The organism is Plantactinospora sp. WMMB334, from assembly GCF_049179095.1.
Lineage (GTDB): Bacteria > Actinomycetota > Actinomycetes > Mycobacteriales > Micromonosporaceae > Plantactinospora.
Window position 1 is genome coordinate 1,492,289 of the sequence record NZ_JBMHME010000002.1, and the last position, 230,686, is coordinate 1,722,974.

Below are 230,686 nucleotides of genomic sequence, written 5' to 3' on the forward strand. Positions count from 1 at the left end.
GGAGATCGAGCGGATCGTGGCGAGCGTGCCGGAACAGGCGATCGCCGACATCAGGACCGTGCAGGCCCGGGTACGTGACTTCGCCCAGCGGCAGCGGGAGTCGCTGCACGACTTCGAGGCCGAGGTCGAGCCCGGTGTGTTCCTGGGCCAGCGGAACGTCCCGGTCTCGGCGGCCGGGGCCTACGTGCCCGGCGGCCGGTACCCGCTGGTGGCGTCGGCGCACATGACCGTCGTGACGGCGAAGGTGGCCGGGGTGTCGCGGGTGACGTCGTGCACGCCGCCGATCCGTGGCGAGATCCCGGCGGCGACCGTCGCCGCGCTGCACCTGGCCGGCGCCGACGAGATCCACCTGCTCGGCGGCACGCAGGCGGTGGCCGCGATGGCGCTGGGCACCGAGACGATCGCCGGGGTCGACCTGCTGGCCGGCCCCGGCAACGCCTACGTCGCGGAGGCCAAGCGCCAGCTCTTCGGCGAGGTCGGCATCGACCTGTTCGCCGGTCCGACCGAGATCCTGGTGATCGCCGACGGCGCGGCGGACCCATTCGTGGTCGCGGTCGACCTGCTCAGCCAGGCCGAGCACGGCCCCGACTCGCCGGCAATCCTGATCACGGACTCGGAGCCGTTGGCCCGGCAGGTCATGGAGCTGATCGCGCGGATCCTGCCCGGCATGCCCACCCGGGACTTCGCCGCACCGGCCTGGCGCGACCACGGTGAGGTCGCGGTGGTCGCGGACATGGCCGAGGCGTACGACCTCGCGGACTCCTACGCCGCCGAACACGTGCAGGTCCTGACCGGCTCACCGCGCGAGGCCCTCGACCGGATGCGCAACTACGGCGCCCTCTTCCTCGGCGAGGGGACCTGCGTCTCCTACGGCGACAAGGTGATCGGGACCAACCACACCCTGCCCACCAGGGGGGCGGCCCGCTACACGGGTGGCTTGTGGGTCGGCAAGTACCTGAAGACGGTCACCTACCAGGAGGTCACCAGTCGTGCGGCAAGCGTCGAGCTGGGCCGGCTCTGCGGCCGGGCGGCCCGCGTCGAGCTCTTCGAGGGGCATGCCCGCTCCGGCGACGTCCGTGCCCACAGGTACGCCCGCGACCCCCTGCCCTGGGCCCCAACCGACGTCCAGATCTAGATCTGGAGGCAACGGGAAGCTGCTGTCGACTCCTGCCCGGCCACGTCGGCCCCCGTACGGCGCATCGGGTTCACGACATGCGACGATCGGCTCGGTCCGTGAGGGCGGGGCCACCCGCGCCGTGGTACGCGGCGTCGTGCTCCACCGCGCCGCCCGAGTGCTCCCAACGGGCGAGACCTCGACTGGCGATGGGATGGCAGTGAGAAACCGTCGTCTGCTACGTGACAGCGCTGTTCACCATGTTCTCGTACGTGGAAGCGACCACCGCGGGCCTGGTGGTCGTCAACCCCGGTTCGGCCAATCGCATCTCGTGGGAAGAAGTCCGTGGGCTGTCGATCGAGCGGGGCCTGACCGTCGACCTCAGGGACGGCAGAACAGTCGCCTGCTATGCCTTCCAGCCCTCGATGCTCGGGGGGATTCTCGGCTATCCCGGTGCGCGCAGGGCGGCGCGGCGGATAGAGCGGATCCGGGCGGCGCATGTCGTTGCGGCGCCGAGCGGTGAAGGTGGTGCCGCTGATCCCACGTTTCCGTGGCGACGCCATGCGTGTCTGATCCTCGGCATCTGGGCCTTCCTTGCGCTGCTGATCCCGGCAGTACCCAGGTTGAGGGTCTGACGTCTGCTGGCGGTGGGATGGTGATGGCGGCGCTGTCCGGCGCGGCCGGCGTCCGCGCGGCCGGCGCATTCAGCTCGGTGTTCGTCCCGCACGGTTCGTCCGGCTAGGGTCTATTCCTGACGCAGGTGGGGCCGCAGCGAGGGGGGAGTCCGAGAGATGAGCATGCCGCTGCCGCCGGGGGAGCGGACCCGGCTCGGCAGGTATGAGCTGTTGGGCCGGCTGGGTGCGGGCGGCATGGGCACCGTCTACCTCGGGCGGGACCGGGACGGGCGCAGGGTCGCGATCAAGATGGTCCGGCCCGAGTTCTCGTACGACGCCGAGTTCCGGGGCCGGTTCCGCAGCGAGGTCAACCGGGCGCGGCAGGTGCCGCCGTTCTCCACCGCCGAGGTGCTCGACGCCGACCCGGACCACGACCCGCCGTACCTGGTCGTCGAGTACGTCGACGGCCCCAGCCTGGCCACCGTCGTCAAGGAGCAGGGGCCACTCTCCGGCTCCGCGCTGCACGGCGTGGCCGTCGGCATCGCCACCGCGCTGACCGCCATTCACGGCGCCGGGGTGATCCACCGCGATCTCAAGCCGGCCAACGTGCTGTTCGCGATGGGCGGCATCAAGGTGATCGACTTCGGTATCGCCCGTGCCTTCGAGGCGACCAGCCAGCACACCCGTACCGACCAGATCGTCGGCACGGTCGCCTACATGGCGCCGGAGCGCTTCGACGCCGAGGACGGGGCGCGGCTGAGTTCCGCCGCGGACGTCTTCGCCTGGGGTGTGGTGGTGGCGTACGCGGCGACCGGCCGCACCCCGTTCGCCGCCGACTCGGCCCCGGCGACCGCCATGCGCATCCTCACCCAGCCACCCGACCTCTCCGGGTTGCCCGGATCCCTCCGCGACCTCGTGGAGCGGGCCCTCCGGAAGGATCCGGCGGAGCGCCCCACGGCGCGCGAGCTGCTCGACGTGCTGCTCTCCGGCGACACTCCACGGCCGGCCGGCACCACCGCCGTTGCCGAGGCGGCACTGACCGCCCGCAAGAGGTGGGAGGTCGCCGGGGGAGGCGACCCGACGCCGCCACCGGCCGCGACCCGGCCGGGCACCGGACGCCGTCGGCGACTCCTGGGCGCCGCCGGGATCGCCGCGGCCGTTGTCGTGCTGGTCGGTGCCGGCCTCGTGGGGCTCGACGCCATCCGGTCCGACGGTGACGACCCCGACGACGCCGCCGGTGTCCCGGGAGTCTCCACGCCGGCCTCGCCGACCCCGGCCACCTCGCCGACCCCGACCACCGGCGGGCCCACATCGGCGGCCCCGGACCCGGACACCCCGATCCTGCAGGGAAGCCGGCGCACATTGATCCACTTCGCCGAGATCGACCGGGATCTGGCCCTGGACTATCACTCCTACGAGGTGGAGTCCTCCGACGGCACCGGCGTGAAGTCGCAGTTCGTCCTGGTGCCGTCCGGGGTGGACTACCTGATCAGGTCGCTGCGCGGCGAGGGACGCGCCGACAACGCGGAGACCTGCCTGGGTGTCAAGGTGACGCCGGACGGCCCGTCGTCGCTGGTCGCCGCCGAGTGCGTCCCGACCCGGGCGACGCTCTTCTCGCTCGCGCCCACCGGCGAGCGGGACGACAAGAACCGGCGGACCTACTACATCCGCAACGAGGCGTACGGCTTCGTGCAGTGGAGCGCCGCACGCAGGGCGGTGTACGTCGAGGAGGTCGGCGACGCCACTCCCACCGCGAGCTTCAGCCTGGTGGACCGGGGCGCGCTCTGACCCGGCGAGCGCGCCGGTCCCCGCGCCGTCGAGGTCGGAGCCCGGTCGGGCGGTGACGGTCAGCTGACCTGTGCGGCGGCGGCGCGGCCCGCCGTGCGCCCCGAGAAGAGGCAGCCACCGAGAAAGGTCCCCTCGAGGGCGTTGTACCCCATCATCCCGCCGCCGCCGAAGCCGCTGACCTCGCCCGCGGCGTACAGCCCGGGCAGCGGATCCCCGTCGGCACGCAGGCAGCGGCCGTCCAGGTCGGTCTCGAGCCCGCCGAGCGTCTTGCGGGACAGCACGTGCAGGCGGACGGCGATGAGCGGGCCGGCGGACGGGTCGAGGAGCCGGTGCGGCGTGGCGACCCGGCTCAGCCGGTCGCCCCGGTAGCGCCGGGCCGCGCGGATCGCCAGCACCTGGAGGTCCTTGCCGAACTCGTGGTCGATCGCGCGGTCCCGCGCCTCGATCACGGACCTGAGGTCCGGCTCGTGGATTGCCGGCACGTCGGGGTCGGCGATCGCGTTCATCCCGCGTACCAGTTCGGCGAGGGTGTCGGCCACGACGAAGTCCTCGCCGTGCCGCTTGAATGCCTCCACCGGTCCGGGCGCGCCCGGCCGGACCCGGCTCAGGACCTGCCGGATGTCCCGGCCGGTCAGGTCGGGATTCTGTTCGGAGCCGGAGAGGGCGAACTCCTTCTCGATGATCTTCTGGGTCAGCACGAACCACGAGTAGTCGTAGCCGGTCGCCCGCAGGTGTTTCAGCGTGCCGAGGGTGTCGAAGCCCGGGAAGTTCGGCGGGGGCAACCGCCGGCCGGTCGCGTCGAGCCAGAGCGACGAGGGGCCGGGGAGGATCCGGATGCCGTGGTTGTCCCAGATCGGGTCCCAGTTGCGCAGCCCTTCGACGTAGTGCCACATCCGGTCGGCGTTGATCAGGTTGGCGCCGGCGCCGGTGCTGATGGTGAGCATGCGGCCGTCCACGTGCGCCGGAACCCCGGCGACCATCCTCCGGGGCGGAGTGCCGAGCCGGTCGGGCCAGGCCCTGCGGACCAGGTCCAGGTCGCCGCCGATGCCACCGCTGGTGACCAGTACCGCCTGGGCGCGGGCCTCGAAGGCGGCCACCTCGACCCGGGAGGTGGGCCGGCCGCGCTCGGCGGTGGTCGGTTCGAGCACATGTCCCTGGACCCCGACCACCGTGCCGGCCCGGACGACGAGCCCGTCGACCCGGTGCCGGAACGCCGTGGCGATCCGTCCGGCCGCGACGTGTGCGCGTACCCGTCGCGCGAAGGGCGCCACCACGCCCGGCCCGGTGCCCCAGGTGAGGTGGAAGCGCGGGACGGAGTTGCCGTGGCCGGCGGCCCGGCCGTCGCCGCGCTCCGCCCAGCCGACGATGGGAAAGAGCCGGTGGCCCATGCCGCGCAGCCACCCGCGCTTCTCGCCCGCCGCGAAGTCGAGGTAGGCCTCGGCCCACCGGCGTGGCCAGTGGTCCTCCTCGCGGTCGAACCGCGCACTGCCCAGCCAGTCCTGCCAGGCCAGCTCGCGGGAGTCGCGGACGCCCATCCGGCGCTGTTCGGGGCTGTCGACGAGGAAGAGCCCGCCGAGACTCCAGAATGCCTGACCGCCGAGCGACTGCTCGCCCTCCTGGTCGAGCAGGATGACGCGGCGCCCGGCGTCCGCCGCCTCCGCCGCGGCCACCAGGCCGGCGAGGCCGGCGCCGACGACCAGGATGTCGGCCTCCATGATGTCGGCTTCCGTCACGACTCCCTCCCCGCCGGGATCGGAAGCAGGGCGAGGGGGACGTGGTGCTGCCCGGAGTGCATGTCCCGGTCGTGCAGCGACCCCTGCGGGACCGGCCGGGGAAACGAGATCTTCACGACGTTCAGCGACGGGATCCGGAAGATCTGGACGGTGTTCGGGTCGACCTGGTAAAGCTCGGCCACGACCTGCTCGTTGAGGACGTCCTCGTCGGCCGCGATCCGGTAGCCGGCGGCGTCGCGCATGAAGAGCTCCATCGTGACCCAGAACGGGCCGGCGTTCTTCGAACGCACCTCGTGGGCGAACTCGCCGATGGTGGACGTCGGTGCGGCGTGGCCTGCGTGGTCAGCCATTCTGGTGGTCTCCGAACTCGATCCGGAACATGCCGGTGGGGGTGACGCTGTCGACGACGTGGTGCAGCACGAACTCGTACGCGGCCCCGCGCTCCACCTCGGCCGGGGAGGAGGCGAAGGCGAAGCTCGGCAGGTAGGGCATGTCGGGGGTGGGCAGGTGCAGCAGCAACGGGTTCGCGGTCTTCGCGATCGCGGTGGCGGTGGCCTGGTCCGCCGCGTTGACGAGCAGCATGACGCCGACTTCGCGGGGCGGCGTCCGGGCCGGCTCCAGGTCACCGAGGACGGCGTCGTAGCCGTAGAGACGGATGTCGAAGGCGTACCCGTCCGGACCGAGGCCCAGGGTCTGGGTGACCCGTTTGGCGATCATCGTACGGAGGAGAGCGGCCCACTCCTCGATCTGGCCCAGCACGTGCGGGTCGCGGACGGCGGTGAACGACATCGTCTCGTACCCGGCGACCCGGGCGCCCTCCAGCTTGACGGTGTGCTGGTCGGCGGTGTGGAAGCGGGAGCCCTCGACCCGCACCCGCCGGGAGTCCAGCGCGGTGTAGGTCGCCTCCCGTACGTCGAGCGTGCCGGCCGGCTCGCGCATCTGGAACGGGTCGGCGGTCTCGTAGAGCATGTGCGCCGCCACGGTGATCGGCGTACACGAGGTTTCCGGGTCGAGCGGTTCGACGGTGAACCCGGTCGCGTCGACGGTGACGAAGACACCGCCGCCGCGCGGGTTGGTGCTGCACTGGTCGCCACACTCGACGATCTTGGCGGCGTGCCACGTCGGCCCCGCGGGCAGACCCTTCATCAACGGGTACGCCGCCGCGAGCGCGGTGTCGGTGGCGCGGCCGGCGAGCACCACCCTGGCCCCGGCCGCGAGCGCGTCGACGATCGGTTCGTGCCCCATCATCCCGACGATGTGCGTGCAGCTCTCCAGGGTGTCGGCCCGCAGCTCCGGCAGCGGCGGCAGGGCGTGGATCCGCCCGGCGTCGAGATGCTTCCTGAGGTCGGCGACGCGCTGCTCGCTGTAGATGCGCGCGACGGGGAGGGAGAGAGCGTCCTCGGCCAGCACCCGCCGTACGATCCCGGCGACCCAGTCGACGCCCGCGTCGGCGCCGCTGGTGCCGCACGATCCGATGATCAGGGGGATGTCGGCGCGTGCGGCCGCATTCAGCAGGATCCGGGCGTCCCGGGTGATGGCGGCGGCGCTCATCTTGGGCTGCGCCGCCCCCAGGTAGTACGGTCCCGAGTCGGTCGAGCCGGCGTCCACCGCGATGACGTCGGCGCCGAGGGCCAGACCCCGCTCGACCTGGCTCTCCGGGAATCCGGCTCCGATCGCGCCGCTCGGCACGAGGATCCGTACGGGTTCGACGGAGGCGTCGGTCATCTGTCTGCCCTTCTGCCGGTCGCGGTGAGCGCGTTCAGGACGGCGTCGCCGAGTTCGTCGGTGGTCGCGGTGCCGCCGAGATCGGGCGTGCGGACCGCCCCCTCGGCCAGGACCGTCTCGATGGCGTCGACGAGTGCCGCCGCCGACTCCGGACGGCCGAGGTGCCCGAGCATCAGGCTCGCCGACCAGAGCGCCCCGAGCGGGTTGGCGATCCCCTTCCCGGCGATGTCGGGGGCCGAGCCGTGCACCGGTTCGAACATCGACGGGAAGTCCCGCTCGGGGTTGATGTTGCCGGCCGGCGCGATGCCGATGCTGCCGGCGATCGCCGCGGCGAGGTCGCTGAGGATGTCGCCGAAGAGGTTCGACGCGACGATCACGTCGAAGGACGCCGGCCTGAGGACGAGTTTCGCCGCCAGCGCGTCGATGTGCTCCCTGCGCCAGCCGACGGCCGGGTGCCGCGCGGCCCGCTCCTCGACGATCTCGTCCCAGAACGGCATGGTGTGCACGATGCCGTTCGACTTGGTCGCCGAGGTGACGTGGCGTCGTCGGGTGGCGGCGAGCCCGAACGCGTAATCGACGACGCGGGAGACGCCGGCCCGGGTGAAGACCGCTTCCTGGACCGCGAACTCGTCCGCGAACCCCCGGTTGAGCCGGCCGCCGATCTCGCTGTATTCGCCTTCGACGTTCTCCCGCACCACGACGAGGTCGACTCCGGCCGAGTCCCGCAGCGGTCCGGGCAGACCGGGCAGCACCCTGATCGGGCGCAGGTTGACGTACTGGCGGAACCGGCGCCGGATGGGGATGAGGAGTCCCCAGAGCGAGACGTGGTCCGGCACGCCGGGCCAGCCGACCGCACCCAGCAGGATGGCGTCGTGCCCGGCGATCCGGTCGAGGCCGTCCGCCGGCATCATCGCCCCGGTCTCCAGGTAGCGCCGGCAGGACCAGTCGAAGTGGTCGAACCGGAGGGCGAACCCGCCGCGCTCGGCCAGGACCTGGAGGGTACGCAGGACGGGCGGGATCACCTCCGCTCCGACACCGTCCCCGGGGATGACGGCGATCCGGTACGTCGTCGTCCGCGGCGCGTCCACCCGCTCATCCGCAGCGCCGTCCACCCGCTCACCTCCGTCGCCGTTCACCTGCTCACCTCTGCCGCGTTCAGGGCGAACCGTGGTGCTCCGGCGAGGGCGTCGAGGAGTTCGGCGGCGCCCCGGAGCCCGGCCGCGCGCCGGGCCTCGGCGGTCTGACCCGCGAGGTGTGAATACACGACGATGCCGTCGACGGAGCGCAGCGGGCTGTCGCTCGGCAGCGGCTCGGTGCTCACCACGTCGAGTGCCGCGCCGGCGATCCGTCCGTCCCGGACCGCGCTCGCCAGCGCCTGTTCGTCGACGATCGGTCCCCGCGCGGTGTTGATGACGAAGGCGGTCGGCTTCATCCGGGCGAACGCGGCGGCGTCCAGCAGGCCCCGGGTCCGTCCGGTCAGGGCCGCGTGCACGGAGACGTAGTCGGAGGTGCGCAGAAGCTCGTCGAGCTCCACGAAACGCACGTCCGGATCCGGCCTCTGACCGGGCGGCACGGTCGTCACGCAGAGGATCGACATCCCGAAGGCACGGGCGAGCGGGACGACCGCCCGGGCGGACGCCCCGTAGCCGATCAGCCCGAGCGTGGCACCCCGCAGTTCGTGGCCGTCGTCCCTGGGCCAACGGCCGGCCGCCACCCCGGCGGCGGCCTGGACCAACCGCCGGGCCGTCGTCAGCAGCAGGCCGAGGGTGTACTCCGCGACGGCGTTGGCATTGATGCCGGGCAGGTTGCTCACGGTGATGCCCTGCCTCGTGGCCGCGGCGACGTCCACCGAGTCGTAGCCCACCCCGGTCCGCACGACCACGCGGAGCGACGGCGCCCGGGCGAGGACATCGGCGGTCAGCGGCTCGTTGGCGATCAGCGCCGCGTCGATGCCGCGCAGGGCGGCGACCAGCTCCTCCGGGGCGCGGCTGCCCCGCAGGGGACGGTGCACGGTCATGCAGCCGGCGCTGCGGAGATACTCGTCGACCTCGTCTCCGGGGCGGAGGTAGTCGGTCGTGACCAGGACACGAGCCACCAAGCTGCTCCACTCTGCCGTCGCGTGCCGCCGTCGACCGCGTGCGACTACGTTGGTCGGCGTCACCGTGCGCTGCGGCCACCCTAGGTTTGCTGTAGCAAAAAAGTCAAGAGCTGATTTCGCTGATAAAAGTTGCATAGTTGCTGTATCAGTGTCGTTCGGCGTGGCAATCGTGGTTGGCGTGGTGTCGGATAGCATGCCGTCATGGGGTCCACGGAGACGCTCGCCGATCGCGCGTACCGCGAGGTGCGGAGCGCCATCGCGGCCGGGGAGCTGGTGGCCGGGACCAAGGTGACCGAGCGGGGCATGGCGGAGCGCCTGGCGATCAGCCCGACACCGGTCCGGGAGGCGCTGCGCCGGCTGGAGCTGGACGGGCTCATCCAGCGCATCGGCCCGCGAACGGTGCGCGTCGCGACCATCCCCGACGCCGCCGTCGACGACCTGGCCGAGGTGGAGGTCGGGCTTCGTGGTCTGGTCGCACGGTTCGCGGCGCGGCACGCCACCGCGGCGCAGATCGACGCCCTGGACGCCATCCTCGACGAGGCCGACGACCTGCTGATCCTGATAAAGCTGCGGCACGGGCAGGGCCAGCCCGTCGACCGGCACCTGAACGCCCTGCTCGACACGATGCAGCGCTTCAACGACACGGTCAGCGCCTGCGCCCACAATCCGGTGCTGGTCCGGATGCTCGAACAGAGCCGCGTCTTCACCCGGGGTGAGCGCCGGGAGCGCCTGCTCCAGCGCGTCGCGCAGGACGACACCTTCGGGATGGACCGCTACTCCAGTCATCGGGAACTGGTCCGTGCCCTGCGCGCCGGCGACTCGGCGGCGGCGGAGCGCGTCGTCCTCGCGGACGCGCAGAGCGGCCTCGACGCCCTGCGTGACGGGCGCGGCGACGCGGTGACGCCCGCGGCCTGCTGAGCGGACGGCAGCCGACCTACGGGTCCGATCCGCCCCTGCTCTCCCGGCCTGACTCTCCATTCGCGCACTGCCGTTCCGGCACTGCCGTTCCGGCACTGCCGTTCCGGTCACGAGTGCGGCCCCGCGTCTCTGCGGTCACATCGTTTGCAGCTGTTGACGAGTTTGCTATAGCAAATTAACGTGACGCCGGACACATGGAGGCAACATGGCCGAAGTGCAGATCCGCGGTGACGCGGCGTCCTACCGGAAGATCACGTTCTTCATCGCTCTCGCGCTCTTCGCGCAGGAGTCGACCTGGAACTTCTACGACAGCCAGGTGCCCGTCCTGCTGCGCGAGCACGTCACGAGCACGGCAACCGTCGGCCTGCTGATGGGCATGGACAACCTGCTGGGAATCTTCGTCCAGCCCTGGATCGGCAACCGGTCCGACAACACCCGGACCCGGTGGGGACGCCGGATGCCGTACCTCGCGGTGGGCATGCCCCTCGCCGCGCTGCTCTTCCTGCTGCTTCCCTGGACCACGTCGCTCGGCGCGCTGGCCGTGGTGATGTTCCTCTACGCGCTGGTCGCCAACACCGTCCGGCCGCTGGCCGAGTCGATGGTGCCGGACTTCATCCCGCCGGGGCGGCGGAGCCGGGCGAACGCCGCAGTGAAGATCGCCACCTCGCTCACCATCATCGTGGCGGCGCTGATCAGCCTGCTGGTGGTGGACGAGCATCCGCGGGGCGCGTTCGTCGTTCCGGCCGCGATTCTGCTGCTGGTCACGGTGGTGCTGATCGTGAAGGTACGCGACAGCCGGTCGGCGGCGTACCGGGCCGCGGTGGCCGAGGACGTCGGCGCGGGGCACGACGAGTCCCGGGTGCCGTTCCGGCGGATCGTCGCCGACCTGGTCACCGACCGCGATCGCCGGCGACTTCTCCTGCTGCTGGCCGTCTTCCTCTTCGGCGGCGCGTGGTTCGGTTTCCGTTCCCTCATCACCCCGTACGGCATGGAGGCCCTCGGTCTGACGCGCGGGGAGGCGGGCGGCCTCGCGCTGCCCAGCGGGGTGGTCTTCGTGCTGGCCGCCTATCCGGCCGCGCTCTGCGCCGAGCGCTTCGGCCGGCTGCGGACCATCGCCGCCGGCATGGCGCTCTTCGCGGTCGCGATGGCCGCCGCGACCCTCGTGCAGACCGTCACCGGGACGGTCGTGGTGTTCTGCGTCGGCGCCGTCGGCTTCGCCGGATTCTCCATAAACGCGGCGGTCGCGCTCTGGAACCTGGCGCCGTCCAGCCGGGTGCTGGGTGTCTACACCGGCCTGTACGCGGTCACGTGGTACCTCGGCGGCTTCGGCGGACCCGCGCTCATCGGCGCCATGGTGGACCTCACCGGCTGGCGCGCGATGCCGCTCGACATCGCCGTCCTCGCCGTCCTCGCCGTCCTGGTCGTCGCGCGCCTCGGCCAGCTGCAGAAGCGCCACCTGTCGGCGTCGGCCACCACGACGGCCACCACCTGAACCGGCCGGAGCGGCGGTGCGGGCTCGTGGATCCGGGCCCGCACCGTCCGCCCGGATCAGCCGGAGAGGGTGAACGGAATGGTGACGCTCGACTGGGCGCCCTGGGTGGCGGTGGCGTCGACCCGCACCGTGGTCGGTGCCGAGCCGATCGCGTTCCAGAGCTCCAGGCGGACGCAGCCGCCGGTCATCGGGGCGAAGCCGCCGGAGGTGCCGCGTACTCCGGCGGCCTGGGTGTAGGACTCGGTCCCGGGCACCGGGTCGGTGGCGAAGTACGCGTACGTCTCCACCCGCCCGTAGCTGCCGGAGCCGGTGAAGTCGTACGAGATCCGGGCCTGCACCCCGGCCCCGACGGCGGTCCCCGCGTCGACGTGCAGGGCGAAGGCCGTCGCCCCGCCGCCCTGGTAGGTCCCGGTCAGCCCGCAGACCCGGTGCGTCACCGGGTTGGTCGGGGTGCCGTCGTGGTTGCCGTTGGCGGCCGGCAGGGTGACCGTGCCCGCCCCGCCGCCCGCCGTGCCGGAGAGCGCGCCGCCGGAGCGGACGTAGAGCCGGTTGCTGGTGGTCGGCGGGCCGGTCGGGGTGGGTGTGGGTGTCGGTGTGGCGGTCGGCGTGGGCGTCGGCGTCGGGTTCGGCGTGCCGCCGCCCGCGTTGCCGCCGCTCCAGGTGTGCGCCCCGGTGGTGGCGGTACGCCCGGCCGGCACCGTCAGGGTCCGGCCGTCGGAGAAGGTCACCGTGATCGGGCCGCCGGTGATGTTCGACGCCACGTAGCTGCGTGCGCCGCCCCGGTTGAAGACGGCGTAGAGCGGGGTGTCGGCGGTGACCGTGGTGTCGACCTGGCCGAGCGCGGCGAGGTTGCGCAGCCAGTGGAAGGTGTGCGCCCGGCTCTCGCCCTCCTCGGGCGGGTATCCGGGGTTGGCCCGGAAGCTGGCGAGCGCGGCGTCCGGGCTGGCCAGCGCCTGGAACGACCAGAGCACGTCCTGCCAGACCGTCGGCGGCCCGCCGTTGTTGGTGACCAGCTCGTTCCAGTTCGCCGTGACGTACGCCGGCCGGTAGCCGAGGTAGAGCGAGCCGCCGGTGATCGGCAGCATGTTGATGCCCTGGATCATCTCCGGCTCGCCGCTGAACCAGGTGGCGTACGCCCCGCCGTCGCCCCAGACCATCCCGACCGTGCGGTGCCCGAACGCGGTCGGGAAGTTCTGGTCGGCGGAGTCGAACCAGTACTCCTGGATCGCCTGGGCCTGGGTGGTGTAGATGAAGAGCCCGGCGTCCCGGACGGCGGTGTTGCCGGTGGCGAGCCCCCACTGGATGAGGGCGCTGGCGAAGTTCATCCCCTCCGAGGAGGACTCCTGGTTGTTGCCGGCGCCGAAGGAGCCGTGCCCGGAGGCCCAGTCGTGGCCGGCGTAGATGTCGAAGTCGCGCAGGAACGGGAACATCGGGTCGGCCCGGTCGACGCCGTTGGCGTCCCGGATCAGCAGGTTGACCATGCCGCCGTACCGGTCGGCGCGGGCCCAGCCCGGGTCGAACTTCGCCAGGGTCGCGGCGGCGGCGATGTAGTAGCCGTAGTGGAAGTGGTGGTCGTTGAGCTCCTGGTCGGACCCGTAGGAGGCCGGGTAGCCGACAAGCGTGCCCCAGGCCCGGTCGTAGTGGAAGAGCCGCCCGGTCTCGCCGGGGCTGGCGGTGAACCAGTCGGTCAGCCGGGTCCGGATCGCGTCCAGCAGCAGGTCCCGCTGGGCGGTCCGGCCGAGCTGGTCGGCGATCTCGGCGAGCCGGGCGGCCCGGCCGAGCGCCTTGCCGGTCCAGTAGGTGTCGTTGCCGAAGCCGGCCAGTGGGTCGCCGGTGGCGGCCTGGTCGAGGTAGCCGCCGAGGGTGGCCAGGTCCGTGCCGCTGGAGGTGGCCACGGCGGGCAGCTCGGGCAGCACCCCGTGGTAGCGGATCGCGGTCCCGAACGAGCCGACCCCGACCAGGGTACGCATGGGGCCGCGCGCCGAGACGTAGGACTGCGGGATCGGGGTGCCGCCGGAGAGGTTCTTCCACTGGTGCGGATAGAGCGAGACGACGGTGTTCCGCTCGGTGCCCTCCCGGGCGGTGGTGGTCAGCGTGTAGCTGGCGTGCACCGTGCTGGTCGGCTGGTCGAACCGCCAGTCGACCCGGGTGCCGGTGACGTGCGCGTGCGCGTACCGGCCGTAGCTGTCGGCGAGGGCGGCCCGGTCGGCGGCCGGGGTGCCCGGGGTGGTGGGGAGCAGCGCGACGGAGAAGTATCCCCGACCGGCCAGTGTGGAGGTGACGGTGCCGCCGCTGACGGTCCAGCTCGCGCCCGTCGGTGCGTACGCGACGTAGTCGTGGCCGCGTACGGTGAAGCCGATCCGGGGACCGGTGTTGCTCCAGACGGCGGGCGCCGCGCCGAAGGCGAGCTGGGCGTTGCCGCCGGTGACCTGGGCGTAGACGAAGGGCAGTCCGTGCCCGACGGTGGCCCGCAGCGTCCGGGCCCCGTCCGACCAGTACGGCGAGACGGTCCAGTCGGTCCAGCCGTCCACCGTGACGTCCGGTGAGTTCAGCCCGGTCACCCCGAGGGTGAACTCGGTGCTGTAGGGGTAGTGGTATTCGCCGACCGTGGTGGGAGTGCCGGAGACGGTGGCGGTGGTGGTGTAGCCGACGCCGAGCCCGCCGGCCGCGGGGTCGAAGGCGAGCGGGTGGGCGTGCAGCGGCATCGAGTAGGCGCAGTCGGTGCGCTTGAAGAGCAGCGACGACCACCAGTCGTTTGTCGGCACGGCCCCGGCCGGGGCGTTGGCGGTGACATACCGCCGGGGGTTGGTGGCGAGGTCGGCGCAGCCGGAGGGGGCGGCGGCGCCCGCCGGGCGGACGGTGGTGTAGCTGCCGGCGCCGAGCGGGTCGGCGCCGGCGCCGGTCGGTACCGCGAGGGCGACCGCGACGACGGCGGAGCACGCGGCGGCGAGCGCGACCAGGCGGTGACCCGGTCTGATGGTGGGACGGTTCATGATGCCTCCGGGGGTGGGGGCGGCGAGCCGGGGGAGCTTTCGGTCATTACTGGGCAGGCTGTACCGACTTTTGGTCGGCCAGTCAAAACTTTAGCTAGATCGATGGAAAGTGGTAAGGTCGGCGATCTATCTTTTGCGTACTCAGGTCGTATCGATTGGTCCACGGAGGAAACTCGCCGACTGCTTCCGGGCTGGGAGCCGTAACCCCTCAGGAGGAACCGTGACCGTCCCGCACCGACGGCCCGTCCGCCGTCGAGCCGCGCTCGTGGCCGCCGCCGCCGCGCTGGCGACCCTCTCCGCCGCGGCCGCCGTCGCCCCGGCCGCGGCCGTCGCCGCCGAGGTCAGGGCCGTGCCCACCGCCGACATCCCGCCGCAGGAGCCCGGCGTCACCCTGCGCTCGTACGACATGGGCACTCCACTCTCGACGCTCTGCACCCTCAAGCCCGCGCAGACGCCGAACGTCGACAAGCTCATGCCGCAGGTCAACTGGACCGGCACGGACGAGTTCGGCCTCTCCGACCGGTTCATCAGCCACGTGACCGCCAACCTCGACGCCCCCGTCGACGGCAGCTACACGTTCCGGCTCACCAGCGACGACGGGTCACGGCTGACCATCGGCGACCAACGCGTCGTCGACCACGACGGTCTGCACGGCGAGACCTCCCAGGAAGGGTCGATCACCCTCGGCGCCGGCCTGCACCCGCTCTTCGTCGAGTTCTTCGACAACGGCGGTGACCAGGTGTTGCGGCTCGAGTGGCGCGTCCCCGGCGCCGACGACTTCGTGCTCGTGCCGACCTCCGCGCTGAGCACCGAGGCGGGCGTCGTACGCGTCACGGCGCCGGGGTGGAAGTACTGTGAGGGCGCCACCGACTCGGCCGGGGACGGCCTGCCGCTCGACCGGGTGCACCCCGGCTACACCCTCACCGACCTGCGTCCCGACGGGTTCGAGCCGCAGGTCACCGGCATGGCGTTCCGGCCCGACGGCGACCTGGTGATCTCGACCTGGGGCGGCACCGACAACGCGACAGGTGAGATCTACGTGGTCGAGGGGGCCACCGGCCGGACCGGCCCGGGGCGGGTGACCTACCGCAGGTTCGCGGACGGTCTCCGCGAACCGCAGGGCGTTGCCGTGGTCGGCGGCACCGTCTACGTCAGCCAGAAGCACGAGCTGACAGCGCTGCGCGACACCGACCGGGACGGCGTCGCGGACAGCCGCCGGACGGTCGCCACCTGGCCGTGGGGCGGCAACTTCCACGAGTTCGCGTTCGGCCTGCTCTACCGGGACGGCTACTTCTATCTCAACCTCTCGGTCGCCATCGACCTGGGTGGCGCCACCACCGTGCCCCAGCCCGCGCCGAACCGGGGCACCTCGATCAGGGTGAACGCCCGGACCGGGAAGATCACGTACGTCGCCGGCGGGCTGCGTACTCCCAACGGGATCGGGTGGGGTCCCCGGGGCGAGGTCCTGGTCACCGACAACCAGGGCGGCTGGCTGCCCGCGTCCAAGCTGGTCGAGATCAGGCCGGGAGCGTTCTACAACCACTACACCACCCCGGCGGGCCCGTTCGACGACCGGCCGGTGACCCGGCCCATCGTCTGGCTGCCGCAGAACGAGATCGCCAACTCGCCGTCCAGCCCGGTGCTGTTGAGAAAGGGGCCGTACCAGGGGCAGCTCGTCGTCGGCGACGTGACCTACGGCGGCCTGCAACGGGTCTTCCTGGAGAAGGTCGAGGGGCAGTACCAGGGCGCGGTGTTCCGGCACACCCAGGGCCTGGAGTCCGGCATCAACGAGGTCGCCCTCGGCCCGGACGGCGCGCTCTACGTGGGTGGCCTGGGTGCCGGCGGCAACTGGGGTCAGGAGGGCAAGCTCAGCCACGGGCTGCAGAAGCTGACACCCAACGGCACCTCGGTCTTCGAGGTGAGGCGGATGCGTGCGTCGCGTACCGGTTTCGAGCTGGAATACACCGAACCGCTGTCGGCGCAGACCGCGGGGGAGCTCGCCGACGCGTACCAGGTGTCGCAGTGGCGCTACGGCGCGACCAGCCAGTACGGCGGGCCCAAGCTCGAGCTGGAGACGCTCGACGTCAGCCGGGCCGCGCTCTCCCGGGACCGCCGTACCGTCCGGCTCACCATCCCCGGTCTGAAGGAGGACCGGGTCGTGCACGTGCGCTCACCCCGCCCGTTCACCTCGGCCGACGGCGAGGAGCTGTGGAACACTGAGGCCTGGTACACGCTCAACGAGATCCCGGGTCGCGTGGTGCAGGAGCAGACGTTCTACGAGGCCGAGGAGGGCCGGACGGTCGGCGTCGGCATGGCGACCGACCACGCCGCCTACTCCGGCGCCGGGTTCGCCGCCGGGTTCGCCGACGACGGCTCGTCGACCAGGATCGCCGTCGACGTCCGGAAATCCGGGACGTACGACCTGGCGATGCGCTACAGCAACGGGCCGAACCCCTTCTCCGGGGAGAAGCAGCTCAGCCTCCACGTCAACGGCGAACGGGTGGGGCAGACGGTCTTTCCCTCCACCGTGACCTGGGAGGAGTGGGGCACGGTCACCGCCAGTGTGCGGCTGCGGAAGGGACGCAACCTGGTCGAGTACCGTAAGGAGGCTGCGGACTCCGGGCACGTGAACCTCGACGTGCTCGCCGTCCGCCCGCACGGCAGGCGGATCACGCTCTTCGACGGACGCGACCTGACCGAGTGGCAGCACACCGACGGGCGCGAGCCGGAGTGGACGATTGCCGACGGCGCCATGACCGTACGCAACGGGGACCTGCGCACGGTGCAGGCCTTCGGTGACTTCCGGCTGCACGTCGAGTTCAACCTGCCGCTGTATCCGCCGGACGTGACCGGGCAGGCGCGCGCCAACAGCGGCGTGTACCTCCAGGACCGCTACGAGATCCAGGTGCTGGACTCGTACGGCATCGACCCGCCGCAGACCAACGACGCGGCGGCGATCTACACCCAGAAGGCTCCGGACGTGAACGCGGCCCGGCCACCGGAGACCTGGCAGTCGTACGACATCACCTACCGGCAGGCCCGCTACGACGCGGCCGGCACCAGGGTCGAGAATCCCCGGGTGACCGTGGTGTGGAACGGCGTCACCGTGCACGACGACGTCGAGATCCTCGGCCCCACCGGCGGCAGCCGGCCCGAGGGTCCGGCCACGGGCGCCATCCGGTTGCAGGACCACGGCAATCCGGTCCAGTACCGCGACATCTGGATCGAGCCGCTCGACCCGTAGCGCGGTCGAGGGCGGACGTGGACTGCCGGGCCGGTTCGCCGGCCCGGCAGTCCGCTCCGGCACCGCCGCGGCGACCTGGTCGAGAGCGCAACTCGGGACATTCGGGCCGCTCGTGACCGGCCGTATAGTCGGGGCGTGGCCGGACTCTCGCCGAACGTCGCGCCGTCGTCCGACGGCGGCTCCGCCGCGACACTCCCGCCCGGGGCACGGCGGCGCGCCCGGACGGCCGTCCCGGCACGATCCTCGTCGCCACCGACGCGCCTCCGCCCACCCGACGTCACGGCGGCATTACTCCACGTGACGTCACTCGGCGTCGGCCCGCCGCCCGGCGCGGACGCCGCCGGAGCGACCGCCGGGCCGCACCGCGACGCCGTCACATCCTCGCGGACCGAGACGCGGATGGATACGGCAGGATGCCTGGAAACGAGGAGGGAAACGTTGGCGTCCACCGTCGCCCCTGCGACGACCGGCAGCCGAGATCAACGACCCGTCGCCCCAGTAGACGTTCGGTGAGGCAGGAGCTCGCGGTGTTTCGTCGTATTGCCATCGTCAACCGTGGTGAGGCCGCGATGCGGTTCATCCACGCCGTCCGTGAGCTGGTCGCGGAGACCGGCGCGCCGATCGAGACCGTCGCGCTGTACACCGACGTCGACCAGACCGCGACGTTCGTGCGGGAGGCGAGCAGCGCCTACTGTCTCGGCCCTGCGGCGAGCCGGCCGTACCTCGACCTGAAGGTCCTCGAGCGTGCCCTCGTCGACAGCGGTGCGGACGCGGCCTGGGTGGGCTGGGGCTTCGTGGCGGAGGATCCGGCCTTCGCCGAGCTCTGCGAGAAGATCGGCGTCGCCTTCGTGGGCCCGAGTCCGGATGCCATGCGCAAGCTCGGCGACAAGATCGGCGCGAAGCTGATCGCCGAGGAGGTCGGCGTCCCCGTCGCACCGTGGAGCCGAGGGCCGGTGCAGACGCTGGAGGCGGCGCTGGAGGCGGCCGACCGGATCGGGTACCCGCTGATGCTCAAGGCCACGGCCGGCGGCGGTGGGCGCGGCATCCGGGTGGTGCGCGACGCGGACCAGCTGGCCGAGGCGTACGAGCGGACCAGCCAGGAGGCGGCGCGGGCCTTCGGCAGCGGAGTGGTCTTCCTGGAGCGGCTGGTCACCGGCGCCCGGCACGTCGAGGTCCAGGTGATCGCCGACGGTGCGGGCACGGCGTGGGCGCTCGGGGTGCGCGACTGTTCCGTGCAGCGGCGCAACCAGAAGATCATCGAGGAGTCGGCCTCGCCGGTGCTGCCGCCCGACCGGGCGGCCGAGCTCAGGGCCTCCGCCGAGCGGCTCGCGGTGGCGGTCGGCTACCGGGGCGCCGCGACGGTCGAGTTCCTCTACCACCCGGGCGACGACCTGCTCGCATTCCTCGAGGTCAACACCCGGCTGCAGGTGGAGCACCCGATCACCGAGTCGACCACCGGGTTCGACCTGGTCAAGGCGCAGCTGCACGTGGCGTCGGGCGGCCGGCTGGTCGGGACGCCGCCGGTGGAGCGCGGGCACGCGGTGGAGGCCCGGCTGAACGCCGAGGACCCCGACCGCGACTTCGCGCCGTCCCCGGGGCGGATCGCCCGGCTGGACCTCCCGGCCGGGCCGGGCATCCGGGTGGACACCGGGGTGAGCGTCGGCGACGAGATTCCCGGCGACTTCGATTCCATGATCGCGAAGGTCATCGCGTACGGGAAGGACCGGGACGAGGCGCTCGGCCGGCTCCGCCGCGCGGTGGCCGAGACCACCGTGATCATCGAGGGCGGTGCGACCAACAAGAGCTTCGTGCTCGACCTGCTCGACCAGCCCGAGGTGATCGACGGCAGCGCCGACACCGGCTGGATCGACCGGGTACGCGGCGAGGGCCGGCTGATCTCGCGACGGCACTCCGCGGTCGCGCTGGCGGTCGCCGGCATCGAGGCGTACGAAGAGGACGAGCGGGTCGAACGGCAGCGCCTCTTCTCCACCGCGTTCGGCGGGCGGCCGCAGGTACGGCACGAGAGCGGCCGCCCCCTCGACCTCACCTTGCGTGGCGCCGGCTACCGGGTCCGGGTCGGCCGGGTCGGCCCCCACCGGTTCCGGGTGGGCGTGGAGGCCGGCGGCGAGATCCGTACCGCCGACGTCGAGATGGAGCGCTTCGACCGGCACTCCGGGCGGATCGTCGTCAACGGCGTCCGGCACCGCCTGCTGACCGGCACACACGGCGCCATCCACCTGGTCGAGGTCGACGGGATCACCCACCGGATCGGGCGGGACGAGGGCGGCGTCCTACGCTCGCCGATGCCCGCCCTGGTGGTCGCCACCCCGCTGGAGCCCGGCGCCGAGGTGGAGGCCGACGCTCCGGTGCTGGTGCTCGAGGCGATGAAGATGGAGACGGTGCTGCGCGCGCCGTTCCGGGCCCGGGTCAAGGAGTGCCTGGTCTCGGTGGGCAGCAAGGTCGAGGCCGGCGCCGCGTTGCTGCGCCTCGATCCGCTCGGCGGCGACGAGGTGCGGGAGACCACGACCGTCGGCGCGGTCGAGCTCGACCTGCCGGACCCGCCGGTCGACGCGCCGGCCCGGCAGCGCGCCGCGCGCGGGCAGGAGGACCTGCGCCGCCTGCTGCTCGGCTTCGACGCCGACCCGACCGACGACCACCGGGTGCTCGGCGACTACCTCGCCGCCCGGGTGGCGGCCGCCACCGCCGGGTACCGGCCACTGGCCGGGGAGGTGGAGCTGCTCGACGTCTTCGCCACCCTGGCCGAGCTGAGCCGCAACCGGCCGGCGGGCGAGGACGGTCCGATCGACACCGGTGTGCACAGCGCCCGCGAATACTTCCACGCCTACCTGCAGAGCCTCGACGTCGAGCGGGCCGGGCTGCCGGAGTCGTTCCAGGCCCGGCTCGCCAAGGCGCTCGACCACTACGGCGTCACCGAGCTGGAGCGTACGGCGGAGCTGGAAGCCGCGGTGTTCCGCATCTTCCTGGCCCAGCAGCGCGCCGTCGCCGACGCGACAGTGGTCAGCACGCTGCTCCGCTCCTGGCTGCGCGAACCGCCGCCGGACGAGACGCTGCGCGAGCCGGCCGGCCTGGTCCTGGAGCGGCTGGTCGCGGCCACCCAGGTCCGCTTCCCGGTGATCGCCGACCTCGCCCGCGGCGTCGTCTTCGCCTGGTTCGGCCAGCCACTGTTGCGCCGCAATCGCGCCCGCGTCTACGCCCAGGTCCGCAAGCACCTGCGCCACCTCGACGAGCAGCCGCAGTCGCCGGACCGCGACGAGCGGATCGCCGAGATGGTCCGCAGCACCGAGCCACTGGTGCGGCTGCTCGGCCAGCGGTTGGCCCGGGCGAACCTCGACAACTCCGTCATGCTCGAGGTGCTGACCCGGCGCTACTACGGCAACAAGGGTCTCACCGGCATCCGGATCGTCGAGGCCACCGGACACACCTTCGTGGTCGCCGAACGGTCCGGCTCGCGGCTCGTCTCCGCCGCGGTCGGCTTCGAGCAGTTGGGGGGTGCGCTCGCCGGGCTCGCCGAGCTGGCCGGCGCCGGGTCCGCGGTCGACGCCGACATCTACCTCTCCTGGGAGGGGCAGCCGGCCGACTCCGACGCGATGGCGGCGGCGCTGCACCAGGTCGCGGCCGCGCAGTCGCTGCCCGAGCAGGTGCGCCGGATCACCACCACGGTCGCCGGCCGGGGCGGCGCCGTGATGCACCACCACTTCACCTTCCGGGCGTCAACCACCGGCATCGCCGAGGAGCGGCTGATCCGCGGCCTGCACCCGTACATCGCCCAGCGGATGCAGCTGGAGCGGCTGCGCAAGTTCGACCTCACCCGGCTGCCGTCGGCGGACGAGGAGGTCTACCTGTTCCGGTGCGTGGCCCGGGAGGACCCGGCGGACGACCGGCTCGTGGCGTTCGCGCAGGTGCGCGACCTGACCGAGCTGCGCGAGCACGACGGCAGGCTGATCGCGCTGCCGACCGCCGAGGACACCGTGGCCGCGTGTCTCGACTCGATCCGCCGGGCGCAGGCGCAGCGGCCGTCGGAGAAGCGGTTCAGCACCAACCGGATCGTGATCTACGTCTGGCCGCCGATCTCCATCACCCGCGCCGAGATGGAGATGATCGCGCGGCGGGTCGCGCCGACGACCGCGGGCGCCGGGCTGGAGGAGATCGAGTTCATCGCGCGGCAGCGTGACCGGCGCACCGGCGAGCTGGCCAAGGTCACCGTGCGGATCACCTTCGACGTCACGGGCGGGACCGAGCTGATCATCGGCGAGCCCTCCGACGAGGCGATCGAGCCGCTCGACGCGTACCGGCTGAAGGTGCTGCGGGCGAGCAGCCGCAACACGGTCTACCCGTACGAGCTGACCGGGCTGCTCGGCGACTTCGTGGAGCACGATCTCGACGCCGACAACGCGCTGGTGCCGGTCGACCGGCCCAAGGGGCAGAACCGGGCGGGAATCGTCGCGGGCGTCGTCAGCACGCCGACCGCGCGGCACCCCGAGGGGGTCCGCCGGGTGGTGCTGCTCGGCGACCCGACGAAGTCGCTGGGCGCGCTCGCCGAGCCGGAGTGCCGACGGGTGATCGCCGCGCTGGACCTGGCCGAGCGGCTGCGGGTGCCGCTGGAGTGGTACGCGCTCTCCGCCGGGGCCCGGATCTCGATGACCTCCGGCACCGAGAACATGGACTGGGTGGCGGCGGCGCTCAAGCGGATCGTCGAGTTCACCCAGGCCGACGGCGAGATCAACATCGTGGTCGCGGGCATCAACGTCGGCGCGCAGCCGTACTGGAACGCCGAGGCGACGATGCTGATGCACACCAGGGGCATCCTGGTGATGACCCCGGAGTCGGCGATGGTGCTCACCGGCAAGCAGTCGCTCGACTTCTCCGGCGGCGTCTCGGCCGAGGACAACTTCGGCATCGGCGGCTACGACCGGGTGATGGGCCCGAACGGTCAGGCTCAGTACTGGGCGCCGACGCTCACCGCCGCGCGCGACGTGCTGATGGCGCACTACGACCACACGTACGTGGTCCCCGGCGAGACGTCCCCACGACGGGCCGCCACCACCGACCCGCTGGACCGGGACATCTCCGACCACCCGCACGCCGTGGCCGGCAGCCCTTTCCACACCGTCGGCGAGATCTTCTCGGCCACCACCAACCCGGAGCGGAAGAAGCCCTTCGACATCCGTACGGTGATGCGTGCCCTCGCCGACCAGGACCACCCGGTGCTGGAGCGCTGGGCCGGGATGGCCGACGCGGAGACCGCGGTGGTGCAGGACGTGCACCTCGGCGGCATCCCGGTCTGCCTGCTCGGCATCGAGTCCCGCTCGGTGCCCCGGCGCGGCTTCCCGCCCACCGACGGCCCCGACACCTACACGGCCGGCACGCTCTTCCCACGCTCGTCGAAGAAGGCGGCCCGGGCGATCAACGCGGCCAGCGGCAACCGCCCGCTGGTGGTGCTCGCCAACCTCTCCGGCTTCGACGGCTCCCCGGAGTCGATGCGCAAGCTCCAGTTGGAGTACGGTGCCGAGATCGGCCGCGCCGTCGTCAACTTCCGCGGCCCGATCGTCTTCTGCGTGATCTCCCGCTATCACGGCGGCGCGTTCGTGGTCTTCTCCAAGGCGCTCAACCCGAACATGACCGTCCTCGCGCTGGAGGGCTCCTTCGCCTCGGTGCTCGGCGGAGCGCCCGCCGCGGCGGTGGTCTTCTCGGCCGACGTCAACGCGCGCACCGCGGCCGACCCACGGGTGCGGGAGTCGGAGGCCCGGCTCACCGCCGCGTCCGGCACCGAGCGCGGGTCGCTCGCCGCGGAGCTCGACGAGCTGCGTGCGCAGGTGCGGGCGGAGAAGCTCGGCGAGGTGGCGACCGAGTTCGACCGGGTGCACAGCATCCAGCGGGCGGTCGAGGTCGGCTCCGTCGACGCGGTGATCCGCGCGGCCGAGCTGCGTCCCCGGATCATCGAGGCGATCGACGCCCGGCTGCGCCGGCCGGCGGGGTGAGGAGTGCGGAAAGGCCAGCGGATTCCCGGGGACGTACAGGTCGAAAGGGCCCGTTGGCCATTCTGGCGGGGGTGCCGCCGGTCTGGCGGGGGTGCCGCCGGCCACTCTCCGATCGTGTTCCGCCAAATACCCCCGGGTGTATTGTCGACGCATGCGCATCGAAGGGGACACCACGGTCGAGGTGGTCAAGCGGCTGCGTCGCGCGGAGGGCCAGATCCGCGGCGTGATCGCGATGATCGAGGACGGCCGCGACTGTGCCGAGGTGGTCACCCAGCTGGCCGCGGTCTCCCGGGCGCTCGACCGTGCCGGCTTCAAGATCGTGGCCAGCGGGCTGCAGCAGTGCATGTCCGACGACGCCGACAGCGAGGAGCGCAGGGCCAACCTCGACCAGATGGAGAAGCTCTTCCTCTCCCTGGCCTGACCGCAGGCGTGCGGTGGGTCGCGGCGCCGTCCGGCCGGGCACGGCGCCGCGCGTCCCGCCGTCCGTGCCGGTCACGCCCCGTCCGTGCCCGTCACGTCCCGTCCGTGCCCGTCACGTCGACGGTGCGGCGACCGGTGCGCAGCAGCCGTCCGCGCAGCCCGCACTCGTCGCGTCGTCGGCGGTCCCGGCCACCGGTGCGCAGCAGACCTCACCCCGCCACGCCTCGCGGCCCTCCCTGACCGCCACCGCGGCGATCACCAGCGCCGCCAGCGGGTCGGCCCAGGACCAGCCGAAGAGGCTGTTCAGGCCGAGGCCGACGAGGAGCACCGCGGACAGGTACGTGCAGAGCAGCGTCTGCTTCGAGTCCGCGACCGCGGAGCGTGACCCGAGTTCCCTGCCGGCCCGCCGCTGTGCGTACGACAGCAGTGGCATGATCACCAGCGAGGCGGAGGCGAGTGCCAGCCCGAGCGTCGAGTGCTGCGCCTCCGCGCCGCCGGCGAGGCTGCGCACCGACCCGACCGTCACGTAGCCGGCGAGCGCGAAGAACGACACCGCGATCACCCGCAGCGCCACCTTCTCCCGCGCCCGCGGATCGGGCCCGGCGAACTGCCAGGCGACGGCGGCGGCGGACGACACCTCGATCACCGAGTCCAGGCCGAAGCCGATCAGCGCCGTCGACGACGCCAGGCTGCCGGCCGTGATCGCCAGCACCGCCTCGACCACGTTGTAGGTGATGGTCGCCGCGACCAGCAGTCGCACCCGCCGGGACAGCAGGGCCCGCCGGTCCGGCGCCGGTCCGGCCTCGCGCGACCCGGCCAGCGGCCCGGTCATCAGCAGCATCCGTTCTCGGCGGCGTCGGGACAGGCGGCCGGGTCGACCGCGAGCACCAGGCCGAGCAGGTCGCCCAGCGCGTGGGAGAGGCGGGGATCGGCCAGCTCGTAGCGGCTGCGCCGCCCCTCGGAGACCGCCACCACCAGCCCGCAGCCCCGTAGGCAGGCAAGGTGGTTGGAGAGGTTCTGTCGGGTGACTCCCAACAGCTCCGCCAGGTCGGCCGGATATCCCGGGCCCTCCCGCAGGGCCAGCAGCAGGCGCGCCCGGGTCGGGTCGGACAACGCGTGACCGAATCTCGCCAGCACCTGCCCGTACGTCAGTGTCTGCACGTCCCCACGGTACAGCAGAATCTGTATTCAGTAATCGCTGAATTTTTAGCGGAGTACCCGTCGGCCGGCGGCTGCGCCGGTGCGGGCCGGGTCGTGGCCGACCGGCGGATGCGGGAAAGGGGGCGGCCCGCCGGTCAGCCACGACGATCGTCCGGCCCGGGACCCTAGTCGATCACCAGATCATCGACGTAGAAGTCCATGCCGTAGGACTCGGTACCTCCCGACGCGATGGTCGTCCCGCTGAGGGTGACGGCCGGTTGCCACCGGGTGGAGGTGGTGAAGCTCTGTCCCGCCACGGTCACCACGGCCGAGTCCACCGACGCCTGCACGGACACCGTCGTCCACTTTCCCCGGTCGGCGACGGAGGAGATGCCGCCGACGACGCCGAGAAGTTGCCAGGACCTGCCGTCGTAGACCCGTACCTGCACGTCGGAGGTGTTCGCGACCGGCGTGAGGTTGAAGTGCCACGGCGTGGTCAGGTTACCGGCGCCGTCACGACCGCGGACGTCGAACATGAACGCGCCCCGGAAGTCGAGGTGGGTGAAGACGAACTCCACCGACCGGGTGGGCGCGTCGGGCACCAGCCGGGTGGCCGTGGCCTGCGCGTCGGTGGCGAGGTCGACGAGGTTCAGCGACCGCTCCGAGAGGTGCCCCTGCATGCCGACCGCCGTCACGGTGGCGTTCCGGACATCGGTGAAGCCACGCGGCAGCCCGATCACGGGATCGTTCTCGAAGGAGTCCACGTCGGAGTAGAGCTCCAGTTCGGTGACCGCCGCCAGGGCGCCGCCGGCAGGCTGCTGCACCCGCAGGTATCTGGCCGGTTGGGGAGCGATGTCGATGTAGCGCAGCGCGTAGTCGGTGCGGCCGCGCACCTGGGTCACCGGCTGCCAGGTCCGGCCGTCGGTGCTGACCGACACGTCGGCGTCGCTGGCGCGGCCGTGTGCGAGCATCAGACCGATCCGGTTCAGCGTGTAGACCCGGTCCAGCTCGACGGTGAGGTGTGCCGGCCGGTTGGGGCGGGAGACGAGCCGGGCGGCGGCCCGCGGATCGGCGCCGCCGTCGAAGGCACCCTGCGGCCGGCTCTCCGGGAAGGCGGGGTCGCGCGCCGCGAAGGTGCCGGTGAGCGTGACCAGTCCGGCCCGCTCCCGGGACGCCAGGTCGATCTTGCCGGTGCCGGGGGTGACCGCCTCGACGTGCCGGGCCCAGACCCGGTAGTCCTCGTGGTACTGCTTGCAGCCCCAGGAGTTCGCGCAGCTGTCGCCGACCAGCAGCGACCGGTTCGCGCCGATCGCCACCATCGAGGTGTTGCCGCTGGAGCCGTGGTTGCGCGCCGGCCCGACCAGGGTCGGCGGGTTGGCGAAGGTGACCTGGTAGTCCTCCCAGGTCGTGCCGTTGCCGTCGTAGCTGATCAGCAGCTTGTTGTCCGGCCGGCCGTAGGAGAGCAGCAGTATCCCGTTGGGTTGCAGGACGAGCACCGGGGCGACGCTGCCGGTGTCGGCGCCCGGCGGCCCGGCCACCGGCACCGCCTCCGACCAGGTGCGCCCGTCGTCGGCGGAGTACGCCTGCAACAGGTTGGCCGACCCGCCGGAGGTACGCAGCACCGCGACGAGTCGCCCGTCGACCGTGCGCGAGATGCTCGCCTCGTTGGTGCCCTGTGCGGCGGTCGGCACGGTGATCGAGGCCCGCTGGGACCAGCTGCGTCCCGCGTCGGTGCTCTGCAACAGGATTGTCCGGTTGCGCGGATCCCCGGCGTACTGGGTGTAGGCGGGGGTGATGAGGGTGCCGTCGGAGAGCAGGACCGGGCCGCGGTGCACCCGGAGACCCCGGTCGAAGGTGTTCGGGTCGAAGGCCGATCCGGCCGGCGGGGTGAACCGGCCCCGGACCGTCTCCCAGCTGCGCCCCAGGTCCCGGGAGAGCTTGGAGACGACCAGGACGGAGCTGCGCTCGTCGCCGGCCCACTCGGGAATGAACTCGACCGCGATCAGCCTGCCGTCGGGCAGCCGCGCCATGTTCTGCGCCATGATCGTGTTGTCCTGGAACTCGTGGTAGGACGTGCCGCCGTTCTCCGAGACCCGGACCCCACTGACGGAGTCGGCCGTGGCGGAGTCGGCGTTGCGGGAGTAGGCCACGAAGACCTTCCGGCGGGTTGCCCCGTCGGTGACGATGTCGGTGGCGAAGGCGGAGGGGAAGGCGGCCAGCTCGCCGGGGCCCGGGTCCTCGACGGAGAAGAGCGGGCCGAGGCGCACGCCGTTGGCGTCGACCGGCAGCCCGGCACGGCTCGCGGGATCCTCCACCAGGGCCAGGCCGGGCGTGCTCAGCGTCAGGCCGGCGACACTCGCCAGCAGCACGCCCGCGGCCACGGTCGCACGCCGCCGCCGACGTCGCCGGTGGCCGAAATTATCAGGTCTCACCTGGTATCTCCTTCGATCCGGCACGAAGCCCGGCGATGGGGGAACGCTCTCCGTGTCGAGGCGTCCGGACCGGCGGCCATCGATCGAAGGTGACCGGCATCTTCCGTAACCCCCGTACCCGGAGAGTCGCCGTCCGCCGGTCGGGCCGGCGGTTGCCCGACACGCTTGACGAAGCAGCGTTCCATGTCAATGGCTGCGGGTGGATGGCTACTCCGTGGCCGAGGGCCGTTGACATGGAACGTCGCTTCACATTCGATCTGACGGGTGGCGATCGAGTGGGACGGGCCGACCGGATGCTTCCTGCTGACCGGCGGGGGATTCAGCTACGCGTTCGCGGTCGACCGGGCGGGCACCCCACTGCGCCACCTGCACTGGGGCGGCCCGATCGGCCCGGACGACCTCGCCGCGATCGCCGACCCGGCGACCCGGCTCGGCTCCAACACCTGGTCGCGGCCCCGGGCACACACCGAGGAACTGGTCGTGCACGGCGGCACCCGGTTCGACGAGTGCGTGCTCAAGGTGGAGTTCCGGGACGGCGTACGCGCCCTGGACCTCGCCTACCAGGGAGCCGACGCGACCGGCGACCGGCTCGCCGTCCGGCTGCGCGACCGGCATCGTCCCCTGGCGGTCACCCTGTACTACGAGGTACGCGGGTCGGCCCTGTGCCGCTGGCTGGAGGTGACCAACGCGGGGGAGGAGCCGCTGGTCCTGGACCGCGCCGGCTCCGCCGGCTGGGTGCTGCCGTGGCAGGAGCGGCCCCGGGTCACGACGCTCTCCGGTGGGTACGCCGCGGAGTCCCGGGTGACCCGTGGCGACCTCGTCCCGGGGCGCCTGGTGCTCGAGTCCCGCCGTGGCATTCCCGGCCACGCCCACCAGCCGTGGCTCGCCGTGGACGGGGGCGCGGGGGAGGAGCACGGCGAGGTGTGGAGCATCGCCGTGGCGCACAGCGGCTCGTGGAAGCTCGTCGCGGAGCTCAGCGGCGACGGGCGGGTGCACGTCGTGGCGGGACTGAACGACTTCGACCTGCGGCACGAGTTGGCGCCGGGTGCCCGGGCGGTCCTGCCGGAGACGGTCGGCGTGTACGCCCCGGACGGCTACGACGAGCTGACCGCGCGCTGGCACCGGTACGAGCGCGAGCACGTGCTACCCCGGCCCGACGAGTTGCGCCCGGTGCTCTACAACTCCTGGGAGGCCACCTTCTTCGACGTCCGGCACGACGACCAGGTCGACCTCGCCCGCCAGGCCGCCGGGCTCGGCGTGGAGCTGTTCGTGGTGGACGACGGCTGGTTCGTCGGCCGGACCGGCGAGGGCGCGGGACTGGGGGACTGGTCGGCCGACCCGGCCAAGCTGCCCGACGGGCTGGCCCGGCTCTCGGCCGCCGTACGCGAGCAGGGCATGCGGTTCGGCGTCTGGGTCGAGCCGGAGTCGGTCAGCCCGGCGAGCGAGCTGTTCCGCAACCACCCGGACTGGATCTACCGCTGGCCGGACCGGGAGCCACACCGGATCCGGGAGAGCTACGGCCTGGACTTCGGTCTGCCCGCCGTCCGGGAGTGGGCGGTGGAGACCCTGGACCACCTCGTCCGGGAGGCGGGCGTCGACTTCCTCAAGTGGGACCTGAACCGCTCCCTGGTCGACCAGGGCAGTCGCGGCGAGGGCACCGTCTGGCTGGACCACGTCGCCGGCTTCCACGAGGTGGTCGACCGGCTCCGCGAGGCCCATCCCGGGCTCTGGCTGGAGACCTGCGCCTCCGGCGGCGGCCGGGCCGACCTGGCCAGCCTGGCCCGCTTCGAGCTCGCCTGGCCCAGCGACAACACCGACGCCCTGGAGCGGCTGGACATCCAGGAGGGCTACGCCTTCGTCCACTCGCCGCAGACCATGTCCTGCTGGGTCACGGACTCGCCCGGCCATCTCACCCGCCGGTCCGTCCCGCTGCGGTTCCGCTTCCACGTCGCGATGACCGGCATGCTGGGCGTCGGCGGCAACCTGACCGCCTGGTCGCCGCGGGAACGGGCGGAGGCGGCCGGGTACGTCGCGCAGTACAAGGAGATCAGGGAGACGGTGCAGCTCGGCCGGCTGCACCGGCTGGGCTCGCCGCGCCACGGCGAGCGCTTCGCGCTCTGCTACGTCGCGGCCGACGGCGCCCAGGTCGCGATCTTCGTCTTCGCCCGGGCCGTCCGGCAGAACACCCAGGACCGTCCGGTACGCCTGCGCGGGCTCGACGAGGCCGCCGGCTACGAGGACCCGGCCACCGGTCGCCGCTACAGCGGCGCGTTCCTGCGGTACCACGGGCTACCGGTCGCACTCGCCGGCGACCACGCCAGCGAGTTGATCGTGCTGCGCCGCACGGACCACCGACCCCGCTGAGCCGGCCCCCGCTGAGCCGGCGGCCGGCGGAGGCGGTCAGACGATGGCGTCGGCGCGCATCCCCTTGAGGACGTCCCGGGCGGCCTCCAGCGTGCGGTCGACGTCCTCTTCGGTGTGCGCCGCCGAGATGTGGTTGCGCTTGAGACTCATCGGCAGCATCAGGAAACCGGCCTCGGTCATCCGGCGGTGGAAGGTGACGTACGCCTCGTGGTCGTTGCGCAGCAGGTCGCGATAGCCGGTCACCGGGCCGTCGAGGAAGTAGACCACGAAGACGCCGCCGAACCCGGTGACCGTGCCCGGCACGTCCAGCTCGTCGAGGATCCCGGCGAGACCGCTGCGCATCCGGTCGCCTAGCCGGTGGGTCCGGCGGTAGAAGTCGGGATGGTCGCGCAGGTACGTCATGGTGGCGATCGCCGCCGCGGCGCAGATCGGGTGGCCGTTGTAGGTGCCCGCGAGCAACACGTCCCCGCCCGCCGAGCTGAACCGCTCCATCAGCTCCCGGGGCCCGGCCAGGCCGGCCATCGGGTAGCCGTTGGCCATCGCCTTGCCGAAGGTGGTGAGGTCCGGCCGCACCCCGCAGACCTGCTGGTAGCCGCCGAGGGCGTGCCGGAAACCGGTGATCACTTCGTCGAAGACGAGCAGTGAGCCCTGCTCGGCGGTGAGCGCCCGCAGCCCGGTGACGAATTCCGGGGTCGGCACCAGGGCGCCGACGTTGTGCGGGATCGGTTCGAGGATGACGGCGGCGATCTCCTCCGGATACGCCTCGTGGAGCACGCGCACCGAGTCGAGGTCGTTGAACTCGGCGATCAGCGTGGCGTCGAGTGCCTCGTCGAGGATGCCGGCGGAGAGCGGGTCCCGGCCGTACGCAAGCTCGGGGGTGGAGATGACGTTGCGGGCCACGGCGTCGTGCCAGCCGTGGAAGCCACCCTGGAACTTGACGACCATCCGCCGGCCGGTGACCGCCCGGGCGAGCCGGATCGCCTGTGCGGTCGCCTCGCTGCCGCTGACGGCGGCGACCATCTGCTCGGCCGACGGGATCAGCTCGGTGACGAGTTCGGCGAGCGCGATCTCGGGCTCGGTGACGCCGATTCCGGTCAGGTCGATCCCGCCGAGCGCGTCGCGTACCGCGCCGTTCACCTCGGGCGCGTTGTGTCCGAGCAGGATCGCGCCGAACGCCGCGTGGTAGTCGAGGTAACGCTGGCCGTCGGCGTCGGTGACGTAGGCACCGGAGGCGTCGGTCAGCGCGTACGGCGGGCCGACGAACCGGGTCGCGGAGTTGACGCCGCCGGGGATGACCGACGACGCGGCCTCGTGCCACCGGCGACCGGTGGGCTTGGCAGAGCTGGCTGGCATGGAACCGTCCAAACGTGGAATGCGATTTCACGGCGACGCTAGGAGTGGTGGCGTTCCATGTCAACAAGGTGAATGATGGTCTTGACAGCGCAGGGTGTGCGGCTCAGGATGGCCGACCATGGAATCTCATTCCATGACATCCGACTCGTCCAACGTGGCGCCGGTCGGCGTCGTCGTGGTGGGCACCGGGTTCATCGCCGATCAGCACCTCGCGGCACTGCACGGCCGGACCGACGCCCACCTCGTCGGCGTCGTGGACGTCGACGCCGGTCGGGCCGTGGCCGCCGCCCGGGGCAACGGCGGCGTCCGCTGGACGACCGACCTCGGCACCGCGCTGGACTGGCCGGGAGTGGACGCGGCGGTGGTCTGCACGCCGAACGCCAGCCATGCCGAGATAGCGCTGCGGGTCGCGGCCGCCGGCCGGCACCTGCTCGTCGAGAAACCCCTGGCCGTCACGGCGGCCCAGGCCGCCGGGGTGGTGCGGGCGTACGAGCGGGCCGGCACCGTGCTGATGGTGGCGCACACGCACCGCTTCTACGACTACGGCCGCCACGTGCGCGACCAGATCGCCGCCGGTGCCGTGGGCCGCCCGCAGCTCGTCCGGCTGGCCGTCCTCGGCGGCTGGATCTGGCCGGACTGGCGCGGCTGGAACCTCGACCCGGTACGCAGCGGCGGGCACGCCCTGCACAACGGCGTGCACCTGCTCGATCTGGTCACCTGGTGGATCGGCCGGTCCCCGGTCAGCGTCTACGCCCGGGGCGCCCGGCAGACCTCGGCCGAGCTGGAGATCTACGACTACCTGGAGATGGTGGTCCGGTACGCCGACGACGCCCTGGCGATCTGCGAGATGAGCAGGGGCCACCGGCCGCAGGCACTCTCCTACCGGGACGTGCTGGTGCAGGGCAGCACCGGCACCCTGACGGTGCCGTGGGACGGCGAGGCCAACCTGCTGATCGACGAGCGCGGCCCGGGCAATGCCCCGATCCCCGGCGGCAACGGCTTCGCCCGGCAGTTCGGGGCCTGGATCGACGCCGTCCGGGGCGTGTCGCCACCCCCGGTCGGCGGTGCCGAGGGAGCCCTGGCCGTCGCCCTCGGGGTGGCCGCCGAGCGCTCCGTCGCCAGCGGCCGGCCGGTGGCGGTCGCCGACGTCCTCGCGGAGGCGGGTCGATGAGCCGGCCGCTACGGGTGCTGCTGGCCGGGTACGCCGGGCCGGGCAGCCAGGACCACCAGGCGCAGATGTACGCCCCGGCCTTCACCGCGCACCCGGGATTCACCGTCGTCGGCGTCACCGACGCGGAGTCGACCGGCGACCCCGACCGGCGGCGCTCCCAGAACGCCGCCGCCCAGCTCGGGGTGCCGTACCACGACGACCTCGCCGCCGCGCTGGACCGGGTGGCGGCGGAGGTGGTCAGTGTCTGCGTACCGCTGCCGGCCCGGGTCGGCGCGGTGACGGCGGCGCTGCGGGCCGGCCGGCACGTCCTGGTGGACAAGCCGATGGCGTCGACCACCGCCGAGTGCGACGCCGTCGCCGCCGTGGCGGCCGAGACCGGACTGCTCTGCCTGCCCGCGCACCACCAGCGGCTGCATCCGGCGATCCGGGCGGCCGGCGCGGCCGTGGCGGCCGGCCGGATCGGCCTGCCGTGGAACGTCCAGGCCGACTTCCTGGTGGCCGGCGGCGACCCGTGCCCGCTCGGCGAGCTGACCAACTTCGGCGGGTACGTCGTCGACGCCGTCCGCGCCATGACCGCGCTGCCGGTGACCGAGGTGTACGCACCGGCGCACGGCACCGGTCCCGCCGTGCTCTGCCTGCGCCACCGGCGGGGCATGACCAGCACCCTCACCGTCGGCCGGGTCCAGGAGATTCCGGGAGAGGCGATGGCCGCGCACCGCTACCGGCTCAGCGGGTCGCACGGCGTACTGGTGGTGGACGCCGCCCGGCCGCCGATGACGCTGCGATCGGCGGCGGGCCGGCGGCCGTCCTGGTTCGCCCCGGAGAGCGTGGCCGCGCTCGTCGACGACCTGCACCGGGCGGTCTCGACCGGCACCCGGGCGGCCGTCGACGCGACCGACGCCCGCGCCGCCGCCGCCGTACTCGAGGCCGCCGCCGAATCGATCCGTACCGGAGCACCCGTCTCCCTGGAGGTACCCGCGTGAAGCTGCTCACCTACCGCCGGGCGGGCGCCGTCCGGCACGGCTGGCTCGCCGACGACCGGACCGTCGGCGAACTGGGCGACGGCGACCTCTCCACCCTGCTCGGCACCGGCACACTCGCCGGCAGCGACCGGCCCGCCGGCTGGCCGGCCGGGCAGCGGTATCCGTTGGCCGAGGTCGAGGTGCTGGCGCCGCTGCTCCGGCCCGGCAAGCTGCTCGGCGTCGCCGCGAACTACCAGGACCACGTGACCGAGTCCGGCGCGCCGCCGCTGGACAGGTCGACCCTCGCCCCGCGGCTCTTCCTGATGCCGCCGACCGCGATCGTCGGACCGGACGCGCCGATCCCGATGCCGGCGGTCAGCGACGAGATCGACTGGGAGGCCGAACTCGGCGTGGTGATCGGCCGGGTGGCCCGGGACGTCCCGGTCGGGACCGCGCTCGACGCGGTCGCCGGCTACTGCGTGGCCAACGACGTCTCGGCCCGCTCCATGCGGTACGGGTTCGCGCGTGACCGGGACGCCGCCGTCACCTTCTTCGACTGGCTCGCCGGCAAGTGGCTCGACGGCTTCGCCCCGTACGGGCCCTGGCTGGTCACCGCCGACGAGATCGGTGATCCGCAGGACCTGACGATCGAGTTGACGGTCAACGGCGTGACCCGGCAGCGCGGCTCCACCAAGGACATGATCTTCAGCGTCGCGGAGCTTGTCTCGTTCGCCTCGCGACTGATGACGCTCGAACCGGGCGACGTGCTGATGACCGGCACCCCGGCCGGGGTCGGCGCCACCACCGGTGAGTTCCTCGCCGTCGGCGACGAGATGACGGTGCGTGTCGAGGGGCTCGGTTCGCTCACCAACCGGATCGTCGCCGCCGCGCGACCCGGCATTTCCCAGCCATAGAAGGAGACGATATGTCCAGACGCTTGGGAACATCGTTACTGCTGGTGGCCGCGCTGGCCCTCGGTGCCGCGGCCTGCTCCGACCCGACGGCGGGCGAGAACGCGGAGGGCTCCGCCGCCGACACCCTCGACGTCTACCTCTACCAGAAGCCGAAGCGGTTCAGCCCGCTCGACGCCTTCGGCGGTCCGGACGGGCAGGTGATGTCGCTGGTCTTCGACAACCTCGTCTCGGTGAACGACCAGTACCGGTACGAGCCCCGGCTCGCCGAACGCTGGGAGATCTCCCCGGACGGCACCACCTACACGTTCCACCTCCGGCAGGGCCTGAAGTGGAGTGACGGCAAGCCGTTCACCTCGAAGGACGTCCTCTTCACCTACAACCTGCTGGCCAACGCGAAGCTCAGCGAGGGGATGGCGGGGCGGCTCGCCACGGTGGTGGGTGCCGCGGACCTCAACGCCGGCAGGACGGAGACCGCCAGCGGGTTCACCGCACCGGACGACTCCACCTTCGTGGTGAAGCTGACCGGCCCGGACCGCGGCTTCCTCTCCACGATCGGCGGCGGGGCGTACGCCTACATCGTGCCCGAGCACGTGCTCGGCAGCGTGCCGCTCGACGCGATCAAGGACCACGAGTTCTGGTCGAAACCGACCGCCGGGATGGGCCCGTACACCTTCGTGGAGTACCGCACCGACCAGTACGTGTCGCTGACGGCGAACCCGAACTTCCGGGAGCCGGTGCAGATCAAGAAGATCTTCCTGAAGCCGGTCACCTCCGACGTGGCGACCGCGCAGCTCGGCACCGGTGAGCTGGACCTGGCGCAGATCTCCGCCACCGACGCCCCGACCGTCCGGGACCAGCAGAATCTGACCCTGGTCTCCAACAAGGCCGCCGGTTTCGTGCGGCTCGCGCTCAACCAGACCCAGCAGCGTTTCGCCGATCCCCGGGTGCGGCAGGCGTTCCTGCACGCCGTCGACCGCAGGTCGTTCGTCGAGAAGTCACTCGGCGGCCTCGCCCAACTGCCCAACTCGGTGCTCCAGGGCCGGTTCGTGCCCTCCGACCTCAACACCTACCCGTACGACCCGGACCGGGCCCGGGCGTTGCTCGCCGAGGCCGGCTGGGACGGCAGCAAGCCGGTCACCCTCGCCTGGATCCCCGGCACCCGCGACCGGGACGAGTTCGTGACCCTGGCGCAGAGCCAGCTCAGCGCCGTGGGCATCAGGACCGAACTCAAGCAGGTCCAGGCGGCCCAGATCGGCGAGATGCACACCAGTGGCGAGTTCGACGTGACCCTCTTCGGCGGCGGCCTCTACACGGTCGACGGCTCGTCGGCCTATCCGGTGCTGGCCTGCGACGCCTTCGCCCCCAAGAGCGGCAACGTCCCGCGCTTCTGCGACAGGCAGGTCGACACCCTGCTCGGCCAGGCCGCCGCCGAGTCGGACGAGGCAGAACGCGACCAGCTCTACCAGCAGGCCACCCGGCGGGAGAACGAACTGGCCAGCTATTTCTGGGCCTACGCCCCGGACACCAACTGGGCGCACGACAAACGGCTCACGGGCTTCACCGGGCACGGTGAGTTCACCCTCGTGTTCTGGAATGTCCAGAAGTGGTCGCTCTCCGGCTGACCACCGGCCGCCGAACCGGCGACGCCCCGGCCGGCCACGGCGGGGGCGTCGCCCGGCGCGACGAACTCATCAGGAGGTGAGGTGGAGTGGGCGCGTTCATCGTGCGGCGACTGCTGGTCAACGTGCTGGTCTTCGTCGCCATCAGCATCGGCGTCTTCGTCCTGGTGCGGGCCGCACCGGGTGACCCGATCCAGGTGATGGTCGACCCGGTGCAGATGCAGAGCGGCGGCGAGGAGTTCATCGCCCGCAAGCGCGCCGAACTCGGCCTGGACCAGCCGTTGCCGGTGCAGTACGCGACCTGGCTGAAGCGGGCGGTCACCGGCGACCTGGGCACCTCGTACGTCAGCCGGCGACCGGTGACCGAGGTGCTCACCGAACGGCTCGGCCCGACGGTGCTGCTGATGGGCACCGCCCTGCTGATCGGGCTGCTGCTCGGGCTGGTCGTCGGCACCGTCGCGGCGGTACGCCGCAACTCGCTCGTCGACTACTCGGCGACCCTGCTCAGCCTCTTCACCATCTCGGTGCCGACCTTCTTCCTCGGCATCGCCGCCATCTACGTCTTCGCGCTGACCCTGGGCGTGCTCCCCTCGGCCGGGATGTCCACCCCGGGCTCCGGCGGTGGAGGCGGGGACATCCTGCGGCACCTCGTGCTCCCCGCCGGGATCCTGGGACTCTCCATGGCCGGGCCGCTGACCCGGTACGTGCGCAGCGGTCTCATCGGCGAGTTGGGGGCCGACTACGCCCGTACCGCCGAGGCGAAGGGCGCGACACCCCGCCGGGTCGTCGTCCGGCACGCGCTGCGCAACTCGTTGATCCCGCTGATCACGGTACTGATGATCTACATCCCGCAGATGCTCGGCGGCGCCGTGGTGGTCGAGCAGGTCTTCGCCTGGCCCGGCATGGGCCAGCTCGTGGTCAGCTCGATCAGCCAACTCGACTATCCGGTGATCGTCGGCTTCGCCCTCTACATCTCGCTGCTGGTGCTCGCCTGCAACCTGGCCGCCGACCTGCTCTACGCGGTCGCCGACCCGAGAGTGAGGCTGGGTTGACGGCCGTCGACCGTACCCCGGTGGCGCCGCCCGAGGTGGCGCCACCCGTACCGGCGGTGCACCGGGCGGTCCGGCACCGGTCACCCGCCCGGCTCGCGCTGCGCCGGTTCACCCGCAACCGGCTCGCCGTCGTCGGCGCGGTCCTGCTCGCCGTGGTGATCCTCGCCTCGGTGGCGGCGCCGCTGCTCACCCCCTACGAGCCGACCGCGGTGGACCTCGACGCGTTCCGGCAGGGGCCGGGCCCGGAGCACCTGCTCGGCACCGACTCCTCCGGACGGGATGTGCTGACCCGCCTGCTCCACGCCGGGCGGGTGTCGCTCGCGGTGGGCCTGCTCGCCTCGCTCGTCGCCGTCACCATCGGACTCTTCGTCGGCGCGGTCGCCGGGCTGCTCGGCGGTTGGCCGGACGCGCTGCTGATGCGGACCACCGACATCGTGCTCTCCTTCCCGGCCATCATCGTGGTCGTGGTCCTCGCCGGGATCCTCGGCCCCAGCGTCACCATGCTGGTCGTGGTGATGGGCGCGACGAACTGGCCCACGGCTGCCCGGGTGGTCCGCGGCCTGGTGCTCTCGCTGCGCGAGCAGGAGTACATCGCGGCGGCCCGGGCCGCCGGTGCCGGCACGGGCTGGGTGCTGCTGCGCCACGTGGTACCGGCGGCGCTGGCCCCGCTCAGCGTGGTGGCCACGCTGCTCGTCGCCTCGACCGTGCTCGGTGAGGCCGCGCTCTCCTTCCTCGGCCTCGGGGTGCAGCCACCCCAGGCAAGCTGGGGCAACATGCTCAACGACGCGCAGAACCTGACGCTGATCCGGACCATGCCCTGGCTGTGGCTGCCGCCGGGCATCGCGATCGCGGTGACCGTGCTCGCCGTCAACTTCGTCGGCGACGGGCTGCGGGACGCCGTCGACCCGCGTACCGGTGGAGGTGCCCGCTGATGACGACACCGGCCGAGGGCGTGACCGCCGGCACCGGCACGGTCGACGGGCCGCTGCTCGACGTCGACGGCCTCTGCGTGGAGTTCGGCACCGAGGACGGCACCGTCCGGGCCGTCGACGGGGTCGGCCTGCGGGTGTATCCGGGCGAGGTTCTCGGGGTGGTGGGGGAGTCCGGATCCGGCAAGAGCGTCACCGCGATGTCGGTGCTCGGACTCGTCCGCCGGCCGGGCCGGATCGTCGGTGGCGCCATCCGGTTCCGGGGCCGCGACCTGCGTACGGTCTCCGCGGAACAGCTGCGGTCGATCCGGGGCGGCGAGATCGGCATGATCTTCCAGGATCCGATGACCGCGCTCAATCCGGTGATCCCGGTGGGTGGGCAGATCGTCGAGGCGCTCCGGCTGCACCGGCCCGGCCTGTCCAGGGCGGCGGCCCGCGACCGCGCCGTGGAGCTGCTCACCCTGGTCGGGGTCCCCCACCCCCGGACGAGGTTCCGGCAGTACCCGCACGAGTACTCCGGCGGGATGCGGCAGCGCGCCATGATCGCGATGGCGATCGCCAACGACCCCCTCCTGATCATCGCCGACGAGCCGACCACCGCGCTCGACGTCACCATCCAGGCGCAGGTACTGCGGCTGTTGCGGACGGCGCGGCGGAGCACCGGCAGCGCCACCATCCTGATCACCCACGATCTCGGCGTGATCGCCGAACTCGCCGACCGCGTCGTGGTGATGTACGCCGGACGCGTCGTCGAGGAGGGTGACGTGCGGACCATCTTCACCGCGCCCCGGCACCCGTACACGGTCGGCCTGATGAGCAGCAGGCCCACGCTCGGTGCGGAGGGCGGCCGGCTGCGGCCGATCCCGGGCAGCCCGCCGAGCCTGCTCGACCCGCCCGGCGGCTGCCCGTTCCATCCGCGCTGCGCCCTGTCCCGCGGGCGGGAGCGTTGCCGCACCGAGCGCCCGGCGCACCACGAGGTCGGCGCCGGGCACCGCAGCGCCTGCCACTTCCACCACGAACTCGCCCCGGGACACGACCCCGCCCCGGGAGACGACGTGATCGCGGGAGACGACGTGATCGCGGGAGACGGCGAGGTCGCGGGAGACGGCGAGGTCGCGGGAGACGGCGAGGTCGCGGGAGACGGCGAGGTCGCGGGAGACGGCGAGGTCGCCGGAGCCGAGCTGGTCCCGGAGCGGGCCGGCCACACCGAGGCGGAGCGGGAGGCCGGATCGTGAGCGAGGAGATCCTGCGGGTCGAAGGGCTGGTCAAGCACATCCCGGTCCGCGCCGGCCTGCTGCGCCGCCAGGTCGGCCTGGTCCGCGCCGTCGACGGCGTCGACTTCGGACTCGTCCGGGGCCGCACGCTCGGGCTGGTCGGCGAGTCCGGCTGCGGCAAGAGCACCACCGGCCGCCTGGTGGTCCGGCTGCTCGACCCCACCGCCGGCCGGATCGTGTACCGGGGCGACGACATCGCCCGGCTGCCCGCGGCGCGGCTGCGCCGGCTCCGCGCCGAGATCCAGATCGTCTTCCAGGATCCCTACTCGTCGCTGTCACCCCGGATGACCGTGCACGACATCGTCGCCGAGCCGCTGCGGGTCAACCGCCGGTACGCCACCGGCGGCCGTCGGCGCGTCGCCGAGCTGCTCGACCTGGTGGGGTTGGCCCCCGAGCACGCCAACCGGTACGCGCACGAGTTCTCCGGCGGCCAGCGCCAGCGCATCGGCATCGCCCGGGCACTCGCGCTCGACCCCAGGGTGCTGGTCCTCGACGAGCCGGTCTCCGCCCTCGACGTGTCGATCCAGGCCCAGGTGGTCAACCAGCTCGCCGACCTGCAACGCGAGCTGGACCTGGCGTACCTGTTCATCTCCCACGACCTGTCGGTGGTCCGACACATCTGCGACCGGGTCGCGGTGATGTACCTCGGCAGGATCGTGGAGATCGGCAGCCGGTCGGACGTCTTCGACCGGCCGACCCACCCGTACACCCAGGCACTGCTCTCGGCGGTGCCGGTCTCCCACCCCGACCAGCGCGGCGACCGGGGCCGGATCGTGCTCACCGGCGACGTGCCGAGCCCGGTCGACCCGCCCTCCGGCTGCCGGTTCCGTACCCGCTGCTGGAAGGCGCAGGAGGTCTGCGCCCGCGAGGACCCGGCGCTGGCCGACCGGCTCGACGTCGGGCACCCCAGCGCCTGCCACTTTCCCGAGCTCGGCCCGCAACCGGTGACCGCACAGGAGGCCCGCCCATGACCCGCGCCAGCGCCCGACCGCTCGACGTTCCCGCCGGGCCGCCGCCGCTCGACCCGCCGCCCCCGGCCGTGCTGGCGGTGCGCCGGGACGGTGACACGCTCGTCGCCTCCGGCCAGGTCGCCGTCCGGGACGGCGACCTGCTCGCCACCGGGCGGGTCGGTGCCGAGGTCGACCTCGGCACGGCGCAGCGGTGCGCCTGGCAGTGCGCCCGCAACGTCCTCGACGCGGTGGCCGCCGAGATCGGGTCGCTGGACCGGATCGCCCAGACCACCAAGGTCACCGTCTACGTCGCCAGCGACCCGGCCTTCACCGACCAGCACCTGGTGGCGCACGGCGCCAGCGCGCTCTTCCTGGCCGCGCTCGGCGACGACCGGGGACGGCACGCCCGGGCCGCCATCGGGGTGGCCGCGCTGCCGCTGGGCAGCGCCGTCGAGGTCGAGGCGACGTTCCGGGTCGCGGCCTGATGTTCGACCTGCTGCTCACCGGCGGGCGGATCGTCGACGGCACCGGTGGGCCGGAGCGCGGCGGTGACGTCGGGGTCGTCGACGGGCGGATCGTCGCGGTGGAGCCGCTGGCCGGGGCGTCGGCGCGGCGCACCGTCGACGTGACCGGGCTGGTGCTCTGCCCCGGCTTCGTCGACGTGCACGCCCACTCCGACCTCACCCTGCTCTCCGGCGCGGGGGCCCAGAGCAAGGTACGGCAGGGCGTGACCACCGAGGTCGTCGGCAACTGCGGGCTGGGCCCGGCACCGCTGCCGGACGGCGTCGACCGGGGTCGGCTGCGTGCCGCAATCAACCATCTCGACCTCGACCCCTCGGTCTGCTGGACCTGGCGGGACTTCGACGCCTACCTCGACACTCTCGCGGCGGCCCGGACCAGCCTGCACGTCGCCGCCCTCGTCGGGCACCTGCCGCTGCGTGCCGCGGCGGTGGGTCACGCCGACCGACCCGCCACCCCGGCCGAGCTGGACCGGATGCGTGGCCTGCTCGCCGAGGCTCTCGCCGCCGGTGCCGTCGGGCTCTCCACCGGGCTGGTCTACGCCCCCGCCCGCTACGCCGACGAGCACGAACTGGTCGACCTGGGCCGGGTGGTCGCGGAGTCCGACGGGGTGTTCGCCTGGCACCTGCGGGACTACGCCGACGACCTGCTCGACTCGGTGGCGCAGGCGCTGCGGGTGGGGGAGCGGGCCGGCTGCCGTACCCAGATCTCCCACCTCGTCTCGGTCGGGCGCCGCAACCGGGGCGCGGCGGCCCGGGCCCTCGAGCTGGTCGACGCCGCCGCCGGCCGGGGCCTGGACGTCGGGGTGGACATCTATCCCTATCTCGCCGGCAACACCAGCCTCTACCAGCTGATCCCCGGCTGGGCCCAGGAGGGCGGCGGGCCGGCCATGCTCGGCCGGCTGCGCGACAGCGGCGTCCGGGACCGGATCCGGGCCGAACTCGCCGGGCACCCGCTCGGCTGGGACGAGATCGTGATCTCCCGGATACCGGTCGGCGGGCCGGAGGGCGTCGTCGGTCGCAGCGTCGCCGGGCTGGCGGAGCAGGCCGGCCGGCCCGGCGCCGACGTGGTGATGGACCTGCTGGTCGAGTACGACAACGACGTGGGGATGGTGGCCTTCGGTCGCGATCACGACGATCTCGTCGCGGTCCTGACCCACCCGCTCGCCGTGGTCGGCTCGGACGGCTACGCGCTCGACCCGGAGGGCCCGACCGGGATCGGGATGCCGCACCCCCGTTCCTACGGCACCTACCCGCGGATCCTCGCCGAGTACGTCCGCACCGGCATCCTCGACCTGGCCGACGCGGTGGCGAAGTGCACGTCCCGGCCCGCGAGCCGGATAGGCATCGACGACCGTGGCGTGATAGCACGGGGCATGGTGGCCGACCTGGTGGCGTTCGACGCGGACTCCGTACGCGACCGGGCGACATTCGACGAGCCGCAGCGTTATCCGAACGGGATCCGGTTGGTGGTCGTCGAGGGGAGTGTCGTCGTCGACGAGGGCCGCCACACTGGCGCACGCCCCGGTGCGGTGCTGCGCCGTCGCAACGATCGGAAGGTGGAGTCATGCCGCGTACCGTGAAGGTGGCACCTCGGGGGACATTGGACGACGCGAAGCCCGCGTCCACGAACTACCACGCCCACGCGCTCACCCGTGGGCTGGCCCTACTCGAGCTGCTCGCCGAGGGTCCGCAGCCGATGACCCTGATCGAGATGCACCAGCGGACGGGACTTCCGAAGAGCACCCTGATCCGGCTGCTCGCCGTCCTCGCCGAGGAGGAGTTCGTGGTGCGGGTGGACGAGCGGCCGGCGTTCCGGCTGGGCCACAAGGTCCTCCGGCTCTCCACCGCCTACGTCGGCGCGCTGGACCTCTCCGTGGTCGCCGGCCCCTACCTGCGGGACCTCGCCGCCGTCAGCGGCTACACGGCCAACCTCGGCCTGCTCGACGGCACGCAGGTGCTGCACGTCTGCGTGGAGGAGCCGTCCCGCCCGATCCGGTTCATGGCGCACACCGGCTCCCGGGACGACAGCTACTGCACGGCGCTGGGCAAGACGCTGCTGGCGGCGCTCCCCGAGCAGCGGCTCGCCGAGCACCTGCCGGCGGTCGAGCCGTACACCCGGCGGACCGACACCACGATCACCACCGGGGACGAGATGCGCCGGGAGCTGGTCCGGACCGCCCGGCGCGGCTACGCCTACGACGACAACGAGGGCAGCGTGGGTGTGCGCTGCCTGGCGGTACCCGTGCCGGTGCAGGAGGCGGCGATCGCCGCGATAAGCGTCTCCGGGCCGAGCGCCGAGCTCGCCCCGGACCGGCACGAGACCTATCTCGACCAGCTACGCGCGGCGGCGGACCGGATGGCGGCGGACGTCGACGTGGTGGCCGCGCTCCAGATGCTGCACCGATCCCTGCTGTCCCACGGAGAGGGCCCGAGCGCCACATGATCGACGTGCATACCCACTGTCTGCTGGCCGAGCACTGGGGCTGTGAGTGGACGGAGCACTGGCAGCCGGTGTACGGCAGGCCGTACGACGACATCGACCCGGACGAGTACGACCGGATGATGAGGCCGGTCAGGGCGGCGTTCGTCTTCGGCCTGCGCGCCACCGCCGCCGGAGTCGCCACCCCGAACGAGTTCGTCGAGGAGTTCTGCGCGCGGACCCGGACCGAGACCGTCGGCTTCATGTCGCTGGACCCGACCGATCCGGACGTGCTGGAGCAGCTCGCCGACGGGGTGGCGCGCGGGCTGCGCGGCATCAAGCTCTATCCGGTGCTCGCCCTCTTCGACCCCCGGGACGCCCGCTACGACGCCTTCTACCGGGCGGCCGCCGGGCACGGCCTGGTGCTGCTCTGGCACATGGGCGCCACGCCCAGCCCGGCGGGGGACCTGTCGGTGAGCAACCCGCTGGTCGTGGACGAGGTGGCCCGCCGGCATCCCGAGCTCCGGCAGATCATCGCCCACCTCGGCCATCCGTGGCAGCGCGAGACGATCGTGACGCTGCGCAAGAACCGCAACGTCTTCGCCGACATCTCGGCGGCCTGGGCCCGCCCGTACGACGGGTTCCGGGCGCTGGTCCGGGCGCAGGAATGGGACGTGGTGGAGAAGCTCCTCTTCGGCTCCGACTATCCGATGTGGACGCCGGAGCAGGCCGTCACCGGTCTCCGGGAACTCGCGGCGATGAAGCCGGCCGGCCTGCCGTCGATCCGGGCCGAGACGGTCGAGCACCTGCTCGACAGCGACCCACGAGACCGTCTGGGCCTGCGGTGACGGCGTACGACGTCCCGCTGCCCGCCCCGCTTACCGCGCTGCCGACCCCGGCCCTCCTGGTCGACGAGGAGCGGATGACCCGCAACATCGCCGACGCGGCCGGCCGGGCCGCCCGGACCGGTGTCGCACTCCGGCCGCACTTCAAGACCTCGAAATGCCTGGAGATCGCGCGTGCCCAGCTCGCCGCCGGTGCGATCGGGTTCACCTGCTCGACCCCGGCGGAGGTGACCGCGCTCCAGGAGGCCGGCCTCGGAGACCTGCTCTGGGCGCACGCCCCGGTCGGCCCGGCCAAGGTCGCGTTCGCCGTCCGGGCAGCGGTCGGGCAGCGCCGCCGGACGGACCGCCCGGAGAGCGGGGACCGCCCGTACGCCGGGGACGGGCTGACCGTCGCGCTGGACTCCACCGCCGTGGCCGTCCCGCTCTCCGAGGCCGCGGCGGCGGCCGGGGTCATCCTGCCGTACCTGATCGAGGTGGACACCGGGCACGGCCGGGCCGGCGTACCGCCGGAGGAGGTCGCCGCGCTCGCGGCCGAGCTGGCCCGGCTGCCCGGCCTGCACCTGCGCGGCATCTTCACCCACGAGGGGCACCTGGCCCGGCACGTCGGCGACCGGGCCGCTCTGGAGGCGGCGGGCCGGCGGGCCGGCGAGACCATGGCCGACCTCGCCGCCGCGCTCCGCACGGCCGGCCATCCGTGCCGGGTCGTCTCGGTCGGCTCGACCCCCGGGGCGACCTCGACACCCGAGGTGCCCGGCGTGACCGAGGCCAGGGCGGGCAGCTACGTCTTCTTCGACGCCAACCAGGTGGCCCTGGGCAGCGCCGACCCGGAGCGCTGCGCGCTGACCGTGCTCAGCCGGGTGACCCGGGTGCGCGCCGACGGCACGGTCATCATCGACGCCGGGGTGAAGGCGATGAGTTCCGACGGGTCGGTCGCCGGCAACGGCTTCGGCGTCGTCACCCCGGACATCGACTTCGGGACGGCCAACGAGGAGCACGGCTTCCTCACCGGGCCCGGCACGACCGGGCTGCGCGTCGGTGACCTGGTCCGGATCGTGCCCAACCACGTCTGCGGCACGGTGAACATGTGGAGCGGCATGTACCTGGTCGACGGGGAGACCGCCGTCCGGCGCTGGGCGGTCGTCGCCCGGCACTGATCGGGCCGTCGTCGCGCCGCCCTTCACGGTGCCGACGGGGTGTCCCGGGCACCTCGGGCGGGGGATTCGCTCCAGTCGGCCGGGGGCGGCCGGCCCAAGCCGGTTTCCACCCCTGAACCGGGGGAATCCCTACGCCCAGCGTTCCCGCCGGTGCGGTACGTACGTCCGAAGGCGGTGGGCCGCCGCGGGGTCGGTGCCGAACCGGACCCCCTCTCGCCCGCGTCCGCTCGGCCGCCGCGGCGCTGTGCTGCGGGAATGCCGGCTCGTGTCGAATCGTGACCGACGGCACGGTGCATCCGGCCGCCCAGGGAGGTGCAATGGGGTGTGTGAGCGGAAGTTGGTCGGGTGAGTGACGCGGTGAGATGCGCTGTGTCGACCCGCGAGCCGGATCTCGTCGCCGAGCACCCTGCCCCACTGCCGGACGCGTCGGCGCAGGCTTCGGCGGCCACCTACCGGCAGCGTTGGGCGGTGGAGACGATGCGCGTCGCACCCCACGACCACCTGTTGGAGATCGGATGCGGTCGTGGCGTGGCCGTGTCGCTGGTCGCCGGCCGGCTCGGCACCGGCCGGATCGTCGCGATCGACCGCGCGGCGACGATGGCGCGGCTCGCGGCCGAACGTAACGCGAGCCACATCAGGTCGGGCAGGGCCGAGATCCGGTGCGCCGAGTTCGAGTCGGTCGGCCTCCCCGACCGTTACTTCACCAAGATCTTCGCGGTGAACGTCAACCTGTTCTGGCTGGGCGCCGCCGCACGGCACATCGACCGGATGCGGAACCTGCTGGCCCCCGAGGGGCGGCTCTACGTCTTCGGCGAGCGGCCGCCCTCCGGGCATCCGATGGCCAACCTCACCTCGACCGAGCGGCTGCTCCGCGACCACGGCTTCGCCACCAGCAGGTCGATGGACGTTCGTGGACAGGGCCGGGTGCTCACCTGCGTCACCGCCACGCCGTCACGCTGAGAGTTCTACGACCGGCCACCCGGCGCTTCGCCCCGGCGCGGAAGCATGCCCCGGCACGTCGCCTTCGCACGGGTCGTCACCGCCTTCCCGGCCGCTACCGCCGACCCGGCAACAGCACGTTCAGCCGGCCGCTGGCGAAACCGCCGAGGTCGAGCGCGCAGAAGTCGAAGCCGGCGGCGCGCACCACGGCGTCGATCCGCGGCGCCGACGCCACGGCGTCGGGCAGGCGCGCCACCGGAAGCTCGACCCGGGCCACGGTGCCGCCGGCGTGCGACCGTACCCGGCAGACCGGGAAGCCGAGCCGGCGGAGCGCGTCCTCGGCCGCCTCCACCCGGCCGAGGAGTTCGGGGGTCACCGGCTCGCCGTAGGCGATCCGGGAGGCGAGGCAGGGCATCGCCGGCTTGTCCGCGCTGACCAGCCCGAGGCGGCGACTGACCTCCCGGACCAGCCGCTTGGTCAGCCCGGCGTCGACCAGCGGGGTGGCCACGCCCCGCCGGGCCGCCGCGACCTGCCCGGGGCGGTGCTCACCGAGGTCGTCGAGGTTGGTGCCGAGCGCGACGGTCGCGCCGGTGAGCGCGGCGAGCGGCGTCACGGCGTCGAACAGCGCCGACTTGCAGTGGAAACACCGGTCGCCGCCGTTGCGCACGTACTCGGGCCGGTCCAGCTCGTCGGTGGCCAGCTCCAGGTGGGCAATCCCGTACCGGCGGCAGAACTCCCGGGCCGCGACCCGCTCCGCTCCGGCGAGGCTCGGGGAGACGGCGGTGACCGCGACGGCCCGGTCGCCGAGGAGCTCGGCGGCGACGGCGGCGAGCAGCCCCGAGTCGGCACCACCGGAGTACGCGACGAGCAGCCGCCGTTCGGCGCGCAACCGGTCCCGCAACCGGTCGAGCCCGGCGGTGACGGGGTCGGGTGTCGTCATTTCCCCTCCTGGTGCTGTCGGGGCGGCGCCGCGCCCCGACGTCGGGCGGCGCCGCGCCTGGTGTCAGACGAAGCAGCGGCCGCCGTCGACGACGACGGTCTGACCGGTGATCGCCGGAGCCCCGGCGAGCCAGGCGACCGTGTCGGCTATCTCCTCGGGCCGGACCACCCGCCCCAAAGCGGTCGCGTCGAGCAGCGCGGTCAGCTGCGCCCCGGTCAGCGAGGCGGTCATCCGGGAGTCGACGGGTCCGGGTGCGACCACGTTCACCCGGATGCCGAGGCGGCCGAGTTCACGGGCGGCGGAGCGGGTCAGGCCGATCAGCGCGGCCTTGGCCGCCGCATAGTGCGGACCGAACGCGCCGCCGGTCAGCGCGGCGACGCTGCTGAGGTTCACCACCGCGCCGCCGACCCGGGACAGCGGCCCGACGGCGGCCCGGATCGTCCGGAACGGGACGGTCACGTTGACGGCGAGACATGCCTCCCACTCGTCCTCGTCGAGGTCCACGAAGGCACGCGGCCGGGCCCCGCCGACGCAGTTGACCAGCAGGTCGAGGCCGGGCCAGTCGGCGGGCAGGGCGTCGAGCAGCGTACCGGCCCCGCCGGGTGCGAGCAGGTCGGCCCGGACCAGCCGGTCGACCTCGACATCGGGATCGAGGTCGCCCCGGTGGCAGTGCGCCACGATCCGGGCGCCGTCGCCGGCCAGCCGGCGTAGCACCGCCCGCCCGATGTCGCCGGAGGCGCCGGTCACCAGCGCGTACCGGATCCGCCCGCCGGCACCGCCGGCCGGCCCGGCGCGCTCCCGCGGCCGGACGTCGGCCGAGGTCGGCGGCGGGACGGTGCGGCCGGTCACGGCCGGCTCCCGGTCGGCGTCCCCGGCCCGGCGGTGGCCGGCGTCCCGCGCTCCACGGTTGCCGACGTCCCGCGCTCCACGGTTGCCGGCGTCCCGCGCTCCACGGTTGCCGGCCTTCCGGGCTCTGCCGTGACCAGTGTCCGGGCCTCCAGCAGGAAGTCCGCGAGATGGCCCTCGTGCGGCAGGGACGGCGTGCTCCACCAGGGCGGCACCGCCCCCAGCAGGACCTTGTGGACCGACGGGGTGGCGGCGGCCGGCTCGGCGAGATCCTCGACGTCACCGAGGAGCAGCAGCGCCAGCGAGTGGCGCAGCGGCGCCACCCCGTCGGCCGGCCGCCACGGCGCGACCACCGCGAAGGGGAAGGGCTGCTCCACCCCGACCGCCGGGTGCCGGGCGTCGTCGACGGCGAGAACCGTGCCGGTGAGCGTCGCCGACCCGTCCCCCAACTCCGCGAACGGCGGGTGTTCCGGATAGCGGCGGGCCTGCTGGGCGAGCCGCTCGACCGCGCAGGCGAGCGCGATGGCCTCCGCGACCGGCCGCACCGGCAGCACCGCGCCCGGGTCGGTCGGCGGATGCACCGGCAGCTTCGCCAGCCGCCCGCCGAGGGCGGCGGCGACCTCGTCCACCGGCTGGTCGGTGAGGACGGCGGAGATGTTCGTGCAGCGGATGCCGGCGTCCCCGGCGACCGCGCGCGCGAGGACGTCGAGCCGGTCCTCGGTCAGCGGGCCGGCCAGCAGCGCCTTGCTGCGCCCGGGTCCCCGTACGGCCACGTTGCGGCGGTGCGCGTATCCGGCGGTGGCCGCCTCGCCGCCGTACACCACGGCGAGGTCCGCCTCCTCGGTCAGGCACTCGGCGGTGGCGTGCGGGCCGGGCAGTACCAGCAGCGGCGGTGGCGCGTCGTACGCCTCGGCAAGGGCGTGGGCCAGCCGGACCGGGGTGAACGGGTCACGGGCACCGGGGCGGACGGCGACGCGCAGCCCGTACCCGAGGGCCCGCAGCCACGATCCGTGCGTCGCCGGGTGGTTGCTCGGCGCCACCACGGCCAGGGTGCCGCCGCGCGGCAGGCGGCGGGTTGTCGCCCGTACCCCTGCGGTCACCTCCGTGCGCACCGCGAGGTCGGCGGCGACCAGTTCCGGCAGGGCCGCGCAGAGCGTGCGGAGCTCGTCGGCGGCCCGCGCCGCCACGCCCACCGGGATCCCGGTGGCCAGGGCGAACCGCTCGCGGTACTGCTCGGGGCTCTCCCCGGCGAGGACGCTTCCGGCGAACAGGTCACCGGCCCGGGCGAGCGCCTCGGCACCCGGCAGGGGTGCCGGGAGCCCGGCCAACCGGTCCAGCAGCCGCCGGGCCAGCAACGGCGGTGCCTGGGCGACCCCGGCCAGCGGCGCACCGGTGACCGTGCCGAGGTCGACCCGGTCCGCCGAGCCGCGCGGCCGGCCGGCCACCATCAGCGGTACGTCGAGCGGGACGTCGAACATCAGTAGACCCCCTCGATCAGCGTGCCCCCGGCCTTGGCGGGGGTGTACGGCCGGATGCCGGCCAACCCGTCCCCGTCGTATCCGGCGGCCGGGGCGACCCGGATCGCGGTGTCCCGCTCCAGCACGGCCGGCAGGAACATGTCCCGGGTGAGCAGGTTGACCCGGACCCGGCCCCGCTCGCCGTACCCGACCGCGCGCTCCGGCCGCTCCGGGTCGACGACCTCGACCAGGGCGTACGGGTGGTACGGCTGGAACACGCAGGCCGGCTCGTCGTCGGCCGCCCGGGGGCGCTGCGGTGCGATCCCCATCAGGCTGTTGCCGTAGATCCCGACGACCGGGATGTCGGGGAAGATCTCCTCGGAGAGCAGTCGCAGGGTCTCGTCGCCGATGCTGGTGCCGCTCCAGATCAGCAGGCGGAGGCGCTTCACCAGCAGCTTCTCCAGCTCCCGGCGCCGGCAGGCGGCCTCGATCACCGGTGGGGTGGCGAACATGACCGTCACGTTCTGGGTACGCAGGACCTCCTCGGCCTGGTCCAGCACGTGTGCGATGTAGGCGCGGGCGGTTGCCCGGTCGCCGTCGGCGAGGACCCGCCGGACCCAGCGCGGGTCGAAGTCGACGTAGCAGCAGGTCGCGCCGTGCCGGGCGGCGAGCAGTCCGACCGACCGGCCGACGATGTGCGGCCCGGTGGGGCCGACGTGCAGCCAGTGCCCGCCGCCACCACCGTTCCGGTCGGCACCGCCACCGTTCCGGTCGGCACCGCCACGGGTCCGGTCGGCACCGTTTCTGTCCCGGTCGGCGTCGCTCGTGTGCCGGGCGTCGCCGTGCCGGCGGAGCACCGAGTCGACCCAGTCCAGTGCCCGTCTCCGGGAGCCGAGCTCGACGATCCGCTTCGGCGGGCCGAGCGTGCCGCCGGACTCGAAGACCCGCAGCCGCTCCCCGGCACAGCCCCGGGGCACCAGCTCCTCGACCGCGACCCGGGTCAGCGCGGTGCTCACGTCCGGGAACCGGGCGAGGTCGGCCCGGCCGGTGACGTCGCGCAGCGGGTCGAAGTCGAGCCGCCGGGCCATGTCCCGCCAGAACGGGCTACCGGTGGCGGGGTCGAAGTGCCAGCGCAGCACGGCGCGTACCAGCTCGTCCACCGTGAACGGTGCGGCGAGGCCGAGCTCGTCGGCGTCGGTCCGGGCGGTCATCGCGCTCCTCCTCTCTCCGCCGGCCCCCGCCGTCGGCGTGCCGCCGGGAAGGGCCGGGCTGGTGCCCGGTCGGGCCGGGCTGCCGCTCGGGCAACTCATGCGGCGACCGGTTGGGGTGCGGCGACGAGCGTGTCGACGCAGTTGCGCACGATCTGCCGGCCGTGGTCGGTGAAGATGGACTCGGGGTGGAACTGGAGCCCGATCGTCGGGGCGAAGCGGTGCGCGACCGCCATGATCTCGCCGTCGTCGGAGACGGCGGTGACCCGCAGGTCCTCCGGGACGGATCGGGCGTCGACGACGAGCGAGTGGTAGCGGACCACGGAAATCGCCGGGGGCAGCCCGGCGAAGGCGCCGGTGCCGTCGTGGAAGACGACCGACCGCTTGCCGTGCATCGGCCGGCGGGCCCGGACGATCCGGCCGCCGGCCGCCTGCCCGATGCACTGGTGGCCGAGGCAGACGCCGAGGATGGGCAGCACCCCGGTGAACCGGCGCACGGCGGCCAGGGAGATCCCGGCCTGTTCGGGGGCGGCGGGCCCGGGGGAGATCAGCAGCAGCTCGGGCCGGGCGGCGGCGATGTCGTCGAGGTCGACCTCGTCGTGGCGGCGGACCACCGTCTCCAGGCCCAGGGTGCCGAGGTACTGCACCAGGTTGTAGACGAACGAGTCGTAGTTGTCGATGACGAAGATCATGCGAGGCTCCGGTCGGACTGGATGCCCAGCGCGCGGGCGGTGGCGGCGAGCTTCGCCAGGCATTCGGCGTACTCGTCCTCGGGCCGGGAGTCCGCGACGATGCCGGCCCCGGCCTGCAGGCTCACCGTGCCGGGACGGAGCACCGCGCTGCGGATCGTCAGATACGTGTCGAGTTCGTCGGGGGCGATCAGGCCGACCGCACCGGAGTAGTAACCCCGGGCGGCGGGCTCCAACTCGTCGATGATCTCCATGGCCCGGACCTTCGGCGCTCCGGTCATGGTGCCGGCCGGGAAACAGGCCCGGAGCACCGCCTCGGCGCCGGCCTCCGGGTCGAGCTGGCCGACCACGTTGGAGACCAGGTGCATGACGTGCGAGTACCGTTCGACCACCATCACCTCGTCCACCAGCACCGACCCGGGCCGGCAGACCCGGCCGAGGTCGTTGCGGGCGAGGTCGACGAGCATCCGGTGCTCGGCCGCCTCCTTCTCCGAGCCGAGCAGCTCGCACTCGTTGGCCCGGTCCAGCGCGGGTGTCCGGCCGCGCGGGCGGGTGCCGGCCAGCGGGCGCAACCGGGACCGGCCGGAGCGCAGCGTGACGAACGGTTCCGGCGAGGCGCCGACCACCGCGAGCGACCGCCCCCGGTAGCAGAACTGGAACGGCGACGGGTTGACCGCGACCAACCGGCGGTAGAGGTCCAGGCCGGACCGATCGGTGGCGATGTCCCAGCGCAGCGAGAGGACCACCTGGAAGATGTCGCCGTCGAGGAGGTACTCGTGGGCGCGCCGCACCGCCGTGGCGAAGCTGTCCCGGTCGAAGGAGGCGCGCACCGGGGGCCGGGTCGAGGGCCGGACCGGGTCGTCCCGCGCGGTCCCGGCCGGCCGGTCCGGTGCGGCTGCCGGCCGCCCGGTCGCCGGGGGGCGGCCGCCGGCCAGCGTGTCGGCCGCCCGGGCCGCCTCGGCGGCGCTACGCCCCAGGCCGACCACCTCGGCGTCGCCGGTCGCCACGTCGAAGGCGGCCACCGCCCGGGGCACCATGAGCAGGTAGTCCGGTACGACCCGGGCGTGCCGGCCGGGCAGTTTCTCGAAGCCCCGGGCCGCCTCGTAGGAGAGGAAGCCGAAGGCGGAGCGCAGTGGCGCCGGCAGCGGTTCGGTGAACCGCAGCTCCGCCAGCAGCCGCATGATCCGGGCCAGCGGGTCCGGGCCGGCGGCGACGGGGAGTGGCCGGCGCGTCTCGTCGACGGCGACGACGGTGTCGCCGTCCGCGACCACCCGCAGCAGTGCGCCGACCGCCAGCAGCCGGGTGGGCCGGCCCTGCACCGGTACGGAGTCGACGAGCATGAACTCCCGGTCGGCGGGGAGCGCGTCGGCGTACGCCTCGGCGGTCGCGCCCGCCGGCAACGCGCGCCGGCACACGTGGATCTCAGGCATGGGCCGGCACCCGGAACTGGGTCCGTTCCTGCGGGGTCACCTCGCGTCCCATCGCGTAGCGGAAGGCGGCGAGCTGGATCGCCCGCGGCGGGCAGCCCTCGACGAAGATGCCGAGGTCGCGCTGCTCGTAGAGGCAGTTCCCGACCAGCACCACCGCACCCCGCCGGGGCGGCGGGACCGGGTGCGGCCCGGCGATCACGGTCATCTCGCCCGGCCACCGGCGCAACTCGTCGGCGAGCGCCTGCATCGCCCCGGCGATGTAGCGCTGGCAGGCCGGACAGGCCCGGTCGGCGTGGACGTGGATGCCGGGCCGGGGCACCTCGATCCGTACCGGCGCGCGGCGCAGGGTGAACGCCACGTCGGCGAGGGTCTCGCCGACGATCTCCACCTCGGCCGGGTCGGCCGGCCCGAGCCCGCGCCGGTGCGCGTCGGTCAGGTACGCGACCTCTCCCGGGTCGAACCCGGCGGCGGCGCCGACGACGGCGTCCACCGCGACCGCGTTGGTGCCGGCGGCGACCAGCCCGACCCGCCGGGGTATCCCCTTCATCGGGTAGTTGCCCTCGATCGCCACGGTGGCGTCGGCGACGACGAGGTGCTGCGGGCGCAACAGGTTGAGGTCCACCGTGGACTCGTCGACCCCGGCCATGTGCACGATCCGGGTGGTGTACCCGGGGAGGAGGCCGACCAGGTTCTTCATCGCGTTGGAGTAGACGACGCTGGCGTGGGTGCGCAGTTGCGGCATCCCGATGAAGTAGTCACAGTCGAGCACGACGTCCGGGATCGCCATCGGCACCCGCAGCGAGGTGGCGCCGGGGATGTCGGTGACCCGCAGCGGGCAGTCGTCCAGGCTGAGGATGCGGGCGTAGCGGGCGGTCTCGTGGTCGCCGAGAAGCTGGTAGATCTGCCGGGTGCGTTCGGCGACGACCACCTCGGCCCCGGTGGCCGCCACCCGGGCGGCGACGGCCGCGACCAGGTCGCGGTTGGTCTGGAAGCCGTCGGCGAGCTGGAACATGTTGGGCTTGACCAGCACCGTGTCACCGCTGCCGAGGTGCCGCAGCGGGTCGTCGAGCAGCTCCATCACCCGGGCGACCGCGGCGTGCGCGGCGTCCCGGTCGGCGCCGGCCCGGGCCAGCGCGACCCTGGTCACGACGGCTCCTCCTCGATCACCACGGCCCGGGCCGGGGCGGCCTCGGCACCGGCGACCTTGATCGGCAGGGCGAGGAGCCGTACGACGGTCTGCCGGACCTCGTGCAGGTTGGTGACGTACTCCAGCAGCGGGATGCGGGCGCCGAGCAGCCGCTGGTGCACCGGGGAGGCGGTGTCGCCGGGACGTTCGGTGAGGCAGTCGAAGCCGACCAGCACGGCACCCCGGTCGACCGCCCAGTCGGCGGCCGAGGGCGTCAGGTACGGCGGCCGGTCCCAGTAGTCCGGCGCGCCCCAGTTGTGCCGCAGGTAGTCGGTGCGGATCAGCAGCCGGTCCCCGGCCCGGAAGACGGTGCCGACGGCGGCCTCCAGGTCGTCACCGGTGACCGGTTCGAGGTCGCGCTTGTGCGACAGGTCGGCGACGCACGCCCGTCCGATCAGGACGGAGAGCGGCACCTGGTCGATGCCCTCGCCGGAGGGGTCGAAGTGGAGGGTGTACTCGATGTGGGTGGCGTTGTGCGGGAAGAGGTCGAGGCGGGAGAAGGTGCGTTTGGTGCCGTTCGGGTCGGTCTCCGGTGTCATCGCCCGATGGAGCGCGAACTGCGGAAACCAGTCCGCCGGGTACGACGGCATGCCCGGGTAGTAGCCGTGGGTGATGTCGATCAGACGGGTCATCCGTCCCTCCGTCACCTGTCGGATCCGGCTCTGTCGATGCCAGTGAAACAGTGGCACATGACAGGAGTCAACCCCGAGCATGACAATGGTAAGGTCAACAGACGTCTATGGCCGGATCTCCGGATCCGGTCGCCGCCACCGGACACGAGCGGAAGGCAGACGATGGCAGCGACAATCGCGATATTCCGGGAGGGCGTCTCCGACGACGCGGTCGCGCGGACCGTGGGCACCCTGCGCGAGGCCGGGCACACGCCAGTGGCGTGCCTGATCGGCGGGCGCCGGCTGCTCATCTTCGACTCCGACGACAGCCCGGCGCTCGTCGAGCGGCTCGAAGGGCTGCCGGCGATCGCCCAGACCATGCTGGCACTCGACGGCTCGCCCCTGGCCCGGCGGTTCGACTCCGACATCCGGACGGTGGTGGACCTCGGCACCGCCCAGCTCGGCAACGGCGGCATCGCGGTGCTGGCCGGGCCGTGCGCGGTGGAGAGTGCGGCGCAGTTGCGGTGCACCGCCACCGAGGTGGCCCGGCTCGGCGCCGCCGGGCTGCGCGGCGGGGCGTACAAGCCGCGCACCTCGCCGTACTCGTTCCAGGGGCTCGGCCGGCCCGGCCTCGAACTGCTCGCCGAGGTCGGGCGCGAGTGCGGCCTGCCGGTGGTCACCGAGGCCGTGGACGAGACCTCGGTGACCGAGGTCGCCCGGTACGCCCAGGTCATCCAGATCGGCGCCCGCAACGCGCAGAACTTCGCGCTGCTGCGCGCGGTCGGGCGTACCCGCCGCCCGGTGCTGCTCAAGCGGGGGTTCGGGGCGACGGTCGACGAGTGGCTGGCGGCCGCCGAGTACATCCTCGCCGGTGGCAACGGCGCGGTGATCCTCTGCGAGCGCGGGATCCGCAGCTTCGAGCGGAGCACCCGGTTCACCCTGGACCTCTCCGCGGTCCCGGTGGTGAAGCGGCTCAGCCACCTGCCGATCGTGGTCGACCCCAGCCACGGGACCGGCCGCGACTACCTGGTCCGGCCGATGGCGCTGGCAGCGGTGGCGGCCGGCGCCGACGGCCTCCTCGTCGACGTGCACCACAACGCCGGTGCCGCGCTCTGCGACCAGGACCAGGCGCTCGGTCCGGCCGACTTCGCCGGGCTCCTCGACGACCTGGGCCGGCTCGCCAAGGGACTGGGTCGCCGACTCACCCGGCCGGCCTCGGCGGGTTCGCTGGTGGGCTGACCCTGGGCTGACCCTGGGCGGGGCAGGGCGGGCGGGGCGGGGACGGCTCGGCACCGGGCGGTGTCCCGCTACCGCCGTGGGCGGTGCCGCTGCACCCGCTACCGCCGTGGGCGATGCCGCCCGGCCGCCGCTACCGCGGCCGGTGCAGCCGGTCCACCTCCCGCCAGGCCCGGGACGCCCACCGGTAGGCGCCCATCGCCTCGTACGCCTGGGCTGCCGCCCGCAACTGCTCGATGGCCGGCTCGGGACGCTCCAGCGTGGCCAGGGCCCGCGCGTGCAGTTCCAGGACCCGGGCCCGGTCGACGGGGGTCAACTGCGGATCCGTCGAGGCCAGCAGGTCGACGCAGCGTCGCTCGGCGCTCGCCGGATCCCCGCTGGCCAACTCGTAGCGGGCGGTCACCACGGACAGGCGCAGCCGCTGGCCCGGCTGGCTGTGGTGCCGCAGGGCCCCCTCCGCCTGCTCCACGTACGCGCGCACCCGTGCCAGGCTCGCCCCCGCGGAGAGCAGGATCGAGGCGGCGGAGCGGCAGAACCACACCCACTCGCCCCGGTTGAGGAAGCCGTCCGCCAGCTCCTCCGCCCGGGTCAGGTGCGCCACCGCCCGCTCGACGTTCTCGATGACGGCGTATCCGACCGCCGCGGACCAGTGCGCCCAGCCGATGGTGACCGGCCGTCCCACCCGGGTCGCCGATTCGATCATCAGGTCGACCAGGGCGTCGACGCCCTCCACCTCGCCGAGGTCGCAGCGGAGCACGACGAGCATGCCGAGCGCGCGGATGTGTTCGGTGGTGCCCTCCCGGCCCTCGGTGCGGAGCAGGTCGAGGGCGTCCCGGATGATCTGCTCCGCCCGGCGTAGCCGGCCGGTGTCCCAGGCGACGTCGGCCAGCGAGGTCAGCACGCGCAGCCGGACGTCGGAGACCTGTTGCCGGGTGATCCGTTCCAGCTCCTCCAGGAGTTCGAACCGTGCCCCGTCCTCGCCGAGGGACTGCAGGACGCTCTCCAGCGAGAGCCCGGCCGAGGTCATCCAGTAGGCGTCGGTCCCGGCCGCCGCCCGGCGGTAGATCTGCGCGAAGGCGTCGCGGGCGCCCTCGGCGTCGCCGAGTTCCATCGCGCTCCGGGCACGCAGTTGCAGCGAGAGGTAGTCGTCGTCACGGCGGCCGGCCTCGCTCTCCGCGCCGGTCAGGTCGGTGCCGGTGAGCTCGGACGGGGAGACCGAGAGGCGGCGGGACAGCAGGAGCACGATCTCCAGGCTCGGGGTCCGCTTGCCGGACTCGAGCATGGAGACGTAGCTGGGGTTGGCCACTCCCTCGGCGAGTTCGGACTGGGAGAGGCCGGAGCGCAGCCGGATCTCGCGCAGTCGGCGACCGAACTCGGGTTGGGCGACGGAACCGGTAGAAACGTTCATATACATTCCATCGTTACGGCAACGGTTCGCTCACTTTGTGTAATAAATGCGAGCGAATATCAAGTGTATTGGCTGGCAGGTCCGAGACGTCGTCCCCGGTCGGCGTGGCTGGACCGGAGCTTGGTTCCCATGTCGATGGAGCTACGCTCCGTTGACCTGTCTGACACAGGCTGCTAATCCTCCCGGCCCCTTGTCATAGTCTCCGTGTGGCGCGACCACGGTCACCGGTCGGTGACTCTCCGGGTGCCCTGTCCGGTCGGGTGCACTACCCTCGGGTCGGACGGCGGGTACGTGGGGAGGGGCCACCTGGTGGACGACGGGATCCTGCTGGTCGTCGAAAGTGGATTCCAGGACCACCGGGAGTACGTCCTCCGCGCGCTGAGCGGCCGGCACCGGCTCTGGCTGCTGGCCGGGCGGCAACCGACGTGGGAGCTTCCCTATCTGACCGGGTACACCGTGGTCGAGACGATGTCGGTGACGGCGCTGACGGCGGCGGTGCGCGGGCTACGGAACCCGGTCGCCGGCGTGCTCTGCTATGACGAGCTGCGGGTGGTGCCGGCGGCGGAGCTGGCCCGCGCCCTCGGCCTGCCCGGGCCGTCACCGGAGGCCGCCCGCGCCTGCCGGGACAAGGCGATCTGCCGGCGGCTGCTGGACCGGGCCGGAGTGCCGCAGCCGCGGTCCGTCCCGGTGACGGACCTGCCCGGCGCCGCCCGCGCCGCCGAGCGGATCGGTTACCCGGTGGTGGTCAAGCCCCGGGACATGGCCGGCAGCGTCGGGGTCTGCCTGGTCGAGGATCCGGTGCAGCTCGCCGAGGCGGTACGCCACGCCCGGGCGGTCGTCTTCGCGGGAGTGCCCCGGCACGCGGGTTTCCTGGTCGAGGAATACCTGGTCGGTCCGGAAGTCAGTGTGGACACCGTCGTCCGGGACGGTCGCACGGTGCCGGTGGTCGTGGCGCACAAGAGTCAGGACCTGAAGCCGACCTTCGAAGAGACCGGGCATCTGGTGCGGGCCGGCGACGATCTCCTCGCCGACGCCGCGCTGACCGGGATACTCGCCGCGGCGCACCGCGCGATCGGCTGGACACACGGGATCACACACACGGAGATCCGGCTGACCCCGTCCGGGCCGCGGATCGTGGAGATCAACGGCCGGTTCGGCGGCGACCTGATCCCGTACCTCGGGCAGCTCGCCACCGGGGTCGACCTGCTGGAGGCGGCGGCGGCGCTCGCTCTCGGCGGCACCCCGGCGCTCACTCCCGGCCGGACCTGCGCGGCAGGCATCCGCTGGCTCTACCCCGCACACGACATGCGGGTCACCGACATCCACGTCGACTGGTCCGCGATGCCACCCGGTCTCTGGGAGCTGAAGCTGCTCGCCACCCCTGGGCAGCGGTTGCGGCTGCCGCCCCGCCAGCACGTCCTGGACCGGCTCGGGCTCGCCGTCGCGGTCGGCGACACGGCGGAGTCCTGCCGGCGCACCCTGGATCTGGTGCCCCGGGCGGTCCGGGTGACCGGCACCCGGCTGCCGCGGGAACGCTGACCGTTCCGGTCGGCTGCCCCGACCGGAGAAGATCAGCTCGCGTCTATCGAAACCTGCTCTTGAAGTCATGGCACGAGTGGGTTTACATGAGAGTATGACAAGAGTCAGGGACGGCGCTGTCTACAGTCAAGAGATCGGTGTCGCCGGATCGGGCTCCACGGAGGACGGCTGCGCCGCCGAGGCGTTCCGGCGGGGCATCGCGCTCGTCCGGCAGCGCTCGCGCCACTCCGACCCCGCGGGGGAGACCTGCCTCGCCCTGGCCGAGGCGGCGCTCGCCGCCGCCACGCTGACCGGCCCGCACGCCGGCTGCGGCTGCCGGCCGCCGGAGCGCTGCCCGGCCTGCCACCTCCGGGAGGTCTTCGACGGCGCCCGCGCCGCCGTCAGCAACGCCCGGTTCGCGGTGGTCGCCGCCGCCGACCGGCAGCGGCTGGCCAGCGGTGTCGCCTGCGTCTGCCCGGATGCGGACCGATGAGCGGACCGATGGGCGGGCCGGACCGTGGCGCGAAGATCATCGCGACCTTCCGCGAGGCGCCCGCCCCGGCCCGGATCCTCATCTTCGGAATGCTGGTCAACCGGATGGGCGCCTTTCTGCCCTTCTTCCTGGTGCTCTACCTGACCGACCGTGGCTACTCCGCCGGGGACGCCGGGCTCGCCCTCGGCGCGTACGGGTTCGGCGGAGTGATCGGTGGCCTGGCCGGTGGCTGGCTGACCGACCGGATCGGCTGCCGTCGCACCATCGTCTACAGTTCGGCGGCGACCGGCGCGCTGACCGGCGCGGTCTACCACGCACCGAACCTGCCCGCCGTGCTCGCCGTGGTGGGGCTGGTCGGCGCACTGGGCTACGCGTACCGTCCGGCCTCGTCCGCGCTGCTCGCCGACATGGTGCCGCCGAGCCGCTACACCATGATCTTCGCGATGTACCGGCTCGCGTCCAGCGTGGGCACGGCGGTCGGACCACTCATCGGCGCGGCCCTGGTGGCGTGGAGCTTCGGCGCGCTCTTCTGGACCGAGGCGGTCGCGCTGCTGGCACTCGCGCTGCTGGCCTACGCCCTGCTGCCGGCCGAGCCGGCGCCGGCCGCCGCGCCGGCCGCCGCGCCGGCCGCCGCGCCGACCGGCGCCGGGACGGGTGCCGGAACCGCCGCCGTCACCCCGGCCGGTACGGAGGGGGAGCGCGGCACGATCCTGCGGGACCACCGTTTCCTGCTCTTCCTCGGCACCGTCTTCGTGGTGACCCTGGTCTACTTCCAGCACCTGTCGACGCTTCCGCTGCACGTGGTCGAGTCCGGCTACCCCACCGCCCTCTACGCCACGCTGCTGAGCCTCAACGCGATCGTCGTGACCACCTGCGAACTTCCCCTGACAAAGATCGTGCAGCGCTGGTCGTTCCGCACCGCGCTCGCGCTCAACTACGCGCTGATCGGCGTCGGCATGGCGCTGTACGCCTTCCCCTGGGGGATCGTCGGGATCTTCGTCGCGACGCTGGTCTGGACCCTCGGCGAGATCATCGGTGCCCCGACCTTCTTCTCCTATCCGGCCCGGGTGGCACCGGCGGGAATGCGCGGCCGCTACCTCGGCGCGGCCAGCGCGGTGCAGAACCTCGGCTTCGCCGTCGGGCCCGCCGTCGGCACCGTGCTCTGGGCGCTGACCGACCGCGCCTTCTGGCTGATCTGCGGTGCCGTCTGCATGGTGTCGCTGCTCGGCATCCGTGGCGGCGTGCTGCCCGGCAACGCCTCGTCCGACACCACACCCGCCCCGACCGGCACGCCGGCACCCGCCCCGACCGGCACGCCGGCACCCGCCCCGACCGGCACGCCGGCACCCGCCCCGACCGGCACGCCGGCACCCGCCCCGACCGGCACGCCAACCTCCATACCGGAACCGGCCGGCGAGCCGGAGAAGAGCGCCCTGGAGGCTTCATGAAGACCCTGCTGATCGTCGCGTCCTCCGCCAACCAGGACCTGCTGCGCACCCCACGCGAGCTGGGGCTGCGGGTCGTCGTCGCGGCCAAGCGGGCGCCCGCCGACCCCGCCTGCTACGACACCCACCTGGCCGTCGACGAGATGGACGAGCACGCCGTCGCCGCAGCCGTCGGCGAGTACGTGGCGGCCGGTCACCGGATCGACGCGGTGGCCTGCTTCCACGAGGGGGCGCTGCGCGGCGCGGCCCGGGTCGCCGCCGACCTCGGACTGCCGGGCAACTCGCCGGAGGCGGTGATGGCGATGCGCGACAAGGCCGCCACGATGACCGCGCTGCGCGCCGCCGGGGTGCCCTGCCCCCGCTCCGAACTGGTCGGTTCGGTCGAGGAGGCGGTGGCCGCCGCCGAGCGGATCGGCTATCCGGTGGTGGTCAAGCCGCAGTCCAGCGCCTCCAGCCAGGGGGTGGTGAAGGCCGCCGACGCGGAGTCGGTCGCCACCGCGTACCCGATGATCGTCGGCCTGCCGGAGCGGGCCGAGTTCCGGCAGGGCGAGTACGCGGTGCCGAACGTGAGCGCCATCTACATGGACCCGGAGCGGCGGGGCGTCCTCGTGCAGGAGTTCCTCGACGGCCCGGAGTACGCCGTCGACGTCGTCTACACCGGCGGCCAGGTCTTCGTGCTCGGCATCCACGACAAGCCCTCCGAGTGGGAGGGCGACTATTTCATCGAACGGATCTACGTCACCCCGCCCGACCTGGACCCGGAGGCGTACGACGAACTGGTGCGGATCGCCTCCGCCGCGCTGGTGGCGGTCGGCGCCGGCACGGGTGCGGCGCACATCGAGGTGCGCCGCACCACCGACGGACCGAAGATCATCGAAATCAACGGCCGCCTCGGCGGCACCACGGCGTTCGTCCAGGAGTCGCTCCGCGCCGCCAGCGGCGTGTGGGGACCCCGGGAATACCTGCGGGCGGTGCTCGGCGAGCGTCCGGAGGTGGCACCGCCGAGCCGTACCGCCGGGTTCACCGCACTGCTCGCCGAACGGACCGGCCGGATCACCGGCTTCGAGGGCGAGGAGGAGACCCGGCGCATCCCCGGCGTCCAGGCGATCCGCTGGATGTCCCGGCCCGGCGACGACGTCGTGCTCGAGTACCCCGCCAACCCCGTCTCCTGCTTCGCACTCGTCCTCGCCACCGGCGACAGTCGCAAGGACGTTCTCGCGGCGCTGGCCAGCGCCGAACGCACGCTGCGCCCGGTAATCAGCACGGCCGGCTGAGCCCCGGGCGCGGCACCCGGACGTGGCCTCCTCGGGCCACACCCGTCATCCCTCCAACGGAAGGAACGCGCATGCTCGTGCTCGGGGTGAATCTCAGCCACGACCGCTCGGCATGTCTCCTCCGCGACGGCGAGATCGTCGCCGCGGTCGAAGAGGAGCGACTCGACCGGATCAAGCACTCCGAAGGCTTCATGATCGCCGGCCACTTCGAACGGCTGACCAAGGTGATCCCGATGAAGGCCATCACCTACTGCCTCGACGCCGCCGACGTCGGCATCGACGAACTCGACCTGGTGGTGGGCAACCGCCCGCTCCGGGACGGCGCCGTCGAGCGCCTGCGGCGGGAACTGCCGATCCGCGACAAGACGAAGATCCGCTCCCTGCCGCTCCCCTCGCACCACCTGGCCCACGCCTACACCGGCTACTTCACCTCCCCGTACGAGGACGCCGCCGTCCTCGTGGTGGACGGCGTCGGCAGCCGCATCCCGGGCAGCGGGCGGATCGAGAAGCACACCATCTTCACGGCCGAGGGGACCACCCTGAACCGGGCCGCGGGCGCCAGCTACGCCCCGGACGCCAGCGACGTCGGCCTCGGGCTCTTCTACGAGTTCTTCACCGCGAAGCTCGGCTTCGTCACCCGCTGGGGGCACCCGACCTGGGGGATGTACGGCTGCGGCGGCTACACCGAGGCCGGCAAGACGATGGGCCTCGCCCCGTACGGCCGGCCCCGGCCGGACTGGGGGACGCTGCTGCACCTCGACGGCGACGACATCCGGGTGGACGTCGCCGCCCTGGAGAAGGCGTACGCCGAGTGGCACGCCGCCGACGGCGACGGGTACGACCCGGCCGCCCCGGAGTCCTGGAACTCCCAGTTCGCCATGGACGTCGCCCGCAAGGCCCAGGACGAGCTGGAGGCGGCGATGCTGCACCTGGCCCGGCGGGCCCGCGAGGTCACCGGCCGGTCGCGGCTCTGCCTGACCGGCGGGGTGGCGCTCAACTCGGTGGCGAACCAGCGGATCGCCGCCGAAGGGATCTTCGACGACGTCTTCGTCTCCCCGCCGGCCGGCGACGCCGGGGTGGCGATCGGCTGCGCCGCCTACGGCTACCACGAACTGCTGCGCGGGTCGCGGCGGCGGCACCTCGCCTCCGCCGGGGTCGGCCGGGTCTACCCGGACGACTCGGTGCGGGCGGCGCTGGACGCGGTCGCCGACCGGGTGGAGGTGCGCGAGGCCGGCCTCGACGAGGTCGCCGACCTGCTCGCCGAGCACCGGGTGGTGGCCTGGGTGCAGGGTGGCTCGGAGATCGGGCCGCGCGCGCTCGGCCAGCGCAGCATCCTGGCCGACCCCCGGCACCCGGCGATGCGGGACTACCTCAACATCGTGGTCAAGCACCGGGAGCCGTTCCGGCCGTACGCGCCGTCGGTCCTTGCCGAGCACGCCGACGAGTGGTTCGAGATGACCGTCGACAGCCCCTTCATGCTCTTCGTGCCGGAGGTCCGCGAGGACCGCCGGGCCCGGGTGCCGGCGATCACCCATGTGGACGGTACGGCGCGGGTGCAGACGGTCGACGCCGAGGTCAATCCCCGCTACCACGCGCTGATCAGCGCCTTCCACGAGCGGACCGGGGTGCCGGTCGTGCTCAACACCTCGTTCAACGACGCCGGTGAGCCGATCGTGGAGACCCCGGCGGACGCGGTGCGGACCTTCCTCAACACCGAGCTGGACCATCTCTACCTCGGCCCGTACCTGGTGCGGAAGCGGGACCGGGCGACCCCGGCGACGCATCCGGCGCACGAGCCGCTGACCGAGACGGTCCCGTCGTGACCGGGCTGCGGGTCGGAGCCGCGCCGCCGGCCGGGGAGGCGCCCGCCCCGGCGACACTGCAACGCGGGCTGCGCTCCCGGCAGATCAGCATGATCGCCATCGGCGGCGCCATCGGCACCGGGCTGTTCCTCGGCTCGGCCGTGACGTTGGACCTGGCGGGCCGGGCGGCCGTCGTCACGTACGCCATCGGGGCCGTCGTCGCGCTCGCGGTGATCTACGCGGCTATCGAGATGGCGGTCGCCCACCCGGAGGTCAACGGCTTCGGCGGGATGGCCCACCGCTACCTCGGGCCGCTCGCCGGCTTCGTGGTCCGGTGGCTGTACTGGGCCGTGGTGACGGTGACCATGGGCGCCGAGGCGGTGGCGATCGGCGTCTACCTGAAGTACTGGTGGCCGGGGCTGCCGATGTGGATACCGGTGGTCGCGGCGGCCGGTGCGGTGGTGGTGGCCAACCTGGCGACCGTACGCCTCTTCGGCACCGCCGAGTACTGGCTCTCCATGGTCAAGGTCTCCGCGATCGTGGTCTTTCTCGTCCTCGGCGTCACCTACCTCTTCGCCGGCCTGCCGGACCGGCCGGCGCCGGGCCTGGCCGCCTGGTCCGCCGACGCCCCGTTCCTGCCGCACGGGCTCACCGGGCTCGGCGCCGCGATGATCCTCACCATGTTCAGCTACGGCGGTACGGAGGCGCTCGCGCTCACCGTCAACGAGTCGGTGGCGCCACGGCGGGACCTGCCCCGGGCCGCCCGGTGGACGATCTTCCGGCTCGGGCTCTTCTACGTGTTGACGATCTTCGTGGTGGTCTCGGCGCTCGCCGCGCTCGGCACCCCGACCGGGGAACTCGCCGCCAGCCCGTTCGTCGTCATCCTGGACTGGGTCGGCCTGCCGGCCGCGGCGGCGGTGATGAACTTCGTCGTGCTGACGGCGGCGCTGTCGGCGCTCAACACGCTGATGTACGTCGCGGTCCGCACGCTGTACTCGCTGGGCGCGGACCGGCAGGCCCCGGCCTTCACCGCCCGGCTCTCCCGCCGGGCGGTACCGGCCGGCGCCGTCCTCGCCTCGGCGGGCGGGGTGGCGGTCGCGGCGGCGGTGAGCGCGCTCTCCCCGGAGACCGCGTTCGCCAAGATGCTCGGTGTCTCGGCGTTCGGTGGCCTCACCTGCTGGGCGCTGATCCTGGCGACGTATCTGGCGTTCCGCCGCCGCCGTCCCGGCGGGGATGGCGGCGCGGGTGGGCCCGGCGAGGAGGCCGCGGCCTCACCCGGCTTCCGGCTCGCCGGTGGCGAGCTGACCGGCGCGGTCACCCTGGTCGTGCTCGTCGCGATGGTGGTCGGGATGGCGTTCGTGCCGATGTTCCGGGACGCCTGGTACGTCGGCGCGCCGTTCGTGCTGGCGATCGTCCTCGGGTATTTCGCCCTCCGGAGGCGGCACGGCGTCGGATGACTCCGAACCCTTCGCGCCCGGGCCGCCGCGACTGGCGACCCGGGCGCGTCGGGCGGCGGCGCGCACCTCGTCGAGCACCTGTCGAAGCGGCCGGCCGGTCGTGGTCGCGGCCGTTCGGGCCTCGTCGTACTCCGGCTGCACGGTCACCACCTCTGCGCCGAGGAGGCCGCGCTTCACTCCGACGGGCCGGCCGTGGTAGTCGACCACGACCCGGTCCCGGGGCAGCGCCAACCGGCGCGTCGGGTGGGACCGGACGCCCAGCGCGGAGGTGTGCCGGAAGATCGCCGTGCTGACCGCGTCGGCCACGGCGGGCGCGGCGAGAACCGTGAGTACGTGGCCGGGGCGGCCCTTGCGCATCAGCACCGGCGTACACCAGGCGTCGGCCGCGCCGACCTCCCGCATCGTGGCCAGCACCTCCGGCCAGAGCCGCGGATCCAGGTCGTCCACGGTGGTCTCCAGCACCAGCAGGTCGTCACCGCGTGGCGGGTCCGCCCCGGCGGCGCCGTCGGTGAGGACGACCCGCAGCACGTTGGCGTGGGTCGCCGGGTCGCGGCGGCCGGCACCCACCCCGATCCGCCGGGGCGTGCCGGCCGGCAGCGGCCCGAAGCCGGTGGCGAGGGTGGCGAGGAGTGCGGCCCCGGTCGGCGTGCAGAGTTCGCCGGCCCCGGCGTGCGCGGCGGTCGGCATCCCGGCCTCGGCGAGCAGCCGCAGCACGGCCGGGGGCGGCACCGGCAGCGGGCCGTGCGCGGTGCCGACCGTACCGCTGCCGACCGCGACCGGCGAGACCACCACCTCCGCCTCCAGCAGGCCGAGCGAGTGCAGCGCGAGCGCGCAGCCGAGTACGTCGACGATCGCGTCCAGCGCGCCGACCTCGTGGAAGTGCACCTGCGCCGGCTCGATGCCGTGCACCGCGGCCTCGGCGCCGGCCAACCGCAGGAAGACCCGGCGGGCGAAGTCGGCGGCCGGCGCCGGCGCCGGGTCGAGCAGGGCCAGGACGTCGGTGAGGGTGCGGCGGTGCCGGCTCTCCGGCACCTCGACCCCGGCGTGCAGGGCACGCAACCCGTGCCGGCGGGTCTCCCGGAACGCCACCCGGACCGGTTCCACCGGCAGCCGGCCGAGGCCGTCGAGGACGAGGGCGCGGTCCGCCCCGGCGTCGACCAGGGCCGCGAGCAGCATGTCGCCGGCCGCCCCGTTGCCGGCGTCGATCCAGCCGACGGTGGTCATGCGCCGGCCGCTGCGGACCTGTGGACGGTTCGGGCGATCCGGGCGGCGGCGACCCCGGCGCCGAAGCCGTTGTCGACGTTGACACAGACGACCCCGGGGGCGCACGAGTTGAGCATGCCGACGAAGGCGGTGAGACCGTCCAGGTGCCAGCCGTACCCGACACTGGTGGGCACCGCGATCAGCGGCACTCCGATCAGTCCGCCGAGCACCGACGGCAGCGCCGCCTCCATCCCGGCGACCGCCACCACCGCGTCGGCGGCGGCGATCCGGTCCCGCTGGGCGAGCAGCCGGTGCAGCCCGGCCACGCCGACGTCGACCACCAGGTCCGGCGTGGCGCCGAAGACCCGTACCGTGGTGGCGCACTCCCGGGCGACCGGCAGGTCGGAGGTGCCGGCGCAGACCACCGCGACGGCGCCGACCGGTGCCGGTGGCGGACCGAGCGTGACGGTCCGGGCCACCTCGTCGACCTCCGCCGCCGGCAGGTCCGCGCGGATCAGGGCGATCATCGGCGGGGTCAGGCGGGTGGCGAGCACTGCCCGGTCGGGATGGGCGGCGGCCAGCCGCCGCAGGGCGGTGACCACCTGCTCGGGCGTCTTGCCCGCCCCGAAGACGACCTCCGGGTCGCCGGTGCGGGCCGCCCGGCCGAGGTCCAGCCGGGCGAACCCGAGATCCGCCTCGCGCTCTCCGATCTCACTCACTGCCCCTGACTATAGTCAGGGGATCGACCGGCGGAAATGCCCCGAGATCGAGAAGGTGAGCCGCCCCGTGCCGAGACCGTGACACCGGCGTTCCCGACCGCGAGCGTGCTACGGGAGTTCCAGGAACTCCCGAAGCGCCGTCTCGACGGCTCCCATCGTGGTGTGCGAGACAAAGCCGTGATTGTCGCGCAGTGCGGTACGGTCCAGGACCTGCACGACGCCGTGAATCCTGACGTACGCTCCGGCGAGCGGATCGTCGGCGTCGAGGCGTACCACCAGATGGTTCGGGTGCGGTACGTCGCGGACAACGGTCAGGGCCCAGATGGCGAGCTCGTCGACGCTGTTGTATTCGTCGTTGCTGATCACCAGCACGCGGTGCCGGGCGCTGCCCCGGAGCAGGGTCCAGATCTGCCCGCGTCTCACCACTGCGAGTCACGTAGGGCGATGTCGTTACTCTCCTCGATCAGCGCCCGGTCCTGCTCGGCCTGTCGGGCGGAGCGCCGACGCAGGTACTCGCCGTACGCCTGAGCCGCCTCCCGCTGGCGTGCCCGGCGTGCTTCCGGGAGGAAGCGGCGCACAGCCTCGACCACGGCGGCGGACGCGTTGCCCTGGCTGTGCAGATAGGCGGCGACGTCGTCGGGCACGCTGATGCTGAGCTTTACGGTCATACTTTCATCCTACCGCGAGGACAGGATGACGCCGGTCTTTGCAGCCGGGAGCGCAGGGCTGCGGTCAGCCGCGTGGGTCGGTGACGGCGCCGAGAAAGAGGATCGTCCCGGTCTGCTGGTCGGAGATGGTGAACGCGAACGGCCGGTCGACGCGGAACACGGTCTCGGCCAGTCGCGCCGAGACGGCCATCACCCCGCCGGAGACGGCGGCGGCCTCGGTGCCGCGCTCGTCCACCCGCAGGTAGGTCTTGTGTACGACCGTCTCCAGCCACGGCGCGGCCGGAGACATCGGTCGGAAGTCGGCCCGGCCCGGGGTGAACGCGGCGGAGACGCCGAGCCGGCGTAGCGGTTCGGTCAGCTCGCCCGTCCAACGCAGTTCGAAGCGGGGCAGGACGAGTTCGTCGACGGTCTGCCCGGTGAGGCTGCCGACGGCGGCGCGCCACTCGGCGGCGTCGAGCGAGCCGACCAGGCCCTCCAGGGTGTTGCCCGGATCCGGCAGCATGATCTCCATGCCGTACCGGCCGTCGTCGCCGTAGGGCAGCCGCAGCATGCGGTAACCGTCCCGCTGCGTGTGGCCGAACGTCTCGCCGGTCAGGTGCATCGTCGGCACCTCGGCCGTTTCGCCGCCGGGCAGCGTGAACGGTGCCGGCCGGGTCCGGGCGGGGTCGAACCGGGTCGTCCACTCGGCGAGGAAGTAGACCGCGTTGAGTAGCACCAGGACCGCCGCCGGGTCGGGCAGCCCGAGGTCTGTGGCGATGTCGTCGATGAGCCCGTCGGTGTGCTCGGCCGCCCAGGCGTCGATCTTCTCAGCGGTGTCGGGCGAGCCGAGATCGGCCTCCTCCACGGTGGCGCCGAAGGTGCGGCGCAGGAACGTCAGGTACTCCTCCTCGAACGGCCTGCCCCGGTCGGCCCAGAGCGAGTCGGCCACCGAGAGCGTCACCTCGTCGGTGTCGGCCAGCCTCCGCAACAGCGCACCGACCCGCACGTCGCGCCGGTCGCCGAGGCGCAGCACCCCGCCGATCTCGGTGGCGGTGTCGCCGCCGGCACCGGCCAGCAGCATGGCCACCAGTACGGTCATCGACAGCGGTGCGACGACGGTGTTCCGCTCGCCGCCGGCCACCTCACCGAAGAGGTCGAAGGCGAAGTCGTTGACCGCCCGGCCCACCGCCTCGGCGTCGCCCGGCGCGAGTTCGGCGACCAGCCGCGCGTCGATACGCGCGGCGTCGCCGGGCGGTTCGGCCGTGCCACAGCCGGCCAGCAGCATCGCAGCGGTGACCAGGACCGCGCAGGCGCGGGTGGGTAGCGTCGCGGCATGTCGGGGCGTGTGCACGATCGACCTCCTGTCCGCCGGTTCGACGCCGGTCGAGCCGGGCCGGTTCCGTGCCCGCATGCGACGCCGACGCCCGGCGGCGGGATCGAATGGCCGAAAGTACGACGGTTCCGGTGCCGGCGTGGACTTCCGGCCGACGAGCCGGGACGGCGGTGCGGGCGAGGCTTCCGGGCATGTCACGGCACGGTTCAGAGAACATCGACATCGACATCGTCGACGGCGGCCGGCTCCGGCCAGCCCCGCAGGGGAGAGCGGACACTGCCACACCCCGGCGGGAGCGGATCGCCGCTCTCGACGTACTCCGGGGCTTCGCCCTCTGCGGCATCCTGCTGGCGAACGTGAAGCCGATCGCCCACCGCGGCGGCGGACCCAGCGCCGAGCACCTACCGGAGCCGACCGTCGCGTCGGTGCTGCACCTGATGGTCGACCAGCGGTTCTTTCCGATCTTCTCGTTCCTGTTCGGCGTCGGCTTCTCGCTGTTGCTGGAGTCGGCGCGGGCGCGGGCCCGGCACCCCCGGGTGGTGCTGCTGCGTCGGCTGCTGGCGCTGCTGGCGATCGGCCTGTTTCACTTCCTGGTGTTGTGGCGGGGTGACGTCCTCGCCGTGTACGCGGCCGTCGGCCTGTTGGTCCTGCTCCCCGCCACCTGGCTGCCCCGCCGCGTGGTGGCGATCGCCGCCGGGGCGCTCGTCGTGCTCCCGGTGGCCCTGCTCGGCGGCTGGTACTCGGTGATCCCCGGTCTCTTCCTGCTCGGCTCCGCCCTGACCCGGTACGGGGTGATCGCGCGGATCGACTCCGGTACGCGTACGACCGCGGTCCTGGGGTCGGTCTTCGCGCTCGCCGCCGTGCCCGTGGCGCTGCTCCAGTCGCACGCCGGCTCGACGGACCCGGGCGGTACGGCGTTCCGGATCGCCTATCCGACGGCCGGGTTGCTGACCGCCGCCGCCTACGTCTGCGGGATCCTGCTGCTGATGCGGACCCGGCTGGCCGGAGCGTTGACCGCCGTCTTCCGGCCGCTGGGGCGGATGGCGCTGACGAACTACCTGACCGCGACGGTGCTGGTGTTGCTGATCTCCGGCCTGGTCGGCGGCTCGGACCGCTGGCCGGTCGGCGGGGTGGTCGCGGTCGCCACGGCGGTGCTCCTGGTGCAGTGGAGCTGGTCGGTACTCTGGCTGCGCCGGTGCCGCCAGGGCCCGGTCGAGTGGCTGTGGCGTTGGGTGACGTGGTGGCAGCGGCCCCCGCTGCGACGCGACCGGCCCGCCCGCTCCGACGCCACCCGTTGACACCCGCCCCCGATCGAGCATGCGAGGCCCGATGACCTCCACCGGTACGCGCACCGGCCCGCAGCGGGTCGGCGCGCGCATCGGCCTGCGCCGGTCCGGCACGCACATCGGCCTGCGCCGGGTCGGCACACCGGGTTGGTTGGCCGAGGCCGCGTTCGGGGTGCTGCTCGCCGCCGGTCTCGTGGTCGAGGCGTCGGCGACGGTGAGCCGCCGGCCGTCCTGGCCGGTCGGTGCGGCACTGCTGCTGATCACGGCGGTGGTGTGCGGGGCGGCGCTGCTGCGACGGCGGTTCCCGGCCCGGGCGGCGGCTGCGGCGATCGTCCTCTGCGCGGTCGCCGAGCTGATCGACTGGCGGACCGACCGGCACGGTCAGCCGGCCCCGGTCGCCTGCCTGGCCCTGCTGGTGGTGGTCGCCTCCACGGTGCGTTCGCTGCCCGGCGCGGCGGGTGCCGTCGCGGTCGCCGCCGGCTCCGGCGTGGTCGCTGTCGGCACCGTCGAGCGGTACGCGACCTACCTGGAGCAGGACGTCCCGAACGCCCGGACCGCGACGCTGGTGATGGTGGTCGGCTGGGCGGTCGCGGTCACCGTGGGCCTGTGGCGGCGGCTCGGCGACGCGCGGCGGCGGGCGATGGTCGACGGGGTACGGCGTACCGAGCGGCTGGCCCTGGCCCGTGACCTGCACGACGTCGCGGCCCACCACCTGACCGGTCTGATCATCCAGGCTCAGGTCGCGCAGCTCGACGGCGACGCCGACCCGACCGCGCGCCGGGCGGCCCTGGCCGAGATCGAGACGGCCGGAACCCGGGCGCTCGGCTCGCTGCGCCAGGTGGTGCGGCTGCTCCGCGACGACGAGCCGACGGTCGCGGCGACGCCGGACTCCCTGACCGAGCTGGTGGAGCGCCTCACCGCCACCGGCACCGGTGTTCGCGCTCGGTTGGAACTGCCCGACGGTCCCGTCCCGCCCGACTGGCCGCCGGAGGTCGCCGTCGGCGTGTACCGGATCGTGCAGGAGGCACTGACCAATGTGGCCAGGCACGCCCGGGACGCCCGTACCGTCACGGTGACGCTGGCGCACGACGAGCGGAGGGTCCGGCTGCGCGTCGCCGACGACGGGAGGTCCGGCCCGTCGGCCGGGCCGGGTGGGCACGGTCTGGTCGGGATGCGTGAGCGCGCCGCCGCGCTCGGCGGTGAGCTGAGCGCCGGGCCGGGTGGCGCGACCGGGTGGGTCGTCGAGGCCAGCCTGCCGGCACCGGGAGCGCGATGACCATCCGGGTGCTCGTCGCCGAGGACCAGGCGATCGTCCGGCGAGGGCTTCGGCTGCTGCTGGAGAGCCAGCCGGACATCACGGTGGTCGGGGAGGCCGCCGACGGTCCGGAGGCGGTCAGCCTGGCTCGGGAACTCCGGCCGGATGTCTGCCTGGTGGACATCGAGATGCCCCGGTTGGACGGCCTCGACGTGACCCGGGCGCTCGCCGGTCCGGCCGTGCACAGCCCGCTGCGGGTTGTGATCATCACAACGTTCGACCTGGACGAGTACGTCCACGGCGCGCTCCGGGCCGGCGCGGTCGGGTTCATCCTCAAGGACTCGGGACCGGCCCTGCTGGCCGAGGCGGTCCGGGCGGCACACGCCGGTGACGCGATGGTCTCGCCGTCGATCACGATGCGGTTGTTGAAGCAGTTCGGCCCGATCGCGCCCCGGCCGTCGCGCCGACCCGTCGCGGCGTTGACCGACCGGGAGGTCGAGTTGGTCAGGTGCCTCGCCCGGGGGCGTACCAACCAGGAGATCGCTCAGGAACTCTTCGTCTCGCTGAGCACGGTGAAGGCGCACGTGGCCAACGTCGGGGAGAAGCTGGGGCTGCGGAACCGGACCGAGATCGCCGCCTGGGCCTGGGAGAACAGGCTGGTCACGGAGACCTGAGCCGGCGGAAGGTGCCGGAGCGGGCCTCGTCAGGGTGCGGCGACGCCTGACGAGACCCGGCCGGGGATCAGCGGTGGAGGGGATCAGCAGTAGAGGTTGCCACCGGCCGGCACGCCGAGGATGCCGACGAACTGCTGGTATCTGGTGACGCGGCTCTGCACCTGGCCGGGGTTGCCGCCGTTGCACTCGATCGAGCCGTTGATGCTGCGGATGGTCTGGCCGAACCCGGCGCCGTTGACCATCGCGTTGTGCGGGGTCATGGTGCCCGGGCCGTTCTGGGTCATCCAGTACCAGATGGCGGTCTTCCAGGCCACGGCGGCGTCGTTCTGCACCAGCCAGGGGTTGGTCAGCAGCGGGAGGCCGAGGGCGTTGCCGGCGGCGTTGTAGTTGAAGTTCCAGCTCAGCTGGATCGGCCCGCGCCCGTAGTAGGCGGCCTGCCCGGCCGGGCAGCCGTACGGTTGGCCGGCGTCGCAGTAGTGCGGGTAGTTGGCGGTGTTCTGCTCCACGATGTGCACGAGCCCGCCGGTCTCGTGGTAGACGTTCGCCAGGAAGGCGGCGGCCTCCTGACGTTGCACGGTGGCGCTGCCGGTCTTGCTGAACGCCGGGTAGGCACCGAGCGCGGCTACCAGGCCGGAGTAGGTGTAGAAGGAGTTCCGGCCCGGGAACATCTGCTGGAACTGCGCCTCGCTGACCACGAAGCCGCCGGAACCGGGCGGGTTGGTGGGGGGTTGGCCGCCGCAGGTGTACGGCTCCCAGTACCAGGTGCTGATGATCGGGTCGTAGCCGGGGTTGTCGTGCTCGGCGATGTAGTACCGGCCGTCGGTGTAGCGCACGATGCTTCCGGCGGCGTACCAGGTGCCGGCGACCCAGTTCGGGTAGTTGCAGCTCCCCCCGGGTGGCGGGTTGGTGCCGCCGCCACAGGTGCCGAGGTCCTGCCAGACGCCGGTGGTGCCCGGCGGCGCCTCGTTCTGGGTCCACCACTTCGCCTGGTAGTTGCGCCCGTTGTGGGATGCCTGGTCGCCCTGCCAGTAGACGGCCGAGGATTGCCACGGCGCCGCGCAGGCGGCCGCCGAGGCCGGGGTCGACGGGATGATCGCCACGAGTCCACCGGCGACGACGAGCGCCGCGAGCGCGACCAGGGCGCGCAGTCTCGACATGTGGTCACTCTCCTTTCTGGGGGATACCTCGGCCGATGACCGGCCGCGCATCGACGGAAGTGACCGTAACATATTCAGTTCGGAAACTTTACTAATCAAACAAAGACTCCTGATAATTAACCATCCCGTCGATGGCTGCGGATGCCGGCGACGCCTCCGGAGGACCCCATGAGACGCTCCAGAACACTGCTGCTCACCGCCGCCGCGACGCTGCTGGCAACCAGCGGCGCCGTGGTCGTCGCGCTGCCCGCGTTCGCCGCCGGGCCGACCGCCACCTTCACCAGGACCGCCGACTGGGGGAGTGGCTGGGAGGGGAGGTACACCGTCACCAACGGTGGCACCAGCACCCTGTCCTCCTGGTCGGTCGCGTTCGACCTGCCGGCCGGCACCACCGTCGGCACCTACTGGGACGCCCTGCTGACCTCCGCCGGTCAGCGCTACACCTTCACCAACCGGTCCTGGAACGGCAACCTCGCGCCGGGCGCCTCCGCCTCCTTCGGCTTTGTCGCGACCGGCGCCGGCACCCCGGCCAACTGCACCCTCAACGGAGCCTCCTGCGGCGGCACCGCACCACCCACCACCCCACCGCCGCCGAGCACACCGCCGCCGACGACCCCGCCCCCGACGACCCCGCCCCCGACCACCCCGCCGCCGACCGTGCCGCCCGGCGCGGCGCTGCCGAAGCGGGCACTCATCGGATACCTGCACGCCAGCTTCGCCAACGGCTCCGGCTACCTGCGGATGGCGGACGTGCCCGCCAGCTGGGACGTCATCAACCTCGCCTTCGGGGAACCGACCTCGGTCACCTCCGGCGACATCCGCTTCCAGCTCTGCCCCGCCAGCGAATGCCCGGGCGTGGAGACCGAGGCGGCGTTCACCGCCGCGATCCGGGCCAAGCAGCAGCAGGGCAAGAAGGTGCTCATCTCGATCGGCGGGCAGAACGGCCAGGTGCAGTTGACCACCACGGCGGCCCGGGACCGCTTCGTCAGCTCGGTCAGCGCGATCATCGACCGGTACGGGCTCGACGGGCTGGACATCGACTTCGAGGGCCACTCCCTCTCGCTGAACACCGGGGACACCGACTTCCGGAACCCCACGACCCCGGTGATCGTGAACCTGATCTCGGCGATCCGGTCCCTGAAGCAGCGCTACGGCAGCGGATTCGTCCTCACCATGGCCCCGGAGACCTTCTTCGTGCAGCTCGGCTACCAGTACTACGGATCCGGTCCGTGGGGTGGGCAGGATCCGCGCGCCGGGTCGTACCTGCCGGTGATCCACGCGCTGCGCGACGACATCACGGTGCTGCACGTCCAGGACTACAACTCGGGGCCGATCATGGGCCTGGACAACCAGTACCACACCATGGGCGGGGCGGACTTCCACATCGCCATGACCGACATGCTGCTGGCCGGCTTCCCGGTCGCCGGCAACGCCGGCAACGTCTTCCCGCCGCTGCGCGAGGAGCAGGTGGCCTTCGGCACGCCGGCCGCCACCAGCGCCGGCAACGGCCACGTGGCCCCGGCCGGCGTGCAGCAGGCGGTGACCTGCCTGGTGCGCGGTACCTCCTGCGGCGGATACCCGCCGCGCAGCGGCACCAACCCGAACTTCCGGGGCCTGATGACCTGGTCGATCAACTGGGACCGCTACTACGGCTGGGAGTTCAGCAACGCGCACGAGCCGTTCCTGAACTCGCTCTCCTGACCCGCCCCGCCCCACAGACAGAGGTGCCGGGTACGGGCGTCACGCCCGTACCCGGCACCTGCCGTCAGCTCAGAGCTGGCGTACCCGGATGTTGCGGAACTCGATCAGGTCGTTGGTGCCGTGGTTCTGCAACCCGACGAAACCGCTCACGAACTGCCGCAGGTCGGTGGGCGGGTCGCCCTGGCGGGACGACTGCTTGCCCGGCGTGTTGTCGAACTCGCTGATCACCACGCCGTTACGGACCATCGTGTAGTGCTGGCCGACCACCCGCACCTCGTAGTCGTTCCACTGGTTCTTCGGCGTCACCCCGGCCGCGTCCAGGGTGTTCGGGGCGAAGTTGTAGACCGAGCCGGTCTTCTGCGGCTCGCCCGTCTCACCGTCGTAGATCTGGATCTCGTGTCCGCAGTAGATCGCGACCCAGGCCTGCGAGCTCCGGGCCGAGCCCACCGTGCCGCAACTGCCGGCCGGTCGCTGCTCCAGCGGCGTCCTCGGATCCGGGAACCGGACGAAGATCCCGCTGTTGGCCCGGACGTTCTCCGGAGAGACGTCCCGGAACTGCACCCTGATCGAGTAGTCGGCGAGCTGCTGGTCGGCGTACCAGAGCATGCCGAGCCCGCCCGAGCTGCGGATCGAGCCGTCGGGGCGCAGCCCGAACGACCCGCCGGGTGCCTGCCGCCAGCCGGCGAGCGACCTCGCCGACCCGTCGAAGATCGGCTGGTAGCCCTCGGTGGCGCCGATCGGCGACTGCCGGCCGGCCTGGCGCAGCGCGCGCATCTCGCGGTTGTCGATCACGTGCGCGGCGGTCAGTTCGGCGAGCACCTCGTCGAGGTGGGTCACGAAGGACGCCCGGTTCGGCCAGGTGGTCTCGTCGTCGATCAGGTCGTTGATCGTGCAGCCGCCGCCGGTCTGCCGGTTGGCCACCCCGGTGTCGGTGTCCAGCATCCAGACCGTCGGCCGGGCGTCCGCGGCGGTGCAGCCGGCGGTCACCCCGACCGTGCCGGTCACCACCTCACCGTCGGCGTAGGTCACCTTCAGCGTCGCGGTGAAGGTGCCGTACCGCTTGTAGGTGTGCGTCGGGTGGGCCTGGTGCGACGGCTTGCTGCCGTCGCCGAAGTCCCACTCCCAGGCCACCCCGCCGACCTGCGCGGCGGAGAACCCGATGGTCCGGGGCTGGCTCGGGGTGACCGACCGCGCCGTGGCCAGGCTCGGGTTCGGGGTGGCCTGGCCACCCTGGTAGGTGATCCGGATCAGCTTCTGGTTGGGGTGCAGGCTGAAGAACCCGCCGGCGTAGTCGAGCATGTAGAGCGCGCCGTCCGGCCCGAACTTCGCGTCCATCCAGGACTGGAGCTGGTTGGCGCCGTTACCGAGCCGGATGATGCCGCGCAGGTCCTCGGCGAAGGCCGGCGGCCCGGCCTCGGCGACCGTGCCCGGATCGACGGTGACGGCGACCCGGTTGTTGGCGTTGGACTGGTCACCGATGAACCACTTGTCGTCCCAGTACTCCGGCCAGGCGACCCCGCTGTCGACGTCGACGTTCTCCCGCTGGTAGGTCGGGCCGTCCATCACCGCCTGGCCGCCGCCGGTCAGGTACGGCTGGGTCAGCGTGATGTCCCCGGTCTCGTACGTCGGCAGCCCACTCCCGTCGTCGCGCTTCGGGAAGACCGGGCCACCGCCCTGCGGCGAGTACCAGATCATGTTGTCCCGCACCGGTGGGAGGTTGACCAGGCCGGTGTTGCGCGGCGACTCGTTCTTGGGATTGTCGCAGTCGTACCAGCCGGTCAGCTCCGTGGCGTCGGTGTTGCTCCGGTCCCGGTACGGCTGCCGGTTGCCCATGCAGTACGGCCAGCCGTGGTTGCCCGCCGAGGTGATGATCGTCGCCGTCTCGTACTTCGCCGGGCCGAGCTCCGGGTCCGGGGCGCCGGCGTCCGGGCCGACCCACGCGGCGGTGAGCCAGTCGTTGACCGGGTCCCAGGCGATCCGGGCGATGTTGCGGACGCCCATCACGTAGATCTCCGGCCGGGTCTTGCCACCGCCCTGCTCCTGGCCGGTGAAGAGGTTGCCGTCCGGGATCGTGTAGGTGCCGTCCGGCTCCGGGTGGATGCGGAGGATCTTGCCGTTCAGGTCGTTGGTGTTGCCGGAGGTACGCCGGGCGTCCTGGAACGAGATCCCGGCGTACTCCTGGGTCCAGTTGTTGCCGGAGTAGCCGTTCGAGCCGCCGGAGGAGTTGCTGTCACCGCTGCCGACGTAGAGGTTGCCGGACTCGTCGAAGGTCATCCCGCCACCGGCGTGGCAGCAGCTGTGAATCTGGGTGTCCCAGTGCAGCAGGTCCTTGCGGGTGCCCTGGTCGATCGACTGCTGCTCGTGGTCGTAGGTGAACCGGGAGACCGTACGCTGACCGACCCGCCGTTCCCGGTCGATCGACTCGTGCGGCATCCAGTAGACGTAGAACCAGCCGTTCTCGGCGAAGTTCGGGTCGAGGGTGATCCCGACCAGACCCTCCTCGTTCTTCACCAGCTCGCTGCCGCTGCCCCGGTTGCCCATCACCTCGAGCGTGGTCAGCAGCTTGACCTGCTTGGTCTCCGGGTCCCACTGGTGGATGGTGCCGCAGCCCAGCCCGACGTCCGGGTTGGCCCAGTCGGCGATCGGCCCGCTCGGGCAGGCGGCCTTGCCGATGTAGAAGACCGTGCCGTCGGGTGCGATGGTCAGGCCGTGCGGCTCGCCGATCTGGTCGAGCTGGCCGGACTGGTTGGTGGTGGTCAGCCGCTCGATCGTGTAGTTCGACCCGATGGTCGCCTGGCAGTCGCCGCGGACCATGCCGCTCGTCCACTGCAGCGCGCCGAGCAGGTGGCCGCGGAACCGGGCGTCGGTGGTGTAGCTGGCCTCGGTGCGGCCCATGCCGGTGTAGAACGACCGGCCGCCGTCGTAGTCGCGGCACCAGGAGACCGGGTGGAAGGCGCCGTTGCCGGCGAGCCCGGCGTTGTAGCTGGTCTCCTTGACCTGGGCCACGGTGTGCACCCGGCCGACCGGGCTGGGGTCCCAGTTCATCCACTGGTCCGACCGGGTCCAGTTCAGCGGCAGGCCCCTGTTCGCCGGGTGCTGCCGGTCGACCAGGTCGACCACCGCCTCCTGCACCGTCTCCTCCGGCGCCGGTCCGGCGTCCGGGCCGACCAGCCAGAGCTCGGCGAGCTGGATCAGCGGCTCACCGCTGTTGGCGGTGATGTCCAGCCGGTAGTACTCGTACGCCTGGGGGTCGGCGATGCTGTACTGCTTGGTCTGGAACCTTCCCGAGAAGGTCTCCCCGGTCCGGCGGTCCAGATCCGTCCAGTTCTCGCCGTCGGCCGACCCCTGCAGGGTCCAGTCCCTCGGGTCGCGGCCGGCGAAGTCGTTCGCCGACGTCAGCGCGTACTGGGCGATGGCCTTCGGGCCGGCGAGCTTGGCGACCACCCAGCCGGTCGGGCTGCGGGTCAGCCACTTGGTCCCGGTCGCGCCGTCGATCAGGTTCTCGACGGTCTCGTTCGGCGGGTTGTTGCCGCTCGCGGTGACGCTCTCGATCTTCTCCGCGTTCGGCAGGCTCGCCGCCGGGCGGGTGCCGATCAGACCGGTGAACCACTCGGAGTGGGGCTGCGCGCGGGCGGCGTCGTGGACGCCGACGAAGCCGCCACCGCCCTTGACGTACGCCTGGAACGCGGCCTCCTGCGCGTCGTCCAGGGTCACCCCGTTGGCGGAGAGGAAGACGACGCTGCGGTAGCGGTCGAGGTTGTCGGGGGTGAAGACCGTCGGGTCGTCGGAGCTGTGCACGGTGAAGCCGTGCTCGTTGCCGAGCTTCCGGATGCTGCCGACGGCCCTGGCGACCGGGTCCTGCTGGGACGCGGCGGGACCGTGGAAGACCAGCACCCGCACCGCCCCGCCGCCCCAGGCCGGCGCGACCCCGCCGGTGCTCTCGTCCGGGGCCGCGGCGGCCGGCACGCTCAGCAGGCCGAGGGTGAGCACCGCGCCCGAGGCGAGCGCGATCGCGCGGCGCAGCGCTCCGGCGCCACGGTGCCGGAGCCGGAGGACCGGTGGGACGGTCTCGGGGGACGGGCGGTCGACGGGGTCGGGCCGGTGCCGACCGACCCATCGGGCTGGCCGGAAATGGCGTCGATGAGCCACTTCTCCTCCTCCAGAGGGGATACGAAGAGTCCTTCGGGTGATGGGTGTGCTCGGCTGGTGGTGCGAAGGGGTGCCGGTCATCGGTGGTTTCCGTGGCCGCCGGGATACGGCGGCATCTGCCCGTTCTCGTCGAGGACGTGCAGCATCGTCGACATGCCGAGGTCGGAGTGGAACTGCATGTGGCAGTGCAGCATCCAGTGCCCCGGGCCCACGGAGTCGCCCGCGACGATCTGCACGCCGAAGCTGTCACCCGGGCCGAGGGTCCTGTTGTCGATGATCGGGATCGAGTCGGCGAGCGCCTTGCCGCCGGTGAGCAGGCCGGTCCGGGTGTCCGCCCAGGAGTGCCCGTGCACGTGGAAGGTGTGCATGTCGTCGCCGATGCCGATCACGATGAACTCGACCCGTTCGCCGAGCCTGGCGACCAGGCAGGTCGGGCCGGGCTGCGGGTTCACCGGGTCACAGGTGTCCGCCTCCGAACTCCGCCGCAGGTTGATGGTCTGCCGGTCGCCGAAGACCGTCACGTAGGTCCGGTCCGGCCTCGGATCGCCCTGCCGGCGTACCACGACACCGCCGAAGAGCCCGGAGCGGACGCCCTGGGTGCCGTGCGGGCCGCCGACCACGTGGTCGTGGTACCACCAGTAGCCGGCGGTCCCCTGCGCGCTCCCGCCGGGCGGCTTGGCGAACCAGGTGTACGTCCGCGACCCGCCCGGCGGCACGAAGGAGTCGCTGTGCACCGTGCCGTCCGACGTCTGGGTGTACTTGACGCCGTGCACGTGCAGCGAGACGCCGATCGGATGCTCCGGATCGGTGCGCAACTGCTCCAGGGTCGCGGCGGGCACCTGGTTGTGCAGGGTGATCGCCAGGCATTCCCCCTCGATCATCTCCATCGTCGGCCCGGGAAAGGAGGCCGTCTGCGGGGTGAGGCCGTAGCCGAGCCGGATCTGGTTGGTGACCGGATCCTTGGGCAGCTCGACCGCGTAGAGCTGGAGCCGGCGGTCCGGGGTGACGCAGCCCGCCGGCCGGTCCGCGGCCACGGCGGCGGCCTCGAACGCCGGCTCGGCCGGCGGTCCGGCCGGCCGGCCGGTGGTGCCACCGCCGGCCAGGGCCAGCCCGCCCGCGCCGGCGAGCGTCACCACCATGACGGCCGCCACCAGTAGGGCCCGGCCGGCACCGGTGTCGAGCAGCCGGCCCGGCACCCCCCGGCGGGGCTCCGGCCCGCCGGGAGGCGGCGAGAGCACGATCTCGCCGATGTCCTTCGTTTCCTTCTCCAACGTGGTGTCCAATCGCTCGGCCGGCCCGGGTGGGGCCGGTGGGCGGGGATCGGCGTGCGGGCCCGGCGTCACGGGGTCAGCGGGGCGATGCGGACGTTGCGGAAACTGACGACGTCGCCGGCACCGTGGTTCTGCAGGCCGACGTAGCCGGTCGCGTGCTGCCGGCCGGCGCCGCCCGGATCGTCCGCCCGGGGCGGGTCGAAGACGGCCTCGGGGACGTTGACGTACTGGTTGATCAGCTCGCCGTTGCGGAACACCGAGTAGTGCTGGCCGACGACCCGGATCTCGTAGTCGTTCCAGGTGCCCTTGGGGGTGACCCGGGCACCGTCGAGATCGACCCGGTCGAAGCCGTACACCGACCCGCTCTTGTACTGGTCGCCGTCGGCCCGGTCGAGGATCTGCAGCTCGTGGCCGTACTTGATCGCGACCCACTCGGGGCGGGACTCCTGCGGGTGCTGGTGCACCTGCGGGAAGCGGACGAAGACGCCGCTGTTGGCGCGCCCGTCACCGGGGGCGTCGTCGCGCCACTGGAGCTTCAGGGAGAAGTCGCCGTAGCTGCGGACGGGGAACCAGAGCATGCCGAGGCCGTCGACGGACCGGCTGGTGATCGAGCCGTCGGCGTTGCGCCGGAAGCCGCCGGCACCGACCTGCTCCCAGAGCTTGAAGGAGGCGGCGGAGCGGTCGAGGAGCGGCTGGTAGCCCTGCTTCGCCTCGGATTTGCCGATGCCGGAGTCGCGGGCCGCGCGTACCAGGGCGTTCTGCTCCTTCAGCAGGATCAGGCCGCGGTGGTGCAGGTGCTCGGCGACCGCCCGGACGTGGTCGACGAACGAGCCGTGATCGGGCCAGTCCCGCTCGTCTTCGATCAGGTCGTTGATCGAGCAGCCGCCGTCGGCCAGCTTGTTCGGCACCCCACTGTGCGCGGTGCCGATCCAGACCGTCGGCCGGGTGTCGGCCACCCGGCAGCTCGGGGCCGGCGGACCGCTCTCCACCACCGTGAAGGTGGCCGACGCGGTCCCCGAGACGTTGCCGGCCCGGTCGGTGGCGCGGTAGCTGACCGTGTGCGCACCGGGCGTGTTGACCGTCAGCGGTCCGGTGTAGACGGTGTAGCCGCGCCCGTCGAGGGCGTACTCGACCCGGTAGACGCCGGAGCCGGTGTCGGCGGCGGTCAGCACCACGGTGGCGCTGCCGACGTACGCCCAGCTGCCGTTCTGCTGGCCGGTGATCGCGGCACTGACGGTCGGTGCGGTGGTGTCGGGGTTGCCGGTCGAGGTGACCGTGAACGAGACCGAGCCGGGCGTCGAGGTGTTGCCGGCGACGTCGGTGGCCCGGTACGAGACGGTGTGCTGGCCGGGTTGGTTCACGGTGACCGGGGCGGTGTATTCGGCGTACGGCTGCCCGTCGAGGGAGTACTCGATCCGCTCCACCCCGGACCCGCTGTCGGTGGCCGAGACGGTGACCGTGGCGGCGCCGACGTAGGCGCCGTCGCCGTCCCGGTTGCCGGCCACCTCGGCGGTGGCGGTCGGGGCGGTGGTGTCCGGATCGGTCCGCTCCACCACCTGGAACGTGACGGACTGCGCCGCCGAGGTGTTGCCGGCGACGTCGGTGGCCCGGTACGAGACGGTGTGCTCGCCGGGTTCGTTGACGGTGACCGGGGCGGTGTATTCGGCGTACGGCTGCCCGTCGAGGGAGTACTCGATCCGCTCCACCCCCGACTCGGTGTCGGTGGCCGAGACGGTGACCGTGGCGGCCCCGAGGTAGCCGCCCTGCTCGTCGCGGTCGCCGGTGACCCCGGCGGTCACGGTCGGCGCCGTGGTGTCCGGGTCGGTGCTGCCGGCGATCTCGAACGCCACGGACTCCGGCGTGGAGGTGTTGCCCGCGTTGTCGGTCGCCCGGTAGCTGACCGTGTGCCGGCCCGGCTGGTGCACCATCACCGGTGCGGTGTAGGCGGCGTAGGTCTGGCCGTCGAGGGAGTATTCGATGGTGTCGACGCCGGATTCGGTGTCGGTGGCGGTGAGGGTGACCGTCGCCATGTCGATGTAGGCGCCGTCGTCGTTCTGTTCGCCGGTGAGGGCGGCGGTGACGGTGGGTGCGGTGGTGTCGGGGTCTGTCGGTGCTGCGACCTCGAAGGCGGTGGACTGTTCGGCGGAGGTGTTGCCGGCGACGTCGGTGGCCCGGTAGGTGACGGTGTGCTGCCCGGCGGTGCTGACCGTGACCGGTGCGGTGTAGGCGGCGTAGGTCTGGCCGTCGAGGGAGTATTCGATGGTGTCGACGCCGGATTCGGTGTCGGTGGCGGTGAGGGTGACCGTCGCCATGTCGATGTAGGCGCCGTCGTCGTTCTGTTCGCCGGTGAGGGCGGCGGTGACGGTGGGTGCGGTGGTGTCGGGGTCTGTCGGTGCTGCGACCTCGAAGGCGGTGGACTGTTCGGCGGAGGTGTTGCCGGCGACGTCGGTGGCCCGGTAGGTGACGGTGTGCTGCCCGGCGGCGTTCACCGTGACCGGGGCGGAGTAGGTGCCGTACGGGCCGCCGTCCAGCGCGTACTCGATCCGGCCGACGCCGGAACCGGTGTCGGTGGCGGAGAGGGTCACCGTGGCCGCGCCCACGTAGGCGCCGTCCTCGTCCTGCTCGCCGGTGACCGCCGCGGTCACCGTCGGCGGGGTGGTGTCGGCGCCGCCGTCACCGACCACGAGCAGGCCGTTCATCGTGCCGTGCCCGGGTATCGCGCAGAAGTAGCGGTAGGTGCCGGGGGTGAGCACCACGTCGACGGTCCACCGGCCCTGGTTGCTGTCGAAGGGGTCGGCCAGGATGTTCACGTCGACGTCCTGGTTGTACTCCGGGTTCCCGGTGTCGAACGTGAGCGTGTGCTGCATGCCGCTGGTGTTGCCGGTCGCGACGCTGTTCTCGAAGACGAGGGTGGCCGGCCCGGCGACCGCCGTGGTGGGCGCGGAGACGTACGACTGGACGCTGTTGCCGGCGGTCCAGGTCAGCACCTGGGCCTGGAGCCGTTTCGCCGTCGATCCGAGACCGCCGGGTCCCGTCGACCCGTTGTCGGGACGGGCGGCGGCCGGGGCGGCGATGAGCGCGGAGCCGGCGAGCAGCACGGCCACCACCCCGAAAATCCTCATCGGTCGGTTGGCCCGGCCGCGGGCGAGCCGGGCGAGCAGCTTCGCACGCCGTGGCGGGCCAGACCGCGCAGGAAAAGCTGGCATGTCAAACAGACCTTTCGCGAGTCTTCGTGAACGTCGACGACCCATGGGTGCGCAGAATCGACGGATGGCACGGTGGCAGGCCGCAGGGCGGCCCCCGATCGATCCAGGAGCCGGTGCTGCGGCTGCCAGCCGTCAGGCTGGCGGGTGGACGGATGTGTCTCGGTCAGGAAGACGGTGGACGGTGGGCGAGGTCGGGCCCGCGACGGCGGTGCTGCCGACCGTGTCGCCGAGCCGGTGGAAACCGACGTCGTTGCGGGCATGGCGCGGGGCGACCGCGCCGGGTCTGCGAGCACGTCAACCTGGAGAGTGGGCTTCCCCAGCCAAGCCGTGACTCTCAGACGACGAGCTGACCGCGCCGCCGGTTAGCTCGCTGAAACGGTTCGATGTTGCCCGACACTAACCGCCTTGGTGACGACGTGTCTAGATCTTTCGACGGGATCAGCGAGACTTTTGTACGTCGTGACAAAAGGATCGGGCGGCCGAACAAAGTCCGGCGTGGGCCGGTCGCACCAGAGGCATCGACGGCGGTCTGCATCGGCGCCGGCGGTCGGTGCCGACGGCCGGAGCCCGACGGTCGATCCTGGACCGACGGAGTACGCCGAACTCTCCGCCGAGGTGGTGACGCGGATGGAGCGTGGCCAGCGGGTGCGCTCCGAAGTGCTCGACCGGGCGGCCGGGGCGGACGTCCGCGCCCGGGTCGGCAGGCGGCGACTGTGCCGCCCGCCGCCTGGTGCAGTCGGGGTGATCCCGCCTGTGAACACTATCGGGCGGGCGAGTGCGTCATCCGGGCTTCGGCGGCAGCAGCTGATGGCGCCTCGCGAAAGCCTCGAACTCGGTGCCGGTGCACGGCAGTCGTGCGCCTTCGGTGCGTAGTGCTTCCATCACATTTCCGGCTGCGACCAGCGTCAGCTTCTCCAGGCGACAGGCTGTAGCGAGCAGCCATATGGTCCCATGCACGTCGGCCCCGTGTCGACGTGCGACCCTGGTCGCTTCCCGATCGTCGGTGACGGCAATTCCGTGTCGTAGTTCCGCAGCCGCAAGCACGCTGGCTTCCCCGAGGTCTCTGTCCCCCGAACCAAGTCGGCCCGCCCATTTTACAAAGCCGCCAAGCTCTTCAAGGGTGTCCAGGCTTGCAATCTGCAGCCAGTCGAGAGCCAAGGCACGTTGAATTCGGGGGTACATCCTCGCTCCGACAGCTAGCTCGCTTCGAACGACGGGTCGTGGTCCAGCATTCTTGTTCGACGAGGAGATCGCGAAGCACGTCAAGACGGTCGGCCCGGGCGAAGTGCGAAAGGCACGTCGTGTCGAAGAACAACGGTGGATTCGGCATCCCGAAGCCGGTGGCGGGTGTGGTCAAGGCGCGGTGTCGCCTTCCGAATCGGCTGGAAGGTCGTTCTCCTGGATCTCTCCGTGCATGAGTTCGACGGCCCGACGGGCGGTGACAAAGCCCTCTCGGTATGCTCGCATGACGGCGCGTGCGAACGAGGGTGGGACACGGATTCCTTCCAGGTCCGGTTGTGGGGTCCAGCTCAGAGCCTCGAGAAATTCGGCGCGTGTCGGATTGGACTGGGCCCACCGTCGGGGGATCGCTTGAATGCCTGCGGCCTCGGCCTGCCTGAGGGTCAGCGACCAGGAAGTGCGATAGCGGGCGGCAAAGTGCAGGAGGCGGTCACGCGTGATGGGTCTTTCCGGCGTCACGTCTTGTGCGAAGGCTGCGACAGGGAGCAGGAATTCGGCCGCGAACGCGTCAATCACTGCCTCGCGGTCGGCCCGCGATGCGTGTACGCCGAGGTCACTGGAGTACTCGTCGCCGAGTACGAGGTGTCCAAGTTCGTGCGCGGCGGTCGCACGACGCCGGCCGGGGTCACCCTGCACGCTGACGACCGCAGCCCCGAGATCGCGGTCAATGGCCGAGGCGCCTTCGCCCTGCAACCTGGTGACCAGAACGAACTGCCCCACGTGCTCGCACACGCTCATCAGACTGCCGATGGGCTCATCGCGCTGACCGAGTTGATCGCGCAACCAGCGAGCCGCTAGGCGCGCGTCGTCGGCCGAACTGGCCTTTCCCGGATACGTCATGATCGGCCGCGGCGCAAGCAAGAAAACCATGGCCCCTGGCGGGGCCACCCACAGGTGGGTGAAACTCGGTCGGCGGTGTCGCTCGCCGTCGCCGGTTGGGCTTGGTGCCCTCGCGGTGCCTGAAAGCAAGAATGGTGCGGGAGTCCGTCCCTGGTACCCCAGGTTGTTGCCCCCTGTGCACGTGTCTCAGTGTCATGAGTCTATGACGGGCTCTGCGAGCGACATCGCCCCTGGCTGGTGATCGGGACGGAGGCGTGTCGTTTGGACGTGTTGTACACGCATGTCGCGGGGATCGATGTGCATAAGAAGCAGGTCACAGTGACGGTGCGGACCCCGGATCCGCGGCGGCCGGCGCTGCGGCGGGAGAAGACCCGCACGTTCCGCACGTTTTACGCGGATTTGCTGGCGATGGGAGCGTGGCTGGCCGAGTGCGGGGTGACCCGGGCGGCGATGGAGTCGACTGGCGCGTACTGGTGGCCGGTGTACGCCGCGTTACGGGAAGCCGGCGGGCCGGACCTGACGATCGACGTGGTCAACGCGGCGCACGTCAAAGCGGTCCCGGGCCGCAAGACCGATGTCAAGGACGCGCAATGGCTGGCCCGGCTGTTGGAGGTCGGCCTGCTACGGGGCAGTTTCCTGCCGCCGGACGACATCCGCGAGATCCGGGACCTGACCCGGTATCAGACGAAGCTGACCGAGGAACGCTCCCGGGAGAAGCAGCGGCTGCTCAAGGTCCTGGAGGCGGCCGGGATCAAGCTGGACGTGGTCGCCTCCGATACGTTCGGCGTGTCCGGCCGGGCGATGCTGGACGCCCTCGTTGCCGGCGAGCGTGACCCGCAGGTCCTCGCCGGGTTGGCGCGTGGGGTGTTGCGGAACAAGACCGAGGACCTGCGGCTGGCGTTGGCCGGCCGGTTCACCGCCCATCACGGGCAGATGATCGGGTTCCACCTAGCCCGGCTCGACCACCTCGACCAGATGATCGACCAGGTCAAAGAGAAGATCGGCCACCCCGGGGCCCCGGGCACCAGCCGCCGGGCGGCGACCGAACCCGCCGGGCTGCTCGCCCCGTTCGCCGCGCAGATCCGGCTGCTGACCAGCATCCCCGGGATCAGCGACCGGGTCGCGGCGGTGATCGTCAGCGAGATCGGCGTGGACATGAGCCGGTTCCCGTCCGCGAAGCATCTGGCCGCGTGGGCCGGGCTCGCCCCGGGCAACAACGAGTCCGCCGGCCGGCGCCACCGGGCCCGGCACCGCAAAGGCAACACGCACGTCCAGTCGATCCTCATCGAGGCTGCCCTGTCCGCCTCCCGCACGCGGACCCGGCTCGGGGCCCGGTTTCACCGGCTGCACCGCCGCTTCGGTGGCAAGGCGAACAAGACCGCCGCCAAGAAGGCCGGATTCGCCGTCGCGCACACCCTCATCAAGGTCATCTGGACCGTGCTGGCCACTGGAAAGCCCTACACCGATCTCGGCCACGACTACTACACCCGCCGCGTCAACCCCGAGACCCACACCCGCCGACTGATCGCCCAACTCGAGGCCCTGTCCGGCAAGAAGATCGTCCTCGTCGACCACGACAACGGCCCGTACGACGACGACAGCCTCGGCAGCCACCACGACGGCGAGGCCGCCGCCTGAAACGGCCTACCAGCAGCACCCGCACACAAGCGGTGGGAAGAGCGCCGACAAGGCCGTTCTCCGGCAAAAGGTCAGACCACAAGGGCCGACAACGTGGTCGCTCTCCCCACCAACGACCCAGCTTGCCGCACCCCGGCCACCCACGGCAAGCACCTCACCATGCTCGGAAACCATCATGTCCCGGCTCCGCCGGGACGCTGCCGCGCACGTGCTCAAGGTTCGAGTTTCGTCTCAGCCGAGATCGATGAGCTGGCGCAGGTCACGAATCCAGCCCTGGAGAGCGATGTCGAGCAGGTTCGACTCACGCCCCACTTCGGTGTCCGTGTCCTCGGTCAGTGGGACCGTCCGCCTGGACAGCTCGGACGGCGCGGTGTCCAGGAAGTGTCCCACCGGCACGCCCATGGCTGACGCGAGCTTGACGAGCTCCAAGGCATCGATGCGACGGGTACCTGATTCAATCTTGGCAATCATCGTACGGTCGAGACCGACGGACGTGGCAAGCTCGGTTTGGGAAAGGCCGGCTGCCACCCGAGCTGCGCGGACGCGCTCGCCAACGTCGGCCCAGTCCCGCTGCTCCACCATAGTGCGATAATCGCACGGCATGCGTCGCCTGTCACCTTGATCGGACAAAACAGTCATCTGGCCAAGTCTGTCGGGCATCGTTGCAGGTCTACTGCGACGCCCAGATCGAGATCACCCGTCGTCTGGCCGGGATCCTCCCGATGAGCTCAACGAGCTTGCTCCGGCACGGGGAGGCTTGCTCCGGCACGGGGAGGGAGGTGGGCGGCGGAGAGGAACCCGCCATCAGGACGCGGGTTGGTACGACTCGTCGACTCCGGCCCGCCTCCGATCACGATCGCGGTTCGCGCGGGCGCCCGTCGGACCCGGAGCCTGCGCCGCTCAAAGATCGCGGCGCTGGAACGATATTGCCGCAAGTCCGAGAGCGAGAGCGACCCAGAGCGCGGCCCAGCCGAGATAGGTCGGAGTGAGCCCCGCCTCGCTGAGGAAGGGGTGCCCCTTGAACGCCTCCTGGAACTGCATCAGCAGGCTCGGGTCCTGGAAGCTGTTCATGGCTCCCCGCCACAGGCCGTCGGTGGGGAGCAGCATCCGGGAGACGGTGCCGATCCGGGCGACGCTGTCGTTGCCGAGCGCCTCGCCGAACGCGCCGACCACGCCGCCGATCCAGGTGGCGCCGAAGAGACCGACCGCGACGATGCCCGACGCCATGGGGGAGACGGCGGTGGAGAGCAGCAGCCCGAGAGTGAGTAGGACGCCCGCCTGCGCGGCGAGCAGCGCGAGGCCGGTGACCGGGTGCGGCGGCCAGTAGCCGGTGGTGATCCAGACGATGAGGAGTTCGGCGAGTCCGGCCACGGCCACGAAGCTGCTGCCGAAGGTCACGAGGCCCAGCCACTTGCCGAGCAACACCGCCGAGCGGCGTACGGGGCGGGCCAGGACCGCCAGCGCGATCCCGGTCTCGGTCTCGCCGGCCAGGGTGGGGCCGGCCAGGAACGCGCTGCCGAGCGCGGCGGTCAGGCTCAGGCCGAACATCACCAGGTTGAGGACCATGGCGGCCGCCAACCGGGCCTCTCCGCTGGTGAGCCCACCGAACTCGGCGTCGATCCGGGAGAAGCCGTAGGCGCTGATCCCGAGCAGCACCACGGTGAGCGCGGCGAGCGCGAGGAGTACCCGTCGCCGGGCGGCTTCCCGGATGGTGAGGGCGGCGACGGTGAAGACGGGGCGGACGGTCACTGGCGCTCCTCGGTAGAGCCGGCGCGAAGGATGTCGAGCAGCCGCTCCTCGAGGCTGATCCGCCCCGGCTCGACCGCGTGTACGCGTACTCCGAGGCCGACCAGGTCCGCCACGAGCTCGGGCACGATGCTGCCGTCCTGCTCCGTGGGGAACGTGACGACGAAGGCGTCCCCGCTGCGGGTGAGCCGGCCGGCCGCGGCGAGCCGGGCTTCCGCCGCCGTGCCGACCCCGTCGAGGCGGAGCCGCAGCTCGTGCTGGCCGAGCAGTTCGGGCAGGGTGCCGGAGGCGGCGACCCGGCCCTTGTCGAGGATGACGACCCGGTCGCAGACCCGCTCGACCTCGCCGATGAGATGCGAGTTGAGCAGGACGGCGACCCCACGGGCCCGGAGGGTGAGCAGGATGTCGCGTACGTCGGCCCGGCCGACGGGATCGAGGGCGCTGGTCGGCTCGTCGAGGATGACGAGTTCGGGGTCTGCCACGAGCGCGACGGCGAGCCCCAGGCGCTGCTGCATGCCCTTGGAGAAGCCGCCCACCCGGTCATTGGCGCGGTCGGCGAGCCCGACCATGGCCAGGATCTCGCGGTGCTTCCCGGCCGGCACGCTCCGGCCGGCGAGCCGAACGTGCAGGGCCAGCACCTCGGCGGCGGAGAGCCACGGCTGATACCGGAACAGCTCCGGCAGGTAGCCGACGCGGGCGCGGGAGTGCGGATCGCGCCCCGGTCGCCCGAGCAGCAGCACCTCGCCGGCGTCCGGCCGGACGAGACCGAGCAGCATCTTGATCACCGAGGTCTTGCCGGCGCCGTTGGGCCCGAGCAGGCCCACCACCTCGCCACGGCCGACGGTGAGGGACACGTCGTCGACGGCCGTCCGCCGCCGGTACCGCTTGCGCAGACCCGAGCACCACACCGCCGGGGACGGCGGCAGGCCGGCAAGGAGCCGCTCCCCGGCGTCCGAGGAGACGGGGTCCGAGGAGGCGGGGTCGGAAGAGGAGGCGGCGTCCGAGGAGGCGGCGTCGGGAGAGGAGGCGGCGTCCGAGGAGGCGGCGTCGGGAGAGGAGGCGGCGTCGGGAGAGGAGGCGGCGGCAGCTGAGCGGGCGGCGTCAGCGGAGACGGGGCCGGCGGGGGCGACGCCGCCCCGGCGGGCGGGGGGACGCGCCGTCACCGGTCCCACCGCAGCCCTCGGGCCACCGACAGCACCTCGTCGGCACTCAGCGAGCCGGCCACCGCGTTGAGGATGCCGTCCTTCACCCAGAACACGGCCGCGAGTGCGCCGTCCCGGCTGGCGAGCACCGTGGCCGGCGCGCCGTGGACCTCGGCGGAGAAGGTCTTCTGCTTCTCGGACTTCACGATCAGCGGCAGGGTGGTGCCGTCGTCGCTGAAGCCGCGCAGTTGTGCCGCCACGTCCTCCGGCAGGCCGGGCAGGGAGAGCAGGTAGTCGCGGGCCGTCTCGAAGGGGATGCCCGAGGAGTAGACGGTGGGCGCGCCGGCGCGGCCAATGATCATGGCGGGCATGCCCTGGGACTGCGTCCAGATCGCGGCGATACCCGGGCCGGCGGTCATCCGGAACTGGCTGCCGTCGAGGCCCGGCGGCGGTGTGGGGAGTGGCTTGCCGGCGGCCGCCGCGGTCTGCGCCGCCCTGGCGGTGGAGAACGTGAACGTCGCGTGGACCTGGTCGCCGACCTGGAACGCCGGCTCCCCGGTCACGCCGCGCGGCAGCCTCTCCACCCGGGGCACGGAGAGCCCGGTCGCCTTCTCCGCCGCGGCGGCGTCGCCGACCTGACGGATGTTGGCGAGCTCGGTGACCCTGGCCTCGCCGTAGGCAGAGAGATCGGGCAGCCGCAGCAGATCGGCCTGGCTGATCGTGACCGGCGCCACCCGCTCGGTCCGGAAGATCGGCAGCCAGTTGGCGGCAGCGGCGGCGGTGGCTCCGGCCAGGATCGCGACGGCGGCGATCCCGGCGATCACCGGCCTGCGCAGCGCCGCCCCCCACCGGGGGGTCCGAACGGCGACAGCCGGTCGACCGGGCCGGCCCACGGCGACCGTCCGGGAGAGGCGGTGCCAGCCCTCCTCGACGTCGGCAGCGACCGCGACATCGAGTGCGGCACCGGCGAGCGCCGCGTCCCGGCGGGCGGCGGTGAGCCGGGAGAGGCACGTCGGGCAACCCGCGACGTGGTCGCGGTCGGCGTCGGCGACGCCGCCGGGCTCGTCCACGAGTCGACGCACGGTGCCGTCAGTCGGATGACGCATGACGGTTCAACTCCTTCCGAACAGCGGACTCGGCGCGGCGCAGGATGGTGCCCACGCTGCCGGGGGAGAGATCGAGTGCGGCCGCCACCTCGGCGTAGCTGAGGCCGCTGTGCCGCAGCACCAGGGCCACCGCCTGCCTGCGGGGCAGCCGGGCCAGCGCCGCCCGCACCCGGCGGCGCTCGTCGAGGGTCACGACCACGTCGGCGACGTCGGGGCCGACGGTGTCAGCGCCGCCGACGGCCTCCTCCCGCCAGGAGCGACGCCGGCCGGAACGGAGCTGGTTCAGCGCGGTGTGCGCCGCGGCGATGCAGAGCCAGCCCAGCGCGTTCTCCGCCGGCACGCGGGAGCGCCCGAAGGTCAGGAACACCTCCTGTGCCACGTCCTCGGCCTGGTCGCGGGCACCGAGCACCCGGGCGGCAACCGCGACGACCCGTGGATATGCGGCGCGGAAGATCGGTTCGAGATCGGGGCGTACGGCGCCGCGTCCCGGAGGAGTCGACACCGTATCCCCCCGTCCGGCCCGTCCGGCCCTCCGGCCGCCCTCACCGGGCGACGACGTCCCGGCCGCGACGGCGGTCGGTGCCGTCGCACCGCGCCCGACGAGCTCCACTTCTTCCACCACATCATGGAGGCACCGCGGGCACCTCGGATGTGACACCTGCCGGCAAGATTTCCGGGTAGGTTCCCCGGCCGGCCGGGATCGGCCGGCCGGGGAGGGGTACGGACGCCCCTACTCCCGCGGCCCGATGTCCTCCGTCGGTGACGTGCGCAGCAGCCGGCCGACCGGGATCACCGTCGTGGTCAGCGCGAGCAGGGTGGCGCCGCCGAGGACTGCCACTCCGCCGAGGGGTGGGACGTAGGGGATCGGGTTGCCGGTCAGGGCATTCACCACCGCGGCGAGGGTCAGCGCGGCGACGGCTCCGCCGATCGCGACCGCGACGCCGAGGAGTCCGGCCTGTTCGGCGTGGATCATGTTCTTGATCTGCTGCCGGGTGACACCGGTGAGCCGCAGCACGGCCAGTTCGCGGCGGCGCGACAGGGCCGCGATGACCATGGTGTTCGCGGCCGCGAGGGCGGCGTAGCCGACCATGACGCCGATGAGCAGCTTGTTCAGCCATGCGCTGACGGCGAGGTCGCGGGCGAGCCGGCCGGTGAGGTCGTCGGTGCGGACGAGCGTGCTGGTCGGGTAGCGGGCCGCCAGTCCGGCCAGCGCGGTGTCGGCGTCCTCGCCGGGAGCGGTGCGGATCAGCACCTCGTCGTCGAGATTCCGTGCGGTGTGGCCGGCGACGGCCTGCCGGTCGAGGATGATGTCGCCGAAGCCGAGCCCGCGCTGGTAGACGGCGGCGACCCGCAACCTCGTCTGGGTGCCGTCGCCGAGCCAGAGCTGGACCTCGTCGCCGACCTCCCAACCCTGGGCCGAGGCACGGATGCTGGAGACCGCCATGCTCGCGCCGGTCAGGTCGGCCAGGTTTCCCTCGGTCACCGCGAGGTCCGTCGTCGCGGCGGCGCCGGCCGGATCGATCGCCCGGGCATCGACCGTCTCGGCGCCGTCGAAGATCTCGACGATCACCGCGGTCCGGCGTACGCCGGTCGCGGCCTGCACGCCCGGGATGCGCCGGATCTCCTCGGCTGCGGTGGCCGGCAGCCCGGCCGGCGAGACCAGCGCCCGCTGGGCCAGCATGCCGTCGCGGCTCTGGGCGATCGTCTGCCGTTGCAGGTTGTCCTGCAGGAACCAGACCGAGCCGCCGAAGCCGACGGCGAGCACCAGCGCGGTCAGCACGGTGGCCATGCCCTGTGCGTTGGCCCGTAGGTTGGCCGAGGCGAGATAGCCGCTCGCGCCCCAGACGCGGCGTAGTACCGGGGCGAGCAGCCGCGCGGCGAACCGGTTGATCCACGGTGCGAGCAGTCCGACCGCGAGGACGAAGAGGTACAGCATGCCGATCGCGCCGGCCAGTGCGGCCTGCCCGCTCGCGCCGACGGTGAAGGCGCTGGAGGAGGTCGCCCCGGCGAGCGTGACCAGGCCGGCGACCAGCCGGACCCGGCCGTTGCCGGCCGGCTCGACGGCGACCTCGGCGAGCGCCTCGGTGGGCCGGATGGCGGTCACCCGCCGGGCGGCGATCAGCGCCGAGAGGACCGCGACGAGCGTGGTGGCGAGCACCGCCGCGACGGCCGGGAGCACGCCGGTGGCCATCGGGAAGGTCTCCGGGACGAAACCCCGGGTGACGAGTTCCCCCTGCACCCAGCGGCTGGCCACGGCACCGGCCAGTACGCCCGGCACTGCGGCGGCGCCGCTCACCAGCGCCGCCTCGGCCATGATCATCGAACGTACCTGGCCGGGAGTCGCGGCGATGGCGCGCAGCAGGGCGAGATCGCGGCGGCGGTGCCGGACGGAGAGCCCGACGGTGCCGGCGACGACGAAGACGATCAGCATTCCGACGTAGCCGCCGAAGGCGGCGCCGACCGTCACCAGCAGTCCCCGGGCCGCCGCGTCGGAGGGCGCCACCAGGCCGCGGTCCTCACCGGTGTACGTCTCGACCCCGGCGGCCCGGGCCAGCCGCCGCACGGCGGCCGAGACCTCGGCCCGGTCGGCACCGGTGGCCGTGACGACCCCGATCGCGTCCGCCCGACCCGGGTGCGGAGCGACCTCGGCGGCGTGGCCGTCGGTGAAGAAGACGGCGGCGGGCTGCCCGGAGCCGTCGGTCGGCCCGGTGCCGGCGGTCTGCTCGGCGACGCCGCTGATCCGGTACCGGCGGGTGTCGCCACCGACCAGCAGGTCGGCCTCTCCGCCCGGTCGCAGCGCACCGGCCGCCGCGAGGCGGGCGTCGACGACCACCTCGCCGTCCGCGCGGGGCGGGGAGCCGGCGACGAGCCGGTACGGCGTCAGGGCGGCGCTGCTCCAGCCGTGCCCGTCGGCCGGCACGGACGCGGCCTCGAGCGGCACCACCGCGATCGAGGAGTCGGCGACGGCGGCGGCGACACCGGGCAGCTGGCGGATCTGTTCCGCCAGGGTCGCCGGGACGGTGCCGCCCTCGGGCAGCGGCAGCGTGGTCCTGGTCGTGTCGCCGTCGAAACTCTCGCTGGTGAGGGTGATGTCCCGGTTTGCGACGACCAGGTCGGCGGCGGCGTACCGCTGGGGCGTGGCCCGGAAGCGTAGCCCCGACTCGACCAGGGTGCCCATGCTCATCAGGATCATGACGCCGGTGGCCAGGGCGATAAGCGTGGCGGCGGCGCTGCCCGCGCGGTGGCGGAGCATGCGTGCGGCGAGCGTGGTCACGGCTCAGCCCGCCCGTCCGGCGCGCTGGCGGCGCCCAAGTGCGGCCAGGTGCTCGGCGATGCGGTCGGCACCGGGCTGCGGCATGTCGGCCACGATCCGGCCGTCCGCCAGGACCAGCACCCGATCGGCGTAGGAGGCGGCACCCGGGTCGTGGGTGACCATGACGACGGTCTGCCCGTGCTCGTCCACCGCCGCCCGCAGCAGGGCCAGCACCTCCGCGGCGGTCTCGGTGTCGAGGGCTCCGGTCGGCTCGTCGGAGAAGATGACCTCGGGGCGCGTCGCGAGCGCGCGGGCGATCGCCACCCGCTGCTGCTGGCCGCCGGAGAGCTGCGCCGGCCGGTGCCGCAGCCGCTGGTCGAGCCCGACCCGCTCGACCACCTGGGTCAGCCAGCGCCGGTCGGGCCGCGCGCCGGAGAGCCGCAGTGGCAGCACGATGTTCTCCTCGACGGTGAGCGCGCCGACGAGGTTGAACGCCTGGAAGACAAAGCCGATCCGGTCGCGGCGCAGCTCGGTGAGCCGGCGCTCCGAGAGCCGGGACAGCTCGGTCTGACCGATCCAGACCCGGCCGGAGCTGGGGCGGTCCAGTCCGGCGGCGGTCTGCAACAGGGTGCTCTTGCCGGAGCCGGACGGTCCCATCACGGCGGTGAAGGTGCCACGGTCGAAGGCTGCGTCGACGCCGGCCAGCGCCGTCGCCGACTGCGCGCCGCTGCCGTAGGTGCGGGTGAGGCCCACGACGCGCACGGCAGCCGGTGCGGCGGCGCCTGCGAACGGGACGGCGCGGCCGGACCCGGCAGCGCCGGGGTCAGGGTAACCGGACATTGTCTGCCCTTCCGTGTTCTCGCTGGTTGGCATCACACGGAAAACGCTATGGCGGCGAGCGCGGCCCGGCTATGCAGCCTACGGGCCAGCCGGGGTACAGCAGGCACTACCTCCTCCGACGGCCCGCTGCCGGCGCCGCCCGCGAGGATGGCCCCCGCATGCCCGTCCGCTCACCGCTGGGTGTCGTCGAGATAGCGCAGGACGGCCGTGACCCGGCGGTCCGCGCTGTCGTCCGGCGGCAGGTCGAGCTTGGCGAAGATGTTGCGGATGTGCTTGTGCACGGCGCCCTCGGTGACGAAGAGCCGCTCGGCGATCGCACCGTTGCCGAGACCCTCGGCCATCAGCGCCAGCACGTCACGTTCCCGCGCGCTCAGCCGGCTCAGCGTGCTGTCGGGGCGGCTGCGCGACAGCAGCTGGCCGACGACCTCGGGGTCCACGGCCGTGCCACCCCCGGCGACGCGGTGCAGCGCGGCCAGGAACTCGTCGACCCGGCCGACCCGTTCCTTCAGCAGGTAGCCCAGCCGGGCGGTGCCGCCGGCGAGCAGCTCGGTCGCGAAGGTCTGCTCGACGTACGCGGAGAGCACCAGCACGGCAAGCTCCGGCTGGCGGCGCCGGGCCTCGACCGCGGCGACGATCCCCTCGTCGGTGTGGGTCGGCGGCATCCGGACGTCGACGATGGCGACGTCCGGGGTGTGCGCGTCCACGGCCGCGAGGAACGCGTCCGGTGTCCCTGTGGTGGCGACCACGTCGAGCGACTCGGCCCGCAGCAACAGCGCCAGACCCTCCCGCAACAGGGGGTCGTCCTCGGCGATCACGATCCGCACGGCAGCTCCACCTCTATCGTCGTCGGTCCACCGGACGGGCTGGTGAGCCGGAAGTACCCGTCGTACGCCTCGACCCGCCGGCGGATGCCGGTGATCCCGGAACCCTCGCGCCCCTCGGCGCCGCCGTGGCCGTCGTCCTCCACCCGCAGCAGCAGTCGCTCCCCGGCCCGGCGCACGCTGACGGTGGCACCGGCGGCGCCGCTGTGCCGGGTCACGTTGGTCAGCGCCTCGGCCACCACGAAGTAGGCGGTGGCCTCGATCGAGGCGGCGCACCGGCCGGGCACGTCCACGTCGACCCGGCACGGCACCCCGCAGTTGGCGGCCAACCCACCGAGGGCGCCGGCGAGCCCGCGGTCGGCCAGCACCGGCGGAAGGATGCCGCGTACGACGGTACGCAGCTCGGCCAGCGCCTGCTCGGTGGCGTGCTGTGCCCGTTCGAGCACGTCGGCGGCGAAGACCGGGTCCCGGGCCAGCGCCCGCCGGGCGGCGCCGAGCAGCACGTTCACCGTGACCAGCCGGTTCTGGGTGCCGTCGTGCAGCGACCGTTCGATCCGGCGCAGCTCGACCGCGTGGGCGTCCAGCGCCGCCGCGCGGGTGGCGGTCAGCTCCGCCACCCGCAGCGACAGGTCGGTGTCGGCGGGTGGCGCCAGCAGGCGGCGCCCCGGCCACGCCTGTAGCCGCGCCATGGCCGGGCCGAGGCCGACGACGACGGCGAGCCAGCCGACTCCGGTCAGCCCGACCGCCAGCGCGTCGACCAGCCCGTCGATCCGCCAGAACACCACTCCGGGACCGCCGGCCTCCGGCGGCAGCAGCCAGAACCAGAGTGGGAAGCTCAGGCTCTGCACCGCGTACAGCGGCAGGCCGAGGCCGAGCAGTCCGATGGCGAACCCACCGGTGGCGTGCGCCACCAGCCAGCCCAGCTCGCGGCCTGCGGCGGCATCCCGTACCGCTGCCCGCAGCTCGGCCGGCAGCGGTGGCGGACCGATGATCTCCGGGCCCCAGCGGGACAGCCGGGCCCGCTCCCGGTCGGCGACCGCCCGCACCACGCGCAGGGCCGAGGGCACCAGCAGTACGCCGACGCCGGTGAGACAGGCCGCCCCGACCGCGACGACGTAGCTCAGCCCGGCCAGCGCCAGCAGGGCCGTGCCCAGCCCGCCGACCAGGTGCTCCAGCGCGTCGACCGAGAGCCGCGCGCGATCGGCCAGGTAGTGCCGGCCGGAACGCCCGCGCCGGTCGTGGGGCGCGTCGTCGGTCGTCATCTCACCTCCCGGCCAGACCGGATCGTCATCTCACCTCCCGGCCAGACCATAGGGCACCCGATCGGGTGCGGGCGAGATCACGGCCCGAGAAGTACAGCCTGCTGTACCTCGATCGGCGTGCTGGCGGGATCGCCGTCGGCGGGCTGCGCTCCTAGCGTTGATCAGGTACCCGGACGACAGCGAAAGGAGTGATCATGGCCGACCCGTACCGGATCTCGTCGGGAACCGAGCAGACGCCGCCGGCAACCCGCGCCGACGGCGGAGGGCTGCTGCGTCCACTGCTCTGGGTGGTGTTGATCGTCAGCGCGGTAGCCAACGGAGTCTCCTCGATCGTGGGTCTGCCCGTGCTGGTGGGGGCCGGGTTCGGGCTCCTCACGCTCGCGTGCGTCGCCGCCCTGATAGTGCACCACTACCGGCACCGGCGGGGCTGACCACGCGCCCGCCCCGGCGCCGCGGTTCGCCTGCGACCCTCCCTCCCGGGGGGTGGGGAGGGTCGCAGGTTGCGGCGAATGTTTGAAAAGTTTCGGTGATCCCCGCACCATCGATCCTTGCGTCACCTGCTCTGCTGAGCGGAAAGAGCAGGTCAAATGACATATCCATAGACTTGGATTTAACGCAAATTTACCGTAGCCTCTGCCCATGGGCTTGGGAGATGCCCCCGAGCACAACAGGTCACGCCACACGCGGCCGGCGGCGTCTGCTCTGCGAAAGAGTCGGCTCCGGACACCACGTGTGGCGGTCGACCGCCGGCGGCAGGCAGCATGCCCCGTCCGCGACCCCGGGCGGGACCACCATGCGGCCTCGTTCGTATCCATCCGCCGGCACGCCACCATCCCATGGAAGGAAGAGCCCTGGTGACCATCCGCTCAGGTCGCTCCAGGTTCCGGTCCACGATCGTCGCGTTGGCGGTAGCGGCGCTCGTGGTCGGTGGAGCGGCAACCGTGGTGTTTCAGTCCACTACTCCCGCGCTGGCGGCTTCGCCGGTGGAGGACGAGGGTGCCGATTGTCCGGTGTCGGTGCCTGGTTCGTTGACGGCGAACTCGCGGCTGCCTGACCCGTTCCGGAGGTTGGACGGCACGCGTATCTCCAGCAAGGCCGACTGGCGGTGTCAGCGGGCGCAGGTCAGGGAGCTGGTCGAGCGTTACGTCTACGGTGACAAGCCGGCGAAGCCGTCGAGTGTGACCGGCACGGTGTCGGGCAGCAGTATCACGGTGAACGTGTCGCACAACGGTAGGAGTTCGAGTTTCTCGGCGGGTGTGCAGCTGCCCGGTGGCAGTGGTCCGTTCCCGGCGGTCGTGGTGTTGGGCGGGTTCGGCGCGGACACCGCGGCGATCCGGTCCGCCGGCGCGGCGGTGATCAGCTATGACCCGTACGTGGTGGGTCGGGAGGGCACGCCGCGTAGCAACAAGCAGGGCGCGTTCTACAGCATCTACGGCAACACGAGCAGTACCGGGTTGCTGGCCGCCTGGTCGTGGGGGGTGAGCCGGATCATCGACGTGATCGAGTCCTCCGGCGGCAACGTCCTGCGTACCGACATCGGCGTGACCGGCTGTTCCCGGTTCGGTAAGGGCGCCTTCGCCGTGGGTGCGCTGGACCAGCGGATCGCGTTGACCATGCCGATCGAGTCCGGCAGCGCCGGTGTGCCGATCTTCCGGGGCATCCCGGGCGAGGGTGCGCAGAGTCTGAGCAGCGCCTACGGCGAGCAGCCGTGGCTCGGCGACGCGTTCGGCTCCTTCACCGGCAACCCGAACAACCTGCCGGTGGACACCCACGAGATCGTCGCCATGGTCGCCCCGCGTGGCCTGTTCATCATGGACAACCCGCACATCGCCAACCTCGGCCCCCGCTCGGCCAGCGTGGCGGCGCTGGGCGGAGCGGAGGTCTACAAGGCCCTCGGCGCGGGCGACAACATCACCTACTGGTCCGACGTCTCCGACGGCAGCCACTGCGCCAACCGCGCCGAGTGGCGAACCCCGCTGCAACAACACATCCAGAAATACCTCCTCAAAACCGGCAACGCCCCCGGCACCATACGGATCGCCAGCAAAGCCGCCGGCAACCTCTCCCAGTGGCGCGACTGGCAGACCCCGACCCTCACCGACGGCCCGACCACCCCACCACCCACCGGCCAACCCACCACCCCACCACCCACCGGCCAACCCACCACCCCACCCCCGACCACGCCCCCGCCGACCACCCCGCCGGCCGGGGGGAGCTGCACCACGTCGGTGACCGCGGGCACGGTCTGGGGTGACCGGTACAACACCTCGGTGACGGTCAGCGGCGCCAGCAGCTGGACGGTGGTGGTCGCGATCACCCCACCGCAGCGGGTCTCCACGACCTGGAGCGGCAGCTTCAGCTGGGACAGCAGCGGCAACATCATGACGGTGCGCTCCAACGGCAGCAACACCTTCGGCTTCACCACGATGATGAACGGCAACTCCGGCGCACGACCACAGATCCGATCCTGCACCGCCGGATGACGCCGGCACTCTGAATCCCCCACCGGCCGTGCGTGGCGTCCCCGGGCGCCACGCACGGCCCCGCTCCCGCCATTCCGTCCGGCAGCGCGGCCCCGGGTGGACTCCCGAACCGCGCCGGCCACCGGAGCCGTGCCCGGCGGCCCCCGGTCACTGCAACGGGGGACCGGTCGGTCCGGGCGCCGCGCGCGGGGGCGCTGCGGGCCGCACGGGGATCTCCAGCACGGTGGCGATGCCCTCCTCGGCGTCGACCAGGTGCTCCTCCAGGGTGGGGCCGGCGATGGCCAGTCCGCGCCGGTGCAGCCAGCCGATGAGGTCCTGCCCGGCCCGGACCACGCCGGTTGCCGGCGGGACGACCGCCCGCACCACCGTGCGGGCGGGCAGGTCGAGCCGCTCGCCGTCCCGGCCGGTCGCCACCGCCGCCACGAAACCGCCGGTGGGTCGGCCGCGCAGCCAGGTGAGCAGCGCCGTCTGCGGCTGCGCGCAGAGCGCGGCCAGCTCGGACGGGTGTGTCACCTCCAGACAGCGCACTCGCAGGCGTCGCGCGGCGACCGTCACCGTCCGGGGCAGCACCGACGTGGGTGTGGCAAGCCGGTCCTCGGCAGCGGCCAGCGCCGCGGCCTTCGCCGCGATGTCGCGGCGCAGGGCGGCCACCGTCTCGACCAGCGCCTGCCGCAGGTGTGCGTCCGGAGCATCCAGGATGTCGGCGATCCGGCGCAGCGACAGGCCGAGGTGCTGCAGCCCTCGGATGCGTTCCAGCCGGGCGAGTTCGGCCACCCCGTACCAGCGGTAGCCGGTGGCGCGGTCCACCGCCGCGGGCGCCAGCAACCCGAGCCTGTCGTAGTGGCGCAGGGTCCGCTCGGACACTCCGGTCATCCGTGCCAGTTGCCCGATGCGCCACACGGCGTCCTCCTCGCGCTTGACTCTGCCGCTGCGTCAAGGATCTACCGTGCCGGCCATGATTCCCACTGACCGAGGCTGCGGCGCCCGGCTGACGGGCGTACTGCTGGTGATCTCGTTGCTGGCCATGCTCGGCGCCGTGGCCGTCGTCGTGCCCTCCGGGCTGACCCTGAATCCGGCCGACCCGGCCGCCGTGCTGGCCGCGGTACACGCGCGGGTCGAGCTGCACCTGATCGAGCTGGGTCTCGACGTGATCGGCTGGCTCGCCCTGCTCGCCGCCGGGCTCGTGATGGCAGGCCGCCCCGGAACCGTCCCACACCTGACGCCGGCCGCCGGACTGCTCGCCGCCGCCGGCCTGGCGGGCCTGCTGCACGACGCCGGCAACCTGGCGGTGACCCAGCTGGCCGCCGATCCGGCAGACCCGGCGGCCGCCACGGTGGCCCGGGGAGTGCTGCTCACCGCCAAGTGGACCGTCAACCTGGCGGGGCTGCTCTGGGTCGCCGCCACCGCGGTGACCGCGCTCGCCGCCCCGCTGCCGGCCGGGCTTCGCCGTGCCGGTGTGGTCGCCGCGCTCTCCGGCCTGGCCGCGGTCGCGCTGCCGTGGACGACCGGGCTCGGCGGCTCGTCGGCAACGCTGGAACAGCTCGGCTACGCCCTCCACCTGCCGGTCATGCTCTGGTACGGCGTGCTGGGCCGGCGGCTGTTCCGGAAGCCCGGGTGGGGTGGCATCGACCCGGGTGGGGTGGCATCGACCGCTCAGCCGGGCGCGGCCGGCCCGTCGCACCCGGCCCCCTCGACGCCGGGTAGCCGGTCGGCGAGGTTCGGCGGTAGCTGAAGGTTCGGCGGTAGCTGAAGGTTCGGGGGGAACTGGAGGTTCGGGGGCGGGTGCCGCTCGGTGGCACCGGTCCGGCCCCGGACGCCGTTCCAGCACTCGGCGGCGGCCATCCGGGCCAGGGTGGGTAGCAGGTCGGTGGACCTGCGCAGCAGCCACCGGTTGCCCTGGGTGGCCATCCACCACAGTCGCTGGCCCAGCGTCGGCTCCGGGTTGGTGGCGGTCAGCCCCGGCAACCGGGGCACCGGATGCCCGGCCTCGCGCAGAGCGGTCGCGAACCGGAAGGCGAGCAGCCGGTGACCGCGCTCGCTGGGGTGCAGCCGGTCCACGCTCCAGTTGGTCCGGGCGTACAGGACGTGGTCGGAGGAGCCGGCGAGGTCGACATGGATGGTGCCGTGGCTGGCGGCGATCTCGTCGAGGGCGTCGTTCAACGCCTCCATCCGGCGCCGAAGTGGCCGGGCGATCACCCCCGGCAGCCGGAACATCCGGCCAGGGTCCGGCAGCCTGGCGGTCAGCACCGTGGCCCCGCAGCCGGTCAGCGCGCCGATCACGTCGGTGAGCCCGCGGCCCAGGGCGTCCACGTCGAAGTCCCCGCGCAGCGTGTCGTTCATGCCCACCAGCACCGAGGCCAGGTGCGGGCGCAGCGTCAGGGCCTCCGGAAGCTGGCGGTCGGCCACGTCGGAGATCCGTGCACCGCTCACGGCGAGGTTGTGCAGCTCGACCGCGCTGCCGGCTCCGGCCCGGCCGTCGCCGAGCGCGTCGGCGAGGAGTACGGCCCAGCCCCGCCACCCACCGGTGGGCAGCGGGTCTCCGAAGCCGGAGGTGACGGAGTCTCCGAGGGCGGCGAACCGGATCACCGTCCACCGCCGGGAACGATAGTGATCGGCACGATGTCACTCTGGCCGCCTCACTGATGCGCAAGGTCACACCCTCGTGACCGGTCAGCGAAGAGCTGGCGACAACGGGTCGGTCGCGCAGTGATCGGGCCACCGGGCGGACTTCGACGAGCTCAAGTAATGCTCAAGATCCGATAGACCCGATCCGTCGATGCGACGTATGCACATACGCTCACCGCATCCAGGCCGCAGAGAGAAGGAGGGGAGAATGCGACGCAGACGGCTGCGCATCGCGCTTCTCGCGCTACCCGCCCTGGTGGGAACCGTCCTGACGGCGACCACACCCGCGGGCGCGGATCCCGCGGATCCCACGGCCACGGCCGGATCGCACCGATCCCACCTCGAGGATCGGGAGCCGGTCCGCCTGGTACGTATCCAACTCGCCGGTGCCGACATGATGGACAGGGTGGTCGCCGCCGGTTTCGACCTCGAACACGGCCTGCGGCGCGTGCCGGCCGGCATCGAGGGCGAGGCGGTGGTCACCGCCGCACAGGTCGCCGAACTCCGGGCGATGGGCGTCCGGATCCTCGGCGACGCGGAGGGCTTCGCCTGGAGCGACGACGCCGACGGCGGCCTCGGCGCCAGCGGCGCGCGGACCGTGGCGCCGGGCCACGAGCCGACCGCAGGCCACGAGCAGACGGTACGGATCGTCCGGGCCGACTGGTTCACCACGAAGGGGCAGGGCTTCCTCTACGTCGAGGCACGGACCACCGAAGGGGCGCAGTCGGACCCGGTCGTCGGGATGCAGCTCGAGAACGACTCGGGCCGGGGCACCCCGTTCGGCTTCGCCCGGACGATGAGCCGGTTCGTCGACTCCGGGCAGTACATGTTCCACCGGAACCTCTTCAAGCTCGACACCCGCCCGAAGCAGATCCGGGTCACGAGCTCGACCGGGGGCGTCGCCACCGGCTCCGTCTCCGACTGGCTCGAGGACGCGCCGCCACCGCTGACCGCGAATCCGCGCTACCGGTGGAACTTCGTCGACGGCTACCAGCACCCGCAGCAGCTCTACGGCCGCGCCGAGGAGATCGCCCGCCAGTACCCGGACATCGCCGAGATCGTCTATTTGCCGTACCGGACCAACGGCTACCAGCGCAAGGCGCAGGCCACGATCGGCGGTACCGGGGAGGTAGCGGTCGTGGTCAGCTCGGCGGCCTGGGGCCACGAGGGCGGCAACGACATCACCGTCGAGCTCGTGGAGCGGCCCGGAGCGGGGCTGCCGCTGCAGGTCGAGGTGGCGGGCAGCGCGGTGCGGGTACTCCTGGCCACGGACGCCTCCGGCGGCCTCGCGAGTACCGCCGCCGAGGTGGCGACGGCGCTGCGGACCGGGTCGCAGGGGCTGATCGACCGAGCACACGCGTACCGCGGCAATGCCGGCACCGGCGTCGTGGCGCCGACCGGCGGCCCGGTCGCGCTTACCGACTTCCTCGACCAGCTGCGCGCCGGTGCGCCCGAGGGCGAGGTGCCGCGCGGCCCGGCGACCATCCCGGTGCTGCGGATCGGCAAGCACCGGGACGGGCGGAAGCCGGGCGTCCTGATCCAGGCCCAGGACCACGCCCGGGAGTGGGTGCCGGCGACGACCACGCTGGAGACGGCGGAGCGGCTGGTGCACAACTACCGGACCGACCGGGAGACGAAGAAGATCGTCGACGACACCGACATCTTCCTCATCCTCTCCAACAACCCCGACGGGGCGAACTACAGCTTCTACAACTTCGCCTCCCAGCGCCGGAACATGACGAACCACTGCCCGGACGAGAACGCCGACCCGGGCCGGCGCGACTCCTGGGGCGTCGACCTGAACCGGAACTACCGGGTCGGCTCGGGTCACGACGGCTACGCGGGCGCGTCGACCAGCTGCGTCAGCAACACCTACCAGGGGCCGGAGAAGCTCTCCGAGCCCGAGGCGAAGAACATCATCTGGCTGGTCGAGCGTTACCGGAACATCAAGTTCATGATGTCGGTGCACTCCAACGGCGGCCAACTCTTCTGGCAGCCCGGCGCCTACATCGCGGACGGCCGGATCACCACGCCGCGCCCGCCCCTGGGCGACGAGGCGTTCTACTGGCAGTCGGCCGCCCGGATCCTGTCGCAGGTGAAGGCGTACCGGGAGACCGTCGTCACGCCGGAGAACGTCGGCGGCTCGTCGGACGTCCTCTACTCCTCCGCCGGAAACGTCCGCGAGGACCTGTACCACACGTACGGGATCTACTCCTTCGGCTGGGAGGTCGGTGGCTCGGTCTACAACCCGGCCACCGGCAACTGGCAGGGCGGCTCGTTCCAGCCGCCCTGGGTCGGGGACCCGCAGCTCGTCAGCGGCCACGCCGAGACGATGGAGTACGCCAACGGCATCATGGAGATGTTCCGGATCGCGGCGGAGTGGGGCAGGGACAGGAAGGACCCGACGTCCCGGCTCGTGCCCGGCGGCGGGAGATACCACCGTCCCGTCGACGTGCGCTTCGAGACCAGCGAGCCGGCCACCATCTACTACACCACGGACGGCAGCCGGCCGACGCTGGAGTCGCCGCGCTACCAGGCGACCGAGTTCCGTGAGCCGGGGGAGGTCTTCCACGTCACCCAGACCACGACGTTCAAGTGGTTCTCGGTCGACGCCGCCGGCAACATCGAGCGCGACTACGACCCGACCAGGCGGGACCGGCGCGACAGGTACCGCACGGCGACGATCACCATCCTCAGGAGGTGAGACCCGCCCGCTGACCATCGCCCCGCCGGTGCGGTTCCGCCCGTACCGGCGGGGCGGTGGCGCGGCTCTCCCGCGGCGCTACGGGATGGTGACGCCGTAGGCGGCAAGGATCTCCAGGATCGGCTGGTAGTAGGTCGTCCCGCCGGTGGTGCAGTTGCCGCTGCCGCCGGAGAGGATGCCGAGGACGATGCCGGTGGAGGCCGAGTAGAGCGGCCCGCCGCTGTCGCCCGGTTCGGCGCAGATGTTGGTGCGGATCAGCCCGTGCACGGTGCCCCCCGCGTAGTTCACCGTCACGTTGAGGGCGGTGACCGTGCCGCAGTGCACCCCGGTGGTGGCACCGCTGCGGCAGACGGCCTGACCGACGTACGCGTTACCGGCGCCGCTGATCGGCAGCAGTTGCGGGTAGGTGTACACCGCGCTCGGGTGGCTGATCGTGCCGGTGTAGCGCACGATGCCGTAGTCGTTGCCGGGGAAGCTGCTGCCGGCGCCGGGACCGAGCGGGACCGTCCGGGCGCTGTCGGCGTACCAGGTCGAGGCGGTGCGGGTGCAGTGGCCGGCGGTGACGAAGTAGTACGTGCCGCCGGCCCGCACGTTCGCGCCGAGCGAGCAGCGCCCGGTGGCGCCGTAGACGGCCTGCCCGCCCGCGATGAGCAGGCGCAGCCGGCCCGGCTCGCGCCGGAACACGGCCCCGGACCGGTCGGCGACCGCACGCAGCACGCGGGCCTGCGCCTCGGTGACGGACTCGTCGGCGGTGAGGGTGATCCGGCCGGTCGCCGGGTCGGTGCCCCAGGTGGTGCCGGTGGTGCGCACCTCGGCCACGGTGCCGGGTGAGGAGGCGACACCGCCGGGCCGGTCCGCGCTGGCCGGGGTGGCCGGCAGCAGTACGGTGCAGGCGAGGACGACGAAGGGTACGAAGCGCATCCCGCAACTCCCGATCGCTGGTTGTCGATGGTAACTGCCAGGATCCGTCCTCTCCCTTCCGGATTCAAGCGCCGCCCCGAACTCGGCCCTGGGCTCCGATGTGGGCCTCCGGCTGGTGGGTGTGGCCTTCAGGCCGGTGGGTGTGGCCTCAGGCCGGTGGGTGTGGCCTCAGGCCGGCCGGAAGCCACACCCACGCCGGTGCGCCGATGCTGCGGCCCTACCGCGCCAGGGTCTCTGCCACAGCCCTGAGCCGCGTCGCCGCGTGCACGGCGAGGGGTTCGCCGTGACCGAAACAGGCGATCTCGACGTCGAGCCGGGCCTGGCGCTCGAAGGACGCGACCGCCGCGACCGGATCGACGTTGAAGACACCGAGGACGACCTCCCCGTCCGGGGTCCGGGCGATCGTGTCGCCGGTGAAGAGCAGACGCTGTTCCGGCAGGTGAAAGGCGACGCTGCCCGGGGTGTGGCCGGGCACGGCGATCGTGACGGCCGGCACCCCGGAACCGAGGTCGACCAGGTCCCCGTCCTCGAGTTCCCTGTCCACCCGTACGGGGTCGACCGGCTCGGTCGGCATCTCCGCGCGGACCCGCTCGTGCAGGAGACGTTCCCATTCGGCCAACCGGGGCGGTGGGCCGGCCGTCTCGCCCCGGATCACCGGTGCGTCGGCCCGGTGCGCGTGTACGACGACATCGCCCCAGCCGGCGATCTCGGCGGCCGAGCCGACGTGGTCCTCGTGGAAGTGAGTCAACAACAGGTGCCGGAGGTCCGACCGGCGGAAGCCGAGTCCGTCGATCGCCCCGGCGATCAGTGGGGCGGACCCGGGTACGCCGGTATCGATGAGTGTGAGACCGGCCGGATCGGCCCACAGGTAGGCGTGGCCGACCGGAAAGCTCAGCATGTACAGCCGGGGAAGCAACTGGACGATCTCCATGCCGCGACGGTAGCGACGACGCCGGGCAGAACCGGGCGCCTACGCTGTGAGCGGATCCGCCAGCGGCGAACCACCGGTCATCGCCGGGTTGCCCGGAGCAGAAGGTCGCGGTGGCCGGTCGTTCTTCGAGGTATGTCCGGATACCGGGACGGCACGGACCGGCGGTGACCCCGCTACGTTGATCATGTGTTGCGCTCCGTGATCGACTCCGGTCGCCACATGTGACTCCGTTCCGACGGCGGGGACAGTTTGCCCACGTCAATGAGATGTATGGCGATCGGGGCGTCGGTTGACCATTTCATGGGCGTCACTCTGCGAGTTTGCCACGCATTTTCTGTGACAATTATCTCACTCGACAAGGCGTACGGAGGTGGTCATCATGCTTCGGTCCCCACTTGCGGACCGGCCTTTGGTGCCAGATTCGAGAGAGTCGTCACCGGACACTTTTCGGATGACGGCGGCTCCGGGCGTCGTGTTTGCACAGAGTGATCAACTGCGGCTCGGGCGGCATTGTGGCCGGCCCGCTTGCGCCACATTTCCGCACTTCATGGAAAGGTGGTCGGGTGTGGCGGTGCCCTATCTCGGCCCACCAATGTGACGCTCCGCGATAATTGTGGAGCGTGCGGAGGTGTCGCGCAGAAGGCGCCTCTCGTTCGTTTGTTCGAAATGGAGTTCCGCCACATTGACACCCCGGGTTTGCTGGGTCACTCTATGGCACATGAGCTCCGACCATCAGCTGGGCCGGACGGTGAAAGCGCCATGGTTTGGCGAGTCCCACGTGCGGGATCTGAGGTTTGGCGAGTTCCTCTGTGGAATATGGGCAAGGGCGTGCGATGCGCTCGCGCTGCCCTCGGAAGAAGCCGGGCGGACCGTCCAGGTGCTCCGCGACCTGCTGCCGGGCTGGGCGGCGGAACGGGTCGGGGACGCGCCGCGACACCCCTCGTTCGTCGCCGACGACGGGTTTCCGGCGGAGATGTCGCTCAACTGGTCGGGCGGGCAGCCCGAGCTGCGGGTGCTGGTCGACTGCCTGTCGGAGGCGGATGCCGTCCGGCCCGCCCTGGCCGCCATGTCACGTCGCTTCGACCAGGTCAGCGAGGTCTTCACGGACGCACCACTGTGGTATTCGCTGGCCTGGCGTCCGCCCCGACCGGTCGGCTACAAGGCATATTTCGGCCTGTACGGCTGGCCCGCCGGGCAGCGCTTCGCCGCGCTGGACCAGGCCATGGAGCGGCTCGGTATGGCGCGGGCGTGGCGCGACGCCCGTCGGCGGGTAGGCGACGACGGCCGGCGCGACGTCGAGTTTCTCGGCCTGGACCTGGTCGACACGGCGGAGTCCCGGGCCAAGATCTACTATCGGAACCACGGAGCCGACCTCCGCGAACTGGACCGCATGGCGTCGGTGGCCGCGGAGCACGACACCGAAGACGCGCTGGCCGCCTACCGGACGCTGGCCGGAGCGCAGACCGACGGGGGTAGAGAGGCGTTGACCTGTCTGGCCTTCCGATCCGGCCTGGACCGCGCCGCCGAATCCACGACCTACCTCCGGATGCCGAGCCTGGCCTCCTCGGATCAGGAGGCGGTGGAGCGCACCGCGGAGCTGCTGCGTCGTCAGGGCCTCGACCCCGGCCCGTGGTATGCGGTCGCCGCCGCCCTGGCGCCGGGCGGCCTCGCCGGGAGCCGTGGGCTCGTCGAACTGGTCAGCTACCGGGCCGCCCGGCGCCGTGGCGACGTCACCACCTACTTCCGCTTCCCCGTCTATCCGCAGTCCGCGCCCCCACCGGTCGTATCGGGCCGACCTGGCGCACCCGCAGAGAGGAGCCTCGCGTGACGACCAACCCGGACCTTCAGCGCGTCGCCGACTACAACACCGCGCGGCAGGAGGAGTACGAGTCCTCCCGCCTCATCCGCCTGCTGGCGGACGAGGCAACGCCGGACGCCACCAAGAAGGCCGTCCTTACCTACCTGCAGCCGTGGTCGAACGCCTTCCAGCGCATGATCAGCGCCCGGGTCGTGTTCGAGTCCGACCCCGCCCTGCGCACGATCGCCCTGGAGCACCAGCGGGAGGAGATCGGCCACGACGAGATTCTGGCCCGCACCCGGGCGGACGACCAGCGGGTGGTCTGGGACCCGGTCATCGAGGCGGGTGCGGCCTGGTTCGTCGACCAGTTCGCCACGCTGCCCGGGGTGCAGCGGGCGATCCTCGCACACCTGGCCCTGGAGGCCGGAAGCCTCGCCCTCAGCAAGGCCGGTGTGCGGGCCTTCCCCAACGACGCCTACTTCTCGCTGCACGACGAGGCCGACGTCGAGCACCTCGACATGGGCTACCAGATCCTGCGGCAGCGCACCGACTGGACCTCGGACGAGATCGTGGCCGTACTCGACCGGGCCTGGCAGGTCATCACCGTCGTCTCGGACCGCATCGCCGAGTGCGCCATCCGCGACACCGCGGCGTGAGCGCCGCCGTCGCGGGCGACCCGGTGGCTGCGGCACGGTCGGTCGCGGAGGAGGGCGCCCGCGCCTACCAGCGGGTCTTCGCTGACCGTTTCGTCGCCGCCTACGCCCTGGGCAGCCTCGCGCACGGCGGCTACGCTCCGGCGGTCAGCGACATCGATCTGGCCGTGCTCCTCGCCGACGTCCGCGGCGGCGACGCCGAGACGGTGGCGGAGACCGGCCGGATCCTGCGCGAGCGCGGTGAGCCGTACCGCAGGCTCTCCGTCTTCTGGGGCTCGGTGACCGCGCTGAGCCGGGGGCAGGACGACGGGCGGTTTCCCGCCATCGACCGACTCGACCTGGCCGAGCACGGCCTGCTCCTGCTCGGCTCCGACGTGGCCGGCCGGGTCGCGGTCCCCGACGCCGACGAGTTGCTCGTCGACGGGGCCCGGTTCGCCCTTGACGTGTTGGCCACCGACGAGGTCATCGCCGAGGTCCACCAGCCCCGCCGCCTCCTGCACGACCCGGTGTGGTTCACCAAGGCCGTGCTCTTCCCCGTCCGCTTCTTCTACAGCAGTGCCGTGACGATGGGACGCGCCGCCACCAACGACGACGCGATCGGATGGTATCTGGACCGGCCCGGGGCCGTCGCGACCCCGCTGGTCCGGCTGGCCGCCGCGGTCAGGACGGGAGCACCGCTGCACGAGGCGGAGGCCGCGCCGCTGCTGGCGGCCGGTCTCCGCCAGCTCTACCGGCGCTACGCGGAAGAGCAGGCGGAGCGGCTGCGCCAGGCGGGGGCACCCGACGACCTGGTCGCGGCCCTCACCCGCTGGCGCGGGCGGCTTGGCGACTGAGTGCGGTCAGTTGCTGACCGGCATCCGGGCCAGCGCGTGCCGGACCAGTCCGATCAGGACCCGCTTGCTGGACTCCCGGTCCCGGGCGTCGCACCAGAGGAGCGGCACGGCGTCGTCCAGCTTCAGCGCGGAACGGATTTCCGCCTCGGTGTAGAGGCACTCACCGAAGAATCGGTTCACGGCGGCGACGAAGGGAATCCCCCGCCGTTCGAAATAGTCGACGGCAGGGAAACTGGTGTCCAGGCGCCGGGTGTCGATCAGCACAACCGCGCCGACCGCACCCTGCGCGAGCTCGTCCCAGATGAACCAGAACCGGTCCTGCCCGGGCGTGCCGAACAGATAGAGCACGACGTCGGACGTAATGGTGATCCGTCCGAAGTCGAGCGCCACGGTCGTGCGCGTCTTTCCCTCGACACCCGTAACGTCGTCGACTCCGACACTGGCCTGGGTCAGCACCTCCTCGGTGGTCAACGGTGGAATCTCGCTGACCGAGCCGACCAGAGTGGTCTTGCCCGTACCGAAGCCACCCGCCACGACGACCTTGACCGACTTGCGATCCACGTTCCAGTCCCTTGTCTATAGTCTCTCGAGACCAGCGAGAACCGTTTCCAGAAGCCGCCGATCCGCAATCTTCTGCTGCGCCGGAGCGCCGATGCGCACATATCCCTGTTCGAGTAGCACGTCCACCATCACCTTCGTGATGGTGAGCGGCCGGTGCAGGTATGCGCCGATCTCGGCGATCGATATCCAGCGTGCGCAGCGGTCGATGATCTCCCGGTATTCCAACTCCAGCCGGCTCGGATCGACCGGTAGGGCGATGACCTGGGTGGCCAGGTCGAGATTGCTGTTACGCGGGCTCGTGCGCCCGTTGACGAGGACGTACAGCGGTACTAGCCGCCCGGCCTGTGCCTCGTCGTCGCCGTCCCACACGTCATATGCCATAACCCCTGCCCTGCTGGCCATTGGCGGCCGACGCCGTCCGGCGCACCTCGGCGCCGAGGTGTTCACCGATCCGGGTCACGAGCCGGCTCATCTCGTACGCGACCGTACCCATGTCGACGCCCTGCTCACAGAGCACGGCCAGCCGCGCATTCTGGCCGGCGGCGGCGACGAAGAGGGTCTGTCCGTCATATTCGATGATGACCTGCTGGACCTGCCCGCTCTCGAACCGCCGCCCCATTCCGGCGGCGACGCTGTGCAGCGAGGAGGCGCCGGCGGCAAGGAGTTCGGCGGCGTCCTGGGTCAGCGAGGTGGATTTCTGGACGATCAGCCCGTCGGTCGACAGTACGACGGCGTAGACAACGTCGGGAACCTCTACTAGCTCGTCCAGCATCCAGGTCAGGTCATTCCCGGGGGTCGAATTGGTCACGCTTTGCCGCCTTGCTCGTCGCTGGTTGACTCTTCCGTGTTGTCGTTGCCATCTGTCTTGCCGGCGGCCCACGCCCGCTGGTACCGCGTGAACCGTTCCCGGGCCTCTTCGGGTGACCTCGCCGCCCCGGCCGCCGATGAGGCAGTGCCCGTGGCGGGGTTCTTGTCCTCCCGCAGTTCCGGTGCGATGTGCTGTTGTGGTTGCCGGCTGGGCAGGGGTGGCCGGTCGATGGTCCCCGGCGGAGCCGCGGCGGTGTCGGCGCGGTGCGCCGGGGGCTGCGGTGTGCCGGCGCTGCCGTTGGTGCGGCGATCGCCCGGCGTCTCGCCGACCCGGTCGGTCCGTCGTGTCTCGGCCGTGCGCCGGTCGCGGCGTGGCTGGGACGACCCGTTCGTGACGATACCGACCGTGCCGCCCTGGCCGTCGGTCCCGTGGCGCGGCATCCGGGCACCGGCGCCGGCGCCGGCACGGCCCGGAACCGCACCGGCCATCACCGGCAGGTGGAGGTCGGGGTCCGTCCGGTCCGTCCCCGATCCAGCGGGTCCGGCCGTGATCAGCCGCTCAGGCAGCAGCACGATGGCGAGCAGGCCGCCGTAGGCGGAGGTGCGGAGGCTGACCTGGATGCCGTCGCGCTTGGCGAGCTCGGCGACGACGTGCAGACCGACCTGTGCGCCGTCCTTCAGCGCCGCCACGTCCGGCGTGGGAGCCGTCGCCAGCAACTCGTTGGCGCTCTCCAGCGCCTCGACGTTCATCCCCACGCCGCCGTCCTCGATCTCGACCGCGACGCCGTGCTTGACCTCGTTGCAGGTGACCCAGACCGTCGTCTTCGGCGGGGAGAAGACGAGCGCGTTGTCCAGCAGCTCGGCCAGCAGGTGGATGGTGCCGGCGACGGCGCGGCCGGCCAGCGCCAGGTCGGGCGCGCCGCGCAGCGTGATCCGCTGGTACTGCTGCGCCTCCGCGAACGCGGCCAGCAGCACCCGGCGTACCGGAACGGGGTTGTGGAACCGGCGCCCGATCTGGCCACCGGCGAGGATGACCAGGTTTTCCAGGAAGCGTCGGGTCTGGGTGAGCTGGTGGTTGATGTCGAAGAGTTCGGTCAGCAGCTTCTCGTCGCCGACCCGGTCCTGCAACTCCTCGATCACCTTCAGGCCGCGCTGCAACGGGCGCTGCGGCCGGCGGGCCACACCCATCAGCATGGCGAGACCGGCGGCGCGGGTCTTCGCCTCGTCGACGGCCGCGGCGGCCGCCGCGCGCAGCGACCTGTTGATCACCTCGGCGACCTGGCCGATCTCGTCGCTGCCGTAGTCGCGGCTCGGCAACTCGACCGCGAGGTCGACCTTTTCCCGGCGCCGCAGCCGGGCCATCATCATCGGGAGCCGCTCGTCCACGACCGCGGCGGCTTCCTGGCCCAGTCGGCCCAACCGGACCGAGAGAGCCTGGTCCACCAGAATGCGGGACTGGCGCAGTGCCCACAGGATCGCGGCGATGGCGACCGCCAGCGCGAGGAGACTGCCGAGCGACGCGGTCAGCAGCTGGTTGTTACCGGTGCGCAGCGCCTCGGCCGAAGCCCGGTCGGCCTGGATCACCGCCATGTCGATGAGCTCGTCGGAGACCTGCTTGGTGATCGTTTCCCACCGGGTCCGGTTGACGGGGAGACCGCGGGGGATCCCGTCGTCCCAGGCACCCGTGGCGATCAGCGCGTTCTCCGCGGCGACGAGTTCCTTCCAGGGATCGCCGGCGGTGATGGTCTCGTAGCGCGCGCGAGCCGCGGGTTCCAGGTGCGGCGCGACATTGGTGAGAGCGGCACGGTACGCACCGACCAGGGCCACGAACTCCAGGTGTCCCTGCTCGGTGAGCTTGCGGGAGCTGAAGGCGGTGTCGATCGTCGAGCCGGCCCGGGACATCTGGTCGCTGACCCGGAACGCGTCCGTCGCCGTGATGCCGCCGAGGCTCGCGGCGACGTCGGGCACGATCCGGGCCTGGGTGTCGAAGAGGTTGGTCGCGGTGGCCAGGATCCCGTTGTAGAAGTCGTAGACCCGGGAGCCGCCGGCCGCCCTGGCGTCGACCGCCGTGCGCAGGTCGGGAAGCTGGTCGAGCTGGTCCGTCAACGCCTGCCAGCGGGTGGTGATGGACTGGGGGGCGTTCGACAGGGCCGGCTTCGCGGCGGTGCGCAGCTCGGCCAGCCGCTGGTCCGTCTGCTCCCGCTGCACGACCAGCGGCTGCGGATCCCGGGTCGGCTGGGCCAGATAGGCCACACTCAGCCGGCGCTCCTGCTGGAGCGCGGCGAGCGCCGGAACCGCGGGAATCGAAACGTTACGGACGCTGTTGGCGACCTCGCGATTGTAAAATCCTTGAAAAACAAGGTATCCAGAGGCCACGAGCCAGAGAGCGAGAGCGACGACACTGGGAATGAGCACGAGCCTGATGACGCGTCGCCTGATCGACTCCTGGCGACCACGCCGTCGGTTCGATGTCGACGGACGCTGCCTCTCCGGATCTGGTTGTGTGCTCGCGCTGTCGGCTTGCTTGTCCGCCAACTTGGATATCCAATCGTGGGCAGCCCAGAAAAAAACCAGCGGCTAGACAAGGCTGGCCGCTACCGATGTGTGCGCAACCCTACCAATCTGTCCGGTCTCGCACTAGCCCGTCCGGTCGGAGCCTGAAACAGCCGATCCTCCGCGCCCGTTGACATCCCGGTGCCGCTCTACTGTGGGGCGGCCGGAGGATCCACGATGGACGCGTGCGATCGGTTGAGCTGCTTTTTCTTCCCGTACGGGCGGCACAACACTGCGCGGAGGCACCGCAGAACCTCGGTCGTGATGTTCTCAGTCGGAGCTGCTGCGGTCTATGACGGGATCCGGATTCCTGGCTGTCCGGGTCCGGGAGGCCGCCATTGCCGGATAGGAGGTTACACCCCGCCCCCCGCCGGCTCCCGCCCCCCGGGCACCCGGATCTACCCGCCAGGCTGTCGCCGCCGATGATCAGGCGCGAAGCCCAGTATTCACGTCGTCGCTACCGGATGGTCGGTGCCCGGCGATAGACACGCGGACGACAACGACGCCAAGGAGGAAGTATGTCCCCCAGTTCCAGGCGGACCCGACGGTCGGCAATCCGGGCGGGTCTGCTCGCCGCCGCGGTCGCCGCCGCGGGCCTTCCCGCCGTCGCGGCGCCGGCCCTGGCGCACGGCGGCGGTCCGGCCGCGCCGCACGGCGGCGCCGAGGTGCGGTTCGCGACGTTCAACGCCTCGCTCAACCGTGGCGCCGAGGGGGCGCTCCGCTCGGACCTGTCGCGGCCCGGTAACGCGCAGGCCGGCACGATCGCCGAGATCGTGCAGCGCACCCGGCCGGACGTGCTGCTGATCAACGAGTTCGACGTCGACCCCGTGGCGGCGCGGCTGTTCCAGGAGAACTATCTCTCGGTCGGGCAGAACGGCGCCCGGCCGATCGGATACCCGTACCGGTTCATCGCGCCGAGCAACACCGGCATCGCCTCCGGTCACGACCTCAACAACGACGGCGCCGTGGTGACCGAGCCCGGTGCGCCCGGCTACGGCGACGACGCGCTCGGCTTCGGCGCCTTCCCCGGCCAGTACGGCATGGTCGTCTACTCCCGCCATCCGATCGACACCCGGCAGGTCCGGACCTTCCAGAAGTTCCGCTGGAAGGACATGCCCGGCGCGCTGCTGCCGGACGACCCGGCCACCGCGGCGCCGGCCGACTGGTATTCGCCGGAGGAACTGGCGACGGTCCGGCTGTCGTCGAAGAGCCACTGGGACCTGCCGGTGCGGATCGGGCGCCGGACGGTGCACTTCCTGGTCAGCCACCCGACGCCGCCGGTCTTCGACGGCGCGGAGGACCGCAACGGGCGGCGCAACTCCGACGAGATCCGGTTCTGGGCGGACTACGTGCGACCCGGCAGCGGTCGCTACATCTACGACGACCACGGCCGGCGCGGCGGGTTGCGGCCGGGTGAGCAGTTCGTGATCGCCGGCGACCTGAACTCCGACCCGTACGACGGGGACAGCATCCCCGGTGCGGCCCAGCAACTGCTCGACCACCGCTGGATCGACAGCCGGTTCGCGCCGTCCAGCGCCGGTGCCGTCGAGGCCAGCGCCCTGCAGGGGGAGGCCAACACCACGCACCGCAGCGCCCCGCGCCACGACACGGCGGACTTCGCCGACGTGCCGGGGCCGGGCAACCTGCGCGCCGACTACGTGCTGCCCTCCCGCGGGCTCGGCGTGGCCGGCGGCGGCGTCTTCTGGCCACCGGCGGGCGATCCGCTCTCGCGGCTCACCGGGACGTTCCCCTTCCCCAGCTCCGACCACCGGCTGGTCTGGCTCGACCTGCGCGTCCGGCGGTAGCGGCGCCGGCGCGGACGACGGATACGGGGCTGCTCGCGACCGGCGGGCAGCCCCGTCCCGTCTCCGCGCGAATCGTCCGCCGGGTCGTGTTTGCCTGCGGCACGCAGGGGTAGGCGACACAAAATCGCCGGCGAGCCGGCCGACGGATCCGTCGGACCCGGCCCGCCTCGCCAGCCGGTCCGGCGACACCGCCGACCACGTCCGCGCTGGTGGTTGTCGCGGCGAACATCGATTCGGCGAAAGGGAGCGCGACCGTGCGGGAGATAGTCGGGGAGAGCCTGGCCAAGCGGCTGGTGGAGTGGGGCGTCGACACGGTGTTCGGACTGCCGGGCGACGGCATCAACGGGCTGATGGAGGGCTTCCGCCGGCAACGGGAGAAGCTCCGGTTCGTCCTCGTGCACCACGAGGAGGCGGCGGCCTTCATGGCCGCCGGCTACGCGAAGGCCACCGGGCGGATCGGAGTCTGCGCGGCGACCTCCGGGCCCGGCGCCATCCACCTGCTCAACGGCCTCTACGACGCGAAGCTCGACCACGCGCCCGTGCTGGCCATCACCGGCATGCAGGAGACGGCGATGCTGGGTACGCACTACCAGCAGGAGGTGCACGTCGACCGGCTCTACTCGGACGTGGCGGACTACAACCTGATGGTGACCAACCCGCAGCAGATGCCGGCGGTCGTCGACCTCGCGATCCGCAACGCGCTGAGCAAGCGCACCGTGTCGCACCTGACCTTCCCGAACGACATCCAGGTGGCCGAGGTCGACGAGGATCCCTACCGGCACGTCGGTCCCGGTGCGCCGCCGGCCAGCCTGCCGAACGTGGCGCTGCCGCCGCTGCCGCCCGAGGCGGAGCAGTTGCGCCGGGCGGCCGAGGTGCTGGGCGCCGCCCGCAAGCCGGCCATCCTGGTCGGCGTGGGCGCGCTGCACGCCCGGGACGAGGTGATCGCGCTCGCCGACCGGCTCGGCGCCCCGGTGGTCAAGACGCTGCCCGGCAAGGCGGTCCTGCCCGACGACCATCCGCTCACCACGGGCGGGCTCGGGCTGCTCGGCACCAGACCGAGCGAGGAGCTGATGGAGGAGTGCGACACGCTGGTGATGATCGGCACCTCCTTCCCGTACGGGAAGTTCCTGCCCCAGGCCGGCAGGGTACGGGTGGTGCAGATCGACGTCGACCCCTCGCTGCTCGGGCTCCGCCTGCCGGTCGAGGCGCCGGTCGCCGCCGACGCCAGGCTCGCCCTGCAGGGGCTGCTGCCGATGGTCTCCGCCGGTGACCGGAGCTTCCTGGAGAAATACCAGCGGGCGATGGCGGACTGGCGGCAGAACATGACCGCGCTCCAGGACGCCGACCGGGACCCGATCGCCCCGCAGTACCTCGCCGGCTGCATCGACCGGTTCGCCGCCGACGACGCCATCCTCACCTGTGACTCCGGCACCATCGCCACCTGGGCGGCTCGGCACTGGACGATCCGCGGCGACCGCCAGTTCTATCTGTCGGGGAACCTGGCGACGATGGCGCCCGGCCTGCCGTACGCGATCGCGATGCAGCACGCCTTCCCGGGGCGGCAGGTGATCGCCTTCGTCGGCGACGGCGGCTTCGCCATGCTGATGGCCGAGTTCCTCACCGCCGTGCGGCACGAGTTGCCGATCAAGGTCGTCATCAACAACAACAACTCGTACGGGCAGATCCTCTGGGAGCAGATCGTGCTCGGCTATCCGGAGTACGCGGTGCGGCACCGCGAGCCCGAGGCCGACTTCTCCGCCTGGGCGCGGGCCTGCGGGGCGTACGGGATGAAGGTCAGGGATCCCGGCGACGTGGCCGGCGTGCTCGAGGAGGCCCTGGCGCACCCGGGCCCGGCGCTGGTGGACTGCGACGTCAACCCGCACGAACCGCCGATGCCGGGCAAGGTCAACTACGAGCAGGCCAAGCACTTCACGGAGGCGTTCCTGCGCGGGCAGCCGCACAAGGCCGCCACCCTCGCGACCGTCGCCCGCGACAAGATCAACCAGCTCCGCTCATGACCAGGACCCGACTACCCGACCCGGTGCGGGTACGTGCGCCGGGAGACGTGCCCGAGGTCGACGCGGCGGCGCTGGAACGCGACCTGGCCGCCGAGGTCGACGGGGAGGTGCGCTTCGACGCCGGCTCCCGCGGGGCGTACTCGACGGACAGCTCGAACTACCGGCAGGTGCCGATCGGCGTGGTGCTGCCCCGCACCGTGGAGGCGGCCGTCGCCGCGGTGCGGGTCTGCCGGCGGCACGGCGCCCCGATCACCTCCCGGGGCGGCGGCACGAGCCTGGCCGGCCAGTCCACCAACACGGGCGTGATCATCGACTGGTCGAAGTACTGCCACCGGCTGGTGGCGGTCGACACGGACCGGCGTACCTGTCTGGTCGAGCCCGGCATCGTGCTGGACACCCTCAACGACAGGCTCACGGAGACCGGCCTGGAGTTCGGGCCGGAGCCGGCCACCCACAGCCACTGCACCCTCGGCGGGATGATCGGCAACAACTCCTGCGGGGCCACCGCGCAACGCACCGGCAAGGTGGTCGACAACGTCGTCGAGCTGGAGGTGCTGCTCTACGACGGCACCCGGATGTGGGTCGGCGCGACCTCCGACGAGGAGTACGCCCGGATCCAGGCGGAGGGAGGTCGTCGGGCCGAGGTCTACCGGCGGTTGCGCGCGCTCCGTGACGCCCAGGCGGAGGAGATCCGCACCCGCTATCCCGACATCCCGCGCCGGGTCTCCGGCTACAACCTCGACAGCCTCCTGCCGGAGCAGGGCTTCCACGTCGGTCGGGCCCTGGTCGGCAGCGAGGGCACCTGCGTGGTGGTGCTGCGCGCCCGGCTGAGGCTGGTGCCGGTCGTGCCGGCCCGCACCCTGGTGGTGCTGGCATATCCGGACATCGCCGTCGCCGCCGACGCCGTGCCGGAGATCCTGCCGCACCGGCCCATCGCGCTGGAGGGCATCGACCGGGCGCTGATCGGCTTCCAACAGCGCAAGCACCTCAACCCGGACGCGCTGACGCTGCTGCCCGAAGGCGGCGCCTACCTGCTGGTGCAACTGGGCGGCGACCGGCCGGAGGAGGCCACGGCGGCCGCCGACGGTCTGCTGCGGGCGCTGGGCAAGCGGCGCGACGACCCCGGCGTGGGCTACTTCGACGACCCGGAGCAGCAGAGGCAGCTCTGGCTGATCCGGGAGTCCGGGCTCGGCGCCACCGCGCGGGTCCCCGGCCTGCCGGACACCTGGACCGGTTGGGAGGACTCCGCCGTCGCCCCGGCCCGACTCGGCGGGTACCTGCGCGACCTGCGCGGGCTCCTCCGGGAGTACGGCTACGGGCAGGCGTCGCTCTACGGGCACTTCGGGCAGGGCTGCGTGCACACCCGGATCCCGTGCGATCTGGTCAACCCGGACGGGGTCCGGGACTACCGCTCCTTCCTGGAACGCGCCGCCGACCTGGTGACCCGGTACGGTGGGTCGTTCTCCGGCGAGCACGGCGACGGGCAGGCCCGGGGCGAGCTGCTGCCGAAGATGTTCGGTGAGCGGCTGGTCGACGCCTTCGCCCAGTTCAAGGCGATCTTCGACCCGGACGACCGGATGAACCCTGGCAAGGTCTCCGGGCCCGACCCGCTCGACAGCAACCTGCGGCTCGGCGTCGACTACGACCACGGCGACGTCGCCACGCACTTCGGCTATCCGCACGACTCGGGCAGCTTCAGCCGGGCCGTGCTGCGCTGCGTCGGGGTGGGCAAGTGCCGCCGGGAGGGCGGTGAGGTGATGTGTCCCTCCTACATGGTCACCAGGGAGGAGGAGCACTCGACCCGTGGCCGGGCCAGGCTGCTCTTCGAGATGCTCGACGGCACCGCCCGGGGCGGGCCGATCGCCGACGGCTGGCGCTCCGACGCGGTCCTGGACGCGCTCGACCTCTGCCTGGCCTGCAAGGGGTGCAAGGCCGACTGCCCGGTCAACGTCGACATGGCGACCTACAAGGCGGAGTTCCTGGCGCAGCACTACGCCGGCCGGCTGCGCCCCCGGGCCCACTACTCGATGGGCTGGCTGCCGCTGGCCGCCGCACTGGTGGCCCGGACCTCGCCCCGGCTGGTGAACGCGTTCGCCCGGGCGCCGGGGCTGGGCTGGCTGGCCAAGAAGGCCGCCGGGGTCGACCCGCGCCGGCAGATGCCGCTCTTCGCGCCGACGAGCTTCCAGCAGTGGTTCGCCGGCCGTACCCCGGGCGGCACCGGCGAGCGCGGCGAGGTGGTGCTCTGGCCGGACACCTTCACCAACCATCTGGAGCCGGGCGTCGCGCGGGCCGCGGTGGAGGTGCTGGAGCAGGCCGGCTGGCGGGTACGGGTGCCGGAACGTCCCGTCTGCTGCGGCCTGACCTGGATCTCCACCGGCCAGCTCGACGTGGCCAAGCGGGTGCTGATGCGTACCGTCGAGACGCTCCGCCCGCACCTGCGGGCCGGCACCCTGGTGCTCGGCCTCGAACCCAGCTGCACGGCGGTGTTCCGGGCCGACGCCGAGGAGCTCTTTCCGCACGACCCGGACGTCGAGCGGCTGCGCCGGCAGACCGTCACCCTCGCCGAGCTGCTCGGCGCGCACAGCCCCGGCTGGAAGGCACCCCGGCTGGCCCGGACCGCACACGTGCAGCGGCACTGCCACCAGCATGCGGTCCTCGGCTTCGACGCCGACGCCGCGCTGCTCGCCGGTGCCGGCGTCGACGTCGACCTGCTGGACTCCGGATGCTGCGGGCTCGCCGGCAACTTCGGCTTCGAGCAGGGGCACTACGAGGTCTCGACGGACTGCGCCGAGCGGGTGCTGCTGCCCGCCGTACGCGACGCCGGCCGGGCGGACGTCGTGCTGGCCGACGGCTTCAGCTGTCGTACCCAGATCGCCCAGGGCGACGCGGGCGGGCGGGGCGCCGTACACCTGGCCGAACTGTTACGCGCCGGGCTGCGCGGCGACGACGGCCGGGCGGAGCCCGAGCGGCGCTGGGCCGACCGGCCGGAGCCGCCGTCCCGGGCGGCGCGCGTGGCGGCGGTCGCCGGTGCGGCAGGTGGTCTCGCCGCCACGGCGCTGGGCGTGGCGGTCTGGGCCGGCCGGCGGATGTGGCGGTGAGCGCCCGGACGCCGCTCCGTGGCGCGGACGTCCTGCCCGGACGGGTGCCGGAGTCGGACGGGACCACGCAGCGGTGGCGGGTGGCGTGAGGGTGCTGCCGCACGGTCCACAGCCGGGCGGCGGACGTGGTCCGGAGCCGGGCGGAGGGCGACAGGACGCGGCCGGCCGGCCGCGCGGCGACGACGGGCGCGGTGGCCGGACGGGGTCGCTGCGGCACCGGATGCGGTCCGGTGGGCTGGTCACGGTCCAGCTCGGCGACCGGGCGGTACGCCGGGCGCTGCGGCACCGGATCCACGGTCTCGCCGCCGAGGCCAGCTTCTGGACCATGCTCTCGATGCCACCGCTGCTGCTCGCCCTGCTCGGCCTGATCGGCCAGCTCGAGGGCCTGCTCGGCCCGGGCACCGCGGGCCGGGTCGCCACCGCGATCCTGCGCTGGGCGGACGGCGTCTTCACCGACCAGACGATGGGTACGGTGATCGGACCGCTGGTGGAGAGCACGCTCCGGGAGGGGGACTCCGGCGTCGTCTCCGTGGGGCTGATCCTCGCGCTCTGGAGTGGCTCGGCGGCACTGAGCAACTACGTCACCGCCATCACCCTGGCCTACGGGATGGACGGGCTGCGCAGCTTCTGGCGTACCCGGCTGCTCAGCCTGGCCCTGTATCTGGCCGCGCTGGTGATCGGGGTGGTGCTGCTACCGCTGCTCGTGCTCGGGCCCGAGCTGTTGGAGCGGCTGCTGGCCGGGGTGCCCGGTCCGGATCTGGCCTGGCTCGTCCCGGTGGCATACTGGCCGGTCGTTCTGGCGCTGTCGATCGCCGCGCTCACCTCGCTCTACCACGTCGCGGTGCCGACCCGGACCCGCTGGCGCAGGGACCTGCCGGGAGCCGTCCTCGCGTTGCTGATCTGGGTGGCGGGCAGCGCGGCGCTGCGCGGCTACCTCGCGTCGAGCCTGCGCACCGACACCGGTCCGGCCGCGGCGCCGATCGCGGTCCTGATCTTCTTCTTCGTCACGGCGCTGGCGGTGCTGATCGGTGCGGAGGTCAACGCGGCCGTCGACGCCCGCTGGCCGGACCGGTCCACCCAGGAGGGCCGCCGGGACGCCCGCGAGCGTCGCCGGGACGCCCGCGAGCGCCACGGGGAGCCGGAAACCGCCGAGGACGAGCCGGAAACCGCAGCAGACGAGATTGACGCCGCCGGCAACGAGCCGGAAGCCGCAGGAGACAAGAGAGAATGACCGCAGAGCACTGGCCGTTACCGCTCTCCGCCCTCGCGCTGGCCGGCGCCCTCCTCGCGATCGTGCTGGTCGGACGCCCGCTGGCCCGGACCGCGGACGAACTCGCCGACCGGACCGGGCTCGGCGAGGCGGTCGCGGGTGGACTGCTGCTCGGAGCCGTGACCTCGCTGCCCGGGATCGGGACCATCGTGACCGGCGGCCTGCGCGGCGACGCCGAGTTCACCCTGGCGAACCCGATCGGCGGCATAGCGGTCCAGTCGGTCTGGCTGGCCATAGCCGACCTGCTCTACCGGCGGGCGAACCTGGAACACGCGGCGGCCTCGCTGGAGAACATCATGCAGGCGCTGGTGATGATCGCCCTGCTCAGCCTGCCGGTGATCGCGTACGCCACGCCGGATCTGCGGCTGCTCTGGGTCCATCCCGCCAGCCTGCTGATCCCGCTCTTCTACGGCTACGGCCTGGTGCTGATCCGGCGCCTGCGACGCGAACCGATGTGGCATGCCGAGCAGACGCCCGACACGCGGCAGGACTCGCCCGACACCACCGTGCGGACCCGGACCCCGGTGCTGTGGTGGCGGCTGGCGGCGCTCGCCGTCGTGGTGGCGGCCACCGGCTACGTGATCGGCGAGGCGGGCCTGGGCATCGTCGCCGGCACCGGCCTGCCGAGCGGGCTCGTCGGGTTCACCCTGACCACCATCGTGACCTCCGCGCCGGAACTGATCACGCTGCTGGCGGCCGTGCGCATCGGCGCCATCACGCTGGGCGTGGGAAACATCCTCGGCGGCAACATCTTCGACTCCCTCATGCTGCCGCTGGCCGACGCCGCGTACCGACCCGGGCCGATCTACGCCGCCGCCGGGCCGGCCGGCCTGCTGCTCACCGGGGCCACCCTGCTGATCACGGCGACGCTCTGCGCCGGATTGATCCTCCGGGAACGACGTGGGGTCGGTTTCGAGGGCGTGGCGATCCCCGCCATCTATGTGGGGGCCGTCGCCCTGCTCTTCACCCTCGGTTGAGCGGAGGACGCGACGAGCCCACTCGCACGGGCGGCCGGCGATCGTCCGTCCTGCGGTGCCTCCTCGGGATCGTCTGTCCTGCGGCGCCTTCCCGGGATCGCCGGGCCCGGGGCGGGTGTCGTTGGCGGGCGGTCCACTGTGACCGTTGCCAGCCGGCCGGTCGTGCCGCCGGCAGGTGGTCGGGTTTTCCGGATTCCCGCGCCGGGTAGTTGGTTCACATCCGACAACCATCAGGAGGCGCGAATGAGTCGGCGTACCGAGTACCACGTGGTGCCCGAGGCCAGCGGCTGGAAGGTGGAGCACGGCTCCCAGGTCGTCGGCCGCTACGACACGAAGGACAGCGCGCTGAGCGCCGGCCGCGACACGGCACGGGCCAACCAGCCCAGCCAGCTCGTCGTGCACCGGCAGGACGGCCAGATCGAGACCGAGCACACCTACCAGGACGACCCCTTCCCGCCCGCCGGATGATCCCGGCGCGCCTGCGGCTCACGTGACACCAGCGACGGGGCGCTCCCGGCGAACCACCCCATACCACCCACGTGCGGCCACAAACATGAGCGAGTGTTATTTCTTCTCTGCCGGGTATGTCGCGCCATGCGGTATCCCTGCCGGGAAGCGTCCGTGCCGTCCGTGGGTGTCCTGGTCGAGCTGGCCGATGGCCCGCTCGCCGGCGGTCATGTCAAGTGCTGGGAACGGTTCGCCGGGGCCGCCGCCTCGATCGATCCGGCTGATCTCGGCATCGACCTCACCGTCTATCTGCTCGGTCGGCGCGAGGAGGCGCGGCATCTCTCGTCCGCTGTCCGGATAGTGACCCTGCGTCCGATATTCGGCAACAGGGCGCTGGCCCGGCACCTCGGCGGGGTCGACGCCACGGACCTGACCCCGCACCACCCGCGCCTGGCGACCCTGCTACCCCGCCACGACGTGTGGCACCTGACCCACGCCTTCGGCTTCGCCGCCACCGCGGCCCGACTCGCCAGGCGACATCCGGACCGCCGGCTCACCGCCTCGCTGCACACCGACGTACCGGTGCTCACCGCCGCCTACGTCGACCAGATCATCCGGGCGGCGGCACCGCCGCGTCCCGACTCCGCCCACGACGACGCCGGCAGCCCGCTCGCGCGGCTCGCCGGTCACCTGGCCCGGCGCCGCCGGGACCGGTTCCTGCGCCTGTGCGACACCGTGCTGGTCGCCACCGAGAACGAACGCGCCGAGATCGCCCGCCTCGTCGGTCCCGGCCGGGTGGCCCTGCTCGGTCGCGGCATCGACGCCCGCCGGTTCCCCGCCGTCACGGACGGGACGGCGCCCGCCGCACCGGCGCACCCCGGCCGGTTCGTCGTACTCTTCGTCGGCCGGGTCGACGCCTCCAAACGCGTCATGCTGCTCGGCGAGGCCGTACGCATGCTGCGCGCCGCCGGCCGCCCCGTGCAACTCGTCGTCGCCGGCAGCGGCGCCCAGCAGGCCGCCCTGGCACGACTGCTCGGCGGATCGGTCACCCTGCTCGGCCAGATTCCGCAGGAGGAACTCGCCGCCACCTACGCCGGTGCCGACGTGCTCGCCTTCCCCTCCCGCAGCGAGACCGCCGGCAACGTCGTCGCCGAGGCCATGGCCTGCGGCCTGCCGGTCCTGCTACCGGCCGGCGCCCGCACCACCGCCTGGTTCGCCCGGCCCGGCACCGACGGCATCACCGTCAGCCCCGACACGCCGGCCGGCTGGGCCACCGAACTCGCCCGACTCATCGACGATCCGACGCGGCACCGCGCCATCGCCGAGGAGGCCGCGCACACCTCCCGCACCCGGCACCGCACCTGGCAGCAGGTCCTCACCGAGGACCTGCTGCCCGTCTGGACGACCCGGACCACACACCAGGCCACCCCGTCCCGGCACCTGCGGCACACCGGCTGACCCACCCTTCACCGTGGGACCGTGCCGGAGCGGTCGGCGGCCCCCTTCACCGTGGGACCGTGCCGGAGCGGTCGGCGGCCCCCTTCACCGTGGGACCGTGCCGGAGCGGTCGGCGGACCCGGGACGGGCGGCCTTCTCCCGCTCGTGCAGTGCGGCGAGCCTGGGCGAGGTGTCCAGCAGCACGATCCCGGCGAGCAGCAGCAGCACGCCCGCGCCGGCCGCGGTGCCGGCCAGCCAGCCGGCCCGCACCGACTCCCCGAACAGCGCGACGCCGATGACCACGGCAACCGCCGGTTCCACCGCGTCGATGACCGGCGCACTCGCGGCGAGCGGGCCGGCCTGGTAGGCGCTCTGGATCAGGAGCAGGCCGCCGATGCTGGCCACCACCAGCAGGTACGTCTGCCACGCGCCGAACAGCGCGCCGGCCCCCTCGCCGATCCGGTGCACGGTGATGTCCAGCAGGGCCGACTGGGTTCCCATGGTCAGTCCGGCGGCGAGCGCGATCAACGAGGCTCTGGGGCTGCCGGAGACCGTCCGGCCCCCGGCCAGTGCCCCGGCCGCCAGGGCGGCGACGATCCCGATGGTCAGCAGCCAGCCGCCGGTGGTCGCCATCGGTGCCCCACCGCGCGGTCTGGCGGCGGCGAGCGCCACGGCCAGTCCCACCGCCACGGCGATCCCTCCCGACCACTCCCGCACGCCGATGCGGCAGCCGCGTAGCCGGGCCGCCAGCGGGATCGCGAAGACGAGCTCGGTGGTGATCAGCGGCTGCACCAGGATCAGCGGGCCGTGTGCGAGGGCCAGCATCTGGAAACCGTACGAGAGCACGGCGAAGCCGAGCCCGACCAGCCACAGCCTGCGCCGGGCCAGCGCCAGCAGCAGGCGGAGTCGCATCCCCTCCTCACTCGGCCGGGCGCTGGCCTCGTGCTGTTGCAGGACACCGGCGAGCGCGAAGCACGCTCCGGCCGCCAGTGACGCGGCGATGGCGATGAGCACCGTCGGGCATTCCCGGCGAACCGGCGGGCAATCCTCGCCGCGTTTGGCCCCGGGGCCGCCGGGTAGCCTCGCTGGTGGCCTACCTTCTGGCGCTCGTCGCGGCGGCGCTGTTCGGTGTGGGCGCCAGCGTGCAGCAGCGGGTCGCCGCACAGGCGCCGGACGAGAGCGTCCTGCACCTGTCGCTGCTCTGGTATCTCGTCCGGCAGCCGCTGTGGCTGGTGGGTGTGGCCACCGCCCTGATCGGCAACCTCTTCGCCGGCTCGGCGCTCGGCATGGGCGGGGTGGCGCTGGTGCAACCGCTGCTGGTGGCCAGGCTGATCTTCGCGTTGCCGCTCGCCGCCCGCTGGAACCGGCGCTCGCTGCACCGGCGTGAGTGGCTCGGCGCCGTGGCCGTGGTCGCCGGTCTCGCCGCCTTCATGGTGGCCGGTCGGCCGAGTCCCGGCGAGAACGGGGTGGAAAGCGACGGGTCCGTGCCGCGCTGGCTGCTCACCGGCGGCACCGTCGTGGCGATCACGGCAGGTCTCGTGCTGATCGCCCGCCGGCTGCGCCCGAACAGCGAGGCGCCGGTGCTGGGCGCGGGCGCGGGCATGCTCTTCGCCCTCCAGTCGGGCCTCACCAGCATGGCCGTCAGCCGGTTCGGCCGGGACGGGCTGCTCGCGTTGCTCACCACCTGGCCGACGTACGCGGTGGTGGCCACCGCCGTGGCCGGCACCCTGCTCGCGCAGAGCGCCTACAAGCTCGCGCCGCTGCCGGCGTCGTATCCGCCGCTCGCCGCCACCGAGCCCCTGGCCGGGATCGCCATCGGGTTGAGCCTGCTCGGCGGCACCCTGGTGGTGACCCCGGCGGCGGTGGCGGTGGAGGCGCTCGGTCTGGCCGTGATGACCGTCGGCGTGTTCGTGCTGGCCTCCTCCCCGCTGGTGACCGGGGCACATCACACCACGGGCCGGCCGACTCCGGACGACGCGACCGTGGAGGCGCACGAGGAGGAGCACCGGCCCCGGTCGTAGCCGGCCGTCACCCGAGTCGACGGTTGAGGTAGCGCTGCTCCGGCAGGCTCGCGGTCAACCGTGCGGCCTGCCGGTAGTGCTCCGCGGCGGCGTCGGGCTCGCCGGCCAGTTCGAGCAGGTGGGCGCGGACGGCGTAGAGCCGGTGGTGCCGTCTCATCGCGGGATCGGCCAGTAGCGGATCGAGCAGGGCCAGACCGATCTCCGGTCCGTGCGCCATGGCGACGGCGACCGCGTGGTTGAGCGCCACGGTCGGGCCGGGAGCAACCCGGCTCAGCATGTCGTAGAGGACGCTGATCTGTAGCCAGTCCGTGGTCTCGTAGCCGGGTGCCTCGGCGTGGACCGCGGCGATCGCGGCCTGGAGCTGGTAGCGGCCCACGTGCCCCCGGGGGAGGGTCCGGTCGAGCAGCGCCACGCCCTCGGCGATCAGGTCGGACCGCCAGAGCGTACGGTCCTGCTCGGCCAGGGGCACGAGTTCGCCGTCGGGGTCGGTCCGGGCGGGCGAGCGGGCGTGGGTGAGCAGCATCAGGGCCAGTGCGCCGGACACCTCGTCGTGGTCGGGCAGCGCGGCGTGCACCTGGCGGGTGAGCCGGATCGCCTCCTCGGCGAGCGGGACGTCGACCAGCGACTCGCCGGAGGTCCGCGTGTAGCCCTCGGTGAAGATCAGGTGACACACGTCGAGGGCGGCGGCGACGCGGGCCGGCAGTTCCCGCCCGGCGGGCATCGCGAACCGCGCGCCCGCCTCCCGCAGCGACGTCCGGGCCCGGCTGAGGCGCTGGCTCATCGTGCGGGCCGGCACCAGGTACGCCGCCGCGATCTGCTCCACGCTCAGGCCGGCCACCGACCGCAGGCTGAGGGCCACCTGTGACGGTCGGCTCAGGACCGGGTGGCAGCAGAGGAGGAAGAGCCGGAGGGTGTCGTCCACCTCGGGTACCGGTGCCTCGTCGGCGGCCGGGGCGGTGCCGGCGTGCCCCGGCCGGCGCGCGGCGTCCAGCGCCTCCCGGCGGATGCGGGCGGAGTCGGCGCGGACCCGGTCGATCAGGCGCCGGGACGCGACCCGGATCAGCCACGCCCGCGGGTCGTCCGGTACCCCGGTGCGCCACCGCGCGGCGGCAGCCTCCGCGGCGTCCTGGACCGCGTCCTCGCAGTCGCCCAGATCGCCGTACCTGCGCAGCAGCGCGGCGTGGACGTGTGGCGCCTCCCGACGCCACACGTCCGCGAGGCTCGGCTGCCCCGGGCCGGCGGGGTGGTTACTGATCGTCACCGCCGGGCCACATCAACGGCCGCAACTCGACCGTCTCGTCCGGGCCGGCGAACCGGGCGGCGACCTCCTCAGCGCGGGCCCGGCTCTCGACGTCGACGAGGAAGAAGCCGGCGAGGTGTTCCTTCGTCTCCGAGTACGGGCCGTCGCTGGCCAGCGGCGTGCCGTCCCGCCACCGGTACAGCCGGGCGGCGGCCGGGTCGCCGAGCGCCTCGCCGCCGACCAGCTCACCGTTGGCGTGGAGCTCGGACATCACCTGCTCGAACTCCTCGCCCAGCCGCCTGCGCGTCTCGGCGGGAAGCGCCTGGTGTGCGGCGAGGTAGTCGCTGGTCGGATGCCCCCATGGCTGCGGGTTCGAGTGGATCATGATCACGTACTTCATCGGGATCACCCTCGGGTCGTGCGACGGCCGTTCCGTCGCTCGACGGGAACGTCGGTGCGGCCCGGCCGATGTCGACACCGGCCGTGGGTCATCCCGGCCCCGGCGCCGTGCCGGTCAGCTCTTCGCTGAGCGTCCACAACCGTACGGCGGCCGCGGCGTCCCCGGCCAGCGGGCCCGGCTCGGCCGGCCTGCACCTGACGAAGTAGCCTCCGGTCACCTCGGCGACCTCGGGGGAGCTGGCGAGGTACAGCGACGTCCTGGCCCCGGTCGCCGGTCCGGGCTGGAAGCGCACGACGAGTCGCACCGCCGCGCCGAGCAGCCCGGTGACGTCCCGGCCGAGCGCGGTACGCACGAAGCCGGGATGCAGACAGTTGGCGGTGACCCCGGTGCCGGCCAGGCGCCTGGCCAGCTCGACGGTGAAGAGGACGTTCAGCAGCTTCGAGAGGGGATAGGCCTGTGCCTGCCCGTCCTGCGTGCCGCGGGCCAGAGCGTCCCAGGGGATCGTCCGGACCTGCTTGTGCGCGGCGGACGAGACCGTGACGACCCGGGCGGGAGCACTGCGTTCCAGCAGCCCGCGCAGCAGGTTCGTCAACAGGAACGGCGCCAGGTGGTTGGTCGCGAAGGTGCTCTCCAACCCGTCGGCGGTCAGCCGGCGGCGCATCGCGATGATGCCGGCGTTGTTCACCAGCACGTCGAGCCGATCGTGCCGGGCCTGGACCTCGCCGGCCAGCCGGCGTACCTCGGCCAGGCTCGACAGGTCGGCGGTCAACGCCTCGACCCGGGCGTCCGGTACCCGCCGGCGGATCTCGTCGCACGCCGTCGCCGCACGTGTCGCGTCGCGGGCGACGACGACCACCGTGGCGCCGAGGGCCGCCAGCCCGGCGGCGGTCTCCCTGCCGATGCCACTTGTGGCACCGGTCACCAGACAGGTCCTGCCCGACATCGTCGTCACGTTGCCCTCCAGGTGGGACGTCCGGTCGCCGATCCCGCACGGGGGGTGTCGTCGATCCCGCACCGGGGTGTCGTCGATCCCGCAGGGGAGTCAGGCGTCGCGTCGGTGTCGACGGTAGCCGTGCCGCGCTCGTCCGGACGCTCCGCTGCTGCCGGTGCCACCCGGAGGCGAGGTACGGTTTCCATGATCGAAGAGCGTGGGCGCCGGTGACAGGTTGCCCGCGCCACGCGCGTGCCGAGCCCCGGATCGGGGCGGAGGACGCCGGCAACGGGCCGGGAGAGGACGCCGGCGACGGGCCGGGAGAGGAGCGACATGGCGCAGCGCAGGGCACTGGTGGTTCGCGGCGGCTGGGAGGGGCACCGGCCGGTCGAGGCGACGGAGCTGTTCATTCCGTTCCTCGAGAGCGGCGGCTATGCCGTACGGGTCGAGGAGTCGACGGAGATCTACGCGGACGCCGCCGAGATGGCCGGCACCGACCTGGTCCTGCAGTGCGTGACGATGTCGCAGATCAGCGCCGAAGAGCTCGCGGGGCTCAGCGCGGCGGTCGTCGCCGGCACCGGCTTCACCGGCTGGCACGGCGGCATCGCGGACTCGTTCCGGGCATCCTCCGACTACCTGCACCTGGTGGGCGGCCAGTTCGCCACCCACCCGGGCAGGGAGCCGTGCGAGCGTCGCGGCGGCGAGGAGGACAACTTCCTGCCGCACAGCGTGCAGATCACCGACCTCGGCCGCGAGCACCCGATCACCGCCGGGATCGAGGACTTCGACCTGGTGACCGAGCAGTACTGGGTGCTGCACGACGACCTGGTCGACGTGCTCGCCACGACGACCCACCCGACCCGGACGTGGCACCCGTGGCACCGGCCGGTCACCTCGCCGGCCATCTGGACCCGGCTCTGGGGGGCCGGGCGCGTGGTCGTGACCACTCCGGGGCACAGCCTCGACGTGTTGGCGCATCCCAGCGTCCGCACCGTCATCGAGAGGGGGATGGTGTGGGCGACCCGCACCGCATCGGAATCGTAGGTCTCGGCGTCATCTCCCGCGCGTACCTGCGGACCCTCGGCGACCATCCCGGGATGAGCATCGCCGCGGTGGCCGACATCGACGCCTCCCGGGCGGTCGCGGTGGCCGCCGCGCTCCCCGGCGCCGAGGCGTCGAGCGTCGAGCGGCTGCTCGACCGCCCGGACGTGCGGACCGTGCTCAACCTGACGACTCCGGCGGCGCACGCCGAGATCTCGCTCGCCGCGATCGGGGCGGGCAAGAACGTGTACGTGGAGAAGCCGCTCGCCGTCACGTTTCCGGAGGGCCGCGTGATAGTCGACCGGGCGGCGGCGGCCGGCGTCCGGCTGGGCTGCGCGCCGGACACCGTCCTCGGCACGGGTACGCAGACGGCGCGCGCCGCGATCGACGGCGGTCTCATCGGGCGCCCGCTCTCCGCCTCGGCCGTGATGGTCACGCCCGGGCACGAACGCTGGCATCCCCAGCCCGACTTCTACTACACCGCCGGTGGTGGTCCACTGCTGGACATGGGGCCGTACTACATCTCCGCCCTCGTCCACCTGCTCGGGCCGGTCCGCGCGGTGACCGGAGCCGCCGCCCGGCTGCGCGCCGAGCGGGTCATCGGCTCGGGTCCGCGCATCGGCCAGCGGATTCCGGTCGAGGTCGACAGCCACGTGACCGGCGTGCTGGAGCACGCGGGCGGTGTCCTCTCCACCATCACGACGAGTTTCGACGGCGTCGCCACGACCGCCGCGCCGATCGAGGTGCACGGCGAGGAGGGCACGCTCGCCGTACCCGATCCGAACCAGTTCGAGGGCGAGTCCCGGCTCTTCGCGCTCGGTGACACCGGATGGCGCACGCTGCCGACGGCTGCGGGCTACGGCGGCGGTGGCCGGGGGATCGGCCTGATCGACCTCGTCACCGCCGACGCGCGGCGCCCGCCGCGGGCCGGCGGCGAGCTGGCGCTGCACGTGCTCGAGACGATGACCGCCCTGCTCCGCGCGGCGGCCGAGGGCCGGCGGATCGAGCTGACCACGGTGGTGGAGCGGCCGGCAGCGGTCCCCATCACGTCGGTCGAGGAGTGGAAGCCGTCCCCGGCGTCCGGGCGCTGAGCGTCGTCCCGCCGGGCCGGCACCCGGGCCGGGGTCCGGACGCTGACCCGCGCAGCGCCCGGACACCGACCCGACGACTCCGATGACGCGGTGGTTCCGATGACGCGGTGGTTCCGATCGCGCGGTGGTGCCGATCGGGTGGTGGTGCCGATCAGGCGGTGCTGAGGTCGCGGCGGCGGAACGCCAGCGTCGCCACCTGCGCGACGGCGGCGGCGCCGAGGGTCAGCAGGAGCACGGCGCCGATGTCGATCTCGTCGAGCGGATACTCGCCGATGTGCTCGAACGGCGACAGCCGTACCGCACCGGCGGGGATGTCGAGGATCGGTGCGAAGAAGCCGACGATCAGCGCATATCCGACGACCACCCAGACGGCCGGCATCGCCCGTGGGACGAGCGCGTAGAGCGCGGCGGCGACGGCGAGGACCAGCCAGACCGCCGGGGTGTGTGCCAGGTGGCCCAACAGGAGGTCGCCGAGGAGGGACGCGTCTCCGGTGCTCGCCGCCGCGCCGACCCCCATCCCGAGACCGGCGACGAAGAGCAGCCACGGCACGCCGGCCGCGGTGACCGCGAGGTGGCTGCCGATCCAGGCGCGTCGGCTGACGGCCGTCGCGAGTACCGGCTCGGTGCGGCCGTCGGTCTCCTCGCCGCGCAGGGTGTGTACCGCGAGTACGGCGTAGATCGCCACGGTCAGCGCCATGGTCAGACCCATCAGCCCGAGGAAGCCGGCGAGCAGGTCCTCGGTGCCGCCCATCACCGCCACCAGATCCTCCGGCGCGTCCGCGAAGCCGTCGAGCATCGGCTGGGTGAACGATCCGTAGGCGAGGCCGCTGACCAGCAGGGCGGCGCTCCAGCCGAGCAGGCTGGCCCGGTGCAGCCGGAAGGCGAGGCTGAGCGGGCCGGCCAGCCAACCGGCGGCGCGCGGGTCACCGGGGCGGGGCGGGATCAGGCCCGCGCCGAAGTCGCGGCGTGCCGACAGTGCGTAGCCGGCGGCGGCGGTGCCCGCCACGAAGGCCAACGAGATCAGCAGCGGCCACCAGCGGTTGTGGACGTACGGCGCGGTCTGCTGGGACCAGCCGATCGGGGAGAGCCAGGAGAGCCAGCCCGGCCCGCTGCCCTGGACCGTCGCCATGTCGCCGAGGCCGCGCAGCAGGAACGCGGCCCCGAGGGCGGTGCCGGCCAGGCCGGCGGCCGCCCTCGGATACTCGGACAGCTGGGCGGTGACCGTCGCGATGCCGGCGAAGGTCAGTGCCGAGACGCCGATGGCGGCGCCGAAGAGCAGCGATCCGGCCAGGTCGTAACCGTTGCCGGCCATCACCGACGTGACCAGCAGCGCCACCAGTACGCCCATCAGGGCGGTGAGGAGCAGCGCGGCGGTGACCTGGGCGTGCCGGCCGACGACGTTGGCCCGCACCAGCTCGGCCCGGCCGGACCGTTCCTCGGCCCGGGTGTGCCGGGTCACGGTCAGCAGCCCCATCAGCGCGGCGCCGACGTACAGGTAGAGGCCGTACTGGCCGGCGAGGAAACGCTCGATGGTCAGCGCGTCGTAGCCGAAGCCGGGCCCGCCGAAGAGGGCACCCGCCGGACTCTCGGAGAAGGCGGTCATCCCCGCCAGGTCCTCCGGCCCTTCGCTGATCCCCTCCAGCGCGGCGACGTAGTACATCATCATCAGGGTCAGCCCGAGGACCCAGGCGGGGAGGCGGATCCGGTCGCGCCGCAGCATGAACCGCAGCAGCGTGCCGGTCCCGCTGACCACGGTGGCACGGGCGGGGCCGGGGTGCGGCGGGCGGCCGGCGGTCGTGGTCGCGGTCGCCATCACGCCGCCCTCCGGGCACCGTAGTGGCGCAGCAGCAACTGCTCGAGGGTCGGCGGGCGGGCGGTCAGGCCCTGGACGCCGAGTTCGCCGAGCCGGCGTACCACGGTGCCGAGGTGCTCGCCGTCGACCTCGAAGCGGACGTGGCCGTTCTCGGTCCGCAGGTCGTGCACGCCGTCGAGACCGGCAAGCTCCTCGCCGGGCCGGTCGGTGATCGCCTCGACCGAGGTACGGGTCAGGTGACGCAGGTCGGTCAGCGAGCCGGTCTCGACGATCCGGCCCTGCCGGATGATCGAGATCTGGTCGGCGAGGACCTCGACCTGGGCGAGGATGTGGCTGGAGAGCAGCACGGTCCGGCCGGCGGCCTTGACCTCGCGGATGCACTCCTGGAAGACGGCTTCCATCAGCGGGTCCAGCCCGGCGGTGGGCTCGTCGAGCAGGAGCAGCTCGACGTCGCTGGCGAGCGCCGCGATCAGGGCCACCTTCTGACGGTTGCCCTTGGAGTAGGTCCGGCCCTTCTTGCTCGGGTCCAGGTCGAACCGCTCGCAGAGCTCGTCCCGGCGTACCGGGTCGGTGCCGCCGCGGAGCCGGGCGAAGAGGTCGATCGCCTCGCCGCCGGTGAGGTTGGGCCAGAGCTCCACGTCGCCGGGGACGTAGGCGAGTCGGCGGTGCAGGGGCACCGCCTCCGTCCACGGGTCGTGGCCGAGCACGCTGGCCTGGCCGGCGTCGGCGCGCAGCAGCCCGAGCAGGATCCGGATGGTGGTGGACTTGCCGGCGCCGTTGGGACCGAGGAAGCCGTGCACGTGGCCGGTCTCCACCCGCAGGTCGAGACCGTCGAGCGCCCTGACCCGGCCGAAGGACTTTTCGAGACGTTGGATGTGGATGGCAGCATTCATGGTGGTCGACCCCGTTCGAGGGAGCCTGTGGACCCGTCGGTCCGCAGGGGAGGAGAAGCGGATGGCGGACCGGCCGGCACGTCGACGTCCGGGGGGCCCGTGGTCCGTGGGAGAGGTGTCGCCGGAGGCGATGGGGCGCAACCGCCCCGCGCGGCCGGGGGGCGTGCTGCTGACTACGCGGCGGCGCTGGCCGCGTTGCCGGCCGGTGGCGGATCCGGGACGTACATCAGGTAGTCGTCAAGCATCGAGCGGTCGATGAAGAGACCCTGGGTGAAGAGTTCCAGGGCGGGGAGGGTGATCTCCTCCACGTACTGCCGGAACAGCTTCTGGAACGGCCCGGGCTCCAGCACCGCCTCGTGCGTGGTGAACCAGAGCACCATGCCACCCACCGCCTGGTAGGTGAGATAGCGGGTGCGGGCGGCCCGGTCGCGGCTCGGTTGGATCACGCCGGCCGCCTCACCGGCGGCGAGGTATTCCTCGGCGTCCGCCGCCAGCTGGGCGAGCAGCGCGCCGGCCAGGTCGCCGCCGGCCTGGAGGCTGCGCAGCAGATAACGCACGAGCGGTGCGAACCGCTCGACCTCGGCCAGTTGGGCCAGCAGCATCGTCGCGGTGCCGTCGGTGAGCGCCTTGGCCTTCTGCTCGCGGACCACCGCCAGGACGTGGTCGTCGCAGGCGCGGCGCAGCCCGTCCTTGGAGCGGAAGTGGTGCACGACCAGGCCGGCGGTGACGCCCGCGTCGGCGGCGATCGACCGCAGTCCGGCGCGGAAGCCGTCGCGGCCGAACCGCTCGATGGCGGCATCGCGGATCCGGTCCGCGGAGGCGATGTCGCCCTCCCGCTCCCCGGCAACCACGTGCGCCGATGCCATGACCGATACATTAAACACTCGTTCAATCCCGCGCAACGCCCTTTGGGACCCTCCTGCGGGCCCGAACCGCAGGTCCGGACGGCCGGCACCCCCGGTCGGAGGACTGTCGCCTCCGCACCGGGGGTGCGGTGGAACGCGCCGGGCGCCGGAGCCACCTGCCGGAGCAGGAGAAGCCACCTGCCGGAGCAGGAGAAGCTACCTGCCGGCGCAGGTCGGGCTCAGTCCCGTGCCCGTGCCGGTGCCCTGGAAGCCGAACTCGGTCGACTGTCCGGCCGGGATGGAGCCGTTGTAGCTGACGTTGGTGAACTGGACCGCACCGCTGTTGCCGCTGCGGTTGGCGTTCCACGCGTTGGTGACACTGACCCCGGACGGCAGCGACATCGCGACCGTCCAGCCGTTGACCGGCGAGGAGCCGGCGGTGACCCGGACGGTGGCGACGAACCCACCCGTCCACTGGTTGACCGAGACCGACGCCGAGCAACCGCCACCGGCCGGCGGCGGAGTGGTCGGAGCCGTCGTCGGCGGGGTGGTGGGCGGGTTGGTCGGCGGGTTCGTGGGACCGGAGGTGGGGGGCGTGGTCGGCGGGTTGGTCGGGCCGTCGGTGAGGGTCGGGGTCTGCCAGTCCCGCCACTCGGCCAGGTTGCCGGCCTTGCGGCTGGAGATCCGGAAGGTGCCCGCCGCGTTGCCGGTCTTCAGCAGGAACTTCTGGAGGTGCTGCTGCAGCGGCGTCCGCCACTCCGACCTGGTGGCGCAGTGGGTGCCGTCCTGGACGTCCGACCAGTAGGTGATGTTGTCACCGGCACCGAGCGCCTTGTAGACCTCCGCGCCGCCCAGCGCCGCCACGCTCCCCGACCTGGCGCCCAGCCAGTCGACGTGCGGGTTGTCCATGATGAACAGGCCGCGCGGCGCGACCATCCCCACCATCTGGTGGGTGTCCACCGGCAGGCCGTTCGGGTTGCCGGTGTAGGAGCTGAACGCGTCACCGAGCCACGGCTGCTCCGAGTAGGCGCTGCTCAGCGGCTGGGCGCCGCTCTCCGAGGCGATCGCCCGGAACGCGCCGACGCCGCCGCTGCCCGACTCGATCGGCATCGTCAGCGCGATGCGCTGGTCGAACACGCCGGTCACGAAGGCGCCCTTGCCGTACCGCGAGCAGCCCGTGACGCCCATCGCGTCGGCCCGGAGGATGTTGCCCCCGGACTGCTCGATGACGTCGATGATCCGGCTCACGCCCCAGGCCCAGGCCATCAGCAGCCCGGTGCTGCTCGACGAGCCGTAGACGCTGTAGAAGGCGCCCTGCTTGTTGTTGCGCGGCGTCCCCTCCCGGCCGACGGCGAAGGGGTCGTAGTTGATGATCGCGACACCGGCGGACCTGATCGTGGAGGTGTCCGCCCCGAGACTGCCGAGGACGACGACGGCCGGGAAGGGGCCGGAACCGCTCGGCAACTGGACGCTCGCCGAGAAGCTGGAGCTGCGGCCCTGGTCCGACACGTTGACGGTGATGCTGCTGCTGGAGACGGTGCCGGTGACGGTCGCCGGCTTCGCGGGCTTCTGGCCGTAGATGGTCCGCTCCGCCAGCTCCCTGGTCTCGGCCCGCCGGCACCGCCAGTCGGCCTTGCTGGTTATCCGCGTACCGTCGATCTTCCGGAACGGGTCGGGGAGCCTGGAGGTGGAGGTCGAGGAGCCGGAGGGTACCGGGCAGTCGGCGCCCTCGTCCTCGACGGACGAGGCGGCCAGCACGCTGCCGGCGGCCTCGGCGGTCGTGGTTCTCGCTACGACGGTCACCGTTCCGGCGACCGCGAGCGCCGCCGTCGCCAGCACGACGACCGTCGAACGGATCGTAGAGCGGCCCGAGCTGGTGATCACTGGGGCTCTCCTTCCGAGGATTGGGTGGTGGGACGACAGCTATTGAAGATCACAGATGTCGACATCGATAAGTTTCGGTCAGCATGCTGAAACATGTCAATGTCGTGACCGAGGTGATCGCCGCCGCCCGCAGCCGTCACGTGGGGTAAGAGCCCGAAACATTTCCGAAAGTGGCATCGGCGGAGGCGCCGCCGTGTCGCCGGGTCGGCACCTGTCCGGCGGGCCGCCATGCCGGAGTCGCCGGCCGGGCCGCCCGGTATCCTTGGCCGCCGCACCCCTGCCCGCGTGGTGCAGGGCGCCGTCTCCGCGACATCCGCCCGAGGCGAGCGCTCCTTCGTCGACCTGGGAGACGGCCCCGTGACCCTGCCCCCGTCCGAACCGCCCGGCGCCCCGGCCGACCGGTCCGGCCCCGGCCCCGGCGCCGACCGGTACAGCCCCGCCGCCGCCGACTGGTTCGGCACCGCAGTCGACGCGTTGCCGGACGACGCCGACGGGAGCGTCCTGATCGGCCGGATCTGGGATCCCGTCGCCGGAGGACCGTCACCGGTGCTGGTCCGGCACCGCGACGTCTTCGACATCGGCACCGAGTACGCCACCGTCAGCGACATCTGCGAGCTGCCGGAGCCGGCCGCGGTGGTCGCCGGGCTCGGCGGCCGGCGGGTCGGCAGCTTCGCCGAGCTGCTCGCGAACACCGGCGCCGCGGTACGCGACCGGGGCCGGCCGTGGCTGCTCGCGCCGGTCGACCTCCAGGCGCTCAAGGCCGCCGGGGTGACCTTCGCGGTCTCGCTGATCGAGCGGGTCATCGAGGAGCGGGCCCGCGGCGACCTGGCGCTCGCGGCGGAGATCCGGCAGCGGATGCTCGTCGACATCGGCACCGAGCTCCGCGACCTCGCACCGGGCTCACCGGAGGCCGCCCGGCTCAAGAGCCTGCTCGTCGACGAGGGGCTGTGGAGCCAGTACCTCGAGGTGAGGATCGGGCCGGACGCCGAGATCTTCACCAAGGGGCAGGTCCTCTCGGCGGTGGGAACCGCCGTGCCGGTCGGGGTGCTCGCGGAGTCGACGTGGAACAACCCCGAGCCGGAGGTGGCCCTCGTCGTGGCGTCGACCGGGCGGATCGTCGGCGCGACCCTCGGCAACGACGTGAACCTGCGGGACGTCGAGGGGCGCTCCGCGCTGCTGCTGCCGAAGGCCAAGGACAACAACGCGTCGTGCGCGCTGGGCCCACTGATCCGGCTCTTCGACGAGCGCTTCGACCTGCGCCGGGTACGCGAGCTGGAGGTCGCACTCCGCATCGAGGGCGCCGACGGCTTCCGGCTGGAGGCGGTCTCGGAGATGACCCGGATGTCGCGTGACCCGCAGGCGCTGGTGCGGCAGCTGCTCGGCCCGCACCACCAGTATCCCGACGGTGCGGTCCTGATGCTCGGCACCATGTTCGCGCCGATCCAGGACCGGGACCACCCGGGCGAGGGGTTCACACACAGGCCGGACGACGTCGTCCGGATAACCTCGCCGGCCCTCGGCACCCTGGTCAACCGCGTCCGGCACGCGGAGGAGTGCGAACCCTGGACTTTCGGGGTACGCGAACTCATGCGCAATCTCGCGACGAGAGGACTGCTGTGAACGTCGTCACCACGGTCGACCCGAGGGACGGTCGGCAACGCGATACCGATCTGCGCCAGACCAGCGACGCGGAACTGAACTCGGCCGCCGCCGCGGCGACCGGGGCCGCCCGATGGCTCGCCGGCCTCGGCCGGAACGGTCGCGCCGACCTGCTCGACGCGGTCGCCGACTCGCTCGAGGCCCGCCGCACCGCGCTGGTCGAGGCGGCCGGATCCGAGACCGGGCTGGCCAGGGCACGCCTCGATGCCGAACTCACCCGGACCAGCGTCCAGTTCCGGATGTTCGGCGAGGTGCTCCGCGACGGCGGGTACGTCGAAGCCGCGATCGACCACGCCGCCGACACGGCGCTCGGCGCGGCTCCGGACGTGCGGCGGATGCTCGTCCCGCTCGGTCCGGTCGCCGTCTTCGGCGCCAGCAACTTCCCGTTCGCCTTCTCCGTCCCCGGCGGCGACACCGCCTCCGCGCTCGCCGCCGGCTGCCCGGTGGTCGTGAAGGCACACCCCTCCCATCCGCTGACCTCGCAGGCGTCCGCGGCGGCGATCGCGGCGGCCGTCGACGGCGCGGGCGGGCCCGACGGCACGGTGGAACTCGTGTACGGCGAGGAGGCCGGCCGGGCGCTCGTGCGGCACCCCGCCATCCGGGCCGCCGCGTTGACCGGCTCGCTCAACGCCGCCCGGGCCATCCAGGCGGCGATCGACGAGCGCCCCGATCCGATCCCCTTCTACGGCGAGCTCAGCAGCATCAACCCGATAGTCGTGCTGCCGGCGGCGGCCGCCGAGCGTCCGGACCAGATCGCCGAGGGCCTCTTCGGCTCCTTCACCGGTTCCGGCGGCCAGCTCTGCACCAAGCCCGGCCTGGCCTTCGTCCCCGCCGACCCGGGCGGCGACCGGCTGGTGGCGGCGCTGCGGGACCGGGTCGCCTCGGCCGGCGGCGCGGTCCTGCTCAACGAGCGGATCCGTGACGCCTTCGTCGTGCGGGAAGCCGAACTCGAGCGAGCCGGTGCCCGGGTCGCGGCACGGCCCGAGATCGCCGCCGGCGACGGCTTCGCCGTGGCGCCGGCACTGCTCGAGGTCGACCTTGCCGGCCTCTCCGCCGACATCGCCGACGAGTGCTTCGGCCCGCTGATGGTCGTGGTCCGCTACGCGGCGGTCGCCGACCTCGACGGGGCACTGGGGACCGTTCCGCCCTCGCTCACCGGCTCCATCCACCTCGCGGCCGAGGACGACCGGGCGGTCGTACGCGGACTGGTCGACCGCCTCGGCGCGAGCTCGGGCCGGATCGTCTTCAACGGCTATCCGACCGGGGTACGCGTCTCCTGGGCCCAGCATCACGGCGGCCCCTGGCCGTCCACCAACTCGCTGCACACCTCGGTCGGCGCCACCTCGATCCGCCGCTTCCTGCGTCCACTGGCCTGGCAGGACGCCCCCGAGTGGCTGCTGCCCGAGGAGTTGCGGGACGACCTCTCCACCATCCCGCGCCGGGTGGACGGGAGGTTGCAGCCGGGCCCGTCCGCCGCCTCGGTCGGCCGCTGACCACCGTCGGCCGCCGACCCGCACGTCCAGTCGCCCGCCGGACACCGTCCGGTCAAGCTTCGAGGTCGGGTCCGGTCGATCACTGGCTCCGAGCCCCGGCACGATGGCATGCTTGGCGTCGGGACGATGCCGGAGGTGTGGCGTGAGTGGAGCAGAGCTGCGGGACGGACCCGGTGACGGCCCCACGGCCGTACGCATACTCGTGGGTGCCCAACTGAGACGCCTGCGCGAGCAGCAGGGCTTGACCAAGGCGGAGGCCGCCGACCCGATCCGTGCCTCGGAGTCGAAGATCACCCGGATGGAGCTGGGACGGGTCGGCTTCAAGGAACGCGACATCCTCGACCTGCTCACGCTCTACGGCGTGCACGACGAGCAGGAGCGGGCAACGTTGCTGGCGCGGGCCCGTGAGGCGAACGCGTCGGTCTGGTGGCACTCCTACAGCGACGTCACGCCGAACTGGTTCCAGCGCTACCTCGGCCTGGAGGCGACGGCGACGCTGATCCGCACCTACGAGGTGCAGTTCGTCCCGGGCCTGCTGCAGACCGAGGAGTACGCGCGGGCGGTGGTGCGCCTCGGCCACGGCTCCGCCCGGGAGGACGAGGTCGCCCGCCGGGTACGGCTGCGGATGGAGCGGCAGCAGGTGCTCACCCGGCCGGATCCGCCGATGCTCTGGGCCGTGGTGGACGAGGCCGCGCTCCGGCGGCCGGTCGGCGGCCCGGAGGTGATGCGCGACCAGCTCGAGGCGCTGATCGGCATCGTCACGAAGATGCCGAACGTCAAGCTCCAGGTGGTCCCGCTCGCCGCCGGTGGGCACGCCGCGGCCGGTGGCGCCTTCAGCATCCTGCGCTTCCCGCAGCCGGAGCTGGCCGACCTGGTCTACATCGAGCAGCTGACCAGCGCGCTCTACCTGGACAAGCGCGAGGATGTCGACTGCTACTTCGAGGCGGTGAACAGGCTGTTCATCGAGGCGGCCCCGCTGAAGGACACCTTCCAGATCCTGGACCGGATCATCCGTGACCTCGACGAGGCGCCGCACTGAGCAGTCCTCTTCCCGGCCGGCGCCGCTACGACGTCGGCACCTGACCGCCGTGCGGCGTGGGGCCGGCGAAGTCCACCGGCCGCAGCATGGCGAGGATGCCGGCGACGAGCAGCAACACGAGCCCGCCGCCGGCCGCGATCGCGGCGAACGGCCCGCCCAGCCCGACCGGCACGTCCTCCGGGTGCGGCGACGGGCCGCCGCCGAGAAACGCGAGCAGCGGTACGCCGCCGAGCAGCCCGAGCGGTCCGAGTAGTCCGAGCGGTCCGCCGCCGGGCCCGGTGCCGCCGCCGGGACCCGGGCGGGGCCTCGCCAGCGCGGCGGCGACCGGACAGAACAGCGTCGCGGCCAGCAGTACCCCGCCGACGACGTCGCTGAAGCGGTGCCAACCGGCGATCATCGTCGCCGCGCCGACGGCGCAGACCCCGACCGCGCCCGGGAGCGCGACCCACCAGCGGGCCGGCACGGGGAGCACGAGGAGGGCGGCGAGCAGCAGCGCCATCGCCGCCGTGACGTGGCCGCTGGGAAAACTGTTGTGCGTCGTCGAGGTCGGCACCGCGAGATCCGGCCGGAGAATCGCCTGCTTGGCGGCGCCCGCGGCGACGACGGCCGCGCCGACCAGGAGGACCCCGGCCAACCCTGCCCACGGCCGCCGGTTCAGCACGCCCAGCAGCAGTACCGCGCCGACCAGCAGCCCCAGTAGCCTCAGGTCACCGAAGCAGGCCAGCACCGCCTTTGCCGGCCCGACCAGGTCGGTCGGTTGCTCGTATCCGCCACCACGTTCGGCCCGGGGAAGCAACCTGCCGTCGAGACTCTGACCGGCGGCGGTGCCGACGAACCCGACGGCGGTCAGCACGAACCCGAGCAGGCAACCGAGCCCGGCCAGGAGCAGTCGCCCGGCGGGTCGCCCCGGTGGCGGCAGTGGCGGCTGCGGCGGCGTCGCGGGCGGATGCGGCGATACCAGGTGCATGAGGCAAGGATGGAGCCTCCGTGTCCGGAAGCTGTGAAGATCCGGTCATGGCGCCGTCGTCATCGCCGGGGGCGCAGCCGCGCCCGCAGCCGTACCCGCAGGTCCCGTCTGGCGGGTCGGGCCGGACGGGTGACGGCCACCGGGGCGGCGATCGCCGGGTCGTTCGTCAGTACGGCGCGGTGCAGGCTCCGCAACTCCTCGCCCGGCCCGACACCGAGCTGGTCGACCAGCACCTCCCGCACCGACTGGTACGTCTCCAGCGCCTCGGCCTGCCGGCCGGACCGGTACAGCGCGACCATCAGCCGACCCCACATCGACTCGCGCAGCGGTTGCTGGGCGGTGAGGTCACGCAGCTGCGGCAGCAGGTCGCCATGCACCCCGGCGGCGAGCAGCAGGTCGATCCGGCGTTCGGTCGCGGCGTACCACTCCTCGGTCAGGCCCGGTGCGTGCTCCGCGACGAGCCATTCGGAACTCACGTCCTGCAACGGCCTGCCGCGCCAGCACGCCAGTGCCCGGTCGAGCAGGTCCAGGGCGGCCGCGGGTTCGGCGTACCGGGCCTCGCAGGCGAGGGCGCGGAACCGGTACACGTCGACGGTGTGCCTGGGCACCGCGAGGGTGTACCCGCCCGCCGCGCTGGAGATCACGTCCGTGCCGAGGTCCTGCCGGACCCGGGTGACGACGGTGGAGAGCGCGCGCCGGGCCAGCGCCGGCGGGTCCTCGCCCCAGAGGTACCTCGCCAGCGTGGCGGTGCTGACGGCCCGCCCCGGCGTGAGCGCCAGCGCGCTGAGCGCCACCTGCCGGCGAGGTGCGGCGACGGCCACCGGCCGGCCGTCCAGGACCACCCGCACCGGACCGAGCAGACCGATCTCCAGGTCACTACCCATCATCCACTCCCCCCTGAGCGACGACGGTTGCGGAAGCGTTACCAGCAGGTCCCGCAGACAGGGCGGGGTTTCCAGTCCGCCGCCACCACCTGGACCACGCGGTCGACCAGCGGATCGTCCGTCGGCAGCGGCCGCACGACCACCGCTGCCGCCAGGTGGTCCCAGACCGCCCGGACGCACGCGACCCGCGCGTCGTAGTCGGTGACGACACAGACCGCGAGGTCCACCGCCCCGTCCGGGACCCGCTTCGCCTCGTGGAACGGCGTGGACCCGACGGGTGCGTACGGGCGGAAGTGCGAGGCGTACAGGAGACCGTTCGAGAAGACGGACTCGTAGACGGCGTACCCGAAACTGGCGGCCGCCTTCGGATCGGCGCAGTCGAGCTGACCCGTCAGGGCGAGGACGTCGCCCTCCTTCTCCTCGGTCACGGTAGCGTCCACGGTGCCCGAGGTGCACGGGATACGCGGCCAGGGATCCGCCGCCAGGGCGGGCCCGGCGGCGGCCACGGCGGCCACCGCGGTGACGAGGGCGGCGACCAGCGCCGCGAGTAGGCGTTTCATCGATCCTCTCCATCAGTGGATTCGGTGCTGTGCGGGCTCGCCGCCTGCATGGCGCCGAGGGCGAGGCCGAGCTGGAAGCGGTTCTCCACGCCGAGCCGGTCCATCAAGGACCGCAGCGCGTACGTGACCGAGCGGGTCGACATGCCGAGCTCCTTCGCGACACCGGTGTCGGTGTGCCCCTGGGCGAGCAGCGCGACGATCGCCTTCTCTCGTGGTGTGAGCACGACCTCGGGTACTCCGTTCCAGCGTGGATCTGTCGCCTCCGTCCAGTGCCGGACGAACAGCGAGACGAGCGAGGCGACCGTTCCCGGATCGACGATCTCCCAGGTACCCTCGTCCAGGCCCAGCGGATCGACGGCGATCAGCACAACGCGGTGGTCGAAGATCATCAGTTTGTGTGGCAGCTCGGACGCCTCGCGGTATTCGCCGCCGAGCCGGGCGAACTCCGTGGCGTGCCGCGACGACCGGTCGCCGTCGGCAGGTGACCGGCCGAGCGAGCGCAGCCGGACCCGGCGCTCGAGCAGGGCGATGTCCATGGGGGCGGCGATCGCCAGGGCGTCGGCGCTGAAGACCGTCTCCGGGTTCATCGCCAGGTGCTCGGTGCGCTCCAGCGCCACCAGTTCGGCGATGCGGCCACGGGTCGTCGCGCGGTCCGGCAGGCGCCGGGCCGGAAGCGGGCGCCGCGCCCCCGGGCGCACCAGGTCGGCCCAGGCCCCGGCAGCGGGGCGGGCCCGCCGCAGTGCCCGCCGTCGCAGCGTCGTGACCGCGACCTCCACCGGCACCGCCTGCCAGCTCACCGCTCCCGCGCCCGGTGCGGGCGACGCGGCGGCCGGCCCGATCAGATCGGCATCCGCCAGCTCGTCGATCGCGGCCCGGACCCGCCGCCCGGCGAGCCCGAGACTGGTCGCGACCGTGCCGGCATCCCGTGAGCCGAAGCTGACCAGGCAGCGGTAGACCAGATCGGCATCGGCGGAGACCCCCCAACGGACGAGCAGCGGCACCGCCCGGCCGACCGCGAGCCCACCCCCGCCCGTCCCCGTCATGGACAACTCCCTCCCCCCTGGGAATCGCTACGCCGCGATACAAACACAGGACGCCACCGATGTCTCGGGCCGGAACGAGCGCACGGCTGATTCGTTGCGTGATCGCGCAATGACGGGGAGCGTGACCACGCCACGACAGAACGCGGATCGCCGCACGAGGCGGGTGGAGGCCGCCGATCGGCCGTTGAACCATCCGCGCGGATTTCCCGTTTCTGTTGTCAGTCGACGTGCCGACCGCACCGCTGGCAGGTCCGGCCGAGCGCGTCACAGGGCCTCCAGGAGAGGATCTTCGGCTTGTCACGGTCCACGCGCTCCGATCACCTGTCCAAGCTGGAGCGGGCGCCCGAACAGGGCGCCCCGGGCCCGGACGGACGCCCGGAAGACGGCCCCCAGCTCAGACCGGCGGTTCCGCCGCCGGCCGCTGTTGCGCCGCCGGCCGCTGTTGCGCCGCCGGCCGCTGTTGCGCCGCCGGCCGCTGTTGCGCCGCCGGCCGCTGTTGCGCCGCCGGCCGCTGTTCCGCCGGTGGCCGCTGTTCCGCCGGGTGACGACGCCGATCTGCCACCGGCTGCCGGCGCCGCTGCGGGGCGCGGAACGCGCAGGCGGATCGCGGCCCGGGTGCTGACGGTGCTGGCGGCCCTGCTCGTGCTGTTCGCGCTCACCGCGCCGAACAGGCCGGACCAGTTCGCGCCGGGCACGCTCGCCCGGCTTCCGGTGGAGGCGCTGCTCGGCGTCGCCCTCCTCCTCGCCCTGCGACCGGCGGCACGCCGGCTGGCGGCCGTACTCGGCGGAGTGACCCTCGGCCTGCTGAGCCTGTTGAAGATCGTGGACATGGGTTTCCACGCGGTGCTCGCCCGGCAGTTCGACCCGGTACTCGACTGGGCCCTCGTCGACGACACCATGTCCTTCCTCACCGACTCGCTCGGCCGGGCCGGAGCGGTCGGGGCCGCGATCGTGGCGGCACTGCTCGCCGTCGCGCTGCTCGTGCTGATGACGCTCGCGGTGCTGCGCCTGACCCGTCTCGTGGCGGAGCACCGTGTGGCCGCCACCCGTACCGTCGTCGCGCTCGGTGCCGCCTGGGTCGCCTGCGCCGTGCTCGGCGTACAGGTCGTGCCGGGAGTGGCGGTGGCGGCCAGGAACACGGCCGGGCTGGCGCACGGGCGGGCACACCAGGTCCGCGACGGGCTGCGCCACCAGCAGGAGTTCACCCGCCAGGTCACGACCGACGCCTTCCGGGACGTTCCCGGCGACCGGATGCTCACCGCCCTGCGCGGCAAGGACGTGCTGCTGGTCTTCGTGGAGAGCTACGGGCGGGACGCGGTCGAGGACCCGGCGATGGCGTCGCAGGTCGGTGCGGTGCTCGACGCCGGCACCCGGCGGATGGCCGCCGCCGGGTTCGCCGCCCGCAGCGCCTTCCTCACCTCACCGACGACGGGCAGCGGCAGTTGGCTCGCCCACTCCACGTTCCTGACCGGCCTCTGGATCGACAACCAGCAGCGGTACCGCAGCATCGTCACGACCGACCGGTTGACCCTGACCGGCGCGTTCCGCCGGGCCGACTGGCGGACGGTGGGCATCATGCCGGGCGTCACCCGGGCCTGGCCGGAGGGAGAGCTGTACGACTACCAGAAGATCTACGACGCCCGGCAGCTCGGATACCAGGGCCCGAAGTTCAGCTGGGCCACCATGCCCGACCAGTACGTCCTGGCCGCCTTCGAACGCTACGAGCACGGCGCACCCGATCCGGCCCCGCTGCTGGCGGGGATCACCCTGGTGTCGAGCCACGCGCCCTGGACGCCGATCCCCCGGCTGGTGGGCTGGGACGAACTCGGCGACGGATCGGTCTTCGCTCCCATGGCCAGGGAGGGCGAGCCGAAGAGCGTGCTCTGGGCCGACCCGGCCAGGGCGCGCGCCGAGTACGCCCGCTCCATCGCGTACTCGCTGGAGAGTCTGATCTCCTTCCTGGAGAGGTACGGCGACGACGACACCGTGGTCGTCTTCCTCGGCGACCACCAGCCCTCGCCGATCATCACCGGCACCGGAGCCGGCCGGGACGTACCGATCACGCTCGTGGCCCGCGACCCGGCCGTGCTGGACCGGATCTCCGGCTGGCGGTGGCAGGAGGGTCTACGCCCCGGCCCGCGGGCGCCGGTCTGGCGGATGGACGCCTTCCGCGACCGCTTCCTCCACGCGTTCGGGCCGACAGCCGCGTCCAGCGGCTGACCGGTCGCCGTCCGGCGGGGCGGGAGGGTCAGGGCTTCTGCGCGACGCCGCCGTATCCGTCGACCGGCTCCGCGTCGGCGTCCTCGGCACGCCACCGCGAGATGGAGACCACCCCCGGCTCCAGCATGGTCAGGCCGTCGAAGCACTGCTCGATCTGGGCCGGACTGCGCAGGACGTACGGGACCGCGCCCGTGTCGTCGTAGCCCTGCTGGGCCTCGTCGAACCCCTCACTGGTGTTGGTGCTGTCCCAGAGGATCAGGTAGCTGCCGCTCGGCACGGCGTCCATCACCCGGGACACGATGGAGCGGACCTCGTCGAAGTCGGCGACGTGACCCAGGACGCCCATGAACATGACCGCGATCGGCTGGGTGAAGTTCAGGATGTTCCGGGCGTCGGCGATGATCTGGTCCGGCTCGTGGAGGTCCGCGTCGACGTAGTCGGTGACGCCCTCCGGCGTGGTGTTGCCGAGCAGGGCGCGGGCGTGGGCCAGCACGAGCGGGTCGTTGTCGACGTAGACGACCCGGGATTCCGGGGCGGCCCGCTGGGCGACCTGGTGGGTGTTGTCCAGGGTCGGCAGGCCGGTGCCGATGTCGAGGAAGTTGCGGATGCCCTTCTCCGTCGCCAGGTGACCGACGGCGCGGATGAGGAACTGCCGTGACTGCCTGGCCAGCGGGACGATGCCCGGGAACTGCTGCAGGTAGGCGTCGCCGGCGGCCCGGTCCGCGGCGAAGTTGTCCTTACCGCCCATCCAGTAGTTCCAGATCCGGGCGGAGTGCGGCACGCCGCTGTCGAGCTTGTCCGACGCGAGCTGGCGTGGCGGCAACGCTTCCTTCGTCACGTGGCCTTCCTTCTGGTCTCCCCATCGAAAACGACCTCTCCACGGTAGAGGGTCGGTCTCCGGTAGGTACATGCCCACGGGCATGTTCTCAGCGTTGCTCCGGTACGACGCCGGTCGGGTCGTATGCCTCGTCGCCGTCCGTGCCGGCCGGGCGGGGCCGGAGCCGCACCCTGGTGATGGCGCGCCGGGAGACCTCGGCGACCTGCGCGGTGAAGGCCGGCAGGTCGACGCTCTCGCCGGGCTCCGTCGGAATGTGGCCGAGACGGGCCAGGAGCAGGCCGGCGACGGTGGTGTAGTCGCCGCCGTGGGGTTCGTCGAGCGCGAGACCGATGTCGGGCAGGTCGTGGATCGGAAACGTGCCGGCCACCAGCAGCGTGCCGTCGGCCTCCCGGACGACCGCCTGGACGTCCCGGTCGGTCTCGTCGTAGATCTCGCCGACGATCTCCTCGATCAGGTCCTCCATGGTGACGATGCCGTCGTTGGCGCCCCGCTCGTCGACCACGACGGCGAACTGCTGACGCTGCTGGCGCATCTGCCGCAGGGCGTCGGTGACCCCGAGCGTCTCGGGCAGGAAGAGCGCCGGCGCGGCGTGCTCGGCGACCGTGCCCGTGTCGTCGAGCAGGTCCCGCAGGTGGACGATGCCGACCACGTCGTCGAGACCACCCCGGGTGACGACCGGGGCCCGGCTGTGGCCGGACTCGGCGAGCAGCCGTCGTGCCTGCGCGGTGGGCAGCCCGGCCTGCAGCGTGACGACCTGGCCGCGCGGTACCAGGATCTCCCGCAGGATCCGGTCGGCGATCTCGAACGCTCCGCTGATGATCGTGCGGTGTTCGGCGGAGAGCCCGCGCTGTGCCGTGACCATGTCCCGCAGTTCCTCGGCGCTGACCTCCTCCGGGCGACCCTCCGGATCGGCGCCGGCCAGCCGGACGACCAGGTTGGTGGCCCTGCTGAGCAGCCACACGACGGGGCGGGAGAGCGCGGCGAGCAGGTCGAGCGGGCGGGCCACCAGCAGCGACCAGCCTTCGGCGCGCTGCATCGCGATCCGCTTCGGGGCGAGCTCGCCGAGGACCAGGCTGACGAAGGTCAGCAGGATCGTCACCACGACGACGGAGCCGGGTTCGGCGGCCGAGCCGAGGAAGTCGAGCGCCGGCACCAGGGGTGCGGCCAGCGAGACGGCCGCCGCGGCCGAGGCGAGGAAGTTGGCCAGGGTGATGTAGATCTGGATGGTGGCGAGGAACCGGTTGGGGTCGCGGGCGAGCCGCGCCAGCACCCGGCCGCCGCGCGACTGGCGCTCCAGCCGTTGCACCTGGCTCTCCCGCAGCGACACCAGCGCCATCTCGCTGCCGGAGAACGCCGCGTTGACCAGCACCAGGAACAGAACCAGTGCCACCTGTAGCCCGTAGCCGTCCACCGACGCCCGGCCTCCTCATCCCGCGGGGTGCGGGCCTCAACCTACCGGTACGCCCGGCTCAGGTGGCGAGCACGATCGTCATGCCGAGATAGGTGGCGAGCAGCAGGCTTCCCTCGAAGCCCAGCCGCCCCCAGCCGCAGGTCTGCCGGACGAGCAGCCCGGCGAGCAGGATGACGGTCATCAGCAGGCCGCTGGTGGTGATGAAGAGGTCCTCGTTGCCGGCGGCGTGGTAGATGGAGCCCGGCCGGTAGGCGATGTCGCCGACCACCAGCGTGATCACGTCGAGGATGTTTCCGCCGAGGACTGCGGCGATGGCGAGGGTGACCGCACCCCGGCGTACGGCGGCGATGGCGGTGACGGTCTCCGGCAGGCCGTTGACGATGCCGAGCAGCACACCGCCGGTGAACCCGGCGGTGAGGCCGGTGGTCTCGACGAGGCTCTCGGCGGCCAGCGACACCCCCCAGCCGCTGGCCGCGACGACCAGGCCGACCAGGGCGAAGCGCCGCCAGAGCGCGGGCATGCGGTAGTTGTCGAGGACGCCGTGTTCCTGCGGCACGTCGGGGCGGGTCTCGGTGGTGCCGACGGCCTGCCACATCGGTCTGGTGCCGGCGGTCCGGATCAGTCGGAGCCCGCCGAGATAGCAGGCGACGAGCGCGATCGAGACCGGATGGATCCCGCCGACGGTGACGTCCGGGCTGTAACTGCCCAGCAGGGCCAGCGCGAGCAGGGCGATCAGCAGGCAGCCGAAGAGCAGGTTCGAGACGGAGGCGGCGGCGTGTTCGAGGTTGACCCGGCGGTAGAAGGCGTCGGCGACCGCGACGGCGGTGGTCTGGGCGGCGATACCGCCGACGGCGTTGCTGTAGCCGAGGTGGGGATGCCCGCCGGCCGCCGTGACCGCGGTGATCACGATGCCGGAGAGCCCGGTCGCGGCCCCGAAGAAGACCACGCCGAAGACGGCCTCGCCCCAGCCGGTCCGGTCCGCCAGCGCGTCGCCGAGGGCGACCAGCCGGATGCTGCCGAGGATCGTGATCAGGCTGGCGACGGCGAAGACGCCGACGGTCGGGCCGAGCGGCCAGGGCGTGGCGGGTAGAAAGCCCAGCATCGGGCGGTTATTCCCGGGTTGCGAGCTTCGAAGCGTGCCGCCGGACCTGTAGATCGTGAGCGGGTCGGGTGGGGGAGCGGGCCGTGCCGGCGGCCGGCGCGGACCGTCACCGGTCCGACCGGTCCAGCCACATCTCGAGGCCGTCGAGGAGCCGTTCCAGCCCGAACATGAAGCTGTCGTCCCAGACCCGCTCCGGGTCGTACGCGGCCGGACCCACCTGCTGCCGCCACTCGTCGTAGTGCGGATGGTCCGGGGCGATCCGCCGCACGTTCGATTCGAGCCTCTCCGCGATCTCGCGCATCGACATGCCGGACTGCCGCATGCTGTTCAGCATCGCCGAGACGGTCGTCGCGGAGCCGATCGCGTGCGCGCTCAGCAGCGAGCTCGCGTGGGCCAGTTCCAGGCCGGTGAAGCCGGCGGCGGTGAGCAGGGCCACCGTGCGGTCGCCGATGCGCATCGCGTTGGGGCCGATGGTCGGCCGCACGCCGAGCAGGCCGATCGCCCACGGGTGGCGCAGCAGCATCGCCCGGATGCCGGTGGCCAGGACCGAGGCGCCGACCCGCCAGCTCGTGTCGCCGACCTCGGGGACGTAGACCTCGCCCATCACCTCGTCGACCGCGAGTTCGAGAAGTTCGTCCTTGTTCGCCACGTACCAGTACACCGAGGTAGCCCCCGCGCCGAGCCGGGTGCCGAGGCGGCGCATGCTGAGCCCGGCCGGTCCCTCGGCGTCCAGCAGTTCGATCGCGGTGCGGACGATCTGCTCCCGGCTCAGCGTGGGCTGTTCGCCCCGGGTCCGGGGCGGGCGCAGCCACACCGAGCTGGTGAACGGGTCCGACTTCGAGGGCATCCACGATCCTTCCGACCCGGTCAGTCTACCGACCGTCGTACGCTGTTCGAGACTGCTGTACGGTGTGCGAGAACTGCGCTGGTCATCCGGCCGCGACCGGCCCCGCCGGTACCCGCGCCCGTGGCGTCGGTCGGGGGCGGTGAGCCGGGTCAGCCGGTGGAGTGGTCCGGCTCGGCGGCCTCCGCCGCGTCGACAAGCCTCGCCAGCGCCCCGGCCAGGGTGGCCAGCCCGCCGGTCGGCGGCCCCCCGGGCTCGACCAGGTAGCCGTCCCGCCGGATCTCCAGCATCAGGGCGCTCACCCGGCGGTCCCGGCCGTAGTGCCGCAGCGGCACGTAGCAGCCCGCGAACGGCGTGTCCACGTCGATCCCGCCGCAGCCGGCGAAGGCCGCCCGGCCGGCCGCCAGCAGCCGACCCGGGGTGTGCACCGGGTCGGTGCCGAGGCAGACCGCCGGGCGGCCGGCACCGCCGATCTCGTACGGCAGCCGGCGGCTCGGATAGGAGTGCACGTCCAGGATGGTCACCCGGCCCCGCGCGGCCAACCGGGCGTCCACGAGGTCGGCCACGGCCAGGGCGTAGGGCCGGTACCAGCGTGCCAGCAGCTCCTCCTCCGCCACCGGGTTGTCGGCGCGCAGCCGGGAACCGTCGCTGGTCCGGGTGTAGACGGCGGCCATTCCGACCGCCCGCATCGGCTCGCGCTCGTCCGGAAAGCGTTCGGGGTCGACGACCAGCCGGGAGAGCAGGTTCACGAACGTCCACGGTCTGCGCCCGGCGAGCGCGGCGGCCCCGGCCGCGATCCGGTCGGTGTGCGCGTCGGTCATCCTGGCCAGCTCGGCGGCGAGGGCGGCATCGTCCAGCAGCAACCCGCGGCGTACCTCCGGCGGGACCAGCCGGCCGGCATGCGGCACGTGCAGCAGGACGCCGCTGTCGGCGGCGCCCGGCACGACCCGGAATCCGGCCACCGGCTCCGGCCCGCTCCGCCGCACCCCGTCCCCGTCCTGCCGCCCGCCTGTCGTCGCGGACGCTAGCACGGCGCGGTACCGGCCCGGCGCCGGTGGCCAGAGCCGCGCCTGCGCGGCGGCCGTTCCGCGCGGCGTCGGCGCCGGGCGGGAGAGGTTCCGACAGATGTACGTTGTTCGATCGAGAGCCCGGCTCGTAACCTACCCACGCCCCTGACCGGCGACGAAGGAGTGGGTATGGGTCGGATCAACAGGATCTGGCGGGTCGGACTCGCGGTGCTTCCGGTGGCGGTGGTCGCCGTGCTGGGCGCCGCGCCACCGGCGCTCGCCCGGCAGGCACCGTCGATCGTGGTCGGTGACGGCGTGACCCAGCCGGTCTTCGGCTACGCCGACGCCATCCGGGAACGGCTCTTCATCGACTCCACGTTCGACAGCGACAGCGACGGCCTGCGCGACATCATCGCCTTCGACCTGATCCGACCGAAGGCCACGGCCGACGGGCTCAAGGTGCCGGTCATCATGGACGCCAGCCCGTACTACTCGACGATCTGTCGCGGCAACGAGTCCGAGTGCAAGGTGGACATGGACGGCGACGGCCTGCTCGACAAGTGGCCGCTCTTCTACGACAACTACTTCGTGCCGCGTGGCTACGCGGTGATCCTGCTGGACATGGTCGGCACCAACAACTCGACCGGCTGCCCGACCACCAACGCCAACCAGGACAACCTCAGCGCCAAGCAGGCGGTGAACTGGCTCAACGGCCGGGCCACCGCGCGGAACGCCGCCGGGCAGGTGGTCGAGGCGGACTGGCACAACGGTCGTACCGGGATGATCGGCAAGTCGTACGACGGCTCGCTTGCCATGGCGACGGCGGTGACCGGCGTGAAGGGCCTGACCACGATCGTGCCGATCAGCGGCCCGACGGAATACTACGACTACGTACGCAGCAACGGCGTGGTCACCCGGGGCAACAGCTATGTGGCCTACCTGGCGAACGCGGTGACGAACCCGGAGCGGCGGGACTACTGCAAGCCGGTCCGGGACGCGATGGCCGCCGCCGACGGCGACGAGACGGGCGACTACTCGCCGTTCTGGGGCGAGCGCAGCTACGTCAAGCGGGCGGACCGGGTCAAGGCCAGCGTCCTGCTCTACCACGGTCTCAACGACGACAACGTGCGGCCGGACCACTTCAGCAAGTTCTGGTACGAGTTGGCCGCCAACGACGTGCCGCGCAAGCTCTGGCTCTCCCAGGAGGGCCACGTCGACCCCTTCGACTCGCGCCGGTCGGTCTGGGTGGCGACGCTGCACCGCTGGTTCGACTACTGGCTGCACCAGGTGCCGAACGGGATCATGGACGAGCCCCGGGTCGACCTGGAGCGCTCCGCCGACGTGTGGGAGACGCACGCGGACTGGCCGATCCCGGGTAGCACCGAAACCGAGGTCTTCCTCCAGCCCGGCAGCGGCGGCGCGGGCGGCCTCAAGCTGGTGCCGGTGCAGAAGGCGGTCACCCAGACCTTCGCGGACGACCCGGCACAGAGCCAGAACACCATGATCCTCGACCCGGAGACCGTCCGGCCGAGCCGGTTGGCGTACCTGTCGGAGCCGCTGCGCGCCCCGGTGCACGTCTCCGGTACGCCGGTGCTGAAGCTGCGGGCCGCCGTCGACAAGACCGACACGAACCTCGGGGTGATCCTTGTCGACTACGGCACCGCCGAACGGGTCGCGCACCGGGCGTCGGGGGAGGGCATCGTCACCCTGCAGACCCAGGACTGCTGGGGTGAGACCAGCCCGACCGATGACGGCTGCTACCGGCAGACCGCCAAGCGGGTGGTCACCGCCGACCTCGAACTGGTCACCAAGGGCATCCTGGACGCGCAGAACCGGCAGTCGCTGCGCCGGGCCACCCCGCTGGTCCCGGGGCAGCGCTACAACTTCGAGTTTCCGCTGCTGCCGGAGGACTACGTCTTCCAGCCCGGCCACCGGATCGGCGTGATCGTGGTGGGCAGCTATCCGCAGTACTCCAGCGAGGTCGATCCGAACCGGGCCACCATCGACGTGGCGCTGAAGACCAGCCACATCGTCCTGCCGATCGTCGGCGGCACTCCCGCCGCGCACGCCGCCGGGCTCTGATCCGGATCCCCCGGCGGCCGTTCGCGGGACGACCGCCGGGGGTCGGCGCACCGTGGCCGGGCGGAAACGACCGGCCACGGGCTCTGCGCGGGGTCGCCGCCAGGTGTATGCTCCGCCGGTTGAGCCCTACCCCAGCGGCGTGTGCCCCCGGACGCCGCCCGGCTCGCGACCGTATGGAGGATGGCGCATGTCCCAAGGCCAGGAGCTTTTCGACCTGCACGAGGACAAGACTTCACGACCCCGCTTCGAGATTACGCTGCGCGGCTACGACAAGCGGCAGGTGGAGCAGTACGTGGCGCAGACCGCCAACGAGCTGTCGAAACTCGTCTCCGAGCGCGAGCAGGCGTTCAGCCACATCCAGGGGTTGACCGTCCATCTCCAGCAGGTGCAGGCCGAGCTGACCGACCTGCGGGAGCGGCCGCCGCAGGTGGACCGGGCATCGTTCCGGGACCTGGGGCCGATGGTCGACCAGATCATGGAGCTGGCCGAGAAACAGGCCGGGGTGATCGTCGACGCCGCCGCCCAGCGGGCCAACGAGCACCAGACGGAGGCGGAGCGGGTCCTCACCGACGCCCGTGAGCAGGCCGAGAAACTGGTCGCCGAGGGCGAGGCGAGCCGGGAGCGGGCCGAGCAGGAGGCGCAGCGGTCCAGCGAGCGGAGCACCCAGCAGCTCGAACGGGCCCAGGCCCAGGCCGAGTCGATGTTGGAGGCGGCGCGCAACCAGGTCCAGCAGGAGATCGAGACGGCCCGCACGCAGACCCAGCAGGAGCTGGCGCAGTGGCAGTCCACCGTGGAGCGGGAGCTGACCGACCTGCGTAAGGCCACCGAGCAGGAGCTGGAGCGCCAGCAGAAGCAGGTCGAGGAGGTGAACGCGAACCTCCGGGCCGAGGCCCAGCAATACTCGAACGAGCTGCGACGGCGCGCGGACGAGCAGGCCACCTCCCACCAGCAGCAGTTGGCCGCGCTCCAGGAGGAGATCGAGACGCGGCAGCAGGCGCTCAGCCGGCTGCAGGCCGCGCAGGAGACCGCGCAGCAGCGGCTCGCGCAGTCCCGCCAGGAGGGCGTCACGGCGGAGCACGAGTTCGCCCAGTTGCAGCAGCGCCTCGGCGAGGTCCGGCAGGACCTGACCGCCGAGCTCAACCGGCTCGACGAGGCCCGGCGGGCGGCCGAGCAGGCCGAGCGGCAGGCCGCCGAGGTGCGGGCCCGGACGCAGCGGGAGGCGAAGCGCCTGGCGGACCGGGCTGCCGCCGCGGTGATGGCGGCTGCGGCGCTCACCGGGGAGACCGGCGAGTACCAGATGGTGGCGGTCCGGGCCGACGCCAACCGCGCCGCTGCCGAGCCACCGGCGCAGCCGGTCCTGGCCGAGCCGGTCCTGGCCGAGCCGGTGGCGGCGGAGCCCGTCGATCAGACCGGGTCGGCTGACCGGCCCGAGTCGGGTGACCGGCACGAACCGGCCGACGGGCACGAGCCGGCGCAGCGGCACGAACCAGGCGAGCGGCACGAGTCAACCGAGCGGCACGAGCCGGAGCAGCGGCATGAGCCGGAGCAGCGGCATGAGCCGGTCGTGCGACACGACCCGGTCGAGCGGCACGACGCGACGGAGCGCCCCGAGTCGGTCGAGCGGCGCGAGCAGGCCGAGAGCACGTTCGACGCGTTCCAGCCCCACCGGCCGCAGCCCGCGCACCAGCAGCCGCACCCGCACGCCTACACACCGAACGGTGGTGACCCCACCCGCTACTGACGGCCCGGGTGGCGCGCCGGCCGGCGACGGCCACCCGGCGCGGCTGCTCACCCGTTGGGCTGGTCCCCCTGCCGGCTGTCGGCGACGGCGGCGGGCGCGTCCGCCAGGGAGAAGCGCTCCCGCAACCGGGAGTAGAACCTGGAGGGGCGCAGCCGCACCAGGTGGGCCGGTGCGCGTGCCGGCAGCACCGTCACCCAGTCCCCGGGGTCCAGCACGCCGCGAAGCTGCCCGTCCACGCTGACCGCCACCTGGCCGGAGCGCTCCAGGACCCGTACCGTCACCGCCTCGTCGGCGGCCATCACCAGGCTGCGGTTGAAGACCATGTGCGGGGCGACGGGGGTGAAGACGAGCGCGCTGAGCCGGGGGGAGAGGATCGGACCACCGGCGGCGAAGTTGTAGGCGGTGGAGCCGGTCGGGCTGGCCACCACGAGGGCGTCGGCCGAGTAGGAGGCGAAGAGCGTCTCGTCCAGGTAGACCCCGAGGCTGGCCTGCCGGTCGCGGGCCAGCTTCTCGAAGACGATGTCGTTGAGCGCGGTGATGTCCAGCGCCACGCCCGGATGGTCGACCGGTTCCGCCGTACGCGGCAGTGGCGGGGGCGGCGGGAGCAGCGGGCCGCGCCCGTACCGCAGCAGCGCCTCCATCCCGCCGGGGATCTCCAGCGGGCGGGAGGCGCAGAGCGTCAGCATCAACCGTTCGTCCAGTTGCACCCGGCCGGAGAAGAACGCGTCCAGCGCCGTGTCGATCTCGGTCGGCTCGACCTCCGTCAGGAAGCCCACCCGGCCCACGTTGATGCCGAGCACGGGTACGCCGTCCTTGGCCGCGATCCGGGCGCCGCGCAGGAACGTCCCGTCCCCGCCGATCGTCACCACCAGCGCCGGGTGGCCGGCCGCCTCGGCCTCGTCGCCCGCGTTGCGGCGGTGCTGATGTCCCCAGGAGGGATCCCAGACGTCGATGGCGCTGACCTCGACCGAGTGGTCCGCGGCCCAGCGCCGGACGGTCGCGGCCGCCTCCACCGCCGCCGCCCGGCCCTCGTGCACCACCAAGCCGATCCGCTCGCCTGTCATGCTCTCTCGTCTCTCCCGTCTGGCACCGACGCGCCGGTCCTCGGCCGGTGCACGACCGGGTCAGGGTACCGGCCACCGGCCGTCGGCGAGCCGTCCCGGCCGGTGGGGCGGCGGATCACCGCCGGGTTCCCCTTTCCGGCCCTGCCGGCGATCGCCGTTCGGGCTGTCGATCGCGGGATCCGGCGGCGGACGCGACGCGCCGAGGGTGGGCGGCGGAGAGGTAGCGGCGCATCGAGGGATGTGCCCATGACAGGACCAGGGCGGCGGCCAGTGCCGCGTAGAGCGCCTCGATGGCGGACCGCTCGGGAATGAGTACGACCTCGAGCGTGATCCACGCGCCGAGGGCGAGGGCGGTGAGCCCGGTGGCCGTCCAGGCCCAGTGCCTGCCGGTGGCGTGCTCGATGCGGGCGGCCCAACGCCAGTGTGGCCGGCGCCAGAGGCCGTAGGCGGTCAGCAGCGACCCGAGGCCCAGGCCGAGCCCGAGCACGAGTCCCGGCACCCGCCAGTCGTCGATGACGGGTATGTGGTCGAGCCACTGGGCCTTGACGAAGGCATTGCCCTGTGGGTAGAGCAGCATCTCCGCACCCCCGCCGGCTGCGGTCAGCCCGACGAAGCAGAGGATGACGCCGGCCCCGGTGACAAGCGGCGGACGGCGGCGGGTCGGCGTTGTCCCTGGTGACATGATGACCTCCAGTCGGGGTGACGAGGTCGCCGGTGGGACGTGCCGGCGGCGCTGGGGCGTGGCGTGGCGCCCGGCCGGCGTTCCGCCGGCGTGGGCGGACGGCGACAGCAGCAGCCGTCCCACCACGTCTACCGGATGGCGGCCGGGCGCCAGCAGGGTCGACCAGCCCTCCGGACCGGTCTGGAAGCCCTCCCGCCAGGCTCGCCGTGTCACTCTGAGTAAGTGGATCGGTGCCCTGTGTATTTATCTGCTCGTCATGGCTGCGTAACAGGCGCTGTAACAGAACTGTGGTAGCGAAGGTTGCCCTCTCGGCTTGACAGTGGGGCGGCGCGGGGCCAGGCTGGGGCCACTGTAAGCGCTTCCGGAAACGGGCCGATGCTCCGGAGCCTGTAAGCGCTTCCGGACGTATTTGCCCTGTCTTGATGGAGTTGGCATGACGCTGCAGGACCGGCCACAGGTGACGATCTACGAGGTCGCCCAGCGCGTCGGCGTCTCGATCGCCACCGTGTCGCGGGCACTGCGCGGGACCGACTACGTCGCCCCGGAGACCCGTCGGCGGGTGCTGGCAGCGGTCGAGGAGTTGCAGTTCCGGCCCAGTCGGCTGGGTCAGTCCCTGGCCGAGGGGCGGCACGCCGCCAACGGCATCGTCTTTCCCGACCTTGCCGGTCCCTACTACTCCGAGGTGGTGCTCGGCTACGAGGAGGTCGCCGCCGAGCTGGGCAACAGCGTGCTGATCCTGGCCACGCACGGCCGTCCCGACCCGGCCCGCAAAGTGCTCGAGCTGGCCCGCCGGGTGGACGGGATGGTCGTGATGGGCCGCACGGTCACCGACGAGATCGTCGGACAGGTCGCCGAGACCGGCGTACCGACCGTGCTGCTGGCCCGAGCGGCGGTCGGCGGGCTGGACACCATCACCGCCGACAACGACACCGGCGCCCGGCGCCTGGTCACACACCTGCTCGGGCACGGCTACCGGCACCTCGCCTACCTGGGCGACCCGGACTCCTCGCCCGACGTGACCGCCCGGTACCGGGCGTTCCGGGAGACGCTCGCCGCCGCCGGCCGCGAACCGCCCGGCGCGCCGGTGCGCTGCGCCTTCGACGTGGACGCCGGGCACCGGGCCGCCCGGCAGGCACTGGCCGCCTCGCCCCGACCGGAGGTGCTGGTCTGTGCCAACGACGAGGTGGCGCTCGGCGCGCTGGCCACCGCCGCCGAGCTGGGCCTGAGCGTCCCCACCGATGTCGCGATCACCGGCTGGGACGACGTGATGGCCGCCCGCTACGCCGGGCTCACCACCGTGCACCAGCCGATGCGGGAGCTGGGTGCGACCGCGGCGCGGTGGTTGCAGGACAGGATGACCGGCAGCCGGGCAGCGGTGCGGCGCGAGGTGCTGCCGACCCGGCTCGTCGTGCGGACGAGCTGCGGTCCCCACGACCCCGAGACGGAGGAACCGAGATGACGACGGCGAAACGGAGGTCCGAGATGAGGGCATGGAGACGGTCCGGTGCGGCCGTGGTCGTCGCGGCGGTGATCGCGATGACCGGCTGCGGCCGGGACGATAGCGGTGGTAGCCAGGAGGCGGCCCCGCCGATCGCGGAGGGGAAGGCGACCGGCGAGATCACGGTCTGGGCGATGGGCACCGAGGGGGAGAAGCTCTCCGTCCTCGCGGACGACTTCATGAAGGAGAACCCGGAGGCGAAGGTCACGGTGACGCCGATCCCGTGGGACGGCGCGCACGACAAGCTCGCCACCGCCATCGCGGCGAAGCAGACCCCGGACGTCAGCCTGATCGGCACCACCTGGATGGGCGAGTTCGCCAAGACCGGCGGGCTGGACCCGACCCCGGCCGACCTGGTCAAGAAGGACGACTTCTACGAGGGCGCCTGGGACACCACGGTCGTCGACGGCACCTCGTACGGCGTGCCGTGGTATGTCGAGACCCGACTCTTCTACGTGAACACCGACGTGGCCACCCGGGCCGGCATCACCTCCCCGCCGAAGACCTGGGAGGAGTTCAAGTCCGCCGTCGCCGCCATGAAGTCGAGAGGCGGCGCGAAGTGGGGGGTGAACCTGCTACCGCCGGGCTCCGCGATCGGGACCTGGCAGAGCGTGATGCCCTTCGTCTGGTCCAACGGCGGCGACGTGGCCACGGACGGCACCTTCACGCTCGACAGCCCGCAGGCGGTAGAGGCGTTCGCGTACTACAAGTCCTTCTTCGACGAAGGGCTGGCGCCGAAGGGCCTGCCGGCGGACGGCCTGGAACCGGCCTTCCTCAGAGGGGAGATCGGGGCGTTCCCGTCCGGTCCGTGGCACATCGGGGTGCTGAAGGAGCAGGGCGGCGCCGACAAGTTCACCCTCTGGACGATGCCGGCCCGGCAGTCGGCGACCTCCTTCGTCGGCGGCGGTGACCTGGCAGTGTTCAAGGACGCCAAGAACCGCGACGGGGCGTGGAAGTTCGTCGCCTACCTGAGCCGTCCGGACGTGCAGACGAAGTGGTACAAGACCGTGAGCGACCTGCCGGCGGTCAAGCAGGGCTGGGACGATCCGACACTCGGCGGCGACCCGTTGCTCTCCACCTTCGGCAGGCAGCTCGAGGACGCGAAGTCGCCACCGGCGATCCCCACCTGGGAGCAGGTCGCCGCGGCGATCGACGGCGAGACCGAGAAGATGGCGAAGGCCGGTCTCGACGCGGCGGAGGCGGCCGGGGCGATGCAGCAGCGGGCGACCTCGATCGGTACCGGGGTCTGAGATGACAGCGGTCGCGCCCGACGCGGGCCCCCGGCGGCGGGGTGGTGCCGGACTGCGCCTGCGCCGGGCGGCGGTCGGCTGGGGCTTCGCCCTGCCCTTCACGGCCCTGCTCCTGGTTTTCCTGGCCGGTCCGGTGCTGGCCTCGCTGCTGATGAGCTTCACCGACCTGCGCAGCGCCGACCTGCGTACCCCGTTCGCCGTCAACGTCGTCGGCCTGGAGAACTACGCCCGGCTCTTCGGCGACGAACTCTTCGTCCGGGCCGCCGTGAACACCGCGATCTTCGTGCTGGTCGGCGTACCGCTGACCATGGTTGCCGGGCTCGCGGCGGCGCTGGGGCTCAACTCGGGACTGACCCGCTTCCGCACGGTGTTCCGGGTCGGCTACTACCTGCCGGTGGTCAGCAGCATCGTGGCGATCGCCGTGGTCTGGCGGTTCCTCCTCCAGCCGGACAGCGGCCTGCTCAACAGCCTGCTCGGCCTGGTCGGGGTGGAGGGGCCGAGCTGGTTGCAGCGCAGCGACCTCGCCCTGCCATCGCTGATCGTGATGGCCGCCTGGCGCAACCTCGGCTACCAGATGGTGATCTTCCTGGCGGGGTTGCAGGCGATCCCGCAGCACCTCTACGAGGCGGCCCGGATCGACGGGGCGAGCCCCTGGCAGCAGTTCCGCTACGTCACCCTGCCGTCGCTGCGCCCGACACTGCTCTTCGTCGGGGTCATCGCGACCATCGGCTATCTCCAGTTCTTCGAGGAGCCGCTGGTGATGACCCGGGGCGGCCCGCTCAACTCGACGCTGTCCGTCTCCTACCACATCTACAGCCAGTTCGGGTTCGGCAACTACGGCTACGCCTCGGCGATGAGCTATCTGCTCTTCGTGGTGATCGTGCTGTTGACGATCCTCTGGTTCCGGCTGCTGCGCTCGACCGAGGAGGTGTCCCGGTGACCACCCAGGTCACGTCTCCGAGCCGACCGCCCACCGTGCCGCCGGCATCCGGCGCCGGCTCCGACCGGCCGGTACGCCGCCGCCGCGACCGGGTGGCCGCCGTCGTCCTGCACGTGGTGCTGGTGGTGGGCCTGCTGGTGATGGTCGGCCCGTTCCTGTGGATGCTGGTGTCGTCGTTCAAGTCGGAGAGTGAGATCCGGCGGTTGCCGCCGACCTGGTGGCCGGAGCAGTTGACCCTGGCGAACTACCAGGAGTTGTTCGGCCGGCTCGACTACCCGACATATTTCTTCAACTCCGCCCTGGTGGCCGTGCTGGTCACGATCGGCAACGTCGTGCTGTGCTCGGCCGTCGGTTACGCGCTGACCAAGCTCCGCTTCCCGGGCCGGCGCGCCCTGTTCGGTCTGGTGCTCGGCGCGGTGATGGTGCCCAGCATGGTGACCTTCGTCCCGCTCTTCGTGCTGATCGCCAATCTCGGCCTGGGCAACACCTACGCCGCGCTGGTGCTGCCGTTCCTGGCCTGGGCGCTGGGCGCGTTCCTGATGCGCCAGTTCATGCTCTCCATCCCGGACGAGCTGATCGAGTCGGCCCGGGTCGACGGTGCCGGCGAGCTGCGCATCTTCGTCCGGATCGTGCTGCCGCTCTGCCGGCCGGCCCTGGCCGCGCTCGCGATCCTCGGCTTCCTCGCGAGCTGGAACAACTTCCTCTGGCCACTGGTGGTCGCCACCACCGAGGACAAATACACCCTGCCGGTCGCGCTGGCCCTCTACAGCGTCGGGCAGAACCAGACCAACTTCGGGCTGCTGCTCGCCGGCTCTGTCGTGGTGGTGCTGCCCGTACTGATCGTCTTCATCGTGTTGCAGCGGCACTTCGTGCGCGGCATCGCCACCACCGGACTGAAGTGACGACCTTCCAGACGCACCGTCGGCCTCCGCCGACGCCGTACCCCCGGAGGTAACACCATGATCCGTCCCGTCCGGGTCGCCCTGGCGGCGGCCCTCGCCCTCACCATCGCCGCGCCGGCCGGCGCCGCATCCGCCGCGCCGGCCGTCCCCTCGGCCGGCTCCCCGCCCGGTGCCGTCGACCGGGCCGCCGCCACCCGCTGGGCCGCCGACACCTGGCGGTCGATGGTGGCGATGACCGATCCCGGCACCGGGCTCCCCGCCGACAACATCGGTGGTGACCTGGCCGCCGGCAGCCGGGCGAAGTACACCTCGCCGACAAACGTCGGCTCGTACATCTGGTCGGCCCTCGCGGCCCGGGAGCTGAGGCTGATCGGCGAGCGGGAGCTGGTCGTGCGGGTCGGCGCCGCGCTCGACTCGCTGGCCCGCCTCGACCGGCACGCCGACTCCGGCATGTTCTACAACTGGTACGACCCGGCCACCCTGGAGCTGCTGCGCACCTGGCCGGAGGATGGCGAGCCGGTCTACCCGTTCGCCTCTAGTGTGGACAACGCCTGGCTGGCCGCCGCATTGATGATCGTGCACAACGCGCTGCCGCAGCTGCGCCGCAAGTCCGATCCGCTGCTGAACGGCATGGACTTCGGCTTCTACTACGACCCGCAGGCCCTCGGCGCCGACGTGCCGGTCGGGCTGATGCGGGGCGGTTTCTGGGTCGAGCCGCCGCCGGGCTGCTCGCTGCCCGGCAACTACCGGGACCGTGGGCCGGACGTCCACTACACCTGCCACACCTACGGCGCCTTCAACAGCGAGACCCGCATGATCAGCTATGTGGCGATCGCCCGGGGCCAGGTGCCGCCGGCACACTACTTCGGCCCGTGGCGGACCTTCCCCGACACCTGCGACTGGTCGTGGCAGGAGATGAAGCCGGTCGGCGAATACCGCGAGTACGCCGGGGTCCGGGTCTTCGAGGGCGCCTACCGCTACCGGGGCCTCCAGTTCGTACCGTCATGGGGCGGGGACATGTTCGAGGCGTTCATGCCGGACATGTTCGTCCCGGAGACCCGCTGGGGGCCGAAGAGCTGGGCCCGTAACCACCCGGTCTACGTCCGCGGCCAGATCGAGCACGGCCTGCGCGACGCCGGCTACGGCCACTGGGGCTTCTCGCCCGCCTCCAACCCGGCCGGCGGATACCGCGAGTACGGCGTGGACGCGATGGGGCTGGACGGTCCCGGCTACACCAGCGACCAGGAGCGGACCAGCGTCGACTACGGGTTCGCCGGTTGCCCCGACCGCCCCGCCCAGCCGGAACCCGAGGCGTACGGCGACGGCGTGGTCACCCCGCACGGGGTCTTCCTCGGCCTCCAGCACGCCCCCGCCGAGGCGCAGGCCGAGCTGGCGAGGCTGCGCCGCGACTTCGACATCTACGGTCCGGGTGGCTTCTACGACTCGGTGGCGGTGGGCAGCGGCACCGTCGCCAAGCGCTATCTCGCGCTCGACCAGGGGATGGTGCTGGGCGCCCTGGGCAACCTGCTCGGCGACGACGTGCTGCGCAGGGCGTTCAGCCGGGGCGGGGCGGAACGGCTGCTCCGCCCGATGATGCGGATGGAGGAGTTCTCCGTACCGGCCCGGCAGTAGGACGACGAGCGCGCTCGGCGAGCGCGGTTGACGAGTACGGCAGACGGCAACAGCAGGCACGCCACACGAAGGATCACGTAGGAATGAGCGACGAGACGACGAGCATCGGCGACGCGGAGAGCGTTGGCGACGCGGAACGGGCCCGCGCGGACTGGCAGGACCGGATCGGCCGGCGCCGGACCGGCACCGCCGACGACGGTCCCGGCATCGCGGGCGGCCTGCACGCCCCCGACGGGCTGCGGGCGACGCCGGGGCGGGGACAGGTCACCCTCGACTGGTCACCGGTGCCGGGCGCCATCGGATACCAGGTGTACCGGTCCGCCGGTGACGAGCCGCCGAGGGTGCTGGACCATCACGGCGGTGACGTACTGGCGGTGCCGCATCCGCCGTACGCGGACACCACCGGCGAGCCGGGCCAGCCCTACGCGTACGCCGTTGCCGCGCTGCGCGACGTCGACCAGCCCGGACCGCTCTCCGCGGCGGTCCGGGCGGCCTCCCACGACGGATCCGCTCCGTCGGCGACCGGCAACGGTCGGGCTGCTGCCGCCGCCGGAGCTGACCCGCTGGTGCGGGTGGCGGTCGAGGCGGACGGCCCGACCCGGCCGGTGCACCGGCCGTGGCGCCCGATGATCGGCTCCGAGCACCTGAGCCACCTGCTCAGCACGGAGACGACCGGCGGGCGTCCGATCGGCGCGGAACTCGCCGAAGCGCTGCGGATCATGAGCACCGAGCTGGGCGTCAGCAGCGTGCGTGCGCACGCGATCCTCTGCGACGACCTCGGCGTCTACCGGGAGGTCGACGGCGTGCCGGTGCACGACTTCGGCCGGGTGGACGAGGTCTACGACCGGGTGTTGGCGCTCGGCCTGCGCCCGGTCGTCGAGCTGTCGTTCATGCCCCGCGACCTGGCCAGCGACCCGACGAAGACCGTCTTCGCGTACGGGGCGATCATCTCCCCGCCCCGGGACTGGCAGCGCTGGGCCGACCTGATCCGCGCCCTGGTCACCCACCTCATCGACCGGTACGGCCGGGAGGAGGTGCGGCACTGGCCGTTCGAGGTCTGGAACGAGGCGAACCTGGAGGTCTTCTGGTCCGGCACCCGGGCCGAGTTCATGCGCCTCTACGAGGTGACCGTCCAGGCCGTCCGGGAGGTCGACCCGGGGTTGACGGTCGGCGGTCCGGCCTCGGCCGCCGCCGGCTGGGTGGGTGAGCTGCTGGAGCACGTCGATGTCTCCGGCGCACCGGTCGATTTCGTCTCGACGCACACCTACGGCGCCCCGCCGCTGGACTTTCGCCCGGTCTGCGCCAGGCACGGCCGTCCCGACCTGGGCATCCTCTGGACCGAGTGGGGTGTCACGCCCACCCACTTCAACCCGGTCAGCGACGACGTCTTCGCCGCCGCCTTTCTGCTGCGTGGCATGCACTCGGCCGCCAACCGGGTGGACGCGCTCGCGTACTGGGTCGCCTCCGACCACTTCGAGGAACTGGGCCGGCCGAGCCGGCTCTTCCACGGCGGCTTCGGCCTGCTGACCGTCGGCAACCTGCGCAAGCCCCGGTTCTGGGCGCTCGCCCTGGCCGACCGGCTCGCCGAGCACGAGTTGCGGCAGACCCTGACCGGGGACGGCGCGGAGAGCCTGGTCGAGGCGTGGGCGGCACGCGACGACGACGGCGCGGTGACGGTGCTGGTCTGGAACGGCACCCTGGACCAGTCCAAGGCCGGCGGCGACCATCGGCTGGGCCGCGAGGTCCGGGTCGAGGCCCGTGGGTTGGCCGCCGGCTCCTATCGGGTACGCCACTGGCGGCTCGACGCGGAGCACTCCAACATCGTCCGCGCCTGGCAGGACCTCGGCGGCGGCGACTGGCCGACGGAGGAGCAGTGGCAGGTGCTGCGCGGCCGGGACACGCTGGACGAGTACCGGCCGGAGCAGGTCGTGCCAACGGCGGACGGCACCTGCACGGTGGAGTTCCCGCTCCCGATGCCGGCGGTCTCCTTCCTGCGCTTCGAACCGGTGGCCGCGTCGGCGGCTGGGTGAATCATGACGACTTGTTGTCGTTCCAGGTGCAACAAGTCGTCATGATTCACCCGGCGGCGCTCGGCGATGCGCGGACGGTATTGGACATCGGGACGGCGGTGGAACCATCGGCGTTCCTGCGAGCACACGACCACCGCGTGCGGTGAACACCCAGCAGTGACTGGTCCCCTGTGGAGTGCGAGCATGTCCGCCATGGAAATCTACGAGGACGAGCGGATGGTGGCACGAGAGGACCTGGCCGGCTGGCTGCGCCTGTTGGCCAGTCAATTGGAGACCGGCGGGAAGGTCTACTACGGCGCTGCCGGCGCCGTCACAGTCGGCGAACGGGTTCACTGCGAGCTGGAGATCGAGCGCGACGGCAGCGAGATCTCCATCGAGATCGAATTCTCCTGGCGCGATCCGCACGCAGCGGCCGCCATCACCGACGAGGAAGACGAGGAAGACGAGGAAGACGAGGACGACGAGGACGACGAGGAAGACGAGGACGACGAGGACGACGAAGACGACGAGGACGACGAAGACGACGAGGAAGAAGATGGCGAGGAAGTAGGGGCCGAGGAGGACGACGAGGAAGGCGACGCGTCCGGGGACGGCGAGGACGAGGAAGCGGAAGCAGAGGAAGAGGCGAACGCCGCCGAGGACTCCGACGAGGGAGGCTCCGAGGAGAAGAACTCCGACCAGGACAGTTCCGAGACGGGCGACGAGGAGTCGGAGCCGGCGGAAACCGAGGAGCCGGCGGAGGCTCCGAAGCCGCCGGAGGCGCCCAAGCCGCCGGTGGAGGCGCCCAAGCCGGTGGATGCGCCCAGGCCGGTGGAGGCGGCAGCGCCGGTCACCGCCACCGGGCCGTGGTCATCTCCCGCTGTCGCTCCGGCTGCGACGGCTGCGGCACTGACCCCCGCTGTCGCCTCCAGCCCGGCCGAGGAGCTGACCGAGACCTCCCACCCCGTGCAGCCGTCCTGGACCCCTGCCGCGGCAGAGCCGGCGGAGGTGTCCAGTTCGGCCGATCCGGTGGAGGCGCCGACCTCTGCCGGGCCGACCGAGGTGTCCAGTCCGGCGGAGCCAACCGCCGCAGACACCGAGCCGACTGCGTCCGACGCTGTCGAGCCGACTACCACCGAGTCTGTCGAGCCGGCTGCGTCCGAGTCGGCGGAGCCGTCGGAACCGCCTGCCGCGTCGGAACCGCCTGCCGCGTCGGGAACGCCTGCGGCAGCAGCGGAAGCGCCTGACCCGGCGGAGCGGGATGAGGAGTCCAGCCGCCGCCAGCCGCTCTGGAGTCCCAGTCCGGTGGAGCCGCCCCGCGACGACAGGCCGACGACGGGAGCCTGGTAGCCGTCAGTCGGCAGCAACGGCCGCCGGGTGGGTCGGGCCGGCTCTCCCGATCCGACCCACCCGACGACCGCATCCGACCTCGACCGCATCCGACCTCGACCACATTCGGCTGGCTCGCTCGGCGTACCGGACACGGGGCGAGCGCCCACGTGCCGGCGCGTCAACCCGGTCCGTCTGCCGGGGGCCGGCGGCAGCGCTCCGCCACGGATTCGAGCGGGTGTTCCGGGGCCGGGGGCGGGTCGGCGTGGCCACGGCGTCCAACATGTCGAAGGCACCGGATCGCGGTGTCCGGGCACGAATGGCGGCCCGGTACTTCGCATTCGTCAGCGGCGGGACCTGCGGGGCGTACGGCATCGGGACGAGTTCGACCGAGTCGGGGCAGCGCCACCGATAGCCACAGCGGCAGTATCGCCAGAGTCGGCGCCAGTCCCGGCGGTGATACGGCTTGGTTCCTCGACCGAATGGCATGCTCTTCTCCCGTCGTCGAAATGGGGCGGGGGTGGCGCCGGGCTCCGCAACACGGGCAGCCACCCCCGTGGGCGCTCCGCTTGTGATGGGCGTTGGGTAAAACCGGCGGTGCGCTTGAGTTCCACCTTGGACTTCAGACGTCGAAAGGCGGAAGATAAGCAGCCAGCAACACAGCTTACGAGCCCGACATCGCGCGCCGGGAAAGGTGAGGAATGACGAATCACAGCGGAGGAATGGGAAGAATTCTCAAGTACGCCCGTTCCAGGTCCGGGATGACCCAGGAGCAGCTTGCCGAACGGCTGCACGTGTCGACATCGCTCATTGCCAAATTCGAGACCAACCGGCTGATCCCGCAGCCCGACACGGCACTGCACCTCGACACCGTCTTCGACTCCGGCGACCTGTTCCAGGAATCGGTCGCCGAGGCGCGGGCCTCCGCCGGCCCGACCTTCATCAGGCCGTGGCTGGAGTACGAGCAGCGGGCCACCATGGTCCGGAGCTTCGAACTGGCGGTGGTGCCCGGCCTGCTCCAGACCGAGGAGTACGCGCGGGCCGTTCTCGGCGACGCCGGCACCCGGGTGCCGGACCTGGACGCCGCCGTGGCGGCCCGGCTCGCCCGCGCCGAGGTGCTGCGCCGTCCCGAGCAGCCGTGCCGGCTCTTCGCCGTGCTGGACGAGGCGGTGCTGCGCCGGCCCGTCGGCGGACCACAGGTGATGGCCGGGCAACTGCACGCGATCGTGCGGGCGTGCGGCCTGCCGAACGTCAGTGTCGCCGTGGTGCCGGCCTCGGCGGGCGCCTATCCCGGGCTGAACGGGCCGCTGGCGCTGGCCACCGTCGACGGCCGGAGCGTGGCGTTCCTGGACGATCCGCTGGACGGTCGGGTGGTCGAGGACCCGGAGCGGGTCGCCGCGCTGGAGGAGGTCTGGGAGGCGATCCGCGAGTACGCTCTACCCGGACGCCCGTCCCTCGAACTCATCACGGAAGCAGCGGAGTCATGGAGCTGATCGACGGTCCGCGCTGGCGGACGTCCGCCCGCAGCAACGGGCAGGGCGGCAACTGCGTGGAGGTGGCCGACAACCTCCCCGGCCGGGTCCTGGTCCGGGACAGCAAGGACCGGCAGGGACCGGCGCTGGCCTTCGGCCCGGCCGCGTGGCGGGCGTTCGTCGCCGGAGTCGGCCGGCACGGGTAGTCGGTCGGGGGTCCGGCAGGCGACGGTTTCGGGCACCTGCCGGGTCGGGGTTGGCCGTTCGGAAGACTGTCGAGCTGCCCCGCTTGTGCGCCCACCCTTACCCACCCTTCCCACCCTTCCCGTCCTTCCCGTCCTTGTCGGCGAGCCGATGCCGCGTGCCCCGTTCATGCACCCAGCTCGACAGCCTGCGTGACAGATATCTCCAGGCTGGGCCGCCGGGGCCGTTGATTCCGGTCAGCAGGGCGGTTCCGGGCCTTGACAGACATCTCCGCCGGAGCTTGAGTGGATCTTAAGTCGGGTGTGTCCGTCCCAACCCGACCAAACCCCCATGGGAGACCCTCATGCTGCTGTCCCGCCGCACCATGCCCGTGGCGCTCGCCGTCGCGGTCGGTCTGGTGCTGCCCGCAGGCCCCCTGCCGGCGCTCGCCGCACCACCCGGCGGCACCGAGTTCCACTCCTCGTTCGAGCCGGCCGACCCGCAGCCGACCTGGACGAACAGCGCCGAGGTCGACGCCGCCGGGCGCAAGCGGATGTCCGGAGTGACCGGCAGCCCGGTGACCGGCATCCCCGGCAACCTCACCGACCGGGTGACCGAGGTGACCGGCAGCGGCGAGAACCCGCCGAACGAGACCGCCGCCCGGGTCGTCGACCGGAACGTCAGCACCAAGTGGCTGGTCTTCGCCTCCGCCGGCTGGGTCCGGGTCCGCTTCGACGAGCCGGTCGCGATCGTGCACTACGCGCTCACCTCCGCCAACGACGCTCCCGAGCGGGACCCGCGCGACTGGACGCTGCAGGGCTCCGCCGACGGCGAGAGCTGGACCGACCTGGACAGCCGGACCGGCCAGGAGTTCGCCGAGCGGTTCCAGACCCGGGAGTACCGCCTCGACAACAGCACCGCCTACCGCTACTACCGGCTGGACATCACCGCCGTGGCCGGCGGCGGCATCACCCAGCTCGCCGAGTGGCAGCTCTCCGACGGCGACACCACGCCGTCGCCGGTCACCGACATGCGCGGCTTCGTCAGCGGCGGGCCGGTCAACGGGCCGACCATGAAGCCGAACGTCGGCTGGACCGGGCGCCACGCCTTCCAGTACTCCGGCGGGCAGACCGTGGACGGGCGCGGGTACGCGTACAACCGGGTCTTCGACGTCGACCTGGCGATCACGCCGGAGACCGAGCTGTCGTACGTGATCTTCCCGGAGCTGACCGCCCAGGACCTGGACTATCCGAGCACGTACGCCGCCGTCGACCTCGCCTTCGACGACGGTAGCTACCTCAGCGAGCTGGGCGCCGTCGACCAGTACGGCTTCGGGCTGAACCCGCAGGCGCAGGGCGCGGCGAAGTCGCTCTACGCCGACCAGTGGAACCTGAAGCGCTCCCGGATCGGCGACGTCGCCGCCGGCAGGCGGGCCGTCCGGGTGCTGGTCGGCTACGACAGCAGCACCGGCCCCGGCGTCTTCAACGGCTGGATCGACGACATCCGGGTCACCGCCCACCCGGACCGGCCGGAGCACGACCGGCCCTCCGACCATGTCCGGACCACCCGGGGGACGAACTCCACCGGCGGCTTCTCCCGGGGCAACAACATCCCGGCCACCGCCGTGCCGCACGGGTTCAACTTCTGGACCCCGATGACCAACGCCGGCTCGCTGAGCTGGCTCTACGACTATCAGCGCGGCAACAACGCGGACAACCGGCCGACGATACAGGCGTTCACGGTCAGCCGCGAGCCGAGCCCGTGGATGGGTGACCGGCAGACCTTCCAGGTGATGCCGTCGGTCGCCGACGGCGTCCCGAACGCCAACCGGGCGGCCCGGGCGCTGCCGTTCGGGCACGAGAACGAGGTTGCCCGGGCGCACCACTACGGGGTCACCTTCGACAACGGGCTGGTCACCGAGATCGCCCCGACCGACCACGCGGCCATCTTCCGGTTCACCTTCCCCGGCGACCGGGGCAACCTGATCTTCGACAACGTCGACAACAACGGCGGGCTGACCCTCGCCCCCGACGCGGGTGAGATCACCGGCTACACCGACGTGCGCAGCGGCCTCTCCAACGGTGCCACCCGGATGTTCGTCTACGGCGTGGTCGACCGCCCGGTCGTGGCCGGCGGCCGGCTGACCGGCGGGGGCGGGGCGAACGTCACCGGCTACCTCGGCTTCGACACCACCGACTCGAAGCAGGTGCAACTCCGGATCGCCACCTCGCTGATCTCGGTCGAGCAGGCCCGCCGCAACCTCGGCCACGAGATCCCGCAGGGCGACACCTTCGACGCCGTACGCGAGCGGGCGCAGCGGCTCTGGGACGAGAAGCTGCGGGTGGTCGAGGTGGAGGGGGCCACCGAGGAGCAACTCGTCACCCTCTACTCCAACCTCTACCGGCTCTTCCTCTATCCGAACTCGGCGCACGAGAACGTCGGCACCCCGGCCGAGCCGCACTGGCGGCACGCCGTGCAGTCGTCGGCCACCTCGTCGATCCCGATCGACTCCACGCCGACCGAGACCGGCGCCGAGGTGGTGGACGGCAAGGTGTACGTCAACAACGGGTTCTGGGACACCTACCGGACCACCTGGTCGGCGTACACCCTCTTCAGCCCCGAGATGGCCGGTGAGCTGGTCGACGGGTTCGTGCAGCAGTACCGCGACGGCGGCTGGGTATCCCGGTGGTCGGCGCCCGGCTACGCGAACCTGATGACCGGGACCAGCTCGGACGTCGCCTTCGCCGACGCGTACGTCAAGGGCGTCCGCGGCTTCGACGCGAAGGCCGCCTACCGGGCGGCGGTCCGCAACGCCACGGTGGCGCCACCCGGCGCGAACCCGAACAACACGAGCGTGGGACGGAAGGGGCTGCAGACCTCGATCTTCGCCGGCTACACCTCGTCGGCGGTCTCCGAGGGCGTCTCCTGGGCACTGGAGGGCTACATCAACGACTTCGGCATCGCCAACATGGCGGCGGCGCTCGCCGAGGACCCGACGACCCCGGAGGCGGAGCGGGCCGGCTACCGCTCCGACGCGGAGTACTTCCGCAACCGCGCCCAGAACTACATCCACATGTTCGACCCGAACGTGGAGTTCTTCCAGGGCCGCGACGCGGCGGGGGAGTGGAAGTCCGACCCGGACGGGTACGACCCCCGGGTCTGGGGCCACGACCACGACTACACCGAGACGAACGGCTGGAACTTCGCCTTCCACGTGCCGCACGACGGGCAGGGCCTGGCCAACCTCTACGGCGGCCGGGCGGCGCTGGCCGAGAAGCTTGACGAGTTCTTCGCCACCCCGGAGACGGCGAAGTTCCCCGGCTCCTACGGCGGCACCATCCACGAGATGGTGGAGGCCCGGGACGTCCGGATGGGCATGTGGGGCTTCAGCAACCAGGTCTCGCACCACATCCCGTGGATGTACACCTACGCCGGGCAGCCGGCGAAGACCCAGGCGCTGGTCCGGGAGGTGCTGTCCCGGATGTACCTCGGCAGCGAGATCGGCCAGGGCTACGCCGGGGACGAGGACAACGGCGAGACGTCGGCCTGGTATCTCTTCGCGGCGCTCGGCATCTATCCGCTCCAGGTGGGCAGCACCGACTACGTGATCGGTTCGCCGCTGTTCCGCAAGGCGACGGTGCACCTGCCCGGTGGCCGGAAACTGGTGGTGAACGCCCCGGAGAACAGCGCCGACAACGTCTTCGTGCAGGGGCTCTCGGTCGACGGGGTGCCGTACCAGCGCACCTCGATCTCGCACGCGGAGCTGGCCGACGGCGCGGTGCTCGACTTCCGGATGGGGCCGGCGCCGTCGACCTGGGGCACCGGGGAGGCGGCCCTGCCGACCTCGCTGACCCCGCCCGGCGCCCCGCCCCGGCCGCTGGCCGACATCACCGTCCAGGGTGGAGCGGCGGCGTTGACCGACGACACCTCGGCGACCGGGGCGCCGCTGACCGCCCCGGTCACCTGGACCGTCTCCGGCACGCCGGAACTGGTCACCCACTACACCCTCACCTCGCGGGCGGCGGCGGGCGACCCGACCGGCTGGACGCTCTCCGGCTCCTACGACGGCAGCCGCTGGACGGTGATCGACAGCCGGTCGGACGAGACGTTCAGCCGGCGGGCCCAGACCCGGGCCTTCGCCGTCCAGCACCCCGGCCGGTACGGCTACTACCGGCTCGCACCGACCGGCTCGACCGGCGGGCCGGCGGCGCTGGCCGAGGTGGAGTTGCTGGCGAACCCGGCGGCGGCGTGCACATCCACGCTGACCGGGCGGCGCAAGGGCCCGCTGACCGTCTCCACCGGGGTGGTCTGCCTGGCCGGGGCGACCGTCACCGGCCCGGTGGTGGTGCGCGCCGGTGCCACGCTCCGGGTCGACGGCGGCAGGATCACCGGCCCGGTCTCGGCGGTCGGCGCGGCGGAGGTGGTGCTGCGGGACGTCGAGGTCGGCGGTCCGGTCTCGGTGGTCGGCACCTCCGGCAACGTCGGCATCGAGCGGGCCGACGTCGGTGGCCCGGTGACGCTCATCGGCAACGCCGGGGCGCTGGTCGCGGCGAGCGGCGTCGGCGGGCCGCTCTCCTGCCTGCTCAACGATCCGGCCCCGGTGGGCAACGGGCTGCCCAACACGGTGCGGGGCCCGGCGAGCGGCCAGTGCGCGCACCTCTGACCGGGGACGGCTGACCGTACGGCGGCTGACCGTACGGCGGCTGACCGTATGACGGGCGGGGCGTCCGGCGAGCTACCCGCCGGCCACCCCGGCAGAATCCCTCGGCCCGCGGTGACCGTCGACGGGTCGGGTGGCGGTGACCAGCCAGTGCGCGCCGGGGATGCGTACCCCGTCCGGCCCCTCGTACGGGCGCAGCGCCTCGACCAGGAGCTGCCGGGCGACCTCGGGGGGCGGCCCGTCCGCGCGTTGCAGAACGGCCAGCACCGGTCCCGAGCCGAGGAACCCGTCGGCGGCAGCGCCCGCGTCCGGGCCGAACGCCATCGGGGCGTCGACCGGTCGGGTGTGGATGTCGGTGAGGCCGGCCCGCTCCAGCACACCGGTCAGCCGTGCCGCGTCGGCGAGCGAGAACATCGCCGACGCGGGAAGCTGGTCGGCGCTCCGGCCCGGGTGCAGCGCGGACATCGGCGTCACGTACCACGCGTTCTCCGACATGTCGCGTGGACAGACGAAGGCGAGCCGGCCGCCGGAGCGGAGCGCGTACCGGACGTTGGCGAAGGCGGCCACCGGATCGGCGAAGAACATGACGCCGAACTGGCTGATCGCGATGTCGAACGTGCTGCCCGGAAGCGGGTGGACCTGCACGTCGCCCTGGGCGAATTCGACGTTGGCAAGGCCGGCCGCGACCGCCGCGCTCCGGGCGTGGTCGAGTAGCAGCGCGGAGAGGTCGACGCCGAGGACCCGCCCCCGGGGCGCCAGTCGGGCGGCCAGCCGGGTCGTCTCGCCGGTGCCGCAACCGACGTCGAGGATGCGATCCCCGGACCCGATCCGGGCGGCGGCGAGCAGGGTCCGGGTGAGTGCGCCGTTCACCGGAGCATCGCGTTCGCTGAGCCCGGCCCAGTTGACCGCCTCCGGTCCGTTCCACGCCTCGGCCTGGTCGGTGTTGACGATGTGCATTCTCAGATCCCTTCCGGACGCGCGCCGACGAGCAGCCGCGGGGAGGCTGCGGGGGAGGCCGCCGCCAGCTCCCGGTTCGCTCGACGTGGTGGTACCCACCGGTCAAGCGTCGGCTCCATGACCCATGCGCACAACTGCGGGTTGGTTGGGTCTGCCATAAGCTGTGCGCATGCTGGACCCCTGGTCGTTGCAGGTGCTCATCGCGGTCGGCGACCGTGGCTCGTTCTCCGCGGCGGCCTCGGCGCTCTCGTTGACCCAGCCCGCCGTGTCGCGGCAGATCGCGGGCCTGGAACGGCGGCTCGGCGTACGGCTCTTCACCCGGGCCGCCCGTGGGGTCCGACCGACCCCGGCCGGCGCGGTCGCGATCGACCTCGCGCGGGACAGCCTGACCCGGCTGCGTGCCCTGGAGGCCCGGCTCGCCTCCTTCGCCGACCTGGAGACCGGGGAACTGCGGTTGGCGGCCTTTCCCAGCGCCAACACCCACTTCGTGCCCGAGGCGGTCCGCCGGTTCGGGCAGCTCCATCCCGGCGTGACGCTCAGCCTCCGGCAACTGGACCAGATGGCCCTGCTGCCGGCGGTGCAGGAGGGCAGCATCGACCTCGCCCTGGTGACCGAGTGGCACCTCTACGCGGAGCCTTGGGCGGCCCGGAACGCACCTGCCGGTGCCGAGCCGGAACGGCTCGCCGTCGAGGGCGTGGAACTGGTCCCCCTGCTCGACGAGGAACTCCTGGTCGTGCTGCCGGCCCAGCACCGGCTCGCCCGGCGCCGCCGGATCCGCCTGGCCGACCTGGGCGACGAGACCTGGATCGACGGAGCCCATCCCGACTGTCTCGGGCCGGTGACCCCGCTGGCCGAGGCGCTCGGCGCCGCGCCGACGATCGGCTTCTGGTGTGACGACTGGACCGGCAAGCAGGCACTGGTGGCGGCCGGTGTCGGCGTGATGCTCATGCCCACGCTCGCCGCCGTGGCGATGCGCCGCGACGTGGTGCTCCGGCCGACCAGCCCGGTGCTGCCGCCCCGCCGGCTCTACGCGGCGACGGCCGCACCCGCCTTCCGGGCCCCGGCGGTGACCGCGATGCTGGAGATACTGGCCGAGCTCGCGCTCAGTCGCACCTGACCACGGCCAGACGCCGTCCTCGACGGTGGTGGCGCTCGGAGCTCAGAGTTCGGTGACCACCAGGTCGAGCTGGCGGGGGCGACCCGCGACCGCCGGCTGCTCCTCGACGGTGTATTTGAGATCGCGCAGCGCCTCGACCAGTCTGCCGACGGACCGGGGCGCGGCGCCGGCCAGCAGCAGGTCCCGGACCAGCCGGCCCTTGCTCGCCTTGTTGAAATGGCTCACCACCGAACGCCGCGGCACGCCTTCCACCACCTGCTCGTGCAGTACCCGTACCGTCACCGTGCGCTCGGCCAGCCGGCCGGTCGGACGCCACATCGCCGCGTACCCGCTGGAGCGGAGGTCGAGGACGGGGCCGGCGCCGGCCGCCTCGGTGAGCACCGGATCGAGCAGCCCTCGCCAGTACGCCGCCAGCCCGCCCGCCCCGGGCAGGTTCGCCCCGACCGCGCAGCGGTACGCCGGGATCCGGTCGTCGAGCCGCACCACGCCCCAGAGGCCGGAGCAGACCAGGACGGAGCGCCGGGCCCGGGCCCGCGCCGGACCGGGCAGGGTGCCGAGGCCGAGCGCGTCGTAGAGCACCCCGGTGTAGACCTTGGCCGCCGGCTGGGCCGGTGCGGTGCGCAGCCGGGCATTGCGGTCCAACTCCTCGTCCTGCCCCGGGCTGAGCCCGAGCACCTTCCGCGCCCGGTCCCGGTCCGGCCCGGCACAGAGCGCGACGAGCGCGTCCAGCGCGCGTTCCCGACCGGGGGTGAGCGCCGGCTGGCTCAGTGCCGCGGGATCGACCGGCCGGCCGGTCCGGGGCGCGGTCTTCCCTTCCGAGGGAGGGAGCAGGATCAGCACGCGGCAAGCCTACGCAGGAGCCCGCCATGCGGGTACGGGACGGGCCGCCGGGCCCGCCCCGCACCCGGCGCGGAGGGTCGGCGGTCAGGCCGCCAGGCCGAGGGTGTGCTGGGCCAGCAGTTCGCCGTGCTTGCCGGCGGAGGCGTGGCCGGCGTCGAGGTTGCGGCGGGCCTGGTCCCGCAGCGGCTCCATCGCCGGGGTGACCTCGGCGAGGGTCAGCTCGATCTCGCTGACGTGCAGGTCCAGGCCGAGCACGTCGCCGAAGAACCGTCGATAGTACGGCGTCGCGTGGTCCCAGCCCTCCTTGGGCGAGCCGGCGCCGTAGCCGCCGCCCCGGGTGACGATCAGCGCCGCCGGCCGGCCGCGCACCGGCGACTCCTGCCCGGGCGCCAGCCGGGGCTCGGCGAGCAGCATGTCGATCCAGGCCTTGACGTGCTGGGAGACGCCCCAGTTGTAGAGCGGCACGGCCAGCAGGTAGGCGTCGGCGGCGACGAGCTCGTCGACGTAGGTCGCGGCGAGGGCGGCGGCCGTTGCCTGCTCCTCGCTGCGCTGCTCGGGTGGGACGAACGCGGCGGTGACCGCCGAGACCCAGGCGTCGACCGGCACCGGCGACGCGATCAGGTCGCGGCGGGTGATCAGCCCGGACGGGTGGGTACGGGTCCACGCCGCCTCGGCGGTGTCGGCGACGGCCCGGCTGACGGACTGCTCGCCGCGGATGCTGGCGTCGAGTCGGAACAGGCTCACTCTGACCTCCGTAGAAGATCTGCTTACCCGACCAAATTAGCGACCGATCTCCTGTAAGGCAGCAGGACTGTGATTTAGATTATCTTTAAGGCTGTCCTTCTGTATGACAGAAGATCTTTCAAAAAGATAATCTTGCAGGCGAGTATGCTGGTCATGTGCCCGACAGTGCAGCTCCCGCACCACCCGCCGCTCCCTCGCCGGACGGTGGCGGGCAGATCGCCGCAGAGTTGCTCAAGAACGACTTCGCCTGGTCGCTCGGGGTGATCATGCGGCGCTACCTCCGGGCGGCGGACGAGATCGTCGGGGACGTCCCCGGCGGCCCCAGGGGTTACCAGGTCATCGCCTCCGCGAGCCAGCACCTGGCGACCAACCAGGGTGCGATGGCCGCGCAGTTGGGCATCGACCGCACCGTCCTCACCTATCTGATCGACGATCTGGAAGCCGCCGGGCTGGTCGAGCGCCAGCCGGATCCGGCCGACCGGCGCAGCCGCCGGGTGGTCGCCACCGAGGCCGGAGAGACTCTCTGGCGGGAGCGGCACGCGGCGCTCGCCAGGGTCGAGGCGGAGATCCTCGGCGTGCTCGGACAGGACCAGGCGGCCTTCAAGGAACTGCTGCAACAGGTGGCGCTGCACGCCGACCAGCTCGACCCGATGCACAACGCCTGCCAGGTCGTCGAGGAGTTGCAGGAGCCCGACCAGGGGACCCGCCGGCGCCGCCGCCGGGGCTGATCCTCCCGCCGCCGACACGTAGGAACCATTCGGAGCCACCCTCCCGGGCGGATGGGTGGCTGACGGCAATCTCACCACCGCCCATCACCATCACCCTTCCCTCCGAACGTTGGGCAGACGACACCACCGTCCGCACCACGTTCGGGAGGAAAGATGACCATCACATCCGGGCCGGCCGCACGGCCGGGACCCATGCGGCGGGTGACCGGGGCACTCGCCGCCGCCACCTGTGTCGTGCTCGCCGGTGCCGTTGCCGGACTCGGACCGAGCACCGCAGGGGCGTCCAGCCACCGTGAGGCCCCGCTGGTCGCCATGGACCCGGCGATCGACAACACCGACCTCTACGCCTTCGTCAGCCCGGAACGCCCGGGCTACCTGACGTTCGTCGCCAACTGGATACCGTTCGAGGAGCCGGACGGGGGACCGAACTTCTATCCCTTCGCGACGGACGCGGCGTACAACATCAAGGTCGACAACGACGGCGACGCCAGGCCGGACGCGACGTTCCGGTGGACGTTCCAGAACGTCGACCGGCGCCGCAACTCGACGTTCCTCTACAACAACGGCCCGGTCACCAGCCTCGACGACGAGAACCTGCTGTTCCGGCAGACCTACCGGCTGGAATCGTCCTTCGACGGCGCGCCCTTCACCACCCGGGTCACCGGTGGGATGGTCGCCCCGTCCCGGGTCGGCAACGCCGCCATGCCCGACTACGCCAAGCTGCGCCGGGACGCCACCGTGACCCTGCCCGGCGGCTGGAAGGTCTTCGCCGGCCAGGCGGACGACCCGTTCTTCCTGGACCTGCGGGTCTTCGACCTGCTCTACGGCGGGGACCTCAGCGAGACCGGTCGGGACACCCTGGCCGGCTACAACGTCAACAGCATCGCCCTCCAGGTGCCGTTCGAGGACGTGGCACTCGGCGGTGACCCGAGACGCAACCCGGTGATCGGTGTCTGGGCGACGACGGACCGGCCCCGGGTCCGGATCTCCGGCAAGGTCGGCGAGGTCCCGCGCGGCGGCGACCGGGTGCAGGTCTCCCGGCTGGGCAACCCGCTGGTCAACGAGGTCGTGGTGCCGGCCGGCCTGAAGGACACCTTCAACTCCCTGCCGCCCGAGAAGGACGCCACCATTCCGGCGGTGGTCGCCCGGGTCACCAACCCCGAGCTGCCGCGCCTGGTCGAGGGCATCTACGGCGTACCGGCCCCGGCGACGCCCCGGCAGGACCTCGTGGAGATCTTCCTGACCGGGATCACCACGAAGACACCGGACGGTCCGATCAAGGTCGACCTCAATTCCCAGCTCAACAACCAGGACGTACGGCCGAGCCGGTTCCGCCCGGCGGAAATGCTCCGACTGAACCTGTCGACGCCGGTGGCCGAGGCACCGAACCGGCTCGGCGTTCTCGGCGGCGACCTCCAGGGCTTTCCGAACGGGCGGCGGCTCACCGACGACGCCGTCGACATCGCGCTGCAGGCGGTGCAGGGCGCCGCCCAGACCGGCAAGCTCGTCGACGCGCTCGCCGCCGGAGACCGGGTGGACGCGAACGACAACGCCTTCGGCGACTCCTTCCCGTACCTGGCCCTGCCGAACGTCGGTGCGGTCAACTCCGCCGCCGGCGGCGGAGCCGGCACCGGAGCCGCCCCGGACGGCAGGGGCGCCGCGTCGGCGCAGCCGGTCGACCCGTCGGCAACCCCGGGCAGCCTCGCCGGGCTGGCCAGCCGCGACGGCGGCGACATACCCGCCACGACGGTGGCCACCACCGTCGCCTGGGGCCTGGCCGGCGTCGCCGCCGCGCTCGGCACCCTGCTGGTGGTCGGCTGGCTGCGCCGGCGCCGACGGCCCGCACCCGTCGACTCCGAACCGACCCGACCGCTGTGACGTCCTGCCCGGGGGCAGGGTGGCCGCGTGCCGGCCCTGCCCCCGGGCCCCGAGACCGGAGGAGAAGGAAGAGATGAGGCGGCTACCACGAATCGGGGTCCGGTCCCTGCTGGTCACGGGCCTGGTGGCGGCACTGCTGCTCGGTGCCGGGGCGCTGCGCGGACTCCGCCCGCCGGAGGATCCGGCACCGGTTGCCGGCGAGGTCGTGCCGCGCGTCGACCGGCTCGCCGCAACGATCGACCGGGCACAGGAACAGCTCCGCCGGGTTCCCGGCGACCACGTCACCTGGGCGGCGCTCGGCATGGCGTACCTGGAGAAGTCCCGGATCAGCGCGGACCCGAGCTGGTTCGGCAGGGCCGAAGGGGCGCTGCGCCGCTCCCTCACGCTCCGGCCGGACGGCAACGACCCGGCGCTGGCCGGGCTCGGCGCCCTGGCGAACGCCCGGCACGACTTCACCGGTGCCGCCGGGTACGCCCGGCAGGCGCTGCGGATCAACCCCTACAGCGCGGAGGCGTACACGGTGCTCGGTGACGCGCAGACCCAGCTCGGCCGGGCCGACGAGGCGACCGGGGCGGTGCAGTCCCTGCTCGACCTCCGCCCCGGGCTGCCCGCGCTGACCCGGGCCGCCTACGACCGGGAGCAGCGGGGCCGGACCGCCGAGGCGGACGCCCTGCTGCGGCAGGCCCTCGACCTCGCCCTCGACCCCGCCGACATCGCATTCTGCCGCCACCAGCTCGGTGAACTGGCCTGGAACTCCGGGGACCTGTCCGGGGCGGAACGCGAGTACGCCGCCGGCCTGGCCGCCGACCCCGGCTATCCACCGCTGCTGCACGGGCGGGCGAAGGTGGCCGCCGCACGCGGCCGGCTCGACCAGGCCCTCGCCGGCTACGCCGAGCTGACCGCCCGGTCACCGACCCCCGGCTACCTGCTCGACCACGCCGAGCTGCTCGACGCCGCCGGCCGGGGCGCCGAGGCCGACGTGCAGCGCCGCCTGGCGGAGGCCGCGCACCGGCTCTTCACCGCCGGCGGCGGCACCGACGACCTGACCGGGGTCGCGCTGGCGCTGGCCCGGTCACGCCCGGCCGAGGCGCTGACCCTGGCCCGGCGGGAGTGGCAGCGGCGCCAGTTCGCCGAGGTGGCCGACGCGCTCGCCGTGGCCCTGCACGCCAACGGGCGGGACGCCGAGGCGCTCGGCCACGCCCGCCGCGCCGAGTCGCTGGGCGCCCGCGACGCCCGGTACGCGTACCACCGGGGAATCATCGAGCTGGCACTCGGCAACCGGGACGAGGGCCGGCGGCACCTGCGACGGGCGCTCGACATCAACCCGTACTTCTCGCCCGTGGACGCGCCGGCCGCCGCGCGCACCCTGGAGAGGCTGGGACCGGCATGAGACGCATCGCATGCCTGGCGCTGGCAGGGCTCTGCCTCGGAGTGTCGCTGGGGCTCGTCGGCGCGGTCGCCGCACCGCCGAGCCCGGCCGGCGCCCACCCCCTCGGCAACTTCTCGGTCAACCAGCTCGCGACGGTGCGACTCCACACCGACCGGATCGAGGTCGGTGTGGAGGTCGACCTCGCCGAACTGCCCACCGCGCAGGAGTCCGGCACGGTCGACGCGGACGGCGACGGCACGGCGAGCGGGCCGGAGCGGGCGGCACACGCGACCGCCTCCTGCGGCCGGTTCGCCCGGGACTTCGAGGTCACCGTCGCCGGCCGCCGGCTCGGCTGGACGCTCGGCGACAGCGCCTTCGAGTACGCCCCCGGCAGCGCCGGCCTGCCCACCAGCCGGCTGCGCTGCCGGTTGGACGCCGGCACCGTGATCGGGTCGGCGACGACGGTGGAGATCGTGAACCGGTTCCGGGTGGACCGGATCGGCTGGCGCGAACTGACCGCCGTCGGCCACGGGGTGCGGATCGTCGACTCGCCGCTGCCGGCGCGGGATCTCAGCGGCGGGCTGCGGGCGTACCCGGAGGATCTGCTCAGCTCACCGCCGGACGTGCGGTCGGCGCGGCTGCGGGTGGAGCCGGGGACCGGCGGTGCTGGCACGGGGCCCGAAGCCGGTGGCACGGAGCCCGGCGTCGATGGCTCTGTGGCGGGCGCGGCCCTGCCGGGAGCCGCGACGACCGCCTCCGGCACGTCGCGGGCGACCGGCTGGACCGCCGGTGCGGAGCGGCGGTTGCGTGACCTCGCCGGCAGCCGGCAGCTGACGCCGCTGGTCGGGGTGCTGGCCGTGCTGCTCGCCCTGGTGCTCGGGGCGGCACACGCCGCACTGCCCGGCCACGGCAAGACCGTGATGGCCGCCTACCTCGCCGGTCGGGCCGGGCGGCCGAGGGACGCCGTCGCCGTCGGCGCGACGGTGACGCTCACGCACACCGGCGGCGTGCTGGTGCTGGGCCTGCTGCTGACCACGGTGGCCGGGCTGGTCGGCGAGACCGTCCTCGGCTGGCTCGGCGTGGTCAGCGGCGGCCTGGTCGCGGTGGTCGGCGCGAGCATGCTGCTCGACCTGCGCCACCGCGACCGCGACCGCCCGCACCACCACTCCCACGATCACTCCGGCCACTCCCACGATCACCCCGGCCACTCCCACGATCACCACCACGAGGGCCACGGTCACCACCACCAGCATGGAACGAGCCGGCTCGGCATCCTGGGGCTCGGTGTCTCCGGCGGCCTGGTACCCAGCCCGTCCGCCCTGGTGATCCTGCTCGGCGCGATCGGCCTCGGGCGCACCGGATTCGGCGTGCTGCTCGTGCTCGGCTACGGCGCCGGCATGGCGGCCACGCTCACCGCTGCGGGCCTGCTGGTGGTGCGGCTGCGACAGCGCTGGGACCAGCGGGGTCCGGGCCGCCGGCTGTTCCGGCGGTGGCACCGGCGCCTGGGCGTACTCCGGTCCGCCGCGCCGGTCGGCACGGCCGGGCTGGTGCTCTCGGTCGGGCTGGTCCTGGTCGGTCGCGCTCTCGGCACGGTCGCGTGAACACCGAAGCGTGTCCCGCGTGTCGGGCAACCTCCCGTGGTCCAGCGTGGACCACCGATGGAAGGCTGAGGCCATGACGGAATCCAGCGGCACACCGCGCCGGCCGGATCATCTCGCGGCGGTGCCGGCGGCCGGCCCCGCGACCGGACGGGCCGCGGTGGACAGGCCGGCCGGTGTGGACGGACGAGCCGAGATGGACGGATTGTTGCGGGCGGTGGCCCTCGGTGACGAGGCGGCGTTCGCCCGGCTCTACGACCTGATGGCCCCCCGGGTGTACGGCCTGGTCCGCCGGGTGCTGCGGGATCCGGCCCAGGCCGAGGAGGTGGCCCAGGAGGTGCTGGTCGAGGTGTGGCGGACGGCGCCCCGGTTCGACCCGGCCCGGGGCTCGGCGGCGAGCTGGATCTGCACCATCGCGCACCGTCGGGCGGTGGACCGGGTCCGCGCGGAGCAGGCCAGCGCCGAGCGCCAGCTCCGGGTCGGCACGAGTCCGGCCGAGACGTCGTACGACGAGGTGCCCGAGCAGGCCGCCCGCCGGCTGGAACAGCAGCAGGTACGGCGCTGTCTGCGCGACCTGACGGACCTGCAACGCGAGGCGATCACGCTCGCCTACTACGCCGGCCACACCTACCGGGAGGTCGCCGAGCTGCTGGGTGCCGCGCTGCCGACGGTGAAGACCCGGATGCGGGACGGGCTGATCCGGCTGCGGGACTGTCTCGGCGTACTCGGGGTCGAGGAGGTGACCCGGTGAGCGACATCCACACCCTGGTCGGGGCGTACGTGCTGGATGCTGTCGACGATCTCGAACGGGCCGCGTTCGACCGGCACCTGGCCGACTGCGACTCCTGCGCCGCCGAGGTCGGCGAGCTGCGGGAGACCGCCGCCCGGCTGACCGACGGTGCCTGGTCGGTACCGCCGCCCCGGTTGCGGGCCGAGGTGCTGGGGCAGGTCTCCCGGACCCGTCAGGAACGGCCGGGACGCCTGCCGGGCCGGGACGGCCGGACAGCACTCTCCCGGTGGCGTGCCGTCACCGCCGGAGCGGTCGCCGCCGCGATCCTGGCCGTGGCCGCCGGCGTGACCGGCTATCTGGTGCAGCAGCAGCGGGTCCGCGACGAGCGGGCCGCCACCGTCGCCGCCCGGGCCGAGCTGGAGCGGGTGCGGGACATCCTCGACGAGCCGGATCTGGTGGTGCGTCGGGAGGGGCTCGCCGGCGGTGGCCGGCTCTCCGTCTTCCGCTCCCCGGCCGGGGACACCGGAGTGGTGCTGCTGGCCGGTGCGCCGCCGGTGCCCGACGACCGGGCCTACCAGTTGTGGCTGATGGAGGGGTCGACGCCGCGACCGGCCGGCGTGCTGGCCGCCGGGGCCGGCGACGACACGGTGGTGCTGACCGGGATGTCGGGCCGGGACGCGGTCGCGGTGACCGTCGAGCCGGCCACGGGCTCGGCGCAGCCGACCAGCGCCGTACTGGGCAGCGTGCCTCTCGGCTGACCGGGGTGCCGCCGGCCGGGGGTCCCGTGCTGGTTGTCACCCGGATCGACGGTCTGACGGAGAAACGCTGCCGGGCTTGGAGATGGCACAGCACGTGGGTAGACGTGCTATCGAAACGGACGGCACAGTGCGGCGATCGGTTGGCAAGCCTGTCGATTGTCCTGTCCCGGGCCCCGGGGCATGAGTATCTGGGTCTGAACGGACGGACAGCGGGGCACGGATGCCTGTCTCCTCAACGGCACTGCTTCCGCCGACCTCATCGCCGCCCTCGCCTGCCTCGACGTCCAAGATCGCAGATCTTGGAACGGGATGGCTGCTATCGCGACCCTCCGGTTCCAAGATCTGCGATCTTGACGCGCGCCATCGGCGGCGGGGAGGGAGGGCAGGGGATGGGTGGGGGATGGGTGATGGGGTTGTGTGTGGGACGTGGTCGAAGGCGCTGGCGGCAGTAGCTCCTCCCCGGACCACGGGAGTCGGTCCGGGACGAGCAAGGGGGTGAGAAGGCGGGGGCAGCAGGGGCGGGGCAACCAGGGTGTGTTGTGTTGGCGACTGGATTGCAGTCCGTAGCCTGACTACACTGAGTCGTTCTTCGAGCCGGTCGCGGAGGCGCTACGTTCGACGGTCGAGGCTCTCGACGGATAGTTGAGTAGGCTTGGCCGCCCGAGCCTGCGGAGAGGCGAGTGGAGCCCGGCTGGGCGGTGTACGGGATGCAGGGCGGCCGCGCCCGTCCTACCGTGAGGTGATCGCCCTACCGGAAGGTGTCGCGTGCCTGTTCAGGACTGGTTTCTCACCGGGGCGGAGCGGGACAATCCCGACTCCGCCATCCCCGCCTGGACGGAGGGCAACCTCGCCGAGCCCCTGATCCACGGCGCCGCCTACTTCGACCGGCTGACCGCCGAGATCCAGGCGCTGGACGAGGGCGACCACGTCTTCTTCACCGACTGGCGGGGCGACCCGGACGAACGGATGCACGACGGCGGCCCGACCATCGCCGAGCTGCTCGGCGACGCCGCCCGGCGCGGCGTCATCGTCAAGGGCCTGGTCTGGCGCTCGCACCTCGACAGGTTCACCTACAGCCAGGAGGAGAACCGGCACCTCGGCAGGGAGGTGGGGGAGGCCGGCGGCGAGGTGCTGCTCGACCACCGGATCCGGCGCGGTGGCTCACATCACCAGAAGCTCGTCGTACTCCGGCACCCGGGCCGGCCCGAGCGGGACGTCGCCTTCGCCGGCGGCATCGACCTGTGTCACAGCCGGCGCGACGACGCCGAGCATCGCGGGGACCCGCAGGCGGTGCGGATGGCCAGCGCGTACGGCGACAATCCGCCCTGGCACGACGTGCAGCTCGCGGTGCGCGGGCCGGTGGTCGGGGCGCTCGACCTGACCTTCCGGGAACGCTGGACCGACCCGGCCCCGCTGGACCAGTACGGGCCGATCAGCACCGTACGGGACCGGCTGCGCGGTGCCGACCTGCACGCCGAGCCGCTTCCGCCGCAGCCGCCCGACCCACCGCCCTGCGGGCCGCACCGGATCCAGGTGCTCCGGACCTATCCGGCGATGAAACCGGCCTACAGTTTCGCGAAGCTGGGCGAGCAGTCGATCGCCCGGGGCTACACCAAGGCGATCGAGCGGGCCCGGCGGCTGATCTACCTCGAGGACCAGTATCTCTGGTCCCGGGAGGTGGCGACGCTCTTCGCCGACGCGCTGCGGGACAATCCCGAGCTGCACCTGATCGCCGTCGTGCCCCGGCACCCGGACGTGGACGGCCGGCTGGCCCTGCCGCCCAACCAGGTCGGCCGCGAGCAGGCGGTCGCGCTGTGCCGCCAGGTCGCCGCCGACCGGGTGCACGTGTACGACGTCGAGAACCACGCCGGCACCCCGGTCTACGTGCACGCCAAGGTCTGCGTGGTCGACGACGTCTGGAGCAGCGTCGGCAGCGACAACTTCAACCGCCGCTCCTGGACCCACGACAGCGAGCTCTCCTGCGCCGTCCTCGACGACACCCGCGACGAGCGGGAGCCGCGCGACCCGGCCGGTCTCGGCGACGGAGCCCGCCGCTTCGCCCGTGACCTGCGCCTGGCGCTGCTCCGCGAACACCTCGACCGTCCGCCCGGCGGCGACGATGACCTGCTCGACCCGGCATCGGCGATCCGCGCCGTCGACAAGGCCGCGAACGCGCTGCGGGACTGGCACGCGGCTGGCCGGCGCGGGCCCCGGCCACCCGGACGGCTCGTCCCGCACGAGACCCCCCGGCTGCCGTGGCACCAGCGGCTCTGGGCGGTGCCCGCGTACCGGCTCGTCTACGACCCGGACGGCCGGGCCTGGCGCGACCGCCGCGCCGGCACCTGGTAGCAAGGAAGGGCCCCCGCTTATCGTTTTCTGTTGTAGCGGGGGCCCTTCCTAACACCTAGTTGAGCGGGTTGGGCAGGTCGGCGCTGGCCCTCGAAGGCGTGGCGGAGCAGGTCGACCATCCGGAACGTCTCCTCGTCGGGGCCGAGCGTCGGCCGGCCGCCAGGTCGGGTCGCGAAGGATCGAGATCCGGCCTCCCTCGATGGCCCGGCGGAAGACCTCGGCGACGATCCGCGCGCCGACGTCGTCGAGGCGGCCTCCGTCGAGGCGGCCTCCGTCGAGGCGGCCTCCGTCGAGGCGGCCTCCGTCGAGGCGGCCTCCGTCGAGGCGGCCTCCGTCGAGGCGGCCTCCGTCGAGGCGGCCTCCGTCGAGGCGGCCTCCGTCGAGGCGGCCTCCGTCGAGGCGGCCTCCGTCGAGGCGGCCTCCGTCGAGGCGGCCTCCGTCGAGGCGGCCTCCGTTGAACTCGGCCTCGCGGAGGATGTAGAACCAGAGCGGCGTGTGCGTGGTCAGGTCGGCTTCTGCTCGTCGCCGCCGCCGAACGAGCTGGGTGCGGACGGCGCTGCCGCCGGCCGTAGCCGGGGGCTATGTCCCCTGTTCGCGGAGTGGATAGGGGATGAAGGTGCTGCGGTTCTCGTCGAGGTCGAGTTGCCGGCCGATCGGCTGCGCGGCCCGCTGCGGGCAGGTCATCCGCTCGCAGGTCTTGCAGCCCGGCCCGATCGGGGTGGCCGCCTCGGTCGCCTGCAGGTCCATCCCGGCGGAGTAGACGAGCCGGCCGGCGTGCCTCGTCTCGCAGCCCAGCCCGATCGCGAAGGTCTTGCCGGGCTGGCCGTAGCCGCCGTGGTGCCGGGTGACCGTACGGGCGATCCAGAGGTAGCGCTGACCGTCCGGCATCGCCGCCACCTGCGTCATCACCCTGCCCGGCGCGCCGAACGCCTCGTAGACGTTCCACAGCGGACACGTGCCGCCGGAGCGGGAGAAGGGGAAGCCGGTCGCCGACTGCCGCTTGGACATGTTGCCGGCCCGGTCCACCCGGACGAAGGAGAAGGGCACGCCGCGCGCCCGGGGCCGCTGCAGGGTGCTGAGCCGGTGGCAGACGCTCTCCCAGCCCATCGCGAAGTGGTCGGTGAGCAACTCGATGTCGTATCGAATCGTCTCGGCCGTGTCGAGGAATTCGCGGTACGGCAGGATCAGTGCGGCGGCGAAATAGTTTGCCAATCCGACCCGCATCAGGATTTGGGTTTGCAGGTCGGCGAAGTTTTCCTCCTCGATGATTTCGTCGATGACGTCGGCGAATTCCAGCAACGCGATCTGCGCGCCCATCCGGATGGTCTCCTGGCCCGGGCGCAGCGACGTCGACAGGTGCAGGGTGCGGGTCTGCGGCCGGTAGCGGTGCAGGTCGCCGGCGAGCGCGTCGGTGTCCTGCCGGACGATCCGGATGCCGTGCCGCACCGCCAGCCGGTCGTGCAGCGCGGCCCGGGTCTCGCCCCGGCGGATCCCGATCTCGGCGGCCAGTGCCTCGGCGCCCTCGTCCAGCTCCGGGATGTAGTTCTGCCGGCGGTAGAAGAAGTCGCTGACCTGGTCGTGCGGGCTGCGGCCGGGCAGGAGGTCGCGGTCGCCGACCACCTCGGCGAGCTGGTCGTTGGCCTGCCGGTAGCGGCGGTAGAGGTCGATCACCGCCTCGGCCACCTCCGGCAGCTTGCCGGCCAGCTCGGTCAGGTCGGGCAGGTTGGCCCGGCTGGGCAGCGCCTCGCGCAGCTCGGCGACGAGTCGGGGGGTGTCGTGCGGCGCGAAGTAGGCGGTGTCGACGCCGAAGACCTCGGTGATCCGGATCAGCACCGGGACGGTGAGCGGGCGCGAGTCGTGCTCGATCTGGTTGAGGTAGCTGGGGGAGATGCCGAGCTGCCGGGCCAGCTCGATCTGGCTGACGCCGTGCTCCTCGCGCAGCCGGCGCAGTCGGCCGCCCGCGAACGTCTTCGTCACGGCGCCTCCCTCCGCCCGGATCCGGCCACATTAACACATGTGTGAAGCAGCTAATTCGCAACTTCGCAAAATGCGGTAGGGAGTTTACAAGAATTGGCTTTTTCCGTGCCTCGACCCGTCGATCGCCATCGTGTCATGGTTTCGGCATGTCCTGATGGACGGCCGATGGACGGCTGATTGCAGACTATCCAAACGAATCGACGAGGAGAATCCCATGGGCACCCCGGCGGAGCAGTTGCGTACCGAATGGGTCACCGACCCGCGCTGGTCCGGCGTCGAGCGGGTCTACGGCGCGGACGAGGTCGTCCGGCTGCGGGGTGTGGTGCAGGAACAGCACACCCTCGCCGACCGGGGCGCCCGGCGGCTCTGGACCCTGCTGCACGAGGAGGACTTCGTCCCGGCGCTCGGCGCGCTCACCGGCAACCAGGCGGTGCAGATGGTCCGGGCCGGGCTGAAGGCGATCTACCTCTCGGGCTGGCAGGTCGCCGCCGACGCCAACCTCTCCGGGCAGACCTACCCGGACCAGAGCCTCTACCCGGCCAACTCGGTGCCGGCGGTGGTGCGGCGGATCAACAACGCGTTGCTGCGCGCCGGCCAGATCGAGACCGCGGAGGGCCGGCAGACCGGGGGCGACGACGGCGGGATCGACTGGCTCGCCCCGATCGTCGCCGACGCGGAGGCCGGCTTCGGCGGGCCGCTCAACGCGTACGAGTTGATGAGCGCGATGATCGCGGCCGGCGCCGCCGGGGTGCACTGGGAGGACCAGCTCGCCTCGGAGAAGAAGTGCGGCCACCTCGGCGGCAAGGTGCTGGTGCCGACCGGGCAGCACGTCCGGACCCTCAACGCCGCCAGGCTGGCGGCGGACGTGGCGGGGGTCCCCTCAGTGATCATCGCCCGGACCGACGCGCAGGCGGCGACGCTGCTCACCACCGACGTCGACGAGCGGGACCGGCCCTTCGTCACCGGCGAGCGGACCGCCGAGGGCTTCTACCGGGTCCGCAACGGGCTGGAGCCCTGCGTCGCCCGAGGGCTCGCCTACGCGCCCCACGCCGACCTGCTCTGGATGGAGACCGGCACCCCGGACCTGGAGCTGGCCCGCCGGTTCGCCGAGGAGATCAAGGCGGTCTACCCGGACCAGATGCTCGCCTACAACTGCTCGCCGTCGTTCAACTGGCGCAAGCACCTCGACGACGCCACCATCGCCAAGTTCCAGCGCGAACTCGGGCACATGGGATACCGGTTCCAGTTCATCACGCTGGCCGGATTCCACGCGCTCAACTACTCCATCTTCGACCTGGCCCGGGGCTACGCCGCCGACGGCATGCCGGCGTACGTGTCGTTGCAGGAGCGGGAGTTCGCCGCCGAGGCGTACGGCTACACGGCGGTCAAGCACCAGCGCGAGGTCGGCACCGGCTACTTCGACCTGGTCAGCACGGTGCTCAACCCCGCCGCCGAGACCACCGCGCTGCGCGGCTCGACCGAGGAGGAGCAGTTCTGATGCGCGTCACCGTCACCGGACCGCCGCACGAGCGGTACGACGAGATCCTCAGCCCCAAGGCGCTGGACTTCCTGGTCGCCCTCGACAGCGAGTTCGCGGCCCGCCGGGTGGCCCTGCTGGACACCCGGCGGGCCCGCCGGGCCCGCTACGCCGACGGCCAGCTCCCCGGCTTCCTGCCCGAGACCGAGGCGATCCGGGCCGACCCGAGCTGGCGGGTGGCGCCGCCGGCACCCGGCCTGCTCGACCGGCGGGTCGAGATCACCGGCCCGACCGACCGGAAGATGACGGTCAACGCGCTCAACTCCGGGGCGAAGGTGTGGCTGGCCGACTTCGAGGACGCGCTCGCCCCGACCTGGGAAAACGTCATCGGCGGCCAGCTCAACCTGGTCGACGCGATCGACCGGCGGATCGACTTCACCGCGCCGGGCGGCAGGCGTTACGCCCTCGGCGACGACCTCGCCACCATCGTGGTCCGGCCGCGCGGCTGGCACCTGGTGGAGAAGCACATCGTGGTGGATGGGCGGGCCATCTCGGCCAGCCTGGTCGACTTCGGGCTCTACTTCTTCCACTGCGCGCAGCGGCAGCTCGACGCCGGCAGCGGGCCGTACTTCTACCTGCCGAAGCTGGAGAGCCACCGCGAGGCGCGGCTCTGGAACGACGTCTTCCGGTTCGCCCAGAACTGGCTCGGCATCCCGCGGGGCAGCATCCGGGCCACCGTGCTGATCGAGACCGTCACCGCCGCCTTCGAGATGGAGGAGATCCTCTACGAGCTCCGCGAGCACTGCGCGGGGCTGAATGCCGGCCGGTGGGACTACATCTTCAGCATCGTCAAGAACTTCGGCTGGCGGGACGACTTCGTCCTGCCGGACCGGGGCGACGTGACGATGACGGTGCCGTTCATGCGGGCGTACACCGAGTTGCTGGTCCGGACCTGCCACCGGCGCGGGGCGCACGCGATCGGCGGGATGGCCGCCGCCATCCCCAGCCGGGACCCGGAGGTCAACCGGGTCGCGCTGGCCAGGGTGCGGGCGGACAAGGAGCGGGAGGCCGGCGACGGATTCGACGGCTCCTGGGTGGCGCACCCCGGGCTGGTCGGAATCTGCCGGGACGCCTTCGACGCCGTGCTCGGCGACCGGCCGCACCAGCTCGACCGGCTCCGCGCCGAGGTCGCGGTCGGCGCGGACGACCTGCTCGCCGTCGACCGTACGCCGGGCCGGGTGACCGGGGCAGGGCTGCGCGGCAACGTGGCGGTGGCGCTGCGCTACCTCGACGCCTGGCTCGGCGGCACCGGTGCGGTCGCCATCTTCGACCTGATGGAGGACGCCGCCACCGCCGAGATCGCCCGCTGCCAGGTGTGGCAGTGGATCCAGCACGGCACCGCGCTGGCCGAGGGCGGCCGGGTCACCGGGAAACTCGTCCGGTCGATCCTGGCGGAGGAGGTGGCGAAGCTGGTCGAGGAGTCGGCGATCCTGGCCGGGGAGGTGGCGAAACTGGTCGAGGAGGCGGCGAGGCCGGCCGAGGAGGCGGCGAACCCCGGCGCGGAGCGGCCGGTCGCCGAACGGGCGCGGGAGCGGGTGGCGCAGGCGGCGGAGATCTTCGCCCGGAGCGCGCTCGGCGAGGACCTGCCGGCCTTCTTCACCACCGAGGCGTACGCCCGGCACCTGGTGACGGCGCAGGCGCCGCACCGGACCGCCCGGTCCGCCGCGCCGATGGCGGCGTAGCCCGGGCGTCCGGGACCGGGCCGCGTGTGTCTCCGCGGCACGCGCGGCCCTGCGGCGGCCCGGTCGATATACTCGCTGCCTGCCGCGCGGTGTCGCGGATGGGAGGGCGTGTGCTGGTCTTCTTCCTGAGCTACGCCCGCGGCGACGACGATCCCTACGTCGAACGGTTCTTCCGGGACCTTTCCAGCGAACTGCGTGCCAGGCTCGGACTTCCCCCCGGCGAGGAGGTCGGATTCCTCGACAGTCACGGCATCCAGCTCGGCACCCCCTGGTCATCCCAACTGGCGGTGGCTCTCGCCGAGGCCCGAACCTTCGTGGCGCTGCTCTCCCCGCGATATCTCGCCAGCGAGATGTGCGGCATGGAGTGGCAGGCGTTCAGCGAACGGATGCGGCGGCGCGACCAGGCCGGCGGTTACCCGGCGGCCGTGCTGTTCCCGATCCTGTGGCTGCCACCCCGGGTGATCCCGCCGGCCGTCGAGCAGCTGCAGTACCTCGAGGAGCACCTGCCCGACGCCTACCGCAGGGACGGCCTGCGGCAGCTGCTACGCCTCCACCGGCACCAGGACGGCTATCTGGAGTTCCTCGGCTTCCTGAGCGACCGGATCGCCGAAGCCTACGAACGACAACCCCTGCCGCCCGAACCGCACCCGATCGACTTCCTCCACGTGCGCAGCGCCTTCCACAGCAGACCGGCCGGGACCGTCGACGACGTGAGGAGCGCGAGCTTCGACCTCGCTCCCGGCGAGCGCTGGCCGGCGGAGCGGCCCGATCGGGTCCGGTTCGTCGTCGTCGCGCCGACCCGGTCGGAGGCGGCGGCGGTCCGCAAGCGCCTCGACGGGTACGGCCCGTCGCCGGCCGACTGGACGCCGTACCTGCCGGCCTCGCCCGAGCCGATCGGTGCGACCGCGCTCGCCGTCGCCCGACGCCACGGATTCGAGTCGCGGATGGACCGGGCCGAGGAGCTCTCCGAGGAGCCGAGGAAACACGACCGCGAGATGGTGATCCTGCTCGTCGACCCCTGGGCGACGCAGCTTCCCTCGTACCGGCGGATCCTCGCCCGCTACAGCGAGCGCGAGCCGGGGTGGAGCGGCGGGCTGACCGTGCTGATCCCGCGCAACCACCAGGACCCGGAAACCCAGGCGTACGCCCGGGACCTGTCGGATTCGGTCCGGAGCGTCTTCGCCAGTCAGGTCGTGCTCGGTGACGACCTGTCGTTCCGGCCGAGCATCCTCAGCCCGGCGGCATTCGAGGAGGAACTGCGTGTGGTGCTGGAGGCAGCCCGGGCGCGGTCGGCGGGCGCGGGGCCGGGTCTCCGGTTTCCGGTGACCCAGCGGCCGATCGTGGAAGGCCCCTGAGGTCGGCGACGATGACCGGGAGCGGTTCGGAGATGAGCGCCTCCAGCGCCGGGCGCCCGCAGATCATCACCTTCTACTCCTACAAGGGTGGCACCGGGCGCTCGATGGCGGTGGCGAACACCGCATGGATCCTGGCCAGCAACGGGTTGCGGGTGCTTGTCGCGGACTGGGACCTGGAGGCGCCCGGGCTGCACCGATTCTTCCACCCGTTCCTGCTGGACAAGGAGGTGCGGCACTCCCGCGGCGTCATCGACATGATCTGCCTCTTCGCGGAGGCGGCGTCGGAGCGGGTGGGGGGTAGCGCCGAGCGGTTGGGCGCCTCGGCCGAGCAACTGGTGCGGGAGCACGCGCACGTACTCGACTATGCCGCGTCGCTGGAGTGGACCTTTCCCGGAGGCGGCGGGATCGACTTTCTCCCCGCCGGGGTGCAGGACGACGGCTACTCCCACCGGATCAGCACCTTCGACTGGGACGACTTCTACGCCCGCCTGGGCGGCGGAGCGTTCCTGTCGGCGCTTCGGCAGGACATGCTGGACAACTACGACGTGGTGCTGGTCGACAGCCGTACCGGGCTCAGCGACACCGCCGGCATCTGCACGGTCCTGATGCCCGACATCGTGGTCAACTGCTTCGCGATGAACGCCCAGAGCATTGAGGGCGCGGTCGCGGTGGCCCGCTACATCGCCACCCACCGCGGCGAGCGCCGGATCCGCATCATGCCGGTGCCCATGCGGGTGGAGCGGAGCACCACCCGGAAGGTCACGGTGAGCCGGGCGTACGCCCGACTGGTGCTCGGGCCGTTCATGGAGGGACTCTCCGCCGACGACTTCAACCACTACTGGGAGAACGTCGAGATTCCCTACTTTCCCGACTACGCCCACGAGGAGATCCTGGCCCCGTTCGGTGATCCGCCCGGCCAGCCGGATTCGCTGCTGGCGGCGTACGAGCGGCTGACCGTGGTGTTGAGCGGGGGGCAGGTCGGCGGGTTGGTGCCGATGGACGAGGGTGAGCGGCTGCGCTGGTTGCGCGAGTTCGAACGGCCCAGGCCGGCGGAGTCGCCGAGCGTGCTCGTCTGCCACGCGACCGCCGACCAGATGTGGGGCGAGTGGGTGGCGGCGCGGGTGCGTGACGCCGGCCTCGACGTCATCCAGCTGCCGATCGAACCGCTGTCGCGGGACTTCGACGGAATCCGCGCCATGCTGACCGGGGTGGGTCGTACCCTTCTGCTCCTGTCGGCCGCCTGCCTCGACTGCCCGGCGGCTGCGGAGATCTGGTCGGCGGCCAGCGCCCGCGAACAGTCGTCGCCACGGTTTCTCCTCCCGATGCGGATCGACGGCGTGGTGCTCACCGCACCGTTCGACGAACGCGTACCGGTCGAGTTGAACCTGGGCTCGGCGGAGCAGGCGCGGGACCTCATCCTCGCCACGGTCGGTCCACCACCGGCCGGCGATGCGGAGCGGTCGCGTACGGCCGAGGATTCCGGCACGCCGGAGGGTGCCTCGAGCACCACCGCGGAATCCGGTGGCGCCGTCCCCGCCAGGCTCCGGTATCCGCTCTCGGCACCGGCGGTCTTCGAGGCACCGGCCCGCAATCCACACTTCGTGGGCCGGCAGGCGGTGCTCGACGCGCTGCGCTCCGGGTTCGACCGTGACGGCCGGGCGGCGCATCAGGTGTTGACCTGCGCCGAAAACCTGGGCAAGACCCAGGTGGCGCTGGAGTACGCGTACCGCTTCGGTCCGGACTACGACGTGGTGTGGTGGATCGCCGCAGGGCAACCGTACGGGGTCGCCGCATCACTGGCGCTGCTCGCGGACCGGCTCGGCCTGCCGGCAACGTCCGGCAGCGAACCCGGGGAGCGGATGCGTGCGGCGCTCGACGCGCTCTCCGCCGGCAAGCCGTACTCCCGCTGGCTGCTGGTCCTCGACCAGGCCGGCGAGCGGACGGAGACCGAGTCCTACCTACCGGCGGGTTCCGGACATGTGCTGGTCACGACGCGGAACCAGAGCTGGGCGGACGGCGCCGCCATCGAGATCGGTCGCTTCACCGACCAGGAGAGCCTGCTCTACCTGCGGAGCCGGCTCTCCGGGCTCGGCGGCGACGACGCGGCGCGGATCGCGACACCGTTGCAGAACGCTCCTGCCGGGTTGGCCGAGCTGGCGGACTGGCTCCGGGACAGCGGCATCAGCATCGACACCTACCTTGCCCTGCACGGCAGCTAGGCTCTCGGCCTGCGCGGTGTGAAGGCGTGGTTCGCCCGGTCATCCGTCGCGGGACTGGCCGCCGAGGTCGATTCTCGGCAGCCGGTCGTCCGCTGGCTTGACCGAGCCGACCCCGGCCACGGTGCTCCGGTGGATGTCCCGGACCAGTTCGAGGACCTCGCCCACGATGTCGTCGACTCCGCGCGGCTCGACTTCCGGTCCTGCCGCACCGACGTCGACGATCTGTCGTACCCCGTCGAGGTAGGTCGGCCAGGCGTTGCCGAAGGTCTCGGCGAGCAGGTCGTCCCGGATCGGTCGGGCGCAACTCCGGTTGAGCGAGTGGAGCAGCCGGCGCATCTCGTCGCGGTCGTCGGCACGGGTGAGCTGGAACCGGGAGAGCGGTCCCTGCAACTCGGTGGCCGTGATGTCCAGCAGGAGGGGACGGACCGCGGACTGGCCGACCGACTTGGCCAGTGCCCCGGCCTCGAAGTTCAGCCAGGCGGAGTGCATGTTGCGCCGACTGACGCAGATGATCCCCTGGTTGCCGCCGAGCTTTTCGGTGAGCACCCGGTCCCACAGCTCGCCCTTCTGGATGTCCTCGGAGGAGACCCAGGGCTCCAGCTCGTTGATGACCTGCGGCAGCCACTTGCGGAGCAGGAGCGCCAGCTGGTGGGTCTCGATGCCGGACCAACTGAGGAAGACTTCCACGCCACCTCCCGGGTGCCGAACGCAGGCGGAGCATACCGGCTGGGAAGTGGTCGGACAGTCGGCGTTGCGACCGCACGTCGGGGACGCGCGTGGTGGCCACCAGGGATGACGCGGGGTGCGCGCGCAGCAGCGGTCGACGACGACTCCAGAGCAAGCGCACCCCGGCATCCGTTCCTACACCAGCTGCGGGGCCATGCTGCCATAGGTCTTGAGGTGCTGGAATTCGCTGATGGCGGACGGCCCGCACAGCGTGCCGTAGCCGCTCTGTTTCATGCCGCCCTGCTCGAAGTGTTCGGACATGGTGCCCCAGGTGTTCAACCAGATGCCTCCGAAGCGCAGGTCGCGTGCGACGCGGCGGGCCCGCACGTCGTCGAGGGTGAACACGGCGGCGGCCAGGCCGAACTCGGTGGCGTTCGCCCGCTGGATCGCGTCGGTCTCGTCGTCGAAGACCTCGAAGGTCTGGACCGGGCCGAACACTTCCTGCTGGACGACGGGGACATCGACCTGGTCGACTTCGATCAGGGCGGGCCGGAAGAACGCGCCACCGGCCAGTCCGGGGTCGGTGACCGGGCCACCCCGGACGATGACCTTGGCGTAGTCGGCGGCCTCCTCGACGATGCGGTCGACCCTGGCGACGCTGGCCCTGTCGATCAGCGGGCCCATCTGACTGGTGGGGTCGAGCGCGGGGCCGACCTTGACCCCTTCCAGTGCTGCCGCAAGCGTGGTGCGTAGTTCGTCGGCGATGCCGCGCTGGGCGAGGACCCGGGAGCCGGTGCAGCAGAACTGGCCGTTCATCAGGATGCTGCTCATCACGAGCGTGGGGACCACGATGTCCAGGTCGGCGTCGTCGAAGACGATCAGCGGGGTCTTGCCGCCCAGTTCGAGGCCGAGCCGCTTGAGCGTGGGGGCGGCCGCGGCCGCGATGGCGCGCCCGACATGCGTGCTGCCGGTGTAGCTGATCACGTCGATGTCGGGCGAGGCGACCAGCAGCGGCGCCACCTCGTTACCGGCCTCGGTGAGGATGTTGACGACGCCTGCGGGAAGCGATGTCGTGGCGGCGACGGCTTCGGCGAACAGCGCGTTGGTCAGCGCGGTCTGGCCGGGCAGTTTGGCCACGGTGGTGCAGCCGGCTCCGATGGCCGGGCCCAGAGCGCGGACCAGCAGGACCACCGGGGAGTTCCAGGGCGCGATGATCCCGGCGACGCCTGCCGCCTCGGGGACCGAGTGGTAGTAGGAGCCCGGCGTGGGTTCGGCGGCGCGTCCGGCGATCTGGACGAGGGCGGAGGCGGCGCTGTAGCGCAGCCACTCGACCGCGGTCAGAAGCTCCCAGGTCGTCTGGGCGAGAAGCTTGCCGTTCTCCCGAGCCAGCATCCGGGCGATGGCCGGGACCCGTTCGGCGAGCCGGTCGGCCAGTTCGGTCAGTGCCCGCGACCGCAGGGACGGATTGCGCGACCAGCCGGTGGTGTCGAAGGTGGAGCGAGCGGCAGCGATGGCGGCCTGCGCCTCGGCGCGGCCCGCGGAAACGTAGGCGCCCACGACCTCACCGGTGGAGGGGTCGATCGACTCGTGGATCTGGCCGGTCTCGCTCCACTCACCGTTGATCAGATTGCGGGCGGTGCTGGTGGTCGACATTGTTGTCCTCTCGGTTCCTTGTCGGGCGGGGAGTGTCGGTCAGGCGGTATGTGCCGAGGTCGTGCGGCTGCGGGTCGCGGCCGGGTAGTGCCTGCGCAGGTCGGAGGTTGTCATCCGGTCGAGCATCCGGTCGGGAAGGATGCGGGAAGCCCGGACGAGGAGGGCGGCCGCTGCGCCGACGGTGTAGCGGGTCCGGGGCCTGCGGTCGGTCACCGCCTTGGCGATCGTCTTCGCCGCGACCTCCGCGGTGACGCCGGCCCTGGTGAACGCGGCCACGTGGGAGGGTATTGCCTGCATCAGAGCGCCGTAGCGCGCGTTCTGCTCGGGCGTCATCCCGTCGTCCAGGCGGCCGAGGGCGGCGATGCCGGCGCGGGACATCTCGGTCTTGACGCCGCCCGGTTCGACCACCACCACCTGCACACCGTGGGGGGCGAGCTCGTTGCGCAGCGCGTCGCTCACCGCCTCCATCGCGAACTTGCTGCTGGCGTACGGGCCGTATCCGGCCATGGAGACCTTGCCGTTGAGGGAGGTGATGTTGACAACGCGCCCCCTGCCGCGTAGGAGCGCGGGGAGCAGGGCCTGTGTGACAGCGACGTGGCCGAAGAGGTTGACCTCGAAGATGCGCCGCCATTGGCTGAGCGGCGTCACCTCGACCGGGCCGGCGCCGGGGATACCGGCGTTGTTGACCAACGCCCGCAGGGGTCGCGGGTCCCGCTCGACACGTGCGGCGAGCGCGGCGATGTGGTCGGGGTCGGTGATGTCGAGGATCACCGGCTCGACGCCCGCGGCGCGCAGGGGCGCGCCGTCGCTGTCGCGGCGCACGCCGGCGAGGACGTGGAAGCCGCGGCGGGCCAGTTCCCGCGCGGTGGCCGCGCCCATGCCGGTTGACGCCCCGGTCACCACCGCGAGCCCTCGAGTCTCAGATGACGCTGTCATCTTCCTAGTGTGCGATGGTGAGATGACATTGTCAACTAGGCCAAGTGACTTAGTCATCACACGGACGCTAGGATCGTCCGCATGACCAGCCGGGCCGAATCAGCGGCAGCCACGCGCCGCGCCCTGCTCGACGCGGCCGCTGATCTGCTCGATTCCGGTGGCCTCGACGCCGTGACGTTGCGCGCGGTGGGAGCGCGCGCCGGAGTGACCCGCGGAGCGCCCTACCGGCACTTCCCCGACAAGGAGAGCCTGCTGATCGCCGTCGGCACCCGGGCCTGGGACAGGCTCGGGGACCGCATGCAAGCCCTTCGCGCGGATCCGGGCCTGCCGCCCGCCGACAAACTGCGTGGCGGCCTCGTCGCGCTCATCGACATCGGCCGCTCTCAGCCACACCTCTACAAGCTCATGTTCAGCAACCCGCCCGGCGACCCCACGGCGCTCGCCCGGGCCGCCCAGCGCAGCCAGACCGAGTTTCTCGCTGTCGTCGCCGACCTGGTCGGCGAGCGGGACGCCCGCCGATACGCAGCCCTGCTCATCGGCAGCGCGAACGGGATCGCCGGCCTGGAGGCGACCGGACAGCTCACCGACCCCAAATGGGGTGGGGTCTCCGCCGAAGACCTCACCGACACCCTCGTGGACATGATCGCCGGCGAGAGCCGGAATGCATGACCGGTCACCGGTCACCGGTCACCGGTCACCGGTCACCGGTCACCGGCGGGCCGACGGCTACCGGCGACGACGGAGGAACCCGCCGCCGGCCGCCACGGCGACGTCGGCCCGGAAGAGCGCGCCCCTGAAAGTCGCGTCACCGCACGACGAGGCGCGGGGTCGCCAGCCACCGGCGGCTGGCGACCCCGCATAGCCTCGGGCCGTCCACCGGCCCGCGTCGACTACTTCTCGTCGGCGAGCGCGACGATCGCGCTGGCGGTGCGGAAGTACTGGCTGCGGCCGAGGTCGCCGATGGTCTTGATGCCAAGGGCCTCCTTGAGGTGCGTCGCGGCCCGCTCGCTGACGCCGGCGAGCGCGGCGACCGGGGCGTCGGCGAGTTCGGCCATGCTCTTGTCCTGGTAGTCCTTGTCGACCAGCTTGGCGAGGTTGGCGGTAACCGGCACGGATACTCCCAATCGGTGATCGGTCCGGCACGGCGCCGGATCCGGCCAGCATTGTTCCAGATAGGACGGACGACGTGCCGGCGGGATCACGAATCCGGCTGGGCCGCCCGGTGGCCAGCGCCCTGCGGGCCGGTGTCGCGGGTGGAACGCGGTTCGGGCGTGCGCGGGCGCAGCACGTTGCCGGTGAGGCGGGCCAGTTCCGCGTCCCGGTCGGCCCGCTGGCGCGGCCAGCCCGCCGCGTCGGGGCGGCGCTGCCAGGGCAGCGGCCCGGCCGGCGGCCGGTACTCGACACCGAGCGCGTCCAACCGGCGCAGGTGCGCGGCGAGCCGCTCCTCGAAGCCGTCCCGGTGCTCCGGGCCCGGCGGCGACCAGACCGCCTCGGCGAACGCGGCGAGCCGGGGAAAGGCGAGATAGTCCACCGCCCGGGGATTGTCGGCGTGCTCGGTCCAGAGGTTGCACTGCGCACCGACGACCCGGTGCCGCAGCGCCACCGGCAGCTCCGCCGGCACCGGCTCGAAGTTCCGCACGTCGGCGACGGTCAGCACGGTGCCGACCGGGATCGGCTCGTCGGGCGAGTCCGACTGCCGGTAGTCCAGGTAGGCGGAGCTGTCCCAGCACGAGACGACGTCGTGCCCGGCCCGGGCCGCCGCGACCGCCGGCGCCGGGCCGCGCCAGGCCGCGACGGTCGCCCCGGCCGGCAACCCACCCTCCAGGATCTCGTCCCAGCCGAAGAGCGCCCGGCCGCGCCCGGCCAGGTGTCGCTGGAGCTGCCGGACGAACCAGCTCTGCAGCTCGTCCTCGTCGCGCAGCCCCAGCTCCTGGCGGCGCCGTTGGGCGGCCGGGCTGGCCCGCCACTCGCCCTTGTCGCACTCGTCGCCGCCGATCCCGACGTGCCTGCTCGGGAAGAGCTCCACCACCTCGTCCAGCACGTGCCGGGCGAAGTCGAGGGTCTCGTCGGAGACGTTCAGGACCCGGGACGAGATCCCCCAGCGCGTCGAGACCGCGACCGGCTCGCCGGGGTCGTTGCCGAGTTCGGGGTACGCCGCGATCGCCGCCTGGGTGTGCCCGGGCAGATCGATCTCGGGTACGACGGTGACGAAGCGCTCCGCCGCGTACCCGACGATCTCGCGGATGTCGTCCTGGGTGTAGTAGCCGCCGTGCGGCCGGCCGTCGAAGCGCTCGTGCTGCCGTGCGCCGACCATCGACTCGGGCCGCCAGGCGCCGACCTCGGTCAGCCGGGGGTAGCGCCGGACCTGCAACCGCCAGCCCTGGTCGTCGGTGAGGTGCAGGTGCAGCACGTTCAGTTTGTGCGCGGCGAGCAGGTCGACGAAGCGCAGCACCCCGGCGACCGGGATGAAGTGCCGGGCCACGTCGAGTAGGCAGCCGCGCCAGCCGAAGCGCGGCGCGTCGGAGATCTCGACGCCGGGCAGCCGCCACGGGCCGGCCGCCACCCGGGAGCGCCGGTACACGGCCGGGGGCAGCAACTGGAGCAGGCTCTGCGTGCCGTGGTGGACCCCGGCCGGGTCGCCGCCGGTCACGGCGACGCCGTCGGGGCGTACCCGGAGGTGGTAGCCCCCGGCGGGCAGCGCCGGGTCGACGGCGAGCGCGATGCTGCCTGCCCCGGCGGCGGCACCACCCCCGTTGTGGGCGCCGCCGCCGGGGCAGGGGTCCGGCAGGGCCAGGCCGGTCGAGCGGGTGAGGGTTTCCCGGAGCAGCCGGGTCACCCCGGCGCTGGCGGGATCCGAGCCGAGCGTGGTCGCCGGGCCGAGGACGAACACCCCGGGTCGCTCCTCGGTGGTGACCGGCCGGGGGAGCAGGCGGGAGAGCATCAGTCCTTCACCGCCCCGCCGAGCCCGGCGACGAGCCGGCGCCGGACGAAGACGAAGAAGACCAGCACCGGGACGGTCATCAGGGTGGAGGCGGCCATGATGCCGCCCCAGTCGTTCTCGTCCGGCTTGAAGAAGACGAGCAGCGCGGCGGGGAGGGTCTGGTTCTCCGTGGCGCTGATGATGAAGGTCTTGGCGAAGAGGAAGTCGTTCCAGGCGGTGATGAAGGAGAAGATGCTGGTCGCGGCGAGGCCGGGCGCGATCAGCGGGAAGAGGATCCGCCACAGGATGGTGAACCGGGAGGCACCGTCCACGGTGGCCGCCTCCTCCACCTCCGGCGGCACCGCCGCCACGAAGCCGCGCAGCATCCAGATCGCGAACGGCAGGCTGAAGGCGAGGTGCACCAGCACCAGCGAGCCGAGGGTGTTCAGCCCGACGCCCGGCACCGTACGGCCCAGGTCGCGGATCTGGAAGAAGAGCGGGATGGTCAGCGCCTCGACCGGCACCATCTGGGCGATCAGAAAGAGCACCAGGATGGTGCCGCGGGTGCGGAACCGGTAGCGGGTCAGCGCCACCGCCGCCAGGAAGGCGACAAGCGCGCTCAGCGCCACCACGGTGAGCGCCACCACAAGGCTGTTCAGGAAGTAGCGGCCGAAGCCGCTCACCCCGAGCGCCGAGCGGAAGTGCTCCAGCGTCGGGTGCAGCGTCCACGGGCGCGGGTCGGCCGAAACGATCTCGCCGGTCGGCTTCAGCGCCGAGAGCAGCATCCAGTAGATCGGGAAGACCGTGACCACGGCGACCAGGATCGCCACGGCGTCCGCGACGCGGTGGCGCATCACGGTGTCACCCTTCGTTCGTGACTGCGGGGCTCGCAAGACCGGCTCACTCCTCGCACTCACGGTGCCGCCTTTCGTTCGTGACTGCGGGGCTCGCAAGACCGGCTCACTCCTCGCACTCACAGCACCTCCCCGGTGCGGCGCAGCGCGCGCAGGTAGAAGAGCGTGACCACCAGCAGGATCACCGTCATCACGATGCCGATCGCCGAGCCCAGGCCGTACTGGGCGGAGGCGAAGGCCTTTTGGTACGCGTACACGTTGAGCACCATGTTCTGCCCGGCGATGCCGCCGCCCCGGGTCATCACGTAGATCTGGGTGAAGATCTTGAAGTCCCAGATGATCGACTGGATCACCACGATCGCGATAAGCGGCCGGAGCATCGGCACGGTGATCCGACGGAACGCGGTGGCCGCCCCCGCACCGTCCAGCGCCGCCGCCTCCAGCACCGACGGCGGGACCGCCTGGATGCCGGCGTAGAGGGTGATCATCACGAACGGGAAGGAGTGCCAGACCACCACCGCACCGACCAGGGCGAAGGCCACGGTCCGGTCGTAGAGCCAGTTGTAGCCTCCCAGCCCCAGCACCTCGTTGACGAGCCCGAGGTTGCTGTCGAAGAGGAACGCCCAGACCACCGAGCCGGTCATCGCCGGTGCCGCCCAGGCGGTCAGCGCGGAGTAGGAGAGCAGGGTCCGGGCCAGCTTCCCGATCCGGGTCATCAGCACCGCCAGCGCGGCACCGATGGCGAGGGTGGTGAGCACGCAGCCGGCGGCGAAGACGACCGTCTGGCCGAGCACCGTCCAGAACGTCCGGTCGGCGAAGAGGCTCTGGAAGTTGCCCGCGCCCACGAACCGGGCCGGCTCGCCGCCGGAGACCTGCGGCTGCCCGTACTCGAAGAGGGAGAGCAGGCCGAGCTGGTAGAGCGGGTACGCGAACATCGGCACCAGCACGGCGAGCGCCGGCAGCAGCAGCCAGAGCGGCGCCAGCCGCTGCTGCCGGCGGATCGTTGCGGGAGAGGGCACGCCGGCTACTTCCCGAAGGCCGCGGCGATCTGCGTGTTCGCCTCGGCGGCCGCGGCGTCGACGGTCGCTCTGCCGGTGATCACCTTCTGGAGCATGTTCGGCAGGATCTTCTCGGCGTCGATGGTGGTCCACGCCTCGTCGACCGGCACGAACCTCGTCCCGGCCTCCATCGTCTCGATGAACGGTGTGAGGAACGGCTCCTTGGCGATCACCTCGGCGCGGGCGGACTTCATCGCCGGCACGAAGCCCATCGCGTCATAGAGCTTCAGGGTGTATTTCCTGCTCGCCAGCAGGTGCATGAACTCGACCGCCAGGCTGCGGTGCGTGGTGGAGCGGAAGACGCCCAGGCTGCTGCCACCGGCGAAGGCGGGGGCGATCGAGCCGGGCTTGGCGCCGGGCAGCGGCACGACGCCGTACGTGCCCTTGACCGCGCCGGCCTCCACCGCCGAGCGGTTGAAGTTGCCGAGGATCCCCATCCCGGCCCGCCCGGCCGCGAACGCCTCCACGGTGCCGCCGCCGGTCAGGTCGACGCACTGCTGCGGCGGGCAGATCTGAGGGCTGAACAGGTCGGTGTACGCCTTGATCCCGGCCTTGGCGGCGGGCGAGTCGATCGTGGCGGTGTAGGTCCCGCCGGAACTGGTCGCGATGTCGCCACCGGCGTCCCAGACGAAGGGCAGGGCGCCGAAGGTGTAGAGCCCGCCGACCGCGATCCCGAGCATCTGCGGCCGCCCGGCCCGGACCTTCCTGGCGGCGGTGACGAGTTCGGCGTAGGAGGTCGGCGGGGTGAGCCCGAGCTCGGTGAAGACATCGGTGCGGTAGTAGAGGGCCCGGACGCCGATCCACCACGGCACCCCGTACGCCTTGTCACCGACGGTGACCGTCTGGACCAGGTCGGCCGGCAGGTCCCCGGCCTCGGCCCACGCCCCGTTCTCCGCCGTCACGTCGGCCATTCCGTTCGAGGCGACGAAGCTGGCCAGGTCGGTGTTGCCGACCTCGGTGACGTCCGGCGCGCTCGCCGGGTCGTTCAGCGCGCCCTTGTACTTCTCCGCCCGGGTGTCGGTGGCCAGATAGCTGACGTCGACCTTCACCCCGGAGTTCTTGGCGGTGAACTCCGCGACCGCCTCGTTGACCACCGCCTCCTTGGCGGCCCGGTTGGCCTCGTCGAAGAGCCAGACCCGCAGGGTGCCGCTCCGGCTGTCGGTGCTCTCGGGGGGTGCCTCGGTGGAGGGCGCGCAGGCGCCGGCGCCGACGGCAAGCGCGAGCAGCGCGGGAAGTGCCAGGAGTTTCCGCACGGGCTTCCTCCTTCAATAACGAGCTACGTTCGTAATTAGGCCGATATGGATGCCATCCAGGCTGGATCTCCGCCGGTCCACCGTCAAGTAACAATTTTCCTGTTCAGGAGCCCTATGTGGAGGTTTCCACGGCATGCCTGACCGGCCGTCCGGCACAGACCGGACAGCCCTCCTTCCGGCCGGCTCAGTCGCTCAGGTAGAGCACGGCGTAGACGCCGACCCGTACGGTCCGCCGGGCGGCGCCGCCCGGTCGGCCTGCACGATCTGCTTGGGCATGGGTCAACCTCCGTGTCGGGGAAACTGTTCGGCGAGCCCGTCCGGGCCCACCAGAGGTGGGGTGAGGAGTCGGCGTACCGCCCGGTCCCGCCGGGCCAGCGCGGCGCGCTGGGTGTCGGTGAGCGGGATCCACGGCGGCACCGGCTCGGGCAGCCGGGGCGGCAGCGGCCGCCCCGCCCGGTAGGTCAGCTCGTTGACCAGCCGCAGCGGCGCGTGCCGGCGCTGCCCGTGCACGTCGACCACCTCGTGCCGGAGCGGCTCCGCCCTGAAGACCGCGATGTCGGCCGGCGCACCCACCGCGAGGGTGCCGGTTCCGTCCGGCAGGCCGAGCATCCGGGCCGGTCCGGCGGTCGTCGCCGCCACCACCTGCGGCAGGCTCATCCCGACCGCCAGCATCTTGACCATCGTGGTCGGCAGGTCGAAGACCGGGCCGTGCAGCGACCGGCCGTGCAGGTCGGTGGAGACCGCGTGCGGCGGCATCCCCGCGGCCAACTGCGACTCCAGGACGTCGAAGGCGAAGCCGCCGGAGCCGTGCCCGAGGTCGAAGCGCACCCCCGCCTGGTACGCCTCCGTCGTCGCCGGATGGAACCCGTCCGCACCGGCGGCGATGCCGCTGGCGCAGTGCGTGATGATGTCGCCCGGCCGCAGCAGCGGCAGCAGCTGCGCCACCGAGGGCGGTGCCGCGCCGATGTGCACCATCACCGGCAGCCCGCAGGCGTCGGCCGCCTCGACCGCCCGGCGCAGCGGGTCCAGCCCGTTGCTGCCGACGTTGTGCCGGTCCATCCGCACCTTGAATCCGACGATCCTGCCCGGGTGCGCCCGGACGGTCGCCACCGCCAGGTCGACGTCGCAGTTGGCCAGCTCGCGGGCTTCGCCGACCCGGGCGACCAGTCCCACCGCCGAGATGTTCAGCAGCGCCGGCACCCGGACGGCGTACCCGGCGGAGGCGGCCGCGAAGGCCGGAAAGCCGTACGCCCCGGCCGAGCCGGCGTCCACCCAGGTGGTCACGCCGGAGCGCCAGGCCACCGGGTCGGGATGGATTCCCCAGTACGTCGCGCCGGGGTGCACGTGGGTGTGCAGGTCGACCAGGCCGGGCGTGACCAGCCGGCCGGCCAGCTCGACGACCTCGGCGGCCCGCTGCCGGGGCAGCCGGGGCGCGACCGCCGCGATCCGGCCGTGCCGGACGGCGACGTCGTGCGTCCCGCTCCGGCCGCCGCCCGGATCGAGCAGGTCACCGCCGGCGAGCAGCAGGTCCCACACCCCGCCGGCATCGGCACACTCGTCGCTCGCCGGCCCAGCCGGGCGGGCCTGGCCGCTCGTCGGCCCGGCCGGGCGGGTGTAGCCGTTCGCCGGCCCGGTCGGTCGGGTGTGGTCGCTCACTGGTCCGCCCTGGCGGGTGCCCGTGCCGCGTGGTCGCCGGCCGCGACGCCGATCCGCAGCCGGTAGAGGCGGGCCGGCCGGCCCCGGCGGTGCATCTGCGTGCTCCCCTCCGCCTCGACCAGTCCCGAGTCGCTCAGCTTGCGGATCAGGCGCCGGCCGCTGGGATCGGTGATCCCGAGCTGCTGCGCCAGGTCACCGGGGGAGATGGCCCGCCCCTCCAGGGCCCGCTCGATGGCGCAGAGCCGGGAGAGCGTGGCGGCGCTCAGCCCCACCTCGCCGGCCAGCCGCTCCAGATCGGCGCCGTGCTCCCGGTAGGTGAAGGCGAGCGCCGCCCCGGCCGGGCTCATCGGGCCGATGATGACGCCGCCGTCCTCGACGAGGTACGCGCTCGGCGACTCCTCCTGCTCGGCCCGGGCAACCGCCCGCTCGGCCAGATGCAGGCAGCTGCGGGCCGAGGCACCGACCCCGAACCCGGCGGCGACCCGGATGCCGAGGGTCTCCCGCGCCTGGCCGAGGGCGGGCAGCGAGACCCAGCTGTTGGTCGCCTGCTCGAAGAGCGCCTGGTGGGCGAAGACCACCACGCCGCGCCGGCCCCGGTCCTCGATCCAGGCGTCGCCGAACTCCGGCGTGTTCAGCAGCAGGTTCATCAGACCGACCCGGGCCCGGTCCAGGTCGAGCTGCGGGCCGGCCCGGCCGACCAGGAAGATGCCGGCGGCGAAGCGCAGCGCGCTGGCCTGCCTGGACTGCACCTGGAGGGCCAGCTCGTGCAGTTGCGCCCGCAGGGTCGCCGGCCCCGGCAGGCCGCCGAGCACCGGGGTGCTGCCCGCCAGCTGGGCCGCGACCGCCGTACGCAGGCTGATCACGTAGTCGGCGCCGGTCCGGGTCAGCGCCGAGTGGTGGAACGCCACGATCTCGGCAACGCTCTGCTCCGGGTCGTAGGGCAGACAGCTGATCCGTGTCGGGTCCAGCTCCAGCGCCCGGGCCACCTCGTCGACGGTCTGCGCGTCGTAGGTGTCGATGCTGACCGGAGTGGGCCGCCAGCCCCGGGCCTGCGCCCGGAACAGCGCCAGCGACAGGTCCAGCCCGGCCGAGCGGAGGATCGCCACCGGCAGGTTCGCCGGCAGCAGGTCGCGGCACTTCGCGTACGGGACCGGGCCGAGCAGCAGACCGTCGACGCGCTGCCGGGCGAGTACGCCGTCAACGAGATCACGGACCGCGTCCTCGTGCTCGTAGACGATCCACTCCAGCGCCACCCCGGCCAGGGTGCGCGCCGCGTCCTCGAAGACGCCGCGGTGGCTGGCATGAATGACGAGACCGATCACCATCGGATCTCCAGGTTCGAAAATGGTCCGTTAACCGGGGCTGCGCATAGCCTGGACGTCCCGGCACTCGTCCGTCAAGACGTTGACCTGGCCGGTCCCGTCGGGCAGGCTGGGCAACCACCAGCGAGCCACATCCGAACCTGAGCCTGCGACGGGGGAGAGCCGGTGCGCGACCACCGATCCGCCGAGACCGCCCTCGACTGGCGGGCCAGGGGCTTCTGGCAGCCCGACGGGCCGGTGCCGGACGCCACGTACGCCGCCGCCGGGCACTCCCTCTTCGACGGTGCCGTCACCTGGCCCACCCTCGCCGTCCGGCGCTCCGCCGTCGCGCACAACGTCGCCACGATGGCCGGATTCTGCGCCAGGCACGGCTTCGGGTTCGCCCCGCACGGCAAGACCACCATGGCGCCGGCACTGCTCACCGCACAGTTGGCCGCCGGCGCCTGGGCGATCACCGTGGCCACCGCCAACCAGGTGCTCGCCTGTCGGGCCCTCGGCGTGCCCCGGGTGCTGTTGGCCAACCAGCTCCTCGACCCCGGGCCGCTGCGCTGGCTGGCCCGGGAACTCGGCCGGGGCTTCGAGGCGCACTTCTTCGTGGACTCGGTCGCCGGGGTCGAGGCGATCGGCACGGCCCTCGCCGGCCGTCCCGCCGGCCCGCCGCTGCGGGTCCTGGTCGAGCTCGGCTTTCCCGGTGGGCGGGCCGGCTGTCGCGGCGTCGAGCAGGTGGTCGAGGTGGCCGAGGCGGTCGCCGCCACCCCCGGCGTACGCCTCGACGGCGTCGCCGGCTACGAGGGCGGCCTGCCGGACGCGGCGGCCGTCTCGGCGTACCTGCGGCGGCTCCGGTCGGCCGCGACCGAGCTGGCCCGCCGAGGGCTGGTCGGGCCGGAGGTGCTGGTCAGTGCCGGTGGCAGCGCCTGGTTCGACCTGGTGGCCGAGGAGCTCGGCGGCGGCTGGCTCACCGGTCACGACCTGCGGGTGGTGCTGCGCAGCGGCGCCTACGTCACCCACGACCACGGCTTCTACGCCGAGCACACGCCGTTCCGGCGGATCCCGGCCGAGGGCCGGCTGGAGGCGGCGCTCGAGCTCTGGGCGCAGGTCACCTCCACCCCGGAGCCGGGGCTGGCGATCGTCGGCATGGGCAAGCGGGACGCCCCGTACGACGAGGGCCTGCCGGTACCGTTACTGATCCGGCGCCGCTCCGGCGAGCTGCGCCCCGCCGTCGGCGTGACGGTCAGCCGGCTCAACGACCATCACGGATATCTCGTGGTTCCGCCGGGCGCCGACATCCGGGTGGGTGATCTGGTCTGCTTCGGCATCTCGCACCCGTGCACCGCCTTCGACAAGTGGCGGGCGATGCCGGTGGTCGACGACGACCACACCATCGTGGACATCCTGCGGACCTACTTCTGAGGGGCCGGCTCCGCTCCGACTCCATCTACCGGACGCCCTGACCGGCGCGTGACCCGGACCCGACCGGGGGACCGGTCCTGTTCGACCACAATCGACCCGAAACTTTCCGCAGGGTCTGACGAACTTTTGTAATTCAGGGCCAAAGTTGCCGCGTCCTCCCCCTTTTCTTCTCGCGGTGCAGCCTCTAGCGTGTGTCTATTCGTAACAGCGACGACCGCTGATCGTCATATCTCTCCCGCCCGGGTGGCCGCCCGGAGCGGGAAGCCCCTCGAAGGCGTCCGGCCCGGCCACGGCCGCGACGCACGTCCCCGCGCGCCGCGAGTGGCACGTGAGCGCGCCCGTCACCCCGACCTTCCCGGCGTGGGCGCGCACCGGTCCGTCCGAACTGCCCGCCGGAGACCTTTTGAATCGATCCAAGCATGGGGCGGTGGAGGCGTCACCGCCCGGAGAGGTGCAGGACATGGGCAAGACGCAGAGCGGATCACCGATGGACCCGGCGGCACGTCGCCGGCTCACCCGGCGGAGCATCCTCGCCGCCTCGGCGGGCGCGGCGGCCGCGCTCAGCGCGGTCGGCGCCAACGTGGTCCGGACCGAGACCCCCGCGGTCGCGCACGGGCAACTGCGGGCCGAGCCGCTGATCCCGGGCCGCAACCGGGGCATCATCCTCTACAGCGTCCGCGACCGGATCTCCGCCGCACCCGACGACAGCGGTGTCCCGTACGGCTTCGAGCGGGTGCTCGCCCGGATCGCCGAGCTCGGCTACCGGGAGGTGGAGTTCGCCGGCTACACCCAGAGCACCGAGATCCTGGGCCGGCAGATCACCCCGGCGGAGATCCGCAAGATCCTCAACGACAACGGGCTGACCGCCAACGGCACCCACGCCTCGATCAACCCGGCCACCTTCGAGCAGCAGATGGACATTGCCGAGACGCTCGGCATGAAGAACATCGGCACCGGCAGCGACCCGACGAACTCGTCGTACACCTCGGACTGGGACGCGGCGGCGGACGTCTGGAACGACCTGGGCCGGCAGGCCCGCAGGCGGGGACTGCGGCTCTACACGCACAACCACGACGCCGCGTACTCGTTCCTGCTCGACGCGGGGCCGCGGGACGCCAACGGCCGGCCGACCCGCTCCTCCGGCACCCGCCGGCTGGAGTACTTCTTCCGGAAGACCGACCCCCGGTACGTCTTCTTCGAGCTGGACATCTACTGGGCCTACGTGGCCCGGTTCAAGCACCAGAAGTACGTCGACCGGTGGGGCAGGGAGAAGACCGACCTCTTCGACCCGATCCTCAACGTGGTCTCGCAGAGCAGGCGGTTCCCGCTGTTCCACGCCAAGGACGGCAACCGGAACAGCGCGCTCGCCAACGGCTACGAGATGACGCCGCTCGGCGAGGGCGACATCAACTTCCAGCAGTTCTTCCAGACCATCGGCGACGCCGACTTCCGGCACGCGAACTGGGAGCAGGACACCGCGCCCGGCGGTGCGGCCAACCCCGGCCAGTCGCTCGACTTCGCCGCGCTCAGCTACACCAACATGTCGGAGCTGACCATCTATCGCCGGTGACCCTCCGGGCGGGACACGGAGCGCCGTGTCCCGCCCACTTCCCGTGACCCCCTACGGCGTGCAGACGGAGGAGAGATGAGGACAATCATGCGCCGCTGGCTGACCGTGCTGGCGGCGACCGCGACGATCGTCCCGCTGACGGTCCAGACCCCGGCGGCGGCGGTACCGGATCCAGGAGCGGGTTCGGGCGGCGTACCCGCCGAGACGCTGGTGGCCGAGGAGAACGGCCCCGCCGCGCTCCGCTCGGCCGCCCGCGCGCCGCGCGACTACGGCGTACTGGTCTTCACCAAGACGGCGGGCACGCGGCGAGCGTCCATTCAGGACGGTGTCAAGGCCATCCGCGAGCTGGGCCGGGAACACGGGTTCCGGGTCACCGTCACCCGGGACGCGGCGGCCTTCACCGAGCAGAACCTCGGGACGTACCGCGCGGTGGTCTTTCTCAACACCACAGGCGACATCCTGAACGCCAGCCAGGAGGCGGCGTTCGAAAAGTACGTCAGGGCCGGCGGCGGATTCGCCGGGGTGCACGCGGCGGCCGAGACCGAGCCGGACTGGGCGTTCTACCAGAGTCTGCTCGGCGCGAGGGCCGCCGGCGCCTCCCCGGTCGAGCCCGGCAACGTCGACGTCGCCGACCGGGCGCACCCGTCCACCGAGACCGTGCCGCGCGCCCTGACCCTGACCGAGGAGTGGTACAACTTCTCCGCCAACGTCCGGGGCGTCTCGCACGTGCTGGCCACCGCCGACGAGCGGAGTTTCGCGGGTGGCAGCATGGGCTTCGACCACCCGATCGCCTGGTGCAAGGACTACCAGGGCGGTCGTTCCTGGTACACCGGGCTCGGCCACTCGATCGAGACCTACCGGTCGAAGCCGTTCACCCGGCACCTGCTCGGTGGCATCCAGTGGGCGGCCGGCGTGGTCGAGGGCGACTGCGGCGCGACCGTGATCGGCAACTACGAGAAGGTCACCCTCAACGACGAGCCGGGCGAGCCGATGTCGCTCGCCGTCCTGCCGGACGGCCGGGTGCTGCACAACACCCGGGGCGGCCAGGTGCGGCTCTACGACCCGACCAGCGGCGCGAGCCCGGTGATCAACACGATCCCGGTCTACAGCCACGACGAGGACGGGTTGCAGACCGTCTCGATCGACCCCGACTTCGCCACCAACAAGTGGGTCTACCTCTACTATTCGCCGCCGCTCTCCACCCCGGTCGACGACCCGGCCACCCCGGGCGTCAACGAGGGCGACGCGCCGGCCACCAGCACCGATCCGACGGTCTGGGACAAGTTCAAGGGCTACAACCAGCTCTCCCGGGTCAAGTTCGTCGACGGCGAGACCCCGCACCTGGACATGAGCACCGAGCAGCAGATCCTGCGGGTGGACGTGGACCGGGGCATCTGCTGCCACGTCGCCGGCAAGGTGAAGTTCGACGGCAGGGGCAACCTCTATCTGATCACCGGTGACGACACCAACGCCGGTGGTTCGGACGGCTTCACCCCGATCAACGAGTCACCGACCCAGGGGCCGGGCTACGACGCCCAGCGCTCCGCCGGCAACACCAACGACCTGCGCGGCAAGCTGCTACGGATCAAGGTACGGGCGAACGGGACGTACACGATCCCGGCCGGCAACCTCTTCCCGGAGGCACAGGACCACGACGACACAACCCGTCCGGAGATCTTCCTGATGGGGCTGCGCAACCCGTTCCGGTTCGACGTGGACGCCTCCGGCCGGGTCTACGTCGGCGACTACTCGCCGGACAGCCGGACCGCCAACCCGGCCCGGGGACCGGAGGGGACCGGCCGGTGGTTCGCCACCAACAGGGCCGGCAACTACGGCTGGCCGTACTGCTACTCGCCGGGCCTGCCGTACGTCGACTACGACTTCGCCACCCGGACCTCCGGGCAGCCGTTCAACTGCGGTGCCCCGGTGAACGACTCGCCCCGGAACACCGGCCGGACGGTGTTGCCGCCGGTGCAGGACCCGCAGTTCTGGTACACCTACCAGGCGCGTACCCCGTGCCCGGGGGCGTACCTGGAGACACCGCCGCTGAGCTGCGACTTCAAGTGGCCGGTGATCGGGACCGGCGGGGTCGGCCCGCACGGCGGGCCGATCTACTCCTACGACCCGGAGTCGACCTCGGAGACGAAGTTCCCGGAGTACTACCACCACGCCGTGGCGTTCGGCGAGTTCACCCGGGACAAGATCTTCATGATGCGGACCGACGGCAGGGGCAACCTGGTCGGCGTCGAGCAACTGCTGCCCGGCTTCGTCTTCGACAACCCGATGGAGATGGAGTTCGGCCCGGACGGCAGCCTCTACCTGCTGGAGTACGGCGACGGCTTCTTCACCGCCAACCCGGACGCCCAGCTCTCGGTGATCCGGTATGTCAAGGGCAAACGGTCGCCGGTCGCGGTGCTGAACGCCAGCCCCACCTCCGGGCAGGCCCCGCTGACGGTGAACTTCTCGGCCGTCGGCTCGTACGACCCCGACCCGGGCGAATCGATCTCCTACGCCTGGGACTTCACCAGCGACGGTACGGTCGACTCGGCCGACCCGAGCACGTCGCACACCTACACCGCGAACGGGACGTACACGGCGCGGTTGACGGTGACCGACTCCGGCGGCAGGACGGGGGTGCTGACCCGGACCATCACGGTCGGCAACACCGCCCCGACGGTGACGGTGACCGGCCCGATCCCGGGTTCCTTCTTCGACTGGGGTGACCAGATCCCGTACACGGTGACGGTCACCGACCCGGAGGACGGCACCATCGACTGCTCCCGGGTCACCGTGTCGTTCGTGCTCGGTCACGACACCCACGGCCACGAGCACGGTTCGACCACCGGCTGCACCGGCGTCCTCCAGTCCCCGGCCGACGGCGCCGACCACGCCGGCGGTTACCTCTACGGCGGGATCAGCGCCATGTACACCGACCTCGGCGGTGGCGGCCAGCCGGCGCTGACCACGGTCGACCAGGTCGTGATACAGACGCCCCGCCAGCAGGCCGAGTTTGCCCAGGTCCGGCAGGACGTGACGATCGCCAACACCAGTGACGTCGGCGGCGGCCAGCACGTCAACGGGATCGACGCGGGCGACTCGATCGCGTTCGACCCGATCAACCTGGGTGACGCCAGCGCGGTGACCTTCCGGGTCTCCGGCGGCTCGGCGGCCACCGCCGGTACGCCCCGGGCCACCGTCGAGCTGCGGCTCGACTCGCCGACCGGTCCGCTGGTCGGCACCGCCACGCTGAACGCCACGACCGGCAACAACGACTGGTCCAGCCAGACCCTGGCGGTCGACCAGCCGGCCGGCGGGCACCGGCTCCACCTGGTCTTCCAGCCGGTCACCGGTGGCCCGACCACCGGTCTGGTCAACCTGAACTGGGTGGAGTTCACCCCGAGGTAACCCCCGGCGGAACATCTCGATCGCGGAGTGTGCCGGAGAGTCACGATCCTGACTCTCCGGCACACTCGTCCGTGGACCGCTCGTCCGGGTGGCTCACCCGTCGCCGGCCCGGTGCACACCCTCGGCGCCGGGCACACCGGCCAGCAGTCGGGCGTGCAGCGCCGGGTCGGCGTACCCGAGGACGCGGCGGGCGGCGACCCAGGCGGCGCCGGCGGCGGCGTCACCGGCCGGCACGCCGGGCCGGCCCAGCCGGGCGGTGAGGCGCGCCCGCACCGCGTCGCGGATCTCCGGTATCCCGGCGAGGACCCCGCCGGCCAGCACCACCGGGCCCGGCACCGGATGCAGCGAGAGCAGCGTCCCGGCCAGCCGCTCGGCCGCGGTGTCCAGGATGGCGACCGCCGCCGGATCTCCGTCCCGCGCCGCCGCGCCGACCACCGGCGCCAGCCCCGCTATCCCCGCCGTCCCGGCCCGCCGGTCGTGATGTAGCTGGTGGACGCGGGCCACGAAGGCGTCCGGGTCGGTCGTGCCGAGCACGCCGGTCAGGGCGCGGGCCAGTGGATCGGTCGGCGGGCCCCGGTAGAGCGCCCGGGCCGTCGACCGGGCCGCGGCCAGGCCGAGCCAGAACCCCGAGCCCTCGTCGCCGAGCAGCCAGCCGAGGCCGTCGGCGGTCCGGCCGACCGTGTCGTCGTGCACCTCGGCGGCGACCGCACCGGTCCCGGCGATCAGCACCGAGCCGCGCTCCGCCGCCGTGCCGGCCGCGAACGCCACCACCGCGTCGCCGACCGTACGCATCGGGCAGCTCAGCCCGAGCCGTGACCACTGCGCGGCGTACCGGGCGGCCACCTCCGGCTCGGCGAGCCTGGCCACTCCGGCCAGCCCGACCACCGCGCCGGCCACCCGGGCCGGGTCGTGTCCGTGCAGCGCGGCCCGAGCGGCCTCGCCGAGCGCGGCGGCGGCCCGCGCCGGCTCGGCGGCGACCGGGTTCCCGGCGCTGGCCCGGCCGCGCCCGACGATCCGGCCGTCCACGGTGGCCAGCACCGCCCGGGTGGCGGTGCCGCCACAGTCGGCGCCGAGCACGAGCGCATCGATCACGCTGCCGATGGTGCGGGGTACCGATCGAAAATGTCAAACCTATTGACTCAATGCCCCTAACGGTCATAAGTTTTTTCACCACGCGGCTGTCGTGAAAGGAATGTTGATGGAGGAGAGCGGGCTGCTGGGCCGGTTGCGTACCGAGCTGGCGACCCTGCCGGTCGCCCTGCAGCGGGTCGCCGAGCAGATCCTGATCGCGCCGGAGGAGACCGCCCGCGCCACGATCATCGACCTGGCCGAGCGGGCCGGCACCTCCACCGCGACGGTGACCCGGTTCTGCCGGGTCTTCGGCTACCGCGGCTACGCCCAGCTCCGGGTGGCGGTGGCCACCGAGATCGGCCGGGCCGCGCAGGCGCGCTGGGACACCGACATCGACCGGGAGATCGGGCCGGACGACCCGCTCGACCACCTGCTCGGCGTGGTGGCCAGCGCCGACGCCCGGGCGATCCAGGACACCGCCGGCCAGGTGGACCTCGCCGCCGTCGACCGGGTCGCCGAGGCCGTCGCGCAGGCCCGGCGGGTCGACCTCTTCGGGCTCGGCAGCTCCGGCAACGCCGCCCGGGAGATGGCCTTCCGGCTGGAACGGATCCGGATCCCGGTCTGGCACCGGGCCGACCCGCACACCGCGCTCACCAACGCCGCGCTGCTCGGCCCGGGTGACGTGGCGATCGGGCTGTCGCACAGCGGGCGTACCCGGGAGGTGATCGAGGTGCTGGCCGAGGCGGCCGACCACGGCGCGATGACGGTCGCGGTCACCTCGTTCCGGCGCTCGCCGCTGGCCGAGGTCGCCGACGTGGTGCTGACCACCGCCGTCCAGGAGACAACCTTCCGGCTGGCCGCACTCTCCGCGCTGCACTCCCAGTTGCTGGTCCTCGACCTGATCTACGTCGCGGTGGCCCAGCGGACATACCAGCGCACCACCGAGGCGTTCGAGGTCACCGCCCGGGCCGTGGACGCGCACCGGATGCCGGACGAGTCACCACGGCCTCCCGCACGCCGGCAGCTCAAGACCACGGAGGGGACATGACCACGGAGATCGGCGCACCCGCCTACCTCGCCGCCGTCGGCGCCGCGATCGACCGGGTCGCCCGCACCCAGGCCGACGGCGTACGCCGGGCGGCCGACCTGATCACCGCCGCGCTCGACCGGGGCGGGGTGGTGCAGGCGTTCGGCTGCGGGCACTCCGAGGCGCTGTCGATGGAGATCGCCGGCCGGGCCGGCGGGCTGGTGCCCAGCAACCGGATCGCGCTGCGCGACCTCGTGCTCTACGGCGGCGCCGACCGCGCCGTCCTCGAAGACCCGCTGCTGGAACGCGATCCGACCGTCGCGCACCGGCTCTACGAACTGGCGCCGGTCAAGCCCGACGACGTCTTCGTGCTCACCTCCAACTCCGGCGTCAACGGGGTGATCGTCGAGTTCGCCCTGCTGGTGAAGGAACACGGCCACCACCTGATCGGCATCACCTCGCTCGCACACACCGCCCGGGTCCACCCGGGACATCCGTCGGGGCAGCGCCTCGCCGACCTCGCCGACGTCGTCCTCGACAACGGCGCACCCTACGGCGACGCCGCGCTGCCCCTGCCCGGCGGCGGTGCCGTCGGGGCCATCTCCTCGATCACCGGTGCGTTGCTCGCCCAACAGGTGGTCGCCGAGGTCGTCGCCCGGCTGCTCGACGCCGGCACCCGGCCACCGGTCTACCTCTCGGCGAACGTCCCCGGCGGCCGGGAGCAGAACAGCGAGCTAGAGGCGCGGTACGCCGGACGCATCCGGCGCACCGCCTGAGAAGAAGGCGAGGCGCCATGCACACTTTCCGCCCGGCCCGACCCCGGCCGGCACCGACGTCCACCGGCCCGAGCCGACGCACCCTGCTGCGGGCCGCCGCCGCCGGAGCCGCCGCCCCGGCCCTGGCAGGCTGCGTCACCAGCGGCGGCGACGACGGCCAGCCGACCGTGGCCAGGGGCGAGACCAGCGCCGAGAACCCGCTCGGGGTGCCGGCCTCGACCCCGCTGGAGGTGGTCATCTTCGACGGCGGCTACGGCGACGAGTACGCCGGGCACGCCGAGTCGATCTACAAGGGACGGTTTCCGGGCGCCACCATCGACCACAAGGCGATCCAGAGGGTCGGCGAGGCGCTCCAGCCCCGGTTCGTCGCCGACACCCCGCCGGACGTGGTCGACAACACCGGCGCCGGCCGGCTCGACCTGGCCACCCTGGTCGCGGCCGGCAAGCTCACCGACCTCACCGAGCTGCTCGACGCGCCGTCGCTGGACGATCCCGACACCCCGGTCCGGGACACCCTGCTGCCCGGCGTCGTCGCCGACGGCACCCTGGACGGGAAGGTCCACACGCTCAACCTCACCTACACGGTCTGGGGGCTCTGGTATTCCCGGCCGCTCTTCGCGCGGCACGGCTGGGCGTACCCGACGAGCTGGGAGGCGATGCTGGCGCTCTGCGCCGAGATCAAGAAGGCCGGCATCGCGCCCTGGACCTACCAGGGCAAGTATCCGGAGTACCTGAACGATCCGCTGCTGGCGATGGCGGCCAAGGCCGGCGGGCCGGAGCTGGTGACGGCGGTGGACAATCTCGAGCCGGGCGCCTGGAGGCAGCAGCCGCTGCGGGACGCGGCGGGCGCGATCGCCGAACTGGCCGGCCGGGGCTACCTGCTGCCCGGCTCGGAGGCGCTGTCGCACACCGAGGCGCAGGCCGCGTGGTCGCAGGGCAAGGCGGCGATCATCCCGTGCGGCTCCTGGCTGGAGGCGGAGCAGCAGGGGGTGACCCCGGCCGGCTTCGACATGGTGATGGGGGCGGTGCCGTCGCTGGGTGCGGCCGACAAGCTCCCGTACGGGACGATCCAGGCAGCCAGCAGCGAGTCGTTCCTCGTGCCGGCCAGGGCGAAGAACCCGCGCGGCGGGCTGGAGTTCCTCCGGGTGCTCTTCTCCCGGGGCAGCGCCCGGCGGTTCGCCGAGCTGAACAGCACGTTGCCCAGCGTCGCCGGTGCCACCGACGGGCTGACCGTCAGCACCGGGCTCGGCTCGGTCCGCTCCGCCGTGCAGGCAGCCGGAGCCAACACCGTCACCTACCGCTTCCGCACCTGGTACGCCCCGCTCGGCAAGGCGGTCGACGACGCCACCGGCGAACTCGCCACCCGGCGGATCACCCCGGAGCAGTGGGCCGACCGGATCCAGAAGGCCGCCGACGCGGTCGCCGCCGACTCCACCGTTCCCAAGTACACCCGGTAGCCCGCGATGGCGGCCCTGCGGCACGGCAAGTACCGCTTCCTCGCCGGGGCGATCCTGCCCGGACTGCTGCTCTACGCGGTCTTCGTGCTCTCCCCGTACGCGCAGGCGTTCTATCTGGCCCTGACCGACTGGACCGGGGTCTCCGGGCAGGTGGAGATCATCGGGCTGGAGAACTTCCGGCGGCTCGTGCACGACCCGCTCTTCCTGGCGGCGCTGCGCAACAACGCCCTGCTGCTGCTCGTCGTGCCGGCGGTCACCATCGGGCTCGGGCTGCTGCTCGCGGCGCTCGTCAACTTCGGCGGCCGGCGGGGGAGCGCGGTGCTCGGCGGGGTCCGGGGCGGCGAGTTCTACAAGGTCGCCTACTTCTTCCCGCAACTGCTCTCACTGCCGATCATCGCGGTGCTCTGGCAGTTCGTGTACCACCCGAACGAGGGCGTGCTCAACGGCGCGCTCCGGGCGGTCGGCCTCGACCTCCTGGCCCGGCCCTGGCTGGGTGACCCGCACCTGGCGCTCTGGGCGGTGGCCGGGGTGCTGGTCTGGTCGTCGGTCGGCTTCTACATGGTGCTCTTCTCCGCCGCGATGGAGACGATCCCGCGCGACATCCTGGAGGCGGCGGTGCTGGACGGCGCCGGCCGGCTCGCCGTACTGCGCCGGGTCGTGCTGCCGCTGCTCCGGGAGAACGTGCAGGTCGCCTTCGTCTACCTCGGTGTGCTGGCCCTGGACGGCTTCGCGGTGGTCCAGGTGATGACGGTCGGGCCCGGCGGCCCGGACGGGGCCACCGAGGTCATCGGGCTCGGCCTCTACCGCAACGCCTTCACCTACGGCCGGTTCGGCTACGCCGCGGCGATGGGCGTGGCGCTCTTCTTCCTCACCCTGGCCCTCGCCGTCCTGGCGCTGCGGGCCGGCCGCCGGGAACGGGTGGAGCTGGCATGACGACCGTCGTCGACCGTCCGGCGGGCCGCCGGCAGCCCGCCGCGCCGGTCCGCGCCCCGCACCGCCGCACCGGGCGGCTCGGTGACACCGCCGCGCACCTGTTCCTGGTCGGCTGGGCCGGGCTGGTCACCGTGCCGCTGCTCTGGGCGGTGCTCAGCTCGCTCAAGACCGACCAGGAGATCCTGACCAGCCCGTGGACGGTGCCGGCGACGCCCCGCTTCGACAACTGGTCCCGGGCCTGGAACGAGGCGTCGATCGGCAGCTACTTCCTGAACAGCGCGATCGTGGTCGGCACCGCGCTGCTGCTGACCATGCTGCTCGGCGCGCTCGTCGCCTACGCCCTGGCCCGGTACGCGTTCCCGGGAAACCGGCTGCTCTACCACCTGTTCGTCGCGGGCCTGCTCTTCCCGGTCTTCCTCGCCCTGGTGCCGCTCTTCTTCGTGGTACGCCAACTCGGCCTGCTCGGCACCTATCCGGGGCTGATCCTGGTCTACACCGCCTACGCCCTGCCGTTCACCGTCTTCTTCCTGCACGGGTTCTTCCGGTCGCTGCCGTCGGCCCTGGCCGAGGCGGCGTTCCTGGACGGCTGCTCGCACTGGGGCGTCTTCTTCCGGGTGATGCTGCCGCTGGCCCGACCGGGGCTGGTCAGCATCGCGATCTTCAACTTTCTCGGGTTGTGGAACCAGTACCTGCTGCCGCTGGTGCTCAACCCCGATCCGGAGCGGTACGTGCTGGCCCAGGGCCTCGCCGCCCTCTCCGTCAGCCAGGGCTACCGCAGTGACTGGAGCGGTCTCTTCGCCGGCCTCACCATCGCGATGCTGCCGGTGCTGGCCGCGTACGTGCTCTTCCAACGCCGGATCAGGACCGGCCTCACCGCCGGGGCGGTCCGCTAGGCACCCGTACCGTCGCACCTCTCCCACTGTCGCACCTCTCCCATCTGGTCACCATCCGCGTGCCGGGCACCGTCGGCCGGCACCGCGGCCACCCTTCGTCACCCCCAGCGGGAGGAGAAGTCCTCGTGTCAACCAGACCCAGACCCGGCGCGCGAAGTCTCGCGGCCGGCGCCGCGGCCATGCTGGCCGCCGGCACGCTCGCCGGCATCACCGCGACCACCGCCGGTGCCGTGCCGGCCGCCGCCCCGGCCGCCGCCACCTGCGGCGTCCTCTTCGACGACTTCGGCTACTCGTCGGCGTCCGACCCCGCCATCTCCGCGCGGGGCTGGACCGTCCGCACCAACGCCGGCGGTCCGGGCGTGCCCGGGGCGGCCTGGCCGGCGTCGAACGTCAGCTTCCCCACCGACGGCGGGCAGAAGGTCCTCCAGCTCGCCGCCCGCACCGACGGGACGGCCGGTGGCACCAGCCACGCCGAGTTCTTCCACCAGCGGAAGTTCTACGAGGGCACCTATGCCAGCCGGGTCCGGTTCACCGACGCCCCGCAGTCCGGGCCGGACGGTGACCACCTGGTGGAGACGTTCTTCACCATCACGCCGCTGGACCGGCCGCTCGACCCGAACTACGGCGAAATCGACTTCGAGTACCTGCCGAACGGCGGGTGGGGAGAGCAGGGGCCGATCTTCTACCAGACCACCTGGGAGACCTACCAGAACGAGCCCTGGCAGGCCGACAACACGCACACCGCCCAGCGGTCCAGCTTCGCCGGCTGGCACGACCTGGTCTTCACCGTCTCCGGCGGGCGGGTGAAGTACTACGTGGACGGCCAGCAGGTGGCCGACCACGGCGACCGGTACTACCCGGAAACTCCCATGTCGATCAACTTCAACCTCTGGTTCATCGACCTGACCGGGCGGACCGGGACCGGACCGGCCAGCTACATCCAGCAGGTCGACTACCTCTACTACACCGACCGGGAGGTGATCAGCACCGCCGAGGCGAAGAACCGGGTCGCCGCGTACCGGTCGGCCGGCACCGGCCACGTCGACACGGTGGGCAGCGGCGGTGCCTGCCCGACGACCCCGCCGACCACCCGGCCGCCGACGACGCCACCACCCACCACCCGGCCGCCGACGACTCCGCCGACCACCCCGCCGCCGGCCAACTGCGCGGGTGCGCCCGCCTGGGACTGGGGAACGGTCTACCTGGAGGGCGCCCGGGTGCGGCACAACGGGCGACTCTGGCAGGCGAACTGGTGGACCCAGGGCTCCGAGCCGGGGCTGACCGCCCAGTGGCGCGACCTCGGTCGCTGCTGAACGAATGCCGACCGGCTCTCCCCCCACGGCAGGTGCCGGCGGGGGAGAGCCGACGGTTTCGCCGCCACCCGGGCCCGTCGCCGTGGGATCGTCAGACGATCACCCGGGCCCGTCGCCGTGGGATCGTAGAAAGACCTCGAAGGATGTAGGGGCCTGAGATCAAGGAACGTCCTCCCTGGTGGGATGTGCGGGCTTGGTGTCCCAGTACCCATCGAGGAGGACGTTCGTGGTTCAGCGTAGCGGGTTGACCCGGGGTGATCGCCGCAGGAATGACCGGATCGAGGCGTTGCGGCTGGTGGTCCGTGCGGATCGGGCGATCCTGGCGATCGATCTGGGTGAGGACAAGCAGGTCGCCGCGTTGATGGATCACGATGGGCGGGTGCTCGGCCGGCGCACGGTCACGGTGAAGGCGTTCGCGTTGGGCGGCCTGTTGTCCTGGGCGGCGGGGCAGGCCGCCCGGCACGGGTTCGCGTCGGTGGTGCTCGGATGTGAGCCGACCGGGCACCGGTGGCGGTCGGTGATGCAGCTGGCCGACGACGCGGGGATGGGGTTCGTGTGCGTGCAGTCGCTGAAGGTGCACCGGGCCCGCGAGGCCGACGACTACACCCGCGACAAAACCGACCACAAAGACGCGGTACTGATCGGCAAGCTGATCGCCCGCCTCGACGGCTACCTGCCCGAACGTGCCGACGCGGACTGGGCCCGGTTGCGGCATCTGGGTGCCCGCCGGGCCCGCCTGGTGACCGAGGCGACCCGCTGCCAGCAGCAGATCGCCGACCTGCTCGGCTGTTGCTGGCCCGCGGCCCTGGCCGCTGCCGCGAAGCCTCTGGAATCCACGTCGTGGCTGGCCTGTCTGAACGTGGTCGTCGACGCCGGCGCCGACCTGGCCGCACTGGCCGCAGCCGGGCCGGACGGGTTCACCACCGCGGCCCGGGCCCGGCTGTCCCGGTTCGGCGCGGTCAGGCTGTCGCACCGGATCGCCCGGGGCATGTTCACCGCGTTGACCGATCCGGCCGGGGTAGCCGTCCAGCGGCCCGGCGCGTTGGAGCGGATCGGCCTGGTCCTGGCCGACTGGCAGCACACGAACACACGGCTGGCCGATGTCGAGGCCCGGATGACCGGGATGCTCGACGCGATGGGCCTGACCGCTCTGGTGACCTCGATCCCCGGGCTGTCCGCGGTCGGCGCGGCGGTGATCCTGGCCGAGACCGGGGACCTGTCCCGGTTCGCCTCGGCGCGGAGCGTGGTCAAACATGCCGGGCTCAACCCGGCCGAGAACACCTCGGCCACCTTCCGCGGCCAGACCCAGCTCAGCCGGCGCGGCCGGCCCGGGCTGCGCCTGGCCGCCTGGCGCGCGGTCTGGGGTGCCCTGCCCCACAATCCGGTCCTGCACGCCAAGTTCACCCACCTGACCCGCCGCGACACCGACCGCCTGGTCGCCGCGCAGGCCCGCGCCGCGTGCGCCGCGACCCTGCTGCGCTGGCTGCACGCCATCGTCACCCGCCGCCAGCCGTTCAACCCTGACATCGCCTCGGGCCAGCTCCGAGCCGCCGGCCAGCAGACCCCCACGATGGCTGCCTGACCAACCACACCAGCGTCTCGTGACGCGACCACCGACAACCGCATAGACCTTCCCCCACCGGCGGGGCGAGCCCGACTTGCCGTAGAGCCACCAAGCTCGTGTCTGACCAAGGGCCGCCCCGCCGCGCTCCGCACAAGCTCGATTGCACGCTGTCGGGACCCCGCCACCAACAGCGGACCAGCCCGTTTGACGATCTACGTAGAGACGCGGAACCCGCGGCGGAGCCCCCGACCACACCGGCACCAGGGAAAACACCACCCAACCCAGCCAGCCAGACCGGCGCACACAGACCGGCCCGGCCCACACCCATGCCCACCGGGCCGATCAGCAACCACCGACCGGCCCAGCAGCACGACACCACCCACACCACCAGAGAAACAAACCCTGATCAACCAACATCAATCACCCGCCTTGACAACGGGCTCTTACGTTGGTCAGACGATCCGGAGGACGGCGCCCTCGGGCGGCTCGGGCACGGCGTCCGGATGCAGGACCGCGGCGATCGCCTCGACCCCGTCGACCAGTCGGGGGCCGGGGCGGACGACCAGGCCGTCCGCGTCGACCGCCCACACCGCGACGCCGGGCAGGTGGTCGGCCACCAGTTCCGCCTGCTCGGCCGCGCCCGCCAGGTGGAAGCCGCAGGGCGTGACGAGCAGGACCTGCGGCGCCGCGTCGGCGAACTCCTGCCAGGTGGTCTGCACCGAGCGGGCACCGGGCCGGGCGGCGACCGGCTCGCCACCGGCCGCCCGGACCAGGTCCGGCACCCAGTGCCCGGCAGTGAAGGGCGGCTCGACCCACTCCACCACGGCGACCCGGGGCCGCGGCCGGCCCCGCACGGCCGAGGCCACCGCCGCGAGCCGGTCCCGGAGCCCGGCCAGCAGTGCCTCGGCCCGATCCGGCACGCCGGTCCGCTCACCCACCGCCAGGATCGTCCCGAAGACCTCCTCCAGCGAGTACGGGTCCAGCGACAGCACGTCGGCGCGGCAGCCGAGATGGTCGAGGGCGTCCGCGACGTGCCCGGACGGCAGCGCGCAGACCCGGCAGAGATCCTGGGTCAGGATCAGCTCCGGCGCCAGTCCGGCCAGCGCGTCGGCGTGCAGGGTGTAGAGGTCGGCACCCGCCGCCAGCTGCGCCTTGACGTAGTCGTCGATCGCGGCCGGGGTCATGCCCCGGGTGTCCCGACCGCCGACCACGACGGTCTTGTCGGTCCGGGCCGACGGCGGCTCGTCGCACTCGAACGTCACACCGACGAGATCGTCACCGAGGCCGAGGGCGTAGACGATCTCCGTCGCGGAGGGGAGCAGCGACACCAGGCGCATGGCTCAGCCGCTCCTGCCCCGCGCCGGTCCACCGGCACCACGGCCCAGGTCCGGTGCGTCGCCCACGTCGGTTGACGCTACCTGGTCGGTCTCGGCCCGGACCGGGCCGGCCTGTCTCTCCGTGGCCGGCGGAGTCAGGGCGGCAGGCGGAGTCAGGAACCGGCGCACGATCTCGCCGGCCAGGGTGACGGCGGCGGTGCCGGCCATGACGGCCAGGGCAGGCTGTTCCAGTGCGGCCGCGCCGATGGCGAGCGCGGTCAGCAGCAACTCGACGCCGAGCAGGACGGCCACGGCCCGTGCCGTCGGTCCAGCCGATCCGTCCGTCCCCGTACGCTGCGGTGTCCGCGTCGCGGTCATCCGGTTCCCTCAATCGACATGGTGAAATTCTGCCGGCGTCGAAAGATCGATGCAAGTGCAGATGCACGTGCATCTGCACTTGCCAGACGGTTCGCGTCCGATCATTGCCCATCCGGCCGCGCACCGGTCGACGGTGGCTTCACCCGGCGTACGGTAGGCCGGCCGTGTCGTCTACCGACCGATGGAGGATGCGCGATGCCGTCCGACACCGACGCCCTGATCCGGCAGCACCGGACAGCCGCCGCGACCCTGACCGTGACCAGCGGGGGAGCCCCGCTCGCCAGCCAGGAGGTGGTGGTCGCCCAGCGCGCACACGCGTTCCTGTTCGGCTGCACGGGCTTCGAGTTCATCCCGCTGGCGAACGGCGAGCTGGTCCAGGCCGGGGCGGGCCCGATGGAGGCCGGAACGGGTCCGGCCGAGCGGCTGGCCGAGCAGTGGCTCGACCTGTTCAACTTCGCCACCCTGCCGTTCTACTGGGGACGCTTCGAGCCCGAGCGGGGCCGGCCGGACACCCGGCGGCTGCGCGAGACGGCGCGCTGGTTCACCGACCGGGGCTGCCTGGTGAAGGGACACCCGCTGGCCTGGCACACGGTGACCGCCGAGTGGCTGACCGAGCTGACCAACCCCGAGATCACGCAGGTGCAGCTGGAACGGATCCGCCGGGAGGTGACCGACTTCGCCGGCCTGATCGACACCTGGGACGTGATCAACGAGGTCGTGATCATGCCGATCTTCGACAGGTACGACAACGGCCTGACCCGGATCTGCCGGGAGCTGGGCCGCATCCCGCTGGTCCGGATGGTCTTCGACGCGGCCCGCGAGGCGAACCCGTCCGCCACCCTGCTGCTCAACGACTTCGACATGTCCGCCGGCTACGAGTGCCTGATCGAGGGGGTGCTGGAGGCCGGGATCCGGATCGACGCGCTCGGCCTGCAGAGCCACATGCACCAGGGCTACTGGGGCGAGGAGAAGACGCTCGGCATCGTCGACCGGTTCGCCCGCTACGGCCTGCCGATCCACTTCACCGAGACGACGCTGCTCTCCGGCCCCCTCATGCCGGCGGAGATCGTCGACCTCAACGACTACCAGCCCGCCGAGTGGCCCAGTACCCCGGCGGGGGAGGAGCGGCAGGCCGACGAGATCGTCCGGCACTACAAGACCCTGCTGTCACACCCGTCGGTGCGGGCGACGACCTACTGGGGGATGGTGGACGGTGGCTGGCTGGGAGCGCCGGGCGGCTTCGTCCGGGCAGACGGCACGCCGAAGCCGTCCTACGACGCACTCCGGGCGCTGGTCCGGGACGAGTGGTGGCTGCCACCGACCCCCCGCGGCACCGACGAAGACGGCCGGGTCCGGTTCACCGGCTTCCTCGGCGAGTACGAGGTCTCGGCCGCCGGCCGCACCGCGACCTTCCGCCTCGACGAGCCAGGCACGACGGCACTCACCGTCGAGGTGTAAGGAAGGGCCCCCGCATATCGTTTTCTGTTGTAGCGGGGGCCCTTCCTTGCACCTGGGTGTTATTCGCCGGAGGGGGCGGGGAGTTGGGTGCCGAGCCGCACCGGGGCGCCGAAGTTGGGGGTGCCGTCACTGTTCCAGGTGAACTTCTGGGCCCGGGTCGAGCGGTTCATGTCGCAGCCACCGCCCGCCGAGTCGTTCGCGTGGTAGACGATCCAGTCCTCGGTCCCGTCCGGTGATGTGAAGAAGCCGTTGTGGCCCGGCGCGAAGACGCTGTTGGCGTCACTGCGCTGGAACACCGGACTGCTGCTCTTCGTCCAGGACGACGCGCTCAGCGGGTTGCTGCCGGTCAGGGTCAGCAGGCCGAGCTTGTAGTCCGGGCCCCAGCAGGCGCTGGCGGAGTAGACGATCATCGTGCGGCCGTTGCGGTAGAGCGGTTCAGGTCCCTCGTTGACCGGGTGGGTCTGCCGCTCCCAGCTCAGCGTCGGCGACGAGAGCCTGACCCGCGAGCCGCTGATCGTCCAGGGGTTGCTGAGCGGGGTGATGAAGAGGCTCTGCCCGTAGCTGCCGCCCGCGTTGTAGGTGCCGAGCAGGTAGAGGTTGTTGTTCACCCGTAGCACGCTGGCGTCGAGCTGCCAGTCGCCGCCCAGGTCGGCCTTGAAGGTGTACGGCCCCATCGGGTCGGTGCCGGCGCTCTCCAGTACGTGCAGCCGCTGCGTCGGGTTGAAGTCGCTGACGTTCTGGCCGGCGACGTAGTACAGGTACCACCGGTTGCCGTTCGGCCCGTTGATCAGGTGGAACTCCGGTGCCCACATGTTGCAGCAGCCGTTCGGCCGGCCGGAGAGGTTGAAGACCACCTGGTCGGCGGCGCTGGCCAGGCCGGCGAGGGTACGCGACCGCCGCATCGTGATGGTCGAGCTCCAGGTGGTGGTGGCGAGGTAGTAGTAGCCGTTGTGGTGCTGGAGCCACGGATCCGGCCCGTTCCGCTTGATCGGGTTGGTGAAGGTGCCGGGCGTCGGGTTCGGGTTGCCGCCGCCGACCGAGCCGACGTTGACCATCTGCCACTGCTGGTTGGCGCCGTCCAGGTCCTGATACTGCGAGACCATCGCGCCGTCCGCGGTGGACCACTCCCAGACGTCCAGCGCCTTGCCGCTGGCCCGGTTCACCAGGCGTACGTAGCCGCCGGCCGAGTCGGCGAGCCGGAAGTGCTGCCGGGTGGAGCCGTTGTCGGCGTTCTGCACCAGCTGCACGCCGTCGTTGGAGTTCGGCAGCTCCAGCACCTTGCCGCTGTGCCGGGACTGCACCCGGTAGTAGCCGCCGCCGGCGTCCAGGAACCGCCACTGCTGCCAGTTGCCGTCGTTGCGGGCCCACTGGTTGATCGGCGCACCGTCGCCGGTGGCCAGGTCGTAGACGTCGAGTGCCTTGCCGCTGTGCCGGTTGACCAGCACGTAGTAGACGTTCGGGTCGGCGGTGGCGGCCGAGGCCGGCGGGCCGGCGACGAGGACGCCGGCAGCGGCGACCACGGCGGCCAGCCCGGCGGCGAGTCCGGCTCGCCAGCCTCGCCGCCGGGCCGGGACGAGCCGGCGGGGATCCAGCGCTGTCATGGTGATGCTCCCTGTGGTCGATGCGGTGGTCGGTGCGCGGGTTCGATGCGGGTTCGATGTGTCGTGTTCGCGGTTGCGGTGGCAGCCGTGGCCGGTGGTCGGCGTGGGAACGGTCAGTAGACGAAGGGCCAGCCGGCCTGGTCGTAGCCGAGCCGGTTGATGCCGAGCAGCGAGGCGCCGTTGTTGGCGTAGTAGTGGTAGACGAGGAAGTCCCCGTCGGTGTCGGAGAGCACCGTCTGGTGGCCCGGCCCGTGGATGTCGCCGTGCGAGGCGAGCACCTGGGTGCCGCCGCCCGAGGTGAGCGCGGTGCCGTTCCGGTCGACGAACGGGCCGGTCACGCTGGTGGAGCGACCCACCATCACCCGGTAGGTGCTGGACGCACCCTGGCAGCAGCGGTCGAAGGAGACGTACAGGTAGTAGTAGGAGCCCCGCTTGACCAGCGTCGGCGCCTCGATCGCGCCACCGTTCCGACCGGCGACGGCCCGGATCGTGTTGTCCGAGCGCTTGCCGGTGGCCGGGTCGAGGGCGACCAGTTTGAGTCCGGACCAGAACGATCCGAAGGCCAGCCACCAGCGACCCTGGTCGTCCACGATCAGGCTCGGGTCGATGGCGTTGAAGTTGTCGGAGGTCTGCGACTCGATCACCAGGCCCCGGTCGGTCCAGCTTCCCGAGTTGCCGGTCGGGCTGGTGGCCAGGAAGATCGCCGACCGGTTCGAGCCGAAGGTGGAAGCCGAGTAGTAGAGGTAGTACTGGCCGTTCCGGTAGGAGATGTCCGGCGCCCAGAGGTTGCGGCTGCCTCCGGTGTAGCCGGTGGTCCAGGGTGCGCCGTTCGGGAAGACCGATCCGGCGTTGCGGAAGGCGACCCGGTCGGTGGAGGTCTTCAACGAGATGTTGTTGCCGGTGTGCGCCACCAGGTAGTCGCCGCCGGGCCGGCGGACCACGGTCGGGTCGTGCACCCCGACATCACCGGTCACCCGCATCGGTACCGGATAGGCGGCCGGCGGCGTGCCGGGGGTGCCCGGCCCGGTGGTCGGGGTCGGGGTCGGGCCTCCCGGCCCGCCGGTCGAGCCGACCCGGACCAGTCGCCACTGCTGGTTGGCGCCGCCCTGGTCGGCGTACTGGCTGATCCGGCCGCCGTCGGCGGTGGACCACTCCCAGACGTCGAGGGCCTTGCCGCTGTTCCGGTTGATCAGCCGGACGTGCTCACCGTCCGAGTCGGCGAGCCGGAACTGCTGGTCGGTGCCGCCCTGGTCGGTCCATTGGATCACCTCCGCGCCGTCGGCGGTGGAGGAGTCGCGGATGTCGAGGACCTTGCCGCTGTGCCGGGACTGCACCCGGTAGTAGCCTCCGCCCGCATCGACGAACCGCCACTGCTGCCAGTTGCCGTCGTTGCGGCTCCACTGGACGATCCGGCCACCGTCGGCGGTGGACCGCTCGTAGACGTCGAGGGCCTTGCCGCTGTGCCGGGAGAGCAGGACGTACCAGGCGTTCGGGTCGACGGTCGCGGCCGACGCCGACCGGGTCGGTACGGCGATCGCGGCGACGGCGAGCGCGGCGGCGACCGCCAGCGCGGTGGTGGTGCGGATGAGTCGGGCCCGGCCCGGCGGGGCGGGCCGGAGGGAAGCGCGAGCCTCCATGAGTCTTCCTTCCGTCGGTCCGTCCGGTGGACGGTGCCGGCCCGCGGCGGCCGGGACGGTGGCACGCCGCGGGTTGACAGGTGTGTCGAGGTGTGTGTCGGTGCCTACACGCGATGTGGCGCCACGCAGTCTCCAGCCCACGCGCGCCGCAGCGCCGCGGTACGGCACCACGCCGCGGTGCCGCGCGGTACGGCACCACGCGCTGCGGTGACACGCGCTGCGGCACCATGTGATGCGCTGGCACCGCTGCCTGTGCCGGGGGCGCTGGCACGGCGGCCAGGACCGCGGAAGCTGCTGGCACTGCTGGGCCCGGACTATCGACGATGTTTGCGGTCACACTCTTCGATGTCAAGCCGGAATGCGTTTTCTTCACGATCCATGGATAACCTTGACTGCCCAGCATGTTAGCGGTAACACTCTCCCGTAATGCCGGGGTAACAGGCCGGACGCCCGCCGGAATCGACGA

The 230,686-nt window shown here is 72.4% G+C and carries 176 protein-coding genes and 2 pseudogenes (1 of these 178 only partly in view); 93 read left to right on the forward strand and 85 right to left on the reverse strand.

Annotated features, from left to right (window positions below; genetic code table 11):
- From hisD to ACN27G_RS06570, 3 genes are all read left to right on the forward strand, one after another.
- A protein-coding gene (gene hisD, locus ACN27G_RS06560; RefSeq protein ID WP_421491873.1) for a histidinol dehydrogenase crosses the window boundary here: on the forward strand, nucleotides 1–1,135 show its 3' portion. Its footprint begins 179 nt before the window's first position; only the last 1,135 of its 1,314 coding nucleotides appear in the window; its start codon lies off the left edge, out of view; its stop codon occupies nucleotides 1,133–1,135.
- A gap of 221 nt (nucleotides 1,136–1,356) precedes the next feature.
- Nucleotides 1,357–1,749 carry a PH domain-containing protein gene (locus tag ACN27G_RS06565; protein ID WP_421491874.1) on the forward strand — a complete coding sequence of 131 codons (393 nt, stop codon included), beginning with the start codon at nucleotides 1,357–1,359 and terminating at the stop codon, nucleotides 1,747–1,749.
- 156 nt (nucleotides 1,750–1,905) lie between these two features.
- On the forward strand, nucleotides 1,906–3,516 hold the full coding sequence (locus ACN27G_RS06570; protein ID WP_421491875.1) for a serine/threonine-protein kinase: 1,611 nt from the start codon (nucleotides 1,906–1,908) through the stop codon (nucleotides 3,514–3,516).
- A 59-nt stretch (nucleotides 3,517–3,575) separates the two neighbouring features.
- On the opposite strand, the gene ACN27G_RS06575 is transcribed toward ACN27G_RS06570, so the two are convergent.
- From ACN27G_RS06575 to ACN27G_RS06595, 5 genes are read right to left on the reverse strand one after another with little or no spacing between them, the layout of a single operon-like run.
- The gene (locus ACN27G_RS06575; RefSeq protein ID WP_421497259.1) at nucleotides 3,576–5,231 is read right to left on the reverse strand and encodes an FAD-binding dehydrogenase; all 1,656 of its coding nucleotides are present in this window, start codon (nucleotides 5,229–5,231) and stop codon (nucleotides 3,576–3,578) included.
- A 14-nt stretch (nucleotides 5,232–5,245) separates the two neighbouring features.
- Nucleotides 5,246–5,599, reverse strand: a complete 354-nt coding sequence (locus ACN27G_RS06580; RefSeq protein ID WP_421491876.1) for a DUF4387 domain-containing protein — start codon at nucleotides 5,597–5,599, stop codon at nucleotides 5,246–5,248.
- Nucleotides 5,592–6,974 carry an acyclic terpene utilization AtuA family protein gene (locus ACN27G_RS06585; protein ID WP_421491877.1) on the reverse strand — a complete coding sequence of 461 codons (1,383 nt, stop codon included), beginning with the start codon at nucleotides 6,972–6,974 and terminating at the stop codon, nucleotides 5,592–5,594. The genes ACN27G_RS06580 and ACN27G_RS06585 overlap by 8 nt, the downstream gene beginning before the upstream one ends.
- A complete protein-coding gene (locus ACN27G_RS06590) occupies nucleotides 6,971–8,110 on the reverse strand; it encodes a tartrate dehydrogenase (protein WP_421491878.1) in 1,140 nt (379 codons plus the stop codon). The genes ACN27G_RS06585 and ACN27G_RS06590 overlap by 4 nt, the downstream gene beginning before the upstream one ends.
- On the reverse strand, nucleotides 8,107–9,069 hold the full coding sequence (locus ACN27G_RS06595) for a phosphoglycerate dehydrogenase (RefSeq protein ID WP_421491879.1): 963 nt from the start codon (nucleotides 9,067–9,069) through the stop codon (nucleotides 8,107–8,109). The genes ACN27G_RS06590 and ACN27G_RS06595 overlap by 4 nt, the downstream gene beginning before the upstream one ends.
- Nucleotides 9,070–9,273: 204 nt before the next feature.
- Here ACN27G_RS06595 and ACN27G_RS06600 point away from each other — a divergent pair, with 204 nt between their 5' ends.
- Nucleotides 9,274–9,990, forward strand: a complete 717-nt coding sequence (locus tag ACN27G_RS06600; RefSeq protein WP_421491880.1) for a GntR family transcriptional regulator — start codon at nucleotides 9,274–9,276, stop codon at nucleotides 9,988–9,990.
- A gap of 205 nt (nucleotides 9,991–10,195) precedes the next feature.
- Nucleotides 10,196–11,482: an MFS transporter gene (locus ACN27G_RS06605; protein ID WP_421491881.1), complete on the forward strand. Its 1,287-nt coding sequence runs from the start codon at nucleotides 10,196–10,198 to the stop codon at nucleotides 11,480–11,482.
- A 56-nt stretch (nucleotides 11,483–11,538) separates the two neighbouring features.
- Here ACN27G_RS06605 and ACN27G_RS06610 read toward each other — a convergent pair whose 3' ends face one another.
- Nucleotides 11,539–14,475 carry a glycosyl hydrolase gene (locus ACN27G_RS06610; RefSeq protein WP_421491882.1) on the reverse strand — a complete coding sequence of 979 codons (2,937 nt, stop codon included), beginning with the start codon at nucleotides 14,473–14,475 and terminating at the stop codon, nucleotides 11,539–11,541.
- 220 nt (nucleotides 14,476–14,695) lie between these two features.
- Between ACN27G_RS06610 and ACN27G_RS06615 the strand changes: the two genes are divergently transcribed.
- The 3 genes from ACN27G_RS06615 (at nucleotide 14,696) to ACN27G_RS06625 (ending at nucleotide 24,139) form a co-directional block, all read left to right on the forward strand.
- A complete protein-coding gene (locus ACN27G_RS06615; RefSeq protein ID WP_421491883.1) occupies nucleotides 14,696–17,719 on the forward strand; it encodes a family 16 glycoside hydrolase in 3,024 nt (1,007 codons plus the stop codon).
- Nucleotides 17,720–18,246: 527 nt separating this feature from the next.
- A complete protein-coding gene (locus ACN27G_RS06620) occupies nucleotides 18,247–23,718 on the forward strand; it encodes a carboxyl transferase domain-containing protein (protein ID WP_421491884.1) in 5,472 nt (1,823 codons plus the stop codon).
- 151 nt (nucleotides 23,719–23,869) lie between these two features.
- A complete protein-coding gene (locus ACN27G_RS06625; protein ID WP_421491885.1) occupies nucleotides 23,870–24,139 on the forward strand; it encodes a metal-sensitive transcriptional regulator in 270 nt (89 codons plus the stop codon).
- Nucleotides 24,140–24,250: 111 nt separating this feature from the next.
- Here ACN27G_RS06625 and ACN27G_RS06630 read toward each other — a convergent pair whose 3' ends face one another.
- The 3 genes from ACN27G_RS06630 to ACN27G_RS06640 all read right to left on the reverse strand — a co-directional run bounded on the left by ACN27G_RS06630 (nucleotide 24,251) and on the right by ACN27G_RS06640 (nucleotide 27,710).
- Nucleotides 24,251–24,970: a cation transporter gene (locus ACN27G_RS06630; protein ID WP_421491886.1), complete on the reverse strand. Its 720-nt coding sequence runs from the start codon at nucleotides 24,968–24,970 to the stop codon at nucleotides 24,251–24,253.
- Nucleotides 24,970–25,299 (reverse strand): ArsR/SmtB family transcription factor, encoded by a 330-nt coding sequence (locus tag ACN27G_RS06635; RefSeq protein WP_421491887.1) that lies wholly within the window; start codon nucleotides 25,297–25,299, stop codon nucleotides 24,970–24,972. The genes ACN27G_RS06630 and ACN27G_RS06635 overlap by 1 nt, the downstream gene beginning before the upstream one ends.
- A 164-nt stretch (nucleotides 25,300–25,463) precedes the next feature.
- On the reverse strand, nucleotides 25,464–27,710 hold the full coding sequence (locus ACN27G_RS06640) for an exo-alpha-sialidase (protein ID WP_421491888.1): 2,247 nt from the start codon (nucleotides 27,708–27,710) through the stop codon (nucleotides 25,464–25,466).
- 264 nt (nucleotides 27,711–27,974) lie between these two features.
- Here ACN27G_RS06640 and ACN27G_RS06645 point away from each other — a divergent pair, with 264 nt between their 5' ends.
- Entirely contained in the window at nucleotides 27,975–30,074 is a 2,100-nt protein-coding gene (locus tag ACN27G_RS06645; RefSeq protein WP_421491889.1) for an alpha-galactosidase, read from the forward strand.
- Nucleotides 30,075–30,110: 36 nt separating this feature from the next.
- On the opposite strand, the gene ACN27G_RS06650 is transcribed toward ACN27G_RS06645, so the two are convergent.
- Nucleotides 30,111–31,427, reverse strand: a complete 1,317-nt coding sequence (locus ACN27G_RS06650; RefSeq protein WP_421491890.1) for an aspartate aminotransferase family protein — start codon at nucleotides 31,425–31,427, stop codon at nucleotides 30,111–30,113.
- Between the two features lie 133 nt (nucleotides 31,428–31,560).
- Between ACN27G_RS06650 and ACN27G_RS06655 the strand changes: the two genes are divergently transcribed.
- The 14 genes from ACN27G_RS06655 to ACN27G_RS06720 all read left to right on the forward strand — a co-directional run bounded on the left by ACN27G_RS06655 (nucleotide 31,561) and on the right by ACN27G_RS06720 (nucleotide 46,197).
- Nucleotides 31,561–32,598 carry a Gfo/Idh/MocA family protein gene (locus ACN27G_RS06655; RefSeq protein WP_421491891.1) on the forward strand — a complete coding sequence of 346 codons (1,038 nt, stop codon included), beginning with the start codon at nucleotides 31,561–31,563 and terminating at the stop codon, nucleotides 32,596–32,598.
- Nucleotides 32,595–33,581: a Gfo/Idh/MocA family protein gene (locus ACN27G_RS06660; protein ID WP_421491892.1), complete on the forward strand. Its 987-nt coding sequence runs from the start codon at nucleotides 32,595–32,597 to the stop codon at nucleotides 33,579–33,581. The genes ACN27G_RS06655 and ACN27G_RS06660 overlap by 4 nt, the downstream gene beginning before the upstream one ends.
- Nucleotides 33,578–34,474: a fumarylacetoacetate hydrolase family protein gene (locus tag ACN27G_RS06665; protein ID WP_421491893.1), complete on the forward strand. Its 897-nt coding sequence runs from the start codon at nucleotides 33,578–33,580 to the stop codon at nucleotides 34,472–34,474. Before ACN27G_RS06660 ends, ACN27G_RS06665 begins: the two co-directional genes overlap by 4 nt.
- An 11-nt stretch (nucleotides 34,475–34,485) precedes the next feature.
- The gene (locus ACN27G_RS06670) at nucleotides 34,486–36,096 is read left to right on the forward strand and encodes an ABC transporter substrate-binding protein (RefSeq protein ID WP_421491894.1); all 1,611 of its coding nucleotides are present in this window, start codon (nucleotides 34,486–34,488) and stop codon (nucleotides 36,094–36,096) included.
- Between the two features lie 86 nt (nucleotides 36,097–36,182).
- A complete protein-coding gene (locus ACN27G_RS06675; RefSeq protein WP_421491895.1) occupies nucleotides 36,183–37,145 on the forward strand; it encodes an ABC transporter permease in 963 nt (320 codons plus the stop codon).
- Entirely contained in the window at nucleotides 37,142–38,077 is a 936-nt protein-coding gene (opp4C, locus tag ACN27G_RS06680) for an oligopeptide ABC transporter permease (RefSeq protein WP_421491896.1), read from the forward strand. Before ACN27G_RS06675 ends, opp4C begins: the two co-directional genes overlap by 4 nt.
- Nucleotides 38,077–39,309: an ABC transporter ATP-binding protein gene (locus ACN27G_RS06685; RefSeq protein WP_421491897.1), complete on the forward strand. Its 1,233-nt coding sequence runs from the start codon at nucleotides 38,077–38,079 to the stop codon at nucleotides 39,307–39,309. The genes opp4C and ACN27G_RS06685 overlap by 1 nt, the downstream gene beginning before the upstream one ends.
- Nucleotides 39,306–40,319, forward strand: coding sequence for an ABC transporter ATP-binding protein (locus tag ACN27G_RS06690; RefSeq protein ID WP_421491898.1), 1,014 nt, complete (start codon nucleotides 39,306–39,308; stop codon nucleotides 40,317–40,319). The genes ACN27G_RS06685 and ACN27G_RS06690 overlap by 4 nt, the downstream gene beginning before the upstream one ends.
- Complete coding sequence (locus tag ACN27G_RS06695) at nucleotides 40,316–40,783, forward strand: RidA family protein (RefSeq protein WP_421491899.1); 468 nt, start codon at nucleotides 40,316–40,318, stop codon at nucleotides 40,781–40,783. Before ACN27G_RS06690 ends, ACN27G_RS06695 begins: the two co-directional genes overlap by 4 nt.
- Nucleotides 40,783–42,399, forward strand: coding sequence for an N-acyl-D-amino-acid deacylase family protein (locus tag ACN27G_RS06700; protein WP_421491900.1), 1,617 nt, complete (start codon nucleotides 40,783–40,785; stop codon nucleotides 42,397–42,399). Before ACN27G_RS06695 ends, ACN27G_RS06700 begins: the two co-directional genes overlap by 1 nt.
- Nucleotides 42,384–43,262: an IclR family transcriptional regulator gene (locus ACN27G_RS06705; protein ID WP_421491901.1), complete on the forward strand. Its 879-nt coding sequence runs from the start codon at nucleotides 42,384–42,386 to the stop codon at nucleotides 43,260–43,262. Before ACN27G_RS06700 ends, ACN27G_RS06705 begins: the two co-directional genes overlap by 16 nt.
- A complete protein-coding gene (locus tag ACN27G_RS06710) occupies nucleotides 43,259–44,086 on the forward strand; it encodes an amidohydrolase family protein (protein WP_421491902.1) in 828 nt (275 codons plus the stop codon). Before ACN27G_RS06705 ends, ACN27G_RS06710 begins: the two co-directional genes overlap by 4 nt.
- Nucleotides 44,083–45,237, forward strand: a complete 1,155-nt coding sequence (locus ACN27G_RS06715; RefSeq protein ID WP_421491903.1) for an alanine racemase — start codon at nucleotides 44,083–44,085, stop codon at nucleotides 45,235–45,237. The genes ACN27G_RS06710 and ACN27G_RS06715 overlap by 4 nt, the downstream gene beginning before the upstream one ends.
- Nucleotides 45,238–45,606: 369 nt before the next feature.
- Nucleotides 45,607–46,197, forward strand: a complete 591-nt coding sequence (locus tag ACN27G_RS06720; RefSeq protein ID WP_421491904.1) for a class I SAM-dependent methyltransferase — start codon at nucleotides 45,607–45,609, stop codon at nucleotides 46,195–46,197.
- Nucleotides 46,198–46,291: 94 nt separating this feature from the next.
- Here ACN27G_RS06720 and larE read toward each other — a convergent pair whose 3' ends face one another.
- From larE to ACN27G_RS06760, 8 genes are all read right to left on the reverse strand, one after another.
- Nucleotides 46,292–47,116, reverse strand: coding sequence for an ATP-dependent sacrificial sulfur transferase LarE (gene larE, locus ACN27G_RS06725; RefSeq protein WP_421491905.1), 825 nt, complete (start codon nucleotides 47,114–47,116; stop codon nucleotides 46,292–46,294).
- A 63-nt stretch (nucleotides 47,117–47,179) separates the two neighbouring features.
- Complete coding sequence (locus ACN27G_RS06730) at nucleotides 47,180–47,965, reverse strand: SDR family oxidoreductase (protein WP_421491906.1); 786 nt, start codon at nucleotides 47,963–47,965, stop codon at nucleotides 47,180–47,182.
- On the reverse strand, nucleotides 47,962–49,440 hold the full coding sequence (locus ACN27G_RS06735) for an aldehyde dehydrogenase family protein (protein WP_421491907.1): 1,479 nt from the start codon (nucleotides 49,438–49,440) through the stop codon (nucleotides 47,962–47,964). The genes ACN27G_RS06730 and ACN27G_RS06735 overlap by 4 nt, the downstream gene beginning before the upstream one ends.
- On the reverse strand, nucleotides 49,440–50,630 hold the full coding sequence (locus tag ACN27G_RS06740) for a hypothetical protein (RefSeq protein WP_421491908.1): 1,191 nt from the start codon (nucleotides 50,628–50,630) through the stop codon (nucleotides 49,440–49,442). Before ACN27G_RS06740 ends, ACN27G_RS06735 begins: the two co-directional genes overlap by 1 nt.
- 95 nt (nucleotides 50,631–50,725) lie before the next feature.
- Nucleotides 50,726–51,319, reverse strand: coding sequence for an anthranilate synthase component II (locus ACN27G_RS06745; protein ID WP_421491909.1), 594 nt, complete (start codon nucleotides 51,317–51,319; stop codon nucleotides 50,726–50,728).
- Nucleotides 51,316–52,746 (reverse strand): anthranilate synthase component I family protein, encoded by a 1,431-nt coding sequence (locus ACN27G_RS06750; protein ID WP_421491910.1) that lies wholly within the window; start codon nucleotides 52,744–52,746, stop codon nucleotides 51,316–51,318. Before ACN27G_RS06750 ends, ACN27G_RS06745 begins: the two co-directional genes overlap by 4 nt.
- A complete protein-coding gene (locus ACN27G_RS06755) occupies nucleotides 52,739–53,893 on the reverse strand; it encodes a DUF362 domain-containing protein (protein WP_421491911.1) in 1,155 nt (384 codons plus the stop codon). The genes ACN27G_RS06750 and ACN27G_RS06755 overlap by 8 nt, the downstream gene beginning before the upstream one ends.
- Entirely contained in the window at nucleotides 53,890–54,564 is a 675-nt protein-coding gene (locus ACN27G_RS06760) for a cyclase family protein (protein WP_421491912.1), read from the reverse strand. Before ACN27G_RS06760 ends, ACN27G_RS06755 begins: the two co-directional genes overlap by 4 nt.
- Nucleotides 54,565–54,726: 162 nt before the next feature.
- On the opposite strand from ACN27G_RS06760, the gene aroF reads away from it, so the two are divergent.
- Complete coding sequence (gene aroF, locus ACN27G_RS06765; RefSeq protein WP_421491913.1) at nucleotides 54,727–55,782, forward strand: 3-deoxy-7-phosphoheptulonate synthase; 1,056 nt, start codon at nucleotides 54,727–54,729, stop codon at nucleotides 55,780–55,782.
- A 130-nt stretch (nucleotides 55,783–55,912) separates the two neighbouring features.
- Here the strand turns inward: aroF and ACN27G_RS06770 are convergent, their stop codons facing one another.
- Nucleotides 55,913–57,187, reverse strand: coding sequence for a helix-turn-helix domain-containing protein (locus tag ACN27G_RS06770; RefSeq protein ID WP_421491914.1), 1,275 nt, complete (start codon nucleotides 57,185–57,187; stop codon nucleotides 55,913–55,915).
- Between the two features lie 309 nt (nucleotides 57,188–57,496).
- Here ACN27G_RS06770 and ACN27G_RS06775 point away from each other — a divergent pair, with 309 nt between their 5' ends.
- The 6 genes and pseudogenes from ACN27G_RS06775 to ACN27G_RS06800 all read left to right on the forward strand — a co-directional run.
- A complete protein-coding gene (locus ACN27G_RS06775) occupies nucleotides 57,497–58,726 on the forward strand; it encodes an ATP-grasp domain-containing protein (RefSeq protein ID WP_421491915.1) in 1,230 nt (409 codons plus the stop codon).
- Nucleotides 58,727–58,820: 94 nt separating this feature from the next.
- A complete protein-coding gene (locus tag ACN27G_RS06780) occupies nucleotides 58,821–59,198 on the forward strand; it encodes a hypothetical protein (protein WP_421491916.1) in 378 nt (125 codons plus the stop codon).
- Complete coding sequence (locus tag ACN27G_RS06785; protein WP_421491917.1) at nucleotides 59,195–60,646, forward strand: MFS transporter; 1,452 nt, start codon at nucleotides 59,195–59,197, stop codon at nucleotides 60,644–60,646. Before ACN27G_RS06780 ends, ACN27G_RS06785 begins: the two co-directional genes overlap by 4 nt.
- Nucleotides 60,643–61,917 (forward strand): ATP-grasp domain-containing protein, encoded by a 1,275-nt coding sequence (locus ACN27G_RS06790; protein WP_421491918.1) that lies wholly within the window; start codon nucleotides 60,643–60,645, stop codon nucleotides 61,915–61,917. Before ACN27G_RS06785 ends, ACN27G_RS06790 begins: the two co-directional genes overlap by 4 nt.
- A gap of 71 nt (nucleotides 61,918–61,988) precedes the next feature.
- A complete protein-coding gene (locus tag ACN27G_RS06795; protein ID WP_421491919.1) occupies nucleotides 61,989–63,740 on the forward strand; it encodes a carbamoyltransferase in 1,752 nt (583 codons plus the stop codon).
- A gap of 89 nt (nucleotides 63,741–63,829) precedes the next feature.
- Nucleotides 63,830–65,101, forward strand: a pseudogene (locus ACN27G_RS06800) (amino acid permease); the annotation flags it as partial.
- Here the strand turns inward: ACN27G_RS06800 and larC are convergent.
- From larC to ACN27G_RS06825, 5 genes are all read right to left on the reverse strand, one after another.
- Entirely contained in the window at nucleotides 64,991–66,400 is a 1,410-nt protein-coding gene (larC, locus tag ACN27G_RS06805) for a nickel pincer cofactor biosynthesis protein LarC (protein WP_421491920.1), read from the reverse strand. The pseudogene ACN27G_RS06800 and the gene larC sit on opposite strands and share 111 nt — an antisense overlap.
- Nucleotides 66,397–67,098: a nickel pincer cofactor biosynthesis protein LarB gene (larB, locus tag ACN27G_RS06810; protein ID WP_421491921.1), complete on the reverse strand. Its 702-nt coding sequence runs from the start codon at nucleotides 67,096–67,098 to the stop codon at nucleotides 66,397–66,399. The genes larC and larB overlap by 4 nt, the downstream gene beginning before the upstream one ends.
- 108 nt (nucleotides 67,099–67,206) lie before the next feature.
- Nucleotides 67,207–67,521 carry a type II toxin-antitoxin system PemK/MazF family toxin gene (locus ACN27G_RS06815; protein ID WP_421491922.1) on the reverse strand — a complete coding sequence of 105 codons (315 nt, stop codon included), beginning with the start codon at nucleotides 67,519–67,521 and terminating at the stop codon, nucleotides 67,207–67,209.
- Nucleotides 67,518–67,766 carry a hypothetical protein gene (locus ACN27G_RS06820; protein ID WP_421491923.1) on the reverse strand — a complete coding sequence of 83 codons (249 nt, stop codon included), beginning with the start codon at nucleotides 67,764–67,766 and terminating at the stop codon, nucleotides 67,518–67,520. Before ACN27G_RS06820 ends, ACN27G_RS06815 begins: the two co-directional genes overlap by 4 nt.
- A gap of 64 nt (nucleotides 67,767–67,830) precedes the next feature.
- Entirely contained in the window at nucleotides 67,831–69,096 is a 1,266-nt protein-coding gene (locus ACN27G_RS06825) for a serpin family protein (RefSeq protein ID WP_421491924.1), read from the reverse strand.
- 173 nt (nucleotides 69,097–69,269) lie between these two features.
- Between ACN27G_RS06825 and ACN27G_RS06830 the strand changes: the two genes are divergently transcribed.
- From ACN27G_RS06830 to ACN27G_RS06840, 3 genes are read left to right on the forward strand one after another with little or no spacing between them, the layout of a single operon-like run.
- Nucleotides 69,270–70,376, forward strand: a complete 1,107-nt coding sequence (locus tag ACN27G_RS06830; protein WP_421491925.1) for a DUF418 domain-containing protein — start codon at nucleotides 69,270–69,272, stop codon at nucleotides 70,374–70,376.
- Nucleotides 70,377–70,407: 31 nt separating this feature from the next.
- The gene (locus tag ACN27G_RS06835) at nucleotides 70,408–71,640 is read left to right on the forward strand and encodes a sensor histidine kinase (protein WP_421491926.1); all 1,233 of its coding nucleotides are present in this window, start codon (nucleotides 70,408–70,410) and stop codon (nucleotides 71,638–71,640) included.
- Entirely contained in the window at nucleotides 71,637–72,293 is a 657-nt protein-coding gene (locus ACN27G_RS06840) for a response regulator (protein ID WP_421491927.1), read from the forward strand. The genes ACN27G_RS06835 and ACN27G_RS06840 overlap by 4 nt, the downstream gene beginning before the upstream one ends.
- A gap of 83 nt (nucleotides 72,294–72,376) precedes the next feature.
- Here the strand turns inward: ACN27G_RS06840 and ACN27G_RS06845 are convergent, their stop codons facing one another.
- Nucleotides 72,377–73,450 carry a glycoside hydrolase family 19 protein gene (locus ACN27G_RS06845; RefSeq protein WP_421491928.1) on the reverse strand — a complete coding sequence of 358 codons (1,074 nt, stop codon included), beginning with the start codon at nucleotides 73,448–73,450 and terminating at the stop codon, nucleotides 72,377–72,379.
- 186 nt (nucleotides 73,451–73,636) lie between these two features.
- On the opposite strand from ACN27G_RS06845, the gene ACN27G_RS06850 reads away from it, so the two are divergent.
- Nucleotides 73,637–75,151, forward strand: a complete 1,515-nt coding sequence (locus ACN27G_RS06850; protein ID WP_421497260.1) for a chitinase — start codon at nucleotides 73,637–73,639, stop codon at nucleotides 75,149–75,151.
- 69 nt (nucleotides 75,152–75,220) lie between these two features.
- Here ACN27G_RS06850 and ACN27G_RS06855 read toward each other — a convergent pair whose 3' ends face one another.
- The 5 genes from ACN27G_RS06855 to ACN27G_RS06875 all read right to left on the reverse strand — a co-directional run bounded on the left by ACN27G_RS06855 (nucleotide 75,221) and on the right by ACN27G_RS06875 (nucleotide 85,886).
- Nucleotides 75,221–79,300, reverse strand: coding sequence for a ThuA domain-containing protein (locus ACN27G_RS06855; RefSeq protein WP_421491929.1), 4,080 nt, complete (start codon nucleotides 79,298–79,300; stop codon nucleotides 75,221–75,223).
- A gap of 77 nt (nucleotides 79,301–79,377) precedes the next feature.
- A complete protein-coding gene (locus ACN27G_RS06860) occupies nucleotides 79,378–80,571 on the reverse strand; it encodes a multicopper oxidase domain-containing protein (protein WP_421491930.1) in 1,194 nt (397 codons plus the stop codon).
- Between the two features lie 68 nt (nucleotides 80,572–80,639).
- Nucleotides 80,640–83,777 carry an OmpL47-type beta-barrel domain-containing protein gene (locus ACN27G_RS06865; protein ID WP_421491931.1) on the reverse strand — a complete coding sequence of 1,046 codons (3,138 nt, stop codon included), beginning with the start codon at nucleotides 83,775–83,777 and terminating at the stop codon, nucleotides 80,640–80,642.
- 780 nt (nucleotides 83,778–84,557) lie between these two features.
- Entirely contained in the window at nucleotides 84,558–84,935 is a 378-nt protein-coding gene (locus tag ACN27G_RS06870) for a hypothetical protein (RefSeq protein ID WP_421491932.1), read from the reverse strand.
- Between the two features lie 195 nt (nucleotides 84,936–85,130).
- Nucleotides 85,131–85,886 carry an ImmA/IrrE family metallo-endopeptidase gene (locus ACN27G_RS06875; RefSeq protein ID WP_421491933.1) on the reverse strand — a complete coding sequence of 252 codons (756 nt, stop codon included), beginning with the start codon at nucleotides 85,884–85,886 and terminating at the stop codon, nucleotides 85,131–85,133.
- A 237-nt stretch (nucleotides 85,887–86,123) separates the two neighbouring features.
- On the opposite strand from ACN27G_RS06875, the gene ACN27G_RS06880 reads away from it, so the two are divergent.
- A complete protein-coding gene (locus ACN27G_RS06880; RefSeq protein ID WP_421490773.1) occupies nucleotides 86,124–87,494 on the forward strand; it encodes an IS110 family transposase in 1,371 nt (456 codons plus the stop codon).
- Between the two features lie 231 nt (nucleotides 87,495–87,725).
- Here ACN27G_RS06880 and ACN27G_RS06885 read toward each other — a convergent pair whose 3' ends face one another.
- From ACN27G_RS06885 to ACN27G_RS06925, 9 genes are all read right to left on the reverse strand, one after another.
- The gene (locus ACN27G_RS06885; protein ID WP_421491934.1) at nucleotides 87,726–88,154 is read right to left on the reverse strand and encodes a helix-turn-helix domain-containing protein; all 429 of its coding nucleotides are present in this window, start codon (nucleotides 88,152–88,154) and stop codon (nucleotides 87,726–87,728) included.
- 240 nt (nucleotides 88,155–88,394) lie between these two features.
- Nucleotides 88,395–89,243 (reverse strand): ABC transporter permease, encoded by an 849-nt coding sequence (locus ACN27G_RS06890; RefSeq protein WP_421491935.1) that lies wholly within the window; start codon nucleotides 89,241–89,243, stop codon nucleotides 88,395–88,397.
- Nucleotides 89,240–90,403, reverse strand: a complete 1,164-nt coding sequence (locus tag ACN27G_RS06895) for an ABC transporter ATP-binding protein (protein WP_421491936.1) — start codon at nucleotides 90,401–90,403, stop codon at nucleotides 89,240–89,242. Before ACN27G_RS06895 ends, ACN27G_RS06890 begins: the two co-directional genes overlap by 4 nt.
- Nucleotides 90,400–91,488, reverse strand: a complete 1,089-nt coding sequence (locus ACN27G_RS06900) for a hypothetical protein (protein ID WP_421491937.1) — start codon at nucleotides 91,486–91,488, stop codon at nucleotides 90,400–90,402. Before ACN27G_RS06900 ends, ACN27G_RS06895 begins: the two co-directional genes overlap by 4 nt.
- On the reverse strand, nucleotides 91,472–91,990 hold the full coding sequence (locus ACN27G_RS06905; RefSeq protein ID WP_421491938.1) for a sigma-70 family RNA polymerase sigma factor: 519 nt from the start codon (nucleotides 91,988–91,990) through the stop codon (nucleotides 91,472–91,474). The genes ACN27G_RS06900 and ACN27G_RS06905 overlap by 17 nt, the downstream gene beginning before the upstream one ends.
- A 228-nt stretch (nucleotides 91,991–92,218) precedes the next feature.
- Nucleotides 92,219–94,741: an FtsX-like permease family protein gene (locus tag ACN27G_RS06910; RefSeq protein ID WP_421491939.1), complete on the reverse strand. Its 2,523-nt coding sequence runs from the start codon at nucleotides 94,739–94,741 to the stop codon at nucleotides 92,219–92,221.
- Between the two features lie 24 nt (nucleotides 94,742–94,765).
- Nucleotides 94,766–95,581, reverse strand: coding sequence for an ABC transporter ATP-binding protein (locus tag ACN27G_RS06915; RefSeq protein ID WP_421491940.1), 816 nt, complete (start codon nucleotides 95,579–95,581; stop codon nucleotides 94,766–94,768).
- 170 nt (nucleotides 95,582–95,751) lie between these two features.
- Nucleotides 95,752–96,405, reverse strand: coding sequence for a response regulator (locus tag ACN27G_RS06920; RefSeq protein WP_421491941.1), 654 nt, complete (start codon nucleotides 96,403–96,405; stop codon nucleotides 95,752–95,754).
- Entirely contained in the window at nucleotides 96,393–97,664 is a 1,272-nt protein-coding gene (locus ACN27G_RS06925) for a sensor histidine kinase (protein WP_421491942.1), read from the reverse strand. Before ACN27G_RS06925 ends, ACN27G_RS06920 begins: the two co-directional genes overlap by 13 nt.
- Before the next feature lie 194 nt (nucleotides 97,665–97,858).
- On the opposite strand from ACN27G_RS06925, the gene ACN27G_RS06930 reads away from it, so the two are divergent.
- Together ACN27G_RS06930 and ACN27G_RS06935 are read left to right on the forward strand one after the other, a co-directional pair.
- A complete protein-coding gene (locus ACN27G_RS06930) occupies nucleotides 97,859–98,095 on the forward strand; it encodes a hypothetical protein (RefSeq protein WP_421491943.1) in 237 nt (78 codons plus the stop codon).
- Between the two features lie 636 nt (nucleotides 98,096–98,731).
- Nucleotides 98,732–100,147: a cellulose-binding protein gene (locus tag ACN27G_RS06935; protein WP_421491944.1), complete on the forward strand. Its 1,416-nt coding sequence runs from the start codon at nucleotides 98,732–98,734 to the stop codon at nucleotides 100,145–100,147.
- Nucleotides 100,148–100,294: 147 nt separating this feature from the next.
- Here ACN27G_RS06935 and ACN27G_RS06940 read toward each other — a convergent pair whose 3' ends face one another.
- A complete protein-coding gene (locus ACN27G_RS06940; RefSeq protein WP_421491945.1) occupies nucleotides 100,295–101,047 on the reverse strand; it encodes a MerR family transcriptional regulator in 753 nt (250 codons plus the stop codon).
- 55 nt (nucleotides 101,048–101,102) lie between these two features.
- Here ACN27G_RS06940 and ACN27G_RS06945 point away from each other — a divergent pair, with 55 nt between their 5' ends.
- Nucleotides 101,103–101,879 carry a hypothetical protein gene (locus ACN27G_RS06945; protein ID WP_421491946.1) on the forward strand — a complete coding sequence of 259 codons (777 nt, stop codon included), beginning with the start codon at nucleotides 101,103–101,105 and terminating at the stop codon, nucleotides 101,877–101,879.
- Here the strand turns inward: ACN27G_RS06945 and ACN27G_RS06950 are convergent.
- Complete coding sequence (locus ACN27G_RS06950) at nucleotides 101,801–102,733, reverse strand: SGNH/GDSL hydrolase family protein (protein WP_421491947.1); 933 nt, start codon at nucleotides 102,731–102,733, stop codon at nucleotides 101,801–101,803. The two genes, ACN27G_RS06945 and ACN27G_RS06950, sit on opposite strands and share 79 nt — an antisense overlap.
- A 247-nt stretch (nucleotides 102,734–102,980) precedes the next feature.
- On the opposite strand from ACN27G_RS06950, the gene ACN27G_RS06955 reads away from it, so the two are divergent.
- Nucleotides 102,981–105,476, forward strand: a complete 2,496-nt coding sequence (locus tag ACN27G_RS06955; protein WP_421491948.1) for a M14 family zinc carboxypeptidase — start codon at nucleotides 102,981–102,983, stop codon at nucleotides 105,474–105,476.
- A 78-nt stretch (nucleotides 105,477–105,554) separates the two neighbouring features.
- On the opposite strand, the gene ACN27G_RS06960 is transcribed toward ACN27G_RS06955, so the two are convergent.
- Together ACN27G_RS06960 and ACN27G_RS06965 are read right to left on the reverse strand one after the other, a co-directional pair.
- Nucleotides 105,555–106,397 carry a S1 family peptidase gene (locus ACN27G_RS06960; protein ID WP_421491949.1) on the reverse strand — a complete coding sequence of 281 codons (843 nt, stop codon included), beginning with the start codon at nucleotides 106,395–106,397 and terminating at the stop codon, nucleotides 105,555–105,557.
- A 217-nt stretch (nucleotides 106,398–106,614) separates the two neighbouring features.
- A complete protein-coding gene (locus ACN27G_RS06965) occupies nucleotides 106,615–107,328 on the reverse strand; it encodes an MBL fold metallo-hydrolase (RefSeq protein WP_421491950.1) in 714 nt (237 codons plus the stop codon).
- 877 nt (nucleotides 107,329–108,205) lie between these two features.
- Between ACN27G_RS06965 and ACN27G_RS06970 the strand changes: the two genes are divergently transcribed.
- The 3 genes from ACN27G_RS06970 to ACN27G_RS06980 are packed head-to-tail and all read left to right on the forward strand — an operon-like array spanning nucleotide 108,206 to nucleotide 110,612.
- Complete coding sequence (locus tag ACN27G_RS06970; protein WP_421491951.1) at nucleotides 108,206–109,156, forward strand: hypothetical protein; 951 nt, start codon at nucleotides 108,206–108,208, stop codon at nucleotides 109,154–109,156.
- The gene (locus ACN27G_RS06975) at nucleotides 109,153–109,782 is read left to right on the forward strand and encodes a hypothetical protein (protein ID WP_421491952.1); all 630 of its coding nucleotides are present in this window, start codon (nucleotides 109,153–109,155) and stop codon (nucleotides 109,780–109,782) included. The genes ACN27G_RS06970 and ACN27G_RS06975 overlap by 4 nt, the downstream gene beginning before the upstream one ends.
- Nucleotides 109,779–110,612, forward strand: coding sequence for a hypothetical protein (locus ACN27G_RS06980; protein WP_421491953.1), 834 nt, complete (start codon nucleotides 109,779–109,781; stop codon nucleotides 110,610–110,612). The genes ACN27G_RS06975 and ACN27G_RS06980 overlap by 4 nt, the downstream gene beginning before the upstream one ends.
- 6 nt (nucleotides 110,613–110,618) lie before the next feature.
- Here ACN27G_RS06980 and ACN27G_RS06985 read toward each other — a convergent pair whose 3' ends face one another.
- From ACN27G_RS06985 to ACN27G_RS07000, 4 genes are read right to left on the reverse strand one after another with little or no spacing between them, the layout of a single operon-like run.
- The gene (locus ACN27G_RS06985; RefSeq protein ID WP_421491954.1) at nucleotides 110,619–111,173 is read right to left on the reverse strand and encodes a GTP-binding protein; all 555 of its coding nucleotides are present in this window, start codon (nucleotides 111,171–111,173) and stop codon (nucleotides 110,619–110,621) included.
- Nucleotides 111,174–111,188: 15 nt separating this feature from the next.
- The gene (locus tag ACN27G_RS06990; RefSeq protein ID WP_421491955.1) at nucleotides 111,189–111,542 is read right to left on the reverse strand and encodes a DUF742 domain-containing protein; all 354 of its coding nucleotides are present in this window, start codon (nucleotides 111,540–111,542) and stop codon (nucleotides 111,189–111,191) included.
- 1 nt (nucleotide 111,543) lies between these two features.
- Complete coding sequence (locus ACN27G_RS06995; protein ID WP_421491956.1) at nucleotides 111,544–111,981, reverse strand: roadblock/LC7 domain-containing protein; 438 nt, start codon at nucleotides 111,979–111,981, stop codon at nucleotides 111,544–111,546.
- Complete coding sequence (locus ACN27G_RS07000; RefSeq protein ID WP_421491957.1) at nucleotides 111,978–114,233, reverse strand: nitrate- and nitrite sensing domain-containing protein; 2,256 nt, start codon at nucleotides 114,231–114,233, stop codon at nucleotides 111,978–111,980. Before ACN27G_RS07000 ends, ACN27G_RS06995 begins: the two co-directional genes overlap by 4 nt.
- Nucleotides 114,234–115,051: 818 nt before the next feature.
- On the opposite strand from ACN27G_RS07000, the gene ACN27G_RS07005 reads away from it, so the two are divergent.
- From ACN27G_RS07005 to ACN27G_RS07035, 7 genes are all read left to right on the forward strand, one after another.
- On the forward strand, nucleotides 115,052–116,338 hold the full coding sequence (locus ACN27G_RS07005; protein ID WP_421491958.1) for an endonuclease/exonuclease/phosphatase family protein: 1,287 nt from the start codon (nucleotides 115,052–115,054) through the stop codon (nucleotides 116,336–116,338).
- A 254-nt stretch (nucleotides 116,339–116,592) separates the two neighbouring features.
- Complete coding sequence (locus ACN27G_RS07010; protein WP_421491959.1) at nucleotides 116,593–118,356, forward strand: thiamine pyrophosphate-dependent enzyme; 1,764 nt, start codon at nucleotides 116,593–116,595, stop codon at nucleotides 118,354–118,356.
- Nucleotides 118,353–121,454: an FAD-binding and (Fe-S)-binding domain-containing protein gene (locus ACN27G_RS07015; protein ID WP_421491960.1), complete on the forward strand. Its 3,102-nt coding sequence runs from the start codon at nucleotides 118,353–118,355 to the stop codon at nucleotides 121,452–121,454. Before ACN27G_RS07010 ends, ACN27G_RS07015 begins: the two co-directional genes overlap by 4 nt.
- Nucleotides 121,455–121,539: 85 nt before the next feature.
- Complete coding sequence (locus tag ACN27G_RS07020; protein ID WP_421491961.1) at nucleotides 121,540–122,685, forward strand: YihY/virulence factor BrkB family protein; 1,146 nt, start codon at nucleotides 121,540–121,542, stop codon at nucleotides 122,683–122,685.
- On the forward strand, nucleotides 122,682–123,701 hold the full coding sequence (locus tag ACN27G_RS07025) for a sodium:calcium antiporter (RefSeq protein WP_421491962.1): 1,020 nt from the start codon (nucleotides 122,682–122,684) through the stop codon (nucleotides 123,699–123,701). Before ACN27G_RS07020 ends, ACN27G_RS07025 begins: the two co-directional genes overlap by 4 nt.
- Nucleotides 123,702–123,944: 243 nt before the next feature.
- Nucleotides 123,945–124,169 (forward strand): DUF2188 domain-containing protein, encoded by a 225-nt coding sequence (locus ACN27G_RS07030; protein WP_421491963.1) that lies wholly within the window; start codon nucleotides 123,945–123,947, stop codon nucleotides 124,167–124,169.
- Between the two features lie 153 nt (nucleotides 124,170–124,322).
- Nucleotides 124,323–125,606: a glycosyltransferase gene (locus ACN27G_RS07035; protein WP_421491964.1), complete on the forward strand. Its 1,284-nt coding sequence runs from the start codon at nucleotides 124,323–124,325 to the stop codon at nucleotides 125,604–125,606.
- A gap of 84 nt (nucleotides 125,607–125,690) precedes the next feature.
- On the opposite strand, the gene ACN27G_RS07040 is transcribed toward ACN27G_RS07035, so the two are convergent.
- Nucleotides 125,691–126,599: a DMT family transporter gene (locus ACN27G_RS07040; protein ID WP_421491965.1), complete on the reverse strand. Its 909-nt coding sequence runs from the start codon at nucleotides 126,597–126,599 to the stop codon at nucleotides 125,691–125,693.
- A 74-nt stretch (nucleotides 126,600–126,673) separates the two neighbouring features.
- Here ACN27G_RS07040 and ACN27G_RS07045 point away from each other — a divergent pair, with 74 nt between their 5' ends.
- A complete protein-coding gene (locus ACN27G_RS07045) occupies nucleotides 126,674–127,606 on the forward strand; it encodes a DMT family transporter (RefSeq protein WP_421491966.1) in 933 nt (310 codons plus the stop codon).
- Between the two features lie 7 nt (nucleotides 127,607–127,613).
- Here the strand turns inward: ACN27G_RS07045 and ACN27G_RS07050 are convergent, their stop codons facing one another.
- The 3 genes from ACN27G_RS07050 to ACN27G_RS07060 all read right to left on the reverse strand — a co-directional run bounded on the left by ACN27G_RS07050 (nucleotide 127,614) and on the right by ACN27G_RS07060 (nucleotide 130,189).
- Complete coding sequence (locus tag ACN27G_RS07050; RefSeq protein WP_421491967.1) at nucleotides 127,614–128,867, reverse strand: RNA polymerase sigma factor; 1,254 nt, start codon at nucleotides 128,865–128,867, stop codon at nucleotides 127,614–127,616.
- Complete coding sequence (locus tag ACN27G_RS07055; RefSeq protein WP_421491968.1) at nucleotides 128,854–129,246, reverse strand: YciI family protein; 393 nt, start codon at nucleotides 129,244–129,246, stop codon at nucleotides 128,854–128,856. Before ACN27G_RS07055 ends, ACN27G_RS07050 begins: the two co-directional genes overlap by 14 nt.
- Before the next feature lie 88 nt (nucleotides 129,247–129,334).
- Entirely contained in the window at nucleotides 129,335–130,189 is an 855-nt protein-coding gene (locus ACN27G_RS07060; RefSeq protein ID WP_421497261.1) for an SDR family NAD(P)-dependent oxidoreductase, read from the reverse strand.
- A gap of 321 nt (nucleotides 130,190–130,510) precedes the next feature.
- On the opposite strand from ACN27G_RS07060, the gene ACN27G_RS07065 reads away from it, so the two are divergent.
- Both ACN27G_RS07065 and ACN27G_RS07070 read left to right on the forward strand, forming a co-directional pair.
- Entirely contained in the window at nucleotides 130,511–131,221 is a 711-nt protein-coding gene (locus tag ACN27G_RS07065; RefSeq protein WP_421491969.1) for a ThuA domain-containing protein, read from the forward strand.
- Entirely contained in the window at nucleotides 131,191–132,309 is a 1,119-nt protein-coding gene (locus ACN27G_RS07070) for a Gfo/Idh/MocA family protein (protein WP_421491970.1), read from the forward strand. Before ACN27G_RS07065 ends, ACN27G_RS07070 begins: the two co-directional genes overlap by 31 nt.
- Nucleotides 132,310–132,460: 151 nt before the next feature.
- Here the strand turns inward: ACN27G_RS07070 and ACN27G_RS07075 are convergent, their stop codons facing one another.
- The 4 genes from ACN27G_RS07075 to ACN27G_RS07090 form a co-directional block, all read right to left on the reverse strand.
- Nucleotides 132,461–134,122, reverse strand: coding sequence for an ABC transporter permease (locus ACN27G_RS07075; protein ID WP_421491971.1), 1,662 nt, complete (start codon nucleotides 134,120–134,122; stop codon nucleotides 132,461–132,463).
- Nucleotides 134,122–135,015 carry an ATP-binding cassette domain-containing protein gene (locus tag ACN27G_RS07080; RefSeq protein ID WP_421491972.1) on the reverse strand — a complete coding sequence of 298 codons (894 nt, stop codon included), beginning with the start codon at nucleotides 135,013–135,015 and terminating at the stop codon, nucleotides 134,122–134,124. Before ACN27G_RS07080 ends, ACN27G_RS07075 begins: the two co-directional genes overlap by 1 nt.
- A gap of 173 nt (nucleotides 135,016–135,188) precedes the next feature.
- Nucleotides 135,189–135,881: a TetR family transcriptional regulator gene (locus tag ACN27G_RS07085; RefSeq protein WP_421491973.1), complete on the reverse strand. Its 693-nt coding sequence runs from the start codon at nucleotides 135,879–135,881 to the stop codon at nucleotides 135,189–135,191.
- Between the two features lie 195 nt (nucleotides 135,882–136,076).
- Entirely contained in the window at nucleotides 136,077–137,744 is a 1,668-nt protein-coding gene (locus ACN27G_RS07090; RefSeq protein WP_421491974.1) for a cellulose binding domain-containing protein, read from the reverse strand.
- A 357-nt stretch (nucleotides 137,745–138,101) separates the two neighbouring features.
- On the opposite strand from ACN27G_RS07090, the gene ACN27G_RS07095 reads away from it, so the two are divergent.
- The 3 genes from ACN27G_RS07095 to ACN27G_RS07105 all read left to right on the forward strand — a co-directional run bounded on the left by ACN27G_RS07095 (nucleotide 138,102) and on the right by ACN27G_RS07105 (nucleotide 141,935).
- A complete protein-coding gene (locus ACN27G_RS07095; protein WP_421491975.1) occupies nucleotides 138,102–139,364 on the forward strand; it encodes a fumarylacetoacetate hydrolase family protein in 1,263 nt (420 codons plus the stop codon).
- Nucleotides 139,361–140,896: an aldehyde dehydrogenase (NADP(+)) gene (locus ACN27G_RS07100; protein WP_421491976.1), complete on the forward strand. Its 1,536-nt coding sequence runs from the start codon at nucleotides 139,361–139,363 to the stop codon at nucleotides 140,894–140,896. Before ACN27G_RS07095 ends, ACN27G_RS07100 begins: the two co-directional genes overlap by 4 nt.
- Nucleotides 140,897–141,038: 142 nt before the next feature.
- Nucleotides 141,039–141,935 carry a helix-turn-helix domain-containing protein gene (locus ACN27G_RS07105; protein WP_421491977.1) on the forward strand — a complete coding sequence of 299 codons (897 nt, stop codon included), beginning with the start codon at nucleotides 141,039–141,041 and terminating at the stop codon, nucleotides 141,933–141,935.
- 25 nt (nucleotides 141,936–141,960) lie between these two features.
- Here the strand turns inward: ACN27G_RS07105 and ACN27G_RS07110 are convergent, their stop codons facing one another.
- Genes ACN27G_RS07110 through ACN27G_RS07125 form a run of 4 tightly spaced genes read right to left on the reverse strand, consistent with a single transcriptional unit; the run spans nucleotide 141,961 to nucleotide 145,389 of the window.
- Complete coding sequence (locus ACN27G_RS07110) at nucleotides 141,961–142,902, reverse strand: phosphatase PAP2 family protein (RefSeq protein ID WP_421491978.1); 942 nt, start codon at nucleotides 142,900–142,902, stop codon at nucleotides 141,961–141,963.
- 59 nt (nucleotides 142,903–142,961) lie between these two features.
- Nucleotides 142,962–143,786, reverse strand: a complete 825-nt coding sequence (locus tag ACN27G_RS07115) for an AfsR/SARP family transcriptional regulator (protein WP_421491979.1) — start codon at nucleotides 143,784–143,786, stop codon at nucleotides 142,962–142,964.
- A 38-nt stretch (nucleotides 143,787–143,824) separates the two neighbouring features.
- Nucleotides 143,825–144,346: a hypothetical protein gene (locus ACN27G_RS07120; protein WP_421491980.1), complete on the reverse strand. Its 522-nt coding sequence runs from the start codon at nucleotides 144,344–144,346 to the stop codon at nucleotides 143,825–143,827.
- Nucleotides 144,343–145,389: a helix-turn-helix transcriptional regulator gene (locus ACN27G_RS07125; RefSeq protein WP_421491981.1), complete on the reverse strand. Its 1,047-nt coding sequence runs from the start codon at nucleotides 145,387–145,389 to the stop codon at nucleotides 144,343–144,345. The genes ACN27G_RS07120 and ACN27G_RS07125 overlap by 4 nt, the downstream gene beginning before the upstream one ends.
- 522 nt (nucleotides 145,390–145,911) lie before the next feature.
- On the opposite strand from ACN27G_RS07125, the gene ACN27G_RS07130 reads away from it, so the two are divergent.
- Nucleotides 145,912–147,609, forward strand: coding sequence for a sulfatase-like hydrolase/transferase (locus ACN27G_RS07130; RefSeq protein WP_421491982.1), 1,698 nt, complete (start codon nucleotides 145,912–145,914; stop codon nucleotides 147,607–147,609).
- A 28-nt stretch (nucleotides 147,610–147,637) separates the two neighbouring features.
- Here ACN27G_RS07130 and ACN27G_RS07135 read toward each other — a convergent pair whose 3' ends face one another.
- From ACN27G_RS07135 to ACN27G_RS07155, 5 genes are all read right to left on the reverse strand, one after another.
- On the reverse strand, nucleotides 147,638–148,447 hold the full coding sequence (locus tag ACN27G_RS07135) for an SAM-dependent methyltransferase (RefSeq protein ID WP_421491983.1): 810 nt from the start codon (nucleotides 148,445–148,447) through the stop codon (nucleotides 147,638–147,640).
- Between the two features lie 88 nt (nucleotides 148,448–148,535).
- Nucleotides 148,536–149,858 carry a hemolysin family protein gene (locus ACN27G_RS07140; protein WP_421491984.1) on the reverse strand — a complete coding sequence of 441 codons (1,323 nt, stop codon included), beginning with the start codon at nucleotides 149,856–149,858 and terminating at the stop codon, nucleotides 148,536–148,538.
- A gap of 58 nt (nucleotides 149,859–149,916) precedes the next feature.
- Complete coding sequence (locus tag ACN27G_RS07145) at nucleotides 149,917–150,960, reverse strand: sodium:calcium antiporter (protein ID WP_421491985.1); 1,044 nt, start codon at nucleotides 150,958–150,960, stop codon at nucleotides 149,917–149,919.
- Between the two features lie 106 nt (nucleotides 150,961–151,066).
- Nucleotides 151,067–151,807: a TetR/AcrR family transcriptional regulator gene (locus tag ACN27G_RS07150; protein ID WP_421491986.1), complete on the reverse strand. Its 741-nt coding sequence runs from the start codon at nucleotides 151,805–151,807 to the stop codon at nucleotides 151,067–151,069.
- A gap of 149 nt (nucleotides 151,808–151,956) precedes the next feature.
- Nucleotides 151,957–152,790, reverse strand: coding sequence for an N-formylglutamate amidohydrolase (locus tag ACN27G_RS07155; RefSeq protein ID WP_421491987.1), 834 nt, complete (start codon nucleotides 152,788–152,790; stop codon nucleotides 151,957–151,959).
- A gap of 210 nt (nucleotides 152,791–153,000) precedes the next feature.
- Between ACN27G_RS07155 and ACN27G_RS07160 the strand changes: the two genes are divergently transcribed.
- Both ACN27G_RS07160 and ACN27G_RS07165 read left to right on the forward strand, forming a co-directional pair.
- Complete coding sequence (locus ACN27G_RS07160; RefSeq protein ID WP_421491988.1) at nucleotides 153,001–154,893, forward strand: CocE/NonD family hydrolase; 1,893 nt, start codon at nucleotides 153,001–153,003, stop codon at nucleotides 154,891–154,893.
- 187 nt (nucleotides 154,894–155,080) lie between these two features.
- Nucleotides 155,081–156,400: pseudogene (locus ACN27G_RS07165) on the forward strand (hypothetical protein); the annotation flags it as partial.
- 281 nt (nucleotides 156,401–156,681) lie between these two features.
- Here ACN27G_RS07165 and ACN27G_RS07170 read toward each other — a convergent pair.
- Both ACN27G_RS07170 and ACN27G_RS07175 read right to left on the reverse strand, forming a co-directional pair.
- Entirely contained in the window at nucleotides 156,682–157,698 is a 1,017-nt protein-coding gene (locus ACN27G_RS07170; protein WP_421491989.1) for an NAD(+)/NADH kinase, read from the reverse strand.
- Nucleotides 157,699–157,813: 115 nt separating this feature from the next.
- Nucleotides 157,814–158,593: a hypothetical protein gene (locus tag ACN27G_RS07175; RefSeq protein ID WP_421491990.1), complete on the reverse strand. Its 780-nt coding sequence runs from the start codon at nucleotides 158,591–158,593 to the stop codon at nucleotides 157,814–157,816.
- A 220-nt stretch (nucleotides 158,594–158,813) separates the two neighbouring features.
- Here ACN27G_RS07175 and ACN27G_RS07180 point away from each other — a divergent pair, with 220 nt between their 5' ends.
- The 11 genes from ACN27G_RS07180 (at nucleotide 158,814) to ACN27G_RS07230 (ending at nucleotide 174,258) form a co-directional block, all read left to right on the forward strand.
- Nucleotides 158,814–159,839 (forward strand): LacI family DNA-binding transcriptional regulator, encoded by a 1,026-nt coding sequence (locus ACN27G_RS07180; RefSeq protein WP_421491991.1) that lies wholly within the window; start codon nucleotides 158,814–158,816, stop codon nucleotides 159,837–159,839.
- 23 nt (nucleotides 159,840–159,862) lie between these two features.
- Complete coding sequence (locus tag ACN27G_RS07185; protein WP_421491992.1) at nucleotides 159,863–161,128, forward strand: sugar ABC transporter substrate-binding protein; 1,266 nt, start codon at nucleotides 159,863–159,865, stop codon at nucleotides 161,126–161,128.
- Between the two features lies 1 nt (nucleotide 161,129).
- Nucleotides 161,130–162,068, forward strand: coding sequence for a carbohydrate ABC transporter permease (locus ACN27G_RS07190; protein ID WP_421491993.1), 939 nt, complete (start codon nucleotides 161,130–161,132; stop codon nucleotides 162,066–162,068).
- Nucleotides 162,065–162,970 (forward strand): carbohydrate ABC transporter permease, encoded by a 906-nt coding sequence (locus tag ACN27G_RS07195; RefSeq protein ID WP_421491994.1) that lies wholly within the window; start codon nucleotides 162,065–162,067, stop codon nucleotides 162,968–162,970. Before ACN27G_RS07190 ends, ACN27G_RS07195 begins: the two co-directional genes overlap by 4 nt.
- 57 nt (nucleotides 162,971–163,027) lie before the next feature.
- Nucleotides 163,028–164,602: a glucoamylase family protein gene (locus ACN27G_RS07200; RefSeq protein WP_421491995.1), complete on the forward strand. Its 1,575-nt coding sequence runs from the start codon at nucleotides 163,028–163,030 to the stop codon at nucleotides 164,600–164,602.
- A gap of 83 nt (nucleotides 164,603–164,685) precedes the next feature.
- Nucleotides 164,686–166,632, forward strand: coding sequence for a GH39 family glycosyl hydrolase (locus ACN27G_RS07205; protein ID WP_421491996.1), 1,947 nt, complete (start codon nucleotides 164,686–164,688; stop codon nucleotides 166,630–166,632).
- Between the two features lie 11 nt (nucleotides 166,633–166,643).
- On the forward strand, nucleotides 166,644–166,778 hold the full coding sequence (locus tag ACN27G_RS07210; protein WP_421491997.1) for a hypothetical protein: 135 nt from the start codon (nucleotides 166,644–166,646) through the stop codon (nucleotides 166,776–166,778).
- 46 nt (nucleotides 166,779–166,824) lie between these two features.
- The gene (locus ACN27G_RS07215; protein WP_421491998.1) at nucleotides 166,825–167,961 is read left to right on the forward strand and encodes an amphi-Trp domain-containing protein; all 1,137 of its coding nucleotides are present in this window, start codon (nucleotides 166,825–166,827) and stop codon (nucleotides 167,959–167,961) included.
- Nucleotides 167,962–168,641: 680 nt separating this feature from the next.
- Nucleotides 168,642–169,433 (forward strand): helix-turn-helix domain-containing protein, encoded by a 792-nt coding sequence (locus ACN27G_RS07220; RefSeq protein ID WP_421491999.1) that lies wholly within the window; start codon nucleotides 168,642–168,644, stop codon nucleotides 169,431–169,433.
- Nucleotides 169,424–169,618, forward strand: coding sequence for a DUF397 domain-containing protein (locus ACN27G_RS07225; protein WP_421492000.1), 195 nt, complete (start codon nucleotides 169,424–169,426; stop codon nucleotides 169,616–169,618). Before ACN27G_RS07220 ends, ACN27G_RS07225 begins: the two co-directional genes overlap by 10 nt.
- A 362-nt stretch (nucleotides 169,619–169,980) precedes the next feature.
- On the forward strand, nucleotides 169,981–174,258 hold the full coding sequence (locus ACN27G_RS07230) for a GH92 family glycosyl hydrolase (RefSeq protein ID WP_421497262.1): 4,278 nt from the start codon (nucleotides 169,981–169,983) through the stop codon (nucleotides 174,256–174,258).
- Nucleotides 174,259–174,330: 72 nt separating this feature from the next.
- On the opposite strand, the gene ACN27G_RS07235 is transcribed toward ACN27G_RS07230, so the two are convergent.
- Entirely contained in the window at nucleotides 174,331–175,212 is an 882-nt protein-coding gene (locus ACN27G_RS07235; RefSeq protein WP_421492001.1) for a class I SAM-dependent methyltransferase, read from the reverse strand.
- 169 nt (nucleotides 175,213–175,381) lie between these two features.
- On the opposite strand from ACN27G_RS07235, the gene ACN27G_RS07240 reads away from it, so the two are divergent.
- Complete coding sequence (locus ACN27G_RS07240; RefSeq protein ID WP_421492002.1) at nucleotides 175,382–176,329, forward strand: LysR family transcriptional regulator; 948 nt, start codon at nucleotides 175,382–175,384, stop codon at nucleotides 176,327–176,329.
- A gap of 42 nt (nucleotides 176,330–176,371) precedes the next feature.
- Here the strand turns inward: ACN27G_RS07240 and yaaA are convergent, their stop codons facing one another.
- Nucleotides 176,372–177,169 carry a peroxide stress protein YaaA gene (yaaA, locus tag ACN27G_RS07245; RefSeq protein WP_421492003.1) on the reverse strand — a complete coding sequence of 266 codons (798 nt, stop codon included), beginning with the start codon at nucleotides 177,167–177,169 and terminating at the stop codon, nucleotides 176,372–176,374.
- 84 nt (nucleotides 177,170–177,253) lie between these two features.
- On the reverse strand, nucleotides 177,254–177,913 hold the full coding sequence (locus ACN27G_RS07250) for an FMN-dependent NADH-azoreductase (RefSeq protein ID WP_421492004.1): 660 nt from the start codon (nucleotides 177,911–177,913) through the stop codon (nucleotides 177,254–177,256).
- Between the two features lie 155 nt (nucleotides 177,914–178,068).
- On the opposite strand from ACN27G_RS07250, the gene ACN27G_RS07255 reads away from it, so the two are divergent.
- The 7 genes from ACN27G_RS07255 to ACN27G_RS07285 all read left to right on the forward strand — a co-directional run bounded on the left by ACN27G_RS07255 (nucleotide 178,069) and on the right by ACN27G_RS07285 (nucleotide 187,323).
- Complete coding sequence (locus tag ACN27G_RS07255; RefSeq protein WP_421492005.1) at nucleotides 178,069–178,641, forward strand: MarR family winged helix-turn-helix transcriptional regulator; 573 nt, start codon at nucleotides 178,069–178,071, stop codon at nucleotides 178,639–178,641.
- 153 nt (nucleotides 178,642–178,794) lie between these two features.
- Nucleotides 178,795–180,519 (forward strand): DUF4331 domain-containing protein, encoded by a 1,725-nt coding sequence (locus ACN27G_RS07260; RefSeq protein WP_421492006.1) that lies wholly within the window; start codon nucleotides 178,795–178,797, stop codon nucleotides 180,517–180,519.
- Between the two features lie 73 nt (nucleotides 180,520–180,592).
- Complete coding sequence (locus ACN27G_RS07265; RefSeq protein ID WP_421492007.1) at nucleotides 180,593–181,909, forward strand: tetratricopeptide repeat protein; 1,317 nt, start codon at nucleotides 180,593–180,595, stop codon at nucleotides 181,907–181,909.
- The gene (locus ACN27G_RS07270; RefSeq protein ID WP_421492008.1) at nucleotides 181,906–183,489 is read left to right on the forward strand and encodes a hypothetical protein; all 1,584 of its coding nucleotides are present in this window, start codon (nucleotides 181,906–181,908) and stop codon (nucleotides 183,487–183,489) included. Before ACN27G_RS07265 ends, ACN27G_RS07270 begins: the two co-directional genes overlap by 4 nt.
- Nucleotides 183,490–183,562: 73 nt before the next feature.
- Nucleotides 183,563–184,237, forward strand: a complete 675-nt coding sequence (gene sigK, locus ACN27G_RS07275) for an ECF RNA polymerase sigma factor SigK (RefSeq protein WP_421492009.1) — start codon at nucleotides 183,563–183,565, stop codon at nucleotides 184,235–184,237.
- Nucleotides 184,234–184,974: an anti-sigma factor gene (locus ACN27G_RS07280; protein WP_421492010.1), complete on the forward strand. Its 741-nt coding sequence runs from the start codon at nucleotides 184,234–184,236 to the stop codon at nucleotides 184,972–184,974. The genes sigK and ACN27G_RS07280 overlap by 4 nt, the downstream gene beginning before the upstream one ends.
- A 765-nt stretch (nucleotides 184,975–185,739) precedes the next feature.
- Nucleotides 185,740–187,323, forward strand: a complete 1,584-nt coding sequence (locus ACN27G_RS07285; RefSeq protein WP_421492011.1) for a phospholipase D family protein — start codon at nucleotides 185,740–185,742, stop codon at nucleotides 187,321–187,323.
- A gap of 579 nt (nucleotides 187,324–187,902) precedes the next feature.
- On the opposite strand, the gene ACN27G_RS07290 is transcribed toward ACN27G_RS07285, so the two are convergent.
- Entirely contained in the window at nucleotides 187,903–189,300 is a 1,398-nt protein-coding gene (locus ACN27G_RS07290) for a short-chain fatty acyl-CoA regulator family protein (RefSeq protein ID WP_421492012.1), read from the reverse strand.
- 214 nt (nucleotides 189,301–189,514) lie between these two features.
- Here ACN27G_RS07290 and aceA point away from each other — a divergent pair, with 214 nt between their 5' ends.
- The 4 genes from aceA (at nucleotide 189,515) to ACN27G_RS07310 (ending at nucleotide 196,093) form a co-directional block, all read left to right on the forward strand.
- On the forward strand, nucleotides 189,515–190,798 hold the full coding sequence (gene aceA, locus ACN27G_RS07295; protein WP_421492013.1) for an isocitrate lyase: 1,284 nt from the start codon (nucleotides 189,515–189,517) through the stop codon (nucleotides 190,796–190,798).
- Nucleotides 190,798–192,519 carry a malate synthase A gene (aceB, locus tag ACN27G_RS07300; RefSeq protein WP_421492014.1) on the forward strand — a complete coding sequence of 574 codons (1,722 nt, stop codon included), beginning with the start codon at nucleotides 190,798–190,800 and terminating at the stop codon, nucleotides 192,517–192,519. Before aceA ends, aceB begins: the two co-directional genes overlap by 1 nt.
- A 98-nt stretch (nucleotides 192,520–192,617) precedes the next feature.
- Nucleotides 192,618–193,874 carry a TIR-like protein FxsC gene (locus tag ACN27G_RS07305; protein WP_421492015.1) on the forward strand — a complete coding sequence of 419 codons (1,257 nt, stop codon included), beginning with the start codon at nucleotides 192,618–192,620 and terminating at the stop codon, nucleotides 193,872–193,874.
- A 32-nt stretch (nucleotides 193,875–193,906) separates the two neighbouring features.
- Entirely contained in the window at nucleotides 193,907–196,093 is a 2,187-nt protein-coding gene (locus ACN27G_RS07310; RefSeq protein WP_421492016.1) for a KGGVGR-motif variant AAA ATPase, read from the forward strand.
- Nucleotides 196,094–196,132: 39 nt separating this feature from the next.
- Here the strand turns inward: ACN27G_RS07310 and ACN27G_RS07315 are convergent, their stop codons facing one another.
- From ACN27G_RS07315 to ACN27G_RS07325, 3 genes are all read right to left on the reverse strand, one after another.
- Nucleotides 196,133–196,780 carry a hypothetical protein gene (locus ACN27G_RS07315; RefSeq protein ID WP_421492017.1) on the reverse strand — a complete coding sequence of 216 codons (648 nt, stop codon included), beginning with the start codon at nucleotides 196,778–196,780 and terminating at the stop codon, nucleotides 196,133–196,135.
- Between the two features lie 174 nt (nucleotides 196,781–196,954).
- Nucleotides 196,955–198,412 (reverse strand): aldehyde dehydrogenase family protein, encoded by a 1,458-nt coding sequence (locus tag ACN27G_RS07320; RefSeq protein ID WP_421492018.1) that lies wholly within the window; start codon nucleotides 198,410–198,412, stop codon nucleotides 196,955–196,957.
- Nucleotides 198,413–198,451: 39 nt separating this feature from the next.
- Nucleotides 198,452–199,348: an SDR family oxidoreductase gene (locus ACN27G_RS07325; protein ID WP_421492019.1), complete on the reverse strand. Its 897-nt coding sequence runs from the start codon at nucleotides 199,346–199,348 to the stop codon at nucleotides 198,452–198,454.
- 81 nt (nucleotides 199,349–199,429) lie between these two features.
- On the opposite strand from ACN27G_RS07325, the gene ACN27G_RS07330 reads away from it, so the two are divergent.
- Nucleotides 199,430–200,017 (forward strand): TetR/AcrR family transcriptional regulator, encoded by a 588-nt coding sequence (locus ACN27G_RS07330; protein WP_421492020.1) that lies wholly within the window; start codon nucleotides 199,430–199,432, stop codon nucleotides 200,015–200,017.
- Between the two features lie 221 nt (nucleotides 200,018–200,238).
- Here ACN27G_RS07330 and ACN27G_RS07335 read toward each other — a convergent pair whose 3' ends face one another.
- The 7 genes from ACN27G_RS07335 to ACN27G_RS07365 form a co-directional block, all read right to left on the reverse strand.
- Entirely contained in the window at nucleotides 200,239–200,460 is a 222-nt protein-coding gene (locus ACN27G_RS07335; protein WP_421492021.1) for a hypothetical protein, read from the reverse strand.
- An 86-nt stretch (nucleotides 200,461–200,546) separates the two neighbouring features.
- Nucleotides 200,547–202,289, reverse strand: a complete 1,743-nt coding sequence (locus tag ACN27G_RS07340; RefSeq protein WP_421492022.1) for a beta-N-acetylhexosaminidase — start codon at nucleotides 202,287–202,289, stop codon at nucleotides 200,547–200,549.
- Entirely contained in the window at nucleotides 202,289–203,122 is an 834-nt protein-coding gene (locus tag ACN27G_RS07345) for a carbohydrate ABC transporter permease (RefSeq protein WP_421497263.1), read from the reverse strand. Before ACN27G_RS07345 ends, ACN27G_RS07340 begins: the two co-directional genes overlap by 1 nt.
- A 119-nt stretch (nucleotides 203,123–203,241) precedes the next feature.
- Nucleotides 203,242–204,141, reverse strand: coding sequence for a carbohydrate ABC transporter permease (locus ACN27G_RS07350; RefSeq protein WP_421492023.1), 900 nt, complete (start codon nucleotides 204,139–204,141; stop codon nucleotides 203,242–203,244).
- 5 nt (nucleotides 204,142–204,146) lie between these two features.
- Nucleotides 204,147–205,433, reverse strand: a complete 1,287-nt coding sequence (locus ACN27G_RS07355; RefSeq protein WP_421492024.1) for an extracellular solute-binding protein — start codon at nucleotides 205,431–205,433, stop codon at nucleotides 204,147–204,149.
- 279 nt (nucleotides 205,434–205,712) lie between these two features.
- Nucleotides 205,713–207,089, reverse strand: coding sequence for an amidohydrolase/deacetylase family metallohydrolase (locus tag ACN27G_RS07360; protein WP_421492025.1), 1,377 nt, complete (start codon nucleotides 207,087–207,089; stop codon nucleotides 205,713–205,715).
- On the reverse strand, nucleotides 207,086–208,414 hold the full coding sequence (locus ACN27G_RS07365; protein WP_421492026.1) for a helix-turn-helix domain-containing protein: 1,329 nt from the start codon (nucleotides 208,412–208,414) through the stop codon (nucleotides 207,086–207,088). Before ACN27G_RS07365 ends, ACN27G_RS07360 begins: the two co-directional genes overlap by 4 nt.
- Before the next feature lie 162 nt (nucleotides 208,415–208,576).
- Between ACN27G_RS07365 and ACN27G_RS07370 the strand changes: the two genes are divergently transcribed.
- From ACN27G_RS07370 to ACN27G_RS07380, 3 genes are all read left to right on the forward strand, one after another.
- A complete protein-coding gene (locus ACN27G_RS07370; protein WP_421492027.1) occupies nucleotides 208,577–209,821 on the forward strand; it encodes an alanine racemase in 1,245 nt (414 codons plus the stop codon).
- Nucleotides 209,822–210,281: 460 nt separating this feature from the next.
- The gene (locus ACN27G_RS07375) at nucleotides 210,282–211,391 is read left to right on the forward strand and encodes a sugar phosphate isomerase/epimerase family protein (protein WP_421492028.1); all 1,110 of its coding nucleotides are present in this window, start codon (nucleotides 210,282–210,284) and stop codon (nucleotides 211,389–211,391) included.
- A 75-nt stretch (nucleotides 211,392–211,466) separates the two neighbouring features.
- On the forward strand, nucleotides 211,467–214,796 hold the full coding sequence (locus tag ACN27G_RS07380) for a ThuA domain-containing protein (RefSeq protein ID WP_421492029.1): 3,330 nt from the start codon (nucleotides 211,467–211,469) through the stop codon (nucleotides 214,794–214,796).
- Nucleotides 214,797–214,889: 93 nt separating this feature from the next.
- Here ACN27G_RS07380 and ACN27G_RS07385 read toward each other — a convergent pair whose 3' ends face one another.
- Complete coding sequence (locus ACN27G_RS07385; protein ID WP_421492030.1) at nucleotides 214,890–215,888, reverse strand: N-acetylglucosamine kinase; 999 nt, start codon at nucleotides 215,886–215,888, stop codon at nucleotides 214,890–214,892.
- 100 nt (nucleotides 215,889–215,988) lie between these two features.
- Between ACN27G_RS07385 and ACN27G_RS07390 the strand changes: the two genes are divergently transcribed.
- The 7 genes from ACN27G_RS07390 (at nucleotide 215,989) to ACN27G_RS07420 (ending at nucleotide 223,848) form a co-directional block, all read left to right on the forward strand.
- Entirely contained in the window at nucleotides 215,989–216,915 is a 927-nt protein-coding gene (locus tag ACN27G_RS07390) for a MurR/RpiR family transcriptional regulator (RefSeq protein WP_421492031.1), read from the forward strand.
- Nucleotides 216,912–217,670, forward strand: coding sequence for a sugar isomerase domain-containing protein (locus ACN27G_RS07395; RefSeq protein ID WP_421492032.1), 759 nt, complete (start codon nucleotides 216,912–216,914; stop codon nucleotides 217,668–217,670). Before ACN27G_RS07390 ends, ACN27G_RS07395 begins: the two co-directional genes overlap by 4 nt.
- Nucleotides 217,671–217,687: 17 nt before the next feature.
- Entirely contained in the window at nucleotides 217,688–219,127 is a 1,440-nt protein-coding gene (ngcE, locus tag ACN27G_RS07400) for an N-acetylglucosamine/diacetylchitobiose ABC transporter substrate-binding protein (RefSeq protein WP_421492033.1), read from the forward strand.
- A 6-nt stretch (nucleotides 219,128–219,133) separates the two neighbouring features.
- Nucleotides 219,134–220,060, forward strand: a complete 927-nt coding sequence (locus ACN27G_RS07405) for a carbohydrate ABC transporter permease (RefSeq protein WP_421492034.1) — start codon at nucleotides 219,134–219,136, stop codon at nucleotides 220,058–220,060.
- The gene (locus ACN27G_RS07410; protein ID WP_421492035.1) at nucleotides 220,057–220,953 is read left to right on the forward strand and encodes a carbohydrate ABC transporter permease; all 897 of its coding nucleotides are present in this window, start codon (nucleotides 220,057–220,059) and stop codon (nucleotides 220,951–220,953) included. The genes ACN27G_RS07405 and ACN27G_RS07410 overlap by 4 nt, the downstream gene beginning before the upstream one ends.
- A 125-nt stretch (nucleotides 220,954–221,078) precedes the next feature.
- Nucleotides 221,079–222,266 carry a carbohydrate-binding protein gene (locus tag ACN27G_RS07415; RefSeq protein WP_421492036.1) on the forward strand — a complete coding sequence of 396 codons (1,188 nt, stop codon included), beginning with the start codon at nucleotides 221,079–221,081 and terminating at the stop codon, nucleotides 222,264–222,266.
- Nucleotides 222,267–222,492: 226 nt separating this feature from the next.
- On the forward strand, nucleotides 222,493–223,848 hold the full coding sequence (locus ACN27G_RS07420; protein WP_421492037.1) for an IS110 family transposase: 1,356 nt from the start codon (nucleotides 222,493–222,495) through the stop codon (nucleotides 223,846–223,848).
- Between the two features lie 434 nt (nucleotides 223,849–224,282).
- Here ACN27G_RS07420 and ACN27G_RS07425 read toward each other — a convergent pair whose 3' ends face one another.
- Entirely contained in the window at nucleotides 224,283–225,167 is an 885-nt protein-coding gene (locus ACN27G_RS07425; protein ID WP_421492038.1) for an ABC transporter substrate-binding protein, read from the reverse strand.
- A gap of 3 nt (nucleotides 225,168–225,170) precedes the next feature.
- Nucleotides 225,171–225,458, reverse strand: a complete 288-nt coding sequence (locus ACN27G_RS07430; RefSeq protein ID WP_421492039.1) for a hypothetical protein — start codon at nucleotides 225,456–225,458, stop codon at nucleotides 225,171–225,173.
- A gap of 261 nt (nucleotides 225,459–225,719) precedes the next feature.
- Between ACN27G_RS07430 and ACN27G_RS07435 the strand changes: the two genes are divergently transcribed.
- Nucleotides 225,720–226,982, forward strand: coding sequence for an endo-1,4-beta-xylanase (locus ACN27G_RS07435; RefSeq protein ID WP_421492040.1), 1,263 nt, complete (start codon nucleotides 225,720–225,722; stop codon nucleotides 226,980–226,982).
- A gap of 59 nt (nucleotides 226,983–227,041) precedes the next feature.
- Here the strand turns inward: ACN27G_RS07435 and ACN27G_RS07440 are convergent, their stop codons facing one another.
- Complete coding sequence (locus ACN27G_RS07440; protein ID WP_421492041.1) at nucleotides 227,042–228,583, reverse strand: family 43 glycosylhydrolase; 1,542 nt, start codon at nucleotides 228,581–228,583, stop codon at nucleotides 227,042–227,044.
- Between the two features lie 113 nt (nucleotides 228,584–228,696).
- Nucleotides 228,697–230,220 (reverse strand): family 43 glycosylhydrolase, encoded by a 1,524-nt coding sequence (locus tag ACN27G_RS07445; protein WP_421492042.1) that lies wholly within the window; start codon nucleotides 230,218–230,220, stop codon nucleotides 228,697–228,699.
- Between the last annotated feature and the right edge of the window lie 466 nt (nucleotides 230,221–230,686).

Excerpts from the sequence above, each read along its gene's own strand:
- ACN27G_RS06655 (WP_421491891.1), top strand. The coding sequence starts at position 31,561 with ATGACATCCGACTCGTCCAACGTGGCGCCGGTCGGCGTCGTCGTGGTG.
- ACN27G_RS06965 (WP_421491950.1), bottom strand. The coding sequence starts at position 107,328 with ATGGAGATCGTCCAGTTGCTTCCCCGGCTGTACATGCTGAGCTTTCCG.
- ACN27G_RS07055 (WP_421491968.1), bottom strand. The coding sequence starts at position 129,246 with ATGAAGTACGTGATCATGATCCACTCGAACCCGCAGCCATGGGGGCAT.
- ACN27G_RS07180 (WP_421491991.1), top strand. The coding sequence starts at position 158,814 with ATGACGCTGCAGGACCGGCCACAGGTGACGATCTACGAGGTCGCCCAG.
- ACN27G_RS07305 (WP_421492015.1), top strand. The coding sequence starts at position 192,618 with ATGGGAGGGCGTGTGCTGGTCTTCTTCCTGAGCTACGCCCGCGGCGAC.
- ACN27G_RS07260 (WP_421492006.1), top strand. The coding sequence starts at position 178,795 with ATGACCATCACATCCGGGCCGGCCGCACGGCCGGGACCCATGCGGCGG.
- ACN27G_RS07235 (WP_421492001.1), bottom strand. The coding sequence starts at position 175,212 with ATGCACATCGTCAACACCGACCAGGCCGAGGCGTGGAACGGACCGGAG.
- ACN27G_RS07365 (WP_421492026.1), bottom strand. The coding sequence starts at position 208,414 with ATGGTGATCGGTCTCGTCATTCATGCCAGCCACCGCGGCGTCTTCGAG.
- ACN27G_RS07030 (WP_421491963.1), top strand. The coding sequence starts at position 123,945 with ATGAGTCGGCGTACCGAGTACCACGTGGTGCCCGAGGCCAGCGGCTGG.
- ACN27G_RS06625 (WP_421491885.1), top strand. The coding sequence starts at position 23,870 with ATGCGCATCGAAGGGGACACCACGGTCGAGGTGGTCAAGCGGCTGCGT.
- ACN27G_RS06830 (WP_421491925.1), top strand. The coding sequence starts at position 69,270 with ATGTCACGGCACGGTTCAGAGAACATCGACATCGACATCGTCGACGGC.
- aroF (WP_421491913.1), top strand. The coding sequence starts at position 54,727 with ATGGCAGCGACAATCGCGATATTCCGGGAGGGCGTCTCCGACGACGCG.
- ACN27G_RS06835 (WP_421491926.1), top strand. The coding sequence starts at position 70,408 with ATGACCTCCACCGGTACGCGCACCGGCCCGCAGCGGGTCGGCGCGCGC.
- ACN27G_RS07150 (WP_421491986.1), bottom strand. The coding sequence starts at position 151,807 with ATGCCCTCGAAGTCGGACCCGTTCACCAGCTCGGTGTGGCTGCGCCCG.
- ACN27G_RS07320 (WP_421492018.1), bottom strand. The coding sequence starts at position 198,412 with ATGTCGACCACCAGCACCGCCCGCAATCTGATCAACGGTGAGTGGAGC.
- ACN27G_RS07120 (WP_421491980.1), bottom strand. The coding sequence starts at position 144,346 with ATGAAACGCCTACTCGCGGCGCTGGTCGCCGCCCTCGTCACCGCGGTG.
- ACN27G_RS07205 (WP_421491996.1), top strand. The coding sequence starts at position 164,686 with ATGAGCGACGAGACGACGAGCATCGGCGACGCGGAGAGCGTTGGCGAC.
- ACN27G_RS07445 (WP_421492042.1), bottom strand. The coding sequence starts at position 230,220 with ATGGAGGCTCGCGCTTCCCTCCGGCCCGCCCCGCCGGGCCGGGCCCGA.
- ACN27G_RS07115 (WP_421491979.1), bottom strand. The coding sequence starts at position 143,786 with ATGGGTAGTGACCTGGAGATCGGTCTGCTCGGTCCGGTGCGGGTGGTC.
- ACN27G_RS07200 (WP_421491995.1), top strand. The coding sequence starts at position 163,028 with ATGATCCGTCCCGTCCGGGTCGCCCTGGCGGCGGCCCTCGCCCTCACC.
- ACN27G_RS06685 (WP_421491897.1), top strand. The coding sequence starts at position 38,077 with ATGACGACACCGGCCGAGGGCGTGACCGCCGGCACCGGCACGGTCGAC.
- ACN27G_RS07220 (WP_421491999.1), top strand. The coding sequence starts at position 168,642 with ATGACGAATCACAGCGGAGGAATGGGAAGAATTCTCAAGTACGCCCGT.
- ACN27G_RS07215 (WP_421491998.1), top strand. The coding sequence starts at position 166,825 with ATGGAAATCTACGAGGACGAGCGGATGGTGGCACGAGAGGACCTGGCC.
- ACN27G_RS06700 (WP_421491900.1), top strand. The coding sequence starts at position 40,783 with ATGTTCGACCTGCTGCTCACCGGCGGGCGGATCGTCGACGGCACCGGT.
- ACN27G_RS07080 (WP_421491972.1), bottom strand. The coding sequence starts at position 135,015 with ATGAATGCTGCCATCCACATCCAACGTCTCGAAAAGTCCTTCGGCCGG.
- aceB (WP_421492014.1), top strand. The coding sequence starts at position 190,798 with ATGCGCGTCACCGTCACCGGACCGCCGCACGAGCGGTACGACGAGATC.
- ACN27G_RS07230 (WP_421497262.1), top strand. The coding sequence starts at position 169,981 with ATGCCCGTGGCGCTCGCCGTCGCGGTCGGTCTGGTGCTGCCCGCAGGC.
- ACN27G_RS06770 (WP_421491914.1), bottom strand. The coding sequence starts at position 57,187 with ATGAACGTTTCTACCGGTTCCGTCGCCCAACCCGAGTTCGGTCGCCGA.
- ACN27G_RS07410 (WP_421492035.1), top strand. The coding sequence starts at position 220,057 with ATGACGACCGTCGTCGACCGTCCGGCGGGCCGCCGGCAGCCCGCCGCG.
- ACN27G_RS07380 (WP_421492029.1), top strand. The coding sequence starts at position 211,467 with ATGAGGACAATCATGCGCCGCTGGCTGACCGTGCTGGCGGCGACCGCG.
- ACN27G_RS07065 (WP_421491969.1), top strand. The coding sequence starts at position 130,511 with ATGGCGCAGCGCAGGGCACTGGTGGTTCGCGGCGGCTGGGAGGGGCAC.
- ACN27G_RS07340 (WP_421492022.1), bottom strand. The coding sequence starts at position 202,289 with ATGCTCTCCCGCCTGCTCCCCCGGCCGGTCACCACCGAGGAGCGACCC.
- ACN27G_RS07395 (WP_421492032.1), top strand. The coding sequence starts at position 216,912 with ATGACCACGGAGATCGGCGCACCCGCCTACCTCGCCGCCGTCGGCGCC.
- ACN27G_RS07345 (WP_421497263.1), bottom strand. The coding sequence starts at position 203,122 with ATGCGCCACCGCGTCGCGGACGCCGTGGCGATCCTGGTCGCCGTGGTC.
- ACN27G_RS06630 (WP_421491886.1), bottom strand. The coding sequence starts at position 24,970 with ATGACCGGGCCGCTGGCCGGGTCGCGCGAGGCCGGACCGGCGCCGGAC.
- ACN27G_RS07375 (WP_421492028.1), top strand. The coding sequence starts at position 210,282 with ATGGGCAAGACGCAGAGCGGATCACCGATGGACCCGGCGGCACGTCGC.
- ACN27G_RS06605 (WP_421491881.1), top strand. The coding sequence starts at position 10,196 with ATGGCCGAAGTGCAGATCCGCGGTGACGCGGCGTCCTACCGGAAGATC.
- ACN27G_RS06660 (WP_421491892.1), top strand. The coding sequence starts at position 32,595 with ATGAGCCGGCCGCTACGGGTGCTGCTGGCCGGGTACGCCGGGCCGGGC.
- ACN27G_RS06960 (WP_421491949.1), bottom strand. The coding sequence starts at position 106,397 with ATGCGCTTCGTACCCTTCGTCGTCCTCGCCTGCACCGTACTGCTGCCG.
- ACN27G_RS06820 (WP_421491923.1), bottom strand. The coding sequence starts at position 67,766 with ATGACCGTAAAGCTCAGCATCAGCGTGCCCGACGACGTCGCCGCCTAT.
- ACN27G_RS07435 (WP_421492040.1), top strand. The coding sequence starts at position 225,720 with ATGCCGTCCGACACCGACGCCCTGATCCGGCAGCACCGGACAGCCGCC.
- ACN27G_RS07225 (WP_421492000.1), top strand. The coding sequence starts at position 169,424 with ATGGAGCTGATCGACGGTCCGCGCTGGCGGACGTCCGCCCGCAGCAAC.
- ACN27G_RS07085 (WP_421491973.1), bottom strand. The coding sequence starts at position 135,881 with ATGGCATCGGCGCACGTGGTTGCCGGGGAGCGGGAGGGCGACATCGCC.
- ACN27G_RS07270 (WP_421492008.1), top strand. The coding sequence starts at position 181,906 with ATGAGACGCATCGCATGCCTGGCGCTGGCAGGGCTCTGCCTCGGAGTG.
- ACN27G_RS07310 (WP_421492016.1), top strand. The coding sequence starts at position 193,907 with ATGAGCGCCTCCAGCGCCGGGCGCCCGCAGATCATCACCTTCTACTCC.
- ACN27G_RS06600 (WP_421491880.1), top strand. The coding sequence starts at position 9,274 with ATGGGGTCCACGGAGACGCTCGCCGATCGCGCGTACCGCGAGGTGCGG.
- ACN27G_RS06845 (WP_421491928.1), bottom strand. The coding sequence starts at position 73,450 with ATGTCGAGACTGCGCGCCCTGGTCGCGCTCGCGGCGCTCGTCGTCGCC.
- ACN27G_RS07075 (WP_421491971.1), bottom strand. The coding sequence starts at position 134,122 with ATGGCGACCGCGACCACGACCGCCGGCCGCCCGCCGCACCCCGGCCCC.
- ACN27G_RS06580 (WP_421491876.1), bottom strand. The coding sequence starts at position 5,599 with ATGGCTGACCACGCAGGCCACGCCGCACCGACGTCCACCATCGGCGAG.
- ACN27G_RS06790 (WP_421491918.1), top strand. The coding sequence starts at position 60,643 with ATGAAGACCCTGCTGATCGTCGCGTCCTCCGCCAACCAGGACCTGCTG.
- ACN27G_RS07325 (WP_421492019.1), bottom strand. The coding sequence starts at position 199,348 with ATGACAGCGTCATCTGAGACTCGAGGGCTCGCGGTGGTGACCGGGGCG.
- ACN27G_RS06745 (WP_421491909.1), bottom strand. The coding sequence starts at position 51,319 with ATGATCTTCGTCATCGACAACTACGACTCGTTCGTCTACAACCTGGTG.
- ACN27G_RS07060 (WP_421497261.1), bottom strand. The coding sequence starts at position 130,189 with ATGTCGGGCAGGACCTGTCTGGTGACCGGTGCCACAAGTGGCATCGGC.
- ACN27G_RS06570 (WP_421491875.1), top strand. The coding sequence starts at position 1,906 with ATGAGCATGCCGCTGCCGCCGGGGGAGCGGACCCGGCTCGGCAGGTAT.
- ACN27G_RS07125 (WP_421491981.1), bottom strand. The coding sequence starts at position 145,389 with ATGACGGGGACGGGCGGGGGTGGGCTCGCGGTCGGCCGGGCGGTGCCG.
- ACN27G_RS07110 (WP_421491978.1), bottom strand. The coding sequence starts at position 142,902 with ATGCACCTGGTATCGCCGCATCCGCCCGCGACGCCGCCGCAGCCGCCA.
- ACN27G_RS06650 (WP_421491890.1), bottom strand. The coding sequence starts at position 31,427 with ATGCCAGCCAGCTCTGCCAAGCCCACCGGTCGCCGGTGGCACGAGGCC.
- ACN27G_RS06760 (WP_421491912.1), bottom strand. The coding sequence starts at position 54,564 with ATGACCCGTCTGATCGACATCACCCACGGCTACTACCCGGGCATGCCG.
- ACN27G_RS06740 (WP_421491908.1), bottom strand. The coding sequence starts at position 50,630 with ATGACCGCCCGGACCGACGCCGACGAGCTCGGCCTCGCCGCACCGTTC.
- ACN27G_RS06710 (WP_421491902.1), top strand. The coding sequence starts at position 43,259 with ATGATCGACGTGCATACCCACTGTCTGCTGGCCGAGCACTGGGGCTGT.
- ACN27G_RS06885 (WP_421491934.1), bottom strand. The coding sequence starts at position 88,154 with ATGCCCGACAGACTTGGCCAGATGACTGTTTTGTCCGATCAAGGTGAC.
- ACN27G_RS06670 (WP_421491894.1), top strand. The coding sequence starts at position 34,486 with ATGTCCAGACGCTTGGGAACATCGTTACTGCTGGTGGCCGCGCTGGCC.
- ACN27G_RS06695 (WP_421491899.1), top strand. The coding sequence starts at position 40,316 with ATGACCCGCGCCAGCGCCCGACCGCTCGACGTTCCCGCCGGGCCGCCG.
- ACN27G_RS06840 (WP_421491927.1), top strand. The coding sequence starts at position 71,637 with ATGACCATCCGGGTGCTCGTCGCCGAGGACCAGGCGATCGTCCGGCGA.
- ACN27G_RS06750 (WP_421491910.1), bottom strand. The coding sequence starts at position 52,746 with ATGCCTGAGATCCACGTGTGCCGGCGCGCGTTGCCGGCGGGCGCGACC.
- ACN27G_RS07390 (WP_421492031.1), top strand. The coding sequence starts at position 215,989 with ATGTTGATGGAGGAGAGCGGGCTGCTGGGCCGGTTGCGTACCGAGCTG.
- ACN27G_RS06945 (WP_421491946.1), top strand. The coding sequence starts at position 101,103 with ATGATTCCCACTGACCGAGGCTGCGGCGCCCGGCTGACGGGCGTACTG.
- larC (WP_421491920.1), bottom strand. The coding sequence starts at position 66,400 with ATGACCACCGTCGGCTGGATCGACGCCGGCAACGGGGCGGCCGGCGAC.
- sigK (WP_421492009.1), top strand. The coding sequence starts at position 183,563 with ATGACGGAATCCAGCGGCACACCGCGCCGGCCGGATCATCTCGCGGCG.
- ACN27G_RS07240 (WP_421492002.1), top strand. The coding sequence starts at position 175,382 with ATGCTGGACCCCTGGTCGTTGCAGGTGCTCATCGCGGTCGGCGACCGT.
- ACN27G_RS06610 (WP_421491882.1), bottom strand. The coding sequence starts at position 14,475 with ATGAACCGTCCCACCATCAGACCGGGTCACCGCCTGGTCGCGCTCGCC.
- ACN27G_RS06915 (WP_421491940.1), bottom strand. The coding sequence starts at position 95,581 with ATGTCCGGTTACCCTGACCCCGGCGCTGCCGGGTCCGGCCGCGCCGTC.
- ngcE (WP_421492033.1), top strand. The coding sequence starts at position 217,688 with ATGCACACTTTCCGCCCGGCCCGACCCCGGCCGGCACCGACGTCCACC.
- ACN27G_RS07190 (WP_421491993.1), top strand. The coding sequence starts at position 161,130 with ATGACAGCGGTCGCGCCCGACGCGGGCCCCCGGCGGCGGGGTGGTGCC.
- ACN27G_RS07425 (WP_421492038.1), bottom strand. The coding sequence starts at position 225,167 with ATGCGCCTGGTGTCGCTGCTCCCCTCCGCGACGGAGATCGTCTACGCC.
- ACN27G_RS07145 (WP_421491985.1), bottom strand. The coding sequence starts at position 150,960 with ATGCTGGGCTTTCTACCCGCCACGCCCTGGCCGCTCGGCCCGACCGTC.
- ACN27G_RS06780 (WP_421491916.1), top strand. The coding sequence starts at position 58,821 with ATGACAAGAGTCAGGGACGGCGCTGTCTACAGTCAAGAGATCGGTGTC.
- ACN27G_RS06575 (WP_421497259.1), bottom strand. The coding sequence starts at position 5,231 with ATGGAGGCCGACATCCTGGTCGTCGGCGCCGGCCTCGCCGGCCTGGTG.
- aceA (WP_421492013.1), top strand. The coding sequence starts at position 189,515 with ATGGGCACCCCGGCGGAGCAGTTGCGTACCGAATGGGTCACCGACCCG.
- ACN27G_RS07005 (WP_421491958.1), top strand. The coding sequence starts at position 115,052 with ATGTCCCCCAGTTCCAGGCGGACCCGACGGTCGGCAATCCGGGCGGGT.
- ACN27G_RS06875 (WP_421491933.1), bottom strand. The coding sequence starts at position 85,886 with ATGGTTTTCTTGCTTGCGCCGCGGCCGATCATGACGTATCCGGGAAAG.
- ACN27G_RS06900 (WP_421491937.1), bottom strand. The coding sequence starts at position 91,488 with ATGCGTCATCCGACTGACGGCACCGTGCGTCGACTCGTGGACGAGCCC.
- ACN27G_RS06930 (WP_421491943.1), top strand. The coding sequence starts at position 97,859 with ATGGCCGACCCGTACCGGATCTCGTCGGGAACCGAGCAGACGCCGCCG.
- ACN27G_RS07330 (WP_421492020.1), top strand. The coding sequence starts at position 199,430 with ATGACCAGCCGGGCCGAATCAGCGGCAGCCACGCGCCGCGCCCTGCTC.
- ACN27G_RS06795 (WP_421491919.1), top strand. The coding sequence starts at position 61,989 with ATGCTCGTGCTCGGGGTGAATCTCAGCCACGACCGCTCGGCATGTCTC.
- ACN27G_RS07015 (WP_421491960.1), top strand. The coding sequence starts at position 118,353 with ATGACCAGGACCCGACTACCCGACCCGGTGCGGGTACGTGCGCCGGGA.
- ACN27G_RS07025 (WP_421491962.1), top strand. The coding sequence starts at position 122,682 with ATGACCGCAGAGCACTGGCCGTTACCGCTCTCCGCCCTCGCGCTGGCC.
- ACN27G_RS07170 (WP_421491989.1), bottom strand. The coding sequence starts at position 157,698 with ATGACAGGCGAGCGGATCGGCTTGGTGGTGCACGAGGGCCGGGCGGCG.
- ACN27G_RS06865 (WP_421491931.1), bottom strand. The coding sequence starts at position 83,777 with ATGCCAGCTTTTCCTGCGCGGTCTGGCCCGCCACGGCGTGCGAAGCTG.
- ACN27G_RS06785 (WP_421491917.1), top strand. The coding sequence starts at position 59,195 with ATGAGCGGACCGATGGGCGGGCCGGACCGTGGCGCGAAGATCATCGCG.
- ACN27G_RS07160 (WP_421491988.1), top strand. The coding sequence starts at position 153,001 with ATGGGTCGGATCAACAGGATCTGGCGGGTCGGACTCGCGGTGCTTCCG.
- ACN27G_RS06925 (WP_421491942.1), bottom strand. The coding sequence starts at position 97,664 with ATGACGACCGACGACGCGCCCCACGACCGGCGCGGGCGTTCCGGCCGG.
- ACN27G_RS07405 (WP_421492034.1), top strand. The coding sequence starts at position 219,134 with ATGGCGGCCCTGCGGCACGGCAAGTACCGCTTCCTCGCCGGGGCGATC.
- ACN27G_RS06955 (WP_421491948.1), top strand. The coding sequence starts at position 102,981 with ATGCGACGCAGACGGCTGCGCATCGCGCTTCTCGCGCTACCCGCCCTG.
- ACN27G_RS06910 (WP_421491939.1), bottom strand. The coding sequence starts at position 94,741 with ATGCTCCGCCACCGCGCGGGCAGCGCCGCCGCCACGCTTATCGCCCTG.
- ACN27G_RS07440 (WP_421492041.1), bottom strand. The coding sequence starts at position 228,583 with ATGACAGCGCTGGATCCCCGCCGGCTCGTCCCGGCCCGGCGGCGAGGC.
- ACN27G_RS06735 (WP_421491907.1), bottom strand. The coding sequence starts at position 49,440 with ATGTTCGACGTCCCGCTCGACGTACCGCTGATGGTGGCCGGCCGGCCG.
- ACN27G_RS06585 (WP_421491877.1), bottom strand. The coding sequence starts at position 6,974 with ATGACCGACGCCTCCGTCGAACCCGTACGGATCCTCGTGCCGAGCGGC.
- ACN27G_RS06705 (WP_421491901.1), top strand. The coding sequence starts at position 42,384 with ATGCCGCGTACCGTGAAGGTGGCACCTCGGGGGACATTGGACGACGCG.
- larE (WP_421491905.1), bottom strand. The coding sequence starts at position 47,116 with ATGACGACACCCGACCCCGTCACCGCCGGGCTCGACCGGTTGCGGGAC.
- ACN27G_RS07265 (WP_421492007.1), top strand. The coding sequence starts at position 180,593 with ATGAGGCGGCTACCACGAATCGGGGTCCGGTCCCTGCTGGTCACGGGC.
- ACN27G_RS07185 (WP_421491992.1), top strand. The coding sequence starts at position 159,863 with ATGAGGGCATGGAGACGGTCCGGTGCGGCCGTGGTCGTCGCGGCGGTG.